193 protein-coding genes, 1 pseudogene and 3 riboswitches (2 of these 197 cut by a window edge) are annotated in these 230686 nt (G+C 43.8%); of the genes and pseudogenes, 39 read left to right on the top strand and 155 right to left on the bottom strand.

Annotation, left to right across the window (positions count from 1 at the left end; genetic code table 11):
• The 5 genes from NSQ99_RS07430 to NSQ99_RS07405 form a co-directional block, all read right to left on the bottom strand.
• A protein-coding gene (locus tag NSQ99_RS07430; RefSeq protein WP_340835973.1) for a hypothetical protein crosses the window boundary here: on the bottom strand, positions 1–1084 show its 5' portion. The gene continues 638 nt to the left of window position 1, outside the view; only the first 1084 of its 1722 coding nucleotides appear in the window; its start codon is at positions 1082–1084; the stop codon falls past the left edge of the window.
• An 84-nt stretch (positions 1085–1168) separates the two neighbouring features.
• Positions 1169–2038: a carbohydrate ABC transporter permease gene (locus NSQ99_RS07425; protein WP_340835971.1), complete on the bottom strand. Its 870-nt coding sequence runs from the start codon at positions 2036–2038 to the stop codon at positions 1169–1171.
• A 12-nt stretch (positions 2039–2050) separates the two neighbouring features.
• Positions 2051–2965: an ABC transporter permease gene (locus tag NSQ99_RS07420; protein ID WP_340835969.1), complete on the bottom strand. Its 915-nt coding sequence runs from the start codon at positions 2963–2965 to the stop codon at positions 2051–2053.
• 664 nt (positions 2966–3629) lie between these two features.
• Positions 3630–4430: an AraC family transcriptional regulator gene (locus NSQ99_RS07415; protein ID WP_340835967.1), complete on the bottom strand. Its 801-nt coding sequence runs from the start codon at positions 4428–4430 to the stop codon at positions 3630–3632.
• A 436-nt stretch (positions 4431–4866) separates the two neighbouring features.
• Positions 4867–7719, bottom strand: coding sequence for an endo-1,4-beta-xylanase (locus tag NSQ99_RS07405; RefSeq protein WP_340835966.1), 2853 nt, complete (start codon positions 7717–7719; stop codon positions 4867–4869).
• A gap of 669 nt (positions 7720–8388) precedes the next feature.
• On the opposite strand from NSQ99_RS07405, the gene NSQ99_RS07400 reads away from it, so the two are divergent.
• The gene (locus NSQ99_RS07400) at positions 8389–13707 is read left to right on the top strand and encodes an S-layer homology domain-containing protein (protein ID WP_340835964.1); all 5319 of its coding nucleotides are present in this window, start codon (positions 8389–8391) and stop codon (positions 13705–13707) included.
• Between the two features lie 498 nt (positions 13708–14205).
• Here the strand turns inward: NSQ99_RS07400 and NSQ99_RS07395 are convergent, their stop codons facing one another.
• From NSQ99_RS07395 to NSQ99_RS07380, 4 genes are all read right to left on the bottom strand, one after another.
• Positions 14206–15123: a tRNA dihydrouridine synthase gene (locus NSQ99_RS07395; protein WP_340835962.1), complete on the bottom strand. Its 918-nt coding sequence runs from the start codon at positions 15121–15123 to the stop codon at positions 14206–14208.
• A 198-nt stretch (positions 15124–15321) separates the two neighbouring features.
• The gene (locus NSQ99_RS07390; protein ID WP_340835960.1) at positions 15322–16440 is read right to left on the bottom strand and encodes a hypothetical protein; all 1119 of its coding nucleotides are present in this window, start codon (positions 16438–16440) and stop codon (positions 15322–15324) included.
• 84 nt (positions 16441–16524) lie between these two features.
• Complete coding sequence (locus tag NSQ99_RS07385) at positions 16525–17979, bottom strand: sensor histidine kinase (protein WP_340835958.1); 1455 nt, start codon at positions 17977–17979, stop codon at positions 16525–16527.
• Positions 17969–18664 carry a response regulator transcription factor gene (locus NSQ99_RS07380; RefSeq protein ID WP_251671539.1) on the bottom strand — a complete coding sequence of 232 codons (696 nt, stop codon included), beginning with the start codon at positions 18662–18664 and terminating at the stop codon, positions 17969–17971. Before NSQ99_RS07380 ends, NSQ99_RS07385 begins: the two co-directional genes overlap by 11 nt.
• 582 nt (positions 18665–19246) lie before the next feature.
• Between NSQ99_RS07380 and NSQ99_RS07375 the strand changes: the two genes are divergently transcribed.
• A complete protein-coding gene (locus NSQ99_RS07375) occupies positions 19247–21112 on the top strand; it encodes a beta-L-arabinofuranosidase domain-containing protein (protein ID WP_251671537.1) in 1866 nt (621 codons plus the stop codon).
• Between the two features lie 397 nt (positions 21113–21509).
• Here the strand turns inward: NSQ99_RS07375 and NSQ99_RS07370 are convergent, their stop codons facing one another.
• The 8 genes from NSQ99_RS07370 to NSQ99_RS07335 all read right to left on the bottom strand — a co-directional run bounded on the left by NSQ99_RS07370 (position 21510) and on the right by NSQ99_RS07335 (position 30165).
• Entirely contained in the window at positions 21510–22574 is a 1065-nt protein-coding gene (locus NSQ99_RS07370; RefSeq protein WP_340838753.1) for a Ger(x)C family spore germination protein, read from the bottom strand.
• Between the two features lie 32 nt (positions 22575–22606).
• Positions 22607–23716 carry a GerAB/ArcD/ProY family transporter gene (locus NSQ99_RS07365; protein WP_340835956.1) on the bottom strand — a complete coding sequence of 370 codons (1110 nt, stop codon included), beginning with the start codon at positions 23714–23716 and terminating at the stop codon, positions 22607–22609.
• A complete protein-coding gene (locus NSQ99_RS07360; protein ID WP_340835955.1) occupies positions 23713–25155 on the bottom strand; it encodes a spore germination protein in 1443 nt (480 codons plus the stop codon). Before NSQ99_RS07360 ends, NSQ99_RS07365 begins: the two co-directional genes overlap by 4 nt.
• Positions 25156–25428: 273 nt before the next feature.
• Positions 25429–26325 (bottom strand): DMT family transporter, encoded by an 897-nt coding sequence (locus tag NSQ99_RS07355; RefSeq protein WP_340835953.1) that lies wholly within the window; start codon positions 26323–26325, stop codon positions 25429–25431.
• A gap of 239 nt (positions 26326–26564) precedes the next feature.
• A complete protein-coding gene (gene rlmD, locus NSQ99_RS07350; protein ID WP_445670489.1) occupies positions 26565–28082 on the bottom strand; it encodes a 23S rRNA (uracil(1939)-C(5))-methyltransferase RlmD in 1518 nt (505 codons plus the stop codon).
• Positions 28083–28145: 63 nt separating this feature from the next.
• Positions 28146–29057 carry a diacylglycerol kinase gene (locus NSQ99_RS07345; protein ID WP_340835952.1) on the bottom strand — a complete coding sequence of 304 codons (912 nt, stop codon included), beginning with the start codon at positions 29055–29057 and terminating at the stop codon, positions 28146–28148.
• The gene (locus tag NSQ99_RS07340; RefSeq protein WP_340835950.1) at positions 29054–29875 is read right to left on the bottom strand and encodes a sirohydrochlorin chelatase; all 822 of its coding nucleotides are present in this window, start codon (positions 29873–29875) and stop codon (positions 29054–29056) included. The genes NSQ99_RS07345 and NSQ99_RS07340 overlap by 4 nt, the downstream gene beginning before the upstream one ends.
• Positions 29875–30165 carry a YerC/YecD family TrpR-related protein gene (locus NSQ99_RS07335; protein ID WP_251669622.1) on the bottom strand — a complete coding sequence of 97 codons (291 nt, stop codon included), beginning with the start codon at positions 30163–30165 and terminating at the stop codon, positions 29875–29877. The genes NSQ99_RS07340 and NSQ99_RS07335 overlap by 1 nt, the downstream gene beginning before the upstream one ends.
• 216 nt (positions 30166–30381) lie before the next feature.
• Between NSQ99_RS07335 and NSQ99_RS07330 the strand changes: the two genes are divergently transcribed.
• On the top strand, positions 30382–30996 hold the full coding sequence (locus NSQ99_RS07330; RefSeq protein WP_340835949.1) for a hypothetical protein: 615 nt from the start codon (positions 30382–30384) through the stop codon (positions 30994–30996).
• 66 nt (positions 30997–31062) lie between these two features.
• Here the strand turns inward: NSQ99_RS07330 and NSQ99_RS07325 are convergent, their stop codons facing one another.
• The 3 genes from NSQ99_RS07325 to NSQ99_RS07315 all read right to left on the bottom strand — a co-directional run bounded on the left by NSQ99_RS07325 (position 31063) and on the right by NSQ99_RS07315 (position 33919).
• The gene (locus tag NSQ99_RS07325) at positions 31063–32064 is read right to left on the bottom strand and encodes an anion permease (RefSeq protein WP_445670541.1); all 1002 of its coding nucleotides are present in this window, start codon (positions 32062–32064) and stop codon (positions 31063–31065) included.
• Between the two features lie 17 nt (positions 32065–32081).
• On the bottom strand, positions 32082–32699 hold the full coding sequence (locus tag NSQ99_RS07320; RefSeq protein ID WP_251669626.1) for a DUF47 domain-containing protein: 618 nt from the start codon (positions 32697–32699) through the stop codon (positions 32082–32084).
• Between the two features lie 170 nt (positions 32700–32869).
• The gene (locus tag NSQ99_RS07315) at positions 32870–33919 is read right to left on the bottom strand and encodes a DUF3048 domain-containing protein (protein WP_340835946.1); all 1050 of its coding nucleotides are present in this window, start codon (positions 33917–33919) and stop codon (positions 32870–32872) included.
• 150 nt (positions 33920–34069) lie between these two features.
• On the opposite strand from NSQ99_RS07315, the gene NSQ99_RS07310 reads away from it, so the two are divergent.
• From NSQ99_RS07310 to NSQ99_RS07290, 5 genes are all read left to right on the top strand, one after another.
• Complete coding sequence (locus NSQ99_RS07310) at positions 34070–35179, top strand: GerAB/ArcD/ProY family transporter (RefSeq protein WP_340835945.1); 1110 nt, start codon at positions 34070–34072, stop codon at positions 35177–35179.
• On the top strand, positions 35163–35795 hold the full coding sequence (locus NSQ99_RS07305) for a spore germination protein (RefSeq protein WP_340835944.1): 633 nt from the start codon (positions 35163–35165) through the stop codon (positions 35793–35795). The genes NSQ99_RS07310 and NSQ99_RS07305 overlap by 17 nt, the downstream gene beginning before the upstream one ends.
• A 67-nt stretch (positions 35796–35862) precedes the next feature.
• Positions 35863–36822, top strand: coding sequence for an IS30 family transposase (locus NSQ99_RS07300; protein WP_340834498.1), 960 nt, complete (start codon positions 35863–35865; stop codon positions 36820–36822).
• Complete coding sequence (locus NSQ99_RS07295) at positions 36819–37742, top strand: spore germination protein (RefSeq protein ID WP_340835943.1); 924 nt, start codon at positions 36819–36821, stop codon at positions 37740–37742. The genes NSQ99_RS07300 and NSQ99_RS07295 overlap by 4 nt, the downstream gene beginning before the upstream one ends.
• Positions 37743–37750: 8 nt before the next feature.
• The gene (locus tag NSQ99_RS07290; protein ID WP_340838751.1) at positions 37751–38896 is read left to right on the top strand and encodes a Ger(x)C family spore germination protein; all 1146 of its coding nucleotides are present in this window, start codon (positions 37751–37753) and stop codon (positions 38894–38896) included.
• Between the two features lie 134 nt (positions 38897–39030).
• On the opposite strand, the gene NSQ99_RS07285 is transcribed toward NSQ99_RS07290, so the two are convergent.
• The 3 genes from NSQ99_RS07285 to NSQ99_RS07275 all read right to left on the bottom strand — a co-directional run bounded on the left by NSQ99_RS07285 (position 39031) and on the right by NSQ99_RS07275 (position 42113).
• Positions 39031–39858, bottom strand: coding sequence for an alpha/beta hydrolase family protein (locus tag NSQ99_RS07285; protein WP_251669634.1), 828 nt, complete (start codon positions 39856–39858; stop codon positions 39031–39033).
• A gap of 256 nt (positions 39859–40114) precedes the next feature.
• Entirely contained in the window at positions 40115–41065 is a 951-nt protein-coding gene (locus tag NSQ99_RS07280; RefSeq protein WP_251669636.1) for a polysaccharide deacetylase family protein, read from the bottom strand.
• Between the two features lie 631 nt (positions 41066–41696).
• Complete coding sequence (locus tag NSQ99_RS07275; RefSeq protein ID WP_251669638.1) at positions 41697–42113, bottom strand: hypothetical protein; 417 nt, start codon at positions 42111–42113, stop codon at positions 41697–41699.
• Positions 42114–42293: 180 nt separating this feature from the next.
• Between NSQ99_RS07275 and NSQ99_RS07270 the strand changes: the two genes are divergently transcribed.
• Complete coding sequence (locus tag NSQ99_RS07270) at positions 42294–42488, top strand: hypothetical protein (RefSeq protein ID WP_340835942.1); 195 nt, start codon at positions 42294–42296, stop codon at positions 42486–42488.
• 86 nt (positions 42489–42574) lie between these two features.
• On the opposite strand, the gene purD is transcribed toward NSQ99_RS07270, so the two are convergent.
• The 12 genes from purD to purE all read right to left on the bottom strand — a co-directional run bounded on the left by purD (position 42575) and on the right by purE (position 58120).
• Positions 42575–43840, bottom strand: a complete 1266-nt coding sequence (gene purD, locus NSQ99_RS07265; protein WP_340835941.1) for a phosphoribosylamine--glycine ligase — start codon at positions 43838–43840, stop codon at positions 42575–42577.
• 593 nt (positions 43841–44433) lie between these two features.
• Entirely contained in the window at positions 44434–45981 is a 1548-nt protein-coding gene (gene purH, locus NSQ99_RS07260; RefSeq protein ID WP_340835939.1) for a bifunctional phosphoribosylaminoimidazolecarboxamide formyltransferase/IMP cyclohydrolase, read from the bottom strand.
• Between the two features lie 320 nt (positions 45982–46301).
• Positions 46302–46907 carry a phosphoribosylglycinamide formyltransferase gene (gene purN / locus NSQ99_RS07255; protein ID WP_340835938.1) on the bottom strand — a complete coding sequence of 202 codons (606 nt, stop codon included), beginning with the start codon at positions 46905–46907 and terminating at the stop codon, positions 46302–46304.
• Entirely contained in the window at positions 46907–47950 is a 1044-nt protein-coding gene (gene purM, locus NSQ99_RS07250; RefSeq protein ID WP_340835936.1) for a phosphoribosylformylglycinamidine cyclo-ligase, read from the bottom strand. The genes purN and purM overlap by 1 nt, the downstream gene beginning before the upstream one ends.
• An 892-nt stretch (positions 47951–48842) precedes the next feature.
• Positions 48843–50324, bottom strand: a complete 1482-nt coding sequence (purF, locus tag NSQ99_RS07245; RefSeq protein ID WP_251669651.1) for an amidophosphoribosyltransferase — start codon at positions 50322–50324, stop codon at positions 48843–48845.
• Positions 50309–52555, bottom strand: a complete 2247-nt coding sequence (purL, locus tag NSQ99_RS07240; protein ID WP_251669653.1) for a phosphoribosylformylglycinamidine synthase subunit PurL — start codon at positions 52553–52555, stop codon at positions 50309–50311. Before purL ends, purF begins: the two co-directional genes overlap by 16 nt.
• Positions 52533–53228: a phosphoribosylformylglycinamidine synthase subunit PurQ gene (gene purQ, locus NSQ99_RS07235; RefSeq protein WP_340835934.1), complete on the bottom strand. Its 696-nt coding sequence runs from the start codon at positions 53226–53228 to the stop codon at positions 52533–52535. Before purQ ends, purL begins: the two co-directional genes overlap by 23 nt.
• Positions 53229–53232: 4 nt before the next feature.
• Entirely contained in the window at positions 53233–53478 is a 246-nt protein-coding gene (purS, locus tag NSQ99_RS07230) for a phosphoribosylformylglycinamidine synthase subunit PurS (protein WP_251669831.1), read from the bottom strand.
• Positions 53479–53532: 54 nt separating this feature from the next.
• Positions 53533–54432 carry a phosphoribosylaminoimidazolesuccinocarboxamide synthase gene (locus tag NSQ99_RS07225; protein ID WP_251669655.1) on the bottom strand — a complete coding sequence of 300 codons (900 nt, stop codon included), beginning with the start codon at positions 54430–54432 and terminating at the stop codon, positions 53533–53535.
• Positions 54433–55125: 693 nt separating this feature from the next.
• Positions 55126–56421, bottom strand: a complete 1296-nt coding sequence (gene purB / locus NSQ99_RS07220; RefSeq protein ID WP_340838750.1) for an adenylosuccinate lyase — start codon at positions 56419–56421, stop codon at positions 55126–55128.
• Between the two features lie 23 nt (positions 56422–56444).
• On the bottom strand, positions 56445–57617 hold the full coding sequence (gene purK, locus NSQ99_RS07215; protein ID WP_340835933.1) for a 5-(carboxyamino)imidazole ribonucleotide synthase: 1173 nt from the start codon (positions 57615–57617) through the stop codon (positions 56445–56447).
• 17 nt (positions 57618–57634) lie between these two features.
• Positions 57635–58120, bottom strand: a complete 486-nt coding sequence (gene purE, locus NSQ99_RS07210; RefSeq protein WP_251669661.1) for a 5-(carboxyamino)imidazole ribonucleotide mutase — start codon at positions 58118–58120, stop codon at positions 57635–57637.
• A gap of 237 nt (positions 58121–58357) precedes the next feature.
• A riboswitch (purine riboswitch) is annotated at positions 58358–58458 on the bottom strand.
• 404 nt (positions 58459–58862) lie between these two features.
• On the opposite strand from purE, the gene NSQ99_RS07205 reads away from it, so the two are divergent.
• Positions 58863–60143 carry a glycosyl hydrolase family 18 protein gene (locus NSQ99_RS07205; RefSeq protein ID WP_251669663.1) on the top strand — a complete coding sequence of 427 codons (1281 nt, stop codon included), beginning with the start codon at positions 58863–58865 and terminating at the stop codon, positions 60141–60143.
• A 345-nt stretch (positions 60144–60488) separates the two neighbouring features.
• Here the strand turns inward: NSQ99_RS07205 and NSQ99_RS07200 are convergent, their stop codons facing one another.
• From NSQ99_RS07200 to msrA, 3 genes are all read right to left on the bottom strand, one after another.
• Positions 60489–61211, bottom strand: a complete 723-nt coding sequence (locus tag NSQ99_RS07200) for an NPP1 family protein (protein WP_340835931.1) — start codon at positions 61209–61211, stop codon at positions 60489–60491.
• Between the two features lie 265 nt (positions 61212–61476).
• Positions 61477–62064, bottom strand: coding sequence for a nitroreductase family protein (locus NSQ99_RS07195; RefSeq protein WP_340835930.1), 588 nt, complete (start codon positions 62062–62064; stop codon positions 61477–61479).
• A 55-nt stretch (positions 62065–62119) separates the two neighbouring features.
• A complete protein-coding gene (gene msrA, locus NSQ99_RS07190) occupies positions 62120–63070 on the bottom strand; it encodes a peptide-methionine (S)-S-oxide reductase MsrA (RefSeq protein WP_340835929.1) in 951 nt (316 codons plus the stop codon).
• 1213 nt (positions 63071–64283) lie between these two features.
• On the opposite strand from msrA, the gene NSQ99_RS07185 reads away from it, so the two are divergent.
• Positions 64284–64730, top strand: a complete 447-nt coding sequence (locus NSQ99_RS07185) for a hypothetical protein (protein ID WP_445670540.1) — start codon at positions 64284–64286, stop codon at positions 64728–64730.
• Positions 64727–65794 carry a phosphodiester glycosidase family protein gene (locus NSQ99_RS07180; protein ID WP_340835927.1) on the top strand — a complete coding sequence of 356 codons (1068 nt, stop codon included), beginning with the start codon at positions 64727–64729 and terminating at the stop codon, positions 65792–65794. Before NSQ99_RS07185 ends, NSQ99_RS07180 begins: the two co-directional genes overlap by 4 nt.
• A gap of 6 nt (positions 65795–65800) precedes the next feature.
• Here the strand turns inward: NSQ99_RS07180 and NSQ99_RS07175 are convergent, their stop codons facing one another.
• The 3 genes from NSQ99_RS07175 to NSQ99_RS07165 are packed head-to-tail and all read right to left on the bottom strand — an operon-like array spanning position 65801 to position 68349.
• The gene (locus tag NSQ99_RS07175; protein WP_340835925.1) at positions 65801–66796 is read right to left on the bottom strand and encodes a 5-oxoprolinase subunit C family protein; all 996 of its coding nucleotides are present in this window, start codon (positions 66794–66796) and stop codon (positions 65801–65803) included.
• Positions 66797–66807: 11 nt separating this feature from the next.
• The gene (gene pxpB / locus NSQ99_RS07170) at positions 66808–67551 is read right to left on the bottom strand and encodes a 5-oxoprolinase subunit PxpB (protein WP_251669675.1); all 744 of its coding nucleotides are present in this window, start codon (positions 67549–67551) and stop codon (positions 66808–66810) included.
• 27 nt (positions 67552–67578) lie between these two features.
• Positions 67579–68349 (bottom strand): LamB/YcsF family protein, encoded by a 771-nt coding sequence (locus NSQ99_RS07165; protein WP_251669677.1) that lies wholly within the window; start codon positions 68347–68349, stop codon positions 67579–67581.
• Positions 68350–68587: 238 nt separating this feature from the next.
• Between NSQ99_RS07165 and NSQ99_RS07160 the strand changes: the two genes are divergently transcribed.
• Complete coding sequence (locus NSQ99_RS07160; protein WP_251669679.1) at positions 68588–69001, top strand: VOC family protein; 414 nt, start codon at positions 68588–68590, stop codon at positions 68999–69001.
• A gap of 73 nt (positions 69002–69074) precedes the next feature.
• Here NSQ99_RS07160 and NSQ99_RS07155 read toward each other — a convergent pair whose 3' ends face one another.
• From NSQ99_RS07155 to NSQ99_RS07145, 3 genes are all read right to left on the bottom strand, one after another.
• Positions 69075–70460 (bottom strand): NCS2 family permease, encoded by a 1386-nt coding sequence (locus tag NSQ99_RS07155; protein WP_251669680.1) that lies wholly within the window; start codon positions 70458–70460, stop codon positions 69075–69077.
• Positions 70461–70576: 116 nt separating this feature from the next.
• Positions 70577–70677, bottom strand: a riboswitch (purine riboswitch).
• 152 nt (positions 70678–70829) lie between these two features.
• Entirely contained in the window at positions 70830–71939 is a 1110-nt protein-coding gene (locus tag NSQ99_RS07150) for a DUF1648 domain-containing protein (protein ID WP_340835924.1), read from the bottom strand.
• Between the two features lie 28 nt (positions 71940–71967).
• Positions 71968–72357 carry a GntR family transcriptional regulator gene (locus NSQ99_RS07145; protein WP_340835923.1) on the bottom strand — a complete coding sequence of 130 codons (390 nt, stop codon included), beginning with the start codon at positions 72355–72357 and terminating at the stop codon, positions 71968–71970.
• A gap of 358 nt (positions 72358–72715) precedes the next feature.
• On the opposite strand from NSQ99_RS07145, the gene NSQ99_RS07140 reads away from it, so the two are divergent.
• Positions 72716–74809, top strand: a complete 2094-nt coding sequence (locus NSQ99_RS07140; RefSeq protein ID WP_340835922.1) for a stalk domain-containing protein — start codon at positions 72716–72718, stop codon at positions 74807–74809.
• 103 nt (positions 74810–74912) lie between these two features.
• Here NSQ99_RS07140 and NSQ99_RS07135 read toward each other — a convergent pair whose 3' ends face one another.
• The gene (locus tag NSQ99_RS07135) at positions 74913–75266 is read right to left on the bottom strand and encodes a DUF4363 family protein (protein WP_340835921.1); all 354 of its coding nucleotides are present in this window, start codon (positions 75264–75266) and stop codon (positions 74913–74915) included.
• Positions 75267–75375: 109 nt separating this feature from the next.
• On the opposite strand from NSQ99_RS07135, the gene NSQ99_RS07130 reads away from it, so the two are divergent.
• A complete protein-coding gene (locus tag NSQ99_RS07130; RefSeq protein ID WP_340835920.1) occupies positions 75376–76077 on the top strand; it encodes a DUF421 domain-containing protein in 702 nt (233 codons plus the stop codon).
• Between the two features lie 127 nt (positions 76078–76204).
• Here NSQ99_RS07130 and pgmB read toward each other — a convergent pair whose 3' ends face one another.
• The 9 genes from pgmB to NSQ99_RS07085 all read right to left on the bottom strand — a co-directional run bounded on the left by pgmB (position 76205) and on the right by NSQ99_RS07085 (position 89214).
• Positions 76205–76885, bottom strand: coding sequence for a beta-phosphoglucomutase (pgmB, locus tag NSQ99_RS07125; protein ID WP_340835919.1), 681 nt, complete (start codon positions 76883–76885; stop codon positions 76205–76207).
• Between the two features lie 73 nt (positions 76886–76958).
• Positions 76959–79238 (bottom strand): glycoside hydrolase family 65 protein, encoded by a 2280-nt coding sequence (locus tag NSQ99_RS07120; protein ID WP_340835918.1) that lies wholly within the window; start codon positions 79236–79238, stop codon positions 76959–76961.
• Positions 79239–79261: 23 nt separating this feature from the next.
• Positions 79262–81373 (bottom strand): amylo-alpha-1,6-glucosidase, encoded by a 2112-nt coding sequence (locus tag NSQ99_RS07115; protein ID WP_340835917.1) that lies wholly within the window; start codon positions 81371–81373, stop codon positions 79262–79264.
• Between the two features lie 28 nt (positions 81374–81401).
• Positions 81402–82238 (bottom strand): carbohydrate ABC transporter permease, encoded by an 837-nt coding sequence (locus NSQ99_RS07110; RefSeq protein ID WP_251669698.1) that lies wholly within the window; start codon positions 82236–82238, stop codon positions 81402–81404.
• Positions 82238–83110, bottom strand: a complete 873-nt coding sequence (locus NSQ99_RS07105; protein WP_251669700.1) for a carbohydrate ABC transporter permease — start codon at positions 83108–83110, stop codon at positions 82238–82240. The genes NSQ99_RS07110 and NSQ99_RS07105 overlap by 1 nt, the downstream gene beginning before the upstream one ends.
• A gap of 98 nt (positions 83111–83208) precedes the next feature.
• Positions 83209–84474, bottom strand: a complete 1266-nt coding sequence (locus NSQ99_RS07100; RefSeq protein ID WP_445670487.1) for a sugar ABC transporter substrate-binding protein — start codon at positions 84472–84474, stop codon at positions 83209–83211.
• A gap of 202 nt (positions 84475–84676) precedes the next feature.
• Entirely contained in the window at positions 84677–86230 is a 1554-nt protein-coding gene (locus NSQ99_RS07095) for a response regulator transcription factor (protein ID WP_340835916.1), read from the bottom strand.
• Positions 86211–88019 carry a sensor histidine kinase gene (locus NSQ99_RS07090; protein ID WP_340835915.1) on the bottom strand — a complete coding sequence of 603 codons (1809 nt, stop codon included), beginning with the start codon at positions 88017–88019 and terminating at the stop codon, positions 86211–86213. The genes NSQ99_RS07095 and NSQ99_RS07090 overlap by 20 nt, the downstream gene beginning before the upstream one ends.
• Before the next feature lie 253 nt (positions 88020–88272).
• Positions 88273–89214 carry a hypothetical protein gene (locus tag NSQ99_RS07085; protein WP_340835914.1) on the bottom strand — a complete coding sequence of 314 codons (942 nt, stop codon included), beginning with the start codon at positions 89212–89214 and terminating at the stop codon, positions 88273–88275.
• Between the two features lie 198 nt (positions 89215–89412).
• Between NSQ99_RS07085 and NSQ99_RS07080 the strand changes: the two genes are divergently transcribed.
• Positions 89413–90765, top strand: coding sequence for an IS1182 family transposase (locus NSQ99_RS07080; RefSeq protein ID WP_340834664.1), 1353 nt, complete (start codon positions 89413–89415; stop codon positions 90763–90765).
• Between the two features lie 593 nt (positions 90766–91358).
• Positions 91359–91922 carry a hypothetical protein gene (locus NSQ99_RS07075; protein ID WP_340835913.1) on the top strand — a complete coding sequence of 188 codons (564 nt, stop codon included), beginning with the start codon at positions 91359–91361 and terminating at the stop codon, positions 91920–91922.
• 204 nt (positions 91923–92126) lie between these two features.
• Here the strand turns inward: NSQ99_RS07075 and NSQ99_RS07070 are convergent, their stop codons facing one another.
• The 18 genes from NSQ99_RS07070 to NSQ99_RS06985 form a co-directional block, all read right to left on the bottom strand.
• Entirely contained in the window at positions 92127–92417 is a 291-nt protein-coding gene (locus tag NSQ99_RS07070; protein ID WP_251669713.1) for a hypothetical protein, read from the bottom strand.
• Positions 92417–92716 carry a DUF2089 family protein gene (locus tag NSQ99_RS07065; protein ID WP_251669714.1) on the bottom strand — a complete coding sequence of 100 codons (300 nt, stop codon included), beginning with the start codon at positions 92714–92716 and terminating at the stop codon, positions 92417–92419. Before NSQ99_RS07065 ends, NSQ99_RS07070 begins: the two co-directional genes overlap by 1 nt.
• Before the next feature lie 417 nt (positions 92717–93133).
• The gene (locus NSQ99_RS07060) at positions 93134–94030 is read right to left on the bottom strand and encodes a sugar phosphate isomerase/epimerase family protein (RefSeq protein WP_251669715.1); all 897 of its coding nucleotides are present in this window, start codon (positions 94028–94030) and stop codon (positions 93134–93136) included.
• 28 nt (positions 94031–94058) lie between these two features.
• Positions 94059–94916: a sugar phosphate isomerase/epimerase family protein gene (locus NSQ99_RS07055; protein ID WP_340835912.1), complete on the bottom strand. Its 858-nt coding sequence runs from the start codon at positions 94914–94916 to the stop codon at positions 94059–94061.
• Positions 94913–95794, bottom strand: coding sequence for a Gfo/Idh/MocA family oxidoreductase (locus NSQ99_RS07050; RefSeq protein WP_340835911.1), 882 nt, complete (start codon positions 95792–95794; stop codon positions 94913–94915). Before NSQ99_RS07050 ends, NSQ99_RS07055 begins: the two co-directional genes overlap by 4 nt.
• Positions 95791–96852: a Gfo/Idh/MocA family protein gene (locus NSQ99_RS07045; RefSeq protein WP_340835910.1), complete on the bottom strand. Its 1062-nt coding sequence runs from the start codon at positions 96850–96852 to the stop codon at positions 95791–95793. The genes NSQ99_RS07050 and NSQ99_RS07045 overlap by 4 nt, the downstream gene beginning before the upstream one ends.
• 88 nt (positions 96853–96940) lie before the next feature.
• Positions 96941–97954 carry a sugar kinase gene (locus tag NSQ99_RS07040; RefSeq protein WP_340835908.1) on the bottom strand — a complete coding sequence of 338 codons (1014 nt, stop codon included), beginning with the start codon at positions 97952–97954 and terminating at the stop codon, positions 96941–96943.
• Positions 97947–98693 (bottom strand): 2-dehydro-3-deoxy-phosphogluconate aldolase, encoded by a 747-nt coding sequence (gene dagF, locus NSQ99_RS07035; protein ID WP_340835906.1) that lies wholly within the window; start codon positions 98691–98693, stop codon positions 97947–97949. The genes NSQ99_RS07040 and dagF overlap by 8 nt, the downstream gene beginning before the upstream one ends.
• On the bottom strand, positions 98693–99799 hold the full coding sequence (locus NSQ99_RS07030; RefSeq protein ID WP_340835905.1) for a DgaE family pyridoxal phosphate-dependent ammonia lyase: 1107 nt from the start codon (positions 99797–99799) through the stop codon (positions 98693–98695). Before NSQ99_RS07030 ends, dagF begins: the two co-directional genes overlap by 1 nt.
• The gene (locus NSQ99_RS07025; RefSeq protein ID WP_340835903.1) at positions 99777–100871 is read right to left on the bottom strand and encodes an amidohydrolase/deacetylase family metallohydrolase; all 1095 of its coding nucleotides are present in this window, start codon (positions 100869–100871) and stop codon (positions 99777–99779) included. Before NSQ99_RS07025 ends, NSQ99_RS07030 begins: the two co-directional genes overlap by 23 nt.
• A 1358-nt stretch (positions 100872–102229) precedes the next feature.
• Positions 102230–104542 (bottom strand): glycoside hydrolase family 3 N-terminal domain-containing protein, encoded by a 2313-nt coding sequence (locus NSQ99_RS07020; RefSeq protein WP_340835902.1) that lies wholly within the window; start codon positions 104540–104542, stop codon positions 102230–102232.
• Between the two features lie 60 nt (positions 104543–104602).
• On the bottom strand, positions 104603–106213 hold the full coding sequence (locus NSQ99_RS07015; protein WP_340835901.1) for a response regulator transcription factor: 1611 nt from the start codon (positions 106211–106213) through the stop codon (positions 104603–104605).
• 3 nt (positions 106214–106216) lie between these two features.
• Positions 106217–107998, bottom strand: a complete 1782-nt coding sequence (locus NSQ99_RS07010; protein WP_340835900.1) for a cache domain-containing sensor histidine kinase — start codon at positions 107996–107998, stop codon at positions 106217–106219.
• 29 nt (positions 107999–108027) lie between these two features.
• Positions 108028–108861: a carbohydrate ABC transporter permease gene (locus NSQ99_RS07005; protein WP_340835898.1), complete on the bottom strand. Its 834-nt coding sequence runs from the start codon at positions 108859–108861 to the stop codon at positions 108028–108030.
• Positions 108862–108874: 13 nt separating this feature from the next.
• Positions 108875–109747 (bottom strand): carbohydrate ABC transporter permease, encoded by an 873-nt coding sequence (locus NSQ99_RS07000; protein WP_340835897.1) that lies wholly within the window; start codon positions 109745–109747, stop codon positions 108875–108877.
• Positions 109748–109847: 100 nt separating this feature from the next.
• Positions 109848–111164: an ABC transporter substrate-binding protein gene (locus NSQ99_RS06995; RefSeq protein ID WP_340835896.1), complete on the bottom strand. Its 1317-nt coding sequence runs from the start codon at positions 111162–111164 to the stop codon at positions 109848–109850.
• A 172-nt stretch (positions 111165–111336) separates the two neighbouring features.
• A complete protein-coding gene (locus NSQ99_RS06990; protein ID WP_340835895.1) occupies positions 111337–112350 on the bottom strand; it encodes a glycoside hydrolase family 130 protein in 1014 nt (337 codons plus the stop codon).
• Positions 112351–112750: 400 nt separating this feature from the next.
• Positions 112751–112915 (bottom strand): DUF3934 family protein, encoded by a 165-nt coding sequence (locus tag NSQ99_RS06985; protein WP_340835894.1) that lies wholly within the window; start codon positions 112913–112915, stop codon positions 112751–112753.
• A gap of 194 nt (positions 112916–113109) precedes the next feature.
• Between NSQ99_RS06985 and NSQ99_RS06980 the strand changes: the two genes are divergently transcribed.
• Both NSQ99_RS06980 and NSQ99_RS06975 read left to right on the top strand, forming a co-directional pair.
• Positions 113110–113529, top strand: coding sequence for a MarR family winged helix-turn-helix transcriptional regulator (locus NSQ99_RS06980; RefSeq protein WP_340835893.1), 420 nt, complete (start codon positions 113110–113112; stop codon positions 113527–113529).
• A gap of 19 nt (positions 113530–113548) precedes the next feature.
• On the top strand, positions 113549–113938 hold the full coding sequence (locus tag NSQ99_RS06975) for a rhodanese-like domain-containing protein (RefSeq protein ID WP_340835892.1): 390 nt from the start codon (positions 113549–113551) through the stop codon (positions 113936–113938).
• 203 nt (positions 113939–114141) lie between these two features.
• Here the strand turns inward: NSQ99_RS06975 and NSQ99_RS06970 are convergent, their stop codons facing one another.
• From NSQ99_RS06970 to NSQ99_RS06910, 13 genes are all read right to left on the bottom strand, one after another.
• Positions 114142–114417 carry a DUF2277 domain-containing protein gene (locus NSQ99_RS06970; protein ID WP_340838747.1) on the bottom strand — a complete coding sequence of 92 codons (276 nt, stop codon included), beginning with the start codon at positions 114415–114417 and terminating at the stop codon, positions 114142–114144.
• A 196-nt stretch (positions 114418–114613) separates the two neighbouring features.
• Entirely contained in the window at positions 114614–115396 is a 783-nt protein-coding gene (locus tag NSQ99_RS06965; RefSeq protein WP_340835891.1) for a hypothetical protein, read from the bottom strand.
• Positions 115377–115799, bottom strand: coding sequence for a hypothetical protein (locus NSQ99_RS06960; protein ID WP_340835890.1), 423 nt, complete (start codon positions 115797–115799; stop codon positions 115377–115379). Before NSQ99_RS06960 ends, NSQ99_RS06965 begins: the two co-directional genes overlap by 20 nt.
• A 26-nt stretch (positions 115800–115825) precedes the next feature.
• Complete coding sequence (locus NSQ99_RS06955; RefSeq protein WP_340835889.1) at positions 115826–116353, bottom strand: hypothetical protein; 528 nt, start codon at positions 116351–116353, stop codon at positions 115826–115828.
• Between the two features lie 278 nt (positions 116354–116631).
• Positions 116632–118170 carry a glutamine-hydrolyzing GMP synthase gene (gene guaA, locus NSQ99_RS06950; RefSeq protein ID WP_340835888.1) on the bottom strand — a complete coding sequence of 513 codons (1539 nt, stop codon included), beginning with the start codon at positions 118168–118170 and terminating at the stop codon, positions 116632–116634.
• Positions 118171–118372: 202 nt separating this feature from the next.
• Positions 118373–120853, bottom strand: a complete 2481-nt coding sequence (locus NSQ99_RS06945) for a transglutaminase-like domain-containing protein (protein WP_340835887.1) — start codon at positions 120851–120853, stop codon at positions 118373–118375.
• Positions 120837–122405, bottom strand: a complete 1569-nt coding sequence (locus NSQ99_RS06940; RefSeq protein WP_340835886.1) for a DUF58 domain-containing protein — start codon at positions 122403–122405, stop codon at positions 120837–120839. The genes NSQ99_RS06945 and NSQ99_RS06940 overlap by 17 nt, the downstream gene beginning before the upstream one ends.
• The gene (locus NSQ99_RS06935; RefSeq protein ID WP_340835885.1) at positions 122402–123433 is read right to left on the bottom strand and encodes an AAA family ATPase; all 1032 of its coding nucleotides are present in this window, start codon (positions 123431–123433) and stop codon (positions 122402–122404) included. The genes NSQ99_RS06940 and NSQ99_RS06935 overlap by 4 nt, the downstream gene beginning before the upstream one ends.
• 170 nt (positions 123434–123603) lie before the next feature.
• Positions 123604–124734: a polysaccharide deacetylase family protein gene (locus tag NSQ99_RS06930; protein WP_340835884.1), complete on the bottom strand. Its 1131-nt coding sequence runs from the start codon at positions 124732–124734 to the stop codon at positions 123604–123606.
• A 205-nt stretch (positions 124735–124939) separates the two neighbouring features.
• Positions 124940–125413, bottom strand: coding sequence for a thioredoxin-dependent thiol peroxidase (gene bcp / locus NSQ99_RS06925; RefSeq protein WP_340835883.1), 474 nt, complete (start codon positions 125411–125413; stop codon positions 124940–124942).
• Between the two features lie 299 nt (positions 125414–125712).
• Positions 125713–126504 (bottom strand): ABC transporter permease, encoded by a 792-nt coding sequence (locus NSQ99_RS06920; RefSeq protein WP_251669752.1) that lies wholly within the window; start codon positions 126502–126504, stop codon positions 125713–125715.
• A 5-nt stretch (positions 126505–126509) separates the two neighbouring features.
• Positions 126510–127304 (bottom strand): ABC transporter permease, encoded by a 795-nt coding sequence (locus NSQ99_RS06915; protein ID WP_251669753.1) that lies wholly within the window; start codon positions 127302–127304, stop codon positions 126510–126512.
• Positions 127301–128365 (bottom strand): ABC transporter ATP-binding protein, encoded by a 1065-nt coding sequence (locus tag NSQ99_RS06910; protein WP_340835882.1) that lies wholly within the window; start codon positions 128363–128365, stop codon positions 127301–127303. Before NSQ99_RS06910 ends, NSQ99_RS06915 begins: the two co-directional genes overlap by 4 nt.
• A 337-nt stretch (positions 128366–128702) precedes the next feature.
• Between NSQ99_RS06910 and NSQ99_RS06905 the strand changes: the two genes are divergently transcribed.
• The 3 genes from NSQ99_RS06905 to NSQ99_RS06895 all read left to right on the top strand — a co-directional run bounded on the left by NSQ99_RS06905 (position 128703) and on the right by NSQ99_RS06895 (position 132575).
• Positions 128703–129752, top strand: coding sequence for an LCP family protein (locus tag NSQ99_RS06905; protein WP_340835881.1), 1050 nt, complete (start codon positions 128703–128705; stop codon positions 129750–129752).
• Between the two features lie 140 nt (positions 129753–129892).
• Complete coding sequence (locus NSQ99_RS06900; RefSeq protein WP_340835880.1) at positions 129893–131203, top strand: glutamate-1-semialdehyde 2,1-aminomutase; 1311 nt, start codon at positions 129893–129895, stop codon at positions 131201–131203.
• 91 nt (positions 131204–131294) lie between these two features.
• Positions 131295–132575 carry a class II aldolase/adducin family protein gene (locus NSQ99_RS06895; RefSeq protein ID WP_340835879.1) on the top strand — a complete coding sequence of 427 codons (1281 nt, stop codon included), beginning with the start codon at positions 131295–131297 and terminating at the stop codon, positions 132573–132575.
• A 140-nt stretch (positions 132576–132715) separates the two neighbouring features.
• Here NSQ99_RS06895 and NSQ99_RS06890 read toward each other — a convergent pair whose 3' ends face one another.
• The 8 genes from NSQ99_RS06890 to NSQ99_RS06855 all read right to left on the bottom strand — a co-directional run bounded on the left by NSQ99_RS06890 (position 132716) and on the right by NSQ99_RS06855 (position 141878).
• Entirely contained in the window at positions 132716–133231 is a 516-nt protein-coding gene (locus NSQ99_RS06890) for a methylated-DNA--[protein]-cysteine S-methyltransferase (protein ID WP_340835878.1), read from the bottom strand.
• Positions 133232–133583: 352 nt separating this feature from the next.
• On the bottom strand, positions 133584–134876 hold the full coding sequence (gene ltrA, locus NSQ99_RS06885) for a group II intron reverse transcriptase/maturase (RefSeq protein ID WP_340835877.1): 1293 nt from the start codon (positions 134874–134876) through the stop codon (positions 133584–133586).
• A gap of 580 nt (positions 134877–135456) precedes the next feature.
• Positions 135457–136737, bottom strand: coding sequence for a methyl-accepting chemotaxis protein (locus NSQ99_RS06880; RefSeq protein ID WP_251669760.1), 1281 nt, complete (start codon positions 136735–136737; stop codon positions 135457–135459).
• A 31-nt stretch (positions 136738–136768) separates the two neighbouring features.
• A complete protein-coding gene (locus tag NSQ99_RS06875) occupies positions 136769–137629 on the bottom strand; it encodes an inositol monophosphatase family protein (RefSeq protein ID WP_340835876.1) in 861 nt (286 codons plus the stop codon).
• Between the two features lie 241 nt (positions 137630–137870).
• Entirely contained in the window at positions 137871–138887 is a 1017-nt protein-coding gene (gene uvsE, locus NSQ99_RS06870; protein WP_340835875.1) for a UV DNA damage repair endonuclease UvsE, read from the bottom strand.
• Positions 138887–139201 carry a hypothetical protein gene (locus NSQ99_RS06865; RefSeq protein WP_251669766.1) on the bottom strand — a complete coding sequence of 105 codons (315 nt, stop codon included), beginning with the start codon at positions 139199–139201 and terminating at the stop codon, positions 138887–138889. The genes uvsE and NSQ99_RS06865 overlap by 1 nt, the downstream gene beginning before the upstream one ends.
• A 245-nt stretch (positions 139202–139446) precedes the next feature.
• Positions 139447–140553, bottom strand: a complete 1107-nt coding sequence (locus tag NSQ99_RS06860; RefSeq protein WP_340835874.1) for a D-alanine--D-alanine ligase — start codon at positions 140551–140553, stop codon at positions 139447–139449.
• 83 nt (positions 140554–140636) lie between these two features.
• On the bottom strand, positions 140637–141878 hold the full coding sequence (locus NSQ99_RS06855) for an amidase domain-containing protein (RefSeq protein WP_340835873.1): 1242 nt from the start codon (positions 141876–141878) through the stop codon (positions 140637–140639).
• 394 nt (positions 141879–142272) lie between these two features.
• Between NSQ99_RS06855 and acnA the strand changes: the two genes are divergently transcribed.
• A complete protein-coding gene (gene acnA / locus NSQ99_RS06850) occupies positions 142273–144984 on the top strand; it encodes an aconitate hydratase AcnA (protein ID WP_340835872.1) in 2712 nt (903 codons plus the stop codon).
• A gap of 108 nt (positions 144985–145092) precedes the next feature.
• Here acnA and NSQ99_RS06845 read toward each other — a convergent pair whose 3' ends face one another.
• The 6 genes from NSQ99_RS06845 to NSQ99_RS06820 form a co-directional block, all read right to left on the bottom strand.
• Positions 145093–145872 carry a hypothetical protein gene (locus NSQ99_RS06845; RefSeq protein ID WP_340835871.1) on the bottom strand — a complete coding sequence of 260 codons (780 nt, stop codon included), beginning with the start codon at positions 145870–145872 and terminating at the stop codon, positions 145093–145095.
• Complete coding sequence (locus NSQ99_RS06840) at positions 145865–146593, bottom strand: hypothetical protein (RefSeq protein WP_340835870.1); 729 nt, start codon at positions 146591–146593, stop codon at positions 145865–145867. The genes NSQ99_RS06845 and NSQ99_RS06840 overlap by 8 nt, the downstream gene beginning before the upstream one ends.
• A 274-nt stretch (positions 146594–146867) precedes the next feature.
• Positions 146868–148829, bottom strand: coding sequence for an LTA synthase family protein (locus tag NSQ99_RS06835; RefSeq protein ID WP_340835869.1), 1962 nt, complete (start codon positions 148827–148829; stop codon positions 146868–146870).
• Positions 148826–149371 carry a hypothetical protein gene (locus NSQ99_RS06830; RefSeq protein WP_340835868.1) on the bottom strand — a complete coding sequence of 182 codons (546 nt, stop codon included), beginning with the start codon at positions 149369–149371 and terminating at the stop codon, positions 148826–148828. Before NSQ99_RS06830 ends, NSQ99_RS06835 begins: the two co-directional genes overlap by 4 nt.
• 3 nt (positions 149372–149374) lie before the next feature.
• A complete protein-coding gene (locus tag NSQ99_RS06825; RefSeq protein ID WP_340835867.1) occupies positions 149375–150784 on the bottom strand; it encodes an FAD-dependent oxidoreductase in 1410 nt (469 codons plus the stop codon).
• A 342-nt stretch (positions 150785–151126) separates the two neighbouring features.
• Positions 151127–153085 (bottom strand): glycoside hydrolase family 127 protein, encoded by a 1959-nt coding sequence (locus NSQ99_RS06820; protein WP_340835866.1) that lies wholly within the window; start codon positions 153083–153085, stop codon positions 151127–151129.
• 122 nt (positions 153086–153207) lie between these two features.
• Between NSQ99_RS06820 and NSQ99_RS06815 the strand changes: the two genes are divergently transcribed.
• The gene (locus tag NSQ99_RS06815) at positions 153208–154077 is read left to right on the top strand and encodes a helix-turn-helix domain-containing protein (protein WP_251669784.1); all 870 of its coding nucleotides are present in this window, start codon (positions 153208–153210) and stop codon (positions 154075–154077) included.
• A 286-nt stretch (positions 154078–154363) separates the two neighbouring features.
• Here NSQ99_RS06815 and NSQ99_RS06810 read toward each other — a convergent pair whose 3' ends face one another.
• Positions 154364–155113 carry an IclR family transcriptional regulator gene (locus NSQ99_RS06810; protein WP_251669788.1) on the bottom strand — a complete coding sequence of 250 codons (750 nt, stop codon included), beginning with the start codon at positions 155111–155113 and terminating at the stop codon, positions 154364–154366.
• Between the two features lie 219 nt (positions 155114–155332).
• Here NSQ99_RS06810 and NSQ99_RS06805 point away from each other — a divergent pair, with 219 nt between their 5' ends.
• Both NSQ99_RS06805 and NSQ99_RS06800 read left to right on the top strand, forming a co-directional pair.
• Positions 155333–156310, top strand: a complete 978-nt coding sequence (locus NSQ99_RS06805; protein ID WP_340835864.1) for an alpha/beta hydrolase — start codon at positions 155333–155335, stop codon at positions 156308–156310.
• A gap of 168 nt (positions 156311–156478) precedes the next feature.
• The gene (locus tag NSQ99_RS06800) at positions 156479–157186 is read left to right on the top strand and encodes a class I SAM-dependent methyltransferase (RefSeq protein WP_340835863.1); all 708 of its coding nucleotides are present in this window, start codon (positions 156479–156481) and stop codon (positions 157184–157186) included.
• An 80-nt stretch (positions 157187–157266) separates the two neighbouring features.
• On the opposite strand, the gene NSQ99_RS06795 is transcribed toward NSQ99_RS06800, so the two are convergent.
• The 18 genes and pseudogenes from NSQ99_RS06795 to NSQ99_RS06710 form a co-directional block, all read right to left on the bottom strand.
• Positions 157267–158742 carry a UDP-N-acetylmuramoyl-L-alanyl-D-glutamate--2,6-diaminopimelate ligase gene (locus tag NSQ99_RS06795; RefSeq protein WP_340835862.1) on the bottom strand — a complete coding sequence of 492 codons (1476 nt, stop codon included), beginning with the start codon at positions 158740–158742 and terminating at the stop codon, positions 157267–157269.
• A 253-nt stretch (positions 158743–158995) separates the two neighbouring features.
• Entirely contained in the window at positions 158996–159586 is a 591-nt protein-coding gene (gene folE, locus NSQ99_RS06790) for a GTP cyclohydrolase I FolE (protein WP_251669796.1), read from the bottom strand.
• Positions 159587–159618: 32 nt separating this feature from the next.
• Positions 159619–159879, bottom strand: a complete 261-nt coding sequence (locus NSQ99_RS06785; RefSeq protein WP_251669797.1) for a YneF family protein — start codon at positions 159877–159879, stop codon at positions 159619–159621.
• Between the two features lie 90 nt (positions 159880–159969).
• Entirely contained in the window at positions 159970–161121 is a 1152-nt protein-coding gene (gene queG, locus NSQ99_RS06780; RefSeq protein ID WP_340835861.1) for a tRNA epoxyqueuosine(34) reductase QueG, read from the bottom strand.
• On the bottom strand, positions 161118–161555 hold the full coding sequence (rnhA, locus tag NSQ99_RS06775) for a ribonuclease HI (protein WP_251669801.1): 438 nt from the start codon (positions 161553–161555) through the stop codon (positions 161118–161120). The genes queG and rnhA overlap by 4 nt, the downstream gene beginning before the upstream one ends.
• Before the next feature lie 14 nt (positions 161556–161569).
• Complete coding sequence (lepB, locus tag NSQ99_RS06770; protein WP_251669802.1) at positions 161570–162094, bottom strand: signal peptidase I; 525 nt, start codon at positions 162092–162094, stop codon at positions 161570–161572.
• Positions 162095–162098: 4 nt separating this feature from the next.
• Positions 162099–162650, bottom strand: coding sequence for a DUF402 domain-containing protein (locus tag NSQ99_RS06765; protein ID WP_251669803.1), 552 nt, complete (start codon positions 162648–162650; stop codon positions 162099–162101).
• Between the two features lie 76 nt (positions 162651–162726).
• A complete protein-coding gene (locus NSQ99_RS06760; RefSeq protein WP_340835860.1) occupies positions 162727–163104 on the bottom strand; it encodes a hypothetical protein in 378 nt (125 codons plus the stop codon).
• A gap of 18 nt (positions 163105–163122) precedes the next feature.
• Entirely contained in the window at positions 163123–166221 is a 3099-nt protein-coding gene (locus NSQ99_RS06755; RefSeq protein ID WP_340835859.1) for an ATP-binding protein, read from the bottom strand.
• A 27-nt stretch (positions 166222–166248) separates the two neighbouring features.
• A complete protein-coding gene (locus NSQ99_RS06750) occupies positions 166249–167370 on the bottom strand; it encodes a response regulator (RefSeq protein WP_251669808.1) in 1122 nt (373 codons plus the stop codon).
• A 53-nt stretch (positions 167371–167423) separates the two neighbouring features.
• Positions 167424–168032, bottom strand: a complete 609-nt coding sequence (locus NSQ99_RS06745; protein WP_340835858.1) for a GGDEF domain-containing protein — start codon at positions 168030–168032, stop codon at positions 167424–167426.
• A 156-nt stretch (positions 168033–168188) separates the two neighbouring features.
• Positions 168189–168956, bottom strand: a complete 768-nt coding sequence (gene srtB, locus NSQ99_RS06740) for a class B sortase (protein WP_340835857.1) — start codon at positions 168954–168956, stop codon at positions 168189–168191.
• 107 nt (positions 168957–169063) lie between these two features.
• Positions 169064–172780 carry a carboxypeptidase regulatory-like domain-containing protein gene (locus NSQ99_RS06735; protein WP_340835856.1) on the bottom strand — a complete coding sequence of 1239 codons (3717 nt, stop codon included), beginning with the start codon at positions 172778–172780 and terminating at the stop codon, positions 169064–169066.
• A 23-nt stretch (positions 172781–172803) separates the two neighbouring features.
• Positions 172804–173472 (bottom strand): collagen binding domain-containing protein, encoded by a 669-nt coding sequence (locus NSQ99_RS06730; protein WP_340838746.1) that lies wholly within the window; start codon positions 173470–173472, stop codon positions 172804–172806.
• A pseudogene (locus NSQ99_RS06725) lies at positions 173461–175116 on the bottom strand (collagen binding domain-containing protein); the annotation flags it as partial. The pseudogene NSQ99_RS06725 and the gene NSQ99_RS06730, both read right to left, overlap by 12 nt.
• A 15-nt stretch (positions 175117–175131) precedes the next feature.
• Positions 175132–176199 carry a hypothetical protein gene (locus NSQ99_RS06720; RefSeq protein ID WP_340835855.1) on the bottom strand — a complete coding sequence of 356 codons (1068 nt, stop codon included), beginning with the start codon at positions 176197–176199 and terminating at the stop codon, positions 175132–175134.
• A 450-nt stretch (positions 176200–176649) separates the two neighbouring features.
• The gene (locus NSQ99_RS06715; RefSeq protein WP_340835854.1) at positions 176650–177684 is read right to left on the bottom strand and encodes an alpha/beta hydrolase family protein; all 1035 of its coding nucleotides are present in this window, start codon (positions 177682–177684) and stop codon (positions 176650–176652) included.
• Positions 177685–177848: 164 nt separating this feature from the next.
• Positions 177849–178274: a GNAT family N-acetyltransferase gene (locus NSQ99_RS06710; protein ID WP_340835852.1), complete on the bottom strand. Its 426-nt coding sequence runs from the start codon at positions 178272–178274 to the stop codon at positions 177849–177851.
• 305 nt (positions 178275–178579) lie between these two features.
• Here NSQ99_RS06710 and NSQ99_RS06705 point away from each other — a divergent pair, with 305 nt between their 5' ends.
• Positions 178580–179188, top strand: coding sequence for a superoxide dismutase (locus tag NSQ99_RS06705; RefSeq protein ID WP_251669819.1), 609 nt, complete (start codon positions 178580–178582; stop codon positions 179186–179188).
• 160 nt (positions 179189–179348) lie between these two features.
• The gene (locus tag NSQ99_RS06700) at positions 179349–180239 is read left to right on the top strand and encodes a hypothetical protein (RefSeq protein ID WP_340835849.1); all 891 of its coding nucleotides are present in this window, start codon (positions 179349–179351) and stop codon (positions 180237–180239) included.
• A gap of 41 nt (positions 180240–180280) precedes the next feature.
• Here the strand turns inward: NSQ99_RS06700 and NSQ99_RS06695 are convergent, their stop codons facing one another.
• Entirely contained in the window at positions 180281–181393 is a 1113-nt protein-coding gene (locus tag NSQ99_RS06695) for a S1C family serine protease (RefSeq protein ID WP_251671212.1), read from the bottom strand.
• A gap of 68 nt (positions 181394–181461) precedes the next feature.
• Positions 181462–182682 (bottom strand): DUF515 domain-containing protein, encoded by a 1221-nt coding sequence (locus NSQ99_RS06690; protein ID WP_251671210.1) that lies wholly within the window; start codon positions 182680–182682, stop codon positions 181462–181464.
• Between the two features lie 398 nt (positions 182683–183080).
• Between NSQ99_RS06690 and trxB the strand changes: the two genes are divergently transcribed.
• Positions 183081–184001 carry a thioredoxin-disulfide reductase gene (trxB, locus tag NSQ99_RS06685; RefSeq protein ID WP_251671208.1) on the top strand — a complete coding sequence of 307 codons (921 nt, stop codon included), beginning with the start codon at positions 183081–183083 and terminating at the stop codon, positions 183999–184001.
• 145 nt (positions 184002–184146) lie between these two features.
• Here trxB and NSQ99_RS06680 read toward each other — a convergent pair whose 3' ends face one another.
• From NSQ99_RS06680 to NSQ99_RS06620, 13 genes are all read right to left on the bottom strand, one after another.
• Positions 184147–184728, bottom strand: a complete 582-nt coding sequence (locus NSQ99_RS06680; protein WP_340835847.1) for a uracil-DNA glycosylase — start codon at positions 184726–184728, stop codon at positions 184147–184149.
• A 102-nt stretch (positions 184729–184830) separates the two neighbouring features.
• Positions 184831–185286, bottom strand: a complete 456-nt coding sequence (locus NSQ99_RS06675; protein ID WP_251671204.1) for a DUF2269 domain-containing protein — start codon at positions 185284–185286, stop codon at positions 184831–184833.
• A 340-nt stretch (positions 185287–185626) separates the two neighbouring features.
• Positions 185627–186511, bottom strand: a complete 885-nt coding sequence (thiD, locus tag NSQ99_RS06670; RefSeq protein WP_340835846.1) for a bifunctional hydroxymethylpyrimidine kinase/phosphomethylpyrimidine kinase — start codon at positions 186509–186511, stop codon at positions 185627–185629.
• Positions 186512–186562: 51 nt separating this feature from the next.
• The gene (thiO, locus tag NSQ99_RS06665; RefSeq protein ID WP_340835845.1) at positions 186563–187675 is read right to left on the bottom strand and encodes a glycine oxidase ThiO; all 1113 of its coding nucleotides are present in this window, start codon (positions 187673–187675) and stop codon (positions 186563–186565) included.
• A gap of 54 nt (positions 187676–187729) precedes the next feature.
• Positions 187730–188503, bottom strand: coding sequence for a thiazole synthase (locus NSQ99_RS06660; protein ID WP_251671198.1), 774 nt, complete (start codon positions 188501–188503; stop codon positions 187730–187732).
• Between the two features lie 11 nt (positions 188504–188514).
• Positions 188515–188712, bottom strand: coding sequence for a sulfur carrier protein ThiS (gene thiS / locus NSQ99_RS06655; RefSeq protein ID WP_251671196.1), 198 nt, complete (start codon positions 188710–188712; stop codon positions 188515–188517).
• Complete coding sequence (gene thiE / locus NSQ99_RS06650) at positions 188696–189340, bottom strand: thiamine phosphate synthase (protein ID WP_340835844.1); 645 nt, start codon at positions 189338–189340, stop codon at positions 188696–188698. Before thiE ends, thiS begins: the two co-directional genes overlap by 17 nt.
• A gap of 20 nt (positions 189341–189360) precedes the next feature.
• Complete coding sequence (locus NSQ99_RS06645; protein ID WP_340835843.1) at positions 189361–190368, bottom strand: ThiF family adenylyltransferase; 1008 nt, start codon at positions 190366–190368, stop codon at positions 189361–189363.
• 22 nt (positions 190369–190390) lie between these two features.
• Positions 190391–191401 carry an ABC transporter substrate-binding protein gene (locus NSQ99_RS06640; RefSeq protein WP_251671190.1) on the bottom strand — a complete coding sequence of 337 codons (1011 nt, stop codon included), beginning with the start codon at positions 191399–191401 and terminating at the stop codon, positions 190391–190393.
• A 141-nt stretch (positions 191402–191542) separates the two neighbouring features.
• The gene (locus NSQ99_RS06635) at positions 191543–192415 is read right to left on the bottom strand and encodes an ABC transporter permease (protein WP_340835842.1); all 873 of its coding nucleotides are present in this window, start codon (positions 192413–192415) and stop codon (positions 191543–191545) included.
• A 160-nt stretch (positions 192416–192575) separates the two neighbouring features.
• Entirely contained in the window at positions 192576–193394 is an 819-nt protein-coding gene (locus tag NSQ99_RS06630; RefSeq protein WP_251671187.1) for an ABC transporter ATP-binding protein, read from the bottom strand.
• Positions 193382–194053, bottom strand: coding sequence for a thiaminase II (tenA, locus tag NSQ99_RS06625; protein WP_251671185.1), 672 nt, complete (start codon positions 194051–194053; stop codon positions 193382–193384). The genes NSQ99_RS06630 and tenA overlap by 13 nt, the downstream gene beginning before the upstream one ends.
• Before the next feature lie 82 nt (positions 194054–194135).
• A riboswitch (TPP riboswitch) is annotated at positions 194136–194245 on the bottom strand.
• Positions 194246–194373: 128 nt separating this feature from the next.
• Positions 194374–195585, bottom strand: coding sequence for an acyl-CoA dehydrogenase family protein (locus NSQ99_RS06620; protein ID WP_340835839.1), 1212 nt, complete (start codon positions 195583–195585; stop codon positions 194374–194376).
• A gap of 510 nt (positions 195586–196095) precedes the next feature.
• Here NSQ99_RS06620 and mntA point away from each other — a divergent pair.
• The 3 genes from mntA to NSQ99_RS06605 are packed head-to-tail and all read left to right on the top strand — an operon-like array spanning position 196096 to position 197464.
• Positions 196096–196506, top strand: coding sequence for a type VII toxin-antitoxin system MntA family adenylyltransferase antitoxin (mntA, locus tag NSQ99_RS06615; RefSeq protein ID WP_340835838.1), 411 nt, complete (start codon positions 196096–196098; stop codon positions 196504–196506).
• Complete coding sequence (hepT, locus tag NSQ99_RS06610; RefSeq protein WP_340835837.1) at positions 196499–196903, top strand: type VII toxin-antitoxin system HepT family RNase toxin; 405 nt, start codon at positions 196499–196501, stop codon at positions 196901–196903. The genes mntA and hepT overlap by 8 nt, the downstream gene beginning before the upstream one ends.
• 57 nt (positions 196904–196960) lie before the next feature.
• Complete coding sequence (locus NSQ99_RS06605; RefSeq protein ID WP_340835836.1) at positions 196961–197464, top strand: DinB family protein; 504 nt, start codon at positions 196961–196963, stop codon at positions 197462–197464.
• A 42-nt stretch (positions 197465–197506) separates the two neighbouring features.
• Here NSQ99_RS06605 and NSQ99_RS06600 read toward each other — a convergent pair whose 3' ends face one another.
• The 4 genes from NSQ99_RS06600 to NSQ99_RS06585 all read right to left on the bottom strand — a co-directional run bounded on the left by NSQ99_RS06600 (position 197507) and on the right by NSQ99_RS06585 (position 200324).
• Complete coding sequence (locus NSQ99_RS06600; protein WP_340835834.1) at positions 197507–197713, bottom strand: hypothetical protein; 207 nt, start codon at positions 197711–197713, stop codon at positions 197507–197509.
• 16 nt (positions 197714–197729) lie between these two features.
• Positions 197730–198371, bottom strand: a complete 642-nt coding sequence (locus tag NSQ99_RS06595; protein WP_251671177.1) for a hypothetical protein — start codon at positions 198369–198371, stop codon at positions 197730–197732.
• Between the two features lie 67 nt (positions 198372–198438).
• Complete coding sequence (locus NSQ99_RS06590) at positions 198439–199050, bottom strand: hypothetical protein (RefSeq protein WP_251671175.1); 612 nt, start codon at positions 199048–199050, stop codon at positions 198439–198441.
• 302 nt (positions 199051–199352) lie between these two features.
• Positions 199353–200324, bottom strand: a complete 972-nt coding sequence (locus NSQ99_RS06585) for a M23 family metallopeptidase (RefSeq protein WP_251671173.1) — start codon at positions 200322–200324, stop codon at positions 199353–199355.
• A gap of 186 nt (positions 200325–200510) precedes the next feature.
• On the opposite strand from NSQ99_RS06585, the gene NSQ99_RS06580 reads away from it, so the two are divergent.
• From NSQ99_RS06580 to NSQ99_RS06560, 5 genes are all read left to right on the top strand, one after another.
• Positions 200511–201245: a response regulator transcription factor gene (locus NSQ99_RS06580; protein WP_340835833.1), complete on the top strand. Its 735-nt coding sequence runs from the start codon at positions 200511–200513 to the stop codon at positions 201243–201245.
• On the top strand, positions 201235–202980 hold the full coding sequence (locus NSQ99_RS06575) for a sensor histidine kinase (RefSeq protein WP_340835832.1): 1746 nt from the start codon (positions 201235–201237) through the stop codon (positions 202978–202980). Before NSQ99_RS06580 ends, NSQ99_RS06575 begins: the two co-directional genes overlap by 11 nt.
• Before the next feature lie 685 nt (positions 202981–203665).
• A complete protein-coding gene (locus NSQ99_RS06570; RefSeq protein ID WP_251671168.1) occupies positions 203666–204697 on the top strand; it encodes a LacI family DNA-binding transcriptional regulator in 1032 nt (343 codons plus the stop codon).
• Positions 204698–204699: 2 nt separating this feature from the next.
• Positions 204700–206634 (top strand): glycoside hydrolase family 15 protein, encoded by a 1935-nt coding sequence (locus tag NSQ99_RS06565; RefSeq protein ID WP_340835831.1) that lies wholly within the window; start codon positions 204700–204702, stop codon positions 206632–206634.
• Between the two features lie 321 nt (positions 206635–206955).
• Positions 206956–207390, top strand: coding sequence for a Dps family protein (locus NSQ99_RS06560; RefSeq protein WP_251671165.1), 435 nt, complete (start codon positions 206956–206958; stop codon positions 207388–207390).
• 126 nt (positions 207391–207516) lie between these two features.
• On the opposite strand, the gene NSQ99_RS06555 is transcribed toward NSQ99_RS06560, so the two are convergent.
• From NSQ99_RS06555 to NSQ99_RS06515, 9 genes are all read right to left on the bottom strand, one after another.
• The gene (locus NSQ99_RS06555; protein WP_340835829.1) at positions 207517–208311 is read right to left on the bottom strand and encodes an ABC transporter permease; all 795 of its coding nucleotides are present in this window, start codon (positions 208309–208311) and stop codon (positions 207517–207519) included.
• A 19-nt stretch (positions 208312–208330) separates the two neighbouring features.
• Positions 208331–209119, bottom strand: coding sequence for an ABC transporter permease (locus NSQ99_RS06550; RefSeq protein WP_251671160.1), 789 nt, complete (start codon positions 209117–209119; stop codon positions 208331–208333).
• Between the two features lie 19 nt (positions 209120–209138).
• A complete protein-coding gene (locus NSQ99_RS06545) occupies positions 209139–210128 on the bottom strand; it encodes an ABC transporter ATP-binding protein (protein ID WP_340835827.1) in 990 nt (329 codons plus the stop codon).
• 212 nt (positions 210129–210340) lie between these two features.
• Positions 210341–210958 (bottom strand): fumarylacetoacetate hydrolase family protein, encoded by a 618-nt coding sequence (locus NSQ99_RS06540; protein WP_340835826.1) that lies wholly within the window; start codon positions 210956–210958, stop codon positions 210341–210343.
• Positions 210959–210963: 5 nt separating this feature from the next.
• Positions 210964–212913: an ABC-F family ATP-binding cassette domain-containing protein gene (locus NSQ99_RS06535; RefSeq protein WP_340835825.1), complete on the bottom strand. Its 1950-nt coding sequence runs from the start codon at positions 212911–212913 to the stop codon at positions 210964–210966.
• Positions 212914–214659: 1746 nt separating this feature from the next.
• Complete coding sequence (fumC, locus tag NSQ99_RS06530) at positions 214660–216045, bottom strand: class II fumarate hydratase (protein ID WP_340835824.1); 1386 nt, start codon at positions 216043–216045, stop codon at positions 214660–214662.
• Positions 216046–216259: 214 nt separating this feature from the next.
• Positions 216260–216928, bottom strand: a complete 669-nt coding sequence (locus NSQ99_RS06525; RefSeq protein WP_340835823.1) for a bifunctional 2-keto-4-hydroxyglutarate aldolase/2-keto-3-deoxy-6-phosphogluconate aldolase — start codon at positions 216926–216928, stop codon at positions 216260–216262.
• Positions 216929–217030: 102 nt separating this feature from the next.
• On the bottom strand, positions 217031–218227 hold the full coding sequence (locus NSQ99_RS06520) for a multidrug effflux MFS transporter (protein ID WP_340835822.1): 1197 nt from the start codon (positions 218225–218227) through the stop codon (positions 217031–217033).
• Positions 218228–218390: 163 nt separating this feature from the next.
• Positions 218391–219206: an undecaprenyl-diphosphate phosphatase gene (locus tag NSQ99_RS06515; RefSeq protein ID WP_340835821.1), complete on the bottom strand. Its 816-nt coding sequence runs from the start codon at positions 219204–219206 to the stop codon at positions 218391–218393.
• Between the two features lie 150 nt (positions 219207–219356).
• On the opposite strand from NSQ99_RS06515, the gene NSQ99_RS06510 reads away from it, so the two are divergent.
• Positions 219357–220262, top strand: coding sequence for a 3'-5' exonuclease (locus NSQ99_RS06510; RefSeq protein WP_340835820.1), 906 nt, complete (start codon positions 219357–219359; stop codon positions 220260–220262).
• Between the two features lie 119 nt (positions 220263–220381).
• On the opposite strand, the gene NSQ99_RS06505 is transcribed toward NSQ99_RS06510, so the two are convergent.
• The 9 genes from NSQ99_RS06505 to NSQ99_RS06465 all read right to left on the bottom strand — a co-directional run bounded on the left by NSQ99_RS06505 (position 220382) and on the right by NSQ99_RS06465 (position 229948).
• Positions 220382–221080 (bottom strand): hypothetical protein, encoded by a 699-nt coding sequence (locus NSQ99_RS06505; protein WP_251671143.1) that lies wholly within the window; start codon positions 221078–221080, stop codon positions 220382–220384.
• The gene (locus NSQ99_RS06500; RefSeq protein ID WP_251671141.1) at positions 221080–221946 is read right to left on the bottom strand and encodes an ATP-binding cassette domain-containing protein; all 867 of its coding nucleotides are present in this window, start codon (positions 221944–221946) and stop codon (positions 221080–221082) included. The genes NSQ99_RS06505 and NSQ99_RS06500 overlap by 1 nt, the downstream gene beginning before the upstream one ends.
• Positions 221946–222308 (bottom strand): GntR family transcriptional regulator, encoded by a 363-nt coding sequence (locus tag NSQ99_RS06495; RefSeq protein WP_251671139.1) that lies wholly within the window; start codon positions 222306–222308, stop codon positions 221946–221948. The genes NSQ99_RS06500 and NSQ99_RS06495 overlap by 1 nt, the downstream gene beginning before the upstream one ends.
• Positions 222309–222597: 289 nt before the next feature.
• Complete coding sequence (locus tag NSQ99_RS06490; protein ID WP_251671130.1) at positions 222598–223200, bottom strand: response regulator transcription factor; 603 nt, start codon at positions 223198–223200, stop codon at positions 222598–222600.
• Complete coding sequence (locus NSQ99_RS06485; protein WP_340835819.1) at positions 223197–224333, bottom strand: sensor histidine kinase; 1137 nt, start codon at positions 224331–224333, stop codon at positions 223197–223199. Before NSQ99_RS06485 ends, NSQ99_RS06490 begins: the two co-directional genes overlap by 4 nt.
• Positions 224334–224501: 168 nt before the next feature.
• The gene (locus NSQ99_RS06480) at positions 224502–225521 is read right to left on the bottom strand and encodes a fatty acid desaturase (protein ID WP_340835818.1); all 1020 of its coding nucleotides are present in this window, start codon (positions 225519–225521) and stop codon (positions 224502–224504) included.
• A 173-nt stretch (positions 225522–225694) separates the two neighbouring features.
• A complete protein-coding gene (locus NSQ99_RS06475; RefSeq protein WP_340835817.1) occupies positions 225695–226930 on the bottom strand; it encodes an aminopeptidase in 1236 nt (411 codons plus the stop codon).
• Positions 226931–227055: 125 nt separating this feature from the next.
• Complete coding sequence (locus tag NSQ99_RS06470; RefSeq protein ID WP_340835816.1) at positions 227056–228774, bottom strand: methyl-accepting chemotaxis protein; 1719 nt, start codon at positions 228772–228774, stop codon at positions 227056–227058.
• A gap of 184 nt (positions 228775–228958) precedes the next feature.
• Positions 228959–229948: a lipoate--protein ligase gene (locus tag NSQ99_RS06465; RefSeq protein ID WP_340835815.1), complete on the bottom strand. Its 990-nt coding sequence runs from the start codon at positions 229946–229948 to the stop codon at positions 228959–228961.
• 133 nt (positions 229949–230081) lie between these two features.
• Between NSQ99_RS06465 and NSQ99_RS06460 the strand changes: the two genes are divergently transcribed.
• Positions 230082–230686, top strand: partial view of an aldo/keto reductase gene (locus tag NSQ99_RS06460; RefSeq protein WP_340835813.1) — the 5' portion only. It continues 361 nt past the right edge of the window; 605 of the gene's 966 nt are visible here — the first part of the coding sequence; the start codon lies at positions 230082–230084; its stop codon lies off the right edge, out of view.

Below are 230686 nucleotides of genomic sequence, written 5' to 3'. Positions count from 1 at the left end.
CATCTGGGCCAACAAGTCGCTGAAGGCTCGCGTGAATGCTGTCTTCACCATTACGATATGGATAATCCCAGTTGTGCATGAACGCTCCCACATAACCCAATTTCATAAGATTATCCTCTGTTGTATCTCCAGCAGGATAAAGTGGGAAGTCTTTCCAAATAAGACCTTCGTTATACCACTTGTTCAATACTCTAATACCTTCTTTGTAATTAGGGAAAAGGAAACGACGATCATCAAAGCCATTAATGAAGACGTCTTTATCTGTTATATCATTAGGCACGAATGATCCAGTCAAATGATCTGCACGCCAGCCTACATCAAAGCTCGTTGAAAAAGGTATCATCTTATCAGCATCTGCTCCTAAAAGTGTAGAAGCGTTGTCCTTAAATGCTACTAGCATATCTTCAAATTCTTGTAGTGTTGTTGGTGCTGGAATATTAAGTTGCTTTAGCCAATCCTCACGTACAAACGTATTAATACGGTTTAGTATATTTAGTTTAGCTTCCAACGCCCACAAGGTTCCCGTGTTAGGATCCTGATCCCAATAGATGTTAGTATCCGTTAAATACTCCCACATATCTGGTAATAGATCTTTGTATTCTTCCAGAAGAGGAGCTAAGTCAAGAACACCACCCATGTTCGCATAGGTTTGGATTGTTGGATAAGAGTAAGTGAGACTGACATCAGGTGCTTGATTCGCTGCCAGATAGTTGTTAATGACCTCAGTCTCTGTCCAACGTGGAACAGGAACAAAAGTAACTTCTACATTATGGTCACGAAGCATCCCATCTTTAATATATTGTGTATAGAAGTTATCCTCTGGAGGCGTTCCCCCGTCATTACCACGGTCATAAATCTCTACTGTAATTTTACGAGTTTCCTTAAATTTCAGGTCAGAATCTAGACCTAGCGCTTCTAATCTAGCATCGCCGCTGCCTTCTGAGTTATTAGATGCAGCAGGTGTTGTACTATCTGCTGGAGCAGGTGAAGATGATGGTGCTGGTTTGTCGCTCGTGCATCCCGCAATTACTAGCGCAAAAGCAATAATAACTGTCAGAATGGACATCGATTTACGAAATCCCATGTTTGTTCCCCCTCTTTTTCATTCACTTTTTTGAATTCATTTATAAAAATTGACATAGCCAATTTCTATCAGGTGTTAAAAGAACTAACCTTTCACCGCTCCGATGGTAACACCGGAAATAAAGTATCTCTGCAGCCAAGGGTATACGAGCAAAATCGGTACCGTCGCAAACATAACGGTTGCAGATTTAATCGTTTCAGATAGACCTGGACTTGAGAAGCCTTCCTGTGTAGCCACCTCAACGCTCGTAATACTATTAAGTATGTTATATAGCAGCAATTGAATAGGAAAGTACGTTCTATCAGACATAAACATCAATGCATCCGAGAAGCCGTTCCATCTACCTACCGCATAGAACAGTGCCAACGTTGCAAGCACAGGCATTGAAAGTGGAAGATAGACACTAACGAGTACTCTAAGCGGCCCTGCTCCATCGAGCTCAGCTGATTCTCTAAGACTATCAGGAATCCCGAATAAGAAGCTTCGCATGATGATGACATAAAATACACTAATACTATTTGGTATGATCAGTACCAACGGATTATTAAGCAAGTGCAGCTCTTTCAAAAGCAAATAGGTTGGGATTGTACCCGCACTAAAGTACATCGTAAAGAGAATAATTGCTAAAATAATTTTTTTGCCTTTCAGGTTGTCATAGATCAGCGGGTATGCACACATAACCGTCATAAACATAGACCATAGTGTGACGATTACCGTTAGAATTGCTGTCCATAGTAACGACCATGTGTATTTAGAATCTCCAAGCACAGTCATGTATGCATCGAAGTTCAATCCTACAGGCCAAAGTAATACTTCACCTTTCACTAAAGCATCTGCTGAACTTAAGGAACGAGCCAATATGTTCAATACTGGCAGTAGACAGGCCAAGACACACAATAAACAAAATGCTGCGATAACCCAGTCTCCGATTTTATGGCTTCTTGATTTAATCATGTTTTCAGCCTCCTACCAAATGCCGCGATCGCCAGATTTTTTTGCAAGAGCGTTTGCTGCAAACAGAAATATGACGCACACGACTGATTGAAATAAACCTACGGCAGTGGATAGAGAGAATTGCAATCCACGAATACCATTGTTGTATACGAATATGGAAATAACGTTAGAGACTTCTGAGACAAGCTTATTACTTAGTGCGTAAGGTCTATCAAATTCACTACCTAGAATTTGACCTAGGCTTAGAATTAGCAACACAATGATGGTTGGACGAAGTCCTGGCAGCGTAATATGCCAAATCTTACGTAAACGACTTGCTCCATCCACCGCTGAAGCCTCATAAAGCTCTGGGTTAATCCCTGCAATGGCTGCTAGATAGATGATGGTATTCCAACCACAGCTTTGCCAGATGCCCAAAAAGATGTAGGTAGCAACCCAATACTTGGGATCATTCAGAAACGGTATGGACTCAAAGCCCATATTATTTAACAAGATGTTGACAAGCCCTGTAGTCGGAGCAAAAAGCTGAAGTGCCATACCTGAAATAATTACCCATGATAAAAAGTGTGGCATATAAACTACAGTTTGCGTGAACTTCTTAAAACGCTTGAAAGCTAGTTCATTTAAGATGATTGCTAACATAATAGGCGCTGGAAATCCAATCAGTAAGTCTAGAAAATTAAGAAGAAGTGTGTTTCTAAGTGCATAAAGAAAGTCGCGATTGGAAAATGCCTTTATAAAATATTCAAATCCATGATTTGCTGCCCATTCCATCTGCCAAGGGCTTTGTATAATGCTATAGTTTTTGAATGCTATTTGAATGTAGCCCATCGGAATATATCGGAAAATGATAAAGAAGGCCATCGGGAGTGCAAGCATCGCATACAGGATCCAGTAACGTTTCATATAGACTAGCGATTTACTCATCTTTGTAGTTGACATATATGATACCCGCCTTACATATTAATTTTTCTTGCTTTTTCCATAAATTAAGAGGTGCTGTATAGCTCACGTCAATCCCTCTTGTACTGCTTGTTTTAAGAAGCACCTCCTCCATCGTTTGGCGTCTGTGTTCATCTGTTTTGGAACGTCGTGATCGAGGTTTGTTTTCCCTGTCACGGAGTCACGTTCTGAAACAGTAGGCTCAGGATTCCACGCCATTCTCCAAGAGGCGTACATTGCACTTGCAAGAGCACTGACTGACCAGATGATGTTATCGCCCTTTTTGTAAACGTTGTCATAGCAACGATTACTAATCAATCAAACTTTCGACCGAACCCCTTTTTTCACTATCAGTTACCTAAATTTCTTCAACTGAACAGCTTAGTCGCTCTAGTTGGTTTGATTGTTTTCATGATCCATGAAGTGTCTTATTAGTAAAATAAAGCGTTTACACAAACTACAAAAAATAAAGGGTGTAATTTAACATTTTTTTCATATTGAGTTCATCGTGTTGGCAACGATCAAGATAGCCAAAACACTTTTGTTCGTTAATAACAATTTAGCATTGAAGATACATTTCGACAATAGTCTGAATATAGTTAAGGAAGGCTAATTAAAGATAATTTTTTGTGAATAAGAGTGCTTTTCGCTAGTCTGGTTGTTTTCTAAGACATTGTGATGGTGAATATCCTTTAATCATTTTAAATTGCTTTCGGAAGTGCGACAGGTCTTTATACCCGCAGCGCTCTGCTGCTTCAGTTACGTTACATTCGCCATTTTGCAGCATATCCTCTGCATGGTTAATTCTCGTTTGCGCCAAGTATTGATTAACCAGCAATCCCGTTTCATTCTTAAATAGCGCCCCAAAGTATACGGTATTAAGGCCTACCAGATTGGCAAGCTCTTTTACAGAAATATTGCTTGCGTAGTTTTCAGAAATATAGCTGATCGCCCTCTTCACACGGTAATCTATACTTGTGGGGTCTTTTTTCAAGAGAATCAGCTCATATAATCTATGAATAATGACAAGCAGCAATCCTCTAGTTTTTATGCGATACCCCGCTTCCTTACGAACCCAGGCATTGGATAGCTCATGAAAAAGCCCGATAAGATCGCTTTTAACTCCAATGTGCGTAAGCAATGGAAGTGGAAGTCCGTTTAGTTCTCCATCCATCCCATAGAGTGTGAAGTTAGTAGAGTATACGATCATAAGATCGTCAACGATGCAGTGTGCTTTACGAAGGCTACCTCGTGGAATGCAAAGTAGATCTCCGCGTTTCACCTCGTATTCTACTCCATTAATGACATAGATTCCTTTCCCTTCTATGACATAAGTAATGTCACAAAATGTGATTTCATTTTCTGCAATTTCCCACGTTGGTGTACACTTTCTATAAATCAAGTAGCTGATATCAGGAACTAAGAAGTCGTCGTTAATTTCTACTGACAATTGAATCTCCTCCCAATATATAAACTGTAATTTATACCCTATAACTATAATTTGACCTTGTCAATAAATATTCTTCGACACGAATACTGAAATATAGACATTTAATTCATCACTTTTTTGTACTTTTTATCATAAAAAAGAAGCAGGAGTTACCCTGCTTCTTTTTTACTCTATTACACCTTTATGCTCCCTTGTGCACCAATCAGGTACTGACTCCACGTACACATCGTTTACTTATCTAAACCATTTTATAAAAGTCCTGGAGCACGTTTCGAACCTCATCTGTGGACTTTGTTTGCATGAGCTTATCCTTCAACTCATCTGCCTTATCGAATCCGTTAATATAGATCCTAAAGAATCGAAGCAGATGAACAAACGGTCTTGGCTCCAATTCTGTTGAGTACTTATCATATAAATCTATCGTATCTGCTAATAATTAGCGTTTATAAATTCCAAGATCTCCAAGGTCAATTTCATAGCCGTCCTGGAGTTTCTCATATTCGCCTTCAAAGTAATCATCTAGGTATGAATGTCCTAGAATGAATCTGTCCGGATTCATGGCGCCGTAGTAACCGGCATTGGCATTGTTCTGACTGTCAAACAGTACATAGCTTCCCTGCCATCCTGAACCTGATACACCCCAGCTGATGATATGATCGATATAAGGGGCGAACTTGGTGAACATTTTGTACATCAACGCGTACTGATAACCAAGGGCGTCAGACTGTCTGACATTGAGCACTGCCGGAGCGGTCGCGCCGCCGCCAGGAGCGTTGGTCGGTATCTTAAGGTCAAATTCTGAGTAGGAAATACCAGAAAGAAGGCCTTGGTCAACGAGAGAAGCATAGAGGGCCATGGCATATTGGTTATCGCTTGCTAGGGTCTTTCCAATAGAGTCGTGTCCCTGGATACCGATGTCTTCGATAAGCGGTCTTCCGTCATACAGCGGATCAGAGAGCCATGCGGTATTCAGTTCGCGAACCATGTTGTATACAGTCCTCGCTTTGCTTCGGGAAGCAATGCCGTAATCGTTGTAGGTCAGTCTCGGAGGATTGTCAACGATATAGGCGTCAATGCTGCCTTCATCGTCGTGTCCATCGAGCTTCATGTACTCGGGAAGGTCGGCGTAGTTAGCCTTGTAAGCTGCCGCCATCTGAGCGTTGGGGGCCGCGATGTGTGCGTATTTGAAAAGCAAATAAATATAATGCTCGGTGATGTCCCCGCCAATTAGTTCATCCGACATTGCAACAAGCCAATTGGTGTGTTTAAGGCTCGTTCTCCAGTTGTTCACATCCGTAGGTATAAGTTCGCTGTGGCGGCTTTCATGGATCTCTTCATTGAGTACGTCCCATGAATTGAATGGGATTACTCCGCGGGATACGCTTGAGCCATACTTCGTATCTGTGGTCAGGAAGTGCCGCATCACATACATTGTGTGGTTAAACTGCACTCTTCTGGCCATTTCTTTGTCTACCGGAACCTGGGTTGTTACGCCGTTGCCCAATCCGTAGAAATTGGTTGTGCCATTATACCCGGAAGGTAGGTTCGCAGGAACAATCTGTCTCATCCATGCAGGGGCCTGGTTATACCATGCCAAAACATGGGCGTGTGACTTATACTGTCCGGGAGTTCCGGAATCCCTGATTGCTTGATAAGAGTTGGTCGGGAAACTGTATTCACCTATGCCAGGGGCGGTGGATGCGCCGCTCAAGGTCGCACCAGTAACGCTTCTCAGCCAGTTCGGGCCGCGTGGATGCGTGCTTTCGGCCTTGAGATTGTTGCCATCGACAAAGATTTCATAGTGCCGGGCTCTAGTTCCGGTTACTGATCCGGTTCCGATCGATCCGACCATGAACAGGTCATTTTCCCTGTTGTAAACACTCTTTAAAGGCGCTACGACACTCTGGTTTTCCCTGTTGACTACGTTAGGAAGCGCTATGCCGTTCGGATCGGGAGTAGTTATTTTAATGTTGGCGACAAGAAGCATGCCAGTTTCCGCAGGACGGCTAGTCTCGCCATGAAGCTCAAGAATGAAGTTCGAAGACATACCTGTTGAGGCGTTAATGCTGTGGTGAGCCATCAACCAGGTTTCACCGTTGTAGCTGCCAACCCAGTCGGGGTTAAGGTTGTTGTACTGATAATCCCTGAGGTAGCTATCGAGGTCAGAGTTGGCATTTCTGACTCTCCACCTCATGAATTTGCCCTGCGCGCTCTTAGGATAGTACACGTCAAATTCAATAGTTGAGCCTGCGGGAACATTTACAGCCTGGGACAACGGAGATTGAATGCTTATTCCGCCGAATATGCTTGTTCCGTTATGGGCGTAATTGATCTGTAGCACATCAGCTTTGCCTTCGGAATCTGCAAAAGGATACGGAATCATTGCGTATGTACCACCAGCAAAATTGGCAGGAACACGGTTATCAAGCGGTGTTCTTGAAGTCCAGTCATTAGTGGGCGCGGTAATTTCTATAGGTAACCTACCAGGACCTGGATCAAGACGGAAATAGGGATCTGAACCGTCCGCTTTGATCTTTTCTTTGAAATTCACTATTGCCTCTTCAAGGCTGGCTATGGCTTCGCTAGCCCAAGGAATGAGTGCATTGCTCGCGAACTCAAGCGCGTTATCAAGCCCTTCTAGTTCGTTATCGTACACCCAGGGGAAAGCTTTATTCACATCGGATCCGTCGTCTGTATAGCTAATTTGGAGCGGAAATTCCTCGTTGCCGGCTCTTAAAGCTTCGGCTTGTGCTATGAGGTCGTTCAGTTCAATCATAATTTCGGGATAAGGGACGTTCTCAAGAGGAATCAGAATGGCATCATCGATGAAAACCATGTTTATATTTCTGGCGGACGCTACGTTATCAAGGAAAAACACATAGCAATCGTCGCTGGTTTTTTCCTGACCAAATACAGGAGCAATCAAGTAATCCGTGTAGGTATTTCCTTCTTTTGTGGTTACTGTGAAGCTCGCATATTTCTTAAATACTTCGGCAGCGACTTTCAAAAAGCCTTTGTCCTTCTGTTTTGCATCAAAAATGAAATAGATGCCGGGGAAAGCATTGCTGTTGGCGTTAGATGTAATCTTGGTTCCGGAAGCGTTGACGCGAGTTACGTTCGCTTCACCTTCGACTTTCACAGCTACATCTTTGTCGGCTTCGCCATTCCAGATTAGTGTCAGTGCGCTTTCGGCCGCGGCTGCCGGGAAGGGGGTGTAAGCGAATACAGAGAACAGCATGACGACTGCGAGGAGGCGTGAAACGTTGATTAAGAATTTGTCAACTTTCATCTTAGTTTTGCTCCTTTTCTTAAGGCAACCTCTAAAATCTCGTTTTAGAGTCGCTCAATTTTTAAGTTTCGGAATTTTATACAACTTTACCGATGTGTTGTTTTGGTTGATGTTTATTGTGCGGTTTTATAATGAATTGACTATCAAATATCCCTCCGTTTCTCATTTTATTTTTGCTGGTATTTCTGCTCCCATGTCTTTTCACGTTGTTCAAAATTATATTGGACCAGCCTGTAATATCTATTTTTATGTGGAGCTCTGGGGGTATATGTATCCAGTTGTGAAGCTACATTATTTATCATGTTCTCTATCATGTTCATTCTCGCGATTGTGAAAGACTCCTATGCGCACAGCATACTTCCCTTTCTGACGCAGCATGCCGCTGAAATCCACGTCATCGATATTCGATTCTTTAATGGAAGTATTGCTATATGTGTCGAGTAAGCACATTCAACATGCTATCCACTGTTGCAAAACACTACTCCAACACTTACGTGTACCTTAGATAAGTCAACAAAGGACAACTGATGTAAAAACATGTAAAGTTTAATAAAAGACGCTACCTCATATAATGAAAGCGCAAACATTAATCGTTTGCGTGTCAAGTCCCAATACGATGCGGGTAAGCCGTGGGCCCACCGGATCGAAAATAAGGAGGGTTTTCAGTATATGTCAAAACGATTTAGCAGAATGCTCGCGTTCCTCTGTTGCTTGGTAATGGTGGCGTCGCTAATACCTGCCAGCTTTGCCGCCGCCACTTACAACATCGAGAACGCAGAAGCACTTGATGACCTCAGTTCTACAACTCTTACAAGCTTGCTGGAGAATGAAACTCCGACCGCCATTTTCGGAACTCCCCAACTCGGGTCAGACGACCCACTGTGGGCCCTGACAATGGAGCATCACATCAACAAAAGCACTGTACCTGACGACCCCAGACCCCATGCCACGGGCACGGCCAGGATCCTTTGGGACTACGACTACCTGTATGCTCGCGTGATTGTAGAAGATAGCAATTTATATCAGGGACGCGGCGGGGATCATACGTACGACAGCTTAGAGTTTTATGTCGGTACTGGATCCAACGGTTCAAACCAATGGCGTGTCAGTTCTACGGGCGTGTTTTCAGGGCAGTCCCATACTGACAGAGCTGCGTGGACTGAGATTACGGACACTGGATACATCGTGGAAATGAGAATCCCAAAAAGAAATCTTACCTTACAGCCAGGCAAGTTTACCTTCGAGGTTTATATCAATAACTCGACGGAAAATGGTGCGGATCGCTATGAAGTCGTTTCCGCTTTCGGAGAGCCGGACAAAGGTTATGGTGGCCATGCTGCATTTGCAGACAGCTTGGAGCTCATTAAAGTCGATGAAGTGGACGATAGACACTCCATCACCATCTCGACTGATACGGGTGGCAAAATAACGCCTACAGCACCCGGCAATGTTCTGAGAGTTGCTCCTGGCTCAGACAAAACATTTACGATTCTCCCTGATTACGGCAAAATTGTGGATACAGTAACGGTAGACGGAGAGCCCGTAACTCTATCCGATGGCACTTATACCTTTTTAGAAATTGACGCTGACCATACAATTCACGTGACATTTAAAGATGATCCAGCCGCTGATCAGCTTCCTTTTATCGTATGGAATGATAACTTTGCTAGTGGCGAGTACACGACGGCTGTCATCGTTGACTTGGGCGAAGGGAAGGAAGCGAAAGGCTCCGAGCTTCATCCAGACTTGTTTACCGTATCGGCCAAGAACACTACCCTGGATGGTTCCTCAGTTACCTATGAAGGAACGCGCAAGATCTCAAGAGTATACGCCAATGACGAACCGAAAGTGCGCGGCTATCTTGGGAAAGTAAGTAATTCTCCGGATTATCAGGACGGACTGGAAAGCGGCCGTTACATCGTAGTTGAGTTTGAGTTTTATACAGAAGTCGGCGGTAATACAACGCTGGATGGCAGCTCGAACTCGACAAAGCAAAATTACAACATTGTTCAAAATGGCGAAATCGTACTAACTGAAGGCACTTCGCTTAGCCACACCGTCTTTAGACAGGATAATGTTGTGAATCCGATCCTTGACAAGTTTACAACACCCACGGGCGATTCGGTCAATCGGGCGCTCTATCTTCACAAGGCTGAAAACGGTGAAGTGTTGCAGGGAATGCCGCTATATGTCTATACCCACGGTATGAGTCGCGGTGGAACAAATGCTGAGACAGACCAAAAAGCATCCATGAAATCCGCTAACGGCTCAGTTGCTCTGATGAAGAAAATGGAAGAAAATCCCGATAAATACGCCAGCCATATACTGAATATTTCCTATAATGGCACGTCTACTCCCTCCACAGCAAATGTTAAGAAGGTTATAGACGACCTTGTTGCTAGCGGTGCAGTAGACCCTAACCGTATTTATGCGGCGGGCTTCTCATGGGGCGGTCGGTATACGAACAGCTTAGTTAACGACTACCCCGGCTTCTTTGCAGCAGCAGCACCTATGGCCCCGGTAAACGGCTCACCTGACGCGAGCACAAACGACGCTCACACTGACCTGGCCTACTGGATGTTTATAAATACTCATAACGTTGGAGTATACCAAACTAACCTCACTAACTTCATAAACACCAATATGCCTAAAATGATCAACGCGAGGGCTTCAAACTTTGAGAGCAATGAGGCTCTTACGTGGCCTTACAATCAATTTGATCAGCCAAGTCAGAGACCGAATCCAGACAACAACCCCCCTCTACAAGACTATATAGCACACGAAGTAGAAGCAGCGGTTCTTTACAACCAGATTACTATGGAGAATCCGTTTACTGAAGAGACTTGGAGCATAGCTCCGATTGCACAGTCCTCTAACTTGCCGGCTTGGAACAATGACTACACAGACGTCTTTGCTTGGATGTTCGCGCAGACCAAAACGAACAACCAACCTGTTGCCGGATACGGCTCGCCTGTGTTGGGCACCAACGACACGCTGTGGAACCGGGCGGTGGAGCTTGACATAAACAATAGTAGCGCACCCAACCAGGAAATAGGCCCAAAAGCCACCGGCAAAGCCAAGGTAATTTGGGACGAAGACTTCCTTTATGTACGCGTTGTGGTTACCGACCCGGAAGTGTCCACCGGTCACTCGCCTGGCACTGAGCACATGACCGACAGCGTGGAATTTTATGTCGGTGACGGAAGCAGAGGCTCAAACCAGTGGCGTATTGGCGCAAGCGGCATTTTCTCGGGTCAAAACGCAGCGGGCCGCGACGGTTGGGTTCAACTAACTGACACCGGGTATATCGCGGAAGTGAAGATACCAAGAAGAACTGTTGAATTCACGAACAATTCCCCGATTACTTTTGATGTGTACATCAATAACTCAACTGGCGCTGGGAACGACCGTTATGAGGTTGTATCCAGTTTAGGCACTCCCGACGCGGGTTATAGCAGTTCTGCAAGTTTCACCAACAGCCTGCTGCTGTTTGGGGGCCCCACGACTTCCAGGCACCCGGTTATCGCCACGTCAGGATTAAACGGCACAATCTCGCCGTCCGGCTTAATTCGGGTAGCTGACGGTGGCAACCAGGTCTTTACATTCACCCCCAACGGCGGTTATGTCGTGGATACCGTAACTGTTAACGGTGAATCAGTAGAGATTGCAAACAATACCTATACCTTGGAGAACGTAAACACCGATGACAAAGTAATCCATGTTACATTCAAACCCGATCCGACAGCGACGTTACTTAACTTTATCGTATACAACGATAACTTTGCGACCGGTGAATTCACCACAGCCGTTATCATCGATCTGGGGGCGGGAAATGAAGCTGTGGGTTCCGACCTTAGCTCAAACCTGTTTACCGTATCGGCGAGGAATACCATGCTGAACGGCAATCTGGCATATCAAGGCACACGCACCGTCAGTAGAGTATACGCCAATGACGAACCTAGACCCAGAGGGTATAAGGGTGTGAAACAGAATTCCCCTGATTACCAAGCTGGACTTACTAAAGGCCGCTACATCGTGATAGAATTGGAATTCTGGAAATTAACCGGCGGACAGTCCACTTTGGAGGCATCCAATTCCACCATCCAGAATTACAGCATTGTATCCAATGGCAATATCACGCTTGATGGCAAGGCTGCCATTGTTAAATCGTCTTTCGCACAGTCAGGTGTCGTCAATGAAATCATCGACAAATTTGAAGTTGGCCCCAAAATTGACAACGCGGAAGCGATGCAGTACGGACTCTATATTCATAAGGACGGCAACGGCGTCCCGGTAAAAGGGCTTCCCCTTTACATCTACGCTCACGGTTCTACCCGCGGCGGTACACAGGACGGGGATACCTTCGCACCCATCAGGTCTGCCAACGGAGTCACCGCACTTATGAAAAAAATGGAAACGGACTCCAAATATGCTAGCCATATAATCGCTTTGCGAGCTCAAAACAACGTTCAAGCAACGGCCGCTACCTTAAAGGCTTATATCGATGATTTGGTAAGCAAGGGACTTGTTGACCCCAACCGTATTTACATGGCAGGCTTCTCTATGGGAGCAGCTTATACAAATAATTTCTTGACGACATATCCCGACCTGCTCGCAGCCGCAGCGCCTATGTCTATTCGACCTTCAATCAATGCGGAACAAGCCAAAACTCTTAAAAACTTTGCATACTGGTCATTCGTTAACACAACTGATTCTCCATCTATGAAGACAGGGACGGAAACTTTTATAGCTGAAGTAATGCCCATAATGGAAAACGCTAGGCACACGTTCATCGACAGAAATGAAATATTCGTTTGGCCCTACGACCAATGGACAAAGGCGGAAGCACCTATTAATGGAACCAATTGGATTCCCTCCGGCCACGAGATGGAAGCTTCGGTTCTATGGAACAATATTTCAGGCTACACGAATACTTTGTCTAATATAGGTTCCGGCAAGGAGTGGAGCCTTAAACCTACAGCGCAGTCCTCTCAATTGCCGGCTTGGAACGATGACTACGAGAACGTTTTCGATTGGATGTTCGCACAGAGAAAAACCGTCGTGCCCACTCCTTCTGGCGGCAACACCGGCAATACGGACAACACCGGCAATACGGGCAATACGGGCAACGAGACAGACGCTGGATCACCGAAGCCGACCTACACAGTAAACACACCGAAGGATAAACCAGCGATTATAGACACAAAAGGCAATACTACACTGCCTGGCGGCGGCGAGATTGTGACCAAGGGCGGGACGAAGATTAAGGTGCCTGAAGGCACAACTATAGACTCAAATGGTAAGATGATCATTCCGGCAGACAAGAGCGCCAAAGTGACACTACCTGGTGACAGCAGCATATCGCTGAACATCCATGAGGTTACGGAGCTTGTGTTCGATGACGACACCCCGTTGGGCTTCCTCGTGATGTCGGGCAATCCTTTCAGGGATGTCAACATGGACGACTGGTTCTACAGTTACGTAAACTTCGCCTACACATACGGTCTTTTCAACGGCACGACGTCCACGACGTTCTCACCAGGCACCGCAATGACGCGAGCGATGTTCGTGCAGGTACTGGCCAATCTTGAGAACGTAAACCGCTCTGGCTACACGAGTTCTCGCTTTAACGACGTGACGGGCGGGCAGTGGTACACGGCGGCAGTCGAGTGGGCGGCCGAAAGCGGCATAGTCAACGGTATAAACGCAGACCTTTTTGCCCCTAATTCACCGATGACGCGCGAGCAGATGCTAGTGATACTGTACAACTACATGAAGTTCAAGGGCTATGAGATACCTGATAGCCAATCTAAGTCCTTCTCGGACGAGAGTGAGATCAGCTCATGGGCGTTGGAGGCCGTTCAGGCGCTGCAGGGCATCGGCATTGTATCAGGTAAGCCGGGCAACCTCTTTGACCCCAAAGCCACAGCCACCCGCGCCGAAGTAGCCACTATCTTTGTAAGGTTCGTCGAATATTTGGCTAAGTAAAAGCGTAAACAGAACAATGCGGACCCTTCCAGTTGGACAATATCCAGCCGGGAGGGTCTCCTTCTATTTTACAAAGAAAAAATCTGCGATCTGATACTGCTAAACACACGATAGAGCATAGGGCTTTAGTCTATGCTGTCAGCGCTTTCGTACTTCAGTGTATTATATAATTCTGATCATGGTTATAAAAGGATGTCCTATGCAAAATACAACTAATTTGACGAGTTTAGAAACTTTGCCTCAACATCTTTAAAAGCCTAATCCTCTTATCTGAGCATTAGGCTTTTGCATTTACGGTTTAGGAATCCCGTTATTTATCAATTCGATATGTTGACACCATACACTCGACATGGGCAGTATGCGGTATATCGATTAGAGTCACAACCACATGATCAATTTACGAGTATCCCGTTCGAGACTTGGGGTTGGGAACCATCAGATTTGCCAGGTGTATGCAATTCTTGAGATGCTGCTCCAATTGGATGTCATAACCATCGTTTACTTATCTAAACCAATATAAAAGTCCTGCAGCACGTTTCGAACCTCATCTGTAGATTTGGTTTGCATAAGCTTATCCTTCAACTCATCTGCCTTATCAAATCCGTTAATATAGATCTTAAAGAATCGAAGCAGATGAACAAACGGTCTTGGCTCCAATTCTGTTGAGTACTTATCATATAACTCTATATGAAGCTTTAACAGCTCAATTTTTTCATCTTTACTATGATCTCTTGGATCTTGCTCAAAGGCAAATGGATTATTAAATATACCTCTACCGATCATAATTCCATCTATTCCATATTGCTCTGCAAGCATTAAGCCTGTTTTTCGGTCAGCAATATCTCCATTAATCGTTAATAATGTGTGCGGTGCAATCTGATCTCGAAGCTGCTTAATTTCAGGTATCAGCTCCCAATGTGCTGCTACTTTACTCATTTCTTTCTTGGTCCGTAGATGAATAGACAGATTTGCAATATCTTGCTGTAGTACATGTGTTAACCACTCACGCCATTCATCAACATGCGTATATCCAAGTCTAGTTTTTACACTTACCGGTAATCCGCCCGCTTTAGCAGCTTGTATAATATCTGCAGCAAGCTCAGGTTGTAGGATAAGCCCACTGCCTTTCGCTTTAGCTGCAACATTATGTGCAGGACAACCCATATTAATATCTATCCCTTTAAAGCCGAGCTTAGCTAAGCCTACACTCATTTCTTTGTAGTATTCAGGGTTATTTCCCCATATATGTGCAACCATCGGCTGTTCATCTTCCGTAAAGTATAATCTGCCACGTTCACTATATATACCATCTGGATTACAGTAACTTTCCGTATTAGTAAACTCCGTAAAAAACACATCCGGTCTACCTGCTTTAGCAACTACATGACGGAACACGACATTGGTTACGTCTTCCATAGGTGCAAGTACAAAAAACGGTTTAGGTAACTCTTTCCAAAAATTATCGTTCAATGTTATTCCATTCCTCTCATGTCCTTACGTTAACCGTTAAAACATTATTATAACATAAAAAGGATTATATCCTCAGAAACATAAAAAACGTCAATAATCCCTCACCTAATAAGAAGATGAGGGACAAAATTGCTGTAAACAAACTTATTCGGTGACATTCGTTGCAAGATGTGCTTGAATTTCAATTACACTGCTTTCATAGCTGCTTCCGTTCCATACGGTGTAGGTTAACTCCTTGCCAGACGGGTTCCACGTAGTACTTAGTGAGCTTTCCAGATTAGCTGAAATCCGAGTTTCTTCGTCAGAGAGCACATCATATACATACAATCCCTTAACCATCGCTCCATTAACCTCATCCTGCTTGCTGTACGCGATAAAACGCTGATCTGCCGACCAGGAGATCCCTCCAAGCTCCGCTCCTTGTGCAATCGTTTTTGGGTTTTCACCATTCATACCGCTTAGCACGATTTCGCCCTTCGCTTCACTGTAATGCTCTACCAGCAGTTGAGTGCCGTCAGGTGACGGAATAATGTTGCTTGCTGAATCGAAGCCTAGCTCCGATATCTCTTTTGTTTCCATATCTAAAACCTTTAAGCTCTCGGATGCATTTGTATTATAATAAAGCTTATTTCCGACCTGAGCGACAAGGAATAGGAAATCGTCTACTATTTCCGAAACTACTTCGACTTCACCACTAGTTGTCGCTCTATACGCACCACCTGCATAAGAGGCTCCAATCACACTGTCATTATCGACCCATCGAGCGCTCATGGCTACAGGAATGTTAACCGTCTGCAGCGTCTCTAGGTTCATAACATAAAACGATGGATCACCAATTGTATATTCCTGATAAACTAGATGTTTTTTGTCCGGAGACAGTTTAACTCCCCCGATATATATGTTCTCCTTTTCTAGCAATGGCGTGAACGTATCTGTCTTCAGATTATATTGGTATAGGCTGTGCGGATAGGTGTCTGATAATTCCTCTAGCTTCATGTTACCTAAGGATTCATTTTCCTTAGAGACAATAGCTGTCTCCTCATTCAGCCAGTCGTAAATATACATCTTTTCATATTTTTTAATGTTCCCAACCACAATTTGATCTTCTGCTGGTGGTGTTTTACTTTCATTATCAATGATTGTAATCGTCTTTCCTGGTTCCTTGATAACTACTCGATTCTCCCCGTTATTCCCGCTACAAGCAGTAATAGTAAGCAATAACATAGGCACGGTTGCCATAATCGCTAATTTTGATCTGTTCAATATGATCGCCTCCTTAATGCATACGATACCAGCTGTTTGTTGCAATCTAACCAAAAGTTGTTTCCAACATGTAAACAATCTTATCTAGATTACACTCAAAAACGTTAAGCTAAACGTTGTACCGTTTGCATCTGACTTTACGATAGCGATACTGCCTCCTTGCGTCTCTGCATACCTTTTGGCAAGCGATAACCCAAGGCCAGCGCCGCCATGCTCCCTCGACCGGTTTTTGTCCACCGTGTAAAAGGCTTCGAATATTTTATCGGTTACCTCGCTTGGAATGCCTATGCCCGTATCCGAAATTTCGATAACGACCTGATCTCCCTTAACGACATTACTAACATAGATATGGCCGTTTGGTTTGTTGTACTTAATAGCGTTATCCAGTAAATTTGCTAGCACGATATTCATATAATCCTTGTCGGCCTCTATATAAGCTTCGTGCAAATCTGTTACGAGTGTCAGACCGAACTTGTCCATCTTCCCCTTTAGGCCACCTAGCACAGATCCGATCATTTGACTTACCTCAAGCCGTTCCTTGTTATATTCAAAATCATACTTCTGCATCGCTGACAATTGCAGCACCTTCTCCACCATCTCATATAGCCTTTGTGTCTCGCTGGCAATATGACTTCTAGCCGTCATCTGTAATTCCTCATCATCCGGATACATATCAAGTAGATCAATAAAAGCTTTAATAGAAGTTAGCGGTGTCTTGAACTCATGTGTTACGTTACCAATAAACTCCTTCTGCTGTTGGTCAAGCTCAGATAATTTCTGCACTGCAAGAGCTAGCTTCTCCCGCTCCCTGTCTTTATCCTGCATCGTTAACTTAAGCCGTTCACTCATTGCAGCAATTCCTGCACCAAGCTCTCCAATTTCGTCGTTTCGCTTCATTACAGGTGTTTCAAAATGCCCCTCTCGAATGCGACCTACCGCGTCGTTCAGCCTAATAATACTGCGGGCAATAGAATTAAAATAAAAGTAGGCCAACAGGAAGCTGAGCACAAACACCCCTGCTCCAATATAAATGAACAATTGCTTAATTTCTTCGTAGAAGGCTTGATGTTCACGAAGAGAATAATAAAACTGGACGACGCCTAGCTGCTCATTCCCTACGCGCAGAGGGGTCAAATAATACATAGATTCTCCCTCTACCAAATAAGCCGTTTTATTCTCCAATGTGTATGATAGCGTCTGCTTAACACCTTCGGATTGGTGAGGAACATTCCTTCTGCTTATAATAGAACCGTTGCTGTCATATAGAACTACAGGCTGACCGCTGATCAACTCCAATTGCTGACCGAATGCGTCACCTTTAGTTCTTAAAAAGTGTTCAGGAATTTTATTAGATTCCGACATGACTGATTGGATGAAATAAACATTGGCAGTTTCAGCTTGGTGAGCTAACAATTGCTCCACTTGTACCTGCTGATTCCTCTCTATTCCCTGAAGTACGAGCAGGCTTAACACAAACACAGTTAGCAATAAGATAGCCGCGAGAAATAAACTAAGCTTTAGCTTGATACTAACTTTCACCGTAGCCTCCAACTGCCTTGTAGCCGATGCCATATACCGTTTGAATGATATCGCCATGCTCCGGCCCCAGCTTTTTGCGTAATCTCTGCACATGAATGTCTACCGTTCGTGTTCCTCCAAAATAGTCCATTCCCCATACTTGGTCGAGCAACTGCTCCCTCGTATACACCCTCTCAGGACTCGAAACTAATAGTGCAATCAACTCAAATTCCTTCGGCGTCAGTTCTAGCCTGTGCCCATTTGCAACAACTGTTCTCTTCGTGACGTGTACCTTTACCTCACCGAGCTGAAGCTGATCCCGATCCTCCTTGTCTCCTACCTGATGCATTCTTCTTAATAGCGATTTAAGTCTAGCGAGCAGCTCCCTCATATCGAAAGGCTTCGTTAAATAATCATCCGCGCCAAGCTCAAGTCCAAGTACTTTGTTTACGATGTCTTCCTTAGCCGTCAGCATAATGACACCAATTTTCCCCTTAGTGTGCAGCTGCTTCAGCACGTCATAGCCATCCATACCAGGCAGCATCACATCAAGAATAATAGCATCGGGCTCAGTCTCGTTAATCCGCTTCACGGCTAAATCTCCACGATCAACTACTTCAACCGTGTATCCCTCACGCTTTAAAGCGTAAGCGATAGCATCCGAGATTGCTTTTTCATCCTCAATGACCATGATTGTTTCATGCATGGCATTAACCGCCTTCCTTGATTCGTATTCTCTCGTTATTATATAAGGTTTGATCTTGAAATTATAATCCGTTTCATTAAAAATAATCAAAGGGTGGAACGTACCGTCTTTCCTACATTCAAAGTTATTCTTGAATCAATATTAATTTCTACATCCATAATGCCCGCCAATCGATATACATTACAACTCGCCCAGCCTCAGGCTTAGAATACGAAGACTGGCTCGCGATGTCCATCGATTTATTTACCCACTAGTCAATGCTGGTGGAAATAGTAACGTGTAGCTATAATGTACATAAAGAACTCTCTCTCATCTTATCCGCGGCTATAACCGTGATTATGATGTGCTAGAAGTCAATAACGGAGAGGAGGCGCTAGAACTGTGCGAAACAAATGACGAGTCTCGTCCTTAGCGATATCCGAATGCCCGTGCTGGATGGCCACTGTATGATCGAAGCTATCTGAGCTGAATCCGAAGCTAAGAAAGTTTTTCGTAAGCGGTTACATTGGCTGGAAGTACACATAAAGAGCGCTTCACCTGCGTATCGAAGGTAATGTATGTAAAATGGGGAGGATAACAAAAATGCAAACCATAAAAGGCACTAACGTGCTCGTGCGCGACAGTGACATCAAGCGTAGAGAAGCGGCAAACCGAGCGTATCTGATGAAGCTGAGCAGCGACAATCTACTTCTGAATTACCGAGTCGAGGCCGGCCGCTTCCACGGGCGGGTCGTCCCAGCGGACGCTCACGGTGGCTGGGAGTCACCGGTTTGTCAACTGCGAGGGCACTTCCTCGGGCACTGGCTCTCAGCGGCAGCGCTGCACTATGAGGCAACGGGTGACAAGGAACTGAAGGCTAAGTTGGAGTATATCATCGACGAGTTAGCTGCATGCCAACATGACAATGGCGGACGATGGATCGGGCCGATCCCCGAGAAGTATTTGCATTGGATAGCCAATGGCAAAAGCGTATGGGCTCCGCAATACAATCTGCATAAGCTGCTAATGGGACTCGTCGATGCACATCGCTACGCAGGAAACGAGCAAGCACTGAAGATCGCTGACCGTTTCGCTGATTGGTTCGTCGACTGGAGCGGTCAATTCTCCAGAGAACAGTTCGACGACATCCTTGACGTCGAGACGGGTGGCATGCTCGAGGTATGGGCAGACCTGCTCCATCTTACCAGACAGGACAAATACAGGACGCTGCTCGATAGATACAATCGCAACCGGCTATTCGAGCCACTGCTCGTAGGGCGCGATCCACTAACGAATATGCATGCCAACACAACGATCCCGGAGGTGCTCGGCTGCGCTCGGGCTTATGAGGTGACCGGGGAGCCACGATGGATGGCGATCGTCAAGGCATACTGGCAATGTGCGGTGACCGACAGAGGTACTCTAGCAACCGGCGGACAGACGGCAGGCGAGGTCTGGATGCCTAAGCAGAAGATGAAAGCCCGTCTCGGAGACAAAAACCAGGAGCACTGCACAGTCTATAATATGATTCGGTTGGCAGAGTTTCTGTTTCGACACAGTGGCGATCCCGCCTTTATGCAATACATTGAATACAATCTGTATAACGGCATCATGGCACAGGCGTATTACCAGGAATATTTCTTGACTGGCAACAAGCACAATGACCCGTCTACCGGACTGCTAACGTACTTCCTGCCGATGAAGGCCGGCCTGCGTAAAGACTGGAGCACAGAGACCGACAGCTTCTTCTGCTGTCATGGAACGATGGTACAGGCCAACGCTGCCTGGAAACAGGGGCTTTACTATGTGAAGGATGATAGCGTATATGTATGTCAGTATTTTGACTCCGAGATGAAGACAACCATCGGTGGGCTGCAGGTCCGTATTCACCAGAACCAGGATCGTATGAGTGGTAGCATGCTGAATTCCTCGAACACTGCCGGTCATCATGCGATCAATGACATGACCGTAATGCACGAGAACATGCCTGCCTATCGCAAGCACGATTTCATGATCAACATTAGCAAGCCTCAAGCGTTCGAATTGAATCTCCGCATCCCTGATTGGATCCGCGCTGAAGCTCAAGTTTATGTGAACGGGGAGTTGCATGGAGCAACGAAGGCTAGTGAGCAATTCTATGTCATTCAGCGAAGCTGGGAGGATGGCGACCGCGTGAGTCTGCTACTGCCCATCGGTATCCAGTTTGTCCCGCTACCTGATGATGCGAACATGGGGGCATTCCGTTACGGCCCGGACGTGCTTGCAGGGATTGGCGAAGCGGAGCGAATCTTATACGTGGACAATGAGGACATTGCCTCCGAAATCGAACTCGAGAATGAGCGGGAATGGGGAAGCTGGCGTTACTTTTTCAAGACAGTCCAGCAGGACCCGGTGATTCAACTGCGTCGCATCCGCGATATCGGATATGAGCCCTATCAGATCTACTTCAAGCTGAAACGGCTAAGCTAAGACTGCTGAGCGGTCGTACGACCAACAGCCGCAGGGCGCTTGCCTGCGGCTGTTCAGTCGTGTTATATGGACTTAATGCACTAAGGTGGGCTCAAAATATGTGCTTGTGGAATAAAACTAGTATGTTAAAGAGCAGATTTCTGCAATGCCTTAAGAATCTATGAAGAGATGACCCTAATGTATGGATGGAATATCTTTGAAATGTTTTTATATCAGAAAACATTAATTGAATAAAAATATAACCGCCTATAATCTAAATGGCGGTCACATGCCCCGAATGTGTTTATTAGTTTCTATCACTTCAATTAATTCTGTTAACGTGCACCAAAATGACTACTAAGCATCTATTAAACAAAATACCTTTCGAGCGGTTGGGAACGACTGGCTTGTTTTAGAATCACAACAGCCGTTCAACATTAATTAAAGGATATAATTTGATGTCGTAGTCAACATTAATTTTCATATTTTCCCAATACTCCATCCATTGCTCATCAGTTATTTCTTTAGAAAACGGCTTAAGTGAATAGGTTCCGACCTCTAAGGGATCCACTTTCCACTGTTGCATTCTTTTTAATAAATCTGACGTTTGTTCCTCGAGGTAGACCTCAATCTCATGAATTAATTGTTCCAATTGTTCCTCTTTTTGAATATTGTTTTCTCCATGGTATTCTTCAATTCTACCGTTTAATCTCACTTGTAAAGACAAGGATGAATAGTCCCTCGATAGTTTCATGCGAACATTGGATCGAATACGTCCTAAACTGATAGATAACTTGGGAATGGCCAAGATTTTCAAGAAATGATCGTTATCCAGAAGTTGGAAAATTTCATCTTCCACATCTTGAATGACCATTACTTCTTTATCCTTTTGGAATAAGGCTGTCCCTATGTAATTGAAATTGTTCTTATCCGAATGAAAAACCGGCAGAAACGGATCCTTAAAAGGGGAATATAACTTTTTCATAAATTGATGAATATTGACGATGCTCATTTCACCTTGGTTATGCTTCTCGTAATGCTGTAACATACGGTAAAGATAATATTCTTGGTTTTCTTGCTTCGTTAGTTGATTTTTTATATATTCATCAAAATCCCCTCTGACAACCAACAAATAAACACGCATTGAAATATCGGGATCAATCATTAGCGTATTGATCAGTTTTTCAATGCCTCCTTCTTTTGCCAGCTCCTCATTGATTAATAACATTCGCAGCTGCCCCTGCTTTAATTCCTGATAATAAATTAAATTAAACTCCTTGCCTCCCTGTTTTAACAGATCGACTTCTTTGGAGAGCAGACGTTTTTCTTCTTGGATGAGCGGTGGTACTAAAGTACTAATTTTCAATTTTCCTTCCGCCCCCTTATCAACCGACCAGAAAACTACAGGAGCAATCTCTTCGATCATATTGTTCTCGACAAATGGAGAAGAACAACTGGTCATCCACATAAGGCTTACAATCACCAATATACCATAGTGCTTGTATAGTACCATCCCTACATACTCTCCTTTCGTTTAACTGCAGTATATAGAATCGTAGGAACAAGTAAATAAATGAATGCGCCGAGACAGCTCTGAATGTTTAGTAATAACTTTTGACCCGGAACTGTTTGCCATAACCATTGATTCATTAAAATGATGCTTATTAAAATGACGAACCAACTCGACAATAATCCAATCCGAGTCGTGCGTTCGTTCATTTTACTCATAATGACTCTTATGGCTCCATAAAAACACAACAGAAGAATTGAAATGTCGAACACATAATTAAACATATGAAAAGAGATAAGGATGTAATCGATTCGATCTAATGCTTTCGTTTCAATGTAGCTTGCCATATATACTACCGGAAAATTGATCTTGCTTAAGAAGCTCGAACCGTAAAACAATATCGTAGCAATGAACAATAATAAATATTCAATGATCGTCAGCATGTTACCAATGACCAGATATTTCGTTATTTTTTTATTAGAGCTTAGCCATGGAACCATAAAGGCTAAATATACTGAACCAGAATATGCCGACCAAATAAACAATAAACCCTGCCATGATTGTCCTGACCATTCGGTAGGTATGAGGGGATATAAATCGCGATAATTTGCAATCGGTGGAAAGAAAAAAGGAATAAACACAATTAATATCCACGCCCCGCAAAGAAAGGCGATGACGACAAAACGCAATGTTTTCTCCATTCCATGTGATGCCACAAATAAGCTAATCAAAAGAATCACTAGGATCAGCCACTTTTTATCCATTGATGGATAAATAAAACTATGGAGCATTTCAACGTATCCCAGTGATAGTATTGAAATTTTTAACAATATTATCAGAAAACCAAATATTGCGAAAAGTTGAACCATCCGTTTACCGAAAAGCTGTAAAAATCCTTGATAACCTTTTGCTGCATAACTGGAAGTAAACCATTTAGATAGCAGCATCACATTAAGTTGGGACAGCAGACCCATCACGACAATTCCCCAAATCATATAAGAATGAACCAAATAAACCGGCATAATTAAAACATAATAATGCATTTGCGTACGATTGATCAATAAGAGGAAGTAGATTCCATCAAAGGTTGAAGTTCGATTAAATAGACTCTTCACTTCTTTATCTCCTTACGCGATTTCCGCAGTGGTTTTAGGTTTTTAGGACGCGTTTTCATCCATATTAAAGGGCCACGGATAAAGAGGTCCTTCCAGTCCTTCCCATAAAAAGGGGCAATCGGCGCAAAATAAGGTTGACCTAATGACGTTAATCCATGGATATGTGCAAGAATCCCGATCAGCCCGATCACGATTCCCGGCAACCCAAGAAACGAAGCAAGGATAAGAAGAAGAACTTGCATCAGCACCATGGATTTTGTCACTTGATAATTGGGAATTAAAAAGAAAGCAATCGCGGATATACCCATCAAAACAATCAATATCTTACTTGCAAAGCCTGCTTCTACAGCCGCTTGTCCAATAACGATACCACCGATCACACCTAACGTTTGGCTGGTTTTAGACGGCATTCGCAAACTTGCTTCTTTGATGATTTCCAGCGTTATGATCATAAAAAATCCTTCCGTAAACGGAGTAAAGGGCAATTTGCTTCTCGATTCCAATAATACGAAAAGAGTCTGCAATGGAATCATTTGGTAGTGAAATGTCGTTAACGCAACATAAAAAGGAATCATCGTCAAAGAAACAACAAAACTTCCGTAACGAATTAAACGTAAAGCACTGGCTACCGGCCAACGAAGGAAGTAGTCTTCCGGCGATTGGAATAGTTGAAAAAAAGTAATGGGTCCAATTAATGCAAACGGAGAATTGGAAATCAATAGCGTCAGCTTTCCCTCTCCTAAGGCTTGGGCGCAGGCATCCGGCCGATCCGTTTGTATAAACTGCGGTAAGACCGTATGATGATGATCTTCAATAAAAGCTGCAAGCTGAGAGGAGTCTAATAATTGATCATAATCCACACTTTCAATTTTTTTTCTTGCAAGGGAAACATATTCCGGATTAATTAATCCGTCTATGTACAGTAACACAACTTTCGATTTACTCAGTGAACCGACAGTGAAGCTTTCCGTTTTTAATGTCGTTATAGGCAAACGTCTGCGCAACATTGTAATGTTCTTATCGATTTGTTCACTGAAGCTGTCTTTGGCTCCATATATAACAGTTTCCGTTTGGGAGGGTTCAACTGCTCGGCCAAGAGGATTTTCCATTTGGACGCCTATCCATTGATCGTTAACTGAATCGTTTAGAAGAATAAATCCTTGCATTATTTTTTGTTCGGCATCTTCGATCGATTTAACTTCCGATACTTTGGCATTGTTTATGTATGAAGAAAGCGAAATGCCGGCAGATCGATGAAGTGGTTGGATAATCGCCTCGTTTAAACGTTCTTGATCGATTAACGTTTTTATGTATAAAACATGGACTGTTGCTCTGGTACCCATTTTGTGCTCAACGACTTCAGCATCATCCATATTGTTTAATTTCTGTTTTAGTTCATCGAGCCATGTGGACATTTGGGTGTCGTATTTTTCAACCATAGTCTTCTCCGTCTTCTCCCATTATTTACGTACTCAAATCATGTGGTAATTATCTTGCCCTGTAATCGAAATATCATACAACCTGAAATTTGGAGTTTAATTAGAAATTGCTAACGAACACGATGACGATTCAATCGGCATCAGTATAACTTTCAACATGCATTAAAAAAGGGCATAGCCCATAAGGCTAGCCCCTCCTTTTCATCCATATTACGCACTCCACATGTGTCGTCTGCTGGTCGTAGTAAGTGCCAATTGAGTAAATGCTAGAAATTAATCATTTGGTTTCTTTTTCTCTAACGATATCCAAACTAGACCAAATGCGATTAATAGTGCACCTAGAATTTGAATAACGGTAATCGACTCTTTAAATACTACATACCCCATTATTGTTGCAGTTAAGGGTACAAGATAGCGAAAGAAGTTAGCCTTCGTTGCTCCAACCTTAAACATACACAAGTTCCATAAAATAAATGCAAGTACTGTACATATAAGTACGTTAAATGCGATTACTATAAACTGGCCTGCAGCTAGATTAGTCCATTCAGTTTCGCCCCAATAAGGGAGTGTAAATGGAAACATAGCAATAGAACCAATCGCTATTGTCCAGGTACTTATTCTTAATGCTGAATAATGCTTCATCAATGACATCGACATCAGATTATAAATTGCGCCTATTATACTGACGAGGAAGGCAAATAAATTTCCAAGCATATGTACAGAAGACAGATTAATCTTCTCTGTTCCACCTACAATAACAATTGAAACACCTACTAATGCTAAACAGCCACCTACAATAATACGTTTAGTGAGCTGCTCTTTTATAAAAAGTGGTGCAAGAAGTGCCACAAAGATTGGCCAGGGTGCAACATTTAAAAGTGATGCATTCGCTAACGTTGTTAGCTTTATTGAATAAACAACCAATATCTCAAGAACTGCTATACCAAGAATTGATACAATAATCAACTGTGGGATATGTCGTCGCTCAATTCCAACGCTGCCTTCACGCCATTTAAGAAGGATAAAGAAAAGTGGTGCTGCAATACCAAACCGCAAAAACGTAAATACAATCGGGTGGAATGAATCTAAAGCTAGCTTCGAAATCCCAAAATTACTTCCCCATATTATTGCTACAAATATTAATCCTAAGTAGTGCCATTTGCGCCCCATGATGTTCTGATGTCCTCCGATTAATCTAATTTATAGGTGCTTTAACTACTTTAGTATACATGGAAACACTTTATAAACAACCACAAAATATGGTAAAACTTATCACTGATAAGCTCTCTGCAATCTACGATGTGGACTTATTCAACGTAATGAGATTAATGCATCAAGAACCTTGCTACTCACTCAAAAACATCACAACACAAAAAAACCCTTGCTACGCAAGGGTTCCCAGCCACACTCTATATTCTTTTCAACCACGCCACACACTCCACATGCCCCGTATGCGGGAACATATCGACCGGAGTAACCTCCACCGTACGGTACCCACCATCCTCGAGCACGCGCAGATCGCGCGCTAGCGTCGACGGATTACAACTTACATACACAACACGCTCCGGTTGAATCGCGAGAATCGTCTCTAGCAGCGCAGGATCGCAGCCCTTGCGCGGTGGATCGACAACGATAACATCGGCTTTCATGCCTTCCTGCTTCCAGCGAGGAATAACGACCTCTGCCGGGCCTGCTTCAAACGTCGTATTGTCCAATCCATTCAGCTCAGCATTGCGCTTGGCATCCTCGATCGCTTCAGGCACAATCTCTACCCCATACACATGCCCCGCCTGTCTTGCGAGAAATAGCGAGATCGAGCCAATGCCGCAGTACGCATCGATGACCTGCTCCTTACCTGTGAGCGCTGCATATTCCACCGCCTTGCGGTACAGCGTTACGGTCTGCTCAGGATTGACCTGATAGAACGAACGCGCTGATATTGCAAAGCGCAATCCATCCAGCTCATCATAGATGACCTCACTGCCCCATAGCACCTCGGTGCGCTCGCCGAATATCGCATTCGTTACTTTATTGTTGATGTTATGCACGACGCTCTTCACATTCGGGACACGCTTGCGCAGCTGCTCGATCCACTCGGTCTTGCGCGGCAGCTTCTCTGTATTCGTGATGAGTACGATCATAATCTCGCCTGTCACAACGCCGATACGTGTCATTACATGACGCAGCACGCCGCTGTTTGTATCCTCATCATATGGCTGAATGTTCAGCTCCTTCGCAAGCTGCTTAACGATTGCGATTACCTCATCATTGAGATCCTTCTGAATAAGGCAATTGTCCATATCGATAATACGGTGACTGCCCTTCGCATAAAAGCCTCCGACAAGCTCACCGTTATCTGCCGTAAGTCCAATCGGTACCGCTGCTTTATTGCGATACCTCCACGGATCACTCATGCCTATCGTGTCATGCACGATCACGCCAGCACGGTAATCAGCACCTGCATGTGGGTTAAGCGCATCATCATCTCCAGCTTCACCTGTAACTGCTTCCTCCGCTACATTCAGCTTCCCGATTCGCGTCAGGCTGTCGATCACATGCTGCCTCTTCCACTTCAGCTGTGCTTCATAATCGAAATGCTGCAGCTGGCAACCGCCGCACTGCGCATAGATTGGGCAAGCCGGCTCAATGCGCTGCTCGCTCTTCGAATGATGGGACAGCAGCTTCCCATAGCCATACTGTTTTTTGCTCTTCAGCACCTTAGCCTCGACACGCTCACCTGGCAGCGCATGTGGGATGAACAGGGTGAAGCCCTGGTCTGTACGTCCGACACCATCACCATCATGCGTTAAGCCGATCATATCGACGGTTACAACTTCATTCTTCGCATGTAAGCCCTCAGCTGCCACTGGCTTGCTACTGCGTTTTTTTCTATGCTGTTCTGTTTGTTTTCCTTGCTTACGCTTCATACTTACTCTCCGCTCTACGCTCTATATGCTGAGCCGCCTTCACTTTATCTTATCATTCGATAACTAGCTGTAGGTCGACTCCCCTGTTTCATCCATATATATCTCAATATGCAATGGTAAATTTTCGAATACGGCCGGCAATGTTCCACCATACTCTCCATCGAGGTTCAGCTGAACCTTGTCTGGAGATGTAACGGTTAAACGGTTCGTGCGGAAATGCACGACATGCGGATCTCCAAAATGCTCTCCGCGCAGCGCTAATGTGACGAGCCGAATAAATTCAGCTAAATTGCATTTGCGCACTAGCAGCACGTCAAAAAGTCCATCATCTAGCTTCGATTCTGGAGCCAGCTGCTCAAAACCGCCTACCGAGTTGCTGTTGCAAATAAGAAACAGCATAAATTCACCAACAAACTCTCCTACACCTTCAGCTTGAAAGGTAAGCTCGGTCGGACGAAGATGCACCATCTTCTCCATCCCCTTTAAATAATAAGCAAGCTGACCAATCATCGTCTTCAGCTTGATCGGCACATCATAGGTCAGCTCCGTTAAGAAGCCGCCACCTGCAATATTAATAAAGTAGCGTTCATTCGCACGACCAACATCGATGTTTTCTTTATATTGATTAATGATAAGCTCACAAGCATACTCCCAGTGCTTTGGGATGCCCATCGCTCGAGCAAAATCATTCGTTGTCCCTACAGGTATAATGCCAAGCGGCAATCGATTCGGCTTATTGGCAAGACCGTTGATAATCTCGTACAGTGTGCCATCACCGCCCGCTGCGATAATCATATCGTAGCCGCCTCTTGCAAGCGACCTCTCTACCTCCGCCGTTGCGTCGCCCTCGCCCTGCGTCGCATAGCAGGATACCTCAATACCGCCTTCATCTAGCTTCTGCAATATATCTGGCAATCTGCGGCGCATCTCTTCTCTACCTGAGGTCGGGTTGTAGATTAATCTCGCTCTTTTCATTGCGTGCACTCCTTATCCAATGCATAGCTTTCAAACCTTCTGCAAAGCAGCTTAGACATCTCTGAGTGTGGAAGCAAGGTCGACCCTTTATACGTATAGTCTAGCCCATCTAACCGAGCTGGAATCACATGTCTTGTAAAATATCCTGGACTAATAAACAGCGGAATAACGATTACATGAGGAGTTATCTGCTTCAGTTCAACTAGTGCTGCTCGTGAACCATCTGGCAATAGCGGCGCGTAGGCAACCTTTTGCACGTTAAGCTTATCGCCTAACACAGCTGCAAGCTGCTGCATACCCGCTTCCCACTTTTCATAGAAGTACGTCATACTGCTACCATGACCAAGCAGAAGCACTGCCTCCTCGTGCTCAGGATTCAGCTGCTCCTCAATCTGTTTCTGCAGAATACGCACCACTTCTGGCTCAACACCAATCGGCTCATCGAAGGAAATATGTGCCCCAAAACGAAATGGCTCCAGATCTCCAATAAAATCACACGCCGGCTCAAATCCGAACGCCTGCTTGATCTCATCTACATGAGAGCTTCCACTAGAAACAAATAAAGGCATTACATGAATATGTGTAACGCCCTCCTGCTCAAGTTTATCAATTCCGTCCTGGATCAGATGCCCCTCGACCAATTCTAAATAGGAAGAATAGACTGGTATTATGCTTCGACTAGCCCGCTCCGCTTCATCTGATGCATTCGCCAGCCATTGCTGCCTAGCTGCTTCAACCGCTTCATCAACAGCCTTCACCCATGATTGCTCTCTTGAGCCGTGACTTATAACAAGAATACCGTGCTTCATGTTCATCATTATTTCTTAATGCGGTCAAGCGCAAGCTTATACCCGTCGTTGCCGTAGTTCAAGCAGCGTTTTACACGTGAGATTGTTGCTGTGCTCGCACCAGTTTCCGTTTCAATTTGATTATAGGTGCTGCCGTTACCGAGCATGCGGGCAACCTCAAGACGCTGTGACATCGATTGGATCTCATTCACCGTACACAAATCCTCGAAGAACACGTAGCACTCTTCCACATCCTTCAAGGTTAGTATCGCTTCAAAGAGCTGATCGATCGATTTATCATTTAACTTTTTTAATTGCAAAGGGATCTCTCCTTACGGTCTGTATTTCTAATATTTATTGTAGCTTGATTTAAGCAATAGTTCAAACATTACCGTGTTCACGCTTTAAAGAATTACAGACTCTGCCAATATGAACATTTGTCTAATTTATTTCTGTTTATCTAGGCGAATATCCAGACCACGCTAATGCCTATCTCATATGCTATCATAACGAAATGTAAAAGGTTGTGATTGAAGATGAATTCCTCTCCACATACGCAAGCCTATGCTTATCGGAGAAATCCAGCACAAAGCGTTCACGCCTCAACCTTTCATCCTCAGCAATTCGGACATGGGCATGGGCATGTTGGCACGATTACTCAGGCTCGCCCACCACAAGGATACTATTCAACAAGTGCTAGCATTTCTCCGTTTCAGGCAGCACAAAGCAATGCTGTTGCCGTGCAGGAAGTAGAAACGAATACGGAAAAAGAAAAGAAGCCTTCAAGCGGCTTTAGCCTTGCCAGCCTAACTAAATACGCCAATATTGATGAATTGAAAGGTCTCGTTGATCGGTTTGGAGGACTAGAAGGAATATTAAGTACGGTTACGACAGTGCAAAAGGTCGTCAGCACGGTCGGTCAGATTGCACCGATGGTTAAGGTTGTCACCGGTGTGCTAGGTAAAAATAAAGCTGGTGCCACGCCGCCTACTGAAGCCTCTATCCCAGCTAGACGCCGTGCAAGAACACCGACAAAACCACGTTCGACTAGATCGAACCGCTCAGCATCACCAAGACGTAACGGGCAAGGTAGATCGAATACAACACGCAGATCTTCCACTCCCTTAATGAAGCGCCCACCGTCACGTTAAGCTACACAATGAACAGAAGAGACCTCAGGTTCATCATACGATGAGCACTGAGGTCTCTTAGTTATACTATAAAAATATTGCTTTATAGAGATAGAAGCAGCCCATTGCGATACCAGCGGAAATTGGAATCGTTATAAACCAAGCGATAACAATTCGTCCGGCAACGCCCCACTTCACGGCTGCAAAACGCTTAGCGCTACCTACCCCGAGGATCGAGGATGTAATGACATGCGTCGTACTTACCGGCAAATGGAGGAATGTCGCAGAAATAATTACGAGCGCTGAGCCCATATCCGCAGCAAATCCGTTGATCGGTTCTATTTTGAAGATTTTAGTCCCCATCGTTTTAATAATTTTCCAGCCACCAACTGCAGTACCTAGTGCCATCGCAAGCGCAGCAGAAAATTTAACCCATAGTGGCACGTCCATATTATCCTGAATGCCAGCTGCGACTAGAGCGAATACGATAATCCCCATCGCTTTCTGTGCATCGTTCGTACCGTGTGAGAACGATTGAAATAGCGCAGTTACAACTTGTCCAGATCGGAAGCCCTTATTGATTGAGTGTGGACTCTTTCTTGCAAATATGATTTTAAGTATAGACATAATAATAAAACCAGCAACAAATGCAATAAGCGGTGAAATTAACAATGCTTTAAGAATATCTAAAAATCCATTAGCATTAATTTTGTCAAAGCCTTCTGCGGCAATGACCGAACCAGCTAATGCTCCGATTAACGCATGTGAGGAGGAGGAAGGAATTCCAAACCACCATGTGATAAGATTCCAGGCAATTGCACCGATAAGTGCACAGATAACCACCTCAACCCCATGCTGCAAATCCGCTGGGTTAGCTACACCGCTACCGATCGTTTTCGCTACGCCAGTAAAAGTAACAGCACCTAAGAAGTTCATCACTGCAGCAAGCATGATAGCAACTCTTGGCTTAAGTGCACGCGTAGAAACGGAGGTTGCGATTGCATTTGCTGTATCATGAAACCCGTTAATAAAGTCAAATGCTAATGCAAGAAAGACAACAGCTATTAATACATATATTTCCATCTGTATGACCTCTGCTCTCCCGCTTAGCTATTACGCATAACGATAGTTTCAAGTGTATTTGCTACATCCTCGCAGCAGTCCGTTGTTTGCTCAAGACGTTCATATATTTCCTTACGCTTGATCAATTCAATCGGGTCCGTTACATCCTTGAACAGCTTTGTAATACAAGAGATAAGTAAGTCATCGCCTTCGTTTTCAAGACCATGAATAGCAATATTATGTTCACGAATCGGTAACAGTTTCTTCTGCGTTAGAAGATCAATCGCACTTTTGATTTGATGTGCGGAACGAACTAGAATGTCAGCAAAAGCTGTAATATGCTCATCCTTCTCCTTCACACCGTACATGAGGAAACGCATGCTTGTTGCTTCTAGACCATCCATTACATCATCAAGTGATGTTGTTAGCGCCATAATATCATCGCGTTCAATAGGTGTAATGAATACTTTGTTCAGCTCACTCAAAATCGTATGTGTTTTTTGGTCACAGCTGCTTTCATATTCTTTCATTTTCTTTACAAATGATTCAACATCTGAAAGATCGGATACACCTTTTGCAAAGTATTCAGCCGCTTCTACTATAGTATCAGCCATTTCTTCAAAGGTTCTGAAGAAAATATCTTTTTTGGTTTTCTTGAACATGTCAATCCCCTTTATCGACTTAAGAATGGTAGCTCACGATGCGTTCGCCATGAAATAGTGTAACCTAGATTTGTTAACGCAATGTAAACATTAATGAAAAATTAATAATTATTTTCATATATTTTCTCATTCCTTGTCGAAATTGATGGAATCATAACGATTCAATCGTACTATTCCCAATTGACATGCTCTGTAATAGTCTTTCCTGTAGGTAGAATATGGATAATGCTTTGTCCTGGAAGCAGCTTGATCTCTTCATTATTGCTAACGAAACGAAGCATACCATCCTCAGCAGCTATCCATTGACCTTCTATCGACTGTCCATTCTGTATAACGAGTGCATTGCCGCCCGATTGTAAATCTACACTCAAGCGTCCTTCATTGTCGAGCACCTTATGATTAGTCTGCATAAAGATTAAGTTTACAGCAGATAGCTGCTTATCGTTATTTTTGTCAATATGCGGCTCATCATTAATGCTGCGTTTATATACCCCTTCGTCAAGTTGATAGCTGACTTTATATCCCTTTAGCTGAAACTGTACATCAAGCTGCTTAATAGAGCCTACTTGCATCGACTCTGCTTCAGCTTCAGTTAGAAAGCTATAGCCTTGAATGGTAGCTTCCTCTCTGTACCCCTTTTTACTTACGCCTTCACGCAGCTTGGACAAATTCGTATATAAGTTATGCGGGGCTTTACGCTCAGAGCTTCTCCAGTAGTAGCTGCCCGCGTTCGATATTTCATCTAAATAAGGCTTTCCTTGCTTTTGTAGGATCGCATAGGCATCATTACTTGCCCCTGCATGTGCAATAATTGCATCGTAGCTATCGGCAATCTCAATAAAATATGGACGATTGCTTCGTACAGGACCAATATCAAAATCAGCAGTCTCCGTGCTTTGGAAGATTGCAATTAGTCTTGTAATTCCTCCTTCGGCAAGCACTTCCCAGATGATATCTGCCTCGGTTAAGCCGCTTTGTGGGCGTGCAGGCGCAAGATTATTAATAAGCACAGCAACAGGTCGGGTGTTATTCTGCTCCTCAAAACCGACTCCAGACAGGAGTGATGGATAGGTTGGCGGAGCAGGTGTTGGTGTAGCTTCCTCTGTCGGCGGCGGAGTTGATTCAAGTGGAGGAACCTCTTGCTTCACATCTTCCTTACCACACGCAGTTACAACCACCATGACGAGCACAAGTAGAATAAGACCAAATTTCAACTTCATTTTATGCCTCCTAGATTATAGGTTTCCTATTTCATTTAACCACGGAATTGCCTCGATGTGTTGACTTTTCTCCAAATTGCGACTAAAAATCCAATAAATATCACAACATAACTTCATAATGGTATTTATTAGAGAGGAATTAGCAGTAATATGATCGATGTACAACGTGGCGGTATTAGTGTATGGCTAGCTTCTTCAATCATTATATTAAGCACAGGGATTTTGTCTCACGTAATGGCCTTGCCTGTTATCTTAAATATTGCAGGCCGAGATTCTTGGGTATCTGTAATCATAGCTGCCCCAATATATTTGATATGGATTTTTATATTTATTAAGCTTGTACACGGCTTAAATAAAATTTCGTTAATGGAGTGGATCGAGCAGCACTGGGGAAAATGGATGGGGTGGTTAATGAAAATTGTTTTTTGCGGGGCTTTGTTCTTTAACTCCTTTTACACGATGATCGATACGGTCATGTGGACGAATTCGACCTATTTACAGCAAACTCCAATTTTCGTTATTATGCTTTGCTTTGTTCTTGTTTGTTTTTTCATGGCATTCTCTGGATTGCAGTCTATTGCGATCGTTGCATCGATACTGCTTCCGCTCGTTTCATTTCTTGGATACTTCATTTCGTTTTCTAATGTGAAATTTAAAGATTACTCCTTATTGTTTCCGATTTTTGATCAGGGGTTACAACCGCCTATTCATGGTAGCTTCTATGTTCTGTCGTCCCTGTTTGACGTGTGGATATATATCTTATTCGCTCATCAAGTGAAGAAGAAGATTAAGCCTTGGCAGCTATTTCTATTCGGGTTGTTTATGCTCATGATTGCAATGGGACCAATTATTGGCGGAATTACAGAGTTTGGACCCGAGGAAGCGATGAAGCAACGGCATACTGCCTACGACCAATGGAAAATACTTAGCCTTGGTCAGCTTCTACAGCATACTGATTTTCTATCGATCTATCAGTGGTTATCAGGATCGATTACACGCTCTGCCATATCACTTTATTTAATGGTCGATATCTTTCAATTCAAAACGAACAAGCAACGTTATATCGTCATGACGTTATTGAAAGTATTGATGATTGGGCTGCTGTTCCTACCGTGGCGATCGGAGATGATGCTTTACATCTTACAGAGCTTCTATTTTCCCGCGCTTTTTGGCTTCGTGATCGTCTTATGTCTTGCGATCGGAATAACACAATGGATTGTGAATCGAAAGGAGTCGATGGAGAATGACATTGAATCATGAAAGCACACTTGATATGAACAAGCTAGATAGGGAAACCTTTCAATCCTTGTATGAGGGAACGTCGGATATTTTCATATTCAGTAAATATTATTCTACTGACTCAGTAGCGAGCCGTTATTATATGAAGCCGCCGGTCGAGGTTTTATTTATCATGTCGGAGGTGCTTACCGATAATAACGAATTTAAGGAAACGATTCTTCCTGCTTTAACAAAAGTATATGAACAAACTGGCTTCTCCAATAAGATTCAGATGGAGAAATCTCCCTTGATTAGCTGGCTCGTTCAAGGTAGTAAGGAAAATCCAATTACCGTTCGAATGATGTCCAACCTGCTGTTTGAAGGGAATATAATCTGTGTGTTTCCTTCGTTAAGTTTAATCATGTCGATAAAATGTGCACAAATCCCTGTTCGCACGCCAGAGGAGTCATCATCGGAGATAGCGATTCGTGGTGCAAAGGATGGATTGGTCGAGGATATAGGTGTAAATATTGCTCTCATTCGAAAAAGAGTAAGAAATGAAGATCTTATCGTTGAGCCATATATGGTCGGCACCATAACAGACACTAAGCTAGCGCTTATCTATATGAAAGATTGTAATATGAAGTGCGACACCTAAAAAAATAACTCATGACGAATTCGTGTAGAATGAAGTTACCAGACACCACCTACAAGGAGAACTCGTCATGAGCTATACACATCTTACCATAAACGAGCGTACAAAAATAGAAACATTATTACATTTAGGATGGAGTGCAAGAGCCATTGCACAGCAGATCAAGCGCCACCATTCTACGGTTTCTCGTGAAATACAACGCATGAATAACCACTCTTCTACTTATGAGGCTAGCGACGCACAAGCCGATTATCAGCACAAGCGGATGCAAAGTAAACCAAAAGGAAAGTGGAACAAAGACAGAGCACATTACCTTACTCAAACTCTGGCTGCAACATGGTCTCCAGAACAAATTGAAGGTCGAATGAAACAAGACGATCCTGAGCACGCGGTATCCTTTAAGACCATCTATCGCTGGATTTACCAGGGGAAACTCGTCCAAGGAAACACCATCTTCTTGCGACACAAGGGAAAGCGTAGAAAGCCTCGTGAAAGCAGAGGTCGCTTTAATCTTGGATTATCCATCAGGCAACGTCCAAAAGAAGTGAAGCAACGTGAAACCTTTGGTCATTGGGAGCTTGATACTGTCGTTTCTAGCCGTGGTAAAAGTAAAGGCTGCTTGGCTACCTTTGTCGAACGAAAAACACGCTATTACTACGCTGTAAAAATGCCTGACCGTTCAGCCTTGTCTATGGAGAAAGCTGTTGCTACGGCTTTAGAAGAGCTTGCTTTACCTATGTTTACAGCTACCGTTGACCGTGGGAAGGAATTCGCTTGCCATCAAGCATTGTTAGAAGAGCACGGCTTGATGGTTTACTTTGCTGATCCTTATTCATCTTGGCAAAGAGGCAGTAACGAAAATGCCAATGGGCTTCTCAGAGAATTCTTTCCTAAGAAGTTCGACTTAAACACGATAGATCAAGCTGAACTTGAATGTGCTTTAGATTTAATCAACCATAGACCACGTAAATGTCTAGGTTGGAAAACTTCTCACGAAGCGATTATGGACGAGTTGTCGCACTTAGCTTGACAATCTATCATATAAAAAACATTGCGAATGAAGGGATCATCGCTGAGATAAAGAATCGAATCGCAAAGATTGACGTAGAGCAGGTTGTTACAACTGGGCAGCTAGAAGAGCTCGTGGGAGACAGTACGTATCTGTTTCCGACAATGGATTACTCCTCAAGGCCAGACTATATCGTTCAGAATTTACTAAATGGCCGCTTCGTACTAATGTTAGACAACAATCCAATGGCCATACTAGCACCGGGAAATTTCTTGCATCTGCTTATATCACCAGAGGACAGCTATTTTCCGCTGTTCGCCTCCAATGTAGGCCGGTTATTTCGTGTGCTAGCGATACTAGCAACGATCTTCTTGCCTTCTTTCTATATTGCGATGACGACTTTTCACCCAGATCAAGTGCCCTTTACGATGCTTGCTACCATTTCCTTAGCACGTACAGGTATTCCAATGGAAGCACCAATCGAGATGTTTTTAATTATGACCTTTATGGAGCTGTTTCGAGAGGCAAGTTTACGGTTGCCAAGTAATATGGCTCAAACCATTACGGTGGTCGGTGGTCTTATTATGGGAGAAGCCGCAATACGTGCTGGCCTAGTTTCTCCTATTATCGTAGTTGTTGCTGCCATTTCCATCATTACTGGGGCTACGCTCGTAAACCAATCACTAACGAGCAGTGTCGTATTTTTACGGTTCATAGCGTTTTTATTCGGCTCCACATTTGGGATCTATGGTGTGATCATCGCTTACATTTTGTTTATATTGTTTCTCTCTCGCTTACGGTCGTTCGGTATACCATATTTGGCTCCGATGGCACCATTTAATTTTAAAAACTTTATTATTGCGATCTTTCAGGTCCCGATGCGTTTTCGTAGGGGACGTCCGACCTACCTTCATACGAAGAAAACAAAAAGGGATGAGTAGCCTTGAACATGTTCAGAAGCAGTATTAAAATCTGTTTGATATGTATTGTGCTGACGCTGATGCCTGGCTGCTGGAGCGCAGTAGACATCCAGAATCAGCACTATGTCACTAGTCTAGGTGTTGATTACGACGGTGAGATGTTTTTTGTGTATGCACAAATCGTTCGTTTTGAGAATATTGCTCGTATGGAATCACAGGGTGCAGGATCTCCTATCAATACATATGTTGGGAAAGGAGAAGGCACTTCACTTAATATTGCTGTTTCTAATCTGTATGCCACCTCTCAAGTCCGTATCGACTGGGGACATACGAAAGCGATTGTAGTAACGGAGCGTGCGATAAGGTCGCTTGAAAAGTTAGCTGGTCATATCTATCGTTCTCCAGAGACTCGATACAATACATGGTTTTATGTAACCGATGGTTCGATTGAGGAGATTTTTCTAACCAATTCATTCTATGATCGTACGTCTCTCTTTTCTATACTGCATATGCCGATGAATTCTTTTAGACAAGGATCAACGGTTCCTCCAATCCAAATGTTTAAATATATATCTATCTCCAATGAACCGGATCGTATTACCGTTATTCCAGTGATCGGTACAGACAATGAGCAATGGAAAACGAATGAGGGAAAATTAAAGCTATTAAAGATTATTGGAGCATATTTTGAGTCTCATAATGGTGTGAAGAAAATATTACCTATAGATCAGTTAGAAGGAATGCGCTGGATAGATCCTAGGTTGACAAGAACGATGTTAACTGTGAAGGATGAGGAGAAGGAATATGCGGTGTTAATTCTTCATAATACAAAAGTAAAGAAGAAAACAAAGCTAGTAAATGGAGAGCCGAAGTTTACGGTAGAAGCTCACTTCAAAGGCTCGTTGAATGAATATTTAAGTGAACTCGACTACCCTAAGATGATACAGCTTGCAAGAAAACAAATTGAAAAAGAAATAATGGAGGCTTATGAATTAAGTTTAAAAGAACAGCTCGATTTATTTTATCTCATGCACAGCTTTCGGATGAAAGATCCAGACGCGTGGAAGCGAATGACGAACAATGGTAAAAAATTTATATTAGATGAAAAATCACTTGAACACTTGGAAATCGATATAGACATCCCATACAACGGTAAATATAAACGTAGAAGATAAGCATGAAGCACATCGTATGCATCATTATACGGTGCGCTTCATGCTCTGTAATTTGGTGTCTTACTTCAATAATTTATGCTAATGATCCTATTCCTTCATTTGCATACTTCTAATATTTCATAGAACATACTTACTTAGATCGACCAATTCAACCATTCCTGCTTTTGTTCCTCTAGCTTGTTAAGCCAACCGATGGTCGCATGAATCGCTTCCTGTTGATGAGCATGCGTTGAATACGTATGGTTCGCTTGAAATATAATTTCCTTTTCACACGTCCCCTCTGCTCTTGTCCAGAACAGCTTCTGATATAGAAAGGTATAATCGACTGGGATAATATCGTCACTCGTACCATGAACTAAGAAAACATCACCTGAGAAACGAGTTAACGATTGGAAGGGCTGATGCTCCATCAATGAATCGAAGAAGATCGGTGAAAGTGAATAGCCCTGATAATCTGTTCGCCCCGATTGATAAGCCTCATCATAGCCTTCCCGTCCAACGATGCGGACAATATCATTGAAAGGATAGCCGACAGCGGACCATAGAATCAAGCGCTTTACTCGTCTGTCCTTAATCGCAGTCATAATAGATACCGCACCTCCAAGGCTGTGCCCAAGAAGTGTAACGCGTGTAGGATCAATGCAATCCAAACTCGTAGCATAATTAAGAACGGTGCGCGTCTGCTCAACCATGGAATCAAAGCCTAATGCACCATAATCGCCGTTGCTCTCCCCACAGCCGCCATAATCGAAGCGAAGGACAAAATTCCCTTCTGCTGCAAGCGCTCTGGCTGTTTTTACAAATAAGCGATCTACCCCAATTCGGCTTCCTACAAATCCATGGCAAATGACGATAATAGGGCGTTTTTCTTGCAAAGTTGTCTGACCTTCGCCAGCTGTAGGGTAATGGAGCGTCGCTGTTAGCTCCAGATGATCATGCGTAATTGTCAGTTGTTTTTCCATTAGACGGATTGCCTCCTCGTGTTCAACCTTAAGCTTCAAGCTGTATGATCTATCAAGGTTTTACTTTATCCATATATCATTATTCAATCTTCATTATTCCGACCTGTATACTATGAATTATAAATAAAAGATATCACGGATGCCGCGGTATGTCAACTTAAGCAGCAAACAAAAAACTGATTCTATCGCAGCTGCAATGTAGCTTTAGCTTACGATAAAATCAGTTATCTTATGTTCTTATAGTTTATTATGATTATTATAATTCATCAGCAGTAACAAATTCATATCCAAGTTCTCGAAGCTCATCGATAACTAGCGGCAACAAGGTTACCGTATTTTCAACATGCTTGCTGCCAAAGCTGTGAAGCAATATATTGCCCCCATCCTTCGCATTTGCAAGAATATTTTCCAGCATATCCTCAACAGAAGAGCCATCCCAGTCACGTGGGTCAATATTCCAGAGCATTACCGATTTATCCATTTCTTCGATCTGTGCATAGTTCGCATCGTTAATTGCACCATAGGGTGGACGTACGATTGTCGGTACATGCCCAACTGCTCCGAAGATAAGTTCATCGGTACGAGTGATCTCATCAGCCAGCTCTTCACGCGTTAATTTCGTAAAATTAGGATGATTATAGGAATGATTGCCAATTAGATGACCTTCAGCTTCAATTCTTTGCAGCACCTCAGGATACTTCTTAACTTGAATACCAACGACAAAAAAGGTAGCAACTACTTTCTTTTCCTGCAAAATATCTAATATTTGAGGTGTAAATTTCAAATCTGGTCCGTCATCAAATGTAATTGCAATTTTCATTGATTGCTGCTGCTCCTCTTCATGTATACTTGACGATGCTTCCTCTTGATCGATAGAAGAATCCGCTTTCTCAAGAACTTCCTCGATTGGCTCTATCTCATCAAATTCTGAATAATGCGCTTGCGAATCTGCAGCTACATTTCCCATTTTATCTGAAGCTCCCGTATAAGATTGTCCATCTGTTGCCTCTTGTTGTTCATTAGGCAAATCTACTAATTTGGAGTGAGAATCTGTTGCTACTAAATTAGTAAAAATAGTTGATGGCATAGAAGTAGGCTTATGCGGCTCAATAGAAGGATACAAGGAGCATCCTGCCATTACAATTAATATGAACGCTAAGACCGCAACTTGAAATGACCTGAAATAGAAGTTTTTGTGCATCATCATTCTCACCCTCTATTAACCTTTCTTCAGATCATATTCATGCAGCTACATGATAGAAAAAAGCTGTGATCCACTTCGCCACGTGCACTTGACGAGCTTCTTCGACAACGCTTTCTATATAACTCTATTATAACATAGATTTATGAGAGAATCTTAATCTTTTGCGAGAATTTTAGGGGAATTTGGGTGTTTCTTGAAATTGGTTCTTTCTGCCTAGTGCTAAATAAATGGTTTATGTAAATGGTGAGGTTACAATTGCTGTTGGCCGCTGATTTCAGCGCTACGTAGATGGTGAGGTTACTATTGCTGTTGTCCTCTGATTTCTTGAAGTATATTAATTGTAGAAATCAGAGGACAAAGGCAACCGCTTCGCTTTTCCACTCTCACCATTACTCCGCTGGGGCGGTGTGTGGGCGGTCGCTTCGGTGAGACTACCTCACCAGTTACTCCGCTGGGGCGGTGTGTGGGCATTGCTTCGGTGTGCCTGCCTCATCAGTTACTCCGCTGGGGCGGTGTGTGGGTGGCGCTTTGGTGAGCCTACCTCACCAGTTACTCCGTTGGGCGTGGCACTGTCGTATTTGGAGGTAATTGACAAGTAAATCAGAAATTAATTAGGACCATGCACAACCGTTCATTAGCTATTGAACATGATAGCTAGAGCTTCAACGGCTTCAGTAATGGTGGCGTCATACTGAGTTGCTGAACCGGTTTCTCCGTTATACCAGTATAGAATAAGAACATTCTCGACTTCATATATAGAAGGTACTGGCATGTCGTATTTGCTTGCTTGTTTATTGAAATCATCAAGTCCTTTAATTCTGTTCTTTTCTGAGTTGAATAAATAGATTGATATATTTTCACCATTGTCGAGTTTGTAGGTTATTGCTTTCTTTCCATTCAATTCAAAATAATTTACGTGCTCATTTTTATCGATTAGTTTTATTCCTTTGTTGTCGAAAGCCTCTATGATGTCTTTCATGCTTAACTTCTGCCCGGAGTTGCAGGCTGTAAGTAAAAGTATCGCAAGCAACAAATAACATACCCTCTTCACTAAACCCCTCCTTGTCGCATGATTGGTTAACGTGGTCACAATAATCTTCAGATCTATAGCTATCTTAACATATACAAAATCATATTAAATAGAAAATATGGTTTAATTAGGATATTATAATAATGATGAAAAGTTTGCTTGTCATTAAAGCGGGGGACTATCTAATTTGGGAGGGATAGAATGATTAAGGCATTAGTTACTTTAATTTTCGTTGTTATACTTATCGGATGTGCTATCATTTTAATGTTGGCTCAGGTTATCGCTCAGTTAGACGGTGGAGGTCTATTCAGTAACATTCCAATTATAGTGTATTTAATCATTGTAGTAGCTATTTGTCTGTGCGCGTGGGCACTTCCTTTTGATGAGAAGAAATAGAAATTCTACTAACAAATTTGTATATAAAAAGCAGTGAGGCGACTGTAAAGTGCTCTCGCTGCTTTTTATAATTATACATTGTTAGCTTAAACCAAAGCCTTCATCGCAATATCGTTTCGATGCTGCATACCTTCGAATTTAATATTGGCAATAGCTTCATACGCATGCTGGCGTGCAGATGCAATGTCTTGTCCACGACCAACGACTCCTAACACACGTCCGCCGCTTGTTACGATCTCATCATTTTCTTGTGCAGTACCTGCATGGAATACTAGTGCTCCTGTTGCTTCAGCCTCTTCAAGACCAGTAATTACTTTACCTTTCGGATAGCTGCCAGGATACCCTTCTGATGCAAGTACAACACATACAGCTGCTTCAGCATCCCACTCAATCGTAAGATCAGCAAGCGTACCGTTCATTGCAGCAAGCACGATTTCCAGAAGATCCGTTTTCAGACGAGGAAGCACAACCTGTGTCTCAGGATCACCCATACGTGCGTTAAACTCAATCGTTTTCGGACCATCCTTCGTAATCATCAGGCCGGCAAACAATACACCGCGGAAAGGACGACCTTCGCTTACCATTGCTTTAGCTGTTGGCTCAATAATATTGACAATCGCATCCTCCACAATGGACGAATCAATATGAGGCAGCGGTGTATATGTACCCATACCGCCCGTATTTGGACCCTTATCGCCATCAAATATCGGCTTATGGTCTTGAGCAGGCACCATTGGCTTAACAGTCTCGCCATCTACAAATGCTAGTATAGACATTTCTTGACCTGCAAGAAATTCCTCAATAACAACTTGATTGCCTGCATCGCCAAATACTTTGTCCAGCATGATAGAGCGAAGTGCCTCTTCTGCTTCTTCAAGTGTTGCTGCTACAGTAACACCTTTTCCTGCTGCCAAGCCGTCCGCTTTAATAACGATCGGTGCTTCCTGCTCCTTCAAATAAGCAAGAGCCGTTTCAAAGCTTGTAAATGTCTCATATTTCGCAGTAGGTATATTGTATTTTTTCAGCAAATTCTTCATGAAAATTTTGCTGCCCTCAATCTCTGCAGCTGCTTTATTCGGACCGAACGCAGGAATGCCTGCCGCCTCGAATGCATCAACGATGCCTTGCGCTAGCGGATCATCTGGGCCAACGAATACAAGATCAATGCTTGCTTCCTTCGCAAATGCTACAAGCTCATCAAACTGAAATACACCAATCGGCACGCACTCAGCAATTTGAGCGATACCTGCGTTACCTGGCGCACAATACAGCTTGTTTACTTTGCTGCTTTTTTTCAAGGACCAAGTAATCGCATGCTCACGACCACCGCCGCCAATAACAAGAATGTTCACGATAACAATCCTCCTCTGGTACTTATTCCGTTAAGAGTCCAATATTCGATGTCGAATACGCTACAACAAGAAGATAGCATAAAGCTAGGGAACGAGGAGCACAGCGTACGTTAGTTGGTACGCGAGCAATGCAGGCTCCCGATGAATGCTATATTCGAAGTCAAATACGATACAACGCGCTGCTGCTTCGTCATCAAAGCCAAGCGTTTGAACTTACCTCTAAATATGAGTTCAAAAGCTTGGCTTTCAGGACCGAGAAGATAGCATAAAGCTAGGGAACGAGGAGCACAGCGTACGTTAGTTGGTACGCGAGCACCACAGGCTCCCGATGAATGCTATATTCGATGTCGAATACGCTACAACGCGCTGCTTCGTCATCAAAGTCGAGCGTTTGAACTTTCCTCTAAATTAGTAGTTCAAACGCTTGGCTTTCAGGACCGAGAAGATAGCATGAAGCTAGGGAATGAGGAGCGCAACGTGCGTTAGTTGGTACGCGAGCACCGCAGGCTCCCGATGAATGCTATCTTCGATGTCGAATACGCTACAACGCGCTGCTTCGTCATCAAAGTCGAGCGTTTGAAGTTACCTCTAAATTAGTGTTTGAAATGACGTACGCCTGTGAATACCATCGCAATCCCATGGGCATTTGCCGCTGCGATCGACTCTTCGTCCTTAATGGAGCCGCCTGGCTGAATGATTGCTGTAATTCCTGCTTTTGCAGCAAGCTCTACAGTGTCTCCCATTGGGAAAAATGCATCAGAAGCAAGTACTGCACCTTTTGCTTGCTCTCCTGCTTGCTCGATTGCAATACGAGCTGCCCCTACACGATTCATCTGACCAGCACCAACGCCAATCGTCATATCGCCTTTAGCAAGAAGGATAGCATTAGATTTAACATGCTTAACGACCTTCCATCCGAATAGAAGCTGCTTCAATTCATCTTCCGTAGGCATACGATCTGTAACAACCTGAAGATCATCCACTGATAAATGTTGTACATCGCTTTGCTGTACTAGCATGCCGCCATCTACTGAAGTAACAACCCACTCAGGTTTACGCTCAGCAGCTGATGTGAATTCTCCTAGCTTCAGTAAGCGAATGTTTTTCTTCTTCGTCAAAATATCCAGCGCTTCTGGCGTAAAGTCAGGCGCAATAATAATCTCAAGGAAAATAGAGCCTAGCAGCTCAGCAGTATCCGCACCAATCGTACGGTTAGCTGCAACAATTCCTCCGAAAATCGACGTCGGGTCAGCATCATAAGCTTTTTGATAGGCTTGATGAATGTCTGTACCAATGCCTACACCACAAGGGTTCATATGCTTTACAGCTACGACCGCTGGCTCTTCGAATTCCTTCAAAATCGCAAGCGCTGCATTCGCATCATTAATGTTATTATAGGAGAGCTCTTTACCGTGAAGCTGCTCTGCAGTAGTAATATTACCACTCGCTGCAAGCGGCTTTTTATAAAATGCTGCTTGCTGATGCGGGTTTTCACCGTAGCGCAAATCCTGTACCTTTTCATACGTAACGGTATAAGTTTCCGGCAGTGGATCGCCTTGTAGGTTAGATAAGTAGTTAGAGATTAGAGAGTCGTATGCCGCAGTGTGGCGGAATACTTTCGCAGCAAGGCGCTTGCGTGTTTCTAGTGTTGTATCACCTTCAGCTTTTACTTCCTCCAAAATGCCTGCATAGTCGGCAGCGTCAACAACAACCGTTACAAATGCGTGGTTTTTCGCTGCGGAGCGAAGCATTGTCGGCCCACCGATATCGATGTTTTCAATCGCATCCTCGTAAGATACATCTGGCTTTGCGATTGTTTCCTTGAACGGGTAAAGATTCACGACAACAAGGTCGATATAGTCTAGTCCAAGCTCTTTCATCGCCTGTTGATGCTCAGCGCTATCACGCACAGCTAGCAAGCCGCTATGAACAGCCGGATGTAATGTTTTTACACGTCCATCTAAAATTTCTGGAAAACCTGTCACATCAGAAATCCCGATAACAGGTACGCCTTCCTTCTGCAGCAAATTGAACGTACCGCCTGTAGAAATGATTTCTACACCTTGCTCTGCCAATGCTTTTGAAAACTCCACAATACCTGTCTTGTCCGATACACTAATTAACGCTCTACGAATCGCCACTTATATACCCTCCTAAATGTATTTCAAGCTTATTTGAATGCTCATTCTCACTATTAAATGCTGTTCTATACTTTTTGTAGTTAATAAGTCTTGCGTGCATGTCGTTACGGGATACAGGAGGTTTCCATCGCTGTTATCTACGGATTTCTAGTTGGATCTACATTCGTAGTCGAAATCCTAGGATAAAGGCGACCGCTAACGCTTGTACACCTTCCTATATCCCTCCACTTAAGCTAACTTGGATCATCGACAATACATTAGTAGTAACAATTTTACCACGAAGCTAAAAATACCATTTGAATCGACTCAGCAGATTGATTTTAATCGATTGTGACATTTCTGCCGTTGATACTTACTTTGCCAGCCGCGATCCAGCTAATAACCTCAGGATACAGCTCCTGCTCGATAGCATGAATACGCACCGCCAGTGTTTCCTCTGTATCATCAGCGAAGACGTCCAACGCTCTCTGAGCGATAATCGGGCCACTGTCCAAGCCGCCATCTACATAGTGCACCGTAACGCCTGTTACCTTCACTCCATATTGCAGCGCCTGTCCAATAGCATTGATACCTGGGAAGCTTGGAAGCATGGACGGATGAATATTAATCATTCTGCCTTCATACGCTTCGACAAGCACTGGTGTAATGATTCGCATATAACCTGCAAGTACAACCAGATCCACCTGCTTTTCACGCAGCTTCTGCAATATTTCCTGCTCATACGCCTCTCGGGAAGCATAATCCTTGGGCTTGAATAAAAATGCTTCTACCCCCGCTCGCTGCGCTCGTGCAGCTACTGGTGCTTGAGGCTTATCACAAACAAGAAGCTCGATGGAGACATCGAGCTTCCCTGCTTGTACTGCATCGACAATCGCTTGAAAATTCGAGCCGTTGCCAGATGCAAACACAGCAATACGTAATGACATTACACTTCTGCTCCTGTAAAGGTAACGATACGTTGACCTTCCGTCACCGTACCGATGCGATATGCTTTTTCACCTAGCTCGCCAGCGATGCGAATTGCATCCTCAGCTTGTTCAGCAGGTACGACCACAACAAGTCCAATGCCCATGTTAAATGTTGTGAACATATCACGGTTTGAGATGCTTCCTTTTTGCTGCATAAGCTCGAAGATCGGAAGAACTGGCCATGAACCGTAAGTAATATCTACATTTACACCTTCAGGAAGCACACGAGGAATATTTTCAATAAAGCCGCCGCCAGTAATGTGAGCCATACCCTTCACATTCACTTGCTCAATCAGCTTTAGAGCAGATTTAACATAAATTTTTGTTGGCTCAAGCAATACATCGCCCAGCTTAGCGCCGCCTAGCTCAGCTAGTTCATCCTGCAGATCATAACCTACTTCTTCAAGCAGCAGTCTGCGAACGAGTGAGAAACCATTACTATGAATACCGCTGGATGCGAAGCCTAGTACAGCATCTCCTGGAGCAATGGTGGAGCCGTCAATCATCTTTTTGCGATCAACAATACCAACTGTAAAGCCCGCGATATCATATTCCTCTTCGGAATACATGCCTGGCATTTCAGCAGTTTCGCCGCCAATTAGGGCGCAGCCCGATTGCACGCAGCCTTCAGAAATACCAGCGACAATCGCCTCGATCTTCTCAGGCTCAACCTTACCGCATGCAAGATAGTCAAGGAAGAACAATGGCTCTGCACCTTGAACGATAATATCATTAACGCACATTGCTACTGCGTCGATTCCGATCGTATCATGCTTATCCATCGCAAAAGCAAGCTTTAGCTTAGTACCTACACCGTCTGTACCAGAAACAAGGACAGGCTCCTCATACTTTTCCTTGTTCAAGCTGAACAAGCCGCCGAACCCGCCTAGATCCGTTAAAACCTCAGGACGGAATGTGCGCTTTACATGTTTTTTCATACGCTCTACAGCTTCATTGCCGGCTGCAATATCAACGCCCGCTTTTTTGTACGCCTCTGACATATTGTCAACTCCTAAAAATTTATCAGCTTCGCTTATGATTCTCTAACGCTCGAACCTTCCTTCGTCAGGACGTCGCTTTTAGAGAACATAAGCTCCGCAGTAGCTTAAAGATTATTACCGTCATCAAGCCTGTGCTTTTTGAACTTTCCATTTAAATAGAGGTTCAATAAGTTCAGGCTTCAGGACCAAGAAGATTGGACGCTAGTAGAAAACGAGTAGCGCAGCGTACGTACTTGGTACGTGAGCAACAGAGTTTTCGCTAACGTTCAAAATTCGATGCCAAGTCCGCTACAACGCCCTACACCGTCATCAAAGTCGGACTTTCAAGTTCCCACTTCCAATAGAGGGGAAAAAGCTTGGATTTCAGTACCAAGAAGATGGAGCAAAGCTAGAAATTACGGAGCGCAGCGTACGTTATTGGTACGTGAGCACCGTAAATTTCGGCTGAGTTCCATATTCGATGCCGACTAAGCTACAACGGTTTACTTCGTAATCAAATTCGAGCTTTTTGCCCTACCCATTCCAATAAAGGGTTAAAAGTTCGGCTTTCAGGACCAAGAAGTTTGGACGCTAGTAGAAAATAAGTAGCGCAGCGTACGCTTTTGGTACGTGAGCAACGCAGTTTTCGCTAGCGTTCAAAATTCGATGTCGATTCCGCTACAACGCCCTACATCGTCATCAAAGTCGGACTTTTAAGCTTCCTCTTCCAATAGAGGTTCAATAAGTTCAGGCTTCAGGACCAAGAAGATTGGACACTAGTAGAAAACGAGTAGCGCAGCGTACGTACTTGGTACGTGAGCAACAGAGTTTTCGCTAGCGTTCAATATTCGCCGTCGATTACGCTACAGCGCATCACATCGTCATCAAGCCTGTATTTATTGAACTACCCCTACTAGCAGGAGCAGCTTTTGTCTGACTCTTCGTCTACCACCGTCGGATAATCATTATCGAAACAGCCCATACATAGGCCGTATTTATACTTATCTTCATGACCGCCTACTGCTTCCATAAAGCCTACATCCGTTAGAAATGCAAGTGAGTCTGCATTAATCTGCTGACGAATTTCCTCGATGCTGCGGCTTGAAGCAATAAGCTCCTTGCGGTCAGGCGTATCGATTCCGTAATAGCACGGATTCTTAAATGGAGGTGAAGTAATTCGTACATGCACCTCAGTCGCCCCAGCTTCACGAAGCAGGTTTACGATGCGCAGCGATGTTGTACCGCGTACGATGGAGTCATCAATCATGACCACTCGCTTTCCTTCTACGACTTTGCGTACAGCAGAAAGCTTCATCTTCACTCCGCGCTCACGCAGCTCCTGCGAAGGCTGAATAAAGGTACGACCTGTATATTTATTTTTAATGAGCCCAAGCTCATATGGAATACCTGTTTGCTCTGCGTAGCCAATTGCTGCTGAAATACTTGAGTCAGGAACACCTGTAACTACGTCAGCATCAACAAATGACTCCTGGGCAAGTCGTTTACCCATCCGCTTGCGTGAAGCATGGATGTTAATCTCTTGAATGTCGCTGTCTGGACGTGCGAAGTAAATATACTCCATCGCACATACGGCACGACGAGATTCACCTGCGTCATAGCGATCGTAATGGATGCCCGACTCATCAAGAATAATCATCTCGCCAGGCTGGATATCACGCACATATTGAGCGCCTATCGTCTCGAAGGCACAGGTCTCAGAGGCAAAGGCATAGCCCTCACCAATGGTAGCCATAGATAGTGGACGCAGACCATGAGGGTCCGATGCTACAATCAGCTTTTCATTCGTCATAAGCAGAAAAGCGAAGCCTCCGACCAAACGGCGCAGTGCATCACGTGCAGCCTCTACGAAATCCTTCTTCGAGCGCGCGATCAAATGCGCAATGACTTCTGTATCGCTGGAGGTTTGAAAGATCGAACCGTTATCCTCTAGCTCTTTACGAATTTCAGGTGCATTGACAATGTTGCCGTTGGTCGCGATCGCTAAATCCCCATCACGGTATTTGAAAATAAGCGGCTGAGCATTCGATAGCTTGCTCTCACCTGCAGTAGAATAACGAACGTGACCGATTGCGCGCTCACCTTTCAAACGATCGAGGATCGCTTGATCGAACACTTCCTTCACAAGCCCCATCTCACGATGATAGTTAAACTTGTTGCCGTCACTGCCATCTACTGTGCAAATTCCCGCACTTTCCTCACCGCGATGCTGAAGGGCATGTAAACCGAAAAAGGAAACAGCGGCAGCATCGTGGTGTCCGTAGACACCAAATACGCCGCATTCCTCTCTTAATTTATCGAAAATATCGTCTCGACCGATGCCCTCGTTATAGTGATCTCCTGTCCAAAGCTTCAAGTCTGCTATTTCATTAGACATGGGATCGCTTCCTTCCACACTCTCTCCAAATTAGCTACTGGCGCTTGAATCGCTGCTTTATCATTGACCAAAATATTAAGATCCTTGCCGCCTACCGTACCAAGTACAGTTGCTTTAACACCATGGCTAGCAATATGAGCAACAAGCTCATCAGCTTTTTCTGGTGAAGCTGAAAGCAGAATACGTGATTGTGATTCACTGAACAGATAGTGGTCTGTACGAAGCTCTGTGCTTACAGTAACGCTCGCACCAATGCCGCCGCTCATGCAAGACTCAGCAATAGCTACGGCAAAACCGCCATCAGATAGGTCATGCGCAGAGGCAACTAGACCGCTCTGGATTGCAGAAAGCACAGACTGTTGAAGCTTTTTCTCAACCTCAAGATCAAGCGCTGGTGGACGACCTGAAGGAGCACCGTTCTTCACATATTGCAGCTCAGAACCGCCGAATTCAGCCTTCGTCTCCCCTAGAAGGATGATAACATCTCCTTCCTTTTTAAAGCCTTGCGTCGTAATATGATCAACGTCGTGCACTAGACCAACCATACCGATAACCGGCGTTGGGTAAATTGCACCTTTTGCATTTTCATTGTACAAGCTAACGTTACCGCCGATAACTGGCGTAGCAAGCGCATTACAAGCTTCACTAATACCGTCAGCGGATTTTTCGATTTGCCAGAATACTTCTGGCTTCTCTGGAGAACCGAAGTTCAAGTTGTCTGTAATCGCAAGCGGCTCAGCACCGGAGCACACGATATTACGTGCAGCCTCAGATACAGCAATGCTGCCGCCTACTTGTGGATCAAGATATACATAACGGCTGTTGCAATCTGTTGTCATTGCAAGCGCCTTGCGTGTACCATCAACTAGCACAACCGCAGCGTCAGAGCCCGGCTGTACAGCAGTAGCCGTACGCACCATGTAATCGTACTGATTGTAAACCCATTCCTTGCTCGCTACGGTAGGCGAAGCAAGAATTTGCTCAAGCGTTCCGTTCAGATCAGTAATCTCTGCAAAAGCACCAGTATCTACGTTAGCAAACTCGCTATAGTAAGCTGGCTCAGTAGACGGCTGATTGTACACTGGACACTCATCTACAAGCGCCTTAACCGGCATATTTGCAACTTCTTCTCCTTGATGGAATAGACGCAAACGACCATCGTCAGTTACTTTACCAACCTTCACGCAGATAACTCCCCAGCGATCGAAGATTTCCTTCGCTTGTGCTTCATGCTGAGGCTCGATAACGAACAGCATACGCTCTTGAGACTCAGACAGCATCATTTCATAAGGTGTCATGCCCGTTTCGCGCTGTGGCACTTCGTCAAGATATAGCTCTAGACCATTACCTGCTTTAGATGCCATCTCTGCGGATGAACAAGTTAGACCTGCTGCACCCATATCTTGAATACCTAGAACGATACCAGAGTTGATCAATTCCAAGGTCGCTTCCATAACAAGCTTCTCCATAAATGGATCGCCAACCTGTACCGCCGTTTTCTTCTCTTCAGACTCCTCAGTCAGCTCGACAGATGCGAACGTTGCACCGTGGATACCATCGCGACCCGTTGCAGGTCCTACGTAGAATACCGGGTTACCTACCCCTTTAGCGACACCGCGTTGGATTTTGTCATGATCGATTAAGCCGACGCACATCGCGTTAACGAGTGGATTACCTTCATAGCTCTCATCGAAATTTACTTCTCCACCAACGGTCGGAATACCGATACAGTTACCGTAGCCTGCAATTCCACTAACTACGTTTTCGAACAAATATTTCACACGCTCATTTTCAAGACGACCAAAACGCAGGCTGTTTAGAGATGCAATTGGACGAGCACCCATAGAGAAAATGTCGCGGATAATTCCACCTACACCAGTCGCAGCGCCTTGATAAGGCTCAACAGCGGATGGATGGTTATGCGATTCAATCTTGAACACAACCGCTTGATTGTCACCGATATCTACAATCCCTGCGCCCTCACCAGGACCCATCAATACTTTAGGACCTGTTGTCGGGAACTTTTTCAAGATCGGCTTAGAGTTTTTATAAGCACAGTGCTCAGACCACATTACGCTGAATACACCGATCTCAGTGTAGTTAGGCTTGCGTCCACCAAGGAAGCCGCAGATTAGCTCATATTCATAATCTGAAACGCCGAATTGCTGATAAATTTTTTGCTCCGCAATTTGTTCTGCGGTAGGTTCCTTAGCTGTTAATTGCTGTGCCATGTTGTTCCCTCCATGCATTCAAAATCGAAGTAAACATGCGTTTACCGTCCGCAGATCCAAGGATCTCATTCACTGCGCGTTCAGGGTGAGGCATCATACCAACGACATTGCCTGCTTTATTGCTAATCCCTGCTATATTAAGAATTGAACCGTTCGGGTTGGTATCTCCCGCATAACGGAAAATGATTTGATTATTTGCTTGCAGCTCTGCTAAAGTCTCATCATCGCAGAAGTAGTTACCTTCACCATGAGCGATTGGAATATTAATGATTTCCCCTTGCTCATATTCACTAGTGAAAGGATTATTGTTGTTCACAACCTCAAGCTGAGATTGGTGACAACGGAATTTCAAGCCAGTGTTACGAATAAGCGCTCCTGGCAGAAGGTTAGCTTCTGTAAGGATCTGGAATCCATTACAAATGCCTAGAATATATTTACCTGCTTCTGCAGCTTTCTTCACTTCACTCATAACATTTGCAAAGCTGGCCATTGCACCACAACGTAGGTAGTCACCATAGGAGAAGCCTCCAGGTACTAGAATACAATCGTATGTTGAAAGATCAGTAGCTGTATGCCATACATAGTCTACTTCTTGACCAATGGTTTGCTCTACAGCTTTATAGCAGTCGATATCACAGTTCGAGCCTGGAAATACAAGTACCGCAAACTTCATCACATTAGTCCTCCAGTTCAAATCGGTAGTCTTCTACAACCGTATTAGCTAGTAGCTTTTCGCACATCACTTTAAGACGAGCTTCTGCTTCAGCACGATCTGTTGTGTCTAGTTCAATCTCAAGATACTTACCAATACGAACCTTCCCTACTTCTGCAAAACCAAGGGAGTGAAGTCCGCCTTTCACTGCTGCTCCTTGTGGGTCAAGTACATTCTCTTTAATCGTTACATAAACCGTAGCCTTCATAATAGCCTCCTATAGACCTGTAGTAGTCGCGATCCATATCGCAGATATATTAATGGGTTATACTAATTGCTTGCCAGTTAGACGAGTATAAATATTACGATAACGTGCGGTTGTTTCTTCTACGACATGTGCAGGAAGAGGAGCAGGCATGCTTTCTCTGTCCCAATCTGAGCCTAGCAAATATGCGCGTACGGGCTCTTTGTCCATGCTGTCGATTTCAATATCATAAGCAAATTTATCTTCTGCCCAGAAACGCGAGGAATCTGGTGTGAAAATTTCATCAATTAAAATAATTTCGCCGCCAATAATACCAAATTCAAATTTACAATCTGCTAGAATAATACCTTTCTCATGGCAATACTCATGCGCAAAGTTATATAATGCAAGACTACGCTCACGCAGTGCCTCAGCAAGCTCCTTGCCAATCCGCTTACTCATCTCGGTGAATGAAATGTCTTCATCGTGACCGATATCATTTTTGGCAGAAGGTGTAAAAATCGGCTCAGGCAGCTTCTCGTTTTTCCGGAGGCCTGCCGGTAATGCATCGCCGTTAATAGCACCAGTCTGTTCATACTGTCTCCAGCCACCACCAGTAATATAGCCGCGCACGATGCATTCCATATCAATGCGCTCCGCCTTTTTCGTAACGGTAACGCGATGCTTCAGCAGCTCAGGCTCCGTGATAAGATCTCCTAGCTTGTATACATCCGTATGCACGACATGGTTGGCAATAATATGCTCGGTAAGCGCGAACCAATAAGCTGATAGTGAGTTAAGCACATTGCCCTTGTCAGGTACTGCTGGGTCCAGCACATAGTCAAACGCTGAGATGCGGTCTGTTACGACAATCAGAAAATGCTCTCCCAAATCGTACAGCTCGCGAACCTTGCCCTTATAAATAAGCGGGGCTCGCACATACTCAGCAGCAGACGAGATGGCCTTCACTTGCGTAGTCATGAACCTATTCCTCCTAAATGATGATGATTGAAAGCTTGAAATGATAGCGGGCTGCAGCTAGGCTGCGGTGTGAAATGTTCTTCCGATCACTGTTGTTCCCAAATTTCCTGAACGATATTAAAGAGGGAAATTCGGGAACAAAGGCGAACACTTCGTTTCTTCAGAATCATTTCACACCTTGCCACAGGGTAGCACTTCTTCGAATCAGCTTATTAAAGCAGACTAAGCTTTCAGCTCTTCGTGAAGCAGTGCAACGAAGTTGACGTCCTTCACGGCTCAGAGCATTAACCCTAGAAGGCTTTGAGCACTGCAACTAGGTTGCTGCCCCCACGTCTCCTCCGAGTTACTCACGAAGCTTTTCCTAAAGCAGCTACCCACACGAGGACATCCTCGAACGTTCGGCGAGTCAGCACCGAGAAGATGCCGTGAAGCTAGTGACGTGAAGAGCGCAGCGTACGTAGTTGGTACGTGAGCACTGGAGCAAACGATGAACGGCATCTTCGACGCCGATTACGCTGCGTCAGCGTAATCATCGTGATCACTCGCCGAACAGTTCGGCGAGTCAGCACCGAGAGATTTGCGTGAAGCTAGTGAAGTGAGGAGCGCAGCGTACGGTATTGGTACGTGAGCACCGGAACGAGCGATGAACGCAAAGCTCGATGCCGATTACGCTGCGTTAGCATCACTTCGTGATCACTCGCCGAACACCCGGGTGAAGATTGTAGAGACGTGTTTTAGATGCCACGCCGGATTAAAGCAATCCTCAATCTCCTCTGGAGAAAGTACCGAAGTAATCTCCTCGGTCGCTTCAATGATTTCGCGGAACTGAACCTTCGTCTCCCAAGCCTGCATCGCACGTGGCTGAACCGTATCGTACGCTTGCTCACGGCTGAAGCCTTTATCAATCAGTTTCGTCATGACGCGGCCAGAGAATGGCACGCCATACGTTGCTTGCATGTTGCGTTTCATATTTTCAGGGAATACCGTTAAGTTTTTAATGATGTTGCCAAGACGATTCAGCATATAGTTCAGCAGCATGGTTGCATCTGGAAGGATGACGCGCTCTGCTGAAGAGTGTGAGATATCACGCTCATGCCAAAGGGTTACATTCTCATAGGCTGTTAGCATATGACCACGAATCACACGCGACAAGCCGGAAATATTCTCGCAGCCAATCGGATTACGCTTATGCGGCATAGCCGATGAGCCCTTTTGACCTTTCGCGAACGGTTCCTCTACCTCGCGGAACTCGCTCTTTTGCAACGCACGAATTTCTGTTGCGAATTTATCTAGAGAAGTTGCAATTAATGCTAGTGTCGCCATATATTCAGCATGACGGTCACGCTGCAGCGTTTGAGTCGAGATTGGAGCTGCCTTGATGCCTAGCTTTTGACATACGAATTGCTCTACGAATGGATCGATATTCGCATACGTACCAACTGCACCGGAAATTTTACCGTATTGCACATTGTCAGCTGCATGCTCGAAGCGATCAAGATTACGCTTCATTTCCTCATACCATAGGGCAAGCTTCAGGCCAAATGTTGTCGGCTCTGCATGAACACCATGTGTACGTCCCATCATCGGAGTATCTTTATACTTTTTCGCTTGGTCACGCAGGATCGCGATAAAGTTTTCAATATCCTTACGAAGGATTGTGTTCGCTTGACGAAGCAAATATCCATTAGCCGTGTCTACGACATCGGTAGAGGTAAGACCGTAGTGCACCCATTTGCGCTCAGGTCCAACCGTTTCGGATACGGCACGTGTAAATGCGATAACATCATGACGTGTCTCTTGCTCAATTTCATAGATACGATCAATATCGAATGTCGCTTTCGCACGCAATGCCTCTACATCCTCACGAGGGATCACACCAAGCTCTACCCAAGCCTCACATGAGCAAAGTTCAACCTCTAGCCACGCTTGAAATTTGTTTTGCTCTGTCCAGATGGCTCTCATCTCTGGTCTGCTGTAACGTTCTAACATTAAGTACACCCTTCCAACGTTTTTTATTTATTCCAGCTATTCCATTCCTCTGACCATATCCCAGTACGCTCAATCCACTGCATCGCCTGTTCTATAGAGGAAGCTAGCACGTTCACATGGCCCATTTTACGATTATGCACCGCGTCTGCCTTGCCATACAGATGAACCTTCGTACTCACTTGAAGCTCATTTGCTAGTGAATCCTGTACAGCCATGCGCTCCAGCAGCGGCTCTACATGCTGACCAAGCACATTGACCATAACGACTGGCTGACGAAGCGATGGATCACCAAGCGGCAAATTGCATACTGCGCGAACATGCTGTTCAAACTGTGACGTTATGCAAGCCTCCATCGTATAATGACCGCTGTTATGAGGTCTTGGAGCTAGCTCATTGACGAACAAGCTTCCTTCCTCTGTAACAAACATCTCGACTGCGATTAGCCCAACAGCCTGTAAGCCTTCGGCGATTTGAATCGCTAGCTGCTCCGCTTGCTGGCGCAGATCATCTGAGATACGTGCAGGAACAATCGATAAGTGTAAAATATTTTGCACATGAATATTTTCCGATGCTGGGAATACCTTTACTTCACCTTGTGGACTTCTTGCAGCAATTACCGAGATCTCTTTCGTGAAACGAATAAACTTCTCTAGCACGAGCTCAGTTTTCGCTTTTGAAAGTGCAGCGTAAGCTTCTTCGATCTCTTCCTCGCTGCGAATGACCCATTGTCCCTTACCATCGTAGCCACCCGTTGCTGTTTTCAAAACAGACGGTGTGCCGAAATGTGCAATGGCTTCTCGTAAATCATCCACGGACGTAATTTCACGATATGGAGCAACCTGTACCCCTGCCGCCTCAATTGCACGCTTCTCACGCAAGCGATGCTGAGTCGTATGAAGCAGCTTATTGCCTTGAGGCACATAGCTTTCCTTCATCAGCATTCCCGCTACTTCCGAGCTAACATTCTCAAACTCGTACGTAATCACATCCGCTTGTTGAGCAAGCATGCGTGCCGCATCTGCATCGCTATAGGCAGCAACAATTTGCTCTGATACCTGCCCCATCGGCCCGTTCGGCGTAGGGTCAAGCGTGATAAAGCGGTAGCCGAGCTCACTGCCTGCATTAGCCAGCATTCGGCCAAGCTGACCTCCTCCAAGTACCCCAATCGTCGCACCAGGAAGAATTGTCTTTATCATTGCCTGCTGCTCGATACTCATAGCTCCTCACTGCTTTCCAGCACTTCCTGCTTAACTCTTTCACGTCGTGCAGTCACACGTGCCTGTACCTCTTGATCAAAGGCTCCGATCATCTGCCCGGCCAGTAACCCTGCATTAGTAGCACCTGCATTGCCAATCGCTACCGTTGCAACAGGAATGCCGCCCGGCATTTGAACGATGGACAGCAAGGAATCTAGTCCATTTAGAGTTGAGGACTTAACGGGTACGCCGATCACTGGGAGTATCGTCTTCGCGGCTACCATCCCAGGCAAATGCGCTGCGCCACCTGCTCCCGCTATAATCACCTTAATACCACGCGCTGCAGCTGTTTCCGCATATTCGAACATTAAATCAGGGGTGCGATGTGCGGATACGACCTTTTTCTCATATGGAATCTCCAGCTCTTCTAGCACATCACAAGCCAGCTTCATTGTTGCCCAATCAGACTTGCTTCCCATAATTACGCCAACCAATGCAGACATTACGAAAAACCTACTTTCTTATATAAAGTGTTTACGAATAATTGACATAAAAAAAGCCAATAGCAATAAATCTCTCGAATTGCTACTGACTTCGATGAACAAGCGCAGAATTCTCTCGCTGTTCCCACTAATGGCTTGATCGAAGAATAAGTAACATGTCCATATAAATGCTACACCGATTGACAAGCAGCTATGCTATTCTGACAACTCTCATGCATGCTCCAACCTTTTCTTCTTCAATCTATTTACGAAGCTCGTAGTCCAGAAAGCTTTGGTTCCGGGTAGAAACGTTTGAGCCATTCCCTCAAACCTATACGAGATAATTATTTTCTTGTTAACAACAACTATAGTTTATCGAACTATATGTGCACTGTCAACAAAATACGAACATTAATTAATGTTCATTTATTATAGTTCGTTTTTCTGACATGTAGCAGCTATAAAATTTAGATTATCCGACGATTTTTCAGTAAGAAGTATAAAATCTCACATTAAACGTCATCTGTAGAGCGAATATTAATTCTGAACCTCTACCTTTGACTTAGCAACCGATCCTTTTGCCATCCGTGAAGCGTTACAGGAAGCTACAGTCGCTTATGATCATCTTGGACTAAAAGTCGAATTTTTAGAGCGCCGCATAACGTATTTGATACTACAGTTCACCAATCAGGAATATACATTTAGCATATCGTGTGCTCACTCAATTTGTAGGAGCTATGATGATGACGAAAGGAGGCTTACTATGCAAATTCATACTGTGAGAAGGAATGATTCTTTGTGGAATCTTGCTCAAACGTATGGTGTTCCACTTCAGCATATCGTTGAGGTCAATGCGATCGAGGAAAGTGACCCGCTAGTGGTAGGTCAAGCACTAATCATTCCATCTCAGCCAGGAAATAGAACACATACTGTAGCAAGAGGGGAATCGTTATGGTCAATTGCAAGACAATATGGATTAACGCTCACTGAGCTTGCTGCTGCTAATCAGCTGACGAATCCAGCGATGATTCAAGTTGGTCAAACATTAATCATCCCTCCACCTAAGCTGACAACGATTGAGGTTAACGGGTATATGGAACGAATGGATGAAGAAGCGGCTGCTGAGATCAGGCAAATTAGCGATGAACTGACCTATGCAACGATGTTCAGCTATAAGATCAAAACGGACGGAACATTAATTGAGCTTAATGATGAAGTTGTGCGGGAGGCTGCCATTGCAAGTGGAGTTGCACCAATGATGGCCATAACGAACATTTCCGAGGAGGGGTTTTCTAGAGAGCTCATCCACGAGGTATTGAATAATGACTTATCGTACACGCATCTAATCACCACGGTCTCTAATACGATGCAGGAGCGTGGCTTCAAAGCACTAAACATTGACTTCGAGTATATTCCTCCAGAGGATCGAGAGCTGTATAACAACTTCCTAAGAGATATCACAGCTCATCTACACCAATTTGGCTATCTCGTTTCAACGGCCGTCGCCCCTAAATATCGCGCCGATCAGCCTGGAATATTATACGAGTCTCACGATTACAGGGCACATGGGGAAATTGTAGACTTTGTCATTATTATGACCTATGAATGGGGCTGGACGGGCGGACCGCCTCGTGCAGTTGCACCTCTAAATGAAGTTGCTAAAGTAATCAGCTATGCGCTTACCGAAATACCAGCAAACAAAATTATGATGGGTATCCCGCTATACGGCTACCATTGGACGTTGCCTTTTGTTGAAGGTGAATCGAGAGCTGCCGCGCTTAGCACGAATGCTGCCATTAATCTAGCTAGAGAGCGAAAGGCTGCCATTGAATATGACAATACCGCTCAGTCTCCGCATTTTTCATTCTATGATACGGAGGGCAAGCAGCATATTGTTTGGTTCGAGGACGCAAGAAGCCTGCAGGCAAAGTTTAATCTCGTCAAGCAATACGGACTTCGAGGCGTTAGCTACTGGAAGCTTGGCATTCCAGCGGAGACAAACTGGTACCTACTTAGTGAGAATTTTACAGTTAAAAAAATATGAATCTACTTTCTAGACCTTATAAGTTTTTCTACTATAATATGTAGCGAACGTATTAGCTTATATTCAGTAATCCATAGAAGGTGTGCTGTATGTTGTTATTCTGTTACAATAGGGCGAATTACGTGGCATAGTGTAACGAGATAAATTGGTGAAACCTCAGTAAAGCCTAGTTATCATGCCTCCTATTGTTTCTTCTGTCATACAGCATACCTTTATTGTATTGATGACTTTACTAGTAACTCCTGCATCTCTGCTCGCTTATCACTCTATGAAGGAGCTATGGCGGAAGAGAAATAACAAGCGACCTGCTACAATAGCAGGCCGCACAGTTGTGTATCTGTAGTTTTAATTAAACCAAGCTTTCGCTAAATTATTTGTGAAATTCGAGTCCTTCATTGGAACATTAGCCGATCCGAAGTCAGTAGTATTTAATGCATTTCTAGCGGCAGACGTCAAATCATCCCAGTCAATCAAAGGCTGATAACCACCGGTTGTACTTGTTGTGAATAGAGCGTGATTGAGTGGCCATGTGCTCTTGTACTCGAGCTTAGGGTGAGTTCCATTCGTGTTGGAGCTGTTTGGAGCTACATTATAAAAGTTACCGTGCTGTGAATAGGAAATAGACAAAATCTGTGGATTAGCTGCTACTGGATTATCAATCCATACGACGGCTGCCTCCCAGTCATGTCTGTGACCTAATCCAGAAGAAGGCGAGTCTTTAGGCATATACCACGAATACATAATGGCGTATACTCCGTTGTACCATGCTGCGCGAGAGTAAACCTGTCCAGGACTGGAGCTGCAGCCTGAGCTAGAGCCTCCTGAAGGGGCTAGTCCTCCACTCGTATTCCCTTGTGCATCTACGGCTGGAAAGGGTACGCAGCCTGTGGTAACCTTCAATGTCGGCTGAAATGTCTTTGCTGCAATCTGTGCAGTCGTTGTAGGTGTGACCTCAGTAAAGCCTAAAACTTGATCGTGAGGGATGACAGCTGCATACACTGTAGGAACAGCTGTAACTAGAAACGTCAAAACAAGCAAATAAGATAATGCTTTGAGTTTGCTGGTCATCTAGTCAATTCCTCCTTTTATCGTGATCTAACGCGCACTTACAGGATCAGTGACTCCGGAGTCCACCTGCACATTTACCATAAATTGTTACACCTCTAGCGTCAACATACTATATTCCGTTAGCATACTAAAATCTAGATCTGAGAGATTTTATTCTATAAAAAAATAGAAGCCCCGATGACCTATCGAAGCATCATCGGGGCTTAATCTTGTTCCACATATTGTTTTACTACTCGAAACTATAACGTCCTCGTTATTACATACACTATGCCTCCACCCATGTCGTTACATCAGCGACGGAGCGGCGAGTCGGTACAGCTGGTACAAGCTCTGGATAGCCGACATATACAAGCCCAACTAGCTTTTCTTTATCTGATAGCTGAAAATGCTCATGCATGACTGGATGATACAACGGTGCGCCAGAGCGCCATATTGCACCAAGCTCTAAAGCATGTGCAGCTAGCAATAGATTCTGAACTGCTGCGTGGGTTGCTGCCATCTCTTCTTCCATAATCGCACGTGGATCTTCAGACGGTGAACATATTGCTGCAATAACTACAGGAGCTCGAAATGCTTTTTTCGCTTCCTTTTCAAGCTTTTCCGCATCAGACTCTCCGGTCGTTGCTTGATGTACCTTCGCGTAGCCTTCCCCAAGCAAGCTTCGCCCTTCCCCAGTCATCACAATAAATTTCCATGGCTGTGTATTATAATGACTTGGCGCATAGGTTGCAGCATCAATAAGCTGCTCAATGAGTGCCTTTGGCACCTCATCCTTCTTCACTCGACCTACCGTTCTGCGCTCCTTTAGCGCTTTTAAGATTGCTTCACGTTGTGCTGATGACACATTAGACATGTACATATCTCCTCTCCCCATCGATTGTATCAATGTATGTCGTTGTGCTTCTGTATTATTCAAACAACTTCAAGTACTTTGCATAGCCGCGTTCAACAAGCTTTGCCTTCGGTATGAACTCTAATGAAGCGGAATTGATACAGTATCTTAATCCTGTTGGCTGTGGCCCATCTTCGAATACATGCCCTAGATGCGAATCGCCAAACTTGGAACGAACCTCCGTGCGGATCATACCATGCGTTACATCCAGTTCCTCAAGCACATGGTCATCCTCTAGCGGCTTAGTGAAGCTTGGCCAGCCGCAATGTGCATCGAATTTATCCTTAGAGCTGAATAATGGCTCTCCAGAGACGATATCGACATAAATGCCTTCCTCCGTATGGTCCCAAAACTCATTACGAAACGGCGGCTCAGTCGCATTACGCTGAGTAACCTCGTATTGAATTGGTGTCAGACGAGCCTTAAGCTCGGAATCATCCTTTTTCACTGACCAGTGCTTTTTAATAAACTCATCTCTGCCTGAGCCTTTGCGGTACATTTTATAACGCATAGGATTCTTTTTGTAGTAATCCTGGTGATACTCCTCAGCTGGATAAAACTCTTTCGCTGGTACGATCTCTGTCACAATCGGCTTACTGAAAATCCCGCTTTCCTGCAGCCTTTGCTTGGAGCGTTCAGCCTCCTGTTTTTGCTCCTCGGAGTGGTAAAAGATGAAGGTACGATAAGAGTGACCTTTATCGTGGAACTGCCCCTCAGCATCAGTAGGATCAATCTGCTGCCAATACTTCTCCAGCAGCTCCTCGTAGCTGATAATCGCTGGATCAAACTCGATCTGAATTGCCTCTACATGACCCGTCGATTCGGAGCATACCTCCTCATACGTAGGGTTAGGCGTGTCGCCACCCGTATATCCGGAGATGACGGAATGCACACCTCTCATTTTATCAAATGGTGTAACCATACACCAAAAGCAGCCTCCTGCAAAGGTAGCTAGTTGTGTTGCCATATATATTACCTCCTTATAAGCGCTCTGCTTAGCCATCTCTATGCTCGAACCTTCCTACGGAAGGAGACTCTCTTTTGAGATGGTAAGCTACGCTGTAGTTTATTACATGCTAGAGATAAATGCTTTAGTTTGCATATCCTGTGCGTTTGCATGAGCATTCGGCGCTTCGCTTAACTATCTCTAACGCTCGGACCTTCCTGCGTCAGGAGGTCGCTTTTAGAGATAGTTAAGCTCCGCTGATGCTTACATCTCAAACAAGAGAACATGACTATCTAGCTTATCCTTCGCATTCTACGATTACTCAGCGCTCCACTTACCATCTCTGCGCTCGAACCTTCCTGCGTCAGGAGGGTCGCTTAGAGATGGAAGCTCCGCTGGGGTCTTCTCTAGTATACCAATATTGTCACATCGTCATCAAAGCCTTCACTTCAAGCTAACCTCTTTCGGCTTTCAGCGCTCCGCTTAATTATCTCTAACGCTCGAACCTTCCTGCGTCAGGAGGTCGCTTTTAGAGAAGTTTAGCTACGCTGATGCTTATATTATAAATACTAAAAAACATGCTTTGTAAGCTCAACCTTCGCATTCCTACGAGCCCTCAGCGCTACGCTAAACTTCTCTAACGCTCGAACCTTCCTGCGTCAGGAGGTCGCTTTTAGAGAAGTTTAGCTACGCTGTTATTATCGTCATCAAAGCCACACCTTTAGCTAATCTCCTTTCGGCTTTCAGCGCTCCGCTTAACCATCTCTACGCTCGAACCTTCCTGCGTCAGGAGGTCGCTTTAGAGTTGGTAAGCTGCGCTAGGGGTTATAGAAAACGAGTAGCGCAGCGTACGTTATTTGGTACGTGAGCACCGCAGTTTTCGGTTGAACCCCATATTCGACGTCGAATCAGCTGCCATGAAGTTACATCGTCATCAAAGCCACACCTTTAGCTAATCTCCTTTCGGCTTTCAGGACCGAGAAGATCGGACGCTAGTAGAAAACGAGTAGCGCAACGTACGTTACTTGGTACGTGAGCAACAGAGTTTTCGCTAGCGTTCAAGCTTCGACGTCGACTAAGCAACTATGAAGTGACATCGTCATCAAAGCCGAAGATTATGTAAAATTATACATGCCCCCATATATCCCCATCAAAATGTTACAATATTTTAATGTTGCAAACTTTATTCAACTAGACGCGTCTAATAGTATTGAGGTGAAACGTAGTGTCAGACATGCAAGTACAACAACAAGAAAGAAATTCCAATCCCGTTCTCCCCGCTGAGAAGCGAAAGGAGCGAGCAAAAAAGCGACGATCCAAGCTCTTATTCGTTAATTTTATGATGCTATGGCTGCTGCTTATCGCATGCGGTCTTTATGGCGCTCATACGTACATGAACCATGTAGAGCAAAGCTTAGCTGATCAGCTTAGTCAAGAAACTGAGCAGCGGCTAATTGAACTAGAGACAAGCTTTAACACAAAGCTCAGCGAGCTGGATAGCAGCTACAATGAAAAAATCGCCGCGCTTGGCGAGCAAATCGAAGAGTTGAATCAGCTGCTTACGTTCGTCAAGGATAATAGCAGTAATAATAATGACAACAGCAATCAGCTATACTCGCAAATCAACGATATTAAAGCTCAGCTGCAAAAGCTTCAAAAAAGCATGGAGCTGTTAAAATGACAAGTAGCATTCAGTATCTAAACCGTCTCATGCTGTTTGTCATTGCCCCCTTCATCGGGTGCTTTATCGCGCTTGTCTTACTAAACAGTACCAAAGCTTACATAGCTGATTCAGCTCCAATCAGCGAGCCAGTACTCGAAGCTGAAGCATACAACCAAGCTGCGGAAGCACTTGCTGCAAGCACTGAGCTTGCTCAAGTCACACGTGCGAATATTGAGCATAGCTACTCTAAATATAGTGAAACGACAAAGCTCGTCAGCTCTATCGTACCAATGATTAAGGATACGCTCAATTATCCGTATTCGATTTATGATCAAAAGCTTAATAAAAAGCTAGGAACTCCTTCAGCTACAATTAACAGCAGCAAGCTTAAGGCCCAGCTATATTATAAAAGCTATGAGCATTTTCAAGGGTATATCGTAAAGATTAAACTCAAGTCATCTAAGGCTGTCGACATGGTACTCGGCGGTGATGAGCTTGGAGATGCAATGACTACATTAAAAGCAGCCAAGACGTATGGCGCAGCTGTTGCCGTGAATGCTGGTGGGTTTGCCGATTCTGGCTCGAAGCGCTATCCGCTTGGAACTACGATCATAAACGGAAAGTACGTCAACGGCTTTCAACCTAGCAAGAACAATCTATTCTTTGCTGGCTTCAATGATCAGAACGAACTAATCGGCGGTGTCTTCAAGGATAAAGAGAAGCTGGACAAGCTTAAGCCCCGCTTCGGTGCAAGCTTCGTTCCAGTTCTCCTGAAGGATGGGAAGAAACAAACAATTCCAGCGAAGTGGAAAACCTCCCCTAAGCGTGCACCACGCGTCGTGCTTGGGAATTTCAAGGATGATCAAATCATTCTATTCGTCACAGACGGCTATAATACGAATGGAAGCGCAGGTGCTACACTTGCAGAAATTCAAAACATCCTTCGATCATACGATGTTCAATCCGCCTATAACATGGACGGAGGTGGCTCTGCGTCGCTTATATTTAATGGAAATATTATTAATTCGCCGTCAGACGGCAAGCTGAGAAAGCTCCCTACGCATTTATTATTTTATAAATAAGTAAGCTTAAGCTCCACTGCATTTCAACATCATGGCTGCCTTAAGCATCGCCATATCCTGCTCATACTCTAACAGCAGATGTTCAGCTTCATCAATGGTGACCGGTACGAAACGAATCGCGTCACCTGGCTTTAGCTGGCCAAACATCGGAATATCTACTGCAGCAACGAAGGCAATGCGTGGATATCCTCCAGTGGTCTGTCGATCGGATAGCAAGACGATCGGCTGGCCGTTGGCAGGAAGCTGGATGAGTCCATGAACTGTTCCTTCCGAGATCATCTCTTTAGAGCCTTCTAGCTCCAGCATTTCGCCATGCAGACGATAGCCCATTCGATCGGACTGAGCATCAATACGCCATGTGCCATTCAGCCATTTCTGTTTACTATCCGCTGTAAGCAGCTCATATTCAGGTCCAGGAATAAATCGTATCGTAACCTGTTCTTCTGGAGCCATCGCGAATAGCTTAGCGTTAAACGTAGGCCCTATGCTCTGCTGCAGCTTCTTCCATAGCCTTGCACTGCGTGAGGCTTCATCAACATGACCAACCTCCAGTATATCTCCACTATGTAACGACCTACCATTAAATCCGCCCAATTGACCTCTCATATTCGTGCTGCTACTGCCCAGCACTAACGGAACCCGGATACCACCAGCCATTGCAACATATACGCGACAGCCGCTTACATAGCTCGCAAACGTTAAGATGCTGCCTTTTTTCACAATGATCGGCTGCCACATAGGAAGCGAGGCTTGGTCCATCATAGGTGACATATTTGCACCACATATCGCTATCAAATGGTCCTCTGTAAACCTAAGCGCTGCTCCAGACAAGGTTAATTCAAGAACCGCCGCATCCTCTGGATTCCCTACGAGCAGATTCGCCACTCGAGCGGAGCCTTCATCCATCGCTCCATTCACATTGACTCCATATTTCTGATAGCCAAAGCGCCCTCGATCTTGGATGGTAGCCAGCATTCCTGTCTTTATCATTTCGATTGCCATACGATCTCTCCTTACGTCCAATGCAGCTCGCCGATACTAGCAAACTGCTCGTGCGTGATCGGGATAAATTTAATACGATCGCCTGTTTCAATTAATGTTGGAATCTCAAACTCGGGATGAAATAGCTTTAACGGCGTACGACCAATGATTCTCCAGCCTCCCGGTGTAGATATCGGGTAGATACCAGTCTGAGCTCCTGCAATACCGACACTACCCGCTTCGATAGATGCTCTCGGTATCGCCTTACGGGGCATTGCAATAGCCTTATTCATTCCACCTAAATACGGAAATCCTGGGGCAAAGCCCAGCATATGAACGAGATATGTGCCGCTCGAATGAATGGCAATTACTTCTTCAGGCGTAAGCTCATTATGTCTCGCCACATCTACAAGATCTGGTCCATAGCTGCCTCCATAGCATACAGGTATTTCAACAATGCGACCTCTACTATTGCTGCTCTCCTCGTTCTTTCCTTCAATATAAGGCTCGATGATCGCTTCTAGCTGCTTCTGGAGCCATACTCTTGGAGAAGACAGCTGCATATTATTGCTTCTTGCCCACTTCCATATGTGCCATGGATCATAATGAACCGTTATCGTGCAATATGCAGGCACATACTCTATCACACCCTGCAGCTTATGACCTTCCAGCTCAGCTAGCAAATGTACAACTCTATTATGTGTTTGTTCGTCGATGTCATCGCCTAACGTAATGATGATCGATTTTTCACCTAGCGCCATAATCTCAGCCTTCATCTATCTCACCCTTCCTCTCCACTGCTCTTATAGCTCCAGCTTTGAAGGATGGGCGATATCGACACCAGCCGCTTTAAGCGCTTGAGATAGCTCGATGACATGCTGCAGCGCATCCGGCGAATCGCCATGAACGCATATCGTATCTGCACGCATAGGGATATCCTCCCCTGTACGACTTTCGACTTTATGCTCCTTCACCATACGAATCATTCGCTCTGATGAAAACTTCGATTGTACAATAAGCGCCTGTTCATGAGAGCGTGGTGTTAACGCACCATTCTTTTCATAATTACGGTCGGCGAACACTTCATTCAAGGTACGCATCCCTGCTCTGGCACCTGCCTTGATGAGCTTACTGTTGGATTGACCAACGACATACATATCTGGATCTATCCGATATGCCGCTTCCGCAATCGCTTCTGCAATATCTGTACTTTCGTTCGCCATATGATATAAGGCGCCGTGCGGCTTTACATGCTTTATTCGGCTGCCTTCAGCAACCGCAAAGGCTTGCAGTGCACCCATCTGGTACAGGACAAGACCATAGATCTCCTCCGCAGGTATATCCATCATGCGACGGCCGAAGCCATGTCGATCTGGCAGACCTGGATGCGCGCCGATGGCAACATCGTATTTAAGAGCAAGCTTCACTGTTTTACGCATCGTCAATGGATCGCCTGCATGAAAGCCACAAGCAATATTTGTAGATGTTATATATTTCATCAGCTCTTCATCTTGTCCAAAGGAATAAATGCCAAAGCTTTCACCCATATCACAATTTAAATCCACTTTATACATATTTACACTCCCATTTATGTATTCGTATCCAATTCTAACGATATACAGAACCTTCCTAACTAAATTGTACCTTTAATAATAGAAGAAATGCAATTTGATTAAATACTGATTGACTGATCGTCAGTTGCAGTAGAGGTGATCTCGTGATCTAAGTAGTAAAGGTTATTAAGAGATAAACACTTTGCAATGTGGTTATGCTAATGGTGGCATCTAACAATAGAGAGGAAGTTGCTTTTACATGTCGGTTGAAGTCTATTTAACGTTTAACGGGAATTGTCGTGAGGCTGTCCATTTCTATAAGGAGGTATTTCATGCGGAAGAGCCGAAAATAATGACCTTCGGTGATTCTCCTGATGGACCGAAGGAGCTATTTAATGAAAGCACGAAGGACTTAGTGATGCATACTCGGCTTATTATTAATGGAAGCACCGTTATGTTCTCTGATACATTTCCCGGTGTGGATTATATTGTCGGCAACAACATCACTCTTGCCTACATTAGCGATCATGCCGAGGAGCTTAAAGAAGTCTATGAAAAGCTCAAGGCTGGCGGCGAGGTTTTAATGGAGCTGCAGGAGACATTCTGGAGCAAGCTGTACGGTCAAGTGATCGACCGTTATGGGATTCAATGGCAGCTTAATCTCGGGCAATAAACATATAAAAAAGAAGCAGCGCCGGCCAAGCGCTGCTTCTTTATAAGTTCGTGCATTAAGATAATGTAAGCTCTTATTCGCCACCCATGAATAGATAACGATAAGCAATAAGTACAGCAAGAATCCACATTAACCAGTGAACCTTATATTTGCCTTTACCTGTCACATTCGCGATAGTCGCTAGGACAACATAGAATACGATACCGAAAGAGATACCGTTAGCAATGCTGTAAGAGAAGCCCATGAACGCAATCGTGAAGAAGGATGGAATAGCATAAACCATATCTGTAAAATCAATATCCTTCACGGATTGCATCATTAGTACACCTACGATAATAAGTGCAGCTGATGTAGCAGCTCCTGGAATAAGTGCTACAAGCGGAGATAAGAATAGAGCAAGCAAGAAACAGATACCTGTTGTTACTGCTGTTAGGCCTGTACGTCCGCCTTGCGCAATACCTGAAGAGCTTTCAACGAAAGCTGTTACTGTACTTGTACCAAGCACCGCACCGCCGCTTACGCCGATTGCGTCAACAAACATCGCTTTACCTACACGTTTTTTACCTTCCACTGGATCCTTCATGATACCTGCTTTTGTAGCCGTACCAACTAGTGTACCGAAGGTATCAAACAGCTCAACGAATGTAAAGGTTAGAATAACTGTAATTAGACCAACTTCAAACACGCCTGCAAAGTCAAAGTCTGCAAAGTGCATAGTCGTAAAGTCAGGAATCCAAGTTTTACCTGCAAATGTTTCACTAACATTCACATTTCCTGTTACGATCGCAATTAAAGTTGTACCAAGAATACCCCATAGAATCGCTCCAGGTACACGAAGCACCATAAGAATCCCAATAAGAGCAAGAGCAACAATAGTAAGTAGCATCGTTGGATCTGAGAAGCTTCCAATCCCAATAACAGTCTCAGGACCTGTCACAGGTGTAAATGTAAATGCCTTAATATCTGCAAAGCTTTCAACAGAAATCGTCATTAAGCCGCTGTTTTTCATACCAATAACCGTAATAAACAAACCAATACCGACGGTAATTGCATGCTTTAAGCTGTCTGGTACAGCATCAATTAGCATTTGACGAACTTGTGTAATCGTTAGAATAATAAAGATAACACCTGAAATAAATACAGCTGTTAGTCCCATTGCCGGACTAATCGGTGCATCTGTTGCCGCTGAAGCTAAAATAACGGATGCGAAATACGCATTTAGCCCCATACCTGGTGCAAGTGCAACGGGGAAATTAACGAATAGACCCATCGCAATGGTGAAGATACCTGCTGCAAGAGCAGTTGCTATAAACACTCCCGTCCAATCAAGACCAGCATTTGACAATATCATTGGGTTAACTGCCAAAATATAAGCCATCGTCATGAAAGTCGTTAGACCTGCCATAATTTCAGTTCTGACATTTGTTCCTAGTTCCTTTAAACGAAAGAAACGCTCCATTTTGAATATTACCTCCCAAAATTGTGTTGGAACAAGCAAAAAAAGCCATAGAAAAATGCTTGTGTGTCGCATTCCCTAGGCTTTGCAAAAAGGAGAAAAATATACCACCGGCCGAGTGGTTTTCTCTCACCTTTCGTAGCCAGATCATTTACGGTGACCTTGTAGAGACTCTCAAGCCAATTCTTGAGATTATACGAAAGAATATGCTTTTGTTATATTCCGTCTACAATTTTATAGAAATTACGACATGCCGTCAATACGTTTTACGAATATTTTAATATAAAATTCTATTTAATATTCGTATTTTGATCGAAGAAGTAAGTCTGGAGCACTATTAAGTTACTTTTTCCCAACATAAATCATTGAATTTTATAGAAATATTGCCGGAATGAGGACAATCGCTAAAATTCCAATTGTAATTAACCATGCGATCGGATTACCGTAATTAATAGACCAGCCTACTCCGAATCTTTTCTCCACAAAGATCGCTGGATCGTTGCGATTAACATAAAAGATGCCAAGCTTCCAATACTGATCTAGATCGGCAACCTCTACGGAGGCTTTTCCCTGCTGAGTATTACTATTCTTCAATCTCGAGCCGCCTTGCCCTAGCTTCACACTCAATAGAATAGACCCTAACAATATAATGCCGACAATAGTAAAGACGATTACCATAAAGGTATTGCTAGACCACTCTAATAAAGGAGAAAGCTGACCAAGCACCATTAGTATTACGACAAGAAATCCGGCAATAGCTAGAAACACAGACCATGAGTAACGAAAGATGACATTGCGTTGTAATGAACCGTGCGGATCTTGACTTTCAATCACTTGCTTAGATCTAGCAATAGACAGATGGGAGATGATGAACACGATAATCATCGCTATCGATAGCCACGATAATGTCAGTACAGAGCCTATGCTTTTCTCTACCGCTCTCGTCACCTCTCCGTTAAAGTCATATTGCATCGGTAAAAGCTCTGGAAACTTGTCGTAATGAATGATGCTGTATCCCATAGCTAAAGCGACGACAATGATATGAGGAACATACCAAACAAGTGAGATAGTTGTTTTTTCCTTATGAAAGCCGGTTTGAACGACAATTTTCTGAGACGAGCTCGTCTCCTCATACCAGGGCTGCTGCTGCTTCCAAGCCTTAATTTGCATATGACTGACGATAAAAACCAGAAAGGTTAAAGCTAAGTAGCTAACAATTATGACTGAATACCATATCGAATGATCTTGTTCACTACCCTCTGGCTTAATCAGTATGAACATCGCTGCTATAAGTATAATACCGAGGCCTAAGCATAACAGCATATAGCGCTTAATATGTCTCGCAATATAGGATTGTTGCTTTACACCATCTGGCACGGTAACGCCAAATGCTTCTGTTCTCCGTGTTAGATATGGAGTGAATGCCATTAATAATATTACTGGAATAAATATACCGATTAAAACTAAATTAGCTCCTGTCATCAGACCCATCTCCTTTAGAAGTATAGTTCTATTGCTGGCGAGGCTGCAGTGATTCATGTACCTCATAAAATAGCTCTCTAATCTGCTCCTGCGTCATACCTCGACATATTGCTTCAGCAATAATAGGCTTCATCCTTTCTGCCTGTCTGCGCTTAAACAGCTCATCGGCCTTCGGGAATTCGTTTGGTTCGATGACTACGCCCTGCTTCCGATTAATTTGAACGTAGCCCTCTTGCTTTAATAGCTGGTAGGCCTTATTGACCGTGTGTAAATTAACACCTAAATCTACGGCTAATGCACGAACAGATGGCAATCCTTCGCCTTTTTCCAGCTCTCCTCGAGCGATTCCTTCAATAATACTTTCAGCGATTTGCGTATAGATGGGCGTTTCAGATTGCAAATCAATAGATAAGAGCACGCATGCTTCACCTCACATATCTGTATATATGTTCTATCTGTTATATATATAGTATAACAGATAGAACATCATGTCAATTACTTACGTTATTTAAATGCAGCTTAACTGAGGAACTTCCAATCTTTTGCACGTGACAATGTGTACTCGTTATGTAACTATTAATGAAGGCTTACATATTTTTACTTGAGCAGTTGTTCACAGAAAATTAACAATTGGTTTTTGCGACATTTATTTCACTAGAGCCGCGCAACTTCCACAGCGTACATGTCGTTTAACCTAATGTTATTACGTTTGATAGGTCTTATTTATTAGCAACCATCAATAAAGAATAGCCAGATGCATTTAAAGGAGATTAAATATGAAACGATACTTAAAAGTAGTTACAGCGAGTGTTGCTGTATTAAGCTTGACCGCATTACCTTTTATACAATCAAACGAATCTGCTCGTCCATTTGTAGCCTACGCTGCTCAGACGTCTGTAGAGCAGCAATCATTGGCTCTTACTGGGAACGATCGATTCCAGTTTACTAAAAATAGCAACCTTATCTATGTAAATGGTGTTCCTACCTCTTCAGATGAAGCTCTGAAGGTTGAAAAAGGGACAACCTATGTACAATTTAAAAGCATTGCTAAGCTTTTTGGATATAAAGTGAGCTATGATAGCCAGACAAAGCAGTCGATTGCATCGAATGGCAGCCATAAAATCGCATTTAAGCAAGGTGAAAGCACGGTAACGGTTGATGGAAAAAGAACCAATGCTGGCGGAAAAGCATTTACAAGCAATGGTCATCTTATGATTCCTCTACGTGCATGGGCGAATGCTACTGGCAGCAGCCTGCAGGTAAGTGGCGGCTACATATCATTAACGCTTAATACGCTGCCTAAAGCTAATTTCTCAGTCAATGAACGTTACATTGTCGCAGGGGAAACTACGGTAACAATTAAGGATCAAGCGGCAGCAACAGGTGGATTCAGCATCGTTGAAGAGAAATGGGATGGATTAGAGGAGACATACGCTGATCCTGGACAGTACACGATTACTCGACAAGTAAAAGATAATCGTGGAATATGGAGTGAGCCGTATACGGTTACGATCACAGTTAATAAGCCTAATGTTGCTCCTATCGCTGACTTCTCTACGAATAAATTAACGTATAAAATCGGTGAGCCGATCTACTACAATAATTTGAGCTCAGACGATGGCAAAATTGTTCGTAACACTTGGACTGGAAATGATCCTGCGTTCTTCAAAGCAGGCACGTATACGGTAAAGCTTGAGGTTCAGGATGATTTTGGTGCTGTCTCGTCCGTTGAAAAACAGATCACTGTTTCGAATGAGGTCTTGTACACGAAGGATCAATTCTATTTGAACTTTGCCGTACCGGGAGATAAAATTCCTGTTGATCCTTCCTTCTCATTATCACTTCCTTCGATTGCATATGAGATTGTATCAGAGGACGTAACTTCTGTTCGTACGAATAGCCCTGAGCAGCTAACTGGAGCAGCCATTGATTATGCCGATACCATTTCTGGTGCCGTACGTTTCAATATTCACAAGCAAAATATTGCGGAGCAGCCTCTCCAGCTGCATCTTATTGCAACGAATGAAAGCGATGAGCCGACGACTGTTTCGACCAATCGCTTCGTCTATGCAGGGCCAGTAACTCATGTCTCTACAGCGGGTAAAACTGCAGCTGCACGCTTCCTTGAGAAGCTTCTAGAGCCGTTACAGCCTGAAACAGTTACCCTATTGCCTGGAGAAAGCGTGGAGCTTATGACTAATGTTCCTGCGATTACACCAGCTAAGACGCTAACCATCTTTGGTGAATATTACAGCCCTACTCCTATCAAATACTCATTAGTCGTCACTGAAAAGGATGGAGATGGCATCGCAGCGCTAGAAACACTTCCACAAAGTGAACATGATGGAAAGCATATTCGAGGAACATTCTCGGGTGGCAATAGAAGTCTTGTCGTTAATAAGGTGCTTGGTGAAAATCGCGGTGAAAAGCTAGTTCTTGGCGATAAGCAGCAAGAGCATGACAAGCTGCTTACAGGTGTTGATGCTGTAACAGGGGAGCCACTTATTAACTATGGCAATGGCGGTGTAGTTTATGATCTTACATTGGATGTTGAGCCTCATACTGCCGTTCTATTAAACCCTCGTGGTGGTCATTATGGCGGCGCACTCATCGTTAATGACAAGGTTATCCCATTAACATCGAATAGTATTCTTAAGGGCCAGGATGAAGCTGGATTTATTCATCGCAGCGGAAGCTTCCAAGAAACCATTAATATTAAGTACATTGTTGCACCAGGAAGCAATATGCCTCTTCATCTTATGTTCGTACCGATTCCTTCATTAGATGCTGCCGACAATGCGAATGCATCCAGCGCTGAGCAGGATGGTCAGCAGGAGAATCAGCAAGAGACAGTTCAATCTCAAAATTAACGAGCTTATATCGTAATGACAAAGGGTCAGCCTGTCGTGCCACCTATCGGTGGACGACAGACTGACCCTGTTTTAACTCAATGCTCAAGATTTAAGCTTATTTTTACAACGAATAAATATCCTCAATGATTGTTTTAATCGTTGCCAGCTCAAGCTTGGCATCCATGATTTCTCTAGCTTCGACCGCTGTTGTAAACCGATTGATACTTTCATGGAGACGTTCGTACTCTCCTTCATCACCGATTAATTGGAGTTTCCAATTATTCTTTGCATATATCTTCATTAAGTCGTCCATCTGATTATGTAGTGCATCCCAGTCCTCAGCATGCAAGTGATGTTCTAGATTACTCATGAATTTATTAAAATCACGCTGACCTGTAACACTAGAGCAGCCTGTTAGTACGAAACATAATGTAAAACCTACGATAATTACAGCTATAGCTTTATTAAAACGCATAAATATTCCTGTCTCCTTCTTCTATGCCTGCATATTTTATCTTAGAAATTCCCATAATAAGCAAAACTTATGCAGGAGACTTCATTTTGCATGTAAGAGGAGGAACAGCATGCCTGAGATTTTAGTTATATTTATTCGCTCTGTTATCGCATTTCTTGTTCTGCTTATATTAACGAGAATTATGGGAAAAAAGCAGCTCTCACAGTTAACGTTTTTTGATTATATCGTTGGAATTACAATCGGATCAATTGCAGCAACGATGTCCGTGGATCAAAACGTCAAAATATCTAATGGGTTAATCTCCTTAATTGTCTGGGGGCTCATCCCAATTCTACTCGGATATCTAGAATTAAAATCAAGGGCATTCGCAAGGCTAACCGATGGTAGGCCTTCCATCGTTGTTCGAGAGGGAAAGGTTCTAGAGGATGAAATGAAGAAGAACCAGTTTAACATCAATGAATTGATGATGATGCTTCGAGAGAAGGGGGTATTTAAGCTTGATGATGTGGAGATGGCAGTCTTAGAAACGAACGGTGAGCTAAGTATCATGAAAAAAACTGAGGCTGATCCAATTACCGCTAGCTTATTAGGGATGAAAGTAAAAAATGAACACGCACCAACACTACTTATCGTAGATGGCCATATATTGCAGGAGAACCTAAGTGCGCTCAAGCTCGATAAGCAATGGCTGACGAAGGAAATTAAAAATAAAGGCGCTTATGATGAACGAGATGTATTTATTGCACAGGTCGATGCGAATAAGCAGCTGTATGTCGATCTGTATCAAGATAACGTTGGCAAAAAGCATTAGTAACAAAGAAGAATCCTATTTTTGAGCATGTCCATCGCTACATAATCTGTACTACTTCATGTCATGAAAAAGCAGCTGGCACTATATTACAAGTGTCAGCTGCTTTTTTTATACTATACAATCTATGCTACTTTTTTGCTTGCTCATGGATCTGAAGCAGCTGTTCAACATTCAGCTCGGCTGTGCTTGCATAAACATGATGCGCATGAGGAAAGTGATCCTTTTGCCCAATCGCAACTGCTGTCATCTTAGCTGCTAAAATGGCATCCACCCCAGCAACCGCATCCTCGATGCCAACACAAGCCTGTGCATCAACCCCTAGCTGCTGTGCTGCAGCTAGAAAAACCTCAGGATCAGGCTTAGAATTTTTAATCTTGGCTGCATCGACAATGATATCGAATTGCTCCTCCATCTGAAGGTTTCTAATGACGGAAAATGCATTTTTGCTCGCTGAAGCGATCGCGGTCTTAATTCCACGCTGCTTTAGGTCAGCAAGCAGCTCTGGAATACCTGGCAATACATCCGACGGCTTAATGGTCGCAATTAATTCCTTATATAGCTCATTTTTTCGTTCTGCCAGCTCATGCAGCTGCTCATCGCTATAGTGCAGCGGCTCCTTGGATAGACTAAGCAGCAAACGTAATGATTCAAGTCGGGATACACCCTTTAGATTTTCATTGAATTCTCTAGTAAATGGTAGATTAAGCTCATCACCAATAGCTTTCCAGGCAAGATAATGATGCTCCGCTGTGTCTGTAATGACACCATCAAGATCGAAAATAACAGCCTGAATTGGAGTAGTTGTCATGTCTTGGTTCCCTCACTTTCTTTTAGAGGTTGTTCAAAAAGCTCGAGCCGAGCTTTTTGAACGTAATTTATCATTATATTTTTTGCTTGTAGGAGCCGCCCTGATTCAATGAAACAGACTGTCCGTAAAGCGTAATTGTTAACGCATCACCTGACAGCAAATTCAGTTCAACCTCGCCACGAGTAACTTTAACTTCGATGGAGCGTCCTTTATATTGCAGCTTGAACTGATAATCCTTCCAATCTGCCGGCAGCTTTGGCGCTAGAGACAACGAATCTTGTTTAATTCTTACGCCTCCAAACCCAAACACGATAGCCATCCACGTTCCGCCCATATTCGCAAGGTGCAGGCCATCCTTCGTGTTACCATGGGTATTATCTAGATCTAAGCGAGCCGTTTCTCTAAAGTAGTGGTACGCTTTTTCATCGTAGCCGATTTTTGAAGCCATTATGCTGAATATACAGCTGGATAATGAGGAGTCATGCGTCGTAATTTGCTCATAGTAGTCATAGGAATGCTTGATTGTTTCCAATGACTGCTCATCCTCTAGTAGGAAATGAGCAAGCACAGTATCTGCCTGCTTACATACCTGATAACGATAGATCGTTAATGGATGGTAATGCAATAGCAGCGGATATTTTTCCTTTGGTGTATTAGCAAAATCCCACACCTTTTTATTCATGAACGAATCGTCCTGAGGATTAATATCAAGCTTCTCGTCATAAGGCAGATACATCACTTGTGCTGCTCGACTCCACGAGTCGATCTCTTCGACGGTTAGCTCTAGCTTCTGAAGCAGCTGCTCATAGCTCTCAGGAAGACTTTGCTGCACTAGCTGTAGTGACTTTGCCGCCCACGCTAAGTTATTCTTCGCCATAACATTCGTATAATAGTTGTTGTTGACGCAGCAAGTATACTCATCTGGACCTGTTACTTCATCGATATAGAAGCGGCCATCACGCTCATGACCAACCTCCATCCAAAGTCTTGCAGTTTCTGCGAGCACTTCACTTCCGTAATCAGCAAAAAATTGAACATCCTCTGTTGCCATATAATATTGAATATAGCTATAGGCAATATCGGCGCTAATATGATACTGCGCTGTGCCCGATGGGAAGAATGAAGAGCATTCCGTTCCAGCTATTGTTCGCCAAGGATAAAGCGCACCCTTAGCATGCCCCATTTCCTTCGCACGTTCTTTCGCAAACGGCAGGATCTGATAGCGATACAGTAATAGCTGTTTAGCTATCTCTGGCTGAGTAAGTAAAAATACTGGGAACATATAAATTTCTGTATCCCAGAAATAATGCCCTTCATAGCCTTCACCAGACAAACCTTTCGCAGCGATGTTACTGTATTGGTCGCGACCCGCTGATTGCAGCAATTGGAATATATTGAAACGAATTCCTTCCTGCAACGCAGCATCGCCTGAAATGACAATATCTGATTTGTCCCAGAACTTACTTAATACTTGCTGCTGCAGCTCAAGCTGCTGGGTAAAGCCGGTACCAGAGAGCTCTCTTGCTTTTTGCTTAGCAGTCTCCAAGCTCTGCTCACCATGACGCAGCGTATCGGTATATACATTCCACTTCGTAAAGGTAATTGGCTGATCCCCTGCAAAGACAGCAGTGTAGCTAACCTGCTGCTGCTCAGCAACAAGCTCTCTTTGCTTAGCATCGGTATGACTATGCGCAACTGCACAGCTAACAGATAGCTTAGAGGTTAACGTTTCATTCTGAACATAAGCAATGTCATCCTCAGAGCCAATCGCAGTGGTTGTTAGCAGCTTAGCATGGCCTGAAGCTACACGTGGATCATTAACCGCTGTGTAGTTTTTAACATCCCCTTGAACGGTAGACACAACCGTTATGTCACCTGTCACTGAGATCGGCACAATGCTTACATCAATGACGAACAGCTCACGCGAAGCAAAGGATACAATTCTGCGGAAGATCAGCTTCAGCTCTTGGCCTGATGGTGATTTCCAATGAATGCGTCGCTCAGCATAGCCTTGATCCAGCTTCAGCTCACGCGTAAAAGAAAGCACTTCGCCAGAAAACAGGCTGAATCTTTCCTTCGCATTTCCTACGAAAATTTCAATGCCTTGTGCGTCAATAATATTGACTAGCTTCTGCTGAGTTGATGGAAAGCCATAAAGCTTCTCACCGTATGGAATCGTAATGACGTCGTGATAAGCATTAATATAGCTGCCACGAATGCTGTTCATATCCTCACGGTAGCCTTCTTCAAAATTTCCACGCACGCCTAAATAGCCGTTGCCCAGTGCATAAATACTCTCTTGATTTAGTAGATCAGCCTCTAGTAGCGACTGATTTGCAATAGACCATGTCATAGCGTAAACTCCTATCCTGCTTATTATGAATGAACAACGACGTCTAAACCGGTCTTATTGCTTAAAATGGTCGCGCTCGTTGTATCGGTTTCTTGATCAATGTATAGATAGATATCTAACGTTCCTTTGCCAATCGTTAAGCCTACAATATTAAGCTCTTGAATATCCAGCGGCAGTGCTGGAGCTAGGCTGATTTCCCCTTGCAGCATATTAACCTGCAAGCCAAGCATAGCTTGTAGCATTACGAAGGTCGTTGAAGCAGACCACGCTTGCGGCGAGCAAGTTGTAGGATAGCGAACGAGACGGTCATATTCCTGCTTGCTATAGCCACAAAATAGCTCTGGAAAACGCTGATCAGGCACTTCCGCTGCTGCCCTTAATAGTCCTGACACGATATGTCTTGCTTCCTTCTGAAGTCCACTGCGCAAGCAGCCAAGTAGAATCATGCCATTGTCATGCGGCCAGACACTACCGTTATGGTAGCTCATCGGATAATAGCCTGTGGACTGACTACTCATGGTGCGAATGCCATAGCCGGAGAACATATCATCTGATAGTAGTCTCTGCCCAATCTTCTTCGCATATTGATCCTTTACGAAGGATGCCATCAGTAGATGGCCGGCGTTAGACGTAATAGAACGGACTGGCTTGAGCTCGCCATCAAGCGCAATGCTGAAAAACTGCTCATCCTCCATCCAGAAATATTGAACGATTTGCTCCTCTAGCTGCTCAGCTTGTTGCTTTAACAGCTGGCTGCGTTCATGCTGATTAAGCTTGGCGAATATTTCAGCTAAGCCTTGCTTCGCATAGCTGATATACCCCTGCACCTCAATGAGCGCAATCGGAGCTGTAGCAAGGTCCCCATTTTCATTGACGATACTGTTGGCTGAATCCTTCCAACCCTGATTAGGGAAGCCCTGCTCTGCTTCTTGTTGGTAGGTTAAAAACCCTGCCGCATTCCGCTGACAGCGTGTATCGATCCATGATAACGCAGCATCAATAGAGTCTTTTAGTTCATCTACGATCGCTAGATCACCGCTCCATCTTACATACTCAACGAGCAGCACAAGAAACAGCGGTGTCGAATCAACGCCACCATAGTATGGTGAAAATGGCGACTGACCAGTCTGCACAAGCTCACCAAAACGAATTTCATGCATAATTTTTCCGAATTCCTCATCACGCCAAGGATTATCCGCTTTACCTTGATACGCTGCGAGTGTACGCAGCGTACCTAATGCATGCGACGGATGTAGCGGAAGCATAAAGATTGACGTAATAATACTATCTCTGCCAAACACTGTAGCAAACCAAGGCAAGCCTGCAACCGTCGTTGCACCATAGCCGATATCCCGCTGAAGCATACGTAAGTCTTGTAAGCTTCTATCGTATAAAGTATTAAATAGAGAATTAGCGCTCATCACACGTGTATTGCTCGTCAACCACTGATCGTAGCTGCTAGTCAGGCTTTGTAATGCCTCGTTATAGGAGAGCAGCTCGCCATCTAGTAGAGTCTCTGCACCAGCATTAGCATTTAATGGTGTAAGCTGTGGTTTAATAACAAGCTGTATCGTTTGTTGCTCTCCCGGAGCTAAATCTAGCGTATATTGAAGCAGCTGCTCAGACTGGCGAACCTCTGGGCTGCCGTCCCAATGTATTGACGTTTTACGGATCTGCTCATCCTTGCCAACATATTGAAGCTGCATCATCTTGCCGTTATAGGTCGTATCCATACGTTGCCCAACTTCGCCAGTGCGATAGCGTCGTACGATGAACATATCTTGAAAATCCCCATCAAATTGCAGTGTAAGCTTAACCTGCTGCGGAGATAAGAAATAATTTGTAACTAGCAGTTGCTCATGCATGACATTGTCGTGCAAAAAGCTGCTGCGCTTAATTTCAACTGCTCCAACATCCTTTACCTCATGCTTTAGCATCGTCGTCAGCAGATAGCTTTCCGACACGCTGCTTTCTAGCAATTCTGGAAGCTGATCATTAATGCGCAGCTCATAGTGGCTTAGGAACCGGGTATCCTTCATATATAAGCCATGACCTGCTTCTAGCTTTGGATCGACATTACCATACGAATCGGTTACGTAAAATAATGCTCCCTCCATGATGACTTTATTACTCATACATGCTCCCTTTCAGCTAACAAAAGCTTTATTTAACCGCTCCTGCCGCAATTCCTTTAATGATGTATTTTTGTGCAAAAGCGTAGAATATGACGACTGGAATAATCGTTAAGGTTAAGCCTGCCATTGCCTGATTCCATACAATCGTAAACTCTCCGAAGAAATAGAAGGTTGAAAGCTGAATCGTGCGCAGTCCTTTATCAGAAAGCACGAGTGATGGCAGCAGGTAGTCATTCCATGAGGCGATAACGTCAAGTATAGCTACTGTAACCGTGATGCTCGTTAATAGTGGGAATACAATTCTCCAGAAGACACCAAATGTACTAGCGCCATCTAGAACAGCAGCCTCCTCAAGAGCGATCGGTATCGACTTAATAAAGCCATGATATAAGAATACGGCTATACCAGCATGGAAGCCGATATTCATAAAGATCAAGCCCTCATGCGTATTAAGCATTGGTAAATGTAAATTCGTACGAATCCAGTCCATAACCTGCATTAGCGGCATCATTAATGTCTGGAACGGAATTAACATCGTTGCTACAAACGAGAAAAATATAATTTTACTCATCGCATTGTCACGACGTACAAGCATCCATGCTGTCATAGATGATAGAATAACAACAAAAATCACGGTTGCGATCGTAACATAGAGTGAATTCCCTAATACGGTAAGGAAATTCATCTTCTTCATTGCGCCTGCGTAATATTCGAAGCTAAAGGAGCCTGGTAATGCAAGCACATTCTCATAAAGCTCCGAACGAGTTTTGAAGGAGTTGACGAGCATAATGTAGATCGGTGACAAGAAGAGCAGTGCACCAATGACAATTAGCGTTGAAATTACACCATTTCTAGCTTTGCCCATTACATCTGCACCTCTTTTCGTTTCGTAATCACCACTTGTGTAAGCGTAACAAGTGCTACGATAACAAAGAACACAATAGCTTTAGCCTGACCAAGTCCATAGTTACCATATCCGAATATTTCATTAAAGATATTCATTGCAAATAGCTCAGTCGTATGAATTGGACCACCATTGGTTAGTGATAAATTGACATCGTAAATTTTGAATGCACCGGACAATGTTAAAAATAAGCAAATTGTAAAGGATGGCATCAACAATGGGAAAACAATTTTTGTAATACGATGCCATAAATTTGCTCCATCTACTTTAGCTGCCTCCATCACTTCTTCGGAAATCCCTTGAATACCAGCGATATAGATAACCATCGTATAGCCTGCCATTTGCCACGTAAATACAATAACAAGAGCTAGCAAGGCATAGTTTGGATCAATGAGCCAATTAAAGAAGATGGAGTCTATTCCTGTTGTCTCACCTATCTGTTTAAATCCATCTGTGAAAATGAAGCGCCAAATGTAACCTAGGATTAGACCACCAATGAGGTTTGGCATAAATAGCAGAGTACGCGCTAGGTTGCTCGTTCTAAAACCAGCAGTTACGATTAATGAGAAGATCAAGCCTAACAGATTGACGCTAATTAGAGCGAATACTGTAAATTTGATCGTTTGCCATGCGGAATCAAGAAAGCGTTGATCCTGAAATAGTGTCGCGTAGTTATCCAAGCCGACGAATAATTTCGGGTTGCTCGGAATACCATCCCAGTCGATAAAGGAATAATAGATCCCGATCAAAAATGGAATGACGACGACCGTTAAGAAAATTAAAAATAGCGGCATTGTAAAAAGCATATACCATAGCTTGCTATTTCTATTCATAATTGAAATCACCCTTTCACCAGAATTGTCGTAGTAGATAAAACGAAAGCCTAACTTCATGTTTCAGAGTTAGGCTTTCCATATTGCACATCCCTGTATTATTTAGCAGCTTTTGCCCACACTTCACCAAGCTTCTCTAGATATTGCTCTGGAGTCATGGAAGTGTTAAGGAAAAATTCAGATGTTAGAGGCGCTAGATCATTAATGATAATCCCTTGTGGGAAATAATTTAGTGCCCAGGAAATCGTATTGCCTGACTGAGTTGCTTCGAATACTTGTTGTGATAGTGGATCTAGTCCAGTTGGTTCAATTGTATTAACAGCTGGAATGAATCCAAAGTCATTTACAATTGTGTTTTTACCTGTTTCACTTGTGTACAACCATTCAATGAAAGCATTAGCTGCTTTGATTTGAGCCTCTGATGCTTTATTGTTAATAACCCAGCCAGCTGGAATATCAACTGCTAACTTATCATTACCAAGAATCGGAAGTGGAGCCATGCCAATCTCGATTTCATCATAATCAGCTAGCATACCGTAGCTCCAGTTACCTTGGTGAACAGCTGCTGTTTTACCAGTTGCTAAGTCACCCATTTGCGTATCGTACGTTACTTCCATTGGATTAACGGAGTTAGCACGGATCGCGTCCATTACTTGAGCAAACTCTTGGAATGCTGGAACTTCAGACAATTTAACTTCGCCTTTGTTCACTTGCTCGATGAAAGCAACAGGATCTTCCTGCAATGCGAACGGAGTATTAATAATGTGACCAATTAGGAAATAAGCTTCTTGAGATAAGCTTAGACCGTTAATACCGTCAGCTTTGAACTGCTCTAATTGTTGAACTAGAGAATTTGTATCCGTTACTTTAGAAGGATCGTAAAGTTCTTTGTTGTACACAAGACCGAAGCCTTCAACAGCGATTGGCATACCCACCACTTTACCGTCAATTTCTAGTGCCATGTTAGGAGAAATATACTTCGCATACGGCTCATTCGTCATATCATGGTAGTAGGAAGCGAATTTCTCAGCCTCTGCACCTGGCTGTACGGAGAAAATCGTTGGGCCTTCATTAGCTGCAAGCTTTGTTTGTAGCTGTGTAATGTAAGAGTCACCGGCGGATCCCCATACTTCAACTTCATTACCTGTTTCTTCTTTATACTTAACCACTAGATTTTCAAGTGCTTCAGCAATTTCAACTTTACTTTGGAACAACGTAATCTTTTCTAATTTTTCGCTTTGGTTAGCGTTGTTTCCTGTGTTGCTTGTGCCTTCATTGGCTTTGTTGTTTGTATTGTTGCCACAAGCTGACAATACAATTAACATCGCAGACAGTAGGACGAATGCCCATCTTTTCTTCATCATTGTAATACCCCCTAAAATTATCTTCCTTTTAATTATATTTTTTATCATCTACTGACCACAGGTGTTATATTCACCTAAATGAGTAATTTTTGAATCTGCTGTCCGAGTAAATAAATAAAAGCATCCAGCAACAGTGACAATCCTACAAATTCAGTAAGAGTTTGTCATTTATTGCTTGCTGGATGCTAATAAGTATTAAGTATTACGGCTTATACGTTTTTCTATAAGCGGTAGGCGTCATGCCTATATGCTTTTTGAACACCTTGCTAAAGTAATTAAGCTCTTCGAAGCCACTCTCCTCTGCTACTTCGTGTATCGTTAAGTCAGTGTGTACTAGCAGTGAGCAGGCCTTATCCATTCTAAGCTGAGATAAATAATTCATAATCGTTGTCTGATATTCTTCCTTAAATCGCTTAGCTAAGTATTGAGGAGAGAAATGAAATTGCTCGGCAAGACTTGCCAGAGTAATATCTTCCTTCATGTGGTCGTTTATATAGTTACGAACGGCAGCAATTGATTGTACAGAACCACTCTCAACTTTACTGTAATCGATAAGCTCGACAATGTCGCTAAAGGTCTGCTTCAGTCTCGCTGACCATTCCTCCATCTGAGCAAGCCATAAAGGCATCGTAGCATGAAAACGATCATCACTTAATTGAACATAGATACGCATCAATAGCAAATTTATTTCCACCGTATAATGCTGCAGCTCTCTTAACGTTAATCGGCCCCCGGCCGTCAATTCACGTGTAAACTCATCGACCAGCTCATGAAGGTATTGCTTATTTTTTGAGCGAACGGCTTCTACAATAACACGCTCCTTATCAATGAAAAACAAGGATGCCTCGGACTTTTCAACATTCTTCGAGCTACTAAGGATATTACTATTGAGGATCACGGACTTCTCCTCAAGCAATACTTGCTGAAGCTTATCTGCGGCTAAAGCTACACTGCGAAAGCCTACAAAGGAGGAAAGGCGAAGCGTACGTTGCCATGCCTCCTGAAGTCTATAAACAGATTTTTCGATGTCATCGGGCAGCATTCTCGTGCTAACAAACAATATAATGAATGATTGGTACTGTAGCGAATACCAAGCTCCAAGCGGCGCGAATAACTCTTCTATTATATTTTTGACGGCAAAGTTGAACAATTGCTCGTCTCGTTCATAATATTGTTTAACGATCGCATCTTTATTTCTTGGTAGATACGTGATGACATAGAAACGATCAGGGTCAATGCCTAAGGTAGCTAAGAAATCTGCAATCGCACGGCTTCCGTTCTGCTCTTCCTCGATTAAGCTTGCAAAGCGCTGTTCATTAACTAAATTATTTACTTCATTTAGACGAAAATTGTTGCTTAGCTCTTTAAGCCGTGCCTGCTGTTCCTCTCTTATTTGCTTGCATGCCTTCTCAATCGCTTGATCAAGATCGCTAATTTTGAATGGCTTAAGCAAATAATCTATACCATTGGCAAGCAGTGTTGCGCGTGTATAAGTAAACTGCTGATATCCGCTCAACACAATAACCTTGGATGTCCAGCCTTCCTCTCTTAGCTTCTCTAGAAACTGTGGACCATCCATAATATGCATGCTCATGTCCGAGATGATTAGCTCTGGATGATGCTGCCTGACCAGCTCCAGTGCTTCTAGGCCGTTGTCAGCCATTAGTATTTGATTAATCCCATGCTTTGACCAATCAATGGAAAGCTCTATGCCCTCACGCACATGCTCTTCATCATCAACAATCAGCAGCTTCATGCTCGTTCCCCCTAGGTGTTTCGATTGGCAACCGTAATGCTACAACTGTGCGCTCATAAGACTTGCTCTCAATAGACCATTGGAACGCTCGGCCATAATACAGCGATAATCTTTTTAGTACATTGGACAAGCCAATTCCTTGTCTTTCTGTTACGATAACCTGCTGCTCAACGTAGCTTGCTTTTACTTGCTCAATTTGCTGCTCTGTAAATCCTTTTCCATTATCTACCACTTCAATTAGCATGTCATGCTGAGACAATGTAATATCAACAGCAATATGAATATGTCCTTGCCCACGCTCCAGCCCATGGATAATACTGTTTTCAATAAGCGGCTGCAGCATCATCTTTGGTACGTGAATGTGATGTGCTTCTTCAGGACAATTCAGCTCGAATTGGAGCTTTTGCTTATATCGTCCCTGCTGCAGCACCATATAATGCTTCAAATGCTCGATTTCCTCCCATAGCAGCACATCTTCCTTTTCAATATCCATAGAATAACGGAATAATGCGGCAAATTCAGCCAATCGATCACTCACCTCACTAGCATTAGATTTAATTGCTAGCGTGCCAATCGATTGCAATGTGTTGTAGAAGAAATGCGGGTTAATTTGTGCCTGCAGCATTTTTAGTCTTGCCTGAGACAGCTCTAGCTGATGACGATATTGCTTATTCCACAGCTCATCCAGCTCAATCGCCATTTCTTGAAACCGAATCTCTAGAAGGTCAAGCTCATCCGGCGTGGCAGGGGCAGCCTTCTTCATTAGTCGGAAATTTCCCATTTGCAGCTTTTTTATATTTCGCAGCATATGCTTAATTCTGCGCAGCATATAATAGGAAATGATTGCTGCCAATATCGAAACAAATACAATCGACATCACTTGAATTGACAAGGTCTTGCCTAATGCAGCGGTAAGTGCCTCATTTATGAGTGCTTGCGGTATGAACTTCACAAGTGTCACAGTCAAGCCATTATCTACTGTTTCCCGATAATAGACATAGCTGCCTTCCTTCGCTTGTAATTCCCCTTTGGATATGCCTATACTCGAAGCCTGCAATGCTGCCTCAAGCTCATTATGCCAAGCCAAGCTATGTTCAGTTAATGATGAAACTGCTTCACTCTCCGTTGCATAGAGCAGCTCCATCTCCTTACCGATAAACATGTATACCGGACCTTGCTCGCTTGTCGTTAACGATGCAAGCATGCTCTGTATTTGCGTGGTCTTCACATCAAATGTCGTGATCCCGATAACGTCTCGAGTAGATATATCAATGAAGGGCTTATTCACGCGCAGTCTTAGCTCGCGATTAATATTCGTTACTTGAAAGGAATGCTGAAGCTCGCTATGAGCATACGACAGCTCTCCATTTCGAAAGTCAGGTATTGTAATTTTCGAATTGTAAGTATTGCGAATATTGAATTGCTTATTCGTAAGTGCACTCTTGTAGGAGACCGTGCCTACTTCCCCGTAATTTGCATAAATTTGCCCAAGCCTCTGCGCAATATATACGCTTTCTGCCGGTGATTGTGGCTCTGTCGATGAAAGCAGTCTTACAAGCGCAGGATCAGAAAAGTACGATAAGCCAAGCAACGACAAATCATGGAGATAGGATTGTAACGCGGACATCGTAATCGACATTGAATTTTGATTCAGTTCTACGTACTGCTTCTTGATCTCTTTACCTGTAATCTGATAAGACAAATAGTTGGATATAATAAACGGTATAGTGGTCGCAATAATTAAGCTAATAATAATTTTAGATATGATGCTTCCTTTAATAAGCTTCATTCAAGCATCCTCCCCAGTATGCAAACATGTCAGTATTCGCAGTTCATTGTAGCATAGCCATGAGAGAAATGGATAGAAGAGCTAATTTGCATTTTACTTCATTATTGGAACATAACGGATGATCATAGAGTGATAAGCACCATGAACAAAACACTCCTACAGTCGTGAGCTGAGGAGTGCTTTGTTATGTACATGGATATATTGTTTCTGCATGCTCACTGCAGATCTTGAGTGAACAATTTATCTATTGTGTTTACAAGCTGGCTTGCTCAATCCAAAGCTTACGTTTCTCATGCATCATCGTCAATTCATTTTCTTCTGCACGTCTACTAGCTTCAAGTGTATTGACGACCAGCCTTACTTGATGCAGGGCATTCGATGTCTGCTGCTGAGCATCGTTGATTCTACCCTGCACAATCCAATCCGCAATTAACCCATCAAACCAGTAATCAGCCATTTTAAGTATTCCGCTTATATCTACTTGAACATCAATAGATTGCTTCAGATCAGCAAGCTCCTTATGGAAGACTTCTAGCTGTCGATTAGCGTTATGAATATAGCTGCGCGCATCATCGATATGTTCGTGCTTAATATGAGTGCTTATTAATCCGCCGTTTACCCACATATCCCAATTTCCCCAGTTCTCAGCTTTCTCTAAGCTATTGGAGGCATCACTTAGGTGTGACATTACACTTTTCCCAGCCGATAGTGCTTCACGCAGCTCTTTAAGCAACAGACTTTTTTCTGCAATTAGCAGCTCCATCTCATCAAGCTCAAGCGCTGATTGCGGGCATGTTCTTAGCCATTCTTCCTTTTCGTGCATTAGTCGGTTGTATTCGGATTCTGCATTAGCCAATTCAGCTAATTTCAAGCCGTTCTCTTTCTGCTCTTCCTTTAACTCTGCCAGCGTTTGCTCAGCTTCCTGCAGCTTCAACGCTGCTGCCAAGGCCTCCTGACGTTCAAGCTCTAACTGTTCCTCTTTGCTGTGCAAAATAGTATGAAATAAATTCGTTAGCGACATTGTTGTTAGCTTCTCTACATCCCGCTGCTCCATATCAAGCTTTACTTTAAGCTCAATAATAAGCGCTTCCTGCTCTCTCATGCGCTGAGCTAGCAGCTGCCGTCTGCTTTCCAACCGTGAATGCTCATGCAACCGTTCCTTTGTTTCAATCAACTGTTGAAAATCTACTGCCATCAAGTAACGCCTCCTATTACCGAATCATATCTGTTTAATACGCAAAATTTAAATATTGGATTCATATGAATCAATTTCATAAATCGAAAGTCTTGCTATGACTAGTATTTTAAGGCACATAAAAAGGAGAACCTCCCCAAATCTCGAAAAGGTACAGTAACGACACAATACCGAATGAGATGAAAGGATGAACTCCCTATGCCATATATTCGACATGAGAGCCTTTTTACCTTGCAAGAACTTTATAAAATGGAACAAAAAGATCGTTTTCGTGAAATCTTCGCTACGATCGACATCACTCCCATTTTGCGTTTGGTCAAGAAAACGTCGCGTTATGGTGCGCCTATTGAAGTGAATTACAGAGCAATGGTCTATTCATTGATCATCCGAATCATCGAACGAATCCCGACGATTAAAGATTTAATAAAACGTCTGCAGCATGACATCTTGTTCCGCTTGGATTGTGGCTTTATGTTGTCAGAATCTATTCCATCAGCGGCCTCTTATTCTAGGTTGGTGAATAGGATGAGCCAATGCGATGCGCTTGAAGAGATTCAAACCCAGTTGCTTACACAAGCGATGAAAGAAGGATTCATTACCGATGATACGGTTGCTATTGATGCTACCCATATCGAAGCACGAGACCAAGCACCTGTAAAACAAGACAAGGATAAGCAGGAGCCTAAAAAGCGTGGGCGAAAATCAAAGACTGAACGTGAAGCTTGGTTGAAACAAAAGCAAGAAGAAGAGGAACAAAAGCCTATCTTCGAGAAGGAAATTGCTGCACAACTTGAAGTATCTTTCCACGTGCTAAAAGATCAAATGCCACTTGATCCACAGTGGGGAGTCAAGAAAAACAGTGACGGGAAAAACACGTTCTGGTTTGGCTATAAAGGTCATTTGGCTGTAGGTACACGGAGTCAATATATTCTCGGAGCGATGCTCTCTTCTGGAAGTTTGAATGATGGTAAAGCCGCCATACCTCTCCTAAAAGGGCTTGTTTCACAGCATCCACAATTCAAATTCACCTATGCAACGATGGACGCAGGTTATGATTATGAAGCGATATACCGACAGGTTCGTAAAATGAAGGCACACGCCGTGATTGCCTATAACCGTAGGCGAGAGCCAGAACTTGTTGGATTTGACGAACACTTTGCGCCAACTTGTGTCAGAGAGCATTCGTATCGTTACGACAGTTATGATTCAAAGTATGAAACGCTGAAATATGTTCGTCCAAAAGAATGCGATCATTGCCCATTAGCGAAGGATACACTTTGTCAAAAGGTATACAAAATGAAGATCTCAACGGATATAAGAAAATATACGGCACCAGCTCGTGGTTCGAAGCTATGGAAGGAAATCTCTAAGAAGCGATCTGCCGTAGAACGAGTAAATGCTTACTTAAAAGAATTCTTCCAATTGAACAATATACGACATCGAACCGGTCAAAAAGCGAAGTTTCATTTTAACTTGGTTGCATTGGTTTACAATTGTACAAAACTTGTATGTGATCGATTAAATCGTCATTTGAATGAACAAGCAGCATAATTTTCAAAAATGGATATGCACAAATTGGGCTAATCTGCGAATCTGTAACTATACATTATGAAATTGATTCATATAGTAGAAAATATTGAAATTTATGGTTAATATTATACAAAAGAGGTGATCAGCTATATTTATCAGTTATTTACAATTTGCATTGCCTATTATATTATTCATCTGTTTTATAATCGGATTAGTCTTAAGCAGCAAGCACGCTTTTCCTGAAGGCACTACTTTTTTTCTATTATTAATAGCCGTCGAAATCATAGAATTTTTCATCTCTCTATTCTCCGAACGGATTATTATATCGGCTCAAAGCTTGTTTGGAATAAGTGGAGGGCAGCTTATTAGTATCCTTCACACTATGCTAACAGCTATAGAGCTCATCGCCTTTATTACATTAATTCAAGGACTTTACCGCCTATGGAGAAAGAAGGAGAGCAATCCAACTTGATTGTTCTCCTTTACTTACATCTATTATATGATAACTAATTGTAACGTTTAATTCTTGCTTTAAGATAATGGTACATGACTGCAGCTGCAGTGAAAAGCTAAAGAGCTATATAAAAATATAGCAACCTAAAAGGAGTAACTTAATGAGAAAAGCAAAACTCATTTTATGTGTTACGATTTTGTTTTCTATGCTTACGGGTTGTAGCACGAAAGAAGAAACGAATAACCATACGAACATTCAATTATTGCTTTCGAATGAAAATAATTTCCGATTAGAATTATTAGAGATTATCCACGAATATAGAGTCATCTTACAGCTCATTGTCGATGATCAAGAGCGAGAAAACATCGAGTATTTAGAAGGGCGTATAGATGGATTTCTAAGTCGCAATAATCAGACCATCTATAGCACACTAAATCAAGATAATATTAATAAGACGACTTTAGATGCTATCGTGCGAGACGAATTGCAAAAACCTTTATCCAGATTTATTAGTTTAATGTTTAATTCGTTAACTGAGATTAAGAATATCGGTATTGATAAGCTAGACGATTCTTACATTAAATATTATGACTCCGTACTCAGTCTATTAGAGGTATTCGACCATGCTCCTTCTAATCTATTTACAGATGAAAACTCCTCGAAATCGAAAGAAATACTAACTGCGATTCATTCAATCATTGAAAGGTATGAGGGTAATCACTAGTAATCACAAACTAAGCAAATAAGGCGAGGACAACAAATGTGATTTGTTGCCTCGCCTTGTCTCCGCTTATATTTATACCAAAACCGTGAGCAGCTCTCCTCCTACTTCAACAGAATCGCTCTTTAAGATCTTCACATCTGCGTATTGCTCTGAATTCGTACATCCACGTAAACTATAAGTTCAGTTGTTTGACTATATTGCTCTCTATACGATGTCGTGTGCTTTCATTTTGAGCAGCTCTTTTTCTTGCTTGTTTTTAAATGCTTTTCTCCCTTGAACCCATTGTCCTAAAAGAAAGGCAAGTCCAACAGCTATAATTAGTATTTGTGCTAAAACGTTATTATTCGTTGTGAAAAGTAGCGTCCCTCTCCAAATGACAAAAGCAGCAGGTAGTAATGCACCCCAAAATATATGATGACGGCTAGCTAAAAAATATTGCCCCCCTAAACAAGCTGCAATAATAAATACATCTGCTATATCTCCAAATCCAAACATTAATTTTCATTCCTTTCTTTTTTATATTTCTCAATTATTAATTTTGCTTCTTCTAATTCAATTCGATCATCAATAACAAGCTGTTTTACAAACTGAATAAAGTCTTCATTTTCCGTTTCGTCATTTAATTTGATTTTTTCAATTAAACGATCAAGCTTGATTCTCACAGTTGGATAAGACACTTCGTAAAGCTTTGCAACTTCCTTTAATGAGCCTGAATGAATGACAAATTTTTTGATAAACTCTATATCCTCTTTTTCTAATGCATAAATCCAACTAGGAATATCTTTACTTTCCATTCCTTCACCTCCACCTCACATTAATTAAAATTATTTATATTTTAATTTATAGTTAAATAAAAATCAAGTTTATTTTAATTTTATTAAACTTTTCATTTTTTATTGATAGTTATTAGAAGACCACAAAAGGACGATATTGACCGATCGTCCCTTTTAATGAGAGCTACACGTACGAGTAGTGACCTTCCCCAATATATTTTCGACTAGTCTTTCCAAAAAGTAAGCATCTGTTCCTTCTCTTACAATCCTATTCGTTTGAAACAGCGTATCGTCCAAATCAATTATGTACAAGCATCGTTATTCAACTATAATGACTTAAAACAAAAGCAAGGCACAGAGCGCAATTTCAGCCTCCATGCCTTGCTTCCAAACAGATTGTCTAGTTTAAGAGAAGAAGCTTTAACTTTATCAACCAACCTACGTTGTACGGTATGACTTCAGGAATTTGACCGCTAGCGCAATATCCGCTTCAGGATTCGTGCCTACCTCTCGTTCTATCGTCAAATAGCCCTTGTAGCCAATATCATTTAACGCTTGTAAATAGTCGTTCCATTGTACTTTGCCTTCTCCAAGCGGTACTTCACGGAAGGATGGACCGCTCGTTGCCATCTCGGCAATTTTGTCGTGGTCTAATTCTGATTCGTAGCCATATTCACCGTAAACTTCTCTAGGGTCGACTTCAGCAGCCAGCTTAATGCCATCCTTAGCATGCGTATGAACGATATAATCCTTCAGCGTATATACCCCCTGCACCGGATCATCACCTGTAACCATGACCATATTGGCGGGATCGAAATTAACCGCGACTCCCTTCGAGCCAAGGCCATCTAAAAATGATTTCAGCTGTACTGCTCTTTCTGGACCTGTTTCTATCGCAAAATAAGCACCTAATCCGCTGGCATAGCTGCTTAATTCCTCACAAGCCTCATGCATCGTCGCATAAATTCTACTATTCTTATCCTCTGGCACGATTCCGATATGCGTAGTTACAATGTTCGTGCCAAGCTCCAATCCGAGCTCCATAATCCGTTTGGACTTTTCAATTTTTTCTTTATTTTGAGCAGGGTCCTGAAAGCCATGACCACCAAGATCGCCTACCAAAGCAGAGATTTCTAGACCTAAGGATGAGATGTAATCCTTCCATTCCTTGCGCGCGGCTGCTGATAGGTTCGCAGGATCGAACTCTCCCTTTACTGCATAAATTTGCACTCCATCTGCACCCAATTGCTTTGCCTTGAGCAGCCCTTGCTTCACTCCAACACCAAAGCTGTCAACAATAACACCAATTTTATTAGTCATGATTGGCCTTGTCATCGTATTCTCACACTCCTTAATTTTCAGATTAAAGCTCATCCCACATCCGTTTCACATAATCGAAGCCAAGCTTTGTACCTAGCTTGCATTCTTCCATTCCTTCAAACTCTATAGATATATAACCGTCATAGCCACTACGCTTAACGATCTCAACAATGCTTGGCATATCTATATCACCTTGCCCAACGATAGCGCCTCTGAGCCATCTTCCACCCGAGGAGCTGAACCAGCCTGCACCAGGCTTGATTCGTGCTGAGCGAACATAGAAGTCTTTAAAGTGCACCATCGAAGCAAGATGAATATTGTTAGCAACCGCGATCACAGGATCCTCATCGGCACATAGGAAATTACCGATATCAAGCGTCGTACGGAAATTGTCACGTGCCACTGCACCAACAATTGCTTGCACTCGCTCACTATGCTGAACAAAAAATCCATGGTTCTCAATACTCGTTGTAATTCCGTAAGCTGCAGCATAATCAGCGATCTGGCGGCATGCATCAACGAGTCCTGGCAGCTCTTCTAAAAAATTGCCGATCGATAGGTCATCACTTTTCGCTACGTCATGACGCATACGCTTAATACCGAGCGTTGCGCACACATCAACCTCTCGCTTAACTCTTGCAATCTCCTGCTCTCTTTCTTCTTCATCTAGGCCAGAAAAGTTAGCACCAATGGCGTAATTAGAGAGCTCTAACCCTGCATTGTTTGCTGTTTGCTTGATGACTTCGATCAGCTCAGGCTGCTCGACGAGGTTATATCCAATCGGGACGATCTCTGCATGCTCTGCACCAAGCTCCGCAATCGTTTCAATAACTCCTTCTAGCGTCAGCTCACCTGACTTGTAAGCGCCATGAAGGCTGTATGTGCTTATTCCTAGCTTCATTGTTCGATCGCCTCCTCTACCGGACTTGCTATCTCGATCCACTCATCGCGATGTGCAAGAGCGGTTTGACCTGCCTCGATAAGCGCAATGACTGCCAACGTCTCCTCTGGCTGTACCGGCGGCTTGCCATTCTCGAAGAATTGTAATATAGCATCCATCAGCTGCTCAAACATGTTTGAGCATTGAGCAATAAGGCTTCCTTCACCGTTACTCCGTTGAATAATAGCCTGAAACGGTGCGCTTTTCATCTGTAGATATGATGCCTGCCGCCCATCCGGCAGCTCTACAATGAGATGGCGTCCATTTTCAGTCGATAGACTCTTTATTCGTTTATAGGTCGTTCCCATCAAGGTTACGATCATTTCAAACTGATGAACAGCATAATTCTCATATCTACCTGGTCCAGCTACGGCTAAATATTCTATAGCATCCGCTTCGATTCTCGCCGCATGATCTTGAATTTCAAGCGCATAGCGTAGTGCTGATGTTGAGAATAGCGGTGTATTCCCTTTCTGCGCGTGCTTGAATATACGCTGTGCAGTCGCTAGATCAGGTGCAAACGTCTTATCCATATAGACGGGCTTGCCAGATTGCAGAGGGAGCTGAGCAAGACGTTCATGATGCTCCGGATGATCAGGCGATAGGATGATGATTGCATCAGATCGCTCGATCAGCTCCTCAATCGTCGCTACTTGCTGCACGCCTTGTTCAGTGCACCACTGTTCCGATGTCATGCCATTAGGCTTGTCGATTTCTGCCCATGCGTAGGCAACCTCCCATTCTAGCCCAAGGTGCTTAGCCCGCTCGGCAATCCATGCTGGATAGTTGTTAGCATGCCATTCATCTAGATAGTAATCTATGAAGCCTATCTTTTTCATAGAGTAACCTCTTTTCCGATAGCAGCGGACTCGTAGAGAGCATCCATCACTTGAGTTGTCACCAACGTATGATCGATATTGGCACGATTTTTCTCCATCGATTGAATCGACTCTAGAAAAGCTTTAACCTCAGCTGCGAACATATCCTCATGTGTAAAGCTTGCCGCTGTCTCATATAGCATGCCATTTTTACTTGTATATAACGTAAATTCACCGCCATATTGCAGCTTGATTCCAGCCTTACTTCCTAAAAATTCTACAAACATCGCCTTCTCGCCAATGTTCTGTGCCCATGCTCCGTTCATACTAATCGTTGGACCCGACGTGCGGATTAGCCCAGTAATGAAATCCTCAACATCAAACGTTCCGTCTAGCACTGGTGGGCCTGCCCACATGCTCGTAAAAGCATACTCTTTAATATTGCGCCCTAGCTCACCATAAGCTGCACCTGACACGGTATGTGCCTTAATGTCATTACCTAGAATATAGAAGATAAGATCAAGGAAATGCACGCCCCAATCGATTAGTACGCCGCCGCCTGATTTCTCCTTCATTGTAAATGGGCCGCCTAATCCTGGAATTGAGCGATGTGAACGGAAGGAGCAATACACATGATAGAGATTGCCAAGCTCACCAGCATCTATAAGCTCTTTAATTTTGTTGACCGCTGTATTGAAGCGATTAACGACTCCAATGTTAAGAATTTTGTTGTTACGGTCTGCTGCCAGCTTCATCTCAGTTGCTTCCGCATAGGATAACGCAGCTGGCTTTTCGCAAAGCACGTGCTTACCCGCATTCAACGCTGCAATCGTAATAGGAGCATGCGAAGCATTCGGTGTACATACGGAGATCGCATCGATTTCCGGATCAGCCAGCACCTTCGCCAAATCAGAGGTCGGATGAGGGACGCCATATTCAGCAGCTAGCTCCTCTGCTCTCTCAATGACGTCATCTACCAAGTATTTAATGTCAGCTAAGCCGCTTTTCACATATGATGGTACGTGCTGCGTACGTGCAATTTGCCCACAACCGATAACTGCTACCTTTAATTTTTTCATTTTTGCCAGCCTCCTGAGCTTGATTTAGCTTTGTATAAAATTCGCTTATTACAATTGCACATTCTCATTTATATCAATTTATCGCTTTCTATCTCGAAACATCACGCGTACTAATTTTCATCGCATCCAGCACTTCCTGCTCTGTGGCTAAAGGCGTATCACCTGCAACCGTATGAGCGAGCATTGCTGCATATGCTGCAAATTCTACGGCATGTGCTGGCTCTGCTTCTGTCAGCTCACCATGAATGATGCCACTCGCATAGGCATCACCTGCACCTACACGATCATAAACAGCAAAGGTTAATGGATGAGAGTAGTAAAATTGACCTTCCTTATATAAATATCCTCTTAGCGTGTGCGTATGATCAGTGTTGATCGTTCGATGTGTACCAGCAGCTGCTTTAAGCTTATACTTCTCTGCTACGAGAGGAATCAACTCCTCAAGCTGCTCCGCTCGATCTTCCTTATGAGTAGACATGCCGAGCACATGCAGTGCATCTTTTTCATTCATAAATACAAGATCAGCAAGCTGCAGCAGCTCCTCATAGTGAGGCCTTGCTAGCTTATATCCGTCTTCTCCCCACAGTGATGGACGATAGTTACAATCAAATATAACCGTTCCACCTGCTGCCTTAACGGCCGCTGCCAGCTCCTTCATCGCTGCACGTACATTATCATTCATTGCTAGCGTAATACCGCATAGATGCAATGCATCGATGTCACTGGCAACTTGGGCAAAGCTCGCAGCATCAAACGTAGCTGTATTAAAGCTGCTCCCCCAGCGGTCTGTATAGGTTACGCGGCTTGGTCTTGCGCCGAAGCCGTGCTCCAGAAAATAACTGCCAACATATTTGCCACCACGAGCAACATAGTCTGTGCTCAAGCCTAACCGCCGTAAATAAGCTACTGCCGCATCACCAAGCGGATTGCTTGGTAGCACTGTCACCATCTGCGAATGATGCCCATAGCGTGTTAATGCGGAGCCTACATTCACACCTGTACCTGAGAAGGAGTAGGTTAGTTGATCGCTTTGCGATAGCGTAGCATAGCGCGGTACCTCTAATCGCATCATGACCTCGCCAAAAGCAGCTACCTTACTCATAACGATCAACCAGAGCCTTCAAGGATGCATATAGCTTAACGACATCCGGAACCTTCGTTGCACCAGTCGCTGGATCGATGATGGAGCTGTATACGTGCGGAATTACTTGAGGTACACCAGCCTGAAGGGCTATCTCTACAATAGCCTCAAAATTATCAAGATCAATTCCGCCTGTAGGCTCAAGCGCAAAGCCTTCTTCACCGCACGCTTGTGCCACTGCGCGATATTCCTCCTCAAGCTTTAAGCCGCCCATTGGGAAATATTTCAGCGCATTCCCCCCCATATCACGAACAAGCGCAATGGCTGCCTTCACAGGAACAATCGCCTTTTCGCTAATTGAACTGCTTGCTACTCCTGTTGAGATATTGACGTAGCCTGGCTTACCGCAAGGAGATACTAAGCTGTTAACCCAGCTTTCTCTTCCGTTTAGATTAGCTCGCGTCGCTCCAACGGCAGGGAAGATTTGATTAATATGTGCGCCCGCATAGCTTTTAACGATCTCGGCGACAACAGCGGCCTGGCGATTATCTCCCGCTCCGAGTCCAATAGATACAGCATCGTCTATCGCAGCACCGTATTCCTTCATGGCCTCCACAGCTGTCGCTGCATCTGGGTAGGACTTGGAAAGCACACCAACTAGCACATGTCCCTCTGCTGCTTCAAAGATTTCCTTCGCATTCGTTATAGAATTCGTCAGTACATTTAATGCGGCTTTACCTTTGTACATTCGTTTGTTCATTATGCTCGTCCTCCGATGATTTCACGTATTCTGCTAGCGATAACTGTCATATCGTCACCTTGCAAGGAGCGAGGATCAATATCAAAATATCCTTGCTTCACGCCATAATCACGCGTATAAACGGCGATGTCCCCTTCGCGCAGTTGATCATTTACCACAGCTGCATTCATTCCTGCTTGACCTGCATCGATATGAATTCGACTACGGAATATAGCTCGACCCGCCTCATCCTGTACTACATTGACAGTAACACCTGGTAATTCTGACAAGCTGTCTAGCTCCGCGAGCGCAGCCTTCTCCTGCTCGCTCTTATCCTGCTTCACCATATACTCATCAAGCGCCTGCAGTAAGCCGAAGATGCTCTCCTTGCCGACCTTCATGCTTCTTCCGATACCGTGCAGCTGAGTTCTCACCCAATCCGTATATGGCTGCTTGCCAGCAACGATACCCGAGGTCGGACCTTCAATCGCCTTAGAGCCGCTATAAATGGCTAGATCGGCATAACGGATATATTTACGCAAATCCTCTTCCGCTGCAGCATCAACAATTAGTGGTATGCGATAACGGCGAGCTAGCTCGCTCACTTCTTCAACGCTGGCCATATTTTTTTGCACGCAATGATGTGATTTAACGAACAGAATAGCAGCCGTTCGTTCGGAGATGGCCTCCTCGATATGCTCTGTTCGTCCCTCGTTGGCGTAGCCCACCTCAATGATCCGACCACCGCCAAGCGCCACCATCGTCTCAACTGGAGCGCCGTACTGCACATTATGACCCTTGAACATAATAATCTCGTTCACGTAGATGGGGTCTTGATGCAGGCGCAGACTTGCTCGTTGCTGCCCCTTCGTTACAACTGCCGCTACAGATAATGCAATTCCACTTGATGCTGAGTTAACAGCAACTGCACCTTCTGCCTCCAGCACCCGAGCAATATGCTCCCCTGATTTGATAACGAGATCTGCCATCTCAACATACTGCTGCCCCCCTTGCTTTACAGCCTCCATTACCGTATCCGTTGGGGCCGATACCCCTAAAATGCTCATTCTGCCGCTAGCATTGACTACTCGCTTCAATCCGTATTTAGCATGCATTGTATGTTCCATCTCTTACCACTCCTCTTACCTTTATATGCTGCTCAGCTAGTCGTTCCTGTCCTTCCGAATCAACGAGTCGCTTCGCTTCCTGTCTTAGCTCGAACAGCGTAATATCAGCTGCTCCACCTATGCTGATGCTGCCTAGCTCAGGTCGGCTTAGAATAGCAGCGGCATGTTCCGTTACCATCATCACGACCTGCTGCAGACTGTAGCCTAGCAGTAGAAATTTGCTCATCGTATCTGCCAAGCTATATACAGGGCCATTCATCCGATTATTTCTATATATATCTGTACTGATTGTATCCGGATGTATTCCAGCAGCTTTCGCTTTTTCAGCAGTTTCGAATGAAAAGCTGGCCGTACCGTGACCAACATCGAGGCGAACTCCCCTTGCAATTGCAGCTAGCAGCGCTTCAATAGGCTGACCAGATTCAGTGAATAGATTATTCGCCTTCCCATTGAGAAAATGAGTAACGATGTCATCACGCTGCAGCTGACCTATCACATCTGTAATATTGGGCGGACCGGAGCCGATATGGACCATAAGCGGGAGCCCATAGCGCTTAGACCACTTACGTGCAATCGTTAATGGCTCTAGCCCGAGCTCCTTCACTACACTGCGGCTAATTCTTGCCTTTAGGCCTATGATAAAATCTTTATGTCTATTCAATGCAGCAGCAAGTCGCTGCTCATCCAACCACGCTAAGCGGGAAAGCTCATCCACTCGCTCGAGACCGATATGAGAAATATTCAAGAACGATAACACTCGAGTCTTAGCAATGGCAGCTCTCTCCTGCAGGGCATCAATTCGATCAGCACCGCAGCTGCCTGCATCTACAATCGTTGTTACACCCTGCTTTATGCCGATCTCGTCAATGTCATCTCCATAAGGCGCAAGCTCAGCCATTGCGTGCACATGTAGATCAATCCAGCCTGAGGATACGTAAAGTCCTGAGCAATCAATGCTCGTCTCTGCTTTACCTTGACCTGCGGCTGCAAGCTCTACGATTATCCCATTAGCAATGACGATATCTATCGTCCTGCCATTAACGAGTGTTGCATGCTGCAGCACTAATTCCATATACTCTCCCTCCTATCCGTTGCTAGTAGAAAACAAGTCGCACAGCGTACGGTTTTGGTACGTGAGCAACAAAGTTTTCGCTAGCGTCCAACTCCGCTAAACATCTCTAACGCTCGAACCTTCGGCTCCGCTTATGATTCTCTAACGCTCGAACCTTCCTTCGTCAGGAGGTCGCTTTTAGAGATCATAAGCTCCGCAGTGCTAAAAGATTATTAGCGTCATCAAAGTCGGACGTATTAAACTACCATTTCCAATAAAGGGGAAAAAACTTGGATTTCAGTACCAAGAAGATGGAGCAAAGCTAGAAATTACGGAGCGCAGCGTACGGTATTGGTACGTGAGCACCGTAAATTTCGGCTGAGTTCCATATTCGATGCCGACTAAGCTACAATGATTACTTCGTAATCAAATTCGAGTTTTTGCCCTACCCATTCAAATAAAGGTTTAATTCGTTCGGCTTTCAGGACCAAGAAGATCGGACGCTAGTAGATAACGAGTCGCGCAACGTACGGTTTTGGTACGTGAGCAACGGAGTTTTCGCTAGCGTCCAAGCTTCGACGTCGAGTAAGCTACAACGAAATAACATCGTCATCAAAGCTGGACGTATTAAACTACCAATTCCAATAAGGTTTAATTCGTTCGGCTTTCAGGACCAAGAAGCTTGGTCGCTAGTAGAAAGCAAGGAGCGCAGCGTACGGTATTGGTACGTGAGCACCGATGGTTTCGCTAGCGATCAAGATTCGACGTCGAGTAAGCTACAACGAAGTTACATCGTCATCAAAGTCGGACGTATTAAACTACCAATTCCAATAAAGGTTTAATTCGTTCGGCTTTCAGGACCAAGAAGATCGGTCGCTAGTAGATAACGAGTAGCGCAGCGTACGGTTTTGGTACGTGAGCAACGGAGTTTTCGCTAGCGATCAAGATTCGACGTCGAGTAAGCTACAACGAAGTTACATCGTCATCAAAGTCGGACATATTAAACTACCAATTCCAATAAAGGTTTAATACGTTCGGCTTTCAGGACCAAGAAGATCGGTCGCTAGTAGATAACGAGTCGCGCAACGTACGGTTTTGGTACGTGAGCAACGGAGTTTTCGCTAGCGATCAAGATTCGACGTCGAGTAAGCTACAACGAAGTTACATCGTCATCAAAGTCGGACGTATTAAACTACCAATTCCAATAAAGGTTTAATACGTTCGGCTTTCAGGACCAAGAAGATCGGACGCTAGTAGATAACGAGTAGCGCAGCGTACGGTTTTGGTACGTGAGCAACGGAGTTTTCGCTAGCGTCCAAGCTTCGACGTCGAGTAAGCTACAACGAAATAACATCGTCATCAAAGTCGGACGTATTAAACTACCTCTTAATGGTGATACGACACAGTTCTGGAGCCAGCGAACTCCCCCCAGCAAACAACGTCAGCTCACAAGGCTCGACCTTGTATTCCATCTCTCGGTTCCAGATTGCCAGCTCATTTTTGCCAAGCTCAAATTGTATCGTGGTCTGCTCTCCGGGCTGAAGCTCTACCTTGGCAAAGCCTTTTAGCTCCCTTGTTCTTCTAGTGATCGGGGAGCCCTGCGCTTGTATATACAGCTGAACTGCTTCTGCTCCTGCGCATTGGCCTTCATTGACCACTTTTACAGAAACGATAAGCTTTGCACCGTTCTCCAGCGCTTCTGCTGATAAAGTACTCTCCAATAAATCTTCGAGCGCACAGCTAAACTTGGTGTAGCTGAGGCCATAACCAAATGGATATAGTGGCTGCTCTGACATGTCGACATACGGACGTCGTCTGCCTTGATTTTTCTGATTATAATAAACGGGCAGCTGGCTGGATGATCGCGGCATGGAGACAGATAGCTTACCGCTTGGATTTACATGGCCATACACTATCTCCGCTAGTGCTGTCCCTCCTTCAGGCCCTGGATAAAACGCACATAGAACGGCTTCGCAATAGCGTTCAACGACTTCCAGCACATGAGGTCTGCCTTGAATAACAACTGCAACAAGCGGAGTGCCCGTAGCTGCTAGCTGTTCAACCAGCTTCTCCTGCATACCGCCAAGCTGCAGGTTTGCCAGATCGACTCCTTCACCGCAATCCATCTCTCCTGTATGATGACCGCCCATAATAATAGCTCCATTGCTATCAAATTGATCGCCAAAATCTCTTGCACTGCTGCCGCCAATAACAACGATTGCAACCTCGGCAGCCTTGGCGGCTTCTATCGCTTCTGCTAGCCCTTCATCCTGCATATCACGTATGCCACAGCCTCGTGCATAAATAATTTCCGAGCCTTCCGGTGCAAGCTGTTGAAGGCCTTGCAGCACGGTCGTGCACGTTCCAGGCCGCTGGATGCTCGTATAGTCGCCAAGCTGATTGTATACGTGATCTGCATTTGGACCTATTACCGCTATACGGCGCGGCGCCGCATGCAGTGGCAGAATGCTATTATTGTTTTTTAGCAAAACGACTGATTCCCGTGCCAGCTGGACATTAACAGCCTTCGCCTGATCTGCACCAACAGTCGTTGCAGCTAACGTTTCATCCACCAAAGGCTTGTCGAATAAGCCTAGCTCGAATTTAAGCTTAAGCACTCGCCGCACGGCTCGATCGACATCCTCGATAGCGACTAAGCCTTGCTCAACCGTGGCCTCAAGCTTAGTAAAGGATTGATCCCACAGACTAAGATCTACTCCGGATTGAAGCGCAAGTGCTGCGGCCCCTTCAAGGCTTCCAGCAATGGAGGTTAATCGATCGATGGCACAGCCGTCGGCCATTACGATTCCCTCGAACTCCCACTCCTCGCGCAGCACACGCTGCAAAAGCCACGAATTAGCATGACACGGTACGCCGTCGATCTCATTGTAGGCCGCCATTACTCCCAGCGCCCCGGCCTTAATACCAGCTAGTGCAGCTGGCAAATGAATTTCGCGCAGCTCGCGTTCTCCGATATTCGCAGGACCAGCATTGTGACCACCCTGTGCAGCTCCTTGCGCACATAAGTGCTTTAACACAGCGGCCACCTTATGACCTGATCTAAGCTCTTTCACATCATTGCCTTGCAGCCCGCGCACAACTGCCTCTGTGAATCGAGAAGCGAGAAATGGATCCTCACCATAGCATTCTTCCGTTCTCCCCCATCTCGGCTCCTGTAATATATCCAGTGCAGAAACTAGCCCAAGATGTGCGCCTCGACTACGGATCTCTGATGCGACATACGAATAAGCCCGCTCAGCCAGTGCAGGATTCCAGGTCGAGCCTACTGCCAGATTCACGGGCAATAATGTCGAATCCAGCGCCTGATGACCATGCGGGCATTCTTCAGATAGCAGCACAGGGATACCAAGACGAGTATGCTCGCGCACATACCGCTGAATAGCGTTCGCCACCTTACCACTTTGTGCAGTTGGAATTCCGTTATCATGTGTAACTGCGGACCAAGGATCTGCTCGAAACAGGCCATAGAGCGCACCCATTCCATCACCGAGCTGTACCTGCTGCTTGAATAGCTCCGTTAGCTCGATATCGTCTCCAGTACGCTTATAAGCGTCCCAGCCGTACATATGCTGATTAAGCTGCCCAATCTTCTCCTTCAGCGTCATACGAGCAAGCAAATCCTCGACACGCTGCTCGATCGGAAGCTCAGCATTTTTATAGACAGCATCCATTCCACTTCACTCTCCCTGTTAAGCCTCAACTTCATCGTGCAAATCTACCTACCTATGTGCTTAGACGCCTGCACTGACCGCACGATATTCCTTCGGAGTCATGCCTGTTACTGTCTTGAAAACCGATACAAAATATTTGTATTCCTTATACCCAACCTGGTCAGCTATTTCAAATACCTTATCATTTGTTGATGCAAGTAAGCGCTGCGCCTGAGAAATGCGAACATCATTAATGAATTCCTTAAAGTTTTTCCCTGAGTTTTGCTTAAAGATATAGCTAAAATGATTTGGTGTAATATTGAGCCATTCTGCGATTTCGGATGCCTTCACATCCTCGCTATAATGCTCTCTTACATACTTCATCGCCTTCTCGACGATCCAGTACGATTTAGTAACGGATTGATTGCGAATCAGCTCTAACCAAGCGTGTAAATCATCAAGCAATAATTGCTCCAGCAATTCGTAGCTATTGTATTGATGCAGATCAACAGATTGACGCTCGCCATTTTGCTCAAATTGTAAAGCATTGTTGCGCAGCCGCTGACGAAGAAGTGTCATTTGCTCCTCATAAATTTCGAGCAGCTCTGGCAGTAACAGCTGGTGCTCTCGCAGCTCAGCAAGCAACGTCTTCACCATGGTCCTTGCTTCATCACACTCTTGACGGTATAGCAGTCCGCTTAAGCGATTAGCCCAGTCCGCTGGTGGTGCATAGCTATGAATAGATGGTCTGCTCGATTCTATTGCTTTACACCTTGGCATCGTTAGAATCGATTCGTTCTGTGGCAGTAATATATGATAAGGAAGCATTTGCCAGACCTGCTCACACAATACTGTCGTTTGCTCCAGATCATTAAAGCAATCAGAGGCAGCAATAATGATCCGTCCATCATGCTTCCAGCCTGCTGCGATCTGCTGCGGTAATTCGTTCCAATCCTTCTCATGCAAGGTACGATGCTTATCGTAAACAAAGGTGTAGAGAAGATTGGCATTCGTAAATACAAATATCGAACCCAGTCCAGCAGCGTCCAAAGCTGACTTTATGTCCTCTGTCCATTCATCCTGCAGCCTTTTGAGTGCATCTGCAGAAAGCTCCCCATAATGAAGCTTAAATTCAGTTAATTGAGTAGCAAGAATACGATAAGTGCCTTTAAATTTCTTTAGCTGTTTAACGAGCTCCGTCTCAACAAATTCTGATTTGCTATATATCGCGTTCATAAACCACAGCTCTGCCTCTTCGGGCGAAATCGTATTAGCCTCTTCATGAATTCGTTCAATCACTTTGCTAACGACAGCCTTCAGCTCGTCAATGTTAACTGGCTTCAGCAAATAATCGATAACACCCTGTCGCATCGCGCGGCGAGCATAGTCAAAATCCTCATAGCCGCTAATCATGATCATATTGATATCTGGGTATTGGTTGCGCAGCTGCTCAGCCAGCTCCAGCCCATCCATGCCATCCATGCGAATGTCAGACAAGACGATATCGATAGCCTCAGCCTGAACAATCTCTAATGCCTGTTCTCCATCCCAAGCAACGCCTACTACCTCAACGCCAAGCTGCTCCCAGTCAATCGTTTGTTTAAGCCCTTCGCAAATGATCGGTTCGTCATCGACAATAATCATTCGAATATTAGCATTTGTTTTTTTAGTGTAATGATTATGTTTATCCATCTACTACTCACCACCATTAGAATTGACGTATGGAATTTTTAGCCTTACCCAGGTGCCTTGTTCCTTAACAGGCATCAGCTCCAGCCCGTAGCCCGTACCGAAGAAAATAGTTAAGCGCTCATTAATATTTTGCAGGGCACCGATTTTGTCTGATTTTTGCTGCCGTTGCTTCAGCATAGCTTGAAGCTGCTGTACCTGCTGAGCATCCATTCCTTTTCCATTGTCACGAACATCTATCCAGATCTCATTGCCTCGTTGATAAGCGATTACCTTGATCCAATTGTCATTGGACTTAGTTTGGAAGCCGTGAATTAAGAAGTTCTCTACCAGCGGCTGAATGATCGTTTTCGGAATTTTGACATCTTCTAATGTATACTCCATAAACAATGTATAGTGCAGCCGCGTACCTAAACGTACCTGATGCAGCGCCAAATACGATTGAACAAACTGCATCTCTTGCATCAGCGTCGTTTCGTATTGCCCATTGTTCACGCTAGACCTGAAGAAGCGCGAGAGCATTTCAATAAGGTGACTCGCTTTTTCTGCATGCTCCAGACGCGCAGTCCAGCGGATCGTATCCAGCGTATTATATAAGAAGTGCGGATCCATTTGGCTTTGCAGTAGCTTTAGCTCCGATTCTCGCTCTCTTATTTCCAATTTATATTTATGATCGATCAGCTCTTGAATGGTATCAACCATCGCATTGAATTTACGACCTAAGTCAGAAATCTCATTCTTAGAATGAACGGGGACCCTTGCACTGAAATCTCCCATCATTACACGAGTCGTTTCATTTTTCAGCCGTAGAATCGGTAGAATGATCATATAATGAAAGCCTACGAGTGCCAGAGCAAGCAGCAACAGAATGCCAAGCAGCACGGCTGACATAATCCATCGCACTCCTACTAATTGCTGATCAATGACGGACTTAGGAATCGCGGTAACGATAGTCCAGCCCGTACCTTCCATATGACGACTAAACGTATAATAGGAGGAATCGCCTGATTGATAGCTAGTAGCCCTAGCTCCTGTGCTCCTCATCGACTCTAACATATGATGTGGATCGAGGTGTTCCGCCTCCTGAGCCTCTTCGGATTGCAGCACCAGCTCATCGTTAGACCCGATGACATATACATAGCCGTGCTCCCGATACTGTTCATTCTCTAGCAGCTTCACGATGCTTTGCTCGTCTAGTCGAATAACTAGATTACCAAGCGGAGTTGTTACGTCCTTGTATTTATTCAGAACACGAAACAGGGAAATGATTTTAACTTCACCATTCCAGCCACTGTTAGCAGTGTAGCCTTCGCTCCAGACAATTTTGCCTCGCAGCTCCGAGGCCTGCTGCAGCCATGGCTGTTCGTCCCCATATACCGGTTCTCCCATTTCTATTAAGCCACCATTCAAACCATCGATCGTAATCGAACGAATATACGGCTTTGAAAACAAGTGAAAGCTTAGCAAGCCCTCTACTGATTCTTTTAGATCATCTACGTATTCACTATATTCGTACGGATTAGATTGCAAATAATCGTTGAGATCCGGATTGTAAATTAAGTAGTCCGCTAGATCCTCCACCATAGAAAATTGCTCTTCCAGCTGATTAACGACCGCATCCAAATTTCGAACCGTCGACTCTACATATTGATCTTGCAAAATTTTTGTGTAGGTTGATTGAACGAGAATGCCTACTCCCAATGTCGGTAAAATTACTAGCAGAAAAAAGATAAGTATAGCGATTTGCTTGAGCCCATAATTTCTGAATATTCGTAATTTCCCGGTCATGGTTAACATCCCCCTCGATGACTTACAGCTTAGCCTTTGACAGCTCCTGCTACCATCCCGTTAACAAGCTGCTTTTGGAGCAGCAAATAGAAGATAATAATAGGAACTAAGGCAATTGTAAGCGCCGCCATCTGCAAGGTCAAGCTAGCGGTTTCTATCCCTACAAAGTTAGCAATACCAAGTGGCAAGGTTTTTAGAGACTCTGAGCTTATCAATACTAGTGCGAATAAATACTCATTCCAATTGTAGATAAAATTCAAAATAACGACGGTAGCGATGGCTGGGCGAGTAATCGGCAGGATGATCGACCAGAAGATTCGATAGATTCCTGCTCCATCCATAACCCCGGATTCTTCGAGATCACGCGGGAAGCTGCGCATAAAGCCTTCCAGAATAAAGATCGTTAAAGATAGATGAAAAGCCGTGTAAGGCAGGATCAATGATAAGTACGTGTCCAGTAAGCTTATATTCTTCATAATCATAAAGATCGGGATTAGTGTTGCGTGAATAGGAATGAGCATGCCGAGTAGAAATAACCCATACAACGCTCCACGCAGCTTGAATTCAAAACGAGATAGGAAGAACGCAGCCAATGCTCCAAGCATTACGGTCACGACGAGCGATACGAACGTAATGAGCAAGCTATTGAAAAAGTATACGTCCATATTGGCGACTTCCCATGCCTTGCTATAGTTAGAAAACTGGAGTACTTCAGGCAATGCGAATGGGCTTGCTGCATACTCCTGTTCTGTCTTGAAGGAGCCGACGATCATATAAAAGATCGGAATGATGTTGAATAAGGCAAACACTCCAAGGAACAAGTAAGCAAATATATAATACAGGGGTGATTTTTTGGTCATCATGTTCAGCTCCTTTCTAGTCCTTTTCCCTACCGACTCTGTTTGCGATCACCACGACGATCAGGCTGAACAATAGAATCAGAATAGAAACTGCGCTACCGTAGCCGAACTGTCTGCTCATAAAGGCATTGTTGTACATATAAATTGTCATGACTTCAGTCTGATGAGCAGGTCCACCACCGGTCAAAATTTGAATCAAATCAAATACTCGGAATGAATTGCTTATGCTGTATATGACCGTTACGAGAATGGTGGCACGAATCATAGGAATCGTAATTAAAAATACTTTTCTTAGTCCAGTAGCTCCATCAAGCTCTGCAGCCTCATTCACTTCACTAGATATGTTTTGCAGTGCTGCTAGAAAAATGATCATGTACAAGCCACAGTTTTGCCAGATATATGCTAGGCTAATGGAAAGCATCGACCATTCAGGATCACCTAGCCAGTTACGTTGCCAGCCTTCTAGGCCAATCACGCCTAGGACGCTGTTTAGAAAGCCATACTCTGTGTTGTAGATCATTCCCCAGATAAGTGAAACCATTACCGAGGAAATAACGACTGGGATAAAGCCTACCGTTCTAAAGAAGCCATTTCCTTTCAAGCTTCGATTAAGTAATAGTGCAAGCAGCAATCCAAGAGGAAGCTGTCCGATCAAGCCGGTTAACATAATGATGACGTTATTTTGAACAGAGAGCCAAAAAATATCGTCCTGAAAGATGTCACCAAAATTGTCCAAGCCAATAAATACTTTGGCAGATATACCATCCCAATTAAACAATGAATAATACAAGCTGAGAATGATGGGGAGAATGGCTACGCCAATATAAATAATTAGCGAGGGGAGCAGCCCTACAAAAATTGCGAGCCTAGTTTTTTTTAACGTATGCATCAGGTACCCTCCTCCAAGCACAATCTTTGGGAAAACAAGCTAGTATACGTCTATCAATATACTAGCTTGTTTGTCTCCTTTTATTGGATCGTTAATATGCTTACTGTCCGATTAATTCTTGCGTATCCTTAGCGACTTCCTCTGGTGTTCCTCTTCCTACAGTTAACGCTTGTAAGCCGTTCTCAAACTCTTTTGCTGCTTGCGTATTGATAACAGCGTCGAATACAGGAGCTGTACCGTTGCTTGTCAGCTCATACATTTCCTTCAGATATGGGCTAATATCGTCGCCCATCTCTACGTTAGCTGGAACGAGAATACCTGCTTTCGCTAGGTCAGTATAAAGCTCTTCATTTACAAAGAATTTCATAAATTCAACAGCAGCTGCCTTTTTCTTCTCATCTAGTCCATTTTTAATGGCAATACCAAATTGCGGTACACCTGCAGCCATTTTTTGATCACCTAAGCCGCCAGGGACACTTGGGAACAAGGCGATTCCGAACTTGTCACCTTCTTCATTCGTTGTACGAATACGTCCATCCACTGTAGCGGATGAAATATGCATCGCTGCTTTACCTTGAATCAGATAGTCCTGTGCTTGAACAGAGTCCATATTGTTTGCATCAATATTGAATGCTTCTAGCTTTGTCAGCTCGTCAATAACCGCGATTGCACTTACATACTCTGGGTCTGTTAATTGCGCTTCTCCTGCCATTACCTTATGAAGGAAATCCTCACCAGCAAATCGTTGACCAATAATGGACATATAGGATGATTGAAGCGGCCATTTTTCTTTGTTACCTAGAGAAATTGGTGTAATGCCTGCTTCCTTCAGCTTTTTGATCATCTCAATAAATTCCTCATAAGTAGCAGGGAATTCATTGTAGCCAACCTGTGCCAAATACTCTTTGTTGTAATAGATGATGTCTACAAAGTTACGCTTTGTCGGAATCGCTAGTTGATTGCCATCCACATTGTAGCCTGCAAGCGCATCTTCACGAACAAGATCATTCCAGCTGTCCATATGATCGTTCAGCGGCATAAGCAAGTCACCTTTTACAAGTGGATCAAGGTCAGCACCTGGCCAAGCAACGTTAATGTCTGCTAGGTTGTTCGCAGTTGCTAGTGTAAATAGCTTCGTCTTGTATTGTGCTGCTGCTACACCGTCCTGCTCGATTTTAATGTTAGGAAATTGCTCTTCAAAAGCTGCAATGCGCGCCTTGTAAACCTCGTTATCTACGTTAGGTGATGTCCAAGGATGCATCATCGTTAATGTGATTGTCTCTCCGCTAGTGCTTTTTCCATTATTAGAGCTGCCCTCATTACCGTTTTCCTTTGAATTACCACATGCTGCAACGACAACCATAACTGCAGCTAAAACTAGTGACAATGAAATTCTCATCCAATTGCTTCGTTTCATATCATCGACTCCTCTTTTTTAATGATACATCCACTTCCTCAGGAAGCGTTTACAATTACTTTAGAGATTGCTTATGCTACTCTTTCTAGATAGGGCTGTACGATAGAGCATGCTACAGTACACTTTCATACAGCCTAGCCTTGCTTTCCATCATGTTCAAATGTAACCGCTGTTAATTTCCTGCAACAATGTAATCAACTAATTCATCAAGTGGCACGGTAGCAAGAGCTATCGCTGTATCCGTTACGCCATAATAGATATACAGCAGGCCATCCTTCACTACATTGGCTGTTGGAAAAATAACGTTAGGAACTTGATAGCCGAACTTCTCATAATATGGCTCCGGCTCCATAATGAAGTTCTTCGTTCTAGCAATAATTTTTTCCGTATTTTCAAGATCTAGCAGAAGTGCACCGACACGATATACACTGTCCATGTCTACGCCATGATACAGGACAAGCCAGCCTTTATCTGTTTTAATAGGGGGAGTAGAGCCACCGATTTTTTTCTGTTCCCAAGGTTCAGTACCAGCCTTCGCCAATAGCTTAGGCTCTTCCCAATGAATAAGATCATCGGAATAAGTAATCCACATGGCAGCTTTTTCTGTGCCATATTCAGGACCAACGTACTCCTCAGGACGACGCAGCAGCACATATTTATTATTGATTTTCTCAGGAAACAAAATATTGTCTCGATCATTAATGTCGAGTGGTGTTGTGTCGCTGAGATATTCCCAATGGATTAGATCCTTTGATGTTAGAATACCTGAGCGAGTGAGCCAATGCTGTGGATCATCACCCCAACCGTCTGGATATTCAGGTATCGAACGTTCTGGCAATCCTGTGCCTGTTGGGTAATAATTCATCGCACATGGGCGAAGCGCATAGTTTAGATAGAATGTATCGTCTATTTTTACAATACGCGGGTCTTGAACACTGCCATAAGGGAATCCAAGCATATCTGGTGTTACGATCGGCTCATCCTTTACATGGGTAAAGTTAACGCCATCATCACTTTCCAGTAAGCCTAAGAAGTTTTTACATGGTGTTAAGGAACCCGCTGTGCGCTCGATCATATAGAACTTCCCATTGTCGATAATGACTGCAGGATTAAACACAGTTGCCTTGCGCCATTCGAATATTCCTGGTACAACGATCGGGTTTTGGGGATGTCTCGTTATTTCCATTGCTAGCTATACCTCCTTATAAGATGTGTGATCGACTTATGAGTTAAATTATATAGCCCAGCGTTTGCGAATTATATCCGATAAATCTTCGATTACATCCGATAACATCCGATTTATAGATTTTTCCATTGTATCCGTTTACACAATCTGGATGATGCTATTCATTTTAAATATGATCATGATCTGTTGAAACAACATTAACAATAAAAAAGCTCTCTTTCATTAGTGAATAATCACCAATGAAAGAGAGCTAAAGTTGAAACTTGCCAGGTTGTAGAAAAAATCCTATTCAAGCAGCTTCGTTAGTCTTAGATGTCATCTCATATACAACGCGGTTACACACCGTCTACTTTACCATCGATACGGACAGGCATTCTCTAATTCATCAGTATGTCTAGGCCTATGACTTTGAGCTTGTTGTATTCCCCTCATTGCTAGCTGATTTGTTTTTAGTGCCTTTACTTTTATACGGCTTAGGAGAATTAGCAGCTCTGCGTTCCGCGGCCTGCCAACGGTTCCATCCTTTTTTACCTGTACCTCTACCTGTACCCTTTGCTTTACTCAATTGATCACTCCGTTAATTAGTGTGTCTTCCTATGTAATATCATAGCATTGGTGTCAAATGGGGCGGTTATACATGGAACATGAAACTACTTTAACAGCTTCAAAAATTTTAATTAGAAAAAACTTGAAATTTCAAATTAATCAGTTATACTGATTATATAAGAAACTGATTAATTGTGGAGGTGAGCAAAAAAGTTGGAGCCTTGGAATCAATCATATGGTTTTTTACTTGGAAAGGTTCTTCAGCAAATGGAAATAAAATTTGCAGAAGGTCTTGCAATGTATGACATTAATGCTAGACAATACGGTGTTCTTTTATTTGTAAAAGGAAACCCTTACTCATCACAGAAAGATATATCTGAAAACCTACAAATTGATCGGACAACAATGGTAAGTCATATCGACCATTTAGAAGCTTTAGGTTTTGTGGAGAGAACAAAGAATCCTAATGATAGAAGATCCTATAGCCTTTTGATTACATCTAAAGGAAATGAGGTAGTGGATTCACGTTGGGAATTTTTAAATACAATTGAATTAGGAGTTTTAGCTCCATTAAATGACCACGAAAAACAATTGTTGAAGGAATTTCTGGTTAGAATTTGGAGTTCACTTTGAAACGGGAGGCAATATTTCGATGAACGCACTTGATTATTTTAACGCACGTTTAGAAGCTACATTTAGCCCTATGGATTATATGAGAGCGACGCAATTGAATCCGGATAAATACTTATTGATCGATGTTAGAAATGGTCCTAGTCACGTTAGAAGTTTAACTATTAAGGATGCTGTGATTATCCCACAACAAGAGCTATCCAATCGATTACATGAAATACCAAAAGAAAAGGAAATTGTTGTTTACTGCTGGGATGTATGGTGTAATACTGCTGCCAAAGCAGCCATTTTCTTAATTGAACATGGCTATACAGTGAAGGAGCTATCTGGAGGAATTGCTGCTTGGAAAGAAATGAACTTTCCAGTGACAGATGCTTCACTAGGTGAAGACAATTTTGATTGTGGATGTTGATTTTCACGAGTAAGGTTCGTTTTTGAATCAGCTTCTATATACAAAGGCTCTCTTCTATTTGTGCTATTCACAAGTAAAAGAGAGCTTTTTTAGACCAATCGTTGCAGTTGACTAAGTGATTTAGTTTCACTCAAGAATAGTAGTAGCAGGTTACTTAGAAGCCACATCATACACGATTCTGTAAAATTACGAATCAATTCATCTTATTCATTGATCCCAAACCTTTTTGCTGATCTAGCTCGGGCGCGTTCAATTTCAACCTCGCGATTTCGAGGCTCCGCTTTAGTCTCTAGCGCATCCAATAAATTTTGGGATATAAGCTGAATTTCATAAACGGCACGATTAAAAGCTTCTTCATTTGCCTTTGACGGCTTGTTAAAACCCGTTATCTTTCTCACGTACTGGAGAGCGGCTGCCTCAATTTCTTCGTTAGTAGCAGATGGTTCAAAGTTGAATAGCGTCTTAATATTTCGGCACATCATTATCTCCTATTAACCTTTTTTTATTTATTTTACTACGTTGTACTAGCCTTAGCCAGAACTACAAAAAAACTTGGAGAATCCTGTACTAAAGCAGGCTCTCCAAGTTTTTTTGTGTTATATGTTATTCCCACTCAATCGTCGCAGGTGGTTTAGAAGTAATGTCAATCATACCACTAATTGCTATCTGAGCATATTAATATAAGCGAAATTTTCCATTATCAATTTTATCTTCTAATAGATTTAATAAATTTATTACCTTAAAATCTGAGAATTGGGATGGCAACGCTCTTTTAGGGTCTGAAATGGTCGCAAATATTTTTTCAGTTTTAGTAAAGTTATTGTTATCGTATGTATAAGTTCTAATTATCTTATCAATGTGATTCATGTAATTTATTTTTTTTTGAAAAGTACTGTTACTCTTACGAAGTGATTTTATATGTGTATCAAGTTGAGCTTTACATTCTATAAATTTAATCAATTGACCTTTACTTTGTACCTTAACAACATCAACCAGGCAATTTTTCCCGATAAATTTCTTCTTAATTAGTTCCTTATTTTTATGACGAATTTTTGGTTCATGATAAATTTTAGATATCTTATTTTTCTCTAATAAAACCACTAGATACTCTACAAGGTCACCTCGAAAAACACCAAATCTTATCGTTCCTTTTTTATACTCATTATAAATGCTGCATGATAATAAACTTTTCAACGAACTGGGAATAGTAACATTTGCATAAATTTCTGCTTCTTCAATATAAGAATTTAACTCATCCTTAAAGTATTTTTCGGTAACACTGAAATTGAAGTTAAAAACTTGCAGAAATTTAATTATACCTTCTAGCAAAGCTGGTGAGTATTCTTCGTATTTAACAATATAACAAAAAGGGGGGGATGATTTAATTCTTTTGTAACTATCTATCTTATTATTACCAAAACGTAGATGCTTAAAGTTTTTAATTGGATTTATTCTCATATTTCCACAAATCGTAAGGTAATTTCATATTCGGAATACCAACCTGTACAGAGAAATCAAATACCCCTTTTTGTATATAAGGAACTAGTTGTCTTAACACTTCTTCTCGAATTTCGACATCATCCTCTTTTGAAGTCTCAATAAAAACCCTGTACTTTGAATTAAATTCTCCACAAATATTCTCATCATCTTCATCATCAAAAAATTCTTCTTTATTGTCAGAAAGTTCTTGAATCATAATTGAGAAATCCACTTCAACGAGTTTCAAATTTTCTTTATTTTTATTTTTCGAAATTTGAGTTTCAATCTCTATTCTTAATCTAGCTCCTTCTTGCAATTTCTCATTATTTAGGCATGAATATGATAACATCGGAACTAATATATCATTGATTATTATACTCACTTAATACCTAACCTCCTAAAGAATCCTTAATAAATATAGCTATACTTTCTTTTTTTACCATCACTAGAAATAAATTCAAAATGGTTAATGTTATTTTTGTAATGATTTTCTTTCTTAAAGTCCCTTACCTTATTAGTATTTCTTTCGAAGTCTCTATATACACTGTCATAAAATTCAGAAAGTAAGTTCATTACTGTACCAATAGTTTCAGGAGTTAAATTCTCTAGATTTCTGTTTAATCTAGATTTTTTTATTCCAAGTAGTTGTTGAATCTTACTCTCATCTAACATTCTTACATTTGAAAATTTCTCTTCGATTAATTTTTTCTTATCATTAGTATATTGAATGAAGTAAGTATTTTCGAGCGGATCATTATTGATAGCAATATCATTTACTAGGTCTTCTAGACATGTATTATCCTCTTTTTCTTTCAAACTCTCGTACAATTTTAATGTAGAATTTTTCAACTCGAAATATTGCTTTTCTAAACTTCTGTACTCATTTCGTAATAATTGACTTTCATTTTGTACAAAAGACGTAACATACTTATTCATCGCTATATCCCTCCTTCTTTTGTTCTTTCTGTTATATATTATGACTTAGGCAAGGAAATGTTAAACGATCTACATTAAAATTTCAGAAAATCATTAATGATTTACTGAATCAATTGATCAATCAATATATTACCATTAAATCCAAAATGAATCCAATATTTACAGGTATTCCATTTTGCATAGATGGATGTTGAACAATAATACTTAGTAAAACACTTTTAAGCTCATTCATGTTGTTAAAAAACAAATGAATGAGCTTATCTGTCTATACTGTGTGCCTACTCCCACTCAATCGTTGCAGGTGGTTTAGAAGTAATGTCATACACAATACGGTTAACGTTATCTACTTCATTTACGATACGAACAGAGATTTTTTCTAGCACGTCCCAAGGGATACGTGCCCAGTCTGCTGTCATACCGTCAATGGATGTTACTGCACGAATACCTACCGTGTAGGAGTACGTACGAGCATCGCCCATTACGCCTACAGACTTCATGTTCGGCAGCGCCGTGAAGTATTGCCAGATCTCACGATCAAGACCTGCTTTTGCAATTTCTTCACGTAGAATATAATCAGAGTCACGAACGATTTTCAGCTTGTCCTCTGTTACTTCGCCAAGTACACGGATCGCTAGACCTGGACCTGGGAACGGCTGACGCCATACGATTTCAGCAGGTAAGCCGCACTCTTCCCCAACCTTACGAACCTCGTCCTTGAATAGAGCTTTTAACGGCTCTACAAGCTCGAATTTAATATCTTCAGGCAATCCACCTACGTTGTGGTGAGATTTGATTGTTTGGGCAGTTGCAGTACCACTTTCTACGATATCTGTGTAAAGTGTACCTTGTGCCAAGAATTTGAAATCGTCGAATTTTGCAGATTCCTCTTGGAATACATAGATAAATTCGTTACCGATGATTTTACGTTTTTGCTCAGGATCATCAACGCCAGCTAGTTTACCTAGGAAACGTTCTTGAGCATCGATTTTAACAACCTTCATATCAAATTTACCAACAAAGGTTTCCATTACGCTTTCAGCTTCGCCTTTACGCAATAGACCGTGGTCGATAAACATACAAGTCAATTGATCACCGATTGCTTTATGAAGCAAGATCGCAACAACAGAAGAATCTACACCACCAGAAAGTGCGCATAGAACTTTTTCGTTTCCAACTTGTTTACGAATGTCAGCAATCGTATCCTCGATAAAGCTTTCCATTGTCCAATTTCCTTCGCACTCACATACGTTATATAGGAAATTACGGATCATCTCATTCCCCTTCAAGGAGTGACGGACCTCTGGGTGGAATTGTACAGCGTAGAAGCGACGTGCTTCATCACTCATCGCAGCGATCGGCGCATGCTCTGTGCTTGCATCTACTCTAAAGCCAGAAGGTGGCTCAATAACAAGGTCGCTATGGCTCATCCATACCGTTTGTGAGCACTCAAGACCTGATGTAAGTGTGCAATTATCGATAAAGGTAACGTCTGCTTTACCATACTCACGCTTGCCGGCACGCTCAACCTTGCCGCTTAGCTGATGAGACATCATTTGCATTCCGTAGCAGATACCTAAAATTGGAATATTCAAATCGTAAATCGCTGGATCAACAAGTGGAGAATTTTCTTCGTATACACTTGCAGGACCTCCAGAAAATACGATACCCTTTGGATTAATTTCGCGAATCTTTTCAACAGAAGTATTGTAAGGCAATAGCTCACTATATACTCCCAAATCACGAATACGTCTTGCAATCAATTGGTTGTATTGTCCTCCAAAATCGAGAACAACGATGATTTCGTTTTGCTTCGTCATGACCGAGCCTCCCATAATTAATGTGATAATTATAGCTATTTCGATTCCACGTAGTCAAGCAACTTCGACCGTTCTCCACAAAAACGTCGCGAACTACATAAAAAGGTCGTGTTATATGTCAAAACATCGACGTATAACACGACATTCCTTGAATTTTCTGATTTATACATTAATTTCAACCATTGGTTAAATCGAAGAAATTTTATCTCACTGCCACTGCCGTATCAGACTCATATTGCTCGTTGCCAAGAGGCAATACTTGATCCGTATCGACCTTCGAACGAATGCTAGATTTACGACCCTTACCGCTTTTACCACTTAGCCCTTGAAACATGTGGACAAGCTCTGCTGGCTCAGGAGGAGTCATCTGCTTGCTGTAGTAAAACCTTTCAAGCTGAGAGATTAGCTGCTTCAGTGCTTGCTTTTGCGCTTCGCCATCCACACTATCATAAAGCGACTCGAGTCGCTGTCTCCATGTTAAATGTGCCAAATCATCACTAATCCCTCGTTCTAAGGATCTAATCTGACGGGTGATGAGCAGCTCCATCGTATGCTGCAGTCGACTTTGCAGCTTAGGCAGCTCCGCTCGAGCCTGCTGTTGCATGCTTAACCGCTTCTTATTACGCGATGGGTAGCTGATTGGAAGTGCTAACAGCTGCTCATAGCTGCCCAGCAACTGGTAGCCTCGTCGATATCGACGAATTAACCATTGCTGCCTCATTGGCTGCCATGCCAAGCGAATAACTAGGCTGATCAATGTAAGACCAGCCGCAGCTGCGCCTATTAGCTGCCACTGCATCGGTGTAATGCTGGAGCCGATGCGATATAGCTCTGTCCAGATGCGGTCACCTAGCTGTCCAAGCTGAGAGGCAATACCTGCCGTTGCAGCTTCATCTTCCTCAGCGCCTGGTGTTGGATCAAATGCTACCCAGCCAACGTTAGGGAAATACACTTCTACCCACGCATGAGCATCCTTTGCGCTCACTTTATACTGCGTCTGAACAACACCGCTATCTAGCGTTCTCTCTCCAACTGCTTCTCCCATCTGATAGCCTTTCACATATCGAGCTGGAATATCCTGTGACCTTAACATAACGACCATAGCTGTAGCAAAATGAACACAATAGCCCTTCTGCTGCTCAAACAAGAAATGATCTACGAAATCTTGATCCTCTTGCGGAAGCGAGCTTTTTAAGCTGTATGTATAGTTTTCCTCGAGATATTGCTGGATTGCCATTACTTGATCATACCTACTCGTTAAGCCTCCTCCAGATACCTCCTGCGCAAGAGCAATGACCCTTTCCGGCAGCTGCTCTGGCAGCTGCAAGTAGGCTTGAAGCATATCGCTTTCCCACGCACGCTGCGCCAGCTCCTTATCTGGTGCTTCAAGGTCATTGAGTTCCTCTACATTGACGATCGGCAGCTCAGTCAGCACCGTATAGCTTTTTATCGGAGCATCCTTTATAGGGGAATACAGCGTGCCTGTTGCCGTCTCAGTAATATAATTGCTTAGGTTACGCTCAGGATCGCTTGCGATGAGCTCAAGCACAACCCCTTTTGTTCCTGATTGCATTAGCGGCATACCGATCTGAGGCTCAACATAGGAGATTGTTTGCTGCAGGCGAATGCGATTGCTGGTTGAACCAAGCTGCGCACCTGCCGTTGCCTCCTCAGGAATTGTATGCAGTGCAACCGCTCCATTCTGGTCACTCCAGCCCTTGCCTGTATAGGTCGATCTGATCTCAGCGCGCCAATTGCTCCTCTGAGCAGACCAACCGAAAAATACGACCTCATCCGATGTTCTTAGCGTCTGTCCAAGCACGGACTCATCGTGACCGTAGCCTGCCATTCCAACCGCACCCTCTCGATAGCTGCTGCTTGTGACATTTTTAAGCGGAAGGCCGCTTGTCTGCTGCGCCCATACAGAGAGATCTTCAGTAAAGGACGGTGAGAATAGGCTTGACCAAGCAACTGGCTCGCTTCGCTTTTCTTTATTATGACTCATCGCCATCCCTCCAGCGATAATCGTAACGGCAAGCAGAAAAATACTCACATATTGATACCTGACCTGCTTACCCCAGCTAGCCGTTGTTAGCTGCCTGCGCTGAAGCTTCGGTAGAGTTGTGAATGCGACAAGCAGCAATCCTTCAGCAATTGCTCGCAGCATACCCTGCCATATATCAATGCCTAAGGATGCATGCAGTGTAATAAGGTACAGCAGCGTCACAGCTGATAGAGAAAGAGAAAACTGGTAATACCATACAATGGACTGCAGTGATGGCGCCAGCAGCAGCCAACCTGTAAATAGTAGAATCGTACGGATCTCGTCATTCATCGACCATATGCCGTAATGCAGCATATCCTTCACATTTTCAGCCAGTAACGGTCCTAGCTCCATGGCCCATCCATAAAGCGATTGCTCGTCCCCTTTATAAATGAGAAACATTGCTCCGAGCCCTGTCACTACACCAATCAAGATGAAATAAGCGATTCTCGGCTTAAATAGACCGAATGCAAGGATAATAGCCGTCATCCATATCAGTGCCTGTGGGTGTAGAAGGCTGCTCCATTCCCCTGCACCTACCCAGGGCAAAAGCCACTCCAACAGCAAACCAAATAGTAGCAAGGTCGTGATGACTCGATAGGTAAAGGAGGGCTCTAATGAATCACGCTCCTGAAGCATATCGCTCACTTCCTTTCTCAATCTCAATGACCGGCTGCGGCTTTTCGCAGCTATAACGCCAGACAATTTGAATACCTGCCTGCTCCATTATTTTTTGCTGCTCACGCATTGCATAGGTCATCACTCGATTCGTCGTTACAAACTGCAGCTCTAATCTGCTGCCTTTTAGCAATGCGGCCTCAGCAAGGGCAAGCCAGCCCTCGTTATCCTTCCAAGCACCAGAATAGACAACAATATGTCCACCCGTCGGCAGCAGCATCGACATATGTGCTACTCGATCCTTCATATGCGCCGTTACATCTGGACGTGTGATAGCAAGTAAATATTTAAGCTCAGCGGCACCCTGCTCATCTGTATAATCAAAGCTCCAATTATCGCACAGCACAGAGACTCGTTGACGTTCTCCCGCTTCCACGGTGTCCGCCAAGCACCAGCTGATTAATGAGCCAAACATCTGATCTTGCTGGGCATCGCGATAAGGCAAATCATATTGGTCAAGCACGATGCAAAGTCGTGGTGCCGCTTCTTTATCTTCAGCCATTCGCGTATGCAGTCCTCTACCTCTTGCTGCGGCACGCTGATCAATTCTGCGGTAGCTGTCACCGGCCATATAGGGCCTTGTCATAGCACTCAATTCATCCTCGTTCTTACTTGTAATAGGTTGTTGAGGATGCAGGCTGCTTGTGCTCGGCGGACGATAGCTGCTATCTGCCTGCCTCTTCAGCCATCTACTGCTTGTATGACGCGCAACATAGCTTTCCTCCTCGGGCTTCTCAAGCCTTGGAAGAACAATGAGCTGAGCTTTTTGGATGCGCTCAACTTTTATACAGGTGAGCCCTAACCAGTCTCCGACGCGAATAATGGTAGGGGCAGCTTCATAGTTGCCTCTCTCCATATCTTGGATTCGATAGGTAAGTGACATTGATCGGTGGAATAGTGGCATAAAGCCTGCACGCAGCTTTAGTCGATGATCACGCATCATACTGGTGTTATGAAGCTGATCATCAATCGCATACCATATACCTGGCAGAGGCAAGCTGCGTTTCATGCGTACGGAAACCAACAGCTCACCTTGCTCCAGCATCAAAGCCGACATATCGCGCTCATAGCTGAGCTTACATGCTCCAAGCCAAGGAAAGACTCCGCTGAATATGATCACCATAGAAAATGTCGTAAGCAGCAGCCACTCAGGTGCATCACCACGCAGCAGCACAGCTGTTGCTGAAGCGAGCCAAAGCAAGATAATACCGCACCATGCCCCGTAACGCGTACGGTAGCTCGGCTCAAGCTCAATCACATGGCTAACTGGCTCAGTTCTTGTGCTAGCATTCTCGTTGTCAATGTCACCAGCAGCTATTGCTTCATGCTCACCTATGCTCTCATTGCTCGTTGTCATGCTGCTTGTATGATCGTGATCGATTGATTGAGCAACTGTGCTCCAATCTGCATTCGTATTGGCTGTATTCTGACTTGCACTTAAATCTCCATTCGATCGGACAGAAACTACTTTGGCTTCAGAAGCCCTTACTTTTTTCTTTTGATCTGCCTTCATCTTACTCTCCCCTTTAAATGGCTAGAGATCGGAATATGCTGCAGCAACCTCATCATCATATCCTGCTTCTGGGCATGAGCTGTCGGATAGCCCCTGAGCTCAATACGATGTGCGAGCACCGTTACGCCAAGCTGTAGTAAGTCATCAGGGACGATAAAGCCTCTATCCTGCATATATGCACTAGCCTGTGCCGCTCGCAGCCAGTCACGCAATGCACGTGGGCTTAGTCCTAGCAATAGCTCTTCGTTGTTCCTTGTTTCTGCAGCAACCTCCGTCATGTAGGCGAGCAAGGATGGATGGATATATACCTGCTGCAGCTCGGCCTGCATCTGCTGCCATTCCTCGTGTGAGATGAGTGCACGCAACAACTCAGGCTGTGGTCGTCTTGATGCAGCGAATTGACCGAGCAGCTCCTGCTCTGACTGCTGACTAGGATAGCCGATACTGAGCTGCATCATAAAGCGATCAAGCTGCGCCTCCAGCAGTCGATTCGTTCCTTCATAGCGAATCGGATTTTGCGTAGCGATAAATACAAATGGCTGGGGCAGCGCATAGGTTGTCCCTTCAATACTGACACTACGATGCTCTAATGCTTCAAGCAACGCAGACTGCGTTCTCGTGCTGGCACGATTCAATTCATCAGCGAGTACCACGTTAGCCATAATAGGACCCTCTCGATATACAAGCCCTCTGCCGCTGGCATCGACAACCATTCCGCCAACAATATCAGCGGGCATAAGATCAGAGGTGAATTGAATGCGATGAAACTTTCCGCCAAGCAATCTAGCAATCGCTGTAGCGAGCATCGTTTTTCCTACTCCAGGTACATCTTCGATTAGTAGATGTCCTCCAGCTAGCAATCCGACCATTACTTCGCGAATCGTCGCTTGCTTGCCTAATAATATTTGTCCGAGCCGTTGCTCCATGCGCTGCAGCAGCACGCTTGGCGGCTGGGCCCAATGAAACTCCGAACGTATAGAAACAGCTTCTTGCTCCGTCATTGGAGCGGCGTTAGAGGAATTAGTCATCGTTGTACCTCCTAGTATCATTTCTACCTCTAGTATCGCCACTCTCTCAATCTTTTAATCAGCTAGAGCCGCTGTATTCATATAAAATAGGGCAGCTTAAAGGTCACCTTGAATGCCCCTTAAACTGCCCTAAAGTCTCATATAACGCTAAACTGCACAGCCCCGAACATTTAGCTCGATGCTTGCTTTCGCAGCAGCTCCATTTGCTCCTTCAATCGCTTTGCTTGCTTTTCATTCAGAACCTTTCGATCCCATTTAATAGATTTCGCTAGTCGAGAGGTAACAGGCTCTGTTTCTTCCGTTATCGCGAGAAATTCATACTTCAGAGATTGAAAATAGTCGATAATGTCGGGTAAGGCAGCTACTGTTTCCGCATGCGTAGCACTGTCATGCAACAGGACAATCATGCGCTCGGCTACAGTCGCCTTCTTAATCTCGGCGATGATTTCTTCTGCGGTCACATCTCGGGAGCGTGAGTCTCCGCTATCCACATTCCAATCGAACACCGCATATCCTGCTTCCTCAACAGCCTTCAAATAGCTGCTGTCGAAATTCCCATGCGTTCCACCAGGCGCACGAAATAAGTAGGGTACCTTACCCGTCGTCTCGTAAATGGTCTCGGCTGTATCGATAACTTGATCGACAAATTGTTCTGGATGCTCATACAGCTCAGGATAGCGATGATTGTACGAATGATTGCCGATGCTATGTCCTTCCTTCACGATGCGTTGAGCAAGCTCAGGATATTGTGCGGTTTTTTCGCCTAGTACAAAAAAAGTAGCTTTAATATTTGAATCTGCGAGCAAGTCCAGAATTGGTGCTGTCAGCTTGCTAGGTCCATCGTCAAAGGTTAAATATACTCTTCCTGCATAGGAGCTGCTTGGATCGGGCTGCTTAGAAGGCGCCTCTGACGTCAAGTCTTCCCTATCCCTGCTAGGTTTACATGCTTCAAGCTCTGGGCTAAAGCTCTCGGACTGCATCGACAGCTGTCTTAGACAGCCTAGCTGTTCAGCGGCACCGTCATATATTTTTCCCATTGTGTCACGCTGAACGTTTTCTCCACGCTTCACTTGAAGAATATCGGTTGCTTCAAGACGCTGCTTGTTACGTTCTTGTGAGTATTGTAAACGGCTGTCTGTTTCTGCAGATGCTAGTGCTATACCTGTAGCTTCCTGCACCAGCATGTGATTGGCTGGCACAAGGGAGTATAGCTCGCCTATCGTCCATAGCGATGAAGCCATAACTAATGCTATCGCAGCTAGTAACACCCATTTTCTCCAACCTTTGCTCAACTTGCTCAACGACAACGCCTCCTGTATTGAACACTTCCTTCAATATATGAAATACATGTAGGACGCATGTCTTATAATTCGTATTTACAGAAATATCACGAAAAGAAAAACGAGCATTAGAGATCAGCCGCTTACAGCCACATCTCTAATGCTCGTTTCTTTATTACTTTATACGCGTGTAGGCCACATTTACATTTTTAGATCAGTCGTCCCTCTATTGTTTGCTGTGCATCTTAACTGCTTCAAGCACAGCATCGGCATGGCCTTTCACCTTAACCTTTAGCCATTGCTCGATTAGCTTGCCCTTTTCATCAATTAGAAACGTAGAGCGAACGATACCCATATATTCGCGTCCATATAGCTTTTTCAGCTGCCACACTCCATACTTCTCGCACACTTTATGATTCGTATCTGACAGCAGTAGATACGGAAGCTCCTTCTTCTCAATAAAATTACGATGTGACTTCTCGGTGTCCATGCTGATGCCAACAACCTCAACACCGAGCTGCTGCAGCTCTGCATAGCGATCACGCAGATCACAAGCTTCCTGCGTGCAGGCAGGTGTCATATTTTTAGGATAAAAGAAAATAACAACCTTTTTACCACGCTGCTCCTTCAGCGACCAGATGGTACCATCAGACGCAGGGAGACGAAATTGTGGTGCTTGTTTTCCGATTTGTAACATCATTGTAAGTACCCTCCTTTTAGAGGCAGTTCTAAAAGTCCCTCTTTGATCACGTTGTAACTCACTGTAGTTATTTCGACGTCGAATCTTGAACGCTAGCGAAAACTTCAGTGCTCACGTACTAAAAGCGTACGCTGCGCTCCTCGTTTTCTACTATCGGTCAACCTTCTTGGTGCTGAAAGATGAACTTTTTGAACGATTATTGAAGAGGTAGTTCAATAAGTCCCTCTTTGATCACTTTGCAACTCATTGTAGTTATTCGACGTCGAATCTTAACTCGAATCTTGAATTCAGCCTGGCGTTTAAGAGCCCGCTCCACGGTAGCGTTTCACGCCACGATTCCATATGAACAGGCCAATGCCAAGAACAACTAAGCCGACGACTGGTGTTAGCAGTGCTAGCTTAGAGATATCATCTTCCTTCGGTTCGAGAAAATAAGAGGCTGGAATAATGCCAACAAAGGCGAATGGCAATATCCATGTCAATACAAAGCGAATTAGCTTGTTGTATATATTTACCGGATAGCGACCATAGTTTTGAATGTTATACATGAGCGGTACAATGCCTGTTGGTGAATCTGAATAGAACGACAGCGCACTTAGAGCCGTATAGATACCACCGTAGATAAACACTGCGCCTAACACAAGCACAATAAATACGACAATATCGATAGCTTGCAGCGTCAGTCCCATCTCTAGCCAGCAAACAGCCATGACGATCATCCCGACAATTGAGCCGAACAAGGACGGCGGATCCATGTTTTCCAGCAGCACCTGATATAAACTGTGCGCTGGTCTTGTTAGCACACGATCCATCTCACCCTTCACAATGTAACGCTCTCCAAAATTCCATATGTTGAAAAATGTATTGAATACGCCAAACGGTACCATAAAGAAGCCATAGACGAAGATTACCTCAGATTGCGTCCAGCCGCCTAAGAGCGGTGTGTGTTGGAAAACGATAAGTATAAATATGAGGTTCATCCCCTGCTGAAGCAGATCAGAAATTACCTCGATCCAAAAATCAGCACGATAGGTCATCCGACTTTTGACATAGTTTTTTAAGTACTCAAGCATTAGCTTCATATATCGCATGTCGATTAACCCCCCTGCACAAACAGACGTTGTCTAGCTGCCCGCCACATGACCACAATCGGAATAAGCAGAACAACAAGCCAAACAAGCTGAATAATAAATACAGAGCCTGCTTCAGCCAGTGGTGTACGTCCAGTAAAAATTGAGCTTGGCAAATAAGTGATGGCTTGAAACGGAAGCCAGTTCATCACCGAGGATAGCCAGCCTGGAAAGAAAGCAATCGGTATAATTACACCTGAAAACAAATCAACCATAACTCGCTTCATACGCATAAGCCCTTCATTGTTCTCGACAAAGAAAGCAAACAGCCCAGTCATAATATTAAGCTGTGAATTAATAAGGAAGCTAAATACGAGCATCGCAAGATACGTTAACCATACGACTGGATCTGTCGGTAGATCGACAGGGAATATGAAGCAGACGATAGCTAAGCCTGGAATCATAAATAATAAAAAACGGAATAGTCCTTCTCCAAAGCCTTGCATTAATTTGACGATCAGATAGTTGTATGGACGAATCATTTGAATCGCTACGCTGCCATCACGAATTTCATTGGCAATATCGCGATCGAGATTGTTAAAGTAAAAGGCTCTTGCCATCCAAGAAATCGCTAGATAGGTCGTCATCTGATCGATAGAGAACCCTGCCAGCGTCTCCTGCGAGCCGTAGATAGCCTTCCACAAAAAATAATACGCACCAATATTAATGGCATAAATAATTATTCCACTATAATAATTTACGCGATAAGCAAGCATCATTAAAAATCGCATGCGAATAAAATCAAGATAAGCAGACATCATGACAGCACAGTCTCCTTCTCTTGGACGTGCTCCGCCTGTGTATTGTCCTCGCTATCCTTCACCTCTGCTGAGCCTGTCTGATAAATTCCACGTACGATATCATCTGTGTTCGTCTCAAATATTTTAATATCACGAATTTGCGCTCCGCCTACAACAAGTCCCATTGCTTCAGAAAAATTAACCTCGTGCGGTACGAATAATGTTGCAGTAAACTCATTCTCTCTTGTCCAAGCTACTTTCATCGTGCTCGTAAGCTGCTGTAGTCTGCTAATCGACATTGCCTCACCGAACTGGAACTGAATTTCGCGTCCTTTACTCCACGTCGTTTTCAGCTCCTCCAGTCCTCCATCATAAATGATCGAGCCGTCATCAAGCATAATGACACGAGAGCATAGCGCTTCGATATCCTGAAGATCATGCGTCGTTAGCAAAATCGTTGTTCCTTCTTGCCGATTCATCTCTAATAGAAAGTCACGAATTTCTGTTTTTACGACAATATCGAGTCCAATCGTCGGCTCATCGAGAAATACAATAGCTGGATTATGCAGCAGCGATGCGACAAGCTCACATCTCATCCGTTGCCCAAGACTTAGCTTGCGTACCGGACGATTCAACAATTCTCCGAGATGCAGTCGTTCGACCAATTGATCTAAGCGCCGATTAAAGTCGTTTAATGGCACATCATATACCTTGCGCAGCAGCTGGAAGGACTCTATCACTCCGATATCCCACCATAGCTGAGAACGCTGACCAAATACGACACCAATTCCTTTTACAAACTTCTCACGATCTCGATGAGGCACATAGCCATTAACGTTAAGCTCTCCTGAGGTCGGAACGAGTATGCCTGTCAGCATTTTAATAGTCGTTGATTTCCCGGCTCCGTTCTCACCAATATATCCGCATATTTCGCCCTGCGGGATTTGGAACGTAATATCATTAACTGCTGTGACATGTGTATATTCACGCTTAAATAAATCCTTGAATGCACCAGACAGACCCGCTCTGTTCTTCTGCACCTTAAACTGCTTACGCAGGTCTTTAACATCTATTGCTAGCATATGACAATGATAGCTCCTTTCATCGACATTTCCTGGGAAATATTATGGTAATACGAAAAACTTGCAACAACTTGTCTACTGCCATTATAATTTGATGATATGTAATCATACAAAAACTTCTAGCTAAATGTAAATGTTGTTCAGGTTCAAAATTTTGGCGATGACAAAGCACTCGGCGTTGCTTTGATCAAGAGTAGACTTTTTGAACAACCTATAGGCAAACTTAGTGGTGATTCTGTAATATGACCATGAACTAGTTTACCATAAAAGTAGCGATGAGGTTGTCTATGATACGCATGACATTATACACAGATATTGAAAGGGGACCAAACACGCGATGCGTACTCGGTCAAAAAAACGCAAATCAAAGTGGTTATTAACAATTATTCTTATCGTCGTAGCACTTATTGTTGGAGCAGCAGTATATTGGGGATCAGGTGTTTTCAGTGAACTGAACGGACTACAGAAGGATAAAAAGGATTCCTTAATTAATCCAGAAAATCCGACCATTGAAGTCGAAGTACCAAAATGGGAAGGCAAAGAGCGAGTGAACATTTTACTATTAGGCGGTGACGCTCGAGAAGCAGAGGAAAATGAGATGGCTCGCTCTGACTCGATGATCGTCGCATCCATCGATCCTGTTACGAAGCAAGCCAATTTGTTCAGTATTCTTCGTGATACGTACACGGATATAGAAGGCTACGGTAAAGGGCGAATCAATACAGCGATTACGCTTGGCGGGGCTCCACTTGCGATGCAAACCATAGGAGACTTGCTTGATCTAGAGATTCAATACTATCTGTATACCGATTTCGAAGGCTTCAAAGCACTAGTCGATGCGATTGGCGGCGTATATTATACGGTAGAAAAAAATATGAAATATACCGATAATGCCGACAAAAACCGCTATGATATCGATCTAAAAGAGGGCTACCAGCTGCTTGATGGAGACAAGGCGCTACAGTATGTCCGTTTCCGTCATGATGCGATGAGTGATTATACGCGCACAGAGCGTCAGCGCAACTTCCTCATGACCGTTGCAAAAGAGATGCAATCGACTTGGAATATTATTCGCATGAAGGAAATTATCAATAGTGTCTCGCCTTATATCGATACTAATATTAGTGTGAATGATATGTTGAAGCTTGGACAGCTTGGTCTTGGCTTGAAAATTGGAGATAGTGCACAGATCCCACCGTTTGATCTACTTCGTGAAACGTCAGTTGGTGGTGCTTCTGTATTGGGCTACTCAAGCAAGGAAGACATTCAAGGCTATGTCCAAGAGGTGCTAACACCAAAGCCTGATCCAACCAATGATCCAGATGCTGCACTTAGCGACGCTGATGCACAAGCCGATGGGGCAGATAGTGCAGGCAGCACGAACTGACATTAACAAACTCGGCTTAGAATATGTTAAACTAAAGAGCAGTGATGCTCTATCATTACACGCAAAGCAGGAGCGATCAATCGCTCCTGCTTTTATCGTTGTTGGACAGAGCCAATCCCTTATGTAAAAGGAGAATATTTATGTTAAACGAAAGAAAACGCTCAGAGCAGCTTTATGAGGAGGCTCTGCAGCATATCGTCGGAGGAGTCAATTCTCCTTCGCGTTCATATAAGGCTGTCGGGGGCGGTGCACCCGTCTTTATGGAGCGCGCACAAGGCGCTTACTTCTATGATGTCGACGGCAACAAATATATTGACTACTTAGCAGCCTATGGTCCGATCATTACTGGACATGCTCATCCTCACATTACTGAAGCGATTATTAAAGCTGCAACTAATGGTACGCTTTACGGTACACCGACAGAGCTTGAAATCCATCTTGCTAAAATGCTCAAGTCTGCGATTCCTTCGATGGACAAGGTCCGTTTTGTAAACTCGGGAACCGAAGCCGTAATGACGACCATACGTGTAGCACGCGCATATACCGGAAGAAACAAAATAATTAAATTTGCAGGATGCTACCATGGTCATTCTGATCTCGTGCTTGTCGCTGCTGGCTCCGGTCCATCTACACTGGGCATCCCTGACAGTGCTGGTATCCCTACCAGCATCGCACATGAGGTCATTACCGTTCCTTACAACGACATTCCTGCTTTGAAGGAAGCTTTGGAGCGCTGGGGAGATGAAACTGCCGCGGTTATGATTGAGCCGATTGTTGGTAACTTCGGAATGGTTATGCCTCACACAGGCTACTTAGAGGCAATATGCTCTCTATCTAGAGCAGCAGGAGCACTAGTTATCTACGATGAGGTCATTAGTGCATTCCGCTTCCATTACGGCTCATCTCAAACGTATGCTGCTTTCCCTGACCATCAAGCAATCGAGCCGGATCTTACCGCTCTTGGGAAAATCATTGGCGGTGGTCTTCCAATCGGTGCTTATGGCGGACGCAAGGATATTATGGAGAAGGTTGCACCGCTGGGCCCTGCTTATCAAGCAGGAACGATGGCAGGCAACCCTGCATCTATTTCTGCAGGTATCGCATGCTTAGAGGTGCTGCAAACTCCAGGCATCTATGAGCGAATGGATCAATTAGCGACTAAGCTTAAGCAAGGTTTGCTCGATGCAGCCAAGCAGTCTGATATCGCATTAACCGTTAATCAGATCCGCGGCTCGTTATCGACACACTTCTGTAATCATGAGGTGACAAACTACGATCAGGCACTTGATACCGACGGTGAAATGTTTGGACGATTCTTTAAAGGCATGCTCGAGCGCGGCATCAACCTTGCACCTTCGAAGTATGAGGCATGGTTCTTAACGACAGAGCATACTGAAGCAGATATTGATCAAACGATTGAAGCGGCACACGAGGTTATGTCGAAACTATAGTAGAAGCAGGTCTGTATTGTATTGCGGTTAACTGAATAAACTAAAGCATTTGAATACAACTAACATTAGACTACATATAAGGAGGTGCTTTATGAATATTCAATATTTACATCCTTCAGATCAAATTGTCATGATGATGGAACGAATATACAGGTATGGCATGACAACGACCTCCGGTGGAAATCTATCGATCGTTGATGAGAACGGCGATATGTGGATTACACCTGCCGGCGTAGACAAGGGAGAGCTGACACGTCAAGATATCGTATGTGTAAAGGCTGACGGCACAATTGTTGGAAAGCATCGTCCATCAAGTGAGTTTCCATTCCATAAGCTTATCTACGAGCAGCGACCAGATCTTAAAGCAGTCCTTCATGCACATCCTCCTGCACTTATTGCATTCAGTATTGTGAGGCAAATCCCAAACGTTGCTATGCTGCCTCATGATTACCGAGTGTGTGGCACAGTTGGCATGGCACCTTATGGACTGCCGGGCAGTATGGAGCTTGGAAACAATATCGCACAGGTCTTCTCCACCGGCATTAATACGGTCATGCTTGAGAATCATGGTGTCGTCGTAGGCGGCGAAACGATGTTCGAGGCATTCCAGCGCTTTGAGACATTAGAGTATTGTGCACGTCTAGAGATTAATGCTAGACGCATCGGTACGCCAGTCGAGCTTATTACGAAGGTCGACATCGTTGCCCATGAACCAGAGCTTGAGGAGTTCGTACCGTCAGTGATTAGCAGTGAAGAGCGTGAGGCTCGCCGTGAGATGTGCAAGCTTATACATCGCTCCTATGAGCAGCAGCTGTTTACGAGCACGCAGGGAACCTTCTCACAGCGCTTATCTGATGGCTCTATCCTTACGACGCCATTCGATATGGACCGTAAATATTTGCAGCCTGAAGATCTCGTCCGTATTAAGGACGGCAAGCGAGAAGCAGGAAAAGTGCCTAGCCGCTCTATTAAGCTGCAGACAGCTATTTATGAGGCTCAGCCTCATATACGCTCCATTATATTGGCGCACCCACCGAACATTATGGCGTTTGCCATTACAGGTGAGGTATTCGATTCGCGCATGATTCCCGAAAGCTACATCCTGCTGCGTGATATTCCTAAGGTACCGCATGATGATCTGTACACGAAGGAAAATGAGGTTGCTCAGCTGCTGACGCCGCAAACCCCGATCGTAATCGGTCAAAATTGCTGTGCCATCGTAACGGGCACTAGTCTGCTAAGCACCTTCGATCGTTTGGAGGTTGCCGAATACAGTGCGATGGCCGTTATTTCTGCTAAAGCGCTAGGTAACATTATTCATATGGAGCCTGCGCGTATCGAGGAAATCGACATAGCCTTTAAGCTAAAATAATATGAAATAGATAGCGCCGATAAGCATGTATTCAGTATGGAATACTAGCTATCGGCGCTTAACATAGGAGCTTATATCATTAATAATGCTTCAACTGGACCATTCACTGTTTACTCGCTAGCCTCTGTCTATTAACTACGTTAATGAGCTGCTTCCGAACAAGCTTGCTCATGGCTTAGCAGCTTCTCTTTCATTCCAATTCCCCCAGCACTAAAGCCTGTCAGCTTGCCGTTGGATCCGATGACGCGATGGCAGGGGACTACGATCATGACAGGATTTTTACCGATGGCGCCGCCTACTGCTCGGACAGCAGCACGATTTCCAACGGAAACTGCAATGTCTAGATAGCTTACCGTCTTGCCATACGGAATAGTTTTCAGTGCATCCCATACTCGCTGCTGAAATGTCGTTCCACGTAAATCTAGTGGACAATCAAAGGAGCTCCGTTCGCCACTCCAGTATTGCAACAGCTGCTCAATATAGCCCTGAAGCTCCGCATCGTTTTTAATCAATTCCGCTTGCTCAATATGCTTGCTGCACCAACGTTCTAGCTCTTCGACATCATCATTTACATCGATGTAGCATAGTCCTTGATCTGTCGCTGCAACGATATAATTAACCTCATTAACATCTAATGTGCTCCAATATACCTTCAAGCAATTATTCCTCCAATCTCTAATTTTATTAAATTAAAGGTTCAATAAGCTCAGGCTTCAGGACCAAGAAGATTAGACGCTAGTAGAAAACGAGTATCGCAGCGTACGGTTTTGGTACGTGAGCAACTACAATGTTTTTGCAGAAAATATGCATCGGAAGCATAATCTTCGCTAGCTTTCAATATTCGACGCCGAGTTTACTACAAACTCGTAACCTCGTCATCAAACCAGTGCTTATTGAACTTCCTCTAGAGTAAAAGGCTGAATTTTATTTCAGTCTCTCCTCATCAAACCGTACGTGAAGTTTTCCCTCATACGGCTTTCCGATGTTCTTCTTTCATGCGCATGCAGATTACAATAGTGTTTTTAATCCAACTTGCTTGGCTATAAACTTTACTTCATGAAATGAGCTCATCCATCTTCTTCGCTGTCTCTTCTTGGCGTACCATCTTGTGAATCGTTGTAAAATATACCAATCTAGCTTAGCTAGTTTTAACTGACTGTAGGAAGTGTAATAATAATTACGCCATCCTTGAATCTTTGGGTTTAACCATTTCACATGGTCTGCGAAGGAGATGACACGCATACGTGGGGGCGCTAATCTTTCTTTGACCACTTCCCGTATCCGTTCTTCTGCTTTCGTTGTCAGCCATTGTTGAGTAGTATAGTATATTTTACCCGTTGACGTTTCTGCCTTCGTTTTTCGATGGTGCATACCGAGAAAATCAAAACCTTCTTCCCCTGTCCATAGACCGATGATTCGAGTTTTTGTAGGGTGCAGCGTTAGTTCTAATCGTTCCATAATGGCTCTAATCAACTTAAACGCATGGTCGGCATCTTTCTTGGTTTTGCACACGACGACAAAATCATCTGCGTACCTCGTAAGTTCACCTAATGCTTTACCATGTCGTTCCCATATCACATCGAAATAATTCAGATAGATATTCGCCAATAGCGGGCTAATGACTCCACCTTGAGGTGTGCCTAAATCTGAACGTCGGACTTGTCCTTCCTCCATTACACCAGCTTGCAACCATTTGCGAATGAGTTTCAGAACTCGTCTGTCATTGATTCGCATTTCCACCAACTTCATCAGTTTCTCTTGATTAATGTTGTCAAAGTAGCCTTGGATGTCGACGTCGATCACCCAGTTACCTTTACGGTTGCATGCCTTTCGTATACGATCTAGCGCTTGCTTAGCACTGCGCTTCGGTCGAAAACCATAAGAGGATTCTTGAAAGTCAGTTTCAAATATGGGCTCAATCATGAGTTTTGTTGCCATTTGTATGACTCGATCTCGCACGGTTGGAATACCTAGCGGACGTTGCTTCCCATCCTTCTTCGGAATGTATTGCCGTCTTACAGGCTCGGGATGGTAATTCCCTTGTTCTAGTTGCTTTTGACAGTCATGTAGAAACGCCTCGACGCCTATCTTTTCGATATTCGCCAATGTTTCACCATCGACTCCAGCTGCTCCTTTGTTTGCCCGTACTCGGTTCCAAGCTTCCCCCAATGTATTCCATGCATAGATTTTGTCATACAAAGCGTGGAATTTACGCTTTTTGTTCTCCTTGGCTGCATGACCTAGCTTTTCTTGGAGTTGTTGAACTTTTTCCTTTGGTGTTGTTAGCCTTTTGGCATTCACTCACTCGTACCTCCTTAAATAGCTTGAACAAAGCAGGGCTCCTTTCCTCCCACAGGTTATGTTGTCCTGAGATTCTTAGGTACTATGAGCCCCTCGGACTCCCTTCCTGCAGATGACTCATTTCGCTTTTTGGGCTTATAGAGTATCTCTTTACAGTTTTTTTTTTTTTTTTTTCTGTGCAGGGGAGGGTCTCCCCAGTTCACTGCATTATCTTTCATACCATGCAGCTCCCCATACGCCGGAGGATTCTTCACTGTTGTTCCAAGTTCTTGTGCAGCTTCCTTGGCCTTCGTCTAATTTAGCGAGACTCGGCTTCCCCTTTTCCCTTTTGCAAGGCCTTTTTAACGACGCGGCAGGATTCACTTTATGTTACAGCCTGGTATGTTGCTCGCCCTATCTCTGACAGGTACTTTCGTCGATACGCTTCTACGTACAGATTTCGCCATACGCAGGTACCCTAGCTACAAAGGTGGCTTGGCCCCTCCTTCGGTTGGACTTTCACCAACTAGATAATGCGTGCCTCTGGGCACGCCTAAACAGAAAAATGGGACAAGCTGCTTGCAGCAAGTCCCGTCTAGTCCTATGTTCTAAAGTATGAGGCCTTCTCTAATAATTCTGTTGACTTCATGCGTAGCTCGTCCGTCGATGCCGCAATTTCCTCCATGATCGCAGCTTGCTGCTGAGACGTATCATGAACGCTTTCCGCACCTTCACGGATGTTTTGCGCAACCTGAGCAACCTTACTTGTTTGCTCACGTGATTCTCTAACTTGCTTTGCTTGAATTTCAAGCAGCTGAGCCATTTTTTCAACGGTAGCAGACACACTTTCTGCTTCCTCTTTTACTTCTTGGAAGGCTTTAGCGAACTGTTCGCCATTTTCAGCTTCCTGACTCGATAGCTCATATTGCTTCGTTATCGACTGAACTGCTGCAGATACTCCATGCTGCACCTGCTCAATGAGCTGGCGAATTTCATCAACCGCATGACCACTGCTATCTGCAAGCGTCTTGACTTCCTGTGCAACGACGACGAAGCCTCTTCCCTCTTCTCCTGCACGTGCTGCCTCAATCGCTGCATTCAGTGCAAGCAGGTGAGTTTGCTCAGCGATACCGCCAACGACACTCGATATATTTCCAATTTGTTCAGCAAGCTCACTAAGCTGCTGAATCGTTTCCAGTGAGCCACGATTCAATTGCTCTAAATGACGCATCCCTTCAACTAGTGAATGGAATACCTCTTCACTTTGTGTAGCAGCCGCATTCATATGCTCCGTGCGCTGCTTTGCAACGCTTGCCTCTTCCTGCATATTTAATGCAGATTGATATAGCTCGTCTGCTGCAGTGTGAAGCAGATTCGTCGAGCTTGCCTGCATCGAGGTACCGGATGTAATTTGCTCTGATTGAATAGTTAGCCCCTCTAGCTGTGCCGCAGTTTGACTAACAGCTCCTTGCAGCTCTTGCACATGTCGGTCAGTGAGCGAGGAATTCGCTTTTATGCTAGTAACGATCGTACGCAGCTGCTCTGTCATTTTATTAACAGCCTCTGCAAGTTGATACATTTCGTCACGTGAACGAACCTCGATCGCAGCAACATTCAAGTTCCCTTTCGCTGCTTCAGTAACCGTATCGGTAACAGCAACTAATGGCTTAAGCATCCAACGTGATGCAACATAACCGAACAAGCCTGTCCAAAAAACACCTACTGCTAATGTTCCTACTACGAATAGCCATGTTGGTATACTAGAGAATAAATCTAGCTGACCAAGAATAAGAAGTACAAACGCACTTGTCGCATATGTAATCGCGGATACGATCGTAATTCCAAGTACCATTTTTCTGACGATACTTTTACGAATAAACATAAATTCGCTCCTTTATTATTAAGAGTCTCTATTACTTATTATAGTTTTCAAAAGAGCTTTGCAGCTGCTGCAGTAATGGTTGATGGATATGTCCATTCGAGGCTACAACATCTCGTGCTTCAAGGTGATAAGGCTGACCATGGCGATCGGTTACTGTGCCACCTGCTTCTTGAATAATAAGTGAGCCAGCTGCCAAATCCCAGCTATTCAAGTTATATTCAAAAAAGCCTGTTAATCGTCCTGCAGCGACATAAGCAAGATGAAGAGCTGCAGATCCAGCTGCACGTATATTGCGTACCTGTGGTGCAAGCTCGGCAATCGCATGCAAATTAAGCGGTAGGGCATAGCTCTGATCAGGTGGGAACCCGGAAGCGATCAAGCTCTCTTGGAGCGTCTGCTCCTGGGAAACGGCAAGACGTTTACCATGTACGTAAGCACCTTTCCCTTTCTCCGCAACAAACAATTCATCAGAGCTTGGATCGTAGATCACGCCAACGATAACTTCACCTTTATGAGCAAGGGCGATCGATATACAATAGTACGGAAAGCCATGGATGTAGTTGGTTGTTCCGTCAATTGGGTCAACAATCCATAAGTACTCTGCATCCTTCGCACTAGCAATCGCCTTGGAGGATGCCTCTGCGCCTGGCTCAACGCCTTCTTCTCCGAGAAAAGCATGCTGTGGGAAATGTGTACTAATTAAATTGCGAATCAATCGTTCTGAGCCTTTGTCGATTTCTGTAACCAAATCAGATGCAGAAACCTTTTGATTCAGCTTCAGTGCAGTGCCAAGCTTCGTTTTCACCCATTCTCCTGCCTTAGCAGCACTGTTAATGGCTACAGCTGTAAAGCTTTTGCTGCCTACAACGGAGGGCAATTGTTTCTCGTTCATATATGATCACCCTTTCATTGATGATTACTATCTATTGACTCTATGCTATAGCTATTAATGCCTTCAAGTATTTCTACATAGCTGTCTGTCTACTTCCATATTAGTACAAAATTCGATAACACTCAAACATTGTTTCATAGAATTACTAAAATAATTCCTCTTTATTAAAACGTTTACAAAAAAGTACATATAAACGTGAACCAGCATAATAGCTTTATGCTGGTTCACTTCTTCTACTTTTTTAGCTCAACTCAATCGCTCCATTATTTAACACGACCATATGCTCATGCTGCTGAGCTTTCGCTTTCATCTCATCCATTAGCTGAAATAGAGCAGCATCTTTAGCCTTCGCCTCTAGCATGCAATCGATAGCCGATGCATGCTGCTTGGCCTGCTGTAAAAAATGAAGCAGCGGATCTACCTCAACATAATCGGCATGACCACGCGGATCGCTTAAGCTTTTCGGACTGGACGAGTGAATTTTTACTGGCAGCTCATCAAGCGTAACATTAAGCCTCTCACACTCGCGTGTCCACGTAGCAACGATACGCGGCCAGTAGTAATGGATAAGCTCATCCTCCGTTATCGAACCTGGATTGACCCAGTGATGATGGATATCTAGTACCATTGGTACGCCGACAGCCTCTGCAGCCGCAAGAGTTTCAGCTACATTGAATGTTTTATCGTCATTTTCCAGCGTAACTCTATGTCTAATCCTTGCGGGCAGCTCACTAAATTGCTGTATGAACCGTTTCCCTGCCGTCTCCTTATCACCGTACGCGCCACCCATGTGGATGTTGCATTTGCTTTTCTCATCTAGCCCCATTGCCTCAAGCATGGCGACATGGTACTCCATATCTCGTATAGAGCTCATGAGCACCTCTTCACGTGGCGTGCTGAATACACAAAAATGGTCGGGGTGAAGGGAAACACGCATTCCTTTATCCTTCACAAACTGACCGATCGCTTGAAACGGCTCAGCAAGCTTGTCGTAGGGGACCCAGTCCTCGAGCGCTGCATGGGTAGCAAGTGGAATTAGCTTAGAGGAAAAGCGGTATACCATAATGTCATTGCCATAGCAATGCTTAAGCAGGCGCAGCGTATTGTGCAAGTTCGTATTTGCGATTTGCTCTAAACGCCCAAGCGCTGCCTCACGGTCTGCAAGCTTGGAAAAGCTAGCATAGGTCATCGTTTTGGACGGTGATGATTCCTTTAGCTCTAAGCTTAATGCAACAAAGCCAAATCTAACTCTTGTCATTACTGTTCTCCAAAAAACATCTCCTCGGCAAGCGCAGTTTGTACACGTGCCTCTTCTTCTGTTAATTTGCGAACGAGCTCCATCTCAACCTGAGTCACTTCTTCACCTTGAAAGTTAATTTCAGCGATAGAAGCTAATACACGAACAATAGCAATTGCTTGATTGGAGGGGGTATATGCTATAACCTTTTGTCCGGTTGGATAGACTCGAAAGCCCTTCTTCACCATCTTACCCTTTCCGTACTCCAACAATTCATATAATTCCTGATCTGATTTGAATTTACATACTGAATTAAATTCTGTTTGAAATCCCATTCATATCCCTCGCGATCTATAATCATCTTATTTCATTGTATAATGTTTAATCTTGTTCAGTATATCGAAAATTAGCCCATATAGCCATAATTTCATCATGATCAAAGGTACTTTCTCCCCTACACTCGCAGTTGTTTAAGTAGATGGCTGCATGAAAAAAGCATCCTATAGCATGTATTCGTTTTTCGATCGAATCATGCCAATAAGATGCTTTTAGGTTGTATGGATTCTAGTAATCGCAAATGCTATTGCAGGTCACCAGTATAATCAATTAATTGCTTCTCTGCGTGTCGGTCGAAGGCAAGCTGGATTAGCTTATCAAGCAAATCCTTATAGCTTAAGCCTGTTTCTCTCCACAATAGCGGATACATACTGAATGGTGTGAAGCCTGGTAAAGTATTCGCTTCATTCAAATACCAGTTACCCGTTGTACGCTCTAAGAAGAAATCGATTCGGGACAGGCCCGTTCCATCAATCGCTTGAAAGGCAGTTATCGCCATCTCTCGCACTTGCTCCATCTGTTCCTCGCTTATTTCTGCTGGGATAGCCATTCTTGATTTGCCATCAATGTACTTCGCCTTGTAGTCATAGAAGGCGTTGGAGGAAATAATTTCCCCTGCAATAGATGCTTCCGGCTCCTCATTGCCTAGTACAGCAACCTCAATCTCACGACCATCCACGAACTCCTCAACGATGACTTTACGATCAAAGCGGAATGCATACTCAATCGCTTGAATCAGCTCCTCACGATTGTTTGCTTTGGAAACACCTACACTAGAGCCTAGGTTAGCAGGCTTAACAAAGCAAGGGTAGCCGAGTGCGATCTCGCATTCCATTAAGTAAAATTCTTGCTGCTTCAGCCATTGCGGCTTCGTGAAGTAACGAAACACACATTGAGGCAAGCCAGCATCAGCAAATGCCTTTTTCATAAATACTTTATCCATGCCAACAGAGGAAGCTAATACGCCTGCACCAACATAGGGAATGTTCGCCATCTCGAACAGACCTTGAATCGTTCCATCCTCGCCAAATGTACCGTGCAGCAATGGCAGCATCACATCGACTTGATCCTCATGCACAATTCCATCTATAGCTGAAAATAAAGAAAATAGTGCAGCATGTGTCGTTCCTTTGCCAGTGCTAGCTGCAATACGCAGCTGTTCAGCGGATTCAGGCGGCTGATTCATGGCAGGGCCAGACAGCCATTGCCCTTGCTTCGTAATATAAAACGGCTTAATCTCATATTTGCTATAATCAAATTCCTTCGAAACGGCAAATGCAGTGGACAGAGATACCTCATGCTCCCCTGACTTACCGCCGTAAACTAGGCCTACCTTAATTTTACTTCCCATTACTGATCCTCCGCTGCTTTCATTAAGCACACGATGTGTACCTTCTTTTTGATAAATGAATGAGGTGGACAGCTGCTTTTCACTTACAAATAATCACTTATATGAAAGAAGCGATAACGTGTATTCGGTGTCCAGGCATAGGAATCCTGATAGTCCCAGTAACGATGCTTGCTTGCAACCGTATTGGCATTAACAAGCGGCTGCCCTTTACTATCAAAGGCGGTAACAATTGTCGAATGCTGAAACGTATTGTTCCCGTTCCAATCGTAGACAATAATATCACCAAGCTCAAGCTTATCTGCACGATCAACCTCGACTGCACGCAAGCCCTTGCTGCGTGATTTCGATAGAAATGCAGTCAGCGAGCGAGATACTGCCCAGCTGTAGCTCCACCATTCCTTACCCTTTTGCTGTCGTCCTTTGTACCACCATCCACTATCTCTTCTATTAGTATAGTGCATCGGTACTTCACCTGCAAAGAGACATTGGGAAACATAATTCGTGCAGTTGGCCTCGAACTCCTCGTACTGTGGATTCGGTTGATTCCACCAAGTATCGGCGTATGCTACTGCTTGCTCCCGACGATAGCGCTTCATATTACGCATGTTGCGAAAATTAATAAGCTCAGGATTTAGGTATGGTCTAGGAACCAACGGCTCCTCCTCTTCCTCGATGTCATTTTGAGCATTCCAATCGATGGCTGTAGATGCATAACGAGGCTTGCGTTCAGGAGTAATGGGCTCGATCCTTGTAATACGCCAGCTGTCTTCCGTGCTTGATAGCCATATCCGCTCCTGATCAACGCGTTCCTCAAAATAATACTGATCATCCTGAGCGATTTTCCGTTTCACATATAGCTTTACATTTAAGATGACTTCATTCTCGAGCTCATTTACACTTAGTATTTCTGCCTTCATCTCACTTCCCGCTACATGGGCTCCGCGATATAGATCCCGTTCACGTAGTCGGTTCAATCGCTCGCTTAAACGCTCATTATGTAGCTGGTCAAGTGAAAACTCGCTTAAACGATAGCTGTGCTGCTCTGTTTCTGCTTGATTGTAGCGTGTAATATATTGCTGAAACAGTGGCCTCCAATCTGTTACCTTCTCTCGTTTAACCTTACTCGTTAACGGCGGTAATGAAGCTTTAATTGTGCCTGTTCTGGTAGGCTGCTGATCCATGCTTGGAGCAAAGTTAGAAGCTTGCACATGCTTGGATTGCCCTGTAATCATCGTTGAGCGCTGTGCAGCGTGAATAACTGCCTGCTGCTGCTTGCCTTTTGTCTTTTTTCTTCTGCGTCTTGTGTGGACTGTGGACCTGCTCATACTTCCCCTCCTCACAGCTTTGAATTGTAAAAAGTCTACCGTGGTTGGATAACTGCTTCATTATATGCATAGACTTGGCTATTCATGTTGAATTCAACATACGATGCATGCCGAATATGCTACTGGGTGTTACTTAAAGCTAGAGATTGAGAAGCGGAGCGTACGCAGTTGGTACGTGAGCATCGGAAAGCTCGGCTGCATTCAAGATTCGATGCCGAATAAGCTACCTTGAGATACTGCGTCATCAAAGTCGGACTTTTTGAACTTCCTCTAAGAAAGGTTACATTTACACTTTACGTCCGCACTCATTTACCGCTATACTATAGATATAGGTTATTTTGAAATACAGTTTCACCTAATGAAACTGTAAATAAATGAACAAAGGAGACTTACGATGGCTACACAAAACGAATATTCCGTTCGCTCCACGCTTGTATCTGGCGGTAAAGAGTATGCTTACTACCAGCTAGCTGGACTTGAACAACAAGGCTTTAAAGATATTTCCAAGCTGCCATTCTCCATTAAAGTATTGCTTGAAGCAGCTGTTCGTCAATTTGACGGCCGTGCCATTACACCAGAGCATGTTAAGCAGCTTGCTAACTGGGCGAATGGACGCGAGGATAAAGAGATTCCTTTCATTCCAGCTCGTATCGTTCTACAAGACTTTACAGGTGTTCCGGTTGTTGTTGACTTAGCAGCAATGCGTGACACTGTTAAAAAAGCTGGTGGAGACCCTAAAAAAATCAATCCTCTTGTTCCTGTTGACCTTGTTATCGACCACTCTGTTATGGTTGATGCATTCGGTACTCCAGAGGCGCTTGAGTATAATACTAAAGTTGAATTTGAGCGTAACGAGGAGCGCTACCGTTTCCTTCGCTGGGCTCAAACTGCATTTGATAACTTCCGTGCTGTTCCTCCAGGAACAGGTATCGTTCACCAAGTTAACCTTGAGTATCTGGCAAGCGTTGCAGCTACAAAAACAGTTGATGGTGAAACGGTTGTATTCCCTGACTCTCTAGTAGGTACGGACTCTCATACAACAATGATCAATGGTCTTGGTGTTGTTGGTTGGGGTGTTGGTGGTATCGAGGCGGAAGCAGGTATGCTTGGACAACCTCTATACTTCGTTATGCCTGAGGTTATTGGCTTCAAGCTTACAGGCAGCCTAGCAGAGGGTGCAACAGCGACTGACCTTGCACTTACAGTTACTGAAATGCTTCGTAAAAAAGGCGTAGTAGGTAAATTCGTAGAGTTCTTCGGTCCTGGTCTATCCAATATTTCATTGCCTGACCGTGCGACAGTTGCGAATATGGCGCCAGAATACGGTGCGACAATTGGCTTCTTCCCAGTAGACAGCGAGACACTATCGTTCATGCGTCAAACTGGCCGATCTGAAGAGCAAATCGCTCTTGTTGAAGCTTACTACAAAGCTCAAGATATGTATCGTACAGATGAAACGCCAGATCCTGTATTTACAGATGTTATTGAGCTTGATCTTTCTACAATCGTTCCTTCACTTGCAGGTCCTAAACGTCCGCAAGACCGTGTAGAGCTTACTAACATGAAGAAGGAATTTAACGATGCAATCCGTAAGCCTGTTGAAAAAGGCGGCTACGGCTTGTCTGAAGAAAAAATTGCACAAAGCGTTCCTGTGAAGCATCCTAACGGTGCAGAAACTGAGCTTAAAGCAGGTGCAGTTGTTATCGCTGCGATTACAAGCTGTACAAACACATCCAACCCTAGCGTAATGCTTGGTGCTGGTCTTGTAGCTAAGAAAGCAGTTGAACGTGGTTTAGTGAAGCCTGCATACGTGAAAAGCTCACTTACACCAGGTTCTCTAGTTGTTACGGAATACTTGAAAAAAGCGAATCTTATCGAGCCGCTTGAAGCACTTGGCTTCCACGTTGCTGGTTATGGCTGTGCAACATGTATCGGTAACTCTGGTCCACTTCCTGAGGAAGTAAGCCAAGCGGTAGCTGACAACGATCTAACCGTTGCTGCAGTTATCTCTGGTAACCGTAACTTTGAAGGCCGCGTGCATGCTCAAGTAAAAGCAAACTACCTTGCTTCTCCACCACTTGTCGTTGCTTATGCTCTAGCTGGTACAGTGAATATTGACCTTGCTACTGAGCCAATTGGCTACGATCAACAAGGTGAAGCAGTATTCTTGAAAGATATTTGGCCAACAAATGCTGAGATTAAAGAAGCTGTTGCAGCATCTCTTAATCCGCAAATGTTCCATGATAAATATGCGAATGTATTTACGCAAAATGAACGCTGGAATGCGATCGATGTACCTGAAGGCGAAAGCTATGAGTGGGATGCGAAGTCAACTTATATTCAAAACCCTCCATTCTTCTCTGACCTAGGTGAAGGTCTAAACGATATCGCTGATATTAAAGCGGCTAACGTACTAGCATTGATGGGTGACTCTGTAACAACAGACCATATCTCTCCTGCTGGTAACATTACCGTATCAAGCCCGGCGGGCAAATACTTGATCGACAATGGCGTAGAGCGTAAAGATTTCAACTCTTATGGTTCTCGTCGTGGTAACCATGAAGTAATGATGCGCGGTACATTTGCCAACATTCGTATCCGTAACGCAGTTGCTCCAGGTACTGAGGGTGGCGTAACAACTTACCTGCCTGACAACGAAGTAATGTCCATCTATGATGCTTCCATGAAGTATCAAGCAGAAGATAAAAACCTAGTCGTTATCGCTGGTAAAGAGTACGGTACTGGTTCTTCTCGTGACTGGGCTGCAAAAGGTACGTATCTTCTAGGCGTTAAAGCAGTTATCGCTGAGAGCTTTGAGCGTATTCACCGTTCTAACCTTGTTGGTATGGGCGTGCTTCCGCTTCAGTTCAAAGCAGGTGACAGCTGGCAGTCTCTAGGGATCACTGGCCGCGAAACATTCGACATTACTGGCTTGTCTAACGACGTTCAGCCAGGACAAGAGGTTGCGGTAACAGCTACTCGTGAAGACGGCACAACGTTCCAATTCAATGTGATCGTTCGTCTTGATTCACTTGTAGACGTAGACTACTACCATAACGGCGGTATTCTGCAAACTGTACTTCGTCAAATGATCGCAAATATGTAAGCTGAACTCATTGCTTCTAAACTCGTATAGAATGCAATAAAATAAGGGGTTGCCTCCAGGTCATGGTACATGACTTGTAGGCAGCCCCTGTTTATTTACTTCATCCATTCATCGCGAAGAGTGATGTACTTGAATGTAGTTATCCTCTATGCTCTCTAATCTAGCTTTTTCAGTAAAGAATAAAAACTCCGTATCAATTTTCCCATTATAATAGCTTCTTCCGTTGTATGTTTTCATAAGAGTTGAATGTTCGCCAGTTCTATCATAATACATGAAGCTTATTATTATGTTCTGAAATGCTAATGATTTATCTTCAAAGGATATTGGTTTTTTTATTTGATTATTCGTTAACTCTCTAATAGTAGCAGACCAATCATCCCATAGCTTCATCGAACCATACGTTTTTCCCTCTAAGGAAACTGCTTCATCAAGCTGTATTTTGGGATAATAGTAATGTTCTATTCCTCTTGATACCTTATAGCCTCTATGCCTCTCCATATAAAAGTGAAGGCTATCAACGTTACTATCCGGATGTAAATTCCAAACGATATGATAGGTTGAAGGATCGTTCCCAAGCTTCCATAACTCAGGTAAACCTCTCGTACTAACATAAACAAGCTTCCAACTGTAATGCTTCCAAACCCAATAGCTTAATCCATAATCATCATTTTCTGATATAAATGGAACGACAATGTGCTTATCATCCAGTTTTATGGTATCCTGAATGACCTTAGCTTGGGCTTGAGGGAACACATCATTGATCTTATCTATGAGCTGCGTAGCATCATGAAACGCGCCAGGCTTCGCACTAATGATCCAATAAGCGCTAAATAGTACCGCAATAGCTATTACAACGGTAGTAGTAATCTTCCACTTCTTTCTATCCATCACTTATTCCCTCCTGCAGCAAGGATTTCTCAAAGCGATAGTATAGCTGCTTATCATGCGTAGAAGTGATTATTCCTTTTCCATCCATTTCTACGTAGATTACTGTAGATAAACCACTGCCCCATTTGCTATCCGTGCCTATTAGTAAATAAGGGAATTGCTCTTGCCTATTGTTCTGGTCACTTTCAAGCACAATTTTTCCATACAGCTCATCACTTTTTAATTGAGCCTCCTGCATTGATGAAAGCTGCTCCTTTAGACTTTCTACATTCAACGAGACTTCCTCAGCAGAAGGATGAAGCCTAATAATTGATGCGTTGTTTACCTTTGCAATATGAGTAGAAAGCTTATCCGTCGGATAAAGGACATTCTGAAGCGGTATTGATAACAGCGTTGCTGCCAACAGCAAATAATTCGCTCCAAAACCCAGCCATGCAAATGAGCGATATTTTTGCCATCTATGCTTGTTACCTCTGCATACAAGAAAAATTAACCACACACCTAGTGGTAATATCGCAAACCTCAGCATCGTATTCGACATAGACCAATCAAATGAAAAAGAAAATAATCCAACAAGCATAACAATAATCATCTTCCATACGCTAGGCTTTAATGCTTGCTTCTGATACTGTTTATACGCAAAGTAAGCAATCCCAGCATAAGCTAGAGCGTTAGTTATGATCGGAACAATGCCTATCCCCATATTGAGCGTAACATTCAATCGGCCTCCCACCTCCTCATAGCTTCAATATAGTTTACTAATAACAGCACCAACCTTTGCATACATTAACATAAATTAACATAACTTTCTTCATCAGTAAACCATAACGCTACACAGTACATCACTGGACACAGCAAAGCGGCCAGTCCCTACGAGGAGGTGCTGGCCGCTTTCCGCTTTGTTAGCTTATATTCTGTTGTGCTTATCATTCGCCAGAGTATGCTAAATTGATCATGCTCTCCTGCTATTCATCTGTCATTAGCTGGTGAAGCAATTATTCCAGCGTATAGCCTTCTAGCGGTGTCTTGCGAATAAATGTGCCATCTACATAATCAGCCAAGTATCGCTTGCCGAACATCAAATCATACTGCACCTTAAGGTAATCATCTACCAATGACTTGGAGTGCTCAGGTACTTTGTTATACAACTGGCTCTCTGCATCAACATAGAGTGCTCCTGTCATGGCGGGAAGCTTCTTTGCCAGCATGGAGCCAAGCGCAAACTGCGCAGGCTTGCCCATATGGAGCTCATCCAGGATGACGGACCCGAGGAAGGAATAGCTCAATGCGGGATACATTTGTTTTTCCATTGGCATGTTTGACCAGGTGACGAATGGAATGCTTCGCATCCGCTGCCATTCCTCAAGCGACCATTCCCAAGCGCTAGGGCTGGAAATGAGTCCCCCTTGCAAATAGACGGAATATTGCTCGCCCAGCATAGGCAAATGATCGCCATAGAAAATAATTACGGTCGGCTCTCCTGATTGCTCAAAATGAGTAATTAAATCTCCCAGCGCTTTATCGGCATCGCGCACACCTTGAGTGTATGTTTGCAAAATCTGAGCTGCCTCTTCTGTCAGTTCCCCCGAAACCTGCACCTCATGATCCTGATAGCGCGGTTTGCTGTATGGTCCGTGATTTTGCATCGTAACAGCATAAATAAACATCGGTCTGTCGGAAGCTGAAACCTCCTCGATAATGCTCTTTGTCACTTCCTCATCTGAAATATAAGCGCCTTTGAACTGAGGATTGTCAAAGCCTGTCTTGCTCTTATAGCGCTCAAAGCCAAACGACTTGTACACCCGATTGCGGCTCCAAAACCAGCCGTCATACGGATGAATCCCCATGCTGTAATAACCTTGGTCTTCAAAATAGGAGGCCAGTGTCGGCAGTGAATCGCCTACATGCTGCTGATAAGGCACCGCCCCTTGCGGCAGCAGACTCATCGACAGGCCGGTCAGCACCTCAAACTCGACATTGCTTGTCCCGCCGCCGAATTGCGGCGACAGCAGATACCCTGAGGTGAACTGCTGCTGCAAACCTCGTACAGTCGGAATCGGGTCCTCACTGAAGGACACATTGGGCAGCAGCATCGGGTCCCAGAAGGCTTCATTCATAATGAAAATAACATTCGGCATAACTTCAGCACGGCCACTCGCCGACGAATTATCTTGCACACCGTTAGCCGACTGGGCGCGATCCTGTTGAATGGTGACTATGCTGTCTGCAATTCGGGCAAGCTCCTCCTTGCTGTAGCCCTCGGGCCGTTCAATAATTGTATGCTTTACATTCATGATAAAAGCAGCTGCCAGCCCGTTATCGGTGTAAGTTTTGTTCTGATTCCAGACGGTTTCCTTATAACCAAGCTCCTTAGCCAGCTTGCCAGCCCATGTTGACTGCACACCTGCTGCATACAGTACATATATAGACAACAGGCCGAACATAAGCCGCACCAGCAGCGGCAGCGAAAGCTTTGGCACAATGATGCGCAGAAGAAAAATGCAGATGATACACAGTAATATGATCAGCAGCTTGGAGGCTGCCGAGAAGCTGGAGATGTAAGGGAAAATATTAAGTCCTTCTTTTCTCAGCATCAAATCCCAAGGGAAGAACGGTTCTCCAATGAGCGAGGACTTGAAGTAGCTGGTCAAGGCTGCCAGCGTCAAAAGCAGAGCCGATAGACCAGCAGCAACCACAAATCGACCGACAAGCGCATAGACCAAAATAAATAAAGTTATATAAATACCATAATTGAACATTGAGATGGTGGTGTTCTTCAGCATCCATTCAAACGCGCTGATCAGAGAGCCACGCTGCAACATCTCCGTCCACAGCACTAAACCAATCGGCAGCAACAGCGTCATGCCTGTTATACTACTGTATTTTCGCAGCGGACTTCCCTCTAAAATTCGCTGTAGCCCAGCTCGCCAGGCAATAATGCGTGCAGTAAATATCATTGCGCATCACCTGCCTTGCCTGAGGGAGAGGGCGCACTTGATCCATACTCCGAATAGTTAGCATAATTTCTCAGTATATCATCAATAATCAAATACACTTCTCCGTTTGTCAGAGATGTCCTATCATCGATGGCAGCCAATGTTTCGCCGGCAAGCCATTTTTTATCAACAAAATGCTCCACTGTTCCTTTGTGCTGATCCAATCCCATCGAAGCAGATATAATATGTATGGCGCGTTCCAGAGATAGCGGACTGCTCTTCATGTCCTCTTCAACAATATCATTTACACCCACAGCAGCATCCCCGGCAAATTTCTCAGGTACGGCTTGGCGCAATTTAGGCGTTTGCCCTAGCAGGCGCATCGGATTCGATGGCTCGTCCAGCTTGAAGCCTTCATTATTATAACTGCCGGTCGTAATTAACAAGCTTATCGCTGTCAGCAGACCGCGCGCCGCTTTATGCTTCAGGTAGTACGGAGTCGGAAACTTGTTCATCTTTAGATCAACGCCTTGCTCTGTAAGCAGGTTACGCAGTTTGTCCATATACTACTGAGACTTCGACATTTCTCGAACAGTGATGACTTCATTAATCGACATTGCTGCGGCTGCTCCTGCCGCCTGGCCTGTCGCCATTCCGAGTGGCACGACCCGCGCGCTGCCGTGAGCCATTGATTGAAAGCTTGCCGAACGGCCCACAACAAGCAGATCATCAACCTTCAATGGAACAAGCGAGCGGAACGGCACACCGTATTGCATCGGCTTCATCAGAATATATCCGGCATCCTTGCTGCCTGTACTGTGCAGATCGACCTGGTAGGAGCCATAAGCAATAGCATCATAATGATCGCGATTTTCCATCAGGTCACGGATCGAAAGAACATATTCGCCTACAATATGGCGGCTTTCCCGAACGTATAGCTCTTCTGCTACACCTGCAAATTCCACTGCTTCGAATTCTTTAACAGTTTGTTTCATATAGTCAATAAATCGCGGCGCTTCTTGTTTGCCGATCTCATAGCCTTCCTTGCGCGACTCCGGATCAAGCGGGTCAACACCGAACACCATCATTGCATTAATTAGCGCTGTACCATCAGCCTGCCTACCAATGTTGAGCGATCTTACACGCACCCGGTCCGGGTCAGTAGCAACGTATCCTACAGCTTCTGGAAACCCCCAAATGCTTGTCCCGAACTGACCGCTGCCCTTGCGCTTGCCAAAGGCTGTCCAAACTTCATCAGTAATGCCTTTAATTTTTATAACCAGTGTTACAGCAGTTTTTGATTCTTTATCGCCCATATCCTCACGCCCTGTCATATATGGCGCTCCTGCTGCTGCAGCAATATCCGCGTCCTGCGTAGCATCAATTACGACCTTGGACCGAATGCGAGTTTTACTGTTGTCCTTGCTGACAACGTCAAGTCCGCTCACCTTTAACATCGAGTCGTTAGCTTCAACCACTGGTTGCATCTCGGAGACGTTCAGCATCAGATCGATATTTGGTTCGTCCTTCACCATCTTGAAGAACACATTCGCCGCTGTTTGCGTATCGAAGGATGTGCCTTCGAGCTGATCGAACCATTCGCGGAACAATCCTTCGTTGAGAAACTTCAGTTTAGTGGAAAACGACGGTTGTGACGGTGAATTATTAAGATCAAGCGTATTTAACCCTCCCAAAGTAAACAAGCCGCCCAGTCGGTCGCGATCTCGTCCATCGATCAGCAGTACCTTCATGCCGTTGCGGGCTGCTGAGATGGCAGCCATCACGCCTTCCGGGTCAGTTCCGGCAACAATCACATCATACTCTTCTTTTTCTGCCTTCGTATGTTGACCAACATCCATCGATACCGTTTGATTACTGCTCTTATTCTCAGACTTATCATTAATCACCAACATAATAGCAACAATAATGATAAACAAGAAAATACATAATAGTCTTAGTCCAAGCTTTGTTTTCATCGTTAACAGCTCTCCTTCAATTGTTTACATGAGTCCAATTGTAGAGAGCTGTGTTTAATTACTATTGTCAGATCGCTGTATAGCAGCTGAATAAATGCTTAACATTTACTTAATAAATAGATGTGAAAACTTCAGCTTTCGCTAGTGGGTAATAATCCTCAGAGTAACCATCAAGTTCCTCCTTATCTAGCTTCCTCTCAATAAATACGATCCTTGTTGGTAGAAAACGTGAGCCTATTTCACGGTCAATATCGTCATAAAGTATACTTTTCTCGTTTGTAAACTACAACCTTATAAAAAAAGACTTCACCTAGTCGGAACTAAGTGAAGTCTTCATATTTACTATTCTTTTACCCAAACCATCATTTCACCTTCACCGCGATTGGCCCACGTGTAATAAGGGATAAAGGTTAGCTTCTTAGGCTTTTGTTGAAGCTCTACGTTCGCTGCATATAGGTCATCATTCCATGTCTCTATATCTTCGATAACCCCGTCAGCCTCAATCGTAACGACTCCGCCAGCTAGCTGTTCATTGAACTTTAGCTCCAGCGCTGCGTCCTTAGGCAAGCGGACATGCTGCAAGTTTGCGCCATTATCTGCTTCCTCCATGCAATATACGATCGGTCCGCGCTGCAAAGCTACTTTGCCAGCGTTCGCTCTTATGCTCGGATGACTCTTCATACGTTTAATGGATAGATCCAGCTCCAGCTTGATCGTATCTCCATTGCTCCATTCTCTATCGATGACAGCATAGCCATCCTTCATTATAGCTGCAAGCTCTATTTCCTTGCCGTTTACCAGGATCTTCGCCTGCTCGGACCAGCTCGGAATGCGTACTGCTATACCGAAGCGAGCTGCTGCATCTAGCTGGATCTCATAGGATACGTTACCCTTCCACGGCAGCTCAGAGGTTTGAGTAATCTCTACGCTTGCACCATTTAACTCAACCTTAGTCTTCCCTCCAATAAATAGATGGGAATAGATCGTGTTGTCACGAACAGAATATAGGTAGTCTCCTAGAGAAGATAGCAAGCGCGCCAAGTTTGGAGGACAGCAGGCACAGCCATACCACTCTGGACGTACTGGCTTGATATGGTTATAGTTATGATTCTTTCTATGACATTGCGAAGGGAAAACCTCAAGCGGATTCACATAGAAGAAATGCTTTCCATCTAGCGCCATTCCCGAAATAACGGTATTGTAAAGCGCGCGCTCCATCACATCAGCATAGTGTGCATGTGGCTCGAGCTGCAGCATGCGCTGTGCTGAAAAGATTAATCCTATCGAAGCACATGTCTCCGCATATACAGTATCGTTTGGCAGGTCATAGTCAAATGAGAAGGCTTCCCCATGTACCATAGAACCAATTCCGCCCGTTATATACATCTGCTTGCTAACAATGTTATTCCACAATGTGCGACTTGCATCAAGCAGCGTTTTATCATTCGTTTCTCTAGCAATATCGATCATACCGGAAAGCATATAAACGACACGCACCGCATGACCTATTGCCTCAGACTGCTCTCTTACCGGCTTATGAGCCTGAAAATACGAGTGATCGATATGTATCCGGCCTTTATGCCATATACTCGTCCAGCCACGCTTTTCTGCTTCTTCCTCGAAGAACTTGTTCGTACCACGCTTATCAATAAAATATTTACTTAGATTAAGGTAGGACACATTATTCGTAGCATGATACAGCTTCACAAGTGCAAGCTCGATCTCCTGGTGACCGTCATAGCCTTGAATTTGGTCTGGTCCATCACCAAATACTTCAGCGATATGATCTGCCAATCGACATACAATATCAAGCAGCTTCGTCTTTCCTGTCGCATCATAATATGCGACCGCTGCTTCAATCATATGACCAGCAGTGTACAGCTCATGCGCCTCTGTAAGGTTCGTCCACTTTTCGTCAGGTGCCTTAATCGTGAAGTACGTATTCAGGTAGCCGTCTGGCTCCTGTGCCTTCTCTATAATATCAATCATCTCATCCGCAATAGCTTCAAGCTCAGCATTGGGCTGCTTCATTAACAAATAGGCAACCGCTTCTAACCATTTGGCAACGTCTGTATCCTGGAACACGAAGCCATAAAACTCGCCCTCGGCTAATCCCGCTGCAATTTTAAAGTTTTGTACCGCGTGACTCTTCTCAGCGCCCTCAACGCGGTCATTGATTGCCTCCCATTGATAAGGAACAACAACGTCTCGAACGAGCTGTGTATACTGACTCCAGAATGGATCATTCAGTTCAACCTGCTTCATTGAGACAAATTTAGATGGATTAATCGTTGCGACCATATTATCCCTCCTGCTTAAATTTCACACTTACTAATGTTATTGTATGTGTTAATATACTAGTAAATCGATACAAAATATCAACTAAAACTTATAATATCTCACACATACAGGAGGGTGTTATCATGAAGGAGCCTGCCTATATTTATTTTAATAGTCCGCCTTCCCCTTACTACTTAGAAAGTGGATTTTCAGACTACCAAATCGGAGATTCCCATCCGAATCGACACCGCATTAATTTATTCGATCTTATTATTGTACGAGACGGCTGTTTACACTTAGCGGAGGAGGACAACAGCTGGCGGCTTGAAGCAGGTGAAACGCTCATCCTCCTTCCCGACCGCCACCACTACAGCGTGGAGCCGGTTAAAGAGGCTACCTCCTTCTACTGGATCCACTTCCAAACGGTGAATGAATGGATCGAAACGGAGCAAATTCATTATAAATTTCAAGTCGAAGCCCACCAGGAATGCTTCAATCCATCCCCATATACAATGCAGCTTCCTAAGTCTATGAAGCTAAGCTTTCCACAGCAGGCTTATCAGCTAATTGAGCAGATGAACGAAGCAAGCAAGCACGTGGAACCTAAAGCCTATTGGCAAAAGCAGTATGCCTTTGAGGAGCTGCTGCGGATGATGGACGCGAAGCAGAATCAAGCTCAAACTAGCAGCATCGTTCGGCTCGCGGAGCAAGTCGAGCACTATCTTCGCAATCATTATGAGCAGCAAATTACGAATCAATCATTGTCGCATGCCTTTAATTATCACTACAATTACATCACAAGAGCACTTAAGCAGGTTTATGGCTATACCCCTAACGAATATGTGACGAAGCTTCGCTTAGACCAAGCCAAAACGATGCTTCTGAACACGCATGCCACGATCTCCGATATTGCAAGCTCAGTTGGCTTTGAGAATGTACCTTACTTTGCAAACTGCTTTCAAAAGCATGTTGGCATATCGCCTTCAGGCTTCCGCAAAAAATATTACGATTAAATAACTACAGCCCAATGGTTAGTGTGTGAACTAACCATTGGGCTGTAAGCTGTCATTCTTAGTCTAACCATCGCTAATTGACGTGCATTAACTTAAATAACCGCCCCTATGGGCGGTTATTTTTTGTGAATGATCAGCATCGGAATGAACTTAGCAATAATCAAAAAAATCCCCTTCTGCATGAACGAACAGGCAGCATAACATCGTATCACCGCTGCTTATTCATGTTTTATGCATAAGGAGATTCTCGATTAATATATACATGCTTAAAGCAGCTATCTCACTGCTATCTTGTCATCATACTCATTCGTTTAGCTGCGCTTTGCATAATCGGAGCATATTCACGCATACTTTCCAGCGTCAGCCTACCCGATGGTCCAGATACAGCCAGTGCAGCTATAATCTGTCCTTCCCGATCAAATATCGGTACCGATACAGCCGCAACTCCGCTTTCTCGTTCCTCAAAGCTAACGGCATATCCAAGCTCTAGCACATCACAGAGCTCACTTTGATAGGTATCCATCGTAAGCTGGTCTCTTAGCTGCCACGTCGGATGCTGCCATATTTCCTGCTGTTCCTCTTGGCTCGCATAGGCAATAAGCACCTTACTTGATGCCCCTGCATATAAAGGAAAACGAGCACCAACAGGCGCTACTCTACGAACAGGCTCATTGCTTTGAACTGATTGAATTCGAATCCGTTCTACTCCAGAGCGAACATAGATGCTGATCGTTTCTCCAAGTTGATCACGCAATCTTTCCATTTCCTTCTGCCACATCATGGATTGATCATTCGTCGCTGAAAGAACTGCTGACAGCTCCCACACCATTAGTCCGAGCTGATACCGATCTGTTGCAGCATCTCGTTCGATAAAGCCTTTTTCTTCCAACGTCGCTAACATGCGATGTACGGTGCTTTTATGTAAACCGACCTGTTGAGCTAGTTCTGTCATAGCCCAGCTTGGACGAATCGTGAAGCATATCAAAATATCGAGCGCTCTTTCTACCGATCGAACGGTATTTTTTCCTTCATCCATGAGCATCCCTCCTACATTTATTGTATCACGCATATTCGGTAACTAACAGTATATTGTTTCATACAATAAAACTAATTTCAAATTCAATGATAACACTTCTCATTTATATTTGTAAGACTCTCTATCTATAAGACTAATTTTATGAGAAAAGTTCCAGTTGACAGTCGAAACTTGTCGGCTTAGCATTAAATTAAACTGCTGATAAAGAGGTGAGTCAACATGAGTCGTGCACCACTGCAAACCAATACACCCATACCTAGCTTCAAGACGACGCGTAAATCTAAGCTGACTCATTTCTCCGTGGCGAGCACCGTATCCTTGCTTGCTTTTATCAGCATTATCGTCATCGTTAGTCATGCGATCATCGCATGGAATCTTGCATTCCCTTACGTCCCTCCACTGGAAAGCAACCCTAGTGATAAAAAGGATTTAAGCTATGAGGTAATCGTCTATCCAAGTCGTAGCGGCAACACAACCGTAGACAGCTGGTTCATCCCTGCTAGGTCAGCAGCATCAGGTGAGGAGTCTGGGCAAACGATCATACTATCACATGGCTACGGGGCTAACCGCGAGGAAAGCTGGGTTCCCATGTACGACTTAGCAGAGCTAATGCACGAGCTTGGCTATAACGTCATCATGTTCGATTATGGCTACGCCTCTAAAAGCTACAGCGCACCCGCAACTTGGGGCTCTGAAGAAAAAAATCAATTGCTGGCTGCTGTTGATTACGCTAAGGAGCGAGGAGCCGATCGAATCATTGTATGGGGCTTTTCGATGGGCGGCGGAACCGCGCTACAGGCTGCGTTAGAAACAGAGCATATTGACGGACTTATATTAGACAGCTTATTTTTACCAAGTCCTGAAACGCTATATACGAATATCAAACAATACATTGGTCTTCCTAAATATCCGACGACCTCCATTATTGGCAAGCTGCTTCCACTTTGGACGAATCATAGCTTTTCGAACACTCCAGCAGAAACTATACTGGAAACAACCTATGATATACCACTGTTTATTATTCACGGTACAGCGGATAATAAGGCGGATGTATACATCGCTGAACGTATAGCTGCCAATCAGACCCTACATCAATCAAGACTTTGGGTTATTGAGGGCGGCATGCATGAGCTGCTATTTCGTAAAGATCCTAATCAGTATATGAAAAACATTTCGCAGTTTATAAGCTCATTCTAATGATAAACTAGCAAACTAGCAGGAAATCCACTGGATTTTCTGCTTTTCTTTTTGTAAATTATTGGGTATAATTCAAGCTACAGCTGATTCATCTATGAATTCAGCTGTGATAGACGAGATGAGTTAAACGAGACGAGTTAGATGAGATGAGACAAGGAGAGATGTAAGATGAATAATGAAACTTTGTATGATCAGCAAGGTGTAGCTATGACCTGTCGTTCCTTCAAGGAATATTGTCGTATGTTTTTACTTGAAGATGAGCTCCCTCGCCACGGCAGAATTTTAGACGTAGCTTCAGGCGCTTCTTCCTTTACCTCTGAGCTATGTGAGCGAGGCTATGAAGCGTATGCTTGTGACCCGCTTTACAAGCTCACACCTGATGCGATGCAGAAGCATGGCCTAGCAGAGCATGAGCTTGCTTCCGCCAAGCTAGCAGCGAAGCAGCATGCCTTCGTATGGAAGGATTATGCCTCACTTCAGGAGCATGATGAGCTGCGACAAGCGTCACTGCAGCAGTTTATTGCACATTACCGGAACAACAGTGCTCATTCCCGCTATGTGGTTGGAGCATTGCCTAAGCTGCCTTTTCCCGATCACACCTTCGAGCTTGTATGCTGTAATCACTTTCTGTTTTTATATCAGGAGCAATTTGATGAGAATTTTCATCTAGAAGCGCTGCTGGAGATGTTAAGAGTAACGAAGCAGGGCGGACGCATTGTCGTTTACCCGTTAGTCGGCTTTCGCAATGAGATATATCCGAAGCTGCCACTGCTCATTGAAAGGCTGCAGGAGCAGCACGCTGAAGTAAGGCTGAGAAGCACCACTTTTCGCTTCCTCCCCGCAGCCGATCAATTTCTAGAAATCATTAAGCGATAACGCAAGGCGCAGAGTTGGCCTCTACAATCCAAAGTGGAAAGTAGAAGCCGACTCTGCGCCCTTTTGTATATTGCAGCGTATCAATTTGCTGTAAAGCCAAGCTCTACTAGCTTGTCACGAGCGACCTCTCTATCGTCAAAATGCGTTTTCTCCGTTCCGATAATCTGGTAGGTTTCATGACCTTTTCCGGCAATAACAATAATGTCACCCTCGCCCGCTCCCTCAATGGCGCGCTCAATCGCTTCCTTGCGATCGACAATCACCGTATAATGCTCAGCTGATAAATGTCCTGTCATATCATCTAGTATTGCCGAAGGGTCCTCTGTACGCGGGTTATCAGACGTAAAGTATACCTGATCTGCGAGGTCCATCGCGATGTCAGCCATGATCGGACGCTTCGTGCGATCTCGATCTCCGCCGCAGCCAACGATACATATGAGCTTGCGAGGCTCTAGCTGGCGTGCCGTAGTTAGCGCATTTTCCAGGCTATCTGGTGTGTGTGCATAATCAACCACAATCGCAAACGGCTGTCCTTGCTGCACCGCTTCGAATCGTCCTGCTACGCCCTTCACACTCTCTATCGCTTCCTTAATCTGAGCTAGCGTCAATCCTTCTGGCAGCACTGCACTAATCGCTGCTAATAGATTGTAGACGTTGAACTTTCCAATAAGCGAGGTCTGCAGCGTTGTTGAGCCGATTGGCGTCTCTAGCGTAAAGCTTGTTCCTGAGGCGGTGATAACAATATTCGTCGCACGAACTAGCGCTTTCTCATTTAAGCCGTATGTGATTAGCTGGGCACTCGTACCTTGCGCGTAGGCTTCGCTCCATGGATCATCTGCATTCAGCACCGCATACTTCGGCTCGTCATACGTATTACCAAGCTGAGCAAACAACAAGCCTTTAGCTTGCCCATAGGCATTCATTGTCTTGTGATAATCGAGATGATCCTGTGTCAAATTCGTAAATACAGCAGTCTTGAACTTGCAGCCATGCACTCGTCCAAGATGTAGCGCATGAGAGGATACCTCCATCACGCCATATTCCACATCAGCCTTCACCATGTCGTTAAAATAACGCTGCAGGTCATAGCAAAGCGGTGTTGTCAGCTTTGCCTCCTCCTGATAGCCTGGGTATCTAATCTCAATCGTTCCGATCACACCAGTAGGATGCTGATGGTAAGTAAGTAAATGCTCAATCAAATTCGTCGTTGTCGTCTTACCGTTTGTTCCAGTGACACCTATGAGTTTAAGCTTAGATGTTGGTGAATTGTAAAAACGATCAACGATAACTGATGCTGCTCTTGTTGTGCTCGGCACTTGAACATAGGTAATGCCCTCAGCTAGCTCTACGTCCTGCTCGACGACGATGACCTTTGCACCTCGCTCGATTGCCTGCGGAATGTAGTCATGACCATCCATATTCGCACCCTTCGTACAAACAAACATATACCCTTCTTCGATGACTCGCGAATCATTATGAATGCCGGCCACCTCGACCTCCGTATTTCCGGTGACCTTCGCGAACAATAATGGCTTTATCAACTCAATTAATTTCATAGATAACACTCCTTTAGCTTTCTGCTGAGCTTATATCCATACCCATTTTACTCTGTATCTCATGCTATGCGTGCTTATATGCCATATACACAAAAAATTGCGACTGATTAGATGTTTTCTACCTACTCGCCATTATACTCTAATTTTTTTCGAGTATACAGTTTACGTTTAACGCAGAAATCGAGCATCCTGCTTAAGTAAAAAAGACGATCAGCTGCTAGCTAGCAACCGACCGTCTTCTTATGTGAAACATTTATTTAATTAGCTGCATAAATTCAGAGCGAAGCGCTGCGTCATGCTTGTACAACCCACGAGCAGCAGTCGTAATCGTCAAACTTCCAGGCTTCTTAACACCACGTGCGCACATGCACAGATGCTCACCCTCAACCACGACAAACACCCCTTGCGGATCAAGCTCTTCATCAAGTACATTCGCAATCGTAGAAGTAATACGCTCTTGTACCTGCAAACGACGAGAGACAGCTTCTACAAGACGAGCAAGCTTGCTTAGACCAACAATTTTACCACTTGGTAAATATCCGATGTGTACCTTTCCGAAAAACGGAGCCATATGATGCTCGCATTGACTGTAATAAACAATGTCTTTAACGATAACGAGCTCTTCATGGTTTTCATCAAATACAACACCGAGCACTTCTCGCGGTTCTACCTCGTAGCCTGCAAAAATCTCCTCATACATGCGTGTGACGCGAGCTGGAGTTTCAATAAGGCCCTCGCGCTCTACATCCTCACCAATTAGCTTCAGTATTTCCTTTATATGATCCTCTATTTTTTCTCGGTTGCTGGAAACCTGGGAATTGACGTAATCCTTCTTACCCGCCATCCTGTAAGTTCGCTCCCTCCTGTTCCTCGCTTCTATCTACGAGGAGACTTCTTCTGGTTTTTCATCATTTGCTGAGCTTTTTGCATTTGCTTGCTGTTTAAATTATAGCCCATCGATTTCGCCATTTTTTGCATCATCTCAGGATTCATATTAGCAAGCTGCTTCTGCATCATCTCAGGATTGTTCTGCATATTTTCAATCTGCTTGCGCAGGTAGAATACTCCGATCGCAAATCCACCAATCAACCCTACTACAAGCGTTACAATAGGAATTACTACATCATACCACGCCATTGTTTCACCTTGACCTTTCAATTATACAATGATAGCTTGACATCCCAGTATCATACCATGAAGCGGCTATTTTAGCAACGAATGACCATGCTATTCTGTTGCTTCCAGCTGCACCAGCGCTTCTTGAATGCTCTCTATGACAAGGTCAACTTGTTCACGTGCCAATGCCGATTGAAGCGCCTCCGAAGCAGCATCCGTGCCTATTCTGCCTAAAGCCCACGCTGCTGTAGCTCGCAGCACCTCTCTAGAATCGTTCTGTAGCACTTCTCTTAACGCCGGAATGGCAGTGACATCCTTGAAGTTGCCCAGAGCAATAACGGCGTTGCGCTGAATAGGCTTCTTACCACGCCATGCACCCGACACATGTCCGAATTGTTGCTTAAACTCCTTGTTGCTAAGTGACAACAGCGGAATAAGCAGCGGCTTAGCAAGCTCTGGATCTGGCTGCAGATCCTCATGCTGGGTCCAGTTTTTCCCTCTATTAATCGGGCAAACGATTTGGCAGGTGTCACAGCCATATAAGCGATTGCCGATTTTGCGCATATACTCATCACTTAGCATCGTTTTCGTTTGCGTTAAGAAGGAGACACATTTCTGTGCATCGAGCTCTCCAGGACCTACAAGCGCGCCTGTTGGGCAAGCGTCGATGCATTTCGTGCAGCTGCCGCACTGCTCCGTTACCTGCTCATCTGGCTCTAACGGCAGATTCGTAATCATTTCCCCAAGATAAATCCACGAGCCTAGCTCTGGATTAATAATGGAGCAGTTTTTTGCACTAAAGCCTATCCCTGCTCGCTCCGCAACCGCTCGATCAGACAGCTCTCCCGTATCTACCATGCTTTCCGCTCGTAGCTCTGGCACACGCTCACGCAGCCATTGCTCCAGCTTGCTTAGTCGATCTCGCAGCACATGATGATAATCATTGCCCCAGGAAGCTCGCGCAAATATGCCGCGTCTAGCACCTTCGACGGACTTTGGAGCATTCTCCAGCTTCGTGGAATAGGCAACAGCAATCGAGATGATGGACTTCGGTCGATCGAATAATAGGGACGGGTTCGTCCGGCGCTCAATATCCTTTGGCTCAAAGCCAGACTCCCTGCCTAGTGCTCGGTGACGAATTAATCGCTCCTTTAACGTAACAAAAGGATCCGGCGACGCCACACCTATGGCGTCAATGCCTAAATCCTTTGCTGCTTCCTTCATATCTTGCTTTAATTGTTTCCATTGATCTATTGTCATCATCGATAACCTTTAATAGCGGCACGAGCCAACTCATCACAGCGATTGTTGTACTCGTTGTCGCTATGCCCTTTTACTTTCACATATTGTACCTGATGCTGCTTCATCAAGCCCCATAGCTGCTTCCAAAGATCTTGATTCTCGACAGGCTCCTTCTTGCTATTAACCCAACCGTTACGAAGCCACCCATAGATCCAGCCCTTTTGGAAGCAGTTCACGACATAAGCAGAATCGCTATAAACCTTAACGTGGCATGGCTCCTTCAAAATTTCTAGTGCTTTGATGACAGCCATAATTTCCATCCGGTTATTTGTCGTTGCTCGTTCTCCACCGCTAAGCTCCTTGACATGCTTGCCGTAAAAAAGCATCGCCCCATAGCCACCTGGACCAGGATTACCTGAGCAAGCACCGTCTGTATAGATCGTTACTTCCTTCACGCTTTTGCCTCCAATTAAAACCACTTAAACTCTGATAACGGCCATATCACACCATCGATACGACCAATAATTTCATCCTCATCTATAGGTCCGAAGCTACGGCTGTCATTACTCATCATGAGCTTTCGATTGTCGCCCATAACAAAGTACTGTCCATCGGGTACGGTAACATTAACAACATCCCGTCCTTCTATCACTGAATCCGTGTATTCCTCTTCAAGCATCTCTCCGTTGCGATAGAGCTCGCCATCTCTTATCTCAATATGGTCGCCGCCAACACCAACGATACGCTTCACAAAATATTTATTGTCTTTCTCCACCGCACGATTAGGATTATTAAGCACGACAACATCGCCAAATTTCGGCTTGCCGATCAAATATACAATTTTATTAGAAAAAAGCCACTGTCTGTCTGATAACGTGGGCTCCATCGATCTGCCGCTTACAATCGCCGGCGAGAATAAAAATGCTTGTACTAAAAATACAATAACGAAAGAAATAGCAATCGTCTTAACCCAATCCCATAACTCTGAAAGCATCAACTTACCCCTCTCCATTTAACTCCATCCATTTATTATAGTAATAATTAACTTGCTGTTCATGAAATGGAGCCTCTCCCTGTTCAATGCGCTGCAACAGCTCATGCAAGCCAGCTTGTACTCTCTCCTCCACAATATGCGGGTAATGATAGAGCTGCTTATGCTGCTCATATTCGTCCTCATCGACAACGACACATCTGCCGTCTAGCGTCAGCAGCACATCAAGATCATAGTCAATATACGTAATCGTACCTTGCGTATAATAAGGCGGGGAAGCAATATTGCAATAGTACCGTATACCGCTCTCCTCCAGCAATGCAACAACGTTATACCAGCATCCCGGTATGAAAAATGATACAGCCGGCACGCGGCTAACCCATTGCTTGCCGTTGGCTTCAACGATTGGTGTTTGTTGATTCACAATAACAATCATATGCTCCTGCTGATGCGGCGCTAGTAGTTCGGCATGCGGAACGAGCCAATTTTGCTGCCAGACGCGATGCACATGTCCATCATGCTTAAAGCTTTTAATTACACATTGCTCAAATGGCTTCATTCTGCATGCCTCCCTTCATTGTTGCCTATTATTATACAATACGAAGTAGGCTGCTGTCTCTTTTTCCCTATAATTGTTAATGCTGAAGAACAACCCGCTCTTCCTCACCATCTATTGTAATTATGAATTGTATGATTTCATTTTCATCATAAAAATACGTCGAGCTTTTTCCTTCTGTTCTATCTCCTATAAGCTTAACATCCGCTTTAATATTAGAGTGCTCACTTATTATTTCATAAGTAATGACATTATTCTTCGGAATCGTCTGACCAACATAAATGAGCTGCCAGTTAACGTCATAGTTTTCACCTTTAGGTGATGTAGAAATCGTATAGGTCGCTCGCCAGTTCTGACTTTCTCCTCTGTAAATAACTTCATTATCCTTCGCTGCGCACCCTAGCAACGATATAATGATAAAAATGAATAGAAGAAAGCAGCTCATATTCCTAATCATGATGACACATCCTTTCATCTATCCCCTCTTCGGTATACGAAATGAAACCGACGTACCTTTTCCTTCTTCACTCTTCATGGTGAGCCCACACCCATATTCTCGCTTCAACCGCCGATCAGTGTTTAGCAAGCCAATTCCTTTATGATTAGCTGCTTGATCCAGCAATCCGTCTAAAGTCGCTTTACTGATCCCAAGTCCATTATCCTCTACCGTTACGGAGACACAATCACCGTGATCTGCAATGCTTATCGTTATCCTGCCTCCAGAGACTCGTTTCAGTATGCCATGTGATATGGCATTCTCTACAATTGGCTGAATGGTCAACGGAGGAATGTTTATGTCAATCGATTCATCCACTTGCCATATTACCTGTATTCGATTGCCAAAGCGTCTCTGCTGGATGGAGAGATAAGCTCGAACAAGCTCAAGCTCAATATTGATAGGAGCCAATCCCTCAGAATTTTGAAAGTCGATACTCAGCCTTACATATTGGGATAGCTCATCAATCAGATGATCCATCTGATCCAGATCAATTCTGCCAAGCGCGGCAATAGAATGAAAGGTATTTATCATAAAATGCGGCTTGATTTGTGCTTGCAGCCAAGCTGCTTCCATACGCATTTTTTCACTCGTCGACCGTTTCATATGTATAAGTGATTTCACTCGAGAGACAAGCTCTATCGCATTCATCGGCTTCGCAACATAGTCATTCGCTCCCACGCGAAAGCCAGCTTCAATCCCTTCCTCTTGGTTATATGCGGTTAATAGCAGAATAGGAAGCTCTGACATCGTGTACCTCTCTCTAATGCGAGCAGTTAATTCATAGCCAGACATCCGTGGCATCATCACATCAGCAATAACCAGATCCCAGTTACCTTTATTGAGCAACGCTAAAGCATCTTCTCCATTCGTTACGCTGTACACCTTGTAAGGGACCAATGAAAAAATACTTTCAAGCACCTTTAAGTTGACAGGATCATCATCAACGGCCAATATTCGAATATTGTTCTGATGGTTGCCGGCACTTTGGTTCTCGATGCTCAATTGCGGACTAGTAAGCTCTGTAGAGACCTCGATTTGATACTTGTCTACAGCAGCTTCAAAGCCTGCTGCGGTCTCTTCCAGCTGGTTGCTGGGAGATAATCTAAGTGAAAATGAAAAAACTGAACCTTCTCCTAACGTTGAGTCTACCTTCAGCTCTCCACCATGGATTTCAACTAGCTGCTTACAAATGCTTAAGCCAATTCCTAAACCTTCCTCTTGCTGTACACGAGAGGCTTGCTTTCCTTTATAGGGTTCAAATATACGATCTACATACTCCTCCTCGATGCCTACTCCGTCATCCCTCACGGATATTGTTGCCCACTTGTCTGTAGCAACTGCATGAATGGAAACCTCACCGACATATGTAAATTTAACCGCATTATGAATAAGGTTGAATAAAATCTGATACAGCTTTTGTTCATCTGCAAGAACGTTTGGAAAATTAGCCGGTATGTGATTAACTAGTCGCAGTTTTTTAGCGTCCGCCATTAACCGGAGCATGTCCACCACGGATTCCGCGATGCTATGAACGGATGTCTCCTTTAACTCGATGGCATCTCGCTTTACATACCCTCTCTCCAATTCTAGCAATTCATTCAATATGAGGGACATTCGACGTCCGACCGTTACTAATAGCTTTAGATCACGATCGCTTTGCTCGTTCAGATTACTACTCTCTCTATCAATTACACTTTGGGATATATTCATTATGCTATGAAGTGGATTTTTCATCTCATGCGCAACCGTAACTAAAAATCTATCTTTGTTTCTATCCGCTTGTTGAAGCTCTGCCATCATTTGTTCGGTTTGATCAAGTGCTAGAAAATATTGTTTTATAAAGTACATGGAATAACAGACAACTGCAATGAGGAGATCAAATGGATAGGATTTAAATTGGATATTAAAGATCTCGATAATCATGAGCCAAATTAAACTGTACACTGCTGCTAGCGTTCCGAAATACAGAAATAAATGATCCCGGTTCAACCGGCTAATCGTTTTGGCAGCATACAAGATGGCTACTAAACATGGTCCTAACGCGATAAAGCAGTTGACATGTGTTATGGGTATAATGAACCGAAGGGGGGCCACGACAGATAACAATCCTAATATCCCCATAAGCTTCACATATCGGCCATACCAACGAACTTGCAGCAATTTTGGAAGATGCCCTCTGGTAAGCTTTAGCATCAAATATCCACCAGCAATCAAACCTACATTAATTGCTCTGTAGCTCGACTCAAAATTCATATCAAGCCAAACAGATAATAACCTTTCTGTAAGTAACGTAATAAAAATAACGATGCCAATCATTAAAGAAAAATATAACAGGCGATTGTCTCGTCTATTACGAAAGCCCATAATATAAATGATAAGCGCATAAAGGGCATTAACTAAGTAAATCGCACAGGCGAATAGAACGACAGCTAAATCAATCGTTAAGCTTTTTTCAATATTCTGTTCAGTCCCAAAGATTGGTGATGCAATCAACCCACCATATAAAAAATCATCAAAATTGGTTACATGAATAACGAGTTCTATCTCCTCCAACTTATCGATTTCTAAATGAACAGTAAAGGGAGCATTCCTCGGTTGACTTTCCTGCTTATTGACAGCAACTTTACCTAATTTATATACCAGTTCACCATTAATAAACACTTCCGCTGCACTACCGATTTTAGGAAAATGGATAGAATATCGTTCTTCTTGATTGGGATCCAGCTTAATCCTCATTCGGTACGTACCATATCCGTGCTTATCTGAAGATTTATCCGTAAAGCTCCATGTACCAGGAACTGAAATAAATTCGTTAGCAGGTACAATGGAAGAGACATCTGTTATCTCATTATACAGAAAAACCCCAGGTAAAAATTGCCATTCTCCCTCTAAAGAAACGATGTGATCAGATAAATGGCTCCAGCCTTTAAGATCCAATACACCTCGATTGACCTTTGGGTGTTCCGGTGTTGTGAACGAATAAAACCATACAAAACGAAAAACAGAAAGCACTAGTAAAAACATTACGGTTAAACTTACGAATCTTTTCATCCGTATCTTATCTAATTTTTTCAAAGCGGTATCCTGAATTCCTTTCCTATTTTACGTAGCTTGCTTTTCCTTCCAGCGCTCATACCATTTCTGTACCTCAGCGCTAGGTGAGACATTAAATTGGTTCTTCAGCATCTCTGTCATCTTATGATATTGATACTCAACCTGATAGCGATTAGAAAGTTTATTATATAGCTTCATCAACATTAGATAACTGACTTCTGCATAAGGATATAGCTCCTGAATTTTATGATATACGGTAATGGCTTCGTTAAATTCTCCTACCGATGTATAATAATCTGCAAGCTTCTTGGAATGACCAAACCAGAGTGATCTAATTCTCTCTCTTTCAGCCTCTGACCAGGTATAGTCCGTTTCCGCTAAATATTCTCCCTGATACAAATAAATCAGCTTTTTATGCATAGGTATCGTCCCGCTATTAATCGGGGGAAGCTCTTTTAAACCATTTTCCCATTCATCTACATCAAGCCGCACGCCGTTCAAATCCAATATGTACCCATCTTCATAATTTAATATTTTTATATTAAAGCCTATGGACTCTAGTGCTTTACGAATATGATAAATCGTTGAGTATAAGTGCGTAAAAGCTTTATCCCAGTTCATTTCAGGCCAAAATGTGTCAATGATAACCTCCTTACGAATAAGCTTTTGCCGATGTTGAAGTAGAAATAAAAATAACTCCTTGGTCTTGCTTGTTCTCCAGCGGACATTAAGCTTCTGCTCCCCATCACCGATAAAATTGAGAGATTTGAAGCAGCATACCCTTTGCTCGTGAGAAGTATGGGCACTAACTGGGCGCGTGTCTCTTAGGCGACTGATTGTTTTCAATAATCGATCTCGCATGATCGGCTTAAGAAGGTAGTCAAGTGCATTAATCTCAAAGGCTTTAATGGCATAATTGCTATAAGCCGTAATAAATACAATATGAACCGACGAATTGAAGTTCTGGATTTTTTCAGCTAGTTCTATCCCATTTATTTCAGGCATTTCGATATCGAGAAAAACGATATCCGGTTGTTCTTTCTTTATTGCATCTAGCGCTCGATGAGGATCTATGAATGTCCCGATCAACTGTACACCTTCAATTTCCTCTATTAATTTTTCCATACGAGCAAGTGCTAGCTGTTCATCGTCAACAACAATAACCTTCATAAAACTTTCCTCCTATACACGCAAAAAACGTGGTAAAGCCTAAGTTATTTTAATTAGTTCGATTCCGTGAAGTCAGAATATAAACAATAGCGATTTTCTCCTAACTTTTTGGCTTGATACATCGCTTTATCAGCCTGTTGCAGCAGGTCGCTGTAATTAGCATCATGAGCACTTCCGAGGCTAATTCCTATACTTACTGTAATATTGAACTCAAAACCACCAATTTGATACTCATTCTGTATACTTTGAAGGATCAGACCCGCTAATTGCTCCGCATGATCCACGCTTTTGCCCTTTATCACGAAAATAAATTCATCGCCTCCATACCGATACACTTGCTGTTCGGAAGTGACAAATTGCTTTAGTCTTTTCCCTACTTCCTTTACCAGACTATCACCAGCGCCATGTCCCCACGTATCATTAATAACTTTAAAACGATCTAAATCTAGAAATAAAATTGCCGTCTTTATATTTCCTTTAGGCGTTCTTAGCATACGATTCAATTCATTACGGTTAGGCAAGCCAGTAACTGAATCCCAATAGGCTAGCTTTTTCAATCTATTTCGTTCAAAAAGTGCAGCTACCAATATGATTAGTAAGACTTGAATAATGATTGCTAGTGTTAGCATCCAACCATTTTGTATAAATATATTAGCTTCCATAGAAACATCCATCACTCCAATAATACAAGGAATTACCTAAATAAACAAAAAATACATCCCGCAAACATTAAGCGGGATGCAAAACCTTTAACTCGTACAAAACTATACATGATAGAACTAGACAATTTCTTAGCAAGTATAGATACTTCATTTACGTCAATCTATTCTTTTAGCGTGAACAATAAATCTCGCATCGCTTACTTCGTATGTGCATGTTACTAGCGTAAGGATTTGATCTTGCGTTGAAACGTTGACACCTGTATCGTAGCTCGATTCAGCAATGATTTTTTGTAAATATTCACTGTATTCTTGCTCATTATTAAATTCAAATTGAAAAAATTGATGCTGTGGCGTATACGTATACACCGAAAATATCTTCCATGTGGTAGACTGCTCCAAGCCGTCAAATTCAATAATGTCTCGCTCATTGTAATATGCTTCGTTTTTATAATTGGATAATTCACCAAACATACTGCCGTCCTTCATGTGATGACCATAAATAACGGTATGAGCATCCTTCGTAATATCCTCATTACGATAGTCCATGAAAATTGCACCGCGCAATGATCGTTTACGCTCTATATCATGGTTTAAGTAGTAGTCATTATCACTATACTTTACGACGGGATAATCGATCTTTGTTCCCGCAATGCTTATCCAGCCTACAGTGTCAGAATTTAACTCTAGTAAGCTCTTAAATTTATCTACACCTCGCTGCTGCATAGCTTGAGCTTTGCTTTCAGTTTCATTCCCAATCGGTACTGCAGCATGCTCAGCTTGTAATCCTATCGTATACTGTTGCTTCAAGCGAGCATGCAATGTATTGCTTTTATAACCATCATACAGATACATGACGATATGAGCCCCACTATATATAAAAATGCCCGTTAAGATGATGAGCAGCAACCTTTTAATCAGCCTCACCTTAAGCATTCTCCTTTCATGAACAAAGGATGCGTACACCTACTGTACGCATCCTACATGTAATGTAATACCTTTGAATCATTGCAGAACGTTCATTGCAAAACTTTTTACTCGCTATGCACTCTACGCTTGCCACGTAATAGTATCGCGATTAGAAGCAACGCACTTCCGATAAATAACCAAATCATCAATGAAATAGAATCTCCTGTTTTCGGAAGCTCATTCTTAGCACCGCCTACACCTTTACCCGCTGGAGCAGCTGAATGGTTGCTTGCTGTCTCTTCTTTCCCAGCTGTAATGGAATCTGGTTTAGGCTTTTGTGTTTGAACCGGACTTACATCAGCATTTTGCTCTGGCGTAGTTGGTTCAGGTGTTCCTTCTGGTGTTGGTGATTGATCAGTATCTGGTGTTGACTCTGAATGATCAGCATCTGGTGTTGACTCTGGATCAGTCTCGACCGTTGGCTCTGTGTCACCTTCTGGTGTTGGCTCTGGATCTGTTTCTGGTGTTGGCTCTGGTGCAGGCTCTGGGCTAACATCCGGAGTCGGTACTGGGCCTTGCGGTACATAAGGCTTCACTAACGCACTGCATTGCTCTCCAACGTTAATAGTCCCTACATAGCTAGTGCCTTCGTATACATAGTAAACACCTGGCTCAACAGTATACGGGATAACCGCTTCACCATTTTCATCAGTAGTGCCAGTTGCAATAACTGCTCCTTCTGTATTTCTAATTTCGAAGGAAACACCCTCACGTGTCTGACCATACATGTTCTGAACACTTAATGTGAATACAGGGCAAGCATTCACTGGTACCTGTACAGCTGCTTCGCATGTCTCGTTAATATAATTCACTGTGATATTGCCGAGCTCAATACCGGACTCATTCAGTACGGTATATGTGACTCCATGCTGCAGCTTTGCCTTATCGTTAAACACGATCTTTCCATCGGTGTTCGTTACACCCGCTTCGACAATCTCACCTGCTTTATTAACAATCGTCACTTTAACTCCTGCTCCTACAGCAGACAAGTCATTGTCAATAACAACTAGTGTAAAGGTTGGACATGCATTCTTCATTACGATACCCTGACAATCTTGTCTGTACGTAACATTAACGCGGCCAAGCTCTTCACCTGCGGTTCCATCATCATTTGCTTCATACACAATTACTTGACCAACTGCTTGGTTGGCCGGCAGCATAATCTTACCCTCTGCACTTGTCATGCCGTTGAATACTTCAGCATCTGCGCTGTCCTTCACGATCACTCTTGTGTTCGCTTTTGGCGTCGTTCCATTTGGCGCAATGACGGTAATCTCAAATACCGTACATGCACGCGGCTTTACAACCTCCGCTTCACAATTACCGGTATAGGTTACTGTAAAGGTACCTAGCACTTTACCTGCATCGCTTCCAGAGGAAATAGCTACCTCGTACTCGCCTGGTGGTACATCACCTAAGCTAGATAGGAAGGATACTTCACCGCTTCCATTTACCGTTCTCGTAAAGGCTGCATTCGTCACTGTATTCGTCAGCGTCACTTCCGTACCTGCTGTCACTAAGCCATCCTCATCTAACAGTGTCACGACAAAGGTCGGACATGCGATTGGCGGCTGTACGGTCGCTTCACAATCCGTTCCTACGATAAATTCTCCCAGCTTAGTGCTAGCCTCATAGACCTCATAGGCGCCAGGCGCTAGATTGGATAGCAGCACTATACCATCTGAATCGGTAGTCATCGTTGCAACGACCGTATTCGTAGCTTTGCTGACAATCGTAACGGCTGCAGCACTGCGAGTGTTGCCATTTTGGTCATGCACAGTTAATGCGAATGTTTCACATACTCTCGCAATATCTTGCGGATTCAGCACCGCTTCACAGTTCCCGTTCTGATAGCTAATGACGACTTCGCCTACAAACTGCTTATCCTCGTACAGCTTATACGTACCTGCTGGTGTGGTAGCTGGTACAACGAATTTGCCGTCTGCATTTGTCGTTTCACTTGCAATCGTGGTGTTAGACAAATCCTTCAACGTTACCCTTACATCTGGACGTGGATTTCCATCCTCATCATGTACTGTAATGGTTACTAATGGGCAAGCATTCGCTGGAGTTTGCAGCGTTGCACCACAGATTTCATCAATGTAGCTAACTGTAAAGTCACCTAGCTCTACACCTGATTGGCTAACATATGCCGTATAGGTTTCGCCCTGCTGCAGCTTTGCTTTATCGCTGAACACAATCTGACCAGCTGCATCCGTAACACCCGTTGCTACAACATCTCCGGCTTGATTCTTAATATCGATGTTCACGCCTGCAGCGAATGGAGTAGCGTCGCTATTGTTTACGGTTAATGTGTAGGTCGGACATGCATTTTTCATAACAACAGCCTGACAATCATCCTTGTACGATACGTTAACACTACCAAGCTGCTCCAAGCTTTGATCTGGCAGTACTTCATGTACGGTGTATGTGCCAACTGCTTGGTTGGCCGGCAGCGCAATCTTACCCTCTGCACTTGTCATGCCGTTGAATACTTCAGCATCTGCGCTGTCCTTCACGATCACTCTTGTGTTCGCTTTTGGCGTCGTTCCATTTGGCGCAATGACGGTAATCTCAAATACCGTACATGCACGCGGCTTTACGACCTCCGCTTCACAATTACCGGTATAGGTCACTGTAAAGGTGCCTAGCACTTTACCTGCATCGCTTCCAGAGGAAATAGCTACCTCGTACTCGCCTGGTGGCACATCACCTAAGCTAGATAGGAAGGATACTTCACCGCTTCCATTTACCGTTCTCGTAAAGGCTGCATTCGTCACTGTATTCGTCAGCGTCACTTCCGTACCTGCTGTCACTAAGCCATCCTCATCGAACAATGTCACGACAAAGGTCGGGCATGCGATTGGCGGCTGAACGGTCGCTTCACAATCCGTTCCTACTGCAAATTCTCCAACCTGTGTGCCATTTACGTTGACAAGGTAAGTCCTTGGTGAAAGATTGGCAATAGCTACTTTACCTTCACTATCCGTTGGGGTCATTGGTGTAACTGTATTGGAAGGATCATCTTTATCGACGATCGTAACAGAAGCATTGGCATTTGCTCTGCCATCAGCATCATATACAGTTAATATAAATGTTTCACATACTCTTGCCACATTCAATTCTGCTTCACAATTGCCATTCTGATAGCTAATGACAACTTCACCTAAATACTGTCTATCCTCATACAGCTTATAGATGCCTGCTGGAGTTGTAACTGGCACGGTAAACTTACCATTCTCATCTGTTGTCGCTGTAGTAATGATGTCGCCTGCAGAGTTTTTCAAGATAACCGTTACATCTGGACGAACATCATTGTCTTCATTGTGTACAACAATGGTAAAGGTCGGACACGCTGGGATTGGCTGCACTTCACCTTGACAATCGCCATTGTTAAAGTTCACGATCACCGTACCTAGAACAACATCATCTGCATCCTTCACAGTGTACACACCAGCTTGAACGAACGTGCCCGTCGTTCCTGGACGATTAATATCAGTTAACTGCCCTAAGGCGTTAGTCGTGCCTGTGTAGACGACAGTACCGTTACCATCCAGCAGTGTAATTACTTTATTAGCTTCGAGCTGTCCGTCCATATTTTTAACCGTTAGAGTAAATGCCGGACATGCCCCTGAAAGATCTACATCCTCAATATTGTTGACAACATATGGACTTCCACCTACAACCATATCAAGCGCCGCACTCATCGTTATTTCGATGTCTGAAGCAGTGATATAGCCTGTCGGTGTTTCCTCCTTCAGGATGTACTTTCCGTAACGCACCTGTTCGAATGCAACTATACCATCTACATTCGTATTCCTTCATATAGCTTAATTGTGTTGGCTTTATTCCAAAGCTCAAACTTAACTCCTGCAAGCACATCAGTTTCTCCAGTTAAAGGGTTTACTTTGAACTTGTTCACCTGTAGCGTACCCTTAGCACCTGAAGCACTTGTATCTGAGAAGTCGTATTTGAAGAGCTTAAGGTCTTTGCCTTTGTCGCTCGTGCCGCTGCCCTCAGCTGCTGCGTAGCCGATTGATGCTTCATTGGAAACATCTTCACCTTCATTACCGTCACCCAAGAAATAGGTGGAGTACGTTATAATGTAGCCTTTTCCACTGAGATCCCCTAAATTAATGCTGAAGCTCCCGTCACCTTGAACGCTGATCTCGCTTGCATTAATTTCAGTTATGCCTCCTACATTGACTGAGGTGCCGCCTGCGTTTAATTTAGTTTCTTGCTTTTTGAATGTATCTAGCAAGAGCAATTGATTGGCAGATGGCTTATCTGTAAGTACAATTTCCCCTAGCTGCGAATTAGACGCATTGACGATAACTGTCCAATTAATAATGTCTTGTGCTGGAAGTATAGATGCTGACTTCGTAATGAGCTCGTTCGCACGATTAGTAATGGTTGCAGTCGCATCATATCTATAGCTTCCGCTGTCAGGAGTAGCGAGTATAGCCGTGTTCATATACCTGCTAGCGTCTCCTGTGCTTTGACCGTAAATATCGTCAGCGTCCTTTGTTTTATACTCGATCAAGTAGGCTTCATTGTTTTCACTTGCCGTTAAGCCAGCAAAGGTAATGACGAAGCCTGTTACTTTGCCATCCGTTAAGGTTGGGTCAATGCTCCACTTTGAAGCACTTAGTTGAGACGCTGTTTTTTGCCCATCCTCTGATGATGCTAAATTCAATCGAGTGATTGTAAATTGCTCCTGCAAAGTTTCACCAACAGGCACAGCAATATAGTGACCAGCACCTAAAGTATCAGTCACCGTAGCATTGTTTAAATTCTGCTTATTAATATTTACTGCGATGCGCCATGAAAACTCTTGCACGCTGTTGTCGACCGATACACGCTTATAGCCGTTGTTAAAGGTAGGCGAGCTTGGGTCAGGAGTATAATGCGCTCTTCTATTATTCGCTTCATTATCAATGCTTGCAGCACCATCCCACGAAGCATTTGCTGTGTTGATATATGCGTTAGCGACACCACCATTTGACTTTACGTCAAACTTTGTTTTGTATTGAATCCTAACGGTGGTATCTTGTGGGATATCATCTGTAAATGCTATTTCAAAGCCTGCATTTCCAGCTGTTGGTGCATTGCCATCCTGATCGGTAATGCTGTACGATAGCCCGTTTGCACCTGTAACACGATATAGTTCCGTTCCATCCCATGTTGTTAGTGTATGCTGTAATGAGTCACCAGCTTTATTCTCCGTCGTAAAGCTGTCGCTTATTGTGAAGTTCTTCAGATCCTTCTCTGCGTTAATCGTCAATGTCCATGTAATCGTTTTGTTTACATAGTCAATCGTCCCGCGAGACTTATTGAAGATGTTCGGTGATAGCGTAACCGTTGCTGATTTAGCTTCATCGTTATCAGCTCTCGTCACTGTATTCGTTACGGTCCCACTGTTTGCGTTCGTTACGAATTCATCCTCAAGCACTGTTTCATATTCGATAAGATAAGCCGCCGCTACATCACCGTCACTGTTCGCATCTCCGCTGAAGTCCAAAGTAAAGCGGTCATCGGCCTTAGACCCATTAAAGCTATATTCAGCTCCTTCAACCAGTTCTGTTAAGCTTTGTGAAGATTGACCATCGGCAGATAGCGTTACACGATACACCTTTAAGCTTGTGTAATCAATGATGTGCTTGCCTGTTGCGCCTGGAATAGATATCATATCTGTCAGCTTAGCATCGCCAGCATCAATTTTCTGTCCTAGCCAGTTATACTTAATGGACCATGTCGACTTGTATTTATCGCCAATTTGCGATTTAGCAAGGCTCGGGCCGTAGCTAACCGATTGAGAGGCACCTGCAGTTGTATTTCCTGGTATGTCGTCTCCCGTAAGTGTCGCTGTATTCGTATAATTCTCGCTTGATGTTGTTGGGCTAGCTGTCACAGCAGTATCATAGGTAATCTTGTAAGCGTAATAACCGTCTGCAAGCTGAATAGGAAATTCGGTCTCACTCCTCGTATCTACAGGAGCACCCGGAGTACTTGGATTAAAGCCATTCAAGCCGACCTTGTACTGCTCTACCGTTATATTTCCGGTCAATTCATGCTTACTATCTGGCAGATCATCTAGGCTAGCGTTCTCTAGCTTCTGACCAGCTGTATTAGCTCATATCGTCCACGGAATTGATACGGTTCCATCTTCCGCGCGGTTTATAGCTCCTGCACTTTTCGTAAGTAGGTTTCCGCTTCCTAGCGGATCAAACTTAAATGGCAGCGTCGTAGATGCTCCGCCTTCGATCGGAATAATTAAATCCTGCTCCAGCTCATTCTCATCTGCAAAATCGCCGAATCTCGAATTAAATGTAAATTGAATCGTACCAACGGAGCCTTCCTCAAGCTCACTATCCAGTGTGACAGTTACCGTCTTAGCATCACTATCATAAGTAGAATGATAGGCAAGCCAGTCACCAGTCTCTTCTAGGCTTCTAGCTTGGTCGAATGAACCATCGAAATATTCCTCGATCATGTTCGCAGGCATAGGGAATTCAAAGCTCGAGCCAATGCCATAATCTTGACTTGGTTCCACCTCAAAAACATAGCTTAAGAAGACGTTATCTCCTTTTTTCGGATTAGGACCCGTGTAGCTGAATAAATCGTCAGCTTCCACAATGAGGTGACCATTAGGGTCATATAGACGCAAACCGGTAAAGTTCATCTTAACATCGGCCTGCATATTAGCTGGCAATGCCATTAGCGAAGCAAGTAGATCTTCTTCGGTACCTTCTTCTGTTGCTTCATCTACTTCGCCTTCAGTGTCTTCCTCAGAGCCAGCATCCGTCTCTTGGACAGCACCTTCTTCAGTTCCAGCATCTGTCCCTTCGCCAGTACCTTCTTCGGTTCCAGCATCTGTCCCTTCCTCAGCACTTTTTTCAGAGCCAGCATCTGTCCCTTCGTCAGTACCTTCTTCGGTTCCAGCATCTGTTCCTTCGTCAGTACCTTCTTCAGAACCAGCATCTGTCCCTTCGTCTGTATTCGTTTCATCAGTTGGCTCGGTACTTACATCGCCACTAGTCTCCGTATCCTCTTGTACTTCCTCTACCGTCTCATTGCCGGCTGATTCACCAGCAGCTGGTAGCGATGAAAGAGGGTCACCTTCAGCAAATACTGTAAGTGGGCTAAATAATACCTGGAGCACTAACAGCAAAGCAAGCATTGCAATGTTAACCTTTTTCATTCCTCTCTCCCCATCTCGGTGTGGAGAGATCTTTAACCGTTAGCTGGTAATGCGCAGCCTTCTAAAATGGAAGAGCTGCGACAAGTGCAAGCAAACGACTCGCCTCTCTCACCCCAGTTTATTAATTATCTCGGCAGCATACTTCTGAACCCTTATCGTTATGTGAAACAAGTAATCGTGCTAGTCATATAAGGAGACATCTATGTATACAGCCTCTTTAATGAGCCATCGACGCTTTGTTTCACCTCCTATAACGTCATGACTTTTTCTATCTTTTATAAAATTCACCTTAGTATAAACAACGGTACTCGACAATTTCTGTACAACGATTACTGCTTCAGTAGTAATACAAAATGCCTAAAAATAAAGGAACCTTGAAGGCTTCAAGCCTTTCAAGGTTCCCTCAATCTACAATCAATAATGAAATCAATGATGGACGAAATTATTTATTTAAGCTGATCCGCTTACCCCAAGTTGATCGACGAGCCATGGCACTGAGCTTACGCCAGAGATTTGATGCTTCCCAGGGTGAATGTCAACATCCAGCTGCTGTGCAGCTCCTAGCGCAGCGTAGTGCTCCTCGAGCTGCTTAACAGCCCGTCTTGTCGCCTGCACGGGGAAGATATGATCATGCTCTCCCGCTTCAATAAACAACGGTCGAGGTGCAAGAAGCTCTACAATATCTGTCTGCTCTGCATCCTGTAATAATGAAGGCACATAGTTATCGATGCAATGACGAATCGACAATATACTATCCGCAAAGGTATTCATCCAGCCTGACAATACGATCGCCTTCATTCGCTCATCCAGCACTGCAGAATAGGCTGCAATAAGTGAACCTCCAGAGAAACCAAATGCACCAATACGATCGGGCTTAATATCGGCTCTCGTCTGCATATAATCTAGTGCACGCATCGCTTCATATACACGCATCCCAGCTAGTGTCCTTCCATTCATGAGCAGCTGTGCAGATAAGGTCGCACAGGAGTTACTTCCGGGAGGCTGATTCATCTCCTTCGCTACACGTCTAGCTCCAAACCCCATAACCTCAGGGAGAACGACGATTAATCCCTTACGCACCAATTGCAGTGCGATGCGCTGGTGGATGCCAGGTTCATCAAGCCAATTCCCTGCTGCATCCATGCCGAGTGCATCATAGTGTCCACTCCCATGACCGTGACAAGCTAATACAGCAGAATATTGTTCCTTCTTCTCTTTCGGGACTAGAACAAGCACTGGCACTTGAACATGTGGCATCGTCGTATAGGTAAGACGCTCCATATAAAATTCATCATATTCCTTACGCTCAATTAGCTGTGGAGACATCGGAATATGATCCTCAGGAAATTGACCTAATCCTCGCTTTAAGGCGTTAATTGTATACTGTTTTCTCTCAAGCTCAGACAGCGTATTCAATCTACGCTCTCGGTCAAGTGATGTTGCCTTGTTCAGCTCCTGTAAAAAGGCATCAACGGTCCAATTCATCTCTCAACCTTCCTCTCTCTTAATAGAAAATTGCCTACATATCTGGAATGATACTAGATATGCACGATTATGTAAAATTTTACCTCGCACCTAGAAAGAATAATTTAAAAACAAAAAAGCATATCTACGAATCTCGTAAATATGCCCAACATAGAATGCGAGTGTTACCCGCTTACAATACTTAGTTTCTTAAAGGATGTAATAAAGTCCGTCGCTGCAAAGCCTAATGATTCGAACAAAGGAAAAATTGGTTCATTAGCCTCATCTGCAGTAATATAAATTTTTGATACTTTCTTTTGATCAAAACGTTGCTTCAATGCTTCAGCAAGCTGCTTGTCTATCTCTTTATTCTGATAACTCTCTGCAATGACGATACGATAATAATAGCCTTTATTATTATCAATCGTTCCTATGATTACGCCAACAATTTCATTGTCAGCCTCAGCAACGATTACGAGATCACTATCCCAGCCTAGTTGACGACCGAAAGCGATTAGAGTTTGCTCACAAACTTCTTCAGAGAGCACTTCTTCGAAAAGCTCCTTGATACGGCGATAATCAGCCAGTTGAATCGAACGTACATTCATCATCCACACCCACTTTTAATAAGTTCAGTATCAAAAATATAACGACAGTTTCTATTAAAATCCTTTATATTTAGACATATTATATCTTGAAATTCTGTAAATGAACATCTATTTTTCTTGTAAACGCTCTCACAAACTCTTAAATGCTTTATTTTATACATGATAATGAATAAATTTTTAGCCTTTGTATCACACTGTTCGATAGCGTTTAAAGTTGCATTCTACTTTTTCAACACGAATGTTGCTTTATTCCCTTAAATCAGAGATAATTAATATGTAACTACATAATTAATTGGAGGTTATCGAACATGGCACATCAATTACCATCTCTACCTTACGCTCATAATGCACTTGAGCCGCACATCGACGCTTTGACGATGGAGATTCACCACGGTCGTCATCACAATACTTACGTAACGAACCTAAATGGTGCTTTGGAATCTGCTCCAGAGCTTCAAAGCAAATCTGTTGAGGAGCTAATCGCTGACCTTGACAGTGTTCCTGAAGCAATCCGCACTGCTGTTCGCAACAACGGTGGTGGACATGCTAACCATAGCCTTTTCTGGGAAACAATCGGCCCTAACGGCGGTGGAGCTCCTACAGGAAAGCTAGCTAACGCTATTGATAGCAAATTCGGCAACTTTGAAAACTTCAAGGCTGAATTTGCAAAAGCAGCTACAACTCGCTTCGGCAGTGGCTGGGCATTCCTTGCTGTAAATAACGGCGAGCTAGAAGTATACAGCCTACCTAACCAAGACAGCCCAATTATGGAAGGTAAAACTCCTGTTCTTGGCCTTGATGTTTGGGAGCATGCATACTACTTGAACTATCAAAACAAACGCCCTGATTACATTGCAGCGTTCTGGAACGTTGTAAACTGGGAAGAAGTTGGAAAACGCTACGAAGCAGCTCTATAATTACGATACGTACTGCATTGCAAAAATCCGTCTGAACGATGTTCAGACGGATTTTTTATGTTCATTTATCTCCTTACGAGTGGAACCCATTAACTTCCAACAGCATAAGCTACTGCAGGACGAATGCCTAATTCACTCGTAAAGGAGTTTGAATACTTACATGAGTAATAAGCAAAGCTTTTCACGAAAAAAATCTAATCCATGTGATTGCCGTCAAGCGTCAAGTAGCGCTCCAGTTGTGCTGCCCTTCCCTCCTATTGTTGCTCCGCCTCTAATTGGACCTGGTCCATTTACACCTTGGGGTCAGCCATATGGTCAGCCATGGGGAGGTCCTGGACCATACGCTCCTGGTCCTTGGGGAGTTGGTCCGACTCCATATCCATACCAACCACAGCCTTTATTTCAACCTATTCCAACACCAGCTTTTCCTCGAGAGGATGAATCGAATAATAGCCAATGGGGCGACATAGACGCCAATCCAGTGCCTACTGCTGAATTAGCAGCAGAAGCTATAGCGGATTTAAGACCTTCACCTGGGCATGGACCTGGACACGGACCTGGACATGGACCTGGGCACGGACCTTGGGGACCTGGACCTTGGGGACCCGGACCTTGGGGACCTGGACCTTGGGGACCTGGACCTTGGGGACCTGGACCTTGGGGCGGCCCTGGACCTTGGGGTGGACCTGGACCTTGGGGCGGCCCTGGACCTTGGGGTGGACCTGTCCTCCCAATACCACTTCCGATACCAATCGGCGGGCCACGAGATGAGCAAGTTTATGTGAACATTAACGGTGGTACGGCGTACCCTAACGCAACGGCTTCCTATCGCTTAAATTATGAGCCAGGCATCACTATTTACGATGCGCTAAGCAGCACTGGGGTGATTCAGCTGTCACCACAAGGGCAGATTCTTGCAGTAAGTGGAGTAGGTATAGGCGGTAATGTCGACTGCTTAATAAGTATCGATGGCAGATCGATCTCAGATACTACGCTTGGTCACCAGCTGCAGCCAAATGATCAAATTGGTATCGAGCTCATCTATGCTTAAATAAAACAAGGGCGCAGCTCAATGAACTGCACCCTTGTTTTTTATTGTAAATATTTACTTTTGCTATTTAACAACTTTAATTGGTCATCCTCGTATCCTATACGGAACGTAACCTGCTGTTTAATGAAGTTGTATGATCCGTCTTTCCGCTCATCAGCAGAAATAATAACCGTCACCATTGCTTCATCCTCGGTAAGTGAAATATGCTCGTCATCAATCGATATATTTCTTTTATGAATAAAGTCATCTCTAAATTTCACGTAGCTTGTACTTTCTTGCCATTCTACTCCAAGTAAAGTATAGGCATACACGTAATCCCTAATGTTAATGGCATCATAAAAGTGGTTAACGAGATAGCTAGCAAGCTGATCAAGCGGCTGCTTCTCTTCTACTGGAGATTGCTCATCGTCATTCAAGGATATGCCTGGCAGCATGGCCATAGGCTCTTTTGTCCACCCTTCAATGAGCGGCAGCACATTTACTATAGGTATACTAAAACCGATCGAGCTATTTTCTAGTCCTGCTGAATTGATACCAAGAACCAATCCCGTCGCTGTATCCACGAGAGGCCCTCCACTGTTGCCATGTGAAATCGGCGTTGATATTTGATACAGATCACTGTATGTGTAGGGGGAAATTTGCAAGCTCCGTCCAACGCCACTAATGATGCCTGTTGTTACTGTGTTTTGCAGGCCAAGTGGGCTACCGATGGACAGCACCTCATCGCCTACGCTTGCCTTCTCATACTTTACTAGCGACAAGCTATCACTACCCGCCAGCTCTGGTACTCTGACAACCGCAACATCAACCTCTGTACTAATACCGATAACTTCTCCGACTAACTCGCGTGCATCAGCCGTTTTCACCCTAACATGTCTGACGCCCGTTACGACGTGCGCATTTGTAATGAGATCGCCTTGATCATTATATAGAAAGCCCGAACCCTGGTTGCCAGCGTCGGTTTCAATCATGACGACGTGCTTCTGCGTCTCAAATATAATATCCTTGAGTGATTTCGTTTTTTCACCTACTGCAATTAACGGTGCACTATGGAGCTGTCGTGGAATCATTTCCTTCAATTCCAAATAAGCCACTAAACCTCCGCCTATCATTAGGAGGACGCCGAGAATGACCAATATTACTCTCCAGTTCATACCTCTCCCCCTGCAAGCTATCGCTTCTTTACTCTCTATCCTTGTTTGTATAATTTAGATTATACTCTCTACTCTAAACGCCAAGTGCCCTCTATAATGTCTAAGCTTAGTTCCTCCTCGTAGCTTATGCCTTCCGGGAGTGTAATAGAAAAACTCATTCCTTCACCTGAGGCTACGTAGTCAGGCGTCACACTGCTTGTCCCGCTGCTTATAACTACATCATCTGCACCGACGATACGATAAGTGATAGATATATCGTATATGGTGCGTGTTGCTACGTTCTTCAGATCAGCAATAATGACGATATCGCCAAGCTCGTTCATAACCTTCTCAAATTCAATCAATTCAATGGCCGCCGTCTGATTAATATAATCCTCCGCTGCTGCTTCCTCCATGGCTTGTTGAATGCGCTGCTCTTCGGCCAATGCATATGCAGCTTGCCCCTGCTTCACCCTCTGCTTCAGCTCTAGCAGCACTTCATCTCCTTGTAGCCAAGCCAGCGCCTCATCAGTCACTGAGATTGCTGCTGTGAACCGCTTGCGATCTAACAAGGCATTCACCTCAGCAGCTGCCGTTGTACGAATGCGATCAATGATTTGTTCCTTTAAGCTCGTTGCTTCTTCACCGATCAATCCATTCACAACGTTGAGCAGATTGCCTAGATCCTCAATCGTTCCAATTCTTGAAAGCTCATTCGATAGGCTTAACACTGTGAATTTCATATTTAACTCTTCTAGACGTTCCCGATGCTTATCGAAAACAGGTTCCTTATATCCTTTAAGCTCCTGTCTCAGCTGTTCAAGCTGATCCTCTGCCTCAATTTCCTTGCCAAGCTGGATGATTTGTTCTAGCTCATCGCCCATTCGTTTGATACGCATCGCATGAACGACCATATTTTCATCCTCTATTAAAGCATTGAAATTAGGTCTAAGTGTGATCGCTTCTTGTAGTAGCTCCAGCGATTGTTCATAGTTCCCTGCTAAAGCTTCGATTTTCGCCCTAGATTGAAGACTTAGTACTTCCTCGTTCACAGAAACTTCATACTTATAATAGTTAAATAACAAACCGATTATAATGACAAATAAAATAATAAATGCTACTGTAGTTTTTATTGCGAAATTGCTTCCCTTGCTCTTCTCTTCTCGTGCTGACACAGATCTTTTCCGGAACCAACGACTGGCCTTAGCATGAGTATCTGCAGATAGCTCTGCATCATGAACTCTATGCTCTACTTCATCATCTGGCCATATCCCAACCTTCTGGATCCTGGTGATATTGTGCTGAAGCAATTTTCTACCGCATTGGCTACAGTATATAGCATCCTCAGCAAAGCTTCTTTCGCAGTGATGACAATACACTTTTTGCTCAGCCTCCACCCTTACTCAACTAGCAGCCTTTATCTATAGTATAAGGCCTCATTCTATTCTAACCTAAATAGTTAATGTTCTCCATTTCAAAATAAACCCATCTTGCAATTGGTTCTTTTTTCCTAAGCACAATGGCACTGTAACCGAATTAAGCATTATTGCCTTTCATGTATAGTCTTGGCGAAAATATCTAATCTTAAATTAAGTGAAAGTTACATAATCGGTGTTGACATCCATTACGGTGTATTATACTTTAAATGTACAACAACTGTGCAAATATTAATTACAGTTAGATTATAGAGACAACGGAGGAAATCATCGTGTATAAAACAGTTATTATAGGTACTGGCCCAGCAGGTCTTACTGCTGCAATTTATTTAGCGCGCGCGAACATGTCACCTCTTGTTATTGAAGGCTGGCAGCCAGGTGGACAGCTAACTACAACAACCGAAATTGAAAACTTCCCTGGATTCCCAGATGGAATTTTGGGCTCTGAGCTAATGTCTAACATGCGCAAGCAAGCTGATCGTTTCGGTGCAGAATTCAAAACAGGCTCTGTTAAAAGCGTGGACATGAGCAAGCGTCCTTTCGTGCTTGATGTCGAAGGTCATGGCGAAATTGTTGCTGAATCTGTCATTATTTCTACTGGAGCTTCTGCTAAATACCTTGGAATTCCTGGTGAAGAAACGAACGTAGGTCGTGGAGTTAGTACTTGCGCAACCTGTGACGGCTTCTTCTTCCGCGGTAAAAAGATCGTTGTAATCGGTGGTGGAGACTCTGCAATGGAGGAAGCTAACTTCCTAACTCGCTTTGCTTCTACGGTGACGATTATTAACCGTCGTACAGAGCTTCGTGCTTCGAAAATTATGCAGGATCGTGCGCGTGCCAACGAAAAAATCGAATGGGCACTAAATCGTACGCCAATCGAAATCCTTGCTAATGGCATGGGTGTTACAGGAATTAAAGTACGCAACAATGAAACGGGCGAAGAAGAATTGATAGAAACAGATGGCGTGTTTGTTGCTATCGGTCATACACCGAATACTGGCTTCCTTAATGGACAGATTAAAACAGATGCTAATGGCTATATCCTTGTCGAGCCAGGCACAACGAAAACGAACATTCCGGGCGTATACGCTTGTGGAGACGTTCAAGACTCTACGTATCGCCAAGCGATTACTGCCGCAGGTACAGGCTGTATGGCTGCACTTGAGTGCGAGCGCTTCTTAGAAGGCATGTAATAGCTGCTTAGGCACAGGCATCTAGTTATTTCATGGCTAGGGCATATAACGCAACATAAAAAGCGCAAGCTTCTGCAATGAGGGATAACCCTAATTTCGCTGGAGCTTGCGTTTTCTTCTCTGTAGGCTTTGTGACATTGCCAACTCACTTACCAGCATAGTTTAAATATGCCGTCCTTAAAAACGTCCAATCCTCTACAAAATAACTCATTAAGTTAGGCCTTCTCCGCACGGCTAACGGGTGATACGATACTGCAGTCTTTATGCCTCTAGGTGAGCTCCACTTTTGTCTTAAGCTCTTAACCTCTGCATCAGCATCTCCAAAATAACTGCTTACGGCAACGTTACCTAGACAAAAGATCAATTGGGGCGATATTGTATCGATCTGCTGATGTAAATGCTTCATACAAATCTCACGTGTGCGCAACTTATCGTAGGCTTTAATGGGTCTACGCTTCAAAATATAAGTTATATAAAGGTCCTCTTCTTGGAAGCCAACAGTATAAGCGGCTTGCTGCAGCGCTTGCCTCGTTCCGCACACATAGGGACTTCCTTCTCGATCTTCTCTTGCCCCAGGATTATCTAATATAATCATAATCGATGCCTTAGGATTACCTTCTCCCCAGATCATACGTGTTCGATGCTGCATGAGTCCGCAGTCGTCACAATTTTCTGTATCTACAGGAGCAGGATCCTCACTCCAGCTATAAGGGCATACTATATCCATGCAGCTTGTTCCTCCTTCAAGGTTATATGCATAGCATGGACTAGAGTAAAGCTTTTCAAACGACTCACGATTTCCTCCTCTAGGGCTGACTCTAAAGCTACCTTAGAAGGGCTTCGTAATCATTAATACAATGATGGTCATGAAAATAATATTTTCTATATGCTCGAAAAAGAAAAGCTTCTTAGACAAGGTATAATACTCCTCAGGTATCTCTTCTCCTTTATGCTCTGCCAATAATCGCTTGATCGGACGTGAACGAGGTGAAAGCACCAATGGCCCTAACGATAAAGCAATGATAAACAGGGCTAAGCTCGTAATATACCATCCACCTGTAAACAAATACGGACGTATCATTCCCATGCATAATCCTGTAAGTAGTAATGATGTTCCACCAATCATAACGAGTATATGGACGCGATGTCGTATATAAAACGCATGTCTTAACTCGCTCATCGTGTTGGCCTTCGATACGATGAATGTCAATATAAACCCAGGCCCCATACCAAGTATGGCTGAAACGATATGTACAAACACAAGCACACTATATAACGTCGTCATAAGCTATCTGCCACCTTTGTACTAGTTAGCAATATTACCAACTATTTTACCATACTCATCATCTCAACAGCTTCAACATAACGGTGAACAATTGGAGTGAGACTATGTCATTTGTCGTTTAATACACAGCATAAGAACAGCCCTTGCTCCACATCATATCTAGTGGACAAGAGCTGTTAGCTGTTAATTTGCAATTGAAATGATGATCGTACTGAAACTTTCAATGTCTTACCGTCACGATAAATCTTATCGTCATTCTTCTTACGTCCTGTTATCGCGTTATGTGATCGGTTAAGTCATAATCTAGTATGTTGTTTGTGTAAGGATCTAGCTGCAGCTCTTACACACTAGCTACCTGCTGCTTGCGTTGTTGATAGGCCCAGTGATTCGTCGGCCCGCGGCCATGCCCTATCGCTATCCCTTCTTCGATGGCCGCTTGTATAAAGGCCTTCGCCTGCTGCAAAGCTGCCCCAACCTCTAACCCAGCAGCTAAACCTGCCGTTAAGGCGGCAGAAAAGGTGCATCCTGTTCCATGCGTATGCACCGTATCAATCCGTTTGCCCTCTAGCTCAGTAAAGTTACGGCCATCGTACCATAGATCGCTCGCAGTCAGCTCATCATCATCATGCCCACCCTTAATGATGACGTGGCGTGCGCCATATTCAGCAAGCTTGCGTGCCGCTTCACGTTTCTGTGATGCGCTCTTGATGCTCATGCCTGTCAGATGCTCTGCTTCAGGAATGTTAGGTGTAACTACCTCAGTTAATGGCAGAAGCTTCGTGATGAGTGCGTGAATGGCTGAATGCTGCAGCAGCACCGATCCTCCCTTTGCGATCATGACAGGATCGACAACAACATTAGTCCATCCAAATTCCTGAATAACCTCTGCTACCTCTATAATAATTTCAGCACTGAACAGCATTCCTGTTTTTAGCGCATCTACTCCAATATCACTACCAATTGAACGAATTTGCATAACCACTGCCTCTGGAGTCGTTGGATAAACAGCCTGAACTCCGGTTGTATTCTGAGCGGTTAATGCTGTAATCGCAGACATCCCATATACGCCCAGCTCTTGAAAGGTCTTCAGGTCAGCTTGAATACCAGCACCACCCCCACTATCTGAGCCAGCAATCGTTAATGCTCTTGGCACCTGAATCGATCGTGCGCCTGCTTCACTGTTAATTGTCGTGTTCAGCTGCTTCACTCTTCCGATGTTATTCATCCGATTAACCTCCCCCTAACGCTCAGCTCTTCCATATAGCTATAAACCCAATCAAACAAATCTCTCTGGTGAGAAGGCCAGATTATAAGCTGCTATATCCTTCTTCTCTACGATATCAGCTGCTAGCTTCGCTGTAGCAGGGCTCAGCAATATACCGTTTCGATAATGTCCAGCAGCAAGGATAATACGCGATCTTTCTCCACTTAGTCTGCCGATCAACGGCATCCCGTCCTGCGTAGATGGCCTTAGCCCAGCCCACCTATGAAACGGCTGCATGTCATCAAGCTTCGGAAACACTTTTTTATTCCAGCGCTTAAGACGTTCGATGCCTCGCTCCGTTACCTCGGTGGAAAAGCCCGCGATATCCTCCGAGGCACCGCATACGAGTGATCCATTTTCTTTACCAACCAGGTACCCTTGACTAGAAAACACCATATGCTGTATCGGATGAGCCTTCCTATCATAAGCGCATATTTGCCCGCGAATAGGGTAGATTGGAAAAGCTAAGCCTAGCACTTCCGTCGTTTGCTGCGCCCAAGCCCCAGAGCATATAAGCAATTGATCGCTCTGGAAATGCTGCCCATTCTCCGTACTCACCTTAACTTCGCTGTCCCATTGCAGCAAATCCACTTGCCCGAGTCGGTCATAAATATGAACGCCTGCGTTGCGGCACGCTTGCTCTAGTGCACGAACATAATCTGGGGCGTACAGATGGCTCTCCTCTGGCGTATACAAGGCAGCACGCACCTCTGGAGACAGCAACGGCTCCAGTCGAAACAACTCCTCACCGTCAATAATAGCCCCCGTTGAGCCATACTGACGCTGCCAGTGTAAGCGTCCCTCTAAAGCAAGCAGATCTGCCTCGTGATACACGACATAAAGACTGCCTGAGCTCGTATATTCAAATGACATCTGGGATATTCGCTTTACCTCTTCCTGCCAATGCGGATATAGCTGCAGGCTTTGTAGACATAATTGAAAAAACTCATCAGGGCTTTCAACGTTTTCCGAGTAAGGTGCTAGCATGCCAGCCGCTGCGCCAGATGCTTGCCCGCCACACTCGTTACGCTCTAGTACGGTCACCTCATATCCCCGTTGGCGCAGCTCAAGTGCACAGGATAACCCGATGACGCCTCCACCTATGACCATAATCGATTCCTTCATCGTATAACCAACTTTCCTGCTGACTTCGTTCCGCTAATTAGGTTGACGCGCTAGTTAGCTCAGCTTAAAAGCTTCTAGCCCGCTGCTCGCTGATGCATATTTTTTCTTCGGAATTCTTCCTGCCAGATAAGCAAGTCGTCCCGCCTCGATCGCTACCCGCATCGCCTGTGCCATCTTGATCGGATCACGAGCCTTAGCGACTGGCGTATTCATCAACACACCAGAGACTCCTAGCTCCATCGCCTGCACCACATCGCTCGCTGTGCCGAGCCCTGCATCGACGATTACCGGCACCTTCGCTTCCTCTACAATAAGACCAAGATGATAAGGATTAAGTATGCCTAGACCTGTTCCAATCGGTGATGCCCCGGGCATCACAGCGGCTGCTCCCGCTTCTTCAAGCCGCTTACACATAATCGGATCGTCCGATATGTAAGGCAGCACGGTAAATCCTTCCTTCACTAAAATCTCCGTTGCCTTCAATGTCTCCAGCGCATCGGGCAGCAGCGTTCGCTCATTCGCGCTTATTTCAACCTTAATCCAATCACTTAATCCTGATGCACGAGCTAGACGAGCTATTCGCACCGCTTCTTCTGCTGTGCGAGCACCGGAAGTGTTCGGCAAAAACTGAAATTGCTCTGGCTCGATATGCTGCAGTATCGAATCATCCTCGGTCTGCTCCAGATTAATGCGACGAATAGCGAAGGTAAGCACCTCAGCTCCTGAAGCCCGAATCGCCTCCTGCTGTACATAAGGATTCGGGAATAACCCCGTTCCGATGAAAAATCTTGAATGTAAAGTTCGGTTACCTATTTTCCATGTATCCATCGTCAAGCTCCTCAGCCCCCTCCAACAAAATGAACAAGCTCAATCTTCATGCCTGGCTTGACGGCAGTATCCACCCATTGCTCAGATACGAGCACTACACCATCCGCCTCTACGACAATGGGCTTACTTGAAAGTCCAAAGTGCTCGACAACATCTTTAATCGTCTTCGCTTCAAGCTGCTGTACTTTCCCATTAATGATCAATTCCATGTATAGCCCTCGCTTTCTCCAGCTTGCTTAAAAATTCACGGCAGGTACGCTGAATATCATCACTGCCGACAATTTCACTAACTGCACATATCCGCGTGGCACCAGCTTTAATGACCTCATCTACGTTATGCAGCTTAATACCGCCTATCGCCACGAACGGGATTTTAATCGTACTCGCAACCTCCTTCACGTATGAAACCGTTACAGGATCGACCACATCCTCCTTCGTCTTCGTAGGATAAATTGGTCCAACCCCGATATAGTCCGCTCCATCACGCTCCGCTTGAATCGCTTCCTCGATTGCATGTGTTGAGATGCCTATAATTTTCTTTCCCATTCTGCGTCTTGCTTCGGCGAGCGGGACGTCGCCCTGCCCAAGATGTACCCCGTCTGCATCAACCTCTAGCGCGATATCGATATAATCGTTAACGATATATGTTACGCCGTACTTAGCAGTTAATTGGCGCAGTGCGACTGCTTTTTTGCGTATGGCCTCTATATCTCCCGATTTATCTCGCAGCTGAATAATATCAACGCCGCCTAATATCGCCTGCTCCATTACGTCGAGCATATCCCTCCCAGGATGAAACTGCTCACCTGTAATCGCGTATAACTTAAAATCCTTCATCGCTTTACACCTCCAAGTGATTACATACCGATATATCTAGCATAGATCGTCTTCGCTCGAACGAGATCCTCCGTACCCTGTACGAGCACACGCCCGTCAGCGAATATAACGAGACGCTCTCCTTCTGGAAGTTCTACCTTGAGTAAATAAGGATTGAATCTTATCGCTGTAGCTATCCCCTCAAGACGTTCCTTCCATTGCTTAAGATTCAGCTCTTCGCGACTAACAAACTGTACCGTCTCTCTGCCGCATAGTGTAACGACCAGCTGCTGCTCCTCTTGTAGTGCAGGGTACTGCTTCGTTCCACAGCAAGGGCAGTCTGGTCGTGGCGCATTGTATTTCAGCTCGAAATACTGGTTATGCCATATATCAAAAGTAACCAAGCTTTCTCTATGCTGCTTCTCTGCACCGACAAGAAACTTTAATGCTTCTACTGCTTGATAGGAAGCGACGATATCCACGACTGGCGCAATTACGCCGACCGTATCGCAGGTCTGCCCCGTGCTGTCTGCTGACTGAATAAAGCAGCGTAAGCAGGGCGTTTGGCCGGGAATAAATATGCCGCTCATCCCGCGAGAGCTTACCGCGCCACCGTACACAAACGGAATATTCCTTTGCCAGCATGCATCATTAAGCAAGTAGCGAGTAGCAAAATTATCCGTTGCATCGAGCACTAGATCTACTCCTTGCAGCAGTGCATCGATATTATTCAGGGATACATCCGCAACAATCGCCTCAAGCTGAACAGAGGAATTCACCTTACGAAGCTTGTTCTCAGCTGCGATTACCTTCGGCAGACTATCTCTTACATCATCCTCGTCGAACAGCATTTGACGTTGCAGATTACTGAGCTCCACATAATCTCGGTCTACCATCCGTACTAAGCCAACACCAGCTCGAACCATATGACTAGCTAATACTGTACCTAGTGCGCCCATACCGATAATACAAACTGAACTTTGCTGCAGCTTCTTCTGCCCTGCTTCTCCAATGGGCTGGAAAAGCATTTGCCGCGAATATCTCTTCATGCTCGGCCTCCTTCATCTGTCATTACAGGTTACGAAACGCATCCTTTGCCTCAATGTCTTTCTTCAATTGCCCTTGCTCGACTAGCCAGTCAATCGCATGCTGCCAAGACTGTTCGGACTGCTTGCCAAACGCTTCCGTGCCAGCATCCATCAACGGCAGCAAGATGGCCAAGCTTTGCTGTTCAATCTCAGCATCTAATGGAAAGTTATCACTTTGCTTATCAAGCAAGTATTGCAAAGCTTCAGATGGATGCTCCATCGTATACTCAAATCCTCGAGTGGCCGCCTCTATAAAGCGCTTGAAGACATCGCCTTTTTGCTCTATGCCCTTTTCGCTTGCTGTAAGCACCAGCTCATAATAATCTGGAACCCCATATTCTGAAGGGATAAATGTTTTCAGCTTCACATCTTCTTTCTCCAGCAGCAGCTTTTCATGATTTACGTAGCCGCCGATAATTGCATCGACCCGGCCTGTCGTCATCGCTGGAATTAAGTCCCAGCCAATATCGACAAAGGTAAGCTGCGACGGATCACCGCCGTCATGGGCAAACATCGTTTTAACGAACGATTCATATAACGGGATGGACGGATAACCGATTTTCAACTCAGCTAGATCCATTGGACGCTCAACCTTCTTATCATCCAGAATAAACAGCTGATTGAGTGGATGCCTAACAAGTGCTGCGACAGAGACAATTGGAATATCCTCGCCACGTGAAATCGCCACCTGCATCTGGTAGCTAATCGCTAAGTCAGCCTTTCCCGCTGCAACAAGCTTAATTGCGTCATTCGTATCAGCAGGTGTTTGCAGCTTTACATGTAGACCCGCTTCTTCAAAATAGCCTTGTGATTCTGCTGCGAATAAAAAGGAGTGCACAGCGTTCGGATACCAATCAAGCAGCACCGTTAATTCGTCCAATTGCTGCTCCTTCTCTGTTGCTTTTGGTGCAGCACACGCGCTTAGTGTCATCATCGTTACAATAAGAACAGTAGCAATCCATGCCCTTTTGAAGCTTCTCGTTACATTTCTCATATCTATCTCCTAATCTCCTATCTCTAAATCTATTTACTAATCATTTACTTGCTCGTTATCTACTCATTAGTAAGTGTTCTTTATCTCTCTAACAGCTTTTTAGTGTAAGCTTTTTTTATGTAAGCTTTATATCTTTAAACTTTAGTATCTGCGCTCACCTTTAACGATTCGCTCAATAAGCTGTACGGTAAGAAATAACATAATACCCATAGCTGACAGCAGCAGCACGCCTGTAAATACAGCTTCGCCTTGCAGCAAATTCGAGGCACGCTTCGTATACATACCCAAGCCAGCCTCGCTTCCAAGCCATTCTCCTAATGTCGCACCGCCTACGCTAATTGTGGCTGCCATCTTCAAGCCTGTGAAAAAATGAGGCACGGCGGAAGGTAGCTTCCATTTCCAAAACAAATCACCTTTACTTGCTCCCATCGAGCGCATCAATTCGCCAATGTCTGGATCAGCAGCACGCAATCCAGCGATCGTATTTACTGTAATCGGGAAAAATGTAAACAACACGACAACCGCTACCTTACTCCACAGCTCGTAGCCAAACCACATCACCATAATTGGTGACAATGCAATGATAGGAATCGTCTGCGATGCGATAATGACCGGATAGAGCGTTCGTTGTGCGATTTTTATACTATCAATCAATAGAGCACATAATGATCCTAAGAGAACAGAGATCATTAAGCCGATTATCGACTCGTTCAGCGTTATGACAAAATGCTTAGCGAGCACCGGCGCGTGTTCAACTAAAGATTGTAATACCGCAGACAGACGTGGAATAATGTAATGCGGAATTGGAAGCAGTCGCGTCAAGCCCTCCCATACGATTGCTAGAAGTAGGATAAAAGCTAGCAAAGGAAAATTAGCTAATAATTTGTGCCGGATCTGCTTATGTACTGGCTTATGTGTTTGTTTATCTGTTGCCTTACGTGCATTTATCTCACTGGAGACATCTTGTGTATCGTCTCTCCCTACCTTTAAGGCTGCCTTTGCTGAACTGTTCATTAGGTGTGTCACCCTTTCCTTTCCTAATGCTGAACGTAGATTCTCATATCGATCAGTCCGTTATGTTCAGTGAAACTCCAGCCTGTAATCATGTCGTAACCCTTCATATTCAACTTCATACCTAGCCTCATATACAGCCTCATGCTAAGTAGCTCCATATTCAGCTTTCACGCGGCAGGCTACCTCTTCCAAGCAGCTCCATCGCTCGCCGCTTTAGTGCTATAAACTCACGATCGAGCACGATATCGTAGGAGCGAGGACGCGGTAAATCTATCACAATCTCATGCAGCATGCTTACTGGTGAGCTTGCTGCTACGAGCACTCGATCAGCAAGCAAGATAGCCTCATCAATATCATGTGTAATGAATAATATCGTTTTGCGATGCTGCTCCCATACTTGAAGCAACCATTCCTGCATCTGAATTCGTACCATCGCGTCCAAAGCACTAAACGGCTCATCTAGCAGCAGCATCGAGCTTCCACCAAGCATCGATCGCAAAAAGGATACTCGCTGTCGCATCCCACCCGACAGCTCATGCGGATAGCTGTTCTCTGTGCCAGCTAAACCAAACTGCGGTAGCAGCTCTAAAGCTTGTTGCCTTGCTTTATGCTTGCTTACTCCTGACAACTCCAGGCCAAGCACTGCATTATCGAGCACAGTACGCCACGGCATTAAGCTGTCACGCTGCGGCATATAGCCTATTCGCATGCTACGACCAATTGCTTTCTCAGTCTTTTCAGCCTCTTCAGCTCCAATATGAAGTACACCAGCTATTGGCTGCAGCTGACCTGTAAGTAATCGAAACAATGTCGTCTTACCGATTCCACTCGGTGCAAGCAGTGCTACAAACTCTCCAGTCGGAATAGCTAAATCTAGTCCGTCAAACAGCAGCTTATCCTCAGTAAAACCGTATACGAGTCCCTCAACGACAAGGGCGTATTGTTCTATCGTCTGCTTAGCTTTGTTCAAACCGGCCATTCCTCCTGGCGATAAGCCATATCCCAGAACAAATATTCAAACTTTGAGGCGGTTACAAAGTGACGCTCTAATCGTGCAAGCTCTCGTTCTGGTAAGCCCTCAGCCAGCTCATTCATCAGAGCGATTGTCCAATCAGTCAACTCTCCAAACTCCTTAGAGCTATACATTAGTACCCATTCCCGATAAAGGGGATGCTCAAGAGCTTCAGGAATTTCAGCAAATCTGCATCCAGCCTCTCGGTAGCTCCACATACATGGCAAAAGCGCAGCAACTACGTCCGCTAGCGTTCCTTGTGCTGCAGCCTCGAGCATATATTTCGTATAGGCAATTAGTGTTGGGGATGGAGTCGTTAACTCTAGCTCTTCACGACTAATGCCAAATCGCTCTGCGTACTGACGATGCAGCTCCATCTCTACATGCAAAGTCGAGTGTAACAGCTCAGACATTTTGCCGATGGTTGCTAGATCTTGAGCTTTTATGCTGCCATAAGCAAACATCTTCGAATATTCGATTAGATACACATAATCCTGCTTCATGTAGTAAATAAAGCGCTGTGGGTCAAGCGTTCCATTGCTAAGCTCGGTGAGAAATGGGTGGCGGTGGCTTTGCTCCCAAATTCCACCTGCTGCAGCATACAGTCTTTCACTAAATCTTGTCATCTACTTTTCCTCCTTTAATTGGAAATATTGGCGTATTTAAGCACAAAAAAAACCATTCGAGAACTTTAAAGTACACGAATGGTTACAATTCGATAAAATTCTCTACGCCAGCATTACCTGGATCAGATTAACGGTCAGAAACATACGGTTTCTATCTCAGCCGGACTTTATCCAGCACCCGTGTATCAATATGAAGTTAACAATACTATAAATGATGTGTTAGATATTGGCAACAGCTTAAAAAAAATTTATGTCTATTGACTCTAGCAATCGGCACTTCTTGACGAGCTAGGAGCGCTAACTATACTGTTATACTCTCACTAATCCTGCTCATGCTCCTGTTTGTGTTCTAGCTCTAGTTCTATATCCTTTATCGCTAATCTTCCTAGCATCGACAGCACTGCATCCTCCATAGGGGGATTATGTAAGCCAAAACGCACATCACGATACATGCGTTGCAATGGGTGATCAAGCGCTAAGCTATGTGCTCCTACTATCCGCATCGCCTTATCAACAACCGAAAGCGCGGTTTGTATGGCAGTCACTTTAACCGCATTGAGCTCGATACTAAGCTGCTCAGGTGGAAGCACCTTCTGATCCCATCTCGCTGCTACGCTATACATAAAATGTCTCGCTGTTTGCAGCTCTAGCTCAATTTGACCAAGCTGCTGCACGATATGAGGAACATGGATAATTGAGGTTGAGAGTGAGTTCGGCTGGTAGCTATATGCGAACTTAATCGCTTCTTTCCTTGCAGCTAGTGCAATGCCGAGATAACAAGCTGGAATATGCAACAGATGTGGAGCGGCCAGCTGGGCTTTCTTTTTCGGAAAAACCGGAAAAACCTGCATAAGGGCAGAGGCCGGTAGGAGTACTTCCTCCATAACTAGATCATGACTCGCCGTTCCGCGCATTCCGAGCATATTCCATGTTTGTTCAATCCGTAAGCCATCGGCAGTTCGAGGAATCATAAACTCAACGGTATCCTCATCCAAGCCTGCAGTGACGAGAAAATAATCGAGTACTGGTGACAGGGTCGTAAACGTTTTACGACCATTAAGCACATAAGAGCCATCCGTGCATTGTAGAGCCGTTGTTTGTGGCTTTCCTCCGCGAGTTGGACTTCCAGATGCCTTCTCTGTTGCTGCTCGGTTGACAAGGATCTGCTGCTTAACAACCTGCTCGTTAAGTGCTGCAAGTGCAGCTTCAGACCACGGCTTATTGAGATTCAGCTCGAACATTACACTTAGATGCCAACCTACGCCTAGTGCTATCGCTGCATCACCCTGAGCTAAGCGCTCCTGCAGCATAACAAACTCATAAAGCGTGACCCCTTCTCCTCCAAATTCGCGAGGAACCGTATAGGAAAAGTAATTCAGCTTGCGAAGCGCCTCAATATGTTCAAACGCAAAATCATGCTCGGCATCCACTCGATGTGCCTCGCTGGCGAAGGAATCTGCAAGCTTGCCAATAGCTGTTAACCGTTCCTTCTGCTCGCTGCTCATCACAAACATTTCGTCTAATCGATTCATCGTTACGACCTCATTTATTCCGTTATTTGTATGTATATTATACTTTACGTTCGGGCGCAAATGGATACTTGAGCTTAACAAATTTGGTAACGCCTCGTTCGCCGCTGCGCTCACCCTCTATTGCCGCTAATCTCATCATAAAGTGGTATTATTTGTAAAATGTAAGTATAATAGGTATGAGTTTATTAGAGTGGAGGCTTAAGATGAATAGTAAAAAGTTATTATTTTGGTGTATTGGAGTTTTCGTGTTTCTTTGGATTGCCATCGGTGTATATAATTACGTGTTTACAATCGAAATGAAATAGTATCTGATGTAATACATGGAGTGATTATTCTCTATTCTTTATAGGCATTGTGTTAGAGTATATATCCTACGAGAGAAGTCGGAATGAGGACTCAAGTGGCGATAATAAGTAAAGGTATACTCCTCTCTTTATGACCATCTAGGTTACGAGTATAAGTGCCGTTTTTTGGTGTAAGCTGTATAATAGATTAAAGGACGGTGATAGCATGCTTGCAGAAGAAGTTAAAAAGAAGCTGATCGACAGAATAGTACAAGAAATCAATCCAGCCTTCATTATGCTATTTGGTTCGTTTGCAAAAGGAACTAATCATGCCGAAAGTGATATCGATCTCGCTTTTTTTAGCGCTAAGCAGCTATCATCCTACGATCGTTTTTCACTTGCTTCAGAGCTTGCAATGATTTCAGGTTATGAAGTTGATTTAGTAGATATTAATCAAATAGATACGGTATTTAATATGCAAATTTTTGAGCAAGGGATGCCGATTTATATACAAGACAGCAATGAGTTTACACGTCAGAGGATGCGAGCTTATAGCATGTACGCAACATTTAGTGAGCAACGTGCACCAATTATAGATGCAATTAAAAATAGAGGAAGTGTATTTGGCGATGAATGACGTCATTTTAAATAAAACGACAACAATTGAACGCTGTGTGAAACGCATATATGAAGTGTACGAAGGGAATCCCTCAAACCTAACTGACTTCACTAAACAGGACAGCATGATCTTGAATATTCAACGTGCTTGTGAGGCAAGCATTGATATAGCTATGCATATAGTTAGTGAACGTAAGCTAGGTGTTCCAAAGGCAAGTCGTGAAGCTTTTAAATTATTGCAAGAAGCTAATATTATTGATGAGCATTTAGCGAAGTCGTTAATGAATATGGTAGGGTTTAGAAATATCGCAGTCCATGATTATCAAGCTCTGCAGCTCAATATTTTAGAAGCAATTATTGAGAAGCATATAAGTGATTTTAGCCGTTTTACTAAAGTGGTTTTACAGTTAGATTAAACAATAAATGCACTTATCTTGAATATATAAAGTTCATTGGTTTCGGAGGTAGGATAGATGTACGCAGCAATATCAGATTTTATTAGAGAGTGGAATTGGGAGGCAACGCTAACTCAGAAGGTTTTGGACGGTTTAACTGATGATTCATTGAACCAAAAGGTTTACCCAGAAGGCCGTACTTTGGGAAGAATTGCATGGCATTTCACAACAAACATACCAGAGTATTTAGCTCACTTTGGGCTAAGCGTAGATGAGGTAGACAGTAAAGATCATGTTCCAAATTCGGCTAAAGAAATTGCTAAAGCCTTTAACAGGATAAGTGCTTCTGCAATTAAAGCAATTGAGGAGCAATGGACCGACGAATCCTTGAAGGTTGTGCAAATGGCATTTGGTCGGAAGGAAACAAATGCTCAAATTTTAATGGGACTTATTAAGCACATCGTTCACCATCGTGGACAAGTTACCATTCTAATGCGTCAAGCAGGCTTAAAGCCTTTCGGAGTTTATGGACCTCCAAAAGAAGACTGGATTCACCTAGGGGTCGAGAATCCACCACTTTAAACAAGCTGGTTGTTAGAAAATATAGAAAAGGAAGCCCAGTTGCTACCGGGCTTCTTTCACTATTGAATTTTCTTCAAATAAAGAAATAGAAAATATAAATCCATCTCGCGGTTCTTGATTTTCATCTGGATAAATGACAATGTCTTTTACCTCATTAACCCACTCACTAATAATCCGCTGATCAGCAATTTCTTTTCCTGAAATGAGAAATGCTACCACGATTACAACAAACATAAAAATTCTTTTCATTATTTGTGCTCCTGACTCAATCCCCGTACTTCTCCAGCACTTGCTGCTTTAGCTTATTAAATTGCCATACGCTGTCACCGACATAATCTCTTTCATCAAATTCCGCGACGCTTATTCTTGCATTAGTCATTTCTTGCTCTAGCTGAGGAAGTGTGAGATCGAATTTACCTTGATAAAGGCCGATTACGATTTGTTCATTGTTAGACCCTGTGCGTAAAAATAAAATGTACCTGCCTTCCTTATCCATAGCCTTATACCCTTCAAAGGAGACATACTTTCCACTAACGTCGAAATATCCCGGTTCTGCTATCGTGAGCTCATCTCCCACCTGCACATCGCCCTTATATACTTGATTAACCTTTACTTTAGCCAAGCCGTACGATTCGATTACCATACTATTTAGAAATATATTCTTTCTTGCTCGTTTACCAACTAATTCGACCTCTACGATAAGTTCAGCAGACTCCTCTACTTCTTCAAGTGTAGAATAAATGATCATATCTGCATCGCCTGCACTTACGATGCTAATAGCTTTTTCCGTCTTTTCACTAGCCTGCTGCGCATTTATCCGATTACGATCTGTATGGTCAAGGTGTGTAAATAACATCACCCCTATCAAAGCTGTAACCCCTATTATTGACAATTTAGATATACTCATTAGCCAACCACCACCGCTTTCCGTTGATACTATTTACAAAGACGTATTCACATTTCCATTTGTTATATCAATATTTCCAAGCCACATTGCTTTTATCGATGCTTCTAATGTCAGTAAAGGTTTGCTTCCCTTGAATCATAACGGTATCAAGCGGACCTTCATTATCCGGCTGATGTCGCAAACCGAGTGCATGACCTACTTCATGCAGAGCAGTTTTTTGAATCATATTTGAGGTGTATCCGTTAGCATCCATATAGCCTTTGTTAAGAATGATGTGCACCTTATGCCATATTGCGCCAGAACCGATATCGGGATCGGCCAAATAGCTTCCATTACTGTTGTAGGGCTTCGCTATACCGGCATAATCAAGCGGTATATCATTAACACCATAAAATCGAACAAAAGCATCATCATACGATGTCGTTGCGCTCCATCCAATCTGAGCATTAGGGGCAGCATCCCATTTGCTGCGAGCATTCGAAAAATAGGCGGTAAAGCCATGGGTAGATACACTAGAATCTGTCCAATACTTCATGCTCGATACAGTCGCCGCAGATGGATACGTTTTGAAAAATGCTGCAGCATTTGAAAAGTACGCCATAACAAGCTGCGGCAAGGCGATAACACCTATCATTATGATCGCTAGACTTAATACTGCTCTAACCCTTATCTTTCTCATTCATATATTCCTCCTTCACTTCATTTGATTCTCCATTCACTTATTGATTCAACTAGCTAAGATCTAACATAGCTTACGAGATTAGCATTTTCTTAGATCACGCATAACAGCATCAAAATCGCTACTGAACGTTGTATTTTAGCATTAAGCTTATTCCTATCAGCTACAGTATTTGTCATAACGAATTTATTAGTCTAGCAAAAAAACCTCGCAAGGCTTGTTTTTCACAAGAGCTTTGCGAGGCTTACGAATAATCACTAATATTTGATGTCTTTCGAACGAACATGTATCATCTATCCAGTCTAAGGCTGAGATGCAATCTCACCACGTACCCACTGCTTGCCTCCTTCAAATGAGACAGGGATGACAAGCTCACTTCCATCAGCCTGCTGCTTCGTTACCTGGAAATGAATATGCGCTTCAGAGGAATTACCCGAGTTGCCGCAGGTGCCTAGTAATTGTCCCGCTTCTACTGTATCGCCAACGTTAACGACGATTGAATCCTTCTTAAAATGCGCCAGCATACTTTTTTCGCCGTGTGCATGCTCGATGACGACCATATTACCTTCAGGCTGTTCTGGATTCATTTCGCCTGGGACGTTATCCTCTATCCCATCTATTACCGCGATGACCTTACCTGCGGCAGGGGCTACTACAGGCTGATCAAAAGCATAGTAGCTTTCATTAAGCAATGGGTCACCCTCAAAGCTAGAATCTCCCTTCACTTGCACAAAGTCGTACGCATAGCGAACCTCTTCGTATTCATAGTGGTAATTTAGGAACAGATCATCGCCTCCCCAGAACACAAACCAATCACCCTCAAATGGTAGTTGAAAGGTATTTTCTGAGTAAAGCTGATCGGTCTCCGGATAAGTGTCTAGCTCCCTTACCTGAAGGCCTGCAATATATTGCTGTTCATCCAATATCACATGAATCCCTTTACGTTCTTCCTTCATATTTCTCCATGTAATGAATTGGTACCCATTCGTTGTAAAATTAGAAGTGATCTCGAACGTTTCTCCCTGAACAAATGGCGCTGCTATTTCCTTAAAATCCTTTAACGAAACAGCTTCCTTCATCTCTTTACCAAACTGTTGATGCAGCTCCTCGTATTTTCCATCCTTCATATAGTCAGCAATTTGCTCACCTTTAATCATTGCTGTAGGCTGTTCGTTCATCCCTACATTCCCTCCTTGGTCTAGTCGATTGCCGCACCCCATTAATATTGTTGCTAGCATAATGACTACAAGCACTTGAATTCCAATTGGTCTCATCTCTACCTCTCCTCTCTATTACGTTAGTTCTAGTATATCGCTTCAAACTTAACAGCTATAAAACGCAGCTTTACGTTTAGCTAAATTATCTGAACTAAAGTGTTCAATCGTTAAGGTAAAGTTAAGATTCAGTCGATATAGCTACCATGATAGAATAATGGTAATACATAGATCGAGGTGAGACGGTTGAACGATGCAAATATACTAATCGTTGATGATGAGCGTGCAATTGTCGAGATGGTCGCTACGGTGTTAAGAAAGGAAGGCTTTTCTTCTATTGATACAGCTAGCAGCGGTGAAGATGCTTTAGCGTTGTGCGAGCGAAAACGCTATGATCTTGTACTGCTTGATATTATGATGCCTGGTGCGAGTGGACTGGAAATCTGTCCTTTCATTCGCAGGACGACCGATGCACCGATATTGTTTTTAACAGCGAGATCCTCAGATTTCGATGTGCTATCGGGCTTTGCTGTTGGTGGAGACGACTATATTAAAAAGCCATTCAATCCTTTGGAGGTTGTAGCACGGGTGCGTGCACAGCTGCGTAAAGTGTCACGAACGACAACGACAGCAGTAGTAGATCATGCAGATACCATTTATAATTTTGGTCGGTTTCAAGTAGATGAAGCAAAGGCGGCACTCTTCGTAGAGGGCAAGCAGGTACACTGTCCAGCACTTGTGTTTCAGCTGCTCGTATTCTTATGTAAGCATCCTAATCGCGTATTTAGTAAAAGCGAGCTTTATGAACGTGTTTGGGGGGAATCTATGCTGAATGATGATAACACCGTTATGGTGCATATTCATCGTATTCGCGAGCGAGTCGAGCTTGATCCCTCGAATCCTCAATATATCGTAAATGTACGTGGTATTGGCTACAAGCTAGTGACAGCAAACAATGCTGGAGGTCAATATGCTACGTAGACGTTTAACGATACGCTTTGCGCTACAGATATCATTTGCCGGCATATTACTCATTGTACTCGCAGTATTGATCTTGGACTGGATGTTCAAGGAGCTTAATTATATTGATATGAAGCGTAATTTTTCTCCTTACGGCATTAGTAAGCTAATCGATGAAGCCGAAATTGATGAGCACGGTAAGATTATCAATTCTGAGCTCTTAAAGCTGCTTAAGGAAGATGGCGGGTGGTTGCAAAGCCTGGATGAGCAGGGCAATGTTTTGCAATCCTTTTATACCCCCGATGATATACCTCAGCATTATAATCCTGGACAATTAATAGACTTTTGGGAAGGAACTAAGCCCTTCCCCTATATGATTGGTCTGTGGATTCATATTAAAGGCGATCGTCAGTTCATTATTTTATATGGTAAATCAGCTGAACATCCACTCTCGCTAAGACCCTATATTGAAGCCTCAACGATAAACAACGGTACCATTCACTTATCGGATAGTGCTGAAGCAGAGCTAGAGGAGATGCAAGGATGGATTCAGATTATTGATTCAACTGGTTCAGAAATTGCTGCTTGGAATAAACCAGCTCAAGCGCCGAATGTGTACAGTTTATCCGAGCTAGCCTTACGTACTGTCTATTATGATCAATATAGTATGATGTTCTATTCGGATTACGATGAAGCTACTGGCCTGACTTGGATTTTACAGTTTCCTGCTACTGAACGGTTGCATCAGGCTTCGATTTTTCCGAATGTGCGAACTGAGCTGCAGGTCATCATCCTTAGCTTAGCGATGTTTTTTGCAGGGAGCCTTATCGTTTTCATTCTTCTTGCCGTAGGATACGCGAATCAATTTGTCCGTCCAGTATTTGATATTGTTGATTCCATCGAGCAGGTTGCTGCAGGAAAGCTTGAGCTTAATACTCGCCCCATTAAAAAACGAAAGAAACATTTGTTTAAAGAGGTTATGGACTCTATTCACAGCTTAGCTTCCGTATTAGAAGCGAGTAAGCAGGCTGAGATCGAGACCCAAACCTATAGAGAGGAATGGATTGCAGGAGTCATGCATGATATGAAAACTCCGCTTTCCTCCATTCAAGGATATGCACATATGCTCGCTACTACCAAATACAGCTGGTCGGAGGAAGAGGTTCGCTCCTTCGCTTCTACCATATTAGAAAAGAGTCAATACATGGATCAGCTTATGGAGGATCTAGCTCTAACGTATCGTCTGCGCAGCGGAGAGCTTCCTGTACAGCTTGAGCCTCATTCGATCGGCAGCTTATTACGAGAAGCAGCAGCTAAGGCCGCAGCACATCCGCTCTACGCTAATCGTTCCATTAGCTATGAGTTTCCACCAAACGATGTGATCGGCAAGGTGCATCCTCCTTGGTTTGAGCGTATTATTGATAATTTAATCGCCAATAGTCTGCTGCATAACCCACCCGATACAGCGATTCACATTATACTTGAGTCACTTCCAGATGATGGGTGGCAATTAACCTTGAGCGACAATGGTAAAGGTATGGATGAGCAAACGGTAAAGGAATTATTCGAGCGCTACTATCGTGGAACGAATACAGAGCAGTCCGCAGTGGGAAGCGGACTTGGCATGGCAGTAACAAGAGAGCTTGTTCAAGCAATGGGAGGTCGAATTGAGATAACGTCAGAGTTGAATAAAGGAACAACGTTTAGACTAATTTGGCATGAAGCCCTCCAGTCCAATCTGACGTCTCACAATTAAAGCACACGATAGCTATATGTGAACGGGTCACACCAGCTTACTTAATTGACCTCATATGAATGGGTCGCACTAGCTTACTTAATTGACCTCATATGAACGGATCGCAACAGCTTGCTGCTTAGTCGGCCTTATGTTGTGAACGGATCGCATCAGCTTGCTAATTGACCTCATATGAACGGGTCGTCGCATTACCCCAGCTTGATCTAGCCTATGAAAGCAGGAATGAACAGTAATTGCCTGCTTTCATAGGCTTTCATTATATTCACACTCGATTCACACTCAGAGACTTGGAGCGTAATTCTCGATAATCATTGATCAGCGATCATTCGCATCATCACTGTGCAAACGATTGTACACCCTTAGATAAAATTTGTGTTAGCAATAGGTTTAACCCACCTTTTTTCTTAGTTAAACCTCAATTTCGCTTAGGAAAACGTATACTTTTTATCGATTATACGATCATCACGCAGACATTTTTGTTAAAACGATTGCGCAATTTCAATTTATCTATAAATTATATTATTAACTTTGTTTTACTCTACTATTCTCTCTTTTTCTCTTACTATCGTTCCTTGTGCATTTTAGCATTACCATGTACAGTAATAGCAAACCTTGATTGGAATTGCATTCATTTGCACAAAAAGCTATAGTAATTAGGAAGGCTTATCAGGGAAGGATCGATATCATGGTAACAATTAAAGATATTGCGAAGGCAGCTGGAGTATCTCCTTCTACTGTTTCGCGTGTAATTTCCAATCATTCTAGAATTAGTAAGGCTACAACCGAAAAAGTTAAACGTATTATGGAAGAAATGGGCTACCATCCAAATCTGATGGCAAAAAGTCTGGTCTCCAAAACAACTAATGCATTAGCAATCGTGCTTCCTAGACCAGCAGAAGAGCTCTTTCAGGATTTTTTCTTTGGCGAGCTGCTTCGCGGTATACTAGCTCATTCTACGAAAGCTGGATATGATATGCTGCTTTCTGCAGCAACTTCCCCTAATGATGAGCAGGAAACGATCTCACGACTAGTGCTAGGTCGCCGAGTTGATGGTGTAATCCTACTTTCCGCTAGACAGGATGATCCATTAATTGAGCTTTTAGCCAATCATGATTTCCCAACTGTATTAATTGGACGCACGGAAGGGCATGATAACATCATTACCGTTGACACAGACAATATTCAAGCCGCATATGATGCTACGCTTCATATGATCAAACAAGGCCACACGAGAATTGGCTTCGTAGTTGGAGAGCCGAATTTAACTGTATCTGTTGACAGACTTGCGGGCTATCGCAAAGCAATGGTTGAGGCTGGATTAGCTATTAATCCAGAATGGATTGTTGATGGCGAATTTCTACAACAAAGTGGCTACCGCGCAATGTCTTTCGTTATGAATATTCCAGAACGTCCAACTGCTTTAGTCGTCATTGATGATATTACAGCCTTTGGTGTATTACGTGGATTAAACGAGCTAGGCTATCAAGTACCTACGGATATAAGCTTAGTGAGTTTTAACAATATTGCTTTAGCAGAGCTAGCTTCTCCAGCAATCAGCTCTGTTGACATCGGCACTTATCAGCTTGGCTATACTGCTTCTCATTTGCTGGTACGCCGTATTCAAGAACATCTTACATCTCAAGCACGCAATATCATTCCACATCGCTTAGTCGTAAGAGAATCTTCAATTCAAGACTTTCATAAGAGAGGTAACTGACGATGAATGAAAAAAAACCTTATTTAGTAGATGCCGTGATCGGTAATTCTCGTATGCTAGCAACACTGGGCCGTACCGGTAAAATGTATCGCTTATGGTGGCCTAATATTGACACACCACAGCATGTTGACGCAATGCGTGTAGGGCTTCAACAAGAAGGCTCACCGATCGAATGGTTCGATGAAGCAAGCAACGGCTGGTCTCATGAGATTCATTATGCTGAGCGCAGTAATGTTTTGCATGTAAATGCAGCTAATGAAGCAGCCGGACTTACAGTAGACAGCCGCCACTTCGCAGTACCAGGCAAAGACTTGCTCGTTCGTGAATATGCTTTCTCAAACAAAGGCGAGGAAAGCAAAAGCTTCAACTTTGTTCTTCATTCCAGCTTTATGATTAGTGAAAACGGCTTATATAACACAACGATGTTTAATGCTGATGCTGATTCTTTAATTCATTTTCGCCATCAATACTATTTTGCGGTCTCGAGCGCAATCGTATGCACAAAATTCCAATCCGGTATCTCATGGGAAGATGTGCAGCAAGGCGAGCTAGATGGCTCTGTCATTGATATGAAGCCAACAGGCGCAATGTCATGGCAGCTTACTGTAGCACCAGGAGAAACGGTTGTCGTGCCAATTTATGTTGCAGCGGCTGGCAACGAGCAGGATGTTGTTGCTGTGCTTGAAGATGCTCGTACAAAAACAAGTGCACAGTGGGCAGATGAAACAAACGCTTATTGGCATAACTACGTGGCTCAAGCTGTTGCATGTCCAGTTGATGATGCTGAGATTGTAAAGCTATATGAACGCTCTGTGCTTATGTTCAAGCTGATGTCTGATGAGAAAACAGGTACAATTATCGCAGCTCCTGAGTTTGATGAAACCTATAGCCGTTGCGGTGGATACTCCTATTGCTGGGGACGTGATGCAGCATTCATTACAACTGCACTCGATAAAGTCGGCTTGAAGGATCTAACGGATGCTTTCTATGACTGGACGCTATCTGCTCAATCTCCAGACGGTTCTTGGCAGCAACGCCACTATCATGACGGTCAGCTGGCACCATCCTGGGGCTTACAGATCGACGAAGGTGCTTCGATTCTTTGGGGAATGTGGCAGCATTATTTGGTAAATGAAGATCGCAGCTTTGCATCTCGTGTATGGCCTGCCGTTCTAAAGGGAGCTCAATTCCTAGAATCATTTATCGATCCAGCCACGGGTCTTCCAAAGCCAAGCATCGATCTGTGGGAAGAACGTGAAGCATCTCACACCTACTCTTCTGCAGCGGTATACGGTGGCTTAAAGGCCGCATCTGGCTTTGCTGAGCTAGCGGGTGAATATGAGCTGTCTGAGCAATGGAGCGAGCTTGCTGATGGAATTCAAGCAGGAATTGAAACTTACTGCTTTAATGAAGAGCTACAAAGCTTCTATCGCGGCATTGATCTAAAGGTTTCTGCTGATCACTATAATCAAGCGACACAAGCTGGCAAGGAAGGCTATGTGGTTGATCTAGATAAAGGCTACAAAAAATATGTCATGAAGCATGATCCAATTGTAGATATTAGCTTACTCGGCATTAGCGTACCATTCAATGCGGTTGCTGCTGAGTCAGAGCGCATGCGGACTACGGCAGATGCTGTGGAGAGATTGCTAACAACTCCTGGCGTTGGCGGTATTAAACGCTATGAGGATGATATCTACGTTGGAGGAAACCCTTGGATTCTAACGACATTATGGCTATCACACTACCGCTTTGCAACGGGTGACGTTGAAGAGGGTCGCAAGCATATTCAATGGGCATTAGACCATCGCACAGAAACTGGTCTTCTTCCAGAGCAGATCGATAAAAACACTGGCGAAACTGCATGGGTTGTTCCACTTACATGGTCGCATGCGATGTTCATTCTTGCCGTGTTTATGCTGGCTGAAGCAAAATAATCCATTCACCGATTAGACATATATAGCTGTACCTCAATTGTTGCTCTATTGTAACAGTTGCAGGTACGGCTTTTTTTAGCTTCTAGTGTTAGAATAATGGCAAGCTCTCCTTATTTTTCAGAAAAAGGTTGACTTTCTATTGCTTATTTGTAATAATTATAAATAAGTAATGAATACAAACTATTAAACATCTTATGTATGGAATTCATCTTTTTCGTTAAAACTTGAGAGAGATATGCGAACTGGGCATGATCCTGCCGTTCCATCATAATGGTCACGAACTATTGAAAATAAGCTTGTAAGACGAATGGAGGAATTTATATGAATACAATTCAACAACAGCTTAACCGTCAAATTGCAAACTGGAGCGTGCTATACGTAAAGCTTCATAACTACCACTGGTATGTTAAAGGCACGCAGTTCTTTACACTACATGAGAAATTTCAAGAGCTGTATGAGGAAGCCGCGCTTCATATTGACGAACTCGCAGAGCGCTTACTAGCCGTTAAAGGCCAACCACTTGCTAAAATGGTAGACTATCTGGAAAACTCCAGCGTTAAGGAAGCACTCGGTAACGAGACAGCAACAGAGATGGTTAGCCAATTAATTAAAGACTACACACTAATTATCGGTGAGCTAAAGGAAGGCATGGAGGTTGCACAGCAAGCGGGTGATGAAACGACTGCTGACATGCTGCTTGCGATTCATACGTCGCTAGAGAAGCATGTATGGATGCTATCTGCATTTAACGCATAACAATTTTTCCTCTCAAATTATAAATGAACAATGCCATAGCTATGTGCACAAGGGCTGTATTGCAAGCAATTTGAATGCTTGCAGGATTAGACCGTATGTACGTCAGCTATGGCATTTTATATTTCGTTAACCACCTGCTCCTTGATACTTATTAGCACCAAACATCCAAAATCTATATCCAGCCCAATAGCATAATAGACCAACGATTGGCACGAACCACTTTGCCCAGATAGGCAACATTACCGTATCATGGGACATCAGGTATGATGCTGGATAATAATTCACGAAGGCTAATGGAATGACAACTGTCAATAAAATTTGAATGAATGTACCAAAAATCGGAAGTGGATAGGAAATAAAGTCCTTTAACCTGAAAAATAATGTAAACATAAAGTTCGTTCTCACCCATATAAAAGAAAAGGCTCCGATCACTGTGAGAATCCCTGCCTGTATCATCGCACCACTTATAATGACTAGTATCAGATACAAATAATCACTAATAGTCCAATTCATATTTAACTCAATCATTGCCCAGATTAAGACACAACCTGAAATTGAGATGTGAGCAATATAAGCTAAATTAAACCCTCTACTTATTACGTAAAAATAAGGATTAACCGGCTTTATAAGCAAGCTGTCAAACGTCCCCTGCTTTACTTGATTTTCCAACTCACGCATTTGAACAAATGAAAATGATGCACCTAGCGCATACGTAATTAAGCCGAGACTGTATAAAAAGGCGATCTCTGGCCATGTCCAGCCAGCAATCGTATTAAATTTTTTAATAAACAACCATATGACGATATAGTCGCCAGCATAAGCAACAATTTGTGAAAATATTGAAAGGATAAAGTCCCCTCGATATTCCATTCGTTCCTTTAGCAAGAGACGAACAAGTTTACCAAACAATCGAAACGTCACAAAATTCCTCCTTATTTCATTATCCACCTTGTACGACCAAACGTCGCACCGCTCTTGTCCAAAGCAACTGAACTAAAATTAACAATCCAACAATCCATCCTCCACCTGCAACTATAATCATAAATAATTCTTGAACAGGGATGCTTCCTAAATATATTGCCGCTGGGATATACCCCATGTATTGAAATGGCAATAGGTTCGCTACGGTAACCCATGAAGAAGGGAAAAACCATATTGGCAAAAAGGTTCCTGAAAAAATGGTAATAAATCCTCTGAGCATCCAGCTAAGAGCAAAATGATTCATAAACCAAAATGCTAACAAGGATATTAAATAACCTATTAAAAATGAAATGATTAGTGCTATTAAAAGTGCTATTAAAAAGACGAGGAAGTGTGTTAAACTGGCTGGCGGAACCATTCCAAAAAAGAATAGTGCAATAATGAAGGTAGGAAAAACGGTAAACAAAAGCTGATAGATCGTATTGCCTAATTCATCAAAAAGTAAAAATAACGGATACGAGATCGGTTTAATTAATTCTGACGCAATAGATCCCGATTTTAAGCTTTCATCTACTTTACCGCTTATACCGTGTAATAAAAGCGACATAAGTAATGTATTGATAATGCTGTAGGTGATCATCTGCTCTACCGTAATTCCTTCTACATGTCCGTGGCCAATAACCGCCCGCCATATCTCAGCTTGAATTAAGATCGTAACAAAATTTCCTAATAAGCGAAGCCAAACTTCCGAACGGTACGCAAGCTGCTTTGAGAAAGCTTTGGCTGAAAAACTAATATATGTACGCACTCATCTCACCCTATCCGATCTATTGATTTGCAGCTAATTGCTGGTAGAGCCTTCTGATGACAGATTCAATATCCGTATGCTCGATAGAAACATCTTCTACGTAATGTTTTGCTGCAATCTGACTAACAAGTTCAAACACACTGGATTCATTTCTAGTGAACAGAAATGTTTTTCTTAATCCTTCCTCTTGCAGCAACGTAACTCCTTGTACATCGATTATTCCAGGCTCCTCACGGAACTCTATCACAACCTGTCTTTCATTTCCTAATTTCTCGCGCAATTTTGCTACAGAACCGTCATAGACAAGCTCGCCTTTATTTACAACTATCATCCTCGGACATATCTCTTCAATATCTTTCATATCGTGCGTCGTTAGTACAATCGTTACTTTTTTTTCACGATTAACAGTACGTAAAAACTGTCTGATCTGGTCCTTCGCCATAACATCAAGACCAATCGTCGGCTCATCGAGGAACAGTATTTTAGGATCATGGAGCAGCGCCATGGCAATTTCTACACGCATGCGCTGTCCTAAGCTAAGCTGCCTTACTGGCTTCTCAATAAAATCTTTAATTGCTAGCATTTCCAAACAAAAGGTTAAGTTTTTTTCAAATGTAGCATCTGATATTTTGTATATATATTTGTGAAGATCAAATGAATCTTTTACAGGCAGATCCCACCACAATTGACTCCGTTGCCCGAAAACAACTCCGATCTGCATAGAGTTTTCTTTTCTCGCTTGATGAGGCACTTGACCAAGTACATGCAGTTCTCCTGAGGAAGGTACTAAAATTCCACTCATCATTTTAATCATCGTTGATTTTCCAGCACCATTAGGACCTAAATATCCTACTGCTTCACCTTCTTGAATAGAAAACGTTAGCTCTCTAACTGCAGTTTCTTCCGTATATTCACGTGTAAATAAACTTCTAATCGATCCCATCACTCCTGGAAATCTTCGATATTGACGATATGTTCTAGTTAAACCATCAACAGATATAATGCTCATCTCAGTGCTCCCCCGTTTTTCTCGATATATTCTAAATAACTTTTGTAATAGCTTAATACAATAATACCAGAAATTTCTACATTTATAATTCAACTAGTTTCTATATAATTTTTAGTGTTATTACAAATTTCTACACATTTAAAATAAAAATAGACCGCGCCAATAGCAACGGTCTTTTGAAATTTAACGATTAATGATGTGTTTTGGGTGAACTATTTAATTGTACAGCTTCCAAGCAGCTCGCCATTCCAATAGCACTGCAGTTGATCGCTAGGGTGCAGTGCGGCAACTCCAGCTGGCGTGCCTGTATAGATTAAATCACCGGCACCTAAGCCATATTGCTCATCGATAAAACGAATCAGCTCATTGCAGCTAAAGATCATATCCTTCGGCTGGCCAATCTGTGCTAGCTCATCATTACGCAGCAGCTTAAACTCACCCTGCTCAATCTCTTCAGCTGACTTAAACGGCAACCATTCGCCAATCGTTGCAGCTCCTTTAAATCCTTTGGCAGCAAGCCAAGGGTGACCCTTCTGCTTAAGCTGAGACTGCACATCTCTCAGTGTTAAATCCAGCCCTAGAGTGAAGGCATCAACGGCTTGCCCAAGCGTCATGCCGGATGAGTAGCCCTCTCCAATTCTTAGCACTAGCTCCAGTTCATGATGGACTTCGCCACGATCCTTCGGAATGACGATTTCCTCCCCATTCATCTGCCTCAGAGCATGCGTCGGCTTTGTAAAAATCATTGGAGACGAGGGTACCTCATTGCCTAGCTCTAAAGCATGCAGGCGATAATTCCGTCCCACACAATAAATGTTTCCTACTCTCATGCTTGTCATCCCTTCTTCTGAGCTTCGATTTGCTCTGCTAGCTCATTTAGCTCGGTCCAGCGATCCATCAACTGCTCTAACTTTTGCTCAGCAGCCTGTTGTTTTTCGGTGAGCTCGATCAGCATACCAGCAGATGATGCATTTTTCTCCATCTGTGCCGCTATCTCTTCTAGCTCCTGCTCAGCCTCCATTATCCAATCTTCGATGTGCTCATAATCACGCTGATCCTTATAGGACATCTTCAGCTGACGCTCCGGTTGACGAGTCTTCTTAGCCTCAGACTCAGCTGATTCAGCTTTACTTGCTCCTGCACTGCTGCTCGACAAGCCACGGTTGTTGTCTTTACTAGTCTTCTCATGACTCGCTGCATACTCCGCATAATCCGAATAATTCCCCGTATGGACAACTTGTTCTCCATTATCTTCAAATGCGATGATCTTCTCTACCGTACGATCTAGGAAATATCGATCATGGGATACAACAAACACGACGCCAGGAAAATCATCCAAATAATCCTCCAAAATTGTCAGTGTAGCAATATCTAGATCATTCGTCGGCTCGTCCAGCAGAAGCACATTCGGTGCTTCCATCAAAACTCGAAGCAGCTGAAGCCGTCGTTTTTCTCCTCCAGAGAGCTTGGAGATGGGTGTCCATTGCATGGTCGAATTGAACAGAAAGCGTTCTAGCATCTGACCAGCTGATATCGTTGTACCATCAGCTGTTTTAACCTGCTCGGCTGTTTCACGAATATATTCAGACACACGCAAGCTTTCATTCATTTCCTCACGCTCCTGCGAGAACCACCCTAACTTAACGGTCATTCCGAGCTCAATGCGTCCTGTGTCTGGCTCTAGCCTGCCGCCGATCATTTTAAGCAGTGTAGATTTCCCAGCACCATTTCGTCCTACAATACCGACACGGTCACCAGGCGTTGCGATATAGCTAAAATCTTGAATAAGCTGACGCTCGCCATAGCTCTTGCTGACGTTCTCAATCTCAACAATTTTTCTTCCGAGACGCGTTGATGCTACTGAAAGCTCAATCTTCCCATTGCCTTCCTTCGGTGCTGCTGCCTGCAGCTTTTCGAACCGTTCAATGCGCGCTTTTTGCTTCGTTGTGCGAGCTTTTGCTCCACGTCGAATCCAAGCCAGCTCATTGCGCAGCAGGTTCTGACGTTTTGATTCAGCTGCAGCCTCCCGATCCTCGCGGTCGATCTTCAGCTCCAAAAACTTACTATAGTTCGCTTCATAGAAAAATGCTCTTCCTTGGTCCAGCTCAAGTATGCGATTGCTTACTCGATCAAGAAAATAACGATCATGCGTAATCATAAGTAATGCACCACGTCGCTTCTGAAGCATGCTCTCCAGCCATTGAACCGATTCATTATCGATGTGGTTCGTGGGCTCATCCAATATTAAGATGTCTGACGGTAGCACAAGGGCGGCTGCCATCGCGACACGCTTGCGTTGCCCTCCCGACATGTGAGCAACAGGCTTATCCCATTCTGTAATGCCTAGCTTATTCAAAGCTTGCTTTGCTTCACTTTCAAGCTTCCAAGCATCAAGTTCATCCATCCGTGCATTTGCTTCAATCAGCTGCTGCTGGGCTGCTTCATTCATCGGATTAAGCTCAACGAGCTCCATCGCCTCATGATACTTCGTATATGCCTGGAATTGCGGCGAATCTCCTCCGAGTACATGCTCTAGTGCAGTCTCGCTTTCCTTGAATTGTGGATCCTGCGTTAGCATGCGAATAACCGCGTGATTAGCAATACTGACTTTTCCTTCATCAGCAGGCTCGATCCCAGCAATAACCTTCAACAAGGTTGATTTCCCTGTTCCGTTCACGCCGATAATTCCGATCTTTTGGCCTTCCTCTACTCCGAAGCTTACGTCCTCGAATAGTACCTTTTCTCCGTAGCTTTTCGATATATGTTCAACAGATAATAAATGCATATGCGTACCTACTTTTCACTTTATTCGTCCTAGTCTATTTTAGCATAGTAGATGAGGTCCGTACATTTCAGTGTAATGTAGTAAGGCTCATGAGAGGCTGGCTGGGAGAGTATGAACAAATGCGCTGTTAAGTGCACAGGGTGTGCTTCTTCGCGACCTCTACGCGTACTTCTACCTCGCGACCTCTTCACGTACTTCTTCGTGTACTTTTTTGCGACCTCTTAAATCCCCTGCTGATCTCAAGCATGAATTGAATTGCGCTTTACGGCTGGTGCTGGCGCTCACATGCCACTTGACTTGGTTTTTGTATGGTTATTCATATGAAACTGGCTCCTACCTCTCCACTTTACTCACTTTTGTGTGGTTTTTCATACAAAACCTAGACGATGCGATACACATTACATGATTTTATATGTTTTTTCATATAAACGAGGTGCTCTATGCGTTACTTTACTCGCTTTTGTATGGTATTTCACATAAACGAGGCACTAACCACATTACTTTACTCGCTTTTGTGTGGTTTTTCATATAAACGAGGAACTTACGCGTCACTTTATCCGCTTTTGTATGATATTTCATATAAACGAGGAACTTACGCGTCACTTTATCCGCTTTTGTGTGGTTTTTCATACAAAACCTAGACGATGCGCAACACATCACATGCTTTTGTATGATATTTCACATAAACGAGGCACTAACCACGTTACTTTACTCGCTTTTGTATGGTATTTCACATAAACGAGGCACTTTCGCGCCACTTTACTCACTTTTATATGATTTTTCACATAAATCAAGCACTTACGCGTCACTTTATCCGCTTTTGTATGGTTTTTCACATAAACGAGGCACTTTCGCGCCACTTTACTCACTTTTATATGATTTTTCACATAAATCAAGCACTTACGCGTCACTTTATCCGCTTTTGTATGGTTTTTCACATAAACGAGGCACTTTCGCGCCACTTTACTCACTTTTATATGATTTTTCACATAAATCAAGCACTTTCGCGTCACTTTATCCGCTTTTGTATGGTTTTTCACATAAACGAGGCACTTTCGCGCCACTTTACTCACTTTTATATAATTTTTCACATAAACGAGGCACTTACCACGTTACTTTACTCACTTTTGTATGGTATTTCACATAAACGAGGAACTTCCGCGCCACTTTACTCACTTTTATATGATTTTTCACATAAATCAAGCACTTACGCGTCACTTTATCCGCTTTTGTATGGTTTTTCACATAAACGAGGCACTTTCGCGCCACTTAACATGCTTTTGTATGGTATTTCACATAAACGAGGCACTTTCGCGCCACTTTACCCACTTTTGTATGATATTTCATATAAAAAAGGCGGCTAACGCACCACTCCGCTCGATTTTATATGATTTTTCACATAAAATGGCACGACGCACACCATTCCACTCACCTTTATATGGTTTTTCACATAAAACCGCGCTCGGAGCGTTAAACCAGTCACTTTAATTTCTAGCACTTAAAACCAAGCACGTTAAAACCAGCCACGACGAGCGCTACTTCACTCACTCCATCAATCTGCTTCGACTCCAATACATGCATGCCGTTCTCATCTGTATCCTTGAACATCCGCCACCCATAAACACTAGAGCAAACAAAAAAGCAGATGGTACAAAATGACGAATCATTTTGCTCCACCTGCTTATTTAACGTGCCCGTTCATAATTCATTACACTACGTCCATACGATCAACTCAAGGCGAGAAGCCTACTTGCGGCCGATCATATTCTCCGGGCGTACCCACTCGTCAAACTGTTCTGCTGTTAGCAGCCCGCTAGCAACCGCTGCTTCCTTCAACGTCGTGCCTTGCTTGTGTGCAGTTTTTGCGATTTTAGCCGCATTTTCATAGCCGATATGCGGATTTAGTGCAGTAACTAGCATTAGCGACTGATCCAGATTGCGTTCAATCACTGCAAGATTCGGCTCAATGCCAACCGCACAATTATCATTGAATGAAATCATAGAATCCGCTAGAAGTGCTACGGATTGCAGGAAGTTGTACAGAATAACTGGCTTAAATACGTTAAGCTCAAAGTTACCTTGGCTCGCTGCGACTCCGATCGCTGTATCATTACCAATAACCTGGCATACTGCCATCGTCATCGCTTCACTTTGCGTAGGATTCACCTTACCTGGCATAATGGAGCTGCCCGGCTCATTCTCAGGAATTGTAATTTCACCAATACCACAGCGTGGACCGCTAGCTAGCCAGCGTACATCGTTCGCAATCTTCATTAAGTCCGCAGCAAGTGCCTTGATCGCACCATGCGTATAAACCATTTGGTCATGACTCGTTAAGGAATGGAACTTGTTGCTCGCAGTAATGAATGATTTGCCAGTCAGCTTCGTCACTTCCTCAGCAACCGCAACTGCATAATCTGGATGAGCGTTCAAGCCTGTCCCTACAGCTGTACCGCCTAGAGCAAGCTCTCGCATGCTGTTTACGCTATATTCGATCATATCACGTGACTTATCAAGCATAGCAGACCAACCGCTAATCTCTTGACCGAGCGTAATTGGCGTCGCATCCTGCAGATGCGTACGTCCAATCTTTACAATGTGATCGAATGCCTCTATTTTTGCTTTCAGCGTTTTATTCAACACATCAATCGCTGGCAATAAACGATCCTCCACAGCGATAACACCAGCAATATGCATCGCAGCAGGGAATGTATCATTAGAGCTTTGAGAGCGATTCACATCATCGTTAGGATGAATGCGCAGCTCACTGCCTCGCTCAGCAAGTAGCTGATTCGCACGATGCGCAACGACCTCGTTCACATTCATATTCGTCTGTGTGCCGCTGCCTGTTTGCCATACGACTAATGGAAATTGATCATCCCATCGGCCAGCTAAAATCTCATCTACCGCTTCACCGATAACGGCCGCCTTGTCCGCATCAAGCACACCAAGACGCTGATTAGCTAACGCTGATGCCTTCTTCACGATAGCCATTCCATAAACAACCTCAAGTGGCATCTTTTCACCACTGATCTTGAAGTTTTGTAGGCTACGCTGTGTCTGTGCTCCCCATAGCTTATCTGCTGGAACTTGAATTTCACCCATAGTATCACGTTCAATACGGTATTCCATTACAACATTCCCCTTTACTATGTTATCGTTCGGTCGACGACAATGTGCATCAACCTTGTACGGCTTATAGACTTGTCCTTTACAACTTAAACGTAAAGTAAGTGTTCAAAATGCTCAGGTTCGATGTAGAACAGCATTACACCGTGATCAGAGGACTTTTTGAACGTCCACTTAAACGTCTGCGCCCATCCCGTTACGGAGTGAGCGCAGTAAATTATAGCCCCTTCGCTTCACGATACGCTTGCATGTATGCAGCTGACTTTTCCTTGATTAACTCGAAGTTACCTGTTTTAACGGCATCCTTCGTCAAGTCTGAGCCAATACCTACCGCAACTGCGCCCGCTTGTATCCATTCCTTCAGATTAGCAAGGGATACACCGCCAGTTGGCATTATATTTGCTTGTGGTAGCGGACCTTTAACCGCTGAGATTACACTTGGAGAATACAAATTACCCGGGAATAGCTTCACAATGTCTACACCTAGCTCTAACGCAGACTGAATCTCTTGAATTGTCATTACACCAGGTAAGCATGGAATGCAATAGCGATTGCACAGCTTGACCGTATCCGGGTTTAGCGCAGGCGCTACAACATATTCAGCACCAGCCATTATCGCAGCTCGCGCTGTCTCAGGGTCAAGCACCGTCCCTACGCCGATAATAGCAAATCTAGCATCAGAAGGATCTACGTCACAACGGTATTTACCGCTGAGCTCTTCAATTGCCTTCAATGCGTGTGGAACTGTCATCGTAATCTCAATGGCTTTAATACCGCCTTCAATGGCATATTCAGCCATACGTACAACTTCTTCTGCAGAATCTGCTCGCAATACAGCGACCACTCCAGCTTCAGTTAGCTGCTGCAGCACGTTTAGCTTTTTCATCAATCTGCTTCTCCCCTTATCACGTATAACTACCAAAATTATATACGTTTTACTAGAGCAGAGCAATGCTTGCTTGAAAGGGTATTCATGCCTTATAGGCATCTATTGCAATCGTTTTCTCGTTAATAGCATAAATGCGAGCAATGAGCAGCAGACCATCACCATCATAATCGATGCCATTGGAAGAGCGGAGTCCACTCCACCGAGACCGACAAGTGGTGCAATTAGGCCTCCAAAAGCAAATGATGCCATGCCAAGCATTGCAGAAGCACTGCCTGCTCGTGCACCTTGCTCCTCTAGTGCTAAAGAATTGGCTGTCGTATTAATTAAGCCGACGCTTGAAATAACCATAAATAATCCTACAAGAATAATAGCAAGTGGTCCCTGCAGCAGTATCGTCGACACCATAATGATTGCACCCGAAAGACTATAAAGCAGTCCAGTCACAAGCATCGTTTTGCCAGGTATTCGATGAGCAAGACGACCAGCTACTTGTCCAAGCGCTACAATGCCAAGTCCATTTATACCAAATACGAAGCTGTATTCACGTACGCTAAGCTCATATAGCTGCTGTAGCACGAATGACGAGCCGGATATATACGCGAACATTGAAGCCATAATAAAGCCTTGCGTCAGAACAAAGCCCATAAAGCTCGGATCCTTGAGCAGCAATCGAAATGTATTCAGTGTCTGCTTCAATCCACCGCTTGATCTTTTCTCCTGTGGCAGCGTTTCTTCGAGTGAGGTATAAATCCCAATAAGCATAATAATACCGAATATTGACAGTGCACCGAATACTCCTTGCCAGCCAAACCAGCCTATAATTTCCCCACCGATAACAGGCGCTAGAATAGGTGCTGCCCCATTGATCACCATCAAAGTAGCCATAAACCGAATAAGCTCAGGTCCAGAATACAAATCCCTAACACTTGCACGCGATATAACAAGGCCGGCTGCACCTGCGAAGCCTTGAACGAAGCGCAGCAGTATAAAGCCCCAAATGGATGATGACAGAATGCAAAGCAACGAAACGAGCGTATAGACCAGCATACCGATAAGTAAAGGCCTTCTTCTGCCCTTTACATCACTAATTGGGCCGATAACGAGCTGCCCTATTGCCATACCGACAAGGCAGGCTGTTAAGCTAAGCTGGGTTAATGAAGCTGTAGCGTTAAGCTCTTCTGCAAGCTGAGGAAAAGCAGGTAAATACATGTCAATGGATAGAGGGCCTAGTGCAGACAGCGAGCCTAAAATCGCAGCAATACCAAGGCGTTTCTTCTTACTAATCGCAATCTCCAATTGTTAGCTCCCCTTTTCGTTTATTAGTAAGAACTACAGCAAAGCTCAACCCCTCTATCAGCGTCCCTCTTGATGAAGGAAGATAAGCGATAGAGAGATTGAGCAACTAACTGAGAATCGAGCTTAATGAACTTTACGTTCATATATGATAATTTTATAGCTTTTACATGAAAATAAGGATTAAGGCTCCGACAAGAAAGCAATAATAGGAAAAGTAGTGTAAATTTCCTTTTTCCATAATACCCATAAACCAACGCATCGAAAAATAAGTAACGACAAGGCTTGTGACAAATGAGATTAAGTATGGCAGCCACAATGCTTGCAGTTCAGGATCAGAAATGATATCGGATAAGCCAAGCACAACTCCGCCTAGACTGACTGGAATATACAGCATAAAGGAATAACGTAATGCCGTATCCTGTTTCATTCCCGTTGCAATGGAGGCGATAACCGTTGAACCAGAGCGGCTAATCCCCGGTATAAGCGCTACAGCTTGAGCTAAACCAACGATGATAGCATCCTTAACTGAAAGATCGCCATCTCGCTTCACACCGCGAAAATTACGGATGAGCCAAAGCGCCACACCTGTAACGAGCAATGCAATAGCAACAGTTGTTAGCGACGTTGAAAAAACCTCTTCAATCTTATCCTTGAACAAGACACCGATGACACCAGCTGGAATCGAGCCGATTATAATATACAGAATAAAATTAAAGTCTGACTTATATTGAGTTTCTTTTGTTTTCACATAACCAAACCCATTTTTAACTAATCGGGTGATGACTTCTCGATAAATAAATAGGATAGCGATAAGCGAAGCAGTATTCGTCATAATTTCAAACGATAAACCGTGCTGCTCCATTCCTAGCAAGTTTTGTGCAATAATTAGATGACCACTAGAGGAAATTGGGATCGGCTCTGTAAAGCCTTGAATCATCCCTAGTATTAAATATTTTAACCATTCCAACATCTCAGACATAACGTGTGAGTCCTCCCTTTCATACTTAAAACAAAGCAAAAACAACAACTTATATAGTATATACGAAACTAGGTTTAAAAGGAAAGCTAACGCATTGTGCTCAGTTTCTGCTAAAATGAATGGGCAAGCTGATAACGGAGGTTACACATCTTGGACTATATTGTACTTGATATAGAGTTTAACGGGCGCAAATTCGCTAGCGAGCTCCCTATGGAAGTGATAGAGATTGGTGCTGTTCGCCTGAATAGCAAGCTAGAGCAACTGGATACATTTACCGCTTTTATTAGACCAGTCTATTTTTCTAAATTAAATAGCTTTATTCAGAAAAAAACCGGTATACCACAAGAGGAAATTGACCGCGCAGATCGTTTTCCTACGGTCAGCAAAAGCTTTCTTCATTGGCTTTCTGCTTCCGATGAGCTCATGTTCATTACGTGGGGCGGGGAGGATTTTAAGCGCATCATTCTGGATACACGCATGCACAAGCTAAGCGATCAGTATTGGATGACTACGCCTTATTTTGATCTACTGAAGGGTTTTACACGATATAAAGGCTTAAGCAATGATGTAAGTGTAGAAGGTGCTCTTGAAATGCTAGAGCTTGAAGGCTCTGGCCAAGCGCATCGTGCGCTTGATGACGCACTCATGACTGCTCAAATATTCCGGGCCATTTATTCTCACTTGGACTTTGAACGCAAGCAATTTTTCGTAGATACGTATACGAATGCTAAGGAGCGCCGTGCAATTAAAAATTCAGTACGCATGCTGCGCGCGCAAAAGCTTGAAGCAACATGGGAGAACTACGTTGCACGTTTTGTGAAAGAGCGGATTGAGACTGAAGACCCTCGTAAACTAGCTGAGATGAGGAAGCACTTTGAGAAGGAAGCTGCAAAGCCAGTAAAAGCTAGACCTGCCGTTGAGCATGCCGCTAACGATACGAAGCTGACGCAGGAGCAGTCTACCCATCAAGCGCCAGAGACTAGCACAAGCACCACAATAGCACCTATAGATAAGCAAATGGAAGAAGAAACGCAGCAGCCTAATAACGAGCAATAGCATAAATAAAAACCTTCAGGTCGTCTCATGTAAGGGAGCTGCCCCTATCTACTTGATAGAAGCAGTCCAGAGATACCTGAAGGTTTTTTCGTCATGCTTTCTGATTGTAGCGTGTACCACTACACATTTGCAGATACAGTTGAAACACGACGCGTCAATAGCCATACAATTGCTAGTACAGCGACTGCTATGGCTAGCATCGCAACAACAAACAATGCTGCATTCCAAGATAGAAGTCCATCTACTAGTGGACCGTACCACTTAAGGGGTACTCCGATGAACAGTAGCGCCAGAATAACGCCAAAGAAACTATATCCACCAATCGATCCAAAGCGATAGAAAATTACACTCGTAAGCATGCCTGCCATAGCTAGCATAAAGATCGCAGAAGCATCCATCACGTAATTTACAACAAGTGACAAGCTGTTATCGTAAAGCATGGTCAGTCGAGGTACGGTGACGGAAGTTACATCGAACTGCTTAGTAAAAAACAGCAGCAAGGCATTAATAATGAACAATACGGCCGCATTAGCTAGTGACCATAACAGCATAAAGCCACCAGTCACTGCGATATAACGTGAACGATTCAAGCCATAGCGAAGCAGAATAGCGAGTGAACGATCTAATAATTTCATGGAAATAATAAATGTAAAGATAAGGACCATCACAATTCCGATCGTCATTATTGTTATATCAGGAAATAGCATCCCCATAATAAGTGATAGGAATAGAAACATCGTATTAATTGCCGTAAATATATAAAAGTCTCGCTTGTAGCTTAGGAACAGTGTGTATAGTCCACCTTTGATCTGGTTCATTATCCAATCTCCCTTCTCTTGTTCTTGCTAAGTAGTACCATAAGCTCTTGAAGCTTAATCGATTCAAGCTTTAATGAAGCCGGTGCAGCAGCAGGCACATTCTCATGCATAATTACGGCTGTATGCTCATTCATAAATTTACTGCGATGAATCACTTTACTGCTGCCAATATACGCTTCCAGCTCCTCTTGTCTTCCTTTCGCCTTCACGATATTCGTTTGAATATCTTCGTATGGCTGGTGCACAAGCACCTTTCCTTCATGCATAATTAACACATCCTCGAACAAATTACTTGCTTCATCGATCAGATGTGTAGACAGGATGAAGGTTCTAGGCTCTAGCGCATGCTGTTCAACTAACAGCTCATAAAACAACTGACGGCCAGATGCATCCATGCCGATATAAGGCTCGTCGAAAATGGTAATAGGCGCGCCGCTAGCTAAGCCTGTAATAATACCTAGTGCAGACACCATTCCTTTAGACATATTTTTAATTTTATCTTTTTTACGAAGTGAAAATTGCTCTAGCAGCTCTTCCGCTAGCTCCTCGTTCCAATTTGGGAAAAAGAGCTTATTCAGCGTCAACACTTGCCCGATCGATACATGCAACGGAAAGTTCCCTGTCTCAGCTATAAAGCAAACCTGCTTCATTAACTCGCCATTATTAAATACCGGCTCTCCCTCGACTTCAATCGTGCCAGAGCTTGGAGCAACGAGCCCAGCCAGCATATTAAGAAAGCTAGTCTTTCCCGCTCCGTTGTGACCAAGAAACCCAATAATGGCAGGTCCCTGTAAATTAAAGCTAACCTCATCCAGCACCTTGCGGTTGCGATACTGCTTTGTCAACTGGCTTACCTTAATATTCATTACTTTTTCCTCCCGATCATATCGATAAGTTCTTCTAACGTAATGCCTAAGCGCTCTGCTTCACTAATCAATGGATTGAGGTAGCTCGACTCAAAGCTTTGCTTCCGCTCCTCGATTAAAATTTTTCTCGCATCAGAACTGACAAACATGCCGACACCTCTTTTTTTATAAATAATCCCGCGGTCCACTAGTTCATTTACACCCTTATTCGCTGTAGCAGGGTTGATTTGATATTCCTTAGCAAACTCATTAATTGAAGGAATTCGCTCCTCCGCCATAAGAAAGCCGTCAATAATCGCATCTTCAATCTGTTCCTTAATCTGCTGAAAAATTGGCTTATCGCCTTCTAATATAATGTTCACATTCGTTTCACTCCTTGTTCACTCGCTTATATGAAGCTTGGCGTGCATCGTTGATGTCTCAGCTTCATGTCTATGTACATGATCTCAATGAATCATCTAGAACAGTGCCTACGTTACTTTAACTAATACTTTGGTTCATCAGTTGATTGGTTAGTTGCTTATGTAGCTAACTATAGTACATCATTCTATTCATGTCAATCTTATTTTCCAAATTATTCGCATTTAAAGAAAAAACAGAGGGAGCCTCAATTGTCTTGGTACTGACCTTGAGCTCCCTCTGTATTACCTATCATTTAAACCAGCCTTTTTCCTTAAAGCGTGTAATTGCCTCGATTCGATTACTGACACCGAGCTTCTCGAGTATAGTAGAAATATAATTACGAACGGTTCCTGTTGAAAGAAATAGCTCACTCGCAATTTCCTTCGTATTTTTTCCGTCTGCTACTAGCCCAAGCACCTCTTGCTCACGCTCGGTTAGCGGATTGTCACCGCCGCTGTATGCTTCGTCCATCAGCTCAGCATCATAGATACGTTTTCCGTCCATTACACTGCGTATGGATGTGGCAAGCTCCTCCGATGGACTATCCTTCAGCAGGTAACCGTATACTCCCGCCTTCATTGCCCGTTCAAAGTAACCGGCCCGGGCAAACGTCGTTAAGATAATGACCTTACAAGAGCTACCCTTCAGCTCCTCTGCTGCTTCCAATCCACTTTTGATTGGCATCTCTATATCCATAATACAAATATCAGGCTTCAGCTCTTCTACGAGCTGTAATGCTTCTTCGCCATTCGATGCTTTTCCGACGACCTGCATATCATCTTCTAGATCAATTAATGATGCTAGAGCACCGAGCAGCATACGCTGATCCTCCGCTATAACTATATTAATCATGTTATCGACTCCTTCATCGGTTGGCGAACCGCATGTGGTACAGATATTTTCAAGCTTGTACCTTCAGTACCCGTTATCTTAAGTGTGCCATTTACAAATTCTAACCGTTCCTTCATACCGCGAAGCCCATTTCCGCTTGTTCTATCCTTCGCTTCATTCAGGCCAATTCCGTTATCCTCGATTAACAGGCTAACTTCATCCGCACTTAAAATAATAGCAATACGGCAGCGAGTGGCTTTGCTATGCTTAACAATATTAGTGACGGCTTCCTTCATGCACATGCACAGTACGTTTTCTGCTAGCAATGCAGTGGAATGCAGCTTAGGATCACCCTCGAGCTCCAATTCGATCTGAGCTGCAGCTAGCATTTGGCGAACATTGTGTACTTCATCCTCCAAGCTGGTCCCTCTCATTTTAGTAACGAGATCACGAACCTCCTTCAGTGCCGTGCGCGCAGTTTGCCGAATATCTTTAATTTCCCTCTCGGCTTTATCCAAATCCTTATGCAGCAGCTTACCTGCTAGATCACTTTTAAGCCCAATTAGTGACAGCTTTTGACCTACGGTATCATGCAAATCTCGAGAGATCCGCTGTCTTTCCTCTAGCTTGACCAGCTCCGCAATACGCTTGTTCGCATGCTCTAGCTCTCCCTCTAGCTGATCGTGCTTCTTCTGATTATAGGTGTTAAATGGTAGTAATATGACAACGACTAGACAAATAAGAATAAACGGAAATTGCGTAAAGAAGATTTGCTTCTGTGTAGCAAGACCATAGTTCACCGTTACAAACGTTGTAATGAGATGTATGATATACAGCGTATAAAAACCAGCTTTATTTTTAATATTTCCAATAAAAAATGCGAGGAAGATGGAAAAATAAACGTAGCTGAACACAACTGTCATGATCATAGAAATAATGAGCTGTGCACTCGTCCATACATAGATCGGCCAGCCTTTAGATAAAAAGGCGAGCAAATAGAACACAAAGAATGCAATAATTAAAATTGTCCCCGATACAACCTCGACGGTTGAAGATAAACCGAATATAAAGTAAAAGGGCAATATGCAAAACACTAGCCAAATATATGGTGATAAGCCTGTTCCCTTATGAAACGTTTGATACCACTTGTCCATTGCAACGCTCCTTGCATGTGAATCGTTTTATTTAAGTGTACCATAAGTCCTTGAACATTTGACTTATCTATTCTTTTAGAAAGCCAGCTTTCACTCGACCATCATATTCTAAAATAGCCCTGATGCCGCCTAGCGGTATCAGGGCATTCTAACGTTACGTCATGCTTTTTAAGCTGGGATTCGTTGTTTCTTTATGGCATGTTTCTTCGCTTCCTTAAAGCTCACAAAACGCTTCGTCTGTTCATCCCAAAGTGCAACCTTTAGGGATAAGAAACTCTCTTTTATACCAATCGTTGTTGCCTTATGCAATGGTGGGGTTTCAACATGAGCCTGTTCCAAGTAATAGTTAGGCACTTTTGGGCTTAGATGATGCACATGGTGAAAACCGATATTACCCGTTAACCATTGTAGAGGCTTAGGAAGGCGGTAGTACGAGCTGCCTTCTACTGCTGCATGAACATAGCTCCACTGCTCATCATGTTCAAAGTAAGATTCCTCGAATTGATGCTGTACATAGAACAGCCATATTCCAAGCGCTCCCGCTATATAAAAGGATGGCAACTGGATCAAAAGCACAGCTTCCCAGCCTACTAGTAGGACAAGAATGGCATACATAGCCACAATTAGAACATTCATAAGATACGTATTTAGGCGTTCCTTACGGCGAGCACCTTTACGATTAAAACGATACTGCACTAAGAAAACAGCGAATGGTCCTAACACAAACATGACAAATGGATTGCGATATAAACGGTAACAAAGCTTTCCAAAGCTTGAAGCTTCCGCATATTCCTGTACTGTCATAATCCAAAGATCACCAACGCCTCGCTTATCAAGATTACTGCTCGTAGCGTGATGAATCGAATGCTCATTTTTCCATTGTAAATAAGGTACATGTGTAATTGTTCCTGTAATGATGCCAACGATATCATTCGCTTTCTTATTAGCAAAGAATGATCCGTGACAGCAGTCGTGGAAAATAATAAAAGTCCGGACAACAAACATACCTGCAGCAAGTGCTAGTGGTAAGGTTAACCAGTAAGAAATCGATAAACTGTAGTATGCTGCCACCCAAAGTCCAATAAGCGGTATTAATGTATTACATAATTGACGAATGCTTAGTGCTAACGTCGTTTTTTCATACTTTTTCATTTCTTTTCGAAGTTGTGTCTGCCTAGGATCGTTCATAAAGGTTCTCTCCTTAACGTTCGCAGCAGCAAAGCGAAGTTGCTACAACGAAGTAATATCTTTATTTTATCCTAAACTACCCTAATTTTATAAGTCATAAACGTAAGGAAGACGATATGACAACTGTCATATCGTCTTCCAAAGCTAGCTATTTCCCTTGTCAAATCATTGACTTAAAACGCCCACTCGCCATTGCGGAATACAGGAACAACCGTGCCGTCCGCTTGAATTCCATCAATGTCCATCTCGGCTGAACCGATCATAAAGTCATTGTGCGTAATGCTTTCGTTTACGCCATGAGCCGCAAGCTCCTCAGGGCTCATTGTTTTACCACCTTCGATGTTAAAGGCATATCCGCTACCAATCGCAAGATGATTAGAAGCATTTTCATCAAACAATGTGTTGAAGAACAGAACACCTGATTGTGAGATTGGTGAACGATGCGGCACAAGTGCAACCTCGCCTAAGTAGTGAGAGCCTTCATCGATTTCTACTAGCTTTGCTAAGAACTCTTCACCTTGCTTCGCCTCGTATTTTACAATACGACCGTTCTCAAATGTGATCTTAAATTCATCAATGACATTACCACCGTAGCTAAGCGGCTTCGTACTAGAAACATAGCCACTCGTTCCATCACGATATGGAACTGTAAATACTTCCTCAGTCGGCATATTTGCCATGAAGATATGGCCTTGCTCATTTTCACTGCCTGCCGATACCCACACATGCTTATCATCAAGCTCGATGAACAAATCCGTTCCTGGCGCACGATAATGAAGCTTCTTAAAGCGGTAATTATTAAGCGCAACTGCTTTCTCATGAAGCGTAATGTTATGCTGCTTCCAAGCTTCGATTGGATCTTCAGCATCTAGACGAACGGCTTTATAGATCGCATCCCATAGCTTGGCCACTGCTTCTTCCTCCGAAGCATCAGGAAATACCTTCTTAGCCCAGTCCGCTCCTGCTGCTGCAACAACCGTCCAGCTTACCTTGTCGGACTGAATAGCACGTCTGAAATCTACTAGCTTCGTACCAGAAGCCTTCTGGAATGCCGAGATACGGTTAGAGTCGATGCCTTTCAATAGATCCGGGCTTGACGATACAAGAGAAATAAACGCTCCGTTATTATTAACGAACTCATTACGTTTTTCTGCTTCCCAGTCTGGAAAATAACTAAACACTTCTTCTGCTGCATTCGTATATTTAAGTCGAGATAATTTATCATCAATCCAATCAACATGAACATTACTTGCACCCGCTGCATACGCCTCCTCGGCGATTAAACGAACAAGCTCTGCCTGATCTACAGCCCCTGTTAAAAACACTGGCTGTCCCTTTTGAACATTAACTCCTACCTGCACAATCAGCTTTGCATATTTTTGTAGCTGTGCTTTCCAATTTGTTGACATATGTACATCTCCTTTTGAATCAGATCAATACTTTCGCTGTTAGTATGATCAGTAAATACCCTCTCTATTATAGCATCGCAAGGAAAAGAACACATCTTTTAGTCCTAGCTGTATCGTAATCAAGCCTAGCTTAACTTAAAGCGAGACAGCAGGCCTTCAAGCTCAGCTGACTGCTCACTAAGCAGTTCGGCCATTTCCTTCATTTGTTGTACAGAATCGTACTGCACCATAATATTTTTCTTAACCTCTTTCGTTGCATGCATCGCTTCTTCAGAAAGCTGAGATGCGTCCTCCGTTAGCTTATCTAGATGATGTATGCTTGTGTTGATCTGAAGCGAAGTAGCTGAAAGCTGGCTTGCCTGCTGCTGAACCGAATTTATCTCATTGCCAATCCGATTAAAGATCTCACCTGCAGCCGAAACAGCCGTTACTCCGGTATCAACTTCTTCAATACTTAATCTTGATGCTTCGTTCGCTCCTGTTGAAAGAGAGAGCATGTGCTCAATTAATTGCTCTACCTGCGTAGCTGCCTGATCGGATTGATCCGCTAGCTTCCGTACCTCCTGGGCAACCACACTAAAGCCTCTTCCTTGTTCACCCGCGCGTGCAGCTTCTATCGATGCATTGAGTGCAAGCATACTCGTCTGTGCTGCAATTTGCTTTATAAGACTAACGATATCCTGTATATCCTGTGATAGATTTTGCAGTGCTAACAAATCCTCCATCACTTTTTTTGAGGACAGCTGAATTTCTCCCATTTGCTCTTGAAGCTCAGCCATAGACTCATTACCGGATACAGATAATGCTGTTGCATGACTTGCTGCTGACAGCATTCGCTCAGCTGTCTCGGTAACATGTGTCATGCCAGAAGCCGTCTCTCGCATCGCTTGCGTCGTCTCACCTTGAGCTTGATGCTGTATACTGAACTGTTTATCTGCCAGCTCGATATGCTGTGATAGCTGCTCTCCTAAGTGGTCTGCTGATACGATATTGCTAGAGAGTGTTGTTATCGACTGCTTAATAACCGTTTGACTAGCGGACAATTTTACTAAGGTTGATCTAAGCTCGGACGTCAAGGCTGCAAAAGCTCCACTCAACGCCGCAATTTCGTCACTGCCCTTACTTGATAGCTGTACAGTTAAGTCTCCCGACTGTACTAGCTTCATCGTTTTAAGTAATGATCTTAACGGACTAAGCATCCATCTCGTTATGGCATAAACAAGTATAATTGACACTATTAATGTCGCTGCAATAATAATAATCGTCGTTAAACGATTAGAAGCAAGATGCTCATAAATATCTGTAGCATCAAAATCAGCTCCGATCACACCAACCATCTCTCCTGCGTCATTAAGAATTGGCGTATAGGCCGATATTGTTGCGCCGTAAGCTTCAGCATAATCAAGAACCCCTAGCTGAGATTGCTTACTAGAGAATGCAAGCTGGACTAGCTCATCAAGCTCTTGCTCTACCTCACCGAGCGCAGAAAAGTCATCACTATTTTGATCTAGAGCGCTGCCATCTACGACATAATAAACGCTTCCATCCTCAGCAACGCTCATCGTATATAAATATTTTAAGCCATTGCTTTGCTTAAGCTGATACAGCTGCTGCTGCAGGTCATTATAGTAGTCATTCATTTGCATCGTTTCTTTAAGCTCTTCATATTGCCTAGGATCAACTAGCTCAGCAGCTGCATTCGCAATGGTCTGAGCCTGCTTTCCGATCGATTCGATTACAACGCGTTGAGAGGTAGAATACGTGTAATAGCTCATTCCGATTCCACTAGCTAATAAAATGATCGATAAAGTCAAAATTAAACGTGTTTGCAGGCTTTTAAGCAAGTTCATTCCTCCTAAAGTCCTATATATAGTAGTCATTATAGCATGGTGTGTTAAATAATGTATAAACCTGTTGTAATAGCTCGAATATTTATTTTTGAGATAAAAAAAGGAGCTGAACCAGTGATTACACCGGTCAGCTCTCATCATTGATTAGCCTTAGCTCAGATAAGATAATGCTGCTTGATTAAAATAATAGGTTCATCCAATCCTCTAATGTAATGGGTCCAAAATAATAGGTAAGGTCAATTCCTTGTGAAACTTCACGAAGCGCCTCTTCTGTATAACGGACGCCGACAAGCTTTTCTGCGACCTCATTACGATCACCACGACCAAAGAAGTCCCCGAATATCGCAGCATCCTTAATGATGCCATCCTGTACATTTAATCGAACATCGAACGTTCCTGCCCCTTCTATCCGCTTACGCTGCTGCATATTAAACTCCGGTGAACGACCATAGTTCCATTCCCAGCTGCGGTAACGTTCATCAGCTAGCTGGTGCACCTTCTTCCAGTCTTCCTCTGTCAGCTCATATGTTGGGATCTGCTCACTGCCTGCAAAGATAGAATGAAGAATGGTCAATCTAAACTGTTCAATCGTCATTGGTTCCTTTAAAAATTCACTAATATTTGCTACACGGCTGCGAACCGACTTCGTTGATTTGGATACGTATTTTTCCGCGTTAACTTTTAATGCACTCGCAACCTTATCCATCTCGGACTGAAATAGAAGTGTGCCGTGGCTAATAATTTTGCCGCGTGAATGGAATTGTGCATTACCAGAAATTTTGCGCTCTCCAACCTGTATATCATTACGGCCGCTAAGCTCTGCATCTACACCTAGTTGCTTCAATGCAGCAACAACAGGCTCCGTAAACTTCTTGAAGTTATGGAAGGAAGAGCCATCATCCTTCATAATAAAGCTAAAGTTTAGATTGCCAAGATCGTGATAGACTGCTCCACCACCGCTCATTCTACGTACGATGTGAATACCATTCTCCTTCACGTACTCAGCATTAATTTCCTCTACCGTGTTTTGGTTTTTACCAATTATGATGGAAGGCTCATTGATATAAAATAATAAATAATTGTTTTCTGGAAGCTGTCTAAATATGTATTCCTCTAAGGCTAGGTTAACCGCTGGGTCATGATTCTGTTCGTTGCTTACAAATAACATGTGTTACCCTCCTATCGTTCAATTAAGAAATTATAACCTTTTTGAAACGAGCTTTTCAACTTCGATCCCGGAATGTCATAATAGAGTAGGTAGTAATAATTATGCACACACGCGACATAGGAGGATGATACATATGCAACATCACCGTTTAGGCAAAAGTGGCTTAAAGCTATCAGCAATCGGACTTGGCACCAATGCATTCGGTAAACGAGCTGACCGAGAAGCCTCTATTTCTATTATCGATACCGCACTGGAGCGCGGCGTTACCTTTATTGATACTGCCAATATTTATGCTGGTTCTCATTCAGAGACTATAATTGGCGAGGCACTAAAGGGTAGACGCGAGCAGGTTGTGCTGACGACGAAGGCTGGCTTGCCAACTGGTAGCGGCGTATATGACCGTGGCTCTTCACGCAGACATCTTACTCAGCAGCTTGATGCTAGCTTGAAGCGACTGCAAACCGACTATGTTGACTTGTTCCAAATACATACCTTCGACCCTGACACTCCCTTGGAGGAAACACTGCGATGCTTAGAGCACTTTATTCAAGCCGGGAAGGTAAGGTATATCGGCTGCTCCAACTACTATGCATGGGAGCTGATGAAGGCACTTAGTATAAGTCAAGAGCTCGGTATAAGCTCCTATATCTCGCATCAGACAAGCTACTCACTCGCAGATCGAACACCAGAGCGCGAGCTGATTCCACTATGCTTAGATCAAGGAATAGGTATTATTCC

It is taken from the genome of Paenibacillus sp. FSL W7-1287 (assembly GCF_038004245.1).
In the GTDB taxonomy this organism is placed as follows: Bacteria; Bacillota; Bacilli; order Paenibacillales; family Paenibacillaceae; genus Pristimantibacillus; species Pristimantibacillus camelliae.
Note: the sequence above shows the minus strand (reverse complement) of the source record. Positions and strands in the feature narration are given on the sequence as shown.

Bases quoted from the DNA above. Each gene is read 5' to 3' on its own strand.
- NSQ99_RS07425 (WP_340835971.1), bottom strand. From the start codon at position 2,038: ATGATTAAATCAAGAAGCCATAAAATCGGAGACTGGGTTATCGCAGCA.
- NSQ99_RS07420 (WP_340835969.1), bottom strand. From the start codon at position 2,965: ATGAGTAAATCGCTAGTCTATATGAAACGTTACTGGATCCTGTATGCG.
- NSQ99_RS07405 (WP_340835966.1), bottom strand. From the start codon at position 7,719: ATGAAAGTTGACAAATTCTTAATCAACGTTTCACGCCTCCTCGCAGTC.
- NSQ99_RS07400 (WP_340835964.1), top strand. From the start codon at position 8,389: ATGTCAAAACGATTTAGCAGAATGCTCGCGTTCCTCTGTTGCTTGGTA.
- NSQ99_RS07395 (WP_340835962.1), bottom strand. From the start codon at position 15,123: ATGGAAGACGTAACCAATGTCGTGTTCCGTCATGTAGTTGCTAAAGCA.
- NSQ99_RS07380 (WP_251671539.1), bottom strand. From the start codon at position 18,664: ATGCATGAAACAATCATGGTCATTGAGGATGAAAAAGCAATCTCGGAT.
- NSQ99_RS07375 (WP_251671537.1), top strand. From the start codon at position 19,247: ATGCAAACCATAAAAGGCACTAACGTGCTCGTGCGCGACAGTGACATC.
- NSQ99_RS07360 (WP_340835955.1), bottom strand. From the start codon at position 25,155: ATGGTTGAAAAATACGACACCCAAATGTCCACATGGCTCGATGAACTA.
- NSQ99_RS07355 (WP_340835953.1), bottom strand. From the start codon at position 26,325: ATGGGGCGCAAATGGCACTACTTAGGATTAATATTTGTAGCAATAATA.
- rlmD (WP_445670489.1), bottom strand. From the start codon at position 28,082: ATGAAGCGTAAGCAAGGAAAACAAACAGAACAGCATAGAAAAAAACGC.
- NSQ99_RS07345 (WP_340835952.1), bottom strand. From the start codon at position 29,057: ATGAAAAGAGCGAGATTAATCTACAACCCGACCTCAGGTAGAGAAGAG.
- NSQ99_RS07340 (WP_340835950.1), bottom strand. From the start codon at position 29,875: ATGATGAACATGAAGCACGGTATTCTTGTTATAAGTCACGGCTCAAGA.
- NSQ99_RS07330 (WP_340835949.1), top strand. From the start codon at position 30,382: ATGAATTCCTCTCCACATACGCAAGCCTATGCTTATCGGAGAAATCCA.
- NSQ99_RS07320 (WP_251669626.1), bottom strand. From the start codon at position 32,699: ATGTTCAAGAAAACCAAAAAAGATATTTTCTTCAGAACCTTTGAAGAA.
- NSQ99_RS07315 (WP_340835946.1), bottom strand. From the start codon at position 33,919: ATGAAGTTGAAATTTGGTCTTATTCTACTTGTGCTCGTCATGGTGGTT.
- NSQ99_RS07310 (WP_340835945.1), top strand. From the start codon at position 34,070: ATGATCGATGTACAACGTGGCGGTATTAGTGTATGGCTAGCTTCTTCA.
- NSQ99_RS07305 (WP_340835944.1), top strand. From the start codon at position 35,163: ATGACATTGAATCATGAAAGCACACTTGATATGAACAAGCTAGATAGG.
- NSQ99_RS07300 (WP_340834498.1), top strand. From the start codon at position 35,863: ATGAGCTATACACATCTTACCATAAACGAGCGTACAAAAATAGAAACA.
- NSQ99_RS07290 (WP_340838751.1), top strand. From the start codon at position 37,751: ATGTTCAGAAGCAGTATTAAAATCTGTTTGATATGTATTGTGCTGACG.
- NSQ99_RS07285 (WP_251669634.1), bottom strand. From the start codon at position 39,858: ATGGAAAAACAACTGACAATTACGCATGATCATCTGGAGCTAACAGCG.
- NSQ99_RS07280 (WP_251669636.1), bottom strand. From the start codon at position 41,065: ATGATGATGCACAAAAACTTCTATTTCAGGTCATTTCAAGTTGCGGTC.
- NSQ99_RS07270 (WP_340835942.1), top strand. From the start codon at position 42,294: ATGATTAAGGCATTAGTTACTTTAATTTTCGTTGTTATACTTATCGGA.
- purN (WP_340835938.1), bottom strand. From the start codon at position 46,907: ATGTCATTACGTATTGCTGTGTTTGCATCTGGCAACGGCTCGAATTTT.
- purM (WP_340835936.1), bottom strand. From the start codon at position 47,950: ATGTCAGAGGCGTACAAAAAAGCGGGCGTTGATATTGCAGCCGGCAAT.
- purF (WP_251669651.1), bottom strand. From the start codon at position 50,324: ATGTCTAATGAAATAGCAGACTTGAAGCTTTGGACAGGAGATCACTAT.
- purL (WP_251669653.1), bottom strand. From the start codon at position 52,555: ATGGCACAGCAATTAACAGCTAAGGAACCTACCGCAGAACAAATTGCG.
- purQ (WP_340835934.1), bottom strand. From the start codon at position 53,228: ATGAAGTTTGCGGTACTTGTATTTCCAGGCTCGAACTGTGATATCGAC.
- NSQ99_RS07225 (WP_251669655.1), bottom strand. From the start codon at position 54,432: ATGACTACGCAAGTGAAGGCCATCTCGTCTGCTGCTGAGTATGTGCGA.
- purB (WP_340838750.1), bottom strand. From the start codon at position 56,421: ATGTTAGAACGTTACAGCAGACCAGAGATGAGAGCCATCTGGACAGAG.
- purK (WP_340835933.1), bottom strand. From the start codon at position 57,617: ATGATAAAGACAATTCTTCCTGGTGCGACGATTGGGGTACTTGGAGGA.
- purE (WP_251669661.1), bottom strand. From the start codon at position 58,120: ATGTCTGCATTGGTTGGCGTAATTATGGGAAGCAAGTCTGATTGGGCA.
- NSQ99_RS07205 (WP_251669663.1), top strand. From the start codon at position 58,863: ATGCAAATTCATACTGTGAGAAGGAATGATTCTTTGTGGAATCTTGCT.
- NSQ99_RS07200 (WP_340835931.1), bottom strand. From the start codon at position 61,211: ATGACCAGCAAACTCAAAGCATTATCTTATTTGCTTGTTTTGACGTTT.
- NSQ99_RS07195 (WP_340835930.1), bottom strand. From the start codon at position 62,064: ATGTCTAATGTGTCATCAGCACAACGTGAAGCAATCTTAAAAGCGCTA.
- msrA (WP_340835929.1), bottom strand. From the start codon at position 63,070: ATGGCAACACAACTAGCTACCTTTGCAGGAGGCTGCTTTTGGTGTATG.
- NSQ99_RS07185 (WP_445670540.1), top strand. From the start codon at position 64,284: ATGCAAGTACAACAACAAGAAAGAAATTCCAATCCCGTTCTCCCCGCT.
- NSQ99_RS07180 (WP_340835927.1), top strand. From the start codon at position 64,727: ATGACAAGTAGCATTCAGTATCTAAACCGTCTCATGCTGTTTGTCATT.
- NSQ99_RS07175 (WP_340835925.1), bottom strand. From the start codon at position 66,796: ATGGCAATCGAAATGATAAAGACAGGAATGCTGGCTACCATCCAAGAT.
- pxpB (WP_251669675.1), bottom strand. From the start codon at position 67,551: ATGAAGGCTGAGATTATGGCGCTAGGTGAAAAATCGATCATCATTACG.
- NSQ99_RS07165 (WP_251669677.1), bottom strand. From the start codon at position 68,349: ATGTATAAAGTGGATTTAAATTGTGATATGGGTGAAAGCTTTGGCATT.
- NSQ99_RS07160 (WP_251669679.1), top strand. From the start codon at position 68,588: ATGTCGGTTGAAGTCTATTTAACGTTTAACGGGAATTGTCGTGAGGCT.
- NSQ99_RS07155 (WP_251669680.1), bottom strand. From the start codon at position 70,460: ATGGAGCGTTTCTTTCGTTTAAAGGAACTAGGAACAAATGTCAGAACT.
- NSQ99_RS07150 (WP_340835924.1), bottom strand. From the start codon at position 71,939: ATGACAGGAGCTAATTTAGTTTTAATCGGTATATTTATTCCAGTAATA.
- NSQ99_RS07140 (WP_340835922.1), top strand. From the start codon at position 72,716: ATGAAACGATACTTAAAAGTAGTTACAGCGAGTGTTGCTGTATTAAGC.
- NSQ99_RS07135 (WP_340835921.1), bottom strand. From the start codon at position 75,266: ATGCGTTTTAATAAAGCTATAGCTGTAATTATCGTAGGTTTTACATTA.
- NSQ99_RS07130 (WP_340835920.1), top strand. From the start codon at position 75,376: ATGCCTGAGATTTTAGTTATATTTATTCGCTCTGTTATCGCATTTCTT.
- pgmB (WP_340835919.1), bottom strand. From the start codon at position 76,885: ATGACAACTACTCCAATTCAGGCTGTTATTTTCGATCTTGATGGTGTC.
- NSQ99_RS07120 (WP_340835918.1), bottom strand. From the start codon at position 79,238: ATGACATGGTCTATTGCAAATCAGTCGCTACTAGAGGCTGATCTACTA.
- NSQ99_RS07115 (WP_340835917.1), bottom strand. From the start codon at position 81,373: ATGAGTAATAAAGTCATCATGGAGGGAGCATTATTTTACGTAACCGAT.
- NSQ99_RS07110 (WP_251669698.1), bottom strand. From the start codon at position 82,238: ATGGGCAAAGCTAGAAATGGTGTAATTTCAACGCTAATTGTCATTGGT.
- NSQ99_RS07105 (WP_251669700.1), bottom strand. From the start codon at position 83,110: ATGAATAGAAATAGCAAGCTATGGTATATGCTTTTTACAATGCCGCTA.
- NSQ99_RS07100 (WP_445670487.1), bottom strand. From the start codon at position 84,474: ATGATGAAGAAAAGATGGGCATTCGTCCTACTGTCTGCGATGTTAATT.
- NSQ99_RS07095 (WP_340835916.1), bottom strand. From the start codon at position 86,230: ATGAAGCTGCTGATTGTTGATGATGAAGAGCATGTGCGTGAGGGCATA.
- NSQ99_RS07090 (WP_340835915.1), bottom strand. From the start codon at position 88,019: ATGAAGCTTATTAAAGGAAGCATCATATCTAAAATTATTATTAGCTTA.
- NSQ99_RS07085 (WP_340835914.1), bottom strand. From the start codon at position 89,214: ATGGCAGTAGATTTTCAACAGTTGATTGAAACAAAGGAACGGTTGCAT.
- NSQ99_RS07080 (WP_340834664.1), top strand. From the start codon at position 89,413: ATGCCATATATTCGACATGAGAGCCTTTTTACCTTGCAAGAACTTTAT.
- NSQ99_RS07075 (WP_340835913.1), top strand. From the start codon at position 91,359: ATGAGAAAAGCAAAACTCATTTTATGTGTTACGATTTTGTTTTCTATG.
- NSQ99_RS07070 (WP_251669713.1), bottom strand. From the start codon at position 92,417: ATGTTTGGATTTGGAGATATAGCAGATGTATTTATTATTGCAGCTTGT.
- NSQ99_RS07065 (WP_251669714.1), bottom strand. From the start codon at position 92,716: ATGGAAAGTAAAGATATTCCTAGTTGGATTTATGCATTAGAAAAAGAG.
- NSQ99_RS07060 (WP_251669715.1), bottom strand. From the start codon at position 94,030: ATGACAAGGCCAATCATGACTAATAAAATTGGTGTTATTGTTGACAGC.
- NSQ99_RS07055 (WP_340835912.1), bottom strand. From the start codon at position 94,916: ATGAAGCTAGGAATAAGCACATACAGCCTTCATGGCGCTTACAAGTCA.
- NSQ99_RS07050 (WP_340835911.1), bottom strand. From the start codon at position 95,794: ATGAAAAAGATAGGCTTCATAGATTACTATCTAGATGAATGGCATGCT.
- NSQ99_RS07045 (WP_340835910.1), bottom strand. From the start codon at position 96,852: ATGAAAAAATTAAAGGTAGCAGTTATCGGTTGTGGGCAAATTGCACGT.
- NSQ99_RS07040 (WP_340835908.1), bottom strand. From the start codon at position 97,954: ATGAGTAAGGTAGCTGCTTTTGGCGAGGTCATGATGCGATTAGAGGTA.
- dagF (WP_340835906.1), bottom strand. From the start codon at position 98,693: ATGAACAAACGAATGTACAAAGGTAAAGCCGCATTAAATGTACTGACG.
- NSQ99_RS07030 (WP_340835905.1), bottom strand. From the start codon at position 99,799: ATGGAACATACAATGCATGCTAAATACGGATTGAAGCGAGTAGTCAAT.
- NSQ99_RS07025 (WP_340835903.1), bottom strand. From the start codon at position 100,871: ATGGAATTAGTGCTGCAGCATGCAACACTCGTTAATGGCAGGACGATA.
- NSQ99_RS07020 (WP_340835902.1), bottom strand. From the start codon at position 104,542: ATGGATGCTGTCTATAAAAATGCTGAGCTTCCGATCGAGCAGCGTGTC.
- NSQ99_RS07015 (WP_340835901.1), bottom strand. From the start codon at position 106,213: ATGGATAAACATAATCATTACACTAAAAAAACAAATGCTAATATTCGA.
- NSQ99_RS07010 (WP_340835900.1), bottom strand. From the start codon at position 107,998: ATGACCGGGAAATTACGAATATTCAGAAATTATGGGCTCAAGCAAATC.
- NSQ99_RS07005 (WP_340835898.1), bottom strand. From the start codon at position 108,861: ATGATGACCAAAAAATCACCCCTGTATTATATATTTGCTTACTTGTTC.
- NSQ99_RS07000 (WP_340835897.1), bottom strand. From the start codon at position 109,747: ATGCATACGTTAAAAAAAACTAGGCTCGCAATTTTTGTAGGGCTGCTC.
- NSQ99_RS06995 (WP_340835896.1), bottom strand. From the start codon at position 111,164: ATGAAACGAAGCAATTGGATGAGAATTTCATTGTCACTAGTTTTAGCT.
- NSQ99_RS06990 (WP_340835895.1), bottom strand. From the start codon at position 112,350: ATGGAAATAACGAGACATCCCCAAAACCCGATCGTTGTACCAGGAATA.
- NSQ99_RS06975 (WP_340835892.1), top strand. From the start codon at position 113,549: ATGAACGCACTTGATTATTTTAACGCACGTTTAGAAGCTACATTTAGC.
- NSQ99_RS06970 (WP_340838747.1), bottom strand. From the start codon at position 114,417: ATGTGCCGAAATATTAAGACGCTATTCAACTTTGAACCATCTGCTACT.
- NSQ99_RS06965 (WP_340835891.1), bottom strand. From the start codon at position 115,396: ATGAGAATAAATCCAATTAAAAACTTTAAGCATCTACGTTTTGGTAAT.
- NSQ99_RS06955 (WP_340835889.1), bottom strand. From the start codon at position 116,353: ATGAATAAGTATGTTACGTCTTTTGTACAAAATGAAAGTCAATTATTA.
- guaA (WP_340835888.1), bottom strand. From the start codon at position 118,170: ATGACGAAGCAAAACGAAATCATCGTTGTTCTCGATTTTGGAGGACAA.
- NSQ99_RS06945 (WP_340835887.1), bottom strand. From the start codon at position 120,853: ATGCTTCAGGAGCGTGATTCATTAGAGCCCTCCTTTACCTATCGAGTC.
- NSQ99_RS06940 (WP_340835886.1), bottom strand. From the start codon at position 122,405: ATGAAGGCAGATCAAAAGAAAAAAGTAAGGGCTTCTGAAGCCAAAGTA.
- NSQ99_RS06935 (WP_340835885.1), bottom strand. From the start codon at position 123,433: ATGACTAATTCCTCTAACGCCGCTCCAATGACGGAGCAAGAAGCTGTT.
- bcp (WP_340835883.1), bottom strand. From the start codon at position 125,413: ATGATGTTACAAATCGGAAAACAAGCACCACAATTTCGTCTCCCTGCG.
- NSQ99_RS06920 (WP_251669752.1), bottom strand. From the start codon at position 126,504: ATGCGATATATGAAGCTAATGCTTGAGTACTTAAAAAACTATGTCAAA.
- NSQ99_RS06915 (WP_251669753.1), bottom strand. From the start codon at position 127,304: ATGATGTCTGCTTATCTTGATTTTATTCGCATGCGATTTTTAATGATG.
- NSQ99_RS06910 (WP_340835882.1), bottom strand. From the start codon at position 128,365: ATGCTAGCAATAGATGTTAAAGACCTGCGTAAGCAGTTTAAGGTGCAG.
- NSQ99_RS06905 (WP_340835881.1), top strand. From the start codon at position 128,703: ATGCGTACTCGGTCAAAAAAACGCAAATCAAAGTGGTTATTAACAATT.
- NSQ99_RS06900 (WP_340835880.1), top strand. From the start codon at position 129,893: ATGTTAAACGAAAGAAAACGCTCAGAGCAGCTTTATGAGGAGGCTCTG.
- NSQ99_RS06895 (WP_340835879.1), top strand. From the start codon at position 131,295: ATGAATATTCAATATTTACATCCTTCAGATCAAATTGTCATGATGATG.
- NSQ99_RS06880 (WP_251669760.1), bottom strand. From the start codon at position 136,737: ATGTTTATTCGTAAAAGTATCGTCAGAAAAATGGTACTTGGAATTACG.
- NSQ99_RS06875 (WP_340835876.1), bottom strand. From the start codon at position 137,629: ATGAACGAGAAACAATTGCCCTCCGTTGTAGGCAGCAAAAGCTTTACA.
- uvsE (WP_340835875.1), bottom strand. From the start codon at position 138,887: ATGACAAGAGTTAGATTTGGCTTTGTTGCATTAAGCTTAGAGCTAAAG.
- NSQ99_RS06865 (WP_251669766.1), bottom strand. From the start codon at position 139,201: ATGGGATTTCAAACAGAATTTAATTCAGTATGTAAATTCAAATCAGAT.
- NSQ99_RS06860 (WP_340835874.1), bottom strand. From the start codon at position 140,553: ATGGGAAGTAAAATTAAGGTAGGCCTAGTTTACGGCGGTAAGTCAGGG.
- NSQ99_RS06855 (WP_340835873.1), bottom strand. From the start codon at position 141,878: ATGAGCAGGTCCACAGTCCACACAAGACGCAGAAGAAAAAAGACAAAA.
- acnA (WP_340835872.1), top strand. From the start codon at position 142,273: ATGGCTACACAAAACGAATATTCCGTTCGCTCCACGCTTGTATCTGGC.
- NSQ99_RS06845 (WP_340835871.1), bottom strand. From the start codon at position 145,872: ATGGATAGAAAGAAGTGGAAGATTACTACTACCGTTGTAATAGCTATT.
- NSQ99_RS06835 (WP_340835869.1), bottom strand. From the start codon at position 148,829: ATGATATTTACTGCACGCATTATTGCCTGGCGAGCTGGGCTACAGCGA.
- NSQ99_RS06830 (WP_340835868.1), bottom strand. From the start codon at position 149,371: ATGGACAAACTGCGTAACCTGCTTACAGAGCAAGGCGTTGATCTAAAG.
- NSQ99_RS06825 (WP_340835867.1), bottom strand. From the start codon at position 150,784: ATGAAAACAAAGCTTGGACTAAGACTATTATGTATTTTCTTGTTTATC.
- NSQ99_RS06820 (WP_340835866.1), bottom strand. From the start codon at position 153,085: ATGGTCGCAACGATTAATCCATCTAAATTTGTCTCAATGAAGCAGGTT.
- NSQ99_RS06815 (WP_251669784.1), top strand. From the start codon at position 153,208: ATGAAGGAGCCTGCCTATATTTATTTTAATAGTCCGCCTTCCCCTTAC.
- NSQ99_RS06810 (WP_251669788.1), bottom strand. From the start codon at position 155,113: ATGGATGAAGGAAAAAATACCGTTCGATCGGTAGAAAGAGCGCTCGAT.
- NSQ99_RS06805 (WP_340835864.1), top strand. From the start codon at position 155,333: ATGAGTCGTGCACCACTGCAAACCAATACACCCATACCTAGCTTCAAG.
- NSQ99_RS06800 (WP_340835863.1), top strand. From the start codon at position 156,479: ATGAATAATGAAACTTTGTATGATCAGCAAGGTGTAGCTATGACCTGT.
- NSQ99_RS06795 (WP_340835862.1), bottom strand. From the start codon at position 158,742: ATGAAATTAATTGAGTTGATAAAGCCATTATTGTTCGCGAAGGTCACC.
- folE (WP_251669796.1), bottom strand. From the start codon at position 159,586: ATGGCGGGTAAGAAGGATTACGTCAATTCCCAGGTTTCCAGCAACCGA.
- NSQ99_RS06785 (WP_251669797.1), bottom strand. From the start codon at position 159,879: ATGGCGTGGTATGATGTAGTAATTCCTATTGTAACGCTTGTAGTAGGG.
- queG (WP_340835861.1), bottom strand. From the start codon at position 161,121: ATGATGACAATAGATCAATGGAAACAATTAAAGCAAGATATGAAGGAA.
- lepB (WP_251669802.1), bottom strand. From the start codon at position 162,094: ATGCTTTCAGAGTTATGGGATTGGGTTAAGACGATTGCTATTTCTTTC.
- NSQ99_RS06765 (WP_251669803.1), bottom strand. From the start codon at position 162,650: ATGAAGCCATTTGAGCAATGTGTAATTAAAAGCTTTAAGCATGATGGA.
- NSQ99_RS06760 (WP_340835860.1), bottom strand. From the start codon at position 163,104: ATGATTAGGAATATGAGCTGCTTTCTTCTATTCATTTTTATCATTATA.
- NSQ99_RS06750 (WP_251669808.1), bottom strand. From the start codon at position 167,370: ATGAAGGTTATTGTTGTTGACGATGAACAGCTAGCACTTGCTCGTATG.
- NSQ99_RS06745 (WP_340835858.1), bottom strand. From the start codon at position 168,032: ATGGAAGCTAATATATTTATACAAAATGGTTGGATGCTAACACTAGCA.
- NSQ99_RS06730 (WP_340838746.1), bottom strand. From the start codon at position 173,472: ATGAACACGGCTATACTCGCTACTCCTGACAGCGGAAGCTATAGATAT.
- NSQ99_RS06720 (WP_340835855.1), bottom strand. From the start codon at position 176,199: ATGAAAAAGGTTAACATTGCAATGCTTGCTTTGCTGTTAGTGCTCCAG.
- NSQ99_RS06715 (WP_340835854.1), bottom strand. From the start codon at position 177,684: ATGAATTGGACCGTTGATGCCTTTTTACAGGAGCTGAACAAGGCAACA.
- NSQ99_RS06710 (WP_340835852.1), bottom strand. From the start codon at position 178,274: ATGATGAATGTACGTTCGATTCAACTGGCTGATTATCGCCGTATCAAG.
- NSQ99_RS06705 (WP_251669819.1), top strand. From the start codon at position 178,580: ATGGCACATCAATTACCATCTCTACCTTACGCTCATAATGCACTTGAG.
- NSQ99_RS06700 (WP_340835849.1), top strand. From the start codon at position 179,349: ATGAGTAATAAGCAAAGCTTTTCACGAAAAAAATCTAATCCATGTGAT.
- NSQ99_RS06695 (WP_251671212.1), bottom strand. From the start codon at position 181,393: ATGAACTGGAGAGTAATATTGGTCATTCTCGGCGTCCTCCTAATGATA.
- NSQ99_RS06680 (WP_340835847.1), bottom strand. From the start codon at position 184,728: ATGGATATAGTATGCCCTTATAGCTGGAGTGAGGATCCTGCTCCTGTA.
- NSQ99_RS06675 (WP_251671204.1), bottom strand. From the start codon at position 185,286: ATGACGACGTTATATAGTGTGCTTGTGTTTGTACATATCGTTTCAGCC.
- thiD (WP_340835846.1), bottom strand. From the start codon at position 186,511: ATGAATAACATCGGAAGAGTGAAGCAGCTGAACACGACAATTAACAGT.
- thiO (WP_340835845.1), bottom strand. From the start codon at position 187,675: ATGAAGGAATCGATTATGGTCATAGGTGGAGGCGTCATCGGGTTATCC.
- NSQ99_RS06660 (WP_251671198.1), bottom strand. From the start codon at position 188,503: ATGGATACATGGAAAATAGGTAACCGAACTTTACATTCAAGATTTTTC.
- thiS (WP_251671196.1), bottom strand. From the start codon at position 188,712: ATGGAATTGATCATTAATGGGAAAGTACAGCAGCTTGAAGCGAAGACG.
- thiE (WP_340835844.1), bottom strand. From the start codon at position 189,340: ATGAAGGATTTTAAGTTATACGCGATTACAGGTGAGCAGTTTCATCCT.
- NSQ99_RS06645 (WP_340835843.1), bottom strand. From the start codon at position 190,368: ATGAAGAGATATTCGCGGCAAATGCTTTTCCAGCCCATTGGAGAAGCA.
- NSQ99_RS06640 (WP_251671190.1), bottom strand. From the start codon at position 191,401: ATGAGAAATGTAACGAGAAGCTTCAAAAGGGCATGGATTGCTACTGTT.
- NSQ99_RS06635 (WP_340835842.1), bottom strand. From the start codon at position 192,415: ATGAACAGTTCAGCAAAGGCAGCCTTAAAGGTAGGGAGAGACGATACA.
- NSQ99_RS06630 (WP_251671187.1), bottom strand. From the start codon at position 193,394: ATGGCCGGTTTGAACAAAGCTAAGCAGACGATAGAACAATACGCCCTT.
- tenA (WP_251671185.1), bottom strand. From the start codon at position 194,053: ATGACAAGATTTAGTGAAAGACTGTATGCTGCAGCAGGTGGAATTTGG.
- NSQ99_RS06620 (WP_340835839.1), bottom strand. From the start codon at position 195,585: ATGAATCGATTAGACGAAATGTTTGTGATGAGCAGCGAGCAGAAGGAA.
- mntA (WP_340835838.1), top strand. From the start codon at position 196,096: ATGCTTGCAGAAGAAGTTAAAAAGAAGCTGATCGACAGAATAGTACAA.
- hepT (WP_340835837.1), top strand. From the start codon at position 196,499: ATGAATGACGTCATTTTAAATAAAACGACAACAATTGAACGCTGTGTG.
- NSQ99_RS06605 (WP_340835836.1), top strand. From the start codon at position 196,961: ATGTACGCAGCAATATCAGATTTTATTAGAGAGTGGAATTGGGAGGCA.
- NSQ99_RS06600 (WP_340835834.1), bottom strand. From the start codon at position 197,713: ATGAAAAGAATTTTTATGTTTGTTGTAATCGTGGTAGCATTTCTCATT.
- NSQ99_RS06595 (WP_251671177.1), bottom strand. From the start codon at position 198,371: ATGAGTATATCTAAATTGTCAATAATAGGGGTTACAGCTTTGATAGGG.
- NSQ99_RS06590 (WP_251671175.1), bottom strand. From the start codon at position 199,050: ATGAGAAAGATAAGGGTTAGAGCAGTATTAAGTCTAGCGATCATAATG.
- NSQ99_RS06585 (WP_251671173.1), bottom strand. From the start codon at position 200,324: ATGAGACCAATTGGAATTCAAGTGCTTGTAGTCATTATGCTAGCAACA.
- NSQ99_RS06575 (WP_340835832.1), top strand. From the start codon at position 201,235: ATGCTACGTAGACGTTTAACGATACGCTTTGCGCTACAGATATCATTT.
- NSQ99_RS06570 (WP_251671168.1), top strand. From the start codon at position 203,666: ATGGTAACAATTAAAGATATTGCGAAGGCAGCTGGAGTATCTCCTTCT.
- NSQ99_RS06565 (WP_340835831.1), top strand. From the start codon at position 204,700: ATGAATGAAAAAAAACCTTATTTAGTAGATGCCGTGATCGGTAATTCT.
- NSQ99_RS06560 (WP_251671165.1), top strand. From the start codon at position 206,956: ATGAATACAATTCAACAACAGCTTAACCGTCAAATTGCAAACTGGAGC.
- NSQ99_RS06545 (WP_340835827.1), bottom strand. From the start codon at position 210,128: ATGAGCATTATATCTGTTGATGGTTTAACTAGAACATATCGTCAATAT.
- NSQ99_RS06540 (WP_340835826.1), bottom strand. From the start codon at position 210,958: ATGAGAGTAGGAAACATTTATTGTGTGGGACGGAATTATCGCCTGCAT.
- NSQ99_RS06535 (WP_340835825.1), bottom strand. From the start codon at position 212,913: ATGCATTTATTATCTGTTGAACATATATCGAAAAGCTACGGAGAAAAG.
- fumC (WP_340835824.1), bottom strand. From the start codon at position 216,045: ATGGAATACCGTATTGAACGTGATACTATGGGTGAAATTCAAGTTCCA.
- NSQ99_RS06525 (WP_340835823.1), bottom strand. From the start codon at position 216,928: ATGAAAAAGCTAAACGTGCTGCAGCAGCTAACTGAAGCTGGAGTGGTC.
- NSQ99_RS06515 (WP_340835821.1), bottom strand. From the start codon at position 219,206: ATGTCTGAGATGTTGGAATGGTTAAAATATTTAATACTAGGGATGATT.
- NSQ99_RS06505 (WP_251671143.1), bottom strand. From the start codon at position 221,080: ATGAACCAGATCAAAGGTGGACTATACACACTGTTCCTAAGCTACAAG.
- NSQ99_RS06500 (WP_251671141.1), bottom strand. From the start codon at position 221,946: ATGAATATTAAGGTAAGCCAGTTGACAAAGCAGTATCGCAACCGCAAG.
- NSQ99_RS06490 (WP_251671130.1), bottom strand. From the start codon at position 223,200: ATGATTAATATAGTTATAGCGGAGGATCAGCGTATGCTGCTCGGTGCT.
- NSQ99_RS06485 (WP_340835819.1), bottom strand. From the start codon at position 224,333: ATGGACAAGTGGTATCAAACGTTTCATAAGGGAACAGGCTTATCACCA.
- NSQ99_RS06480 (WP_340835818.1), bottom strand. From the start codon at position 225,521: ATGAACGATCCTAGGCAGACACAACTTCGAAAAGAAATGAAAAAGTAT.
- NSQ99_RS06475 (WP_340835817.1), bottom strand. From the start codon at position 226,930: ATGTCAACAAATTGGAAAGCACAGCTACAAAAATATGCAAAGCTGATT.
- NSQ99_RS06465 (WP_340835815.1), bottom strand. From the start codon at position 229,948: ATGTTATTTGTAAGCAACGAACAGAATCATGACCCAGCGGTTAACCTA.